We start from the raw sequence: 227,119 nt of genomic DNA on the forward strand, positions 1-227,119 counted from the left end.
CCAGTCGAGCGCCGCTGGCGGCAGCGACGAGCCGAGCCGGCCGGCCGTGGTCTCGCGAACCCAGGCTTCGACGCCCTGCTCGCGGATCTGCTTGCGCCAGGTCGGCGCCCGCTCGTTGAACGAGGTCAGCGACGCCGGCGCGCCGACCGCGGCAACCGCGATCACGCGATCCGGGTGCTTGGCCGTGAGATGCATCGCCAGCGTGCCGCCGATCTTGCCGCCGATCAGGAACACGCGATCGAGCTTCAACGCATCCAGCGTCCGAATGATATCGTCGCCGAGGCCGGCGAAGCGATAGACATAGGCGCCCTGCATCGGCGTCGAATCGCCGTAGCCGCGAAGATCTGGCCTCACCACCAGATGATGCGTGGCAAAATACGGTACCCAGCGCCGGAACGCCTCGCCGCTCTCGGCGAGCCCATGAAGCATCACGACCGGCGACTTGGTGTCCCACGGCAGGAGATAATCGTCGACGCGAACCGCAAGCTCGCAATCGTCGCTGACACCGATCTTCCGCAGTTCGCTAGCCATCAGATACACCTCGTTCCACCGCCATCGACATTGATGCAGGTACCCGTAATGAAGGATGCGCGGTCTGAACAGAGGAATGCAACGATCCCCGACACCTCGTCCGGCTGTCCAACGCGGCCAAGCGGAACCGAGGCGATGGCTGCCGCATTGGTTGCGCCCTGATCCTGTCCGGAGATGGCCGCCCCCTGGGAGATCAGGCTGTCCCAGCGATCGGTCTGCACCGGACCGGGATTGACGCCGGTAACCAGCACATTGTCAGGTGCGCATTCCTCGGCGAGCGCGAGCGTGAAGTTGAGCAGCGCCGCGTTGACCGCGCCGCCCGACATATAGGCCGCGCGGGGCTGATGCCCGCTGCGACCGATGATGTTGATGACGCGTCCCCAGCGGCGGTCGCGCATCTCGGGCAGCACGTTGCGCGCACAGCGCATGTAGCCGAGCAGTTTCAGCTCGATCGACTTGGCCCAGATCGCATCAGGCGTTTCCGCGATCCGGCCCATCGGCGAGGCGCCGGCATTGTTGACGAGGATGTCGACCCGACCGAACACCTCGCGCGCGGTATCCATGGCGCGGGCGATGTCGTCCGGCCTGGTCATGTCGCCAGCACATGCAATCACCCGCCGGCCGGTGTCCCGCGACATGTCTTGCGCGGACGCGGCAAGGCGCTCAGCATCGCGGGCCACGATGACGACATGCGCCTGCTCGCGCGCAAGCTCGGCAGCAATGGCCCGGCCGATACCGATGCTGCCGCCGGTGACGACGGCAACCTTGCCGCCCAGATTCAGATCCATGCTACGCCCTTCAGTCTACCGTGGCGCCGGAGGCTTTGACGAGCTTGCCCCACTTTGCAGTCTCGTCCGTCATGAATTGCCCGAACGCATCGCCGAACACCGTGCCAGGCTCGGCCCCGAGCTCGGCAAGCCGCTTCTTGACGTCAGGCATCTTCAGGATCGTCTCGAACTCGCCGCTCAGCTTGGCGAGCGCCGGCGCAGGCGTCTTGGCCGGCGCCACCAGTCCGAACCAGGAGGAGGCCTCGAAGCCCGGCACGGTCTCACCGACCGTCGGCACATCAGGCAGCGCTTCCGCCCGCTTGGCACCGGCCACCGCGATCGCGTTGATGGCCTTGCCTTGCACCTGCGGCAGCACTGCCGGCATGTTGTCGAACATGAACGGGATCTGGCCCGCAAGCAGATCGTTCATCGCCGGAGCCGCACCACGATACGGCACGTGCACGATATCGATGCCGGCCATGCTCTTCAGCAGCTCGCCGGCGAGATGATTGGTCGACCCGATGCCCGACGAGCCGAAATTCAGCGTGCCCGGCTTGGCCTTGGCCAGCGCAATCAGCTCGCCGACATTCCTTGCCTGCACCGAAGGATTGACGACCAGCACGATCGGCACCGAGGCGATCAGCGCGACCGGCGCAAAGGCCTTTGCCGGATCAAACGGCAGCTTCTTGTAGAGGGAGCCGTTGATCGTCAGCGGCGGCGGCGCGGTCAGCAGCAAGGTATAGCCATCGGCCTCTGCGCTCGCGACCGCCTCGGCGCCGATATTGCCGCCGGCACCACCACGGTTCTCCACGAGGAAATTCTGGCCGTTCCGCTCGGTCAGCTTCTGGGCAACGATGCGGGCGATGATGTCGTTGGACCCGCCGGCCGGGAACGGCACGATGATCTTGACGGGCCGGGAGGGATAATCCTGCGCGAGGGCCGGACCACAAAGCAGGATCGCGCCGCAGGCGGCAAGAACCCAGCGGCGGCAGTATCGGTACATCAGGCGTTTCCTCTCTCTTAGTTTATCGTTGATCGCAGGACGTCAAGCCGTCATCAACGGCCTCAGCTTGCCGATATCGCGGGCGGAGATGTCAATTGCAGCCGCCGCGGCGGCATGTGCTGCCGCAGTACGACGACCCCGCATACGGCGATCCATTGCTTCGGCTTCATGCTTCTTCCCTTGAGTATGCGTGGATGCCCCGCATGACGTCTCACCATGTCGGCGCCACCAGCCCTGAGCTTTCCCAGAAGGCGCATTTGTGGGCATCGGCGAAGTCGCGGCGCATGACAGGCGTGTCCGAAATCGAGAGCACGGCCCGATCATCGCTGGTGAAGCGGCGCCAGCGAAGGCGCTCGGGGCCGCTCCCATTCGTATTCGCATTTGCCTCGCCTCCGTTCGGCTCTCCAGTCGCGGCGAAAGCGCTCCAATAGCCCGCGATCATGCGCGACAACGCTGCGTGCCGACCAGGCAGCGCATGCGCATCGTTGTCGTTGTTGAAGAGGTAGCCGAGATCGGTCGTATGGTAGGACAGGTTCGGCAGGTCGCTGCCTTGCACGAGCGGCTGCTGCTGCATGGGATCGGCGATGTCGAGCTCGTAGCCGTAGACGGGCACGGAAGCCGCGAGCGCGTTACGCGTGAGATTGGCCATGCAAGCGAAGCGCCGGTCCGTCAGCGCGCTGCCGATCAGGGTCGAGGCGGTGGCGTAGGCCTCCGGCACGTACTGCGCCGCCACTACGTCGGCTTTGTCGCCAAAACTGGATTTGAGCATGCCCGGAATGTCGCCTGGCAACATGATCCGCTTGAGGACATCGGATTCGACGCGCGCCGTGAAGAGATAGTTTTCCTTGGCGTTGGTTCCGATCAGCACCGGCACCTTCATGAAACGTCCCTGCCGAAACGCCTCAAATGGATCAAGCGGCAGGACGATCCCATCCTGGATCATGGTCGGTCTAGCCGTCATGCGCAGGAAGGCGTCGGAGCGCGCGGAGCGCAGGCAGGCCAGCGTCTGCACCGTGCCGCAGCCGATCTCATCCAGCGAACTGGCATACCGCTCGCGCTCTGCCTGCTTGAGCGGCAGAGTGTGTGCGCCGTCGGTCGCGCTCTGCACGATCGCGCGGTGAAACAGTCCCTCCGAGCCGGGCGATGCCAACAGTCCGAGCACGGCGTTGGCGCCGGCGGATTCACCCATCACGGTGACGTTGCCTGGATCGCCGCCGAATGCGGCGATATCCTGGGCGATCCAATGCAAGGCCATCTGCAAGTCTTGAAGGCCGTAATTGCCCGAGATATGACGGGCATCCACATCGTCCAGCGCGGGTGCCGCAAGAAAGCCCAGGGCGCCGACCCGGTAATTAACGGTGACGACGACCGCATCGGCAGCTAGCGCGAGATGGGTTGCGTCATACTGCTTCGCAGCACCATAGCCTTCGACGAAGCCGCCGCCGTGGATCCATACCATGACCGGCCTGCCACGCGCGCCGACGCTGTTTGCCGCCGTCGGCCTCCAGATATTCAGATAGAGGCAATCCTCGTTGCTGCTCGCGAGTCCGGCTGGATCGGGCGATGGCAATTGCGGACAGGCCGATGGAGGTACGATCGCGCGCAATGGCGCGCTCCAGGAAGCAGCCGGAACAGGCGGCGCAAGACGACGCTCTCCCGTCGGCGGCAGCGCATAGGGAATGCCTAGAAACACGTCCGTATCGTCGTGGCGCGCTCCTTCCACCCTGCCGAGGCTGGTCTGAACCTTTGGAACGCCCGAAGCGTCGTTCTGGGCGTCGGCCGCCGACAACCGCATCACGAACATCAGCGCGATGAGCGCCACCAGGCGCGAGTGTCTCGTTCGCATGGCCTTCTTCCTCCCTGCGGCTGGTGCCTTGATCTGACACCTCGCCAGTTGTGCGCGACGGCTCAACGCGGCCGGCGATCTTCTCAAGCTACCAGCAATTCGCGGAGCTGGCTTACATCCCCGACCGCCTCCAGATTGTTGATTTGCTCGATGAGCCTGTCGGCCTTACCCGAACCCAGCACAGGTGCCATCAGGTCACGTGCCTTCGCGCCAACCGCCTGCGTGGAGAGCGCATTTTCTTTGGTGCCCGGCGGAAACCTGGTGAAATGGTCAATCTTCCGCCCATCCGTCAACGTGACCTCGACCTTGGCGCCGCGCGGCGCCGCCGGGTCCATCAGCGCCTTGTCACCGGCCAGCGTCACCTTGGCGCGCTGCTCCAGGATCTTTGGATCGTGCATCAGCGCGACGTCATGACTGTCGTTGAACGACACCGCGCCCTTGACCAGCGCGACCGCCACGAGGTGCTGGCAATTGACGTCCGGCATCGCGCTTTCGCCTACAATTCCCATCGCATCGGTCGGCAGCTTGACCAGGATGCTACGGACGTTATCTGGCGTGAGGCTGTGCTGCTTGCGCAGCGTCAGCATCGCATCCAGCGGCGACTGGATCGGATAGCCGACCGAGAAGGTCTTGATCGCGGTTTCCGTGACATAGAACAGCTTGCCGAGATCCTTCACCATCTCCTCGGGCTTCGGATCGGTCGACAGCGCGATGAAGAGATTATGCGTGCCGTCGAGCACGTCGTCGACACCGGTCAGGCCGTTGAGAACCATGTCGACCGCCGTGACGCCATTGCGGGCGCCCATGCCGGCGAAGTCAAACGCCTTCTCGATGTGATCGTGGTCCTTCACCCAGCTCCACAAGCCGGAAACCTGCTGCGACGAATAGGAGATCGCGTAGCGCATCCCCTTCTCGTCGAGCCGTGCGAGCGAGGCCGCCGCGCCGAGCGCACCGAAGGTCGATGATGTTCCCTCGGCGCTGCGGTGCGTGCCGCGCACGAGATCCGGGCCCAGCGCCATCAACAGGCGGCAGGTCAAATCGTAGCCGAGCGCGACGGCACGAATGACGTCCTGTCCGCTGCGATGCTCCCGCTCACCGAACGCGAGCGCGGCCGGTACCACAGAGCATCCCGGATGCGCCTTGGTGACGGGCTCGAAATCGTCGGTCTCGTCCGCATGCGCACACATCGCATTCGCCAGGGCCGCGTTGACTGCCGTGGTGCGAAAGTCCGAGCCGACCACGGAGGCCTGGGCATCGCCGCCGAGCGTGCGCACGTATTTGAGCGCCATCTCGCCCGGCTTCATGCGCGATCCCGAGATCATCGCGCCGAGCGTATCGAGGATGCGGTGCTTGCATTCGCGCAGCACCTGCTCGGGCAGCTCCTGGTCCCGCGCGGCAACCATGTAGCGGGCGAGCCGCTCCGTCACGCCCGGTCCGGCTGCGAAAGCCACGCGGCCGCCGGTGGCAGCCAGAGCGGCGACCGAACCGGAGGATTGCAGGAAATGGCGGCGTGACCGCATTGCTTCTCTCCCTCGCGATCAGACCGCGACCGACATCTTGGCGATCTCTGCCGCGCTCGGCAGATTCTCGACACCCCAGCAGGCATCCATCACGCGCCGGATGGTCGCCGCGGGAATGATGCCGTCGGCAAGGTCGGAGAACTTGGTTTCGAGCTGCTTGTCGGTCATCGGCACCTCGACGCTGCCGATCGCATGCTCGATGTACCGGTTCAGCTTGCGGCCGTCCTTGAGCACGATGGTCATATCGACCTGCTCCGGCTTGATGCCGGGGGTGATGACCGGGAACACCCTCTCGCGCAACGCGACGATTGTGGGGTCGTTCACCGCACGATCGCTGAACTGCTTTTCGCCGCCGGCGCCCTCGACGATGGCGACCGCGACCGAATGATAGATGCTGAACTTGCCTTCGAGTCCGAGTTTCGGCGTCTTCTTGCCGGTCAGCTCGAGCACCAGCGGATGGATCTTGAGATCGACCCGCTCGATCTGGTCGGCAGTCAGCTTATTCTCGTTGCGGAGCTGGATCGCCGCATCGATCGCGGGATGAATGACGATACCGCAGGCGAACGGCTTGTAGGTGTTGAGAGCGGCCTCATAGCGCTTGCCGAGGTCGCCGAGGATCTCGTTGTAATCCTGCTTGGTGCTGATCGCGTTGGCCCAGCCGCGTTTGGCCTCGATCATCGCGTCAGACGACGTGAAATTCTTCGAGGCCAGGATCGCCGCGAAAATGCCGCTGGAGGCAGCACGGCCCGGATTGAAGCTCTTGTTCATCGAGCCGAAGGATTCGCGCAGACCCACGGGCTGGGATGCGGCGAGGCCGAGCGCCCAAGTCATCTGCTGCTCGTTGAGCTTGAGAAGCTTGCCGACGGCCGCGGCCGAGCCGAACACACCGGCCGTGCCGGTGATGTGCCAGCCGACATCGTAGTGGTTCGGGTAGACCGAGTTGCCGATCCGGCACTCGGTCTCGACGCCGAGCACGAGCGCGTTGAGGAAGTCCTTGCCCGAGACCGGCTGCATTTCCGACAGCGCGAGGATCGCCGAGGCCACGGGACCGGCCGGATGGATGATCGTCTTCAGATGCGTATCGTCATAGTCGAAGATGTGGCTCGACACGCCGTTGATGAAGGCGGCGTTCATGATGTCGAACCGCTCACGCCGTCCGAACAGGGAAGCCTGCTGCGGCCCGGAGAACGGGCCGAGCGCGGACACCGCGATATCGACCGTCTCGTGATGCGATCCGCCGATGGCGACGCCGACCCAGTTCAGCAGCGTCCGCACGCCCTCTTTTCGGACATTGGCCGGCAAGTCGTCGTGCTGCGCGTTGACGAGATAATGCGCCAGTGCGCGCGTCACCTCCTTGGGCGGCGCGGCAGCGGGCGCTGCAGCTGGGGCTTGCGCGAAGGCCGCGTTGGCACCGACTGTGGCCAGAGGCAGCGCAGCCGCCGCCTGGAGTAAGGTCCTGCGATCAGTGCGCATAGGCAGCCTCCTTGACCTTGATCGACACCAGCTTGGCCGCCAGACGCACTGCGCTCTCCAGCGCACCGGTGTTGGCGACGCCTTGGCCTACGATATCGAACGCCGTGCCGTGCGACGGCGTGGTGAAGACGGTCTCGAGCCCCGCGGTGACGGTGACGCCGCGGTTGAAGCCGCGCAGCTTGGTCGCGATCTGGCCCTGGTCGTGATACATCGCGACCACGCTGTCGAACTCGCCGGCGAAGGCGCGGATATAGACGGTATCGGCGGGATAAGGCCCGGTGCAGGCGATGCCGGTCTTGGCGGCGGCCTCGACCGTCGGACGGATCATCTCGATCTCGTCGCGGCCGAACAGGCCGTTCTCGCCGGCGTGCGGATTGAGAGCTGCGACCGCGATGCGCGGCTTGGCGACGCCGGCCCGCCGCATCATGCGGTCAACCAGCTCGATCGCATCGGTGATGCTCTCCGGATTGATGCCGTCGAGCGCCTCGCGCAGCGATTGGTGCCCGGTGACGCGCGACATCCATTGGCCGTCGAGCACGTTCATCTCGGAGAAGTAGGTCTTGTGCCCCAGCAGGCTCGCGAACATCTTGTGCTCGTCGGGAAACTTCCAGCCGCCGTCGAACATCGCGCGCTTGTTGAGCGGCGCGAAGGTGATGGCATCGACCTCGCCGGCCTTGGAGAAGTCGATCGCGCGCGAAAGGGTCTCGCCAGTCAACCGGCCGGATTCGGCGCTGGCCTTGCCGAGCGGGATTTTGGCGGGATCGGTGTTGCCCAGGTCAACGAGCTGTACCGTGCCGAGGCCCCATTTTGCGGCCTTCGGCGAGGCAATCCGCTCGACCTTCAGCTTCACGCCGGCATGTTCCATGCCCATGTCGAGCACGCGGGCATCGCCGACCACGACGAGACGTGCGACATCGGCGAGGCGGTCGTCGGAGAGGATGCGCGCGATCTGCTCGGGGCCGATGCCGGTGCAGTCGCCGGGCGTCAGCGCGATGACAGGAAGTTCGTTGGTGCTGATAGCCATATTGAAGCCTTGGATCCTTACTTCGCTTGCTGGATTTGCGCGGCGGACTGAACCCAGTCCTCGCGATTGAATTCGCCGTCCCATTTCGCGACCACGATCGCGGCGACTGCGTTGCCGATGGTGTTGGTGATGGCACGCGCCAGCGACATGAAACGGTCGATGCCGAGCAGCAACGCCAATCCTTCCGCCGGGAGCCCTGCGGCCACGACGGTCGCGGCAAGTGCTGCGAACGCACCGCCGGTGACGCCGGCCGCGCCCTTGCTGGTGAACAGCATCACCACGAACAGGCTCAGCTGCTGCGCGGCCGTGAGCTCGACGCCGTAGACCTGGGCGACGAAGATGGTGGAGAGCGGCAGCGTCAGCGCAACGCCGTCGAGATTGAAGGAATAGCCGGACGGAATAACGAGGCCAGCGACCGCGCGGCCGACACCGGCCTTCGGCAGCTTTTCCATCATGCCGGGAATGGCGGTCTCCGACGACGAGGTGCCGAGCACCACCAGCAGTTCGGTCCGCAGCAGGCGCAGGAGATCCATCAGGCGAACGCCGACCAGGCGGCAGATGGTGCCGAGAATGACGAAGATGAAGAACGCCATCATCGCCCAGGCGGTGCCGACCAGAAGCGCCAGCGCATAGAGCGTCGCGGCGCCGAATTTTGCCACGGTGAACGCCATGGCCCCGAACGCACCGATGGGCGCCAGCGCCACCACGACATGAACCACGCTGAACACGAGCTCGGTCACGCGCTCGAGGCCCGTCCGCAGCGGGCCGGCTTTCTCGCCGAGCAGCAACAGGCCGATACCGCAGAGCAGTGCCAGCACCAGCACCTGAAGCACGTCGCCGGCGGCAAAAGCGCCGACGAAGCTTTCCGGCACCATGTGCTGGATGTAGGCCGACAGCGATCCGACATGGGCCTGCTGATAGCGCGCGACCGTCTCGGCCTGCTGCGCGGTGGCGTGCGCGACGCCCGCGCCGGGCTGCACCCAGCGCACCACGACGAAACTGATCAGGAGACAGATCGTCGTCACCACCTCGAAATAGGCGAAGGCCTTGAGGCCGATGCGCCCGACCGCTTTCATGTCGCCGACCTGCGCGATCCCGGTGACCACGACCAGGAAGATCAGCGGCGCGATGGTCATCTTGATCAGCGAGATGAAGACATCGCCGAGCGGCTTGAGCTCCACCGCAAAGTTCGGAAACAGAGCACCGAGCAGCGCGCCGAGCGCGGCGCCGGCGACCACGAGGACATATTGCTCGCGCCAGAGCGGCTTGCGGCGGCGTTCGGACGTGGAGCTCGCCATGGGTTCAGACAGCGGCGTCGCGGCAATCTGCAATGTACTTTCCTCCAACGGCATCGGCGCCATGCGTTGACGGCGCTTCGTTCTTGTCTTTCGATGGCGTTTACATTGGACCAGCGGCGTGTCAGGCGCTAATGCCGTATCGGTATGATTTGAGGACGAAACGGCATCATGGACCTGGTCTGGCTGGAGGATTTCCTTGCCATCGCCGAGGAGGGCGGCTTCTCCCGCGCCGCCGAGCGGCGGCACGTGACCCAGCCGGCGCTGAGCCGTCGCATCAAGTCGCTCGAGGACTGGCTGGGGACACAGCTGTTCGAACGCTCGACCCACACCATCACGCTCACAGCCGCCGGCGAGAGCTTTCGCCCGGTCGCCGAGGACGTGCTGCGCCGGGTGCTGGTCGGCCGCGAGGAGGCGCTCGAAGTGGCCCGGCTGAAAGCCGAGACCATCACCTTCGTCGCCACGCATTCGCTGTCGCAGACCTTCTTCCCGGAATGGATCCGTAACTCCGATGGCGCGCGCGCGGGCTCAGCCGTGCAGCTCGTCGCCTCGAATTTCGCCGGATGCGAAAAACTGCTGCTGGACGCGCAGGCGCACTTCATGCTGGCGCACTACCATCCGTCGCTGGTGAGCCGGCTCGACATGGACCGCTTCCAGCGCATCGATCTCGCCACCGACGTGCTGATCCCGATCAGCGCGCCGGCGGCAAAGCCGGGCCGCGGTGGCAGCCGTAGCAAGAAGCCACTGCCGCGCTACCCCCTGCCCGGCGCATCCGGCGCGCCGCTGCCCTATCTCGCCTATCACCCGGGCTCGGGCGTGGGGCGGCTTGTCACGTCGTTCCTGGCGGCAAAGGATCCGTCGGCCTGGCTCGTTCCCGGCTTCTCCGCGCCGGTCATGTTGCTGATCGACATGGCGCGCGAGGGGCGCGGCGTGACATGGGCGCCGATGAGCCTGGTCCGCGCCGATCTCGACCATGGCCGCCTGCTGCGGGCCGGCGGCGGAGACTGGGACATTCCGATCAATGTCTCGCTGTTCCGCACCCGCGCCCGCATGACCCGGGCGGCCGAGAATTTCTGGAATTCGGTCCGCAAGGGCCGGCCGGGCGTGAAATCCGCCGCATCTGCGTCTCGGGCCAAGTAAGGCCTAGCATGGAACTTGCATAAATTCTGGGCGACATGGACGCCGCATGAACCTCATCAGTCTCGACATCCGCATGCTCAGGTCGCTGATATCGGTGGTCGAGACCGGCAGCATCACCGAGACCGCGCGCCGGCTGGGCCGCACCCAGCCGGCGATCACGCTGCAGCTGCAACGGCTGGAGGAGCTGACCGGCAAGCAGCTGTTCGAGCATGGTGGCCGCAGGCTGACGCTGACCGACGACGGCACCACCGTCCTCACCTATGCCAAATCCATCCTGAGGTTGCATGACGAGCTGATCTCGCAGCTGGCATCGCAGGAGATCGAGGGCCAGGTCGTGCTCGGCACGCCCGACCTCTACGCGGCATTCATGCTGCCGCAGATCCTCAGCGTGTTCAGGAAATCGTTTCCGCGCGTGCAGGTCGAGCTCAACTGCGCGCTGTCGACGCCGCTGGTCGGCCTCGTCAAGCGCGGCGATGTCGACATCGCGCTCGTCACCCGCATGAACGATTTCACCGGCGGCCAGGTGGTGCGGCGCGAGCAGCTGGTGTGGATGACCGGCGAGCAATCCGCCGCGCATCAGGAGCGCCCGATCCCGCTCGCGCTGCTGCCGCCGGGCAACATCTATCGCGACTACGCCATCGATACGCTGGAGCGCGCCAATTTGCGCTGGCGCATCGCCTGCGTCAGCGAGAGCGTCGGCGGACTGCAGGCCGCGGCCTTCGCCGGCATGGCCGTCACCGTGCTCGGCCGCAGCGCGCTGGTGCCGGCGATGCGCGAGATCGGCCCGAACGAGGGCCTGCCGCCGCTGCCGAAGATCGAGCTGTTGCTCTACAAATCGAGCGGGGCCACCTCGAAGGCGGCGACCGCGCTGCACGACTATCTCGCGCATTACCTGCGCCTCGACGAAGAGCTCAGCGGCCGCGGTGCGCCGATCGAGCTGGGCTAGGCCCACACAACATCGAAAACAACCCCATGCACAGTAGAACGGCCCTTGTTTGCAAAGGGGTTTTCGCGCTCCTCCTCCGGCTAGCGTAACGCTACCTGTGGCCAGAACTTGGCCCAGGGCTGCGCCTGCTCGAACGCGGCTGCGATGCGGAAGATCGTGGGCTCGTCGAGCCAGGGCGCGACGATCTGAAGACCGACCGGCATGCCGTCGCGATCGAAACCGCAAGGCAGCGTCGCCGCCGGAAGCCCGGCGAGATTGATCGGCCAGGTGAAGGGCGACCAGCCGAGATGCGGATCGACCTTCTTGCCATCGATCGTGTCGACGCCGATCCGGCCAGCCTCGAATGCGGTCACCGCGACCGTCGGCGTCACCAGCACATCGACGCGCTCGAACAGTTTGACGAAGGCATTGCGTGCCTGGCCGCGGCGGTAACTGGCTTCGATGTAGTCCGTTCCGGTGTAGCGACGGCCGGCGCTGACGACTTCGCGATAATCAGCTTCGGAGCTGGCGAGATCGGCAGTCGTCTTGGTCGCCACCGCCGCCGCCTGTTCGGTGAACGCGATCGGCTTCAGCGTGTGCTCCAGAATGCCGGGATCGAGACCCGGCCCATCCATGGTGACCTGCGCGCCGCAGGAATCCAGAATGGCGAGCGCCTTGCCAAAGGCAGCACACACATCGGGGCTGACGGCGGCGTAACCGAGATCGGCACTGGCGCCGATGCGAATGCCATCGAGCCGCCCTGCATTCGCGTCGAAGCGGCGCGTGGACACGGGAAGGCTTGCGGCATCACGTAGATCAAACCCCGCAATGATCTCCAGCGTCAGCGCGGCATCCGCGACCGTCCGCGTGATCGGTCCGGTGTGCGCGAGCGAGGCCCAGGACGGCGGCGAGAAGCCGGGCGAGCGCGGCACGAGGCCAAAGGTCGGCTTCAGCCCGAACACACCACAAAACGAAGAGGGCACACGGATCGAGCCAACGCCGTCAGTGCCGATCGCAATCGGGCCGCAACCGGCGGCGACGCCCGCTGCCGCACCGCCGCTCGACCCGCCACTGGTGCGGCCGGGATTCCAGGGATTTCGCGTCGTACCCGTGACGGGGCTGTCCGCCGTGAGCTTGTAGCCGGACTCGCAAGTCGTGGTCTTGCAGGTGATGATCGCGCCCGATGCCTTCAGCGACGACACCACGGCGGCGTCGACATCGGGCACGAACGCCTTGTTCATGGGCGAGCCGGCATAGGCTGGCACGCCCGCAACGAACACGAGATCCTTGATCGTGACGGGCACGCCGGCGAGCGGACCCTTGGCTTCGCCCGACCGCATCTCTTTGGTGATACGGTCGGCCTCCACCCTCGCCTGCTCGTACATCGGTGTCACCACCGCATTGCAGGCTTCATTCGTGGCTTCGAGCGCAGCAATGGTGTCGTCAACGACATCGCGCGGGGTGAACGCCTTGCGGCGGTAGCCGGCCATGATCTCGTTAGCAGAAAGCGCGCCAAGGCCAGTCGGCGCCGGCGGGAAGGCCGCTCGGCCGGAACCATCAGTCATCATCAACCCTAAAGAGCTAGCTGAGCGCCGCGTCGACGGCGCGCTTGGCCATCACCGTGACGAGATGTGCACGGTAATCGGCTTCGGCGTGGATATCGGAGGTAAGGCCGTCGTTGTCGATCTTGATCGCTGCAATCGCGGACGGATCGAAATTCTCCGACAGCGCCGCCTCCATCGGCGGCACGCGGAACACGCCGGGACCCGCGCCGGTTACAGCGACGCGGACACCATCGGCGAATTTCGCGACGAACACGCCGACCAGCGCATAACGCGACGCCGGCGCCTTGAACTTTGAGTAGCCTGCCTTGAGCGGCACGGGAAAACGGATCGCAGTGATGATCTCGCCTGCTTCCAGCGCGGTCTCGAACAGGCCGAGGAAGAACTTGTCGGCAGCGATCTCACGCGTGCTGGTGACGATGGTGGCGCCGAGACCAAGCACGCCGGCCGGATAATCCGCTGCCGGATCGTTGTTCGCGACCGAGCCGCCGATGGTGCCGCGGCTCCGTACGGCGGGATCACCGATCATCGAGGCGAGCGCCGCGAGCCCGGGGATCTTCGTCTGCACAAGCTTCGAGGCCGCCACCACGGCATGCGGCGTCATCGCGCCGATTGTGATGGTGGCGCCGTCGTCGGTGATCCCTTTGAGGTTTGCGAGTTTCGAGAGATCGACAAGAGCAGGCGGATTGGCCAGCCGCTGCTTCAGCGTCGGGATCAGCGTCATGCCGCCGGCGACGAGCTTGCTGTCCTCGATCGAGGTCAAAAGCTTGGCCGCATCGGGAATCTGGTCGGGTTGGTGATAGGCAAATGGTTTCATTGTTGTTGTCCTCCCTATTCCGCAGCGACCGGCAGCGACGCGTTTTGCAGCAGGCGCCAGATCCGGTTCGGCGTCGCCGGCATGTCGACATGGGTGACGCCGAGATGCGACAGCGCATCGACCACGGCGTTGATGACGGCGGCTGGCGAGCCGATGGTGCCGACCTCGCCGCAGCCCTTCACGCCCATCGGCGTGTGCGTGCAGAGCGTGGAATGGGTCGCAACCTTCATCATCGGCATGTGGTCGGCCCGCGGCATGCAGTAGTCCATCAGCGAACCCGACAGGAGCTGACCGGAGCCTTCGTCATAGACCGCATTCTCGAACAGCGCCTGGCCGACGCCCTGCACGATGCCGCCATGCAACTGGCCTTCGACAATCATCGGGTTGATGACAGTGCCGACGTCGTCCACCGCGGTGTAGTTGACCAGCGTCACCGTGCCCGTCTCAGGGTCCACTTCGACCTCGGCGATGTGGCAGCCGCCGGGATAGGTGAAGTTGACGGGATCGTAATAGGCCTGCTCTTCCAGCCCCGGCTCCAGCACCTCGAGCGGATAATTATGCGGCACATAGGCCGCGCCCGCGATCTCCTCGAACGACTTGATGCGGTCCGTGCCCGCGACCGAGAAGTTCCCGGCCTCGAACTGGATATCGACCTCGGCGGCTTCGAGCAGATGCGCCGCGATCTTCTTGCCCTTGGCAATCACCTTGTCGGTCGCCTTCGACAGCGCCGCACCACCCACCACCAGCGAGCGCGAGCCATAGGTGCCCATGCCGAACTGCACGCGGTCGGTATCGCCGAACACGATATCGACATTCTCAAAGGACACGCCGAGCTTCTCCGACACGATCTGCGCAAACGTCGTCTCGTGGCCCTGGCCGTGATTGTGCGTGCCGATCATGACCGTCACCTGGCCGGTCGGATGCACGCGCACCGTGGCGCTCTCATAGAGACCGCCGCGCGCGCCCAGCCGCCCTGCGAAGCGCGACGGCGCAAGACCGCAGGCCTCGACATAGGTGGAATAACCGAGCCCGCGGAATTTGCCTTTGCTGGCGGAGGCCGCCTTGCGGATGCCAAAGCCCTTCACGTCAGCAGCGACCAACGCGCCGTCGAGGCATCCCATGGGATCGCCGGAATCGTACTGCACCAGCACGGGTGTCTGGTAGGGATAGGCTTCCTTCGGGATCATGTTGCGGCGGCGGATCTCGACGCGGTCGATGCCCATCTCGCTGGCGGCGACATCGACGATGCGCTCCAGCACGAAGGTCGCTTCGGGACGGCCAGCGCCGCGATAGGCGTCGACCGGCACGGTGTTGGTGAAGACCACCTTCACATTGCAGTAGATCGCGGGCGTGGTGTAGACGCCGCCGAGCAGCGGACCGTAGAGATTGGTCGGGATGTTCGGCCCGAAGGTCGAGAGGTAGCCGCCCATATTGGCGAGCGTGTTGACGCGAAACGCCAGGAACTTTCCGTGCTCATCGAGCGCAAGCTCGGCCTCGGTGACGTGATCGCGGCCGTGGCGATCGGAAACATAGCCTTCCGAGCGGCTTGCAACCCATTTGATCGGCCGCTTCACCCGCTTGGCGGCCCAGGTGATGACGGCCTCTTCGCCATAGTGGAACTGCTTGACGCCGAAGCCGCCGCCGACGTCGGGCGCGACCACACGCAGCTTGTGCTGCGGAATGTTCAGCACCAGCGCGCCCATCAGGAAGCGCACGACGTGCGGGAACTGGCTGGTGGTCCACAGCGTGAAGCGATCGGTGCCGGGCTCATATTCCGCGATCGCCGCGCGCGGCTCCATCGGGTTGCCAATCAGGCGATTGTTGACGAGGCTGAGCTTGGCGACATGCGCGGCCTTGCGGAACGCGGTCTCGACCGCGGCCTTGTCGCCGAGCTCCCAGTCGCAGCAGATGTTGTTCGGCACGTCGTCGAACAATTGCGGGGCGCCGGGCCTGACCGCTTCGAGCACGCCGACCACGGAGGGCAACACCTCGTAGTCGATGATCAACAGCTCGGCCGCAGCATTGGCCTGCTGCGGCGTCTCGGCGATGACGAAGGCAACCATATCGCCGACGAAGCGCACCTTGCCCTGCGCCAGCATCGGGAACGGCGGCTCCTTCATCGGGACGCCCTTGGCGTCCGAGATGCCCCAGCCGCAAGGCAGCCCGCCAAGGCCGTCGGCCTTGACGTCGTCGCCGGTCAGGACCGCGATCACGCCGGGCGAGGCCAACGCCGCGCTCTTGTCGATGCCGCGCAACACCGCATGCCCATGCGGCGAGCGCACGAACACGCCAGCGGTCATGCCCGGGCGCTTGATGTCGGAGACGTAATTGCCGCGGCCGGTGAGGAAGCGCTGGTCCTCTTTCCGCTTCGGAGCAGCGCCGATGCCGATCACATTGCCCATGATCACTCTCCCTTGGCGGCGTTCATGGCGGCGGCGCCGGCCATCACGGAAACCACGATGTTCTGGTAGCCGGTGCAGCGGCAGATGTTGCCTTCGAGGCCATGACGAACCTCGGCCTCGGTCAGATCCGGTTTCCCGGTGGCAAGTGCGACCGCGGTCATCAGCATGCCCGGCGTACAGAAGCCGCATTGCAGACCGTGATGCTCGCGAAATGCCTCCTGCATGGGATGCATCTGGTTCGAGCCGGGCGCGCCCTGAAGCCCCTCGATGGTGAGCAAGGTCGCGCCGTCAAGCGCGGGTGCAAGCAATGTGCAGCTCTTCACCGGCAGGCCATTGAGATGTACGACGCAGGCGCCGCACTGGCTGGTGTCACAGCCGATATGGGTACCCGTGAGGTTGAGCTGTTCGCGCAAAAACTCGGCGACGAGCGTCGCGGGTTCGACATCCACGGTGGTGGGCCGGCCGTTGAGTGTGAAGGATATCTGCAAGGTCATACTCCTGCGCGACGGGGCTTTAGGCGAGTGGAAGCGCGCTGCCGGTGGCCCATGTGGCCATGACGACATCGCCGACGGTGAAGGGATCTGCGAAGAAGGTCTTTTCCGGCACATAGGCGACGAACTCGTCGTCCGGCACGGTGTCGAGCATGACCTTGACGAAATAGCCCTGGTATTCGATCGCAAGGACGCGGCTCGGCAGCGACGTGGTATAGCCGGGCGGCAAGTCCCTGCCCGGCCTGACCAGCGCGACGTCGTCGCGACGTACGGCGATATCGACCTTGTCGCCGACGCTGACGGTTGGGCGCGCCTGCAGCGGCACCTCGATGCCTGACGGGGCCGCCTGTGCGAGCGTAAAGCTCGCACCGTTGACCTTTTCGACGCGGCCGGACAGCACGTTCTGGCCGCCCATGAACTCGGCGACATAGCGATCGTGCGGATGGGCGTAGACGTCGCGCGCAGCGCCCGCCTGCTTGATCTTGCCCTGCTCCATCACCACCACGAGATCCGCGAGCGCGATCGCCTCGAGCTGGGTGTGGGTGACATGGATGAAGGTGATGCCAAGCTCCTGCTGCATCCGCCGCAGCTCCTGCCGCATCTGGACACGGAGCTGCTCGTCAAGCGCCGACAACGGCTCGTCGAGCAGCAGCACGCGCGGTTCCGTGATCGCGGCCCGCGCCAGCGCCACGCGCTGTTGCTGGCCGCCGGAGAGCTGCGCCGGAAGGCGGTCGGCGAACTGTGTCAACCGCACCTTCTCGATCATGGCGTCGGCTGCCCGGAGGCGATCGGCTTTGGACTGGCCTCGCACGCGCAGCGCAAAGGCGATGTTCTCGCGGACCGTCAGATGAGGAAACAGCGCGTAGGACTGGAACATCATCGCCGTGCGGCGCTGCACGGGCGCAAGCCCCACCACATTCTGGCCGCCGATCACGATCTCGCCCGCGGTCGGGTCTTCATGGCCGGCGATCATGCGCAGGATCGTCGTCTTGCCGCAGCCGGACGGGCCGATGAAGCAGCAATAGGCGCCGTCGTCGATCTTGAGATTGACGCCGTCGACCACATTGGTGACGCCGTCAAAGCTCTTGCAGACGCCTGCCAGTTCGATATCGCCGCGATCGCTCTTCATTCTCAACCCTTGGCCTGGCTGCCGCGCTTCTTCTGGATCAGCACGATGGTGCCGAGGCTTGCGCCGATGACGATGAAGGAGACGATAGTGGTCACGGTGCCGAGCGCATAAAGCGAGGGCGAGGTGACGTTCAGCGTCATGCTCCAGATTTCCAGCGGCAGCGTGTTCAGCGAGCCCGCGGTCTGCAGGCTGCGCGCGAATTCGTCGTAAGAGAGCGTGAACCCGAACAGCGCGACCGCAACGAGGCCGGGCGCGAGCACCGGGATCATCACCAGCCAGATCGACTGCCAGCGGCTGGCGCCGAGATCATAGGCCGCCTCCTCCCAGACGTGGTTGAAGCGCGACATCACCGCGAACATCACGAGCACGCCGAACGGCAGCGTCCAGGACAGCTGCGCGCCGAGTGCGGAGGTATACCAGCTCGCATCCAGCCCCAGCGCCTGGAACAGAAGCCCCGTGCCGAGACCGAGCACGAGGCCGGGCGCGACCAGGCTGCCGATCATCATGTAGAAGACGAACGTGTCGCCGCGGAAGCGCTTGCGGAAGCCGAGTCCGGCGAGGAACGACACCACGACGGTGATGATCGTGACGATCACCGCCAGCTTGATCGAGCGGTCGAACGAGCCCTTGACGTCGCCGGTCCGCGCCTGGGTGAAGAGATCGACGAACCAGTGCAGCGAATGCCCCTTCATCGGGAACACGAGGCCGCCTCTGATATCCTGGAACGACAGGATGTAGATGCAGAACATCGGGCCGTAGAGGGCGATGACGTAAGCGGCGAACAGCGCCGCCAGCACGTAGAAGGTCCAGGGCCGGCCGCCCCTGCTCGGCGCGATCGCCTTGGTCGTCGCCGGCGCGACAGACTTGGAGGTGCCAGGCTTGGACGCGCCTGTTTTGGGCATGTCGGCGAGAACCGCGCTCATCGCGTGATCTCCTGCCTGATATCGACGGTGCGCAGGATCAGCGAGACGATCGCGACCAGCGCCAGCGTCAGCAGCACGGCACTCGCCGCCGCCGTCGGATATTGCAGCACGCCGACGTCTTCATAAAACGCGCTGACCACCGAGGCCGAGCCGCCGCCGGACATCACCTTGACCACGAAGAAGTCGCCCATCACGATCGAAACCACGAAGATGGTGCCGAGCGCGATGCCGCTCTTGGACATCGGCACCACGATCAGGCGCATGATGTCGAAACGGCTGGCGCCGGCGTCGATCGCGGCCTCGATCAGCTTCTTGTCGATCCGCGCCATGGAATTGAAGATCGGCACGATCATGAAGATCGTGAGCTGGTGAACATAGGCGATGACGACGGCGAGGTCGGAGAACAGCAGCACTTCCAGCGGCTGATGGATCACGCCCATCGCGAGCAGCGCCTGATTGATCAGGCCTTCCTTGCCCAGCAGCGGGATCCAGGAAATCATCCGGATGATGTTCGAGGTCCAGAACGGCACGGTGCACAGCAGGAACAGGCCGATCGCCAGCAGCTGGTTGCGGACATGGAACACCAGGAAATAGGCGACGAAAAAGCCGATGATCAGCGTGAAGATCCAGGTCAACACGGTGAACTTGATGGTCGCCAGATACAGCTTCAGCGTCAGCGCCGAGTGCAGCACCTCGACATAGCTTGCCAGCGTGAAACCCGGCGTCAGCCCGCCAAAGCCGTCGGCGGCGAAGAAGCTCGCAGCCAGCACAACCAGGATCGGCGCCACGAAGAACGGCACGAGCACCAGGACCAGCGGCGACACATAAAGCCAGCCGGCGAGATTGGAGCGCGAAGGACTTGAGCTTGGACTGGGCTGCATATCAGCAATTGCCTCGAACTCGGTCTTGTCGCACCGGCGCGTGACGGCGCCGGTGCTTCGCTTGCGTCAGGGAAAGCAGGTTTCAGGCCACCTTGAAGTCGTTCCAGCGCTTGTTCATGTAGGCCGCCTCATCCATCAGCGTGTTCCAGCACGAGATGTTCTTGACGCGGTCGAGGAACGAGCCGCCGTCACGCTTGGTGCCGACCTTCTCCATCGGCACGCCATAGGGATCGTTGATGACTTCAGGCGCCGGCTTGCCGTCGTACCAGAAGTCCCATTCGGCAGCGGTCAGGAATTTCTTGGCCGTCGAAGGCACCGGGCTGTAATAGCCGTAGCGCGCGACGAAGCCGCCCTGCCAGCCGGAGAGGTACCAGTTGAGATATTCGTAGGCGGCATCCAGCTTCTTGCCGGAGAGATGCTTCATCAGGCCCATGCCGTTGCACCAGCCGCGATAGCCTTCCTTGCCGTTCTTGACGTTCACGGGCGCGTAGACGCAGGGGATTTCCTTGACGCGGACGGCGGCCACCGCCGGCGACCACATCGACTGGATCACCACTTCGCCCGCCGCCATCAGCTGCACCGACTGGTCGAAGGTGGTCCAGGTCGCGCGGAACTGGCCCTGCTTCTTCAGCTCGATCAGCTTGTTGCAGGTGAAGTCGATCTCCTCCTTGGTCATGTTGCCTTTGTTGCCGTACTTGATCAGCCCGGCGCTTTCGAAGCAGAGCGCGGCATCCATGATGCCGATCGCGGGCACGTCGAGGATCGCGGCCTTGCCCTTGAACTTCGGATCGATCAGGTCCTTCCATTCGGTCACTTCATGACCGACGAGATCGGGGCGATAGCCGATCGAGTCCGCGTTGTAGACCTGCGGCAGGAAGGTCGCCCATTCGGTGACGCCGTCATGCAGATCGGTCGAGTCCGGCTTGGAGATGTACATGGCCTCGTAGGGCGAAATGCCCTGACGCGGGATCTTGTGGCCGTCGATCTCGCCCTTGGTGAAGATCGGCAGGATGTTGTCGAACTCCTTGATCTTCTTGACCTCGATGCCCTGGATCACGCTGCGCTTGGCGGCGAGCTTGGCCTGCCAGCCCTCGAGGTCGGCGATATCGACCGTATTAGGCTGGCTTATGAAGCGGTTGATAGCGGCGGAGGTGTCGAGGTTCTGCATCGTCACCTTGAAGCCGAGGTCCTTGGCGGCCTGGTCGCCGATCGCCTTCACGACGGAATAGGAGACGCCGACATGGCGCAGCTCGATGTCCTTGATCTCCTGCGCCCAGATGGTCGGGAATCCGCGGATCGCATCCGACCCCGCGGCCGCACCCGCAACAGCGGCCGCACCCTTCAACAGCGTGCGCCGGCTCAGCTTTTTCGTCGATCCCGCTTCCATTCCCGCCGGATTGGAGGTGGACGTTCCCTTCGTCTCATCAGACATGGCAACCCTCGTTGGTTACGATGAACGCTCGCACCGATCGCCATTGATCGGCTGCTTTCCGTGATCAGTTGCGCGTGAGGCTATGGCTGAGGTTTCGCGAAGTAAAATTGGAAGTAAAAATTCGGCGTATAAGAGCGGCTAATGGTTCGGGCCGCTGCATTTGCTTTCGGCAGCGCGCATAAGAAGGCGTCAGGCCGTGCATACAAGCACACGCAGACAACGGCGCACGCCCCTTCGCGCGGCAACAGCGGCGGCGATTGTGCTGCTCATTGCCGCAACCTCGGGCGTCGCACATGCCGACGAAACATCCATTGCGGCGGCGACGTTGAAAGCGATCGGAAAGATCGACCCGCGCTTTCAGTCCTACAATATCGAGATGGTGGAGGTGACGGGCGGACGGTTCTGGAAGCCGTATCCGCGCGCGGGCCGCAGCTTCGATCAGCGCGATCGCTACAGCTTCAGGCCTCCGATCGATCTGTCCAACGCGCGCCTGCGCAAACTCGCAGCCGCTCTGTCGCCGGCCTATATGCGGATCAGCGGAACCTGGGCCAATGCGACGTTCTTTGCCGACACCGAGAGCGCACCGTCGAAACCGCCGGCCGGTTTCAACTCCGTACTCACCCGCGCGCAGTGGGGCGGCGTCGTCGATTTCGCGCGCGCTGTCGATGCGGAGATCGTCACCTCCCTGGCCGTCAGTCCCGGCAGCCGCAACGGCAATGGTACCTGGCGGCCAGATCAGGCTCAACGCCTGCTCGATTTCACGCGCTCGCTCGGCGGCCGCCTCAGTGCCGTCGAGTTCATGAATGAGCCGACGCTCGCGGCCGGCGCTCCGCCCGGGTACGACGCGACCGCCTACGGCCGTGACATCAAGATTTTTCGCGAATGGATTCGGCACAGTGCGCCGGAGACGCTGATCGCAGGGCCCGGCTCGGTCGGCGATACCGCCTCCCCATCTGACTCAGGCATCACCACGCGCGACCTGCTCGCCGCGTCCGGCCCTGGCGTCGACCGCTTCTCTTATCATCACTACAACACGATCTCGCCGCGCTGTGGGGGCCGCGATGACCCGGCGCAGGCGCTTTCGGAACAATGGCTCGGGCGTACCGATTCGACGCTGGCGATCTATCGCGACTTACGCGACACGTTCGAGCCGGGCAGGCAGATCTGGCTGACCGAGACGGCGGATGCGGCTTGTGGCGGCAATCGCTGGGACAAGACATTCCTCGACACGTTTCGCTATCTCGACCAGCTCGGGCGCCTGGCCAAAGCCGGCGTCCAGGTCGTGATGCACAACACGCTGGCCGCGAGCGACTACGGCCTGCTGGATGAGACGACATTCCGTCCCCGCCCGAACTACTGGGCTGCGCTGCTCTGGCATCGGCTGATGGGACCGACGGTGCTCGAGACAGGTCTCGCGATCGTCCCGGGTCTTCACGTCTACGCGCATTGCCATCCGGAGCTGAACGACGCGGTCACGCTGCTCGCAATCAACACCTCGCGCGATGCTTCGCGCTCGCTCGCCCTGCCGCTTCCATCCGAGCGTTACACGCTCAGCTCCGCCCGGCTGCAGAGTGCCGGCGTGCAATTGAACGGCAGCCCGCTCGCGCTTGTGGCGGGCGATCGAATGCCTGACATCGCGAGCCTTCCAACAGCGGCCGGCACGATCCGTCTCGCGCCGGCCACGATCACATTCCTGGTGATCCCCGGCGCGGCCAATCCCGCCTGCCTCTGACTGCCTATGATTTCAGCGTGTCGCGCGCGGTCTCCGGCGCCATCAACGTCGCAACGATCGTGATGATCGACAGCGCGATGATGTAGAGCGATACTGGCCAGTACGTGCCGACCCAGGCGAGCAGCGCCGTTGCGATCAGCGGCGAGAAGCCGCCGCTCAGCGCGGCTGCGACATTTGCGCCGAGCGAGGCGCCGCTGTAGCGCACCTGGGTGCGGAACAGTTCCGGCATGAACGCCGCTTTGGGTCCGAACAGCAGCGCATGCGTCAGCGTCATCGTGACCACGAGCGCGAGCGTGATCAGCACCGGGTCCCTGGTGTCGAGGAACCAGAACAGCGGAAACGCGAGCGCGACGGAGAACACGCCGCCGGCGAGATAGAGCGCCCTGCGGCCGAAGATATCGGACAGCCAGCCGGCGAGCGGCAGCGTCGCGAATTCGACGATCGCGGCATAGACCACCGCATTCAGGATCACCTGGCGCGGCAGGCCGAGCTTCGTCGTGGCATAGACCACGGTGAAGACGGCGAGGAGATAAGCGAGCCCGACTTCGGACACCGTGATGCCAATCGCCAGCAGGAAGCTGCGCCAGTCGCGGCGTATCACCTCCCACACCGGCTGCGCCAGCACCTCCTTGCGCTCGACCACCTCCTTGAAGTGCGGCGTCTCCGCGAGCTTGAGCCGCACGACGAAGCCTACTCCGACCAGCAGGATGCTGATCAGGAACGGCACGCGCCAGCCCCAGCTCAAGAAGTCGGCTTCGGGCAGTTGCGTCATCAGCCCGAAAATGCCGGTGGAGGCGGCAACGCCGACGGGAAAGCCGATCTGCACCAGGCTGCCATAAAAGCCGCGACGATTGCCGGCATGCTCGGCCACCATGACGACCGCGCCGCTCCACTCGCCGCCGAGACCGATGCCCTGGACGAAGCGCAGGATGACGAGCAGGATCGGCGCCCAGACCCCGATCTGGCTGTAGGTCGGCAGGCATCCGATCAGGAAGGTGCCGAGCCCCATCGCGATCATGGTCGCGACCAGCATCCTCTTGCGCCCGAGCCGGTCGCCGTAATGTCCGATGATGGCGCCGCCGATCGGCCGCGCCACGAAGCCGACGGCGTAGGTCGAGAATGCCGCGAGCGTGCCGACGAACGGGTCAAAGCTCGTGAAGAACAGCTTGTTGAGCACGAGGGCGGCGGCCGTGCCGTAGATCAGGAAATCATACCACTCGATCGCAGTGCCGAGCGCACTCGCCCACACCACATGCGCCGTGGTCGACCGCTCCGTGACACCGGAGACCCCCGCTGCTGCCGTCATTGCCATGCGCCCCACGATTCCAGCGGGCATCATGGCTAATCATGATGTCGGTTGCAACTTACGGGGGTGTTCCGGATTGCTTCGCTTTGCTCGCAAGGACGAGGCGCGCGAAAATTCGCCATTGACAAATGAATTCGCTAATATCTAATTTATCGCCAGAACAACCGGCCGCGCCAAGGCGGCCCATAAAAGAGAGGGAACGACGATGAGAGGGCTTTTGGCCTGCACCATGCTCGCGGCCATGACGTCTGCCGCCATGACCACTATTGCGAGCGCGCAAGTCTCCGACGACGTGGTGCGGATCGGCGTGCTGACGGATCTCTCCAGCTGGGGCCGCGACAATTCCGGACCCGGATCGGTCGAGGCCGCCAAGATGGCGGTGGAGGAATTCGGGCCGACCGTGCTCGGCAAGCCGATCGAGATCATCAGCGCCGACCACCAGATGAAGACCGACGTCGGCGTCAATATCGTGCGCGGCTGGTTCGACAACGGCAAGGTCGATGCGGTCGTCGACATTCCCAATTCCGGCATCGCGATCGCCGTGCACAACATGGTGCGCGAGCGCAACAAGATCGCGCTGCTGTCCGGCCCCGGCGCGAGCTCGCTCACCGACGAGCTGTGCAGCCCGAACACCGTGCACTTCACCTACGACACCTATGCGCTGTCGAAGGTGACCGCCTCCGCCGTGATCAAGGAAGGCGGCAAATCCTGGTACTTCATCACCGCGGACTACGCCTTCGGCCAGCAGCTCGAGAAGGACGCCACGCGCTTCATCAACGAGATGGGCGGCAAGGTGCTCGGCGGCGTCAAGCATCCGACCAACACCGCCGACTTCTCCTCCTTCGCGCTGCAGGCGCAGAGCTCCAAGGCCGACGTCGTCGCCTTCGCCAATGCCGGCCAGGACACCGACAACGCCATCAAGCAGTCCGGCGAGTTCGGCCTGGTCCAGGGCGGCCAGAAGCTGGTCGGCCTCCTGATGTTCGACACCGACGTGCACGCGATCGGGCTGAAGTCCGCACAAGGCACCTACATGACGACGGCGTCGTACTGGAACATGGATGAGGCGACGCGGGCCTGGTCGAAAAAGTTCTTCGCCCGCACCAATGTGATGCCGACCATGATCCAGACCGGCGTCTATGGCTCGGTCCTGCACTATCTCAAGGGCATCAAGGCCGCCGGCACCGACGATCCGGCCAAGGTGATGGCCAAGATGCGCGAGCTGCCGATCGAGGACACCTTCGTCCATGGTGGCAAGTTGCGCGAAGACGGCCGCGTCATCCGCGACATGTACCTGGCGAAGGTGAAGTCGCCCGAGCAGTCCAAGGAGCCCTGGGACTATCTGGAGATCATCAAGACCGTGAAGGGCGAGGACGCCTATCGCCCGGTCTCCGAGTCCAAATGTCCGCTGCTGAAGAAGTGAGGCTCACATGACCGGCAACGAGCGCAACGCAAGCGAAACATACGAGTGCGATGTGCTCGTGGCCGGATCGGGTGCGTCCGGCATGTCGGCCGCGATCACCGCACGCTATCGCGGCCTCGACGTGCTGATCGTCGAGAAGGAGCCGCGCTTCGGCGGCACCACCGCCCGCTCCGGCGGCTGGCTGTGGATCCCCGGCACCTCGCTGGCGAAAGTCTACGGCATCGCGGAGACGCCGGAGCAGGCCCGCACATATCTGCGGCACGAGGCCGGCAACAATTTTGACGCCGCGCGCGTCGATGCGTTCTTGAGCGCCGGCCCCGAAGCCGTCGACTTCTTCACCACCAAAACCGCGCTGCGCTTCGACATGCCGCTGGTGTTCCCGGACTACCATGCCGAGGTGCCCGGCGGCACGCAGGGCGGCCGCTCCATGGTGACGCGCCCGTTCGACGGCCGCGAGCTCGGCGATCAAATCAAGACGCTCGGCATGCCGCTGCCCGAGCTCACCGTGTTCGGCATGATGCTGGGCTCCGGCAAGGAGATCATCCATTTCATGCGCGTGACGAAGTCGCTGACCTCGGCGGTCTACGTCGCAAAGCGCCTGTCGCGGCACCTGATGGACGTGCTGCGCTACGGCCGCGGCATGACCTTGACCAATGGCAACGCGCTCGCCGGCCGTCTCGCCAAATCCGCGCAGGATCTGAAGATCCCGATGTGGCTATCCTCGCCGGTGCGTGAGCTGACGGTGGAGAACGGCGCGGTGACGGGCGCGATCGTTTCGCGCGAGGGCCGCGAGGTCCGTGTCCGTGCGCGCGCGGGCGTCGTGCTCGCCTGCGGCGGCTTCCCGCATGATGTCGAGCGGCGCAAGAAGATGTTTCCCCACGCGCCGACCGGCCATGAGCACTTTTCGCCCGGCCCGACCGGCAACACCGGCGACGGCCTGCGCCTGGCCGAAAGCGCGGGCGGGCATGTCGAGGACCGCCTGCCGAATGCGGCGGCCTGGGTGCCGGTGTCGCTGACCACGCGCAAGGATGGCTCGAAGGGCGTGATGCCGCACTTCATCGACCGCGCCAAGCCCGGCGTGATCGCGGTGATGCGCGACGGCAAGCGCTTTGCCAATGAAGGCAATTCCTATCACGACTTCGTCCAGGCCATGATCAAGGCCGCAAAGCCCGGCGAAGAGATCGCGGCCTATCTCGTCTGCGATCATCCGACGCTGCGCAAATACGGCCTCGGTTGCGTGCCGCCGTTCCCGATGCCGCTCGGTCATCACCTCGCGACCGGCTACCTCATGCGCGGCGACACGCTTGAAGCGCTGGCGGCGAAGGCCGGCATCGATGCGAAAGCGTTCGTCGAGACCGTCAAGCAGTTCAATGCGACCGCTCCGCAGGGGCATGACGCCGCATTCGGCAAGGGCTCAAAGGCCTATAACCGCTACCAGGGCGATGCCATGCACGGCCCCAACCCCTGCATCGCGCCGATCGAGAACGGTCCGTACTACGCCATCAAGATGGTGGTCGGCGATCTCGGCACCTATGCCGGCATTGTCACCGACGAGAACGCGCGTGCGCTCGACGCCGAGGGCCGGGTGATTCCCGGGCTCTATGCCGCCGGCAACGACATGGCGAGCATCATGGGCGGCAATTATCCCGGCGCCGGCATCACGCTTGGGCCGGCGCTGACCTTCGGCTACATTGCCGGCCGTCATCTCGCCGACAGCGCCGCCAAGCGCGACGCGGCGTAAACCACACGCCAGGGGGCGCATGAAGAGAGAAAGCCGCGGCATCCAGTCGATCGAGGTCGGCGGAGAATTGCTCCGCGCCCTCGCCAGGAGCGGCGAGCCGATGATGCTGCGCGATCTCGCGCGCGAGGCCGGCATGACGCCGGCCAAGGCGCATCCTTATCTCGCCAGCTTTTCGCGCATCGGCCTGATCGAGCAGGACGAGACCACCGGCCGCTACGAGATCGGCGCGCTCGCGCTCGAGCTCGGCCTGATCAGCCTGCGCCGCCTCTCCGGCGTCCGCATCGCCCAGCCGAAGATCGCCGCACTGGCGAGCCAGATCGGGCACGCCGTCTCGCTCGCGGTCTGGGGCACGCACGGCCCGACTGTGGTCCAGCTCGAAGAGCCCGGCCAGCCCGTCCACATCGTGATGCGCGCCGGATCGGTGATGGCACTGCTGGAAACCGCGACGGGCCGCGCCTTCGCAGCCTTCCTGCCGGAGAAGACCATCAATGCCGCGCTCGAAAGCGGCCTCGATCGTCACGGCGTCGGCTACAATCCCAAGCGCGCCGTGAAAGGCGCCAAGGTCACCGAGATGCTGACCGAGGTCCGCAAGCACGGCCTCGCCCGCGCGCTCGGCGATCCCCTGCCCGGCGTCAATGCGTTCTCGGCGCCGGTGTTCGACCATGCCGGCCATGTCGCGCTGGTCATCACCGCGATGGGGCCGGAAGGCACGTTCGATGCGCGCTGGGACAGCCCGATCGCTCACGCCTTGCGCGATTGCGCGAGCCACATTTCGAAGCGGCTCGGCTACGGCATGACGATCGCGGCGGAGTGAGGTTTCCCAGTCGTCCTGGCGAAAGCCAGGACCCATTACCCCAGGGAGTAGTTGTCGTCCAAGCTCGTGACCACAAATCTTCGTCAAACCACGTCTTGTGGTAATGGGTCCTGGCTTTCGCCAGGACGACACCGAAAGTGTAGCCGCGACTTCCTCTACTTCTCCTTCACCGGCACCGTGTAGTTCAGGATCAGCCGGCCGCCATCGGGATAGATGGTCTGTCCGGTGATATAGGACGCATCGTCGCTGGCGAGGAACGCCACGACGGAGGCGACCTCGCTCGGCTCGCCGCCGCGCCCCGCAGGCGTCCGCGACATCACGGTCTTGCGGGCGTCTTCGGAGGTGTAGATCGAGGACGCCACCATGTCGGTCAGGATCGTGCCGGGGCCGACCGCGACGACGCGGATGTTGTGCGGGGCGAGCGCGACGGCGGCAACCGACGTCAGCTGCTTCATGCCGCCCTTGGACATGGCGTAGGTCGCAAGCGCGGGGATCGCCAGCAGCGCGTTGACCGAGGACATGTTGATGATGACGCCACCGCCGCCTTGCGCGATCATCTGTCTGGCCGCGGCCTGGACGCCGAAGAACGCGCCCTTCAGATTGATGCCGATGATCTCGTCGAATTCGGCTTCGGAAATCTCCAGGATGTCGCGGTTGCGGGCGACACCGGCATTGTTGACCATGATGTCGAGCCGGCCGAACTCTTTCGCGGCGGTGGCGACGAGCTGGTCGACGTCGGCGCGCTTGGCGACATTGCCGACGACGGTGCGCAGAGCATCGGGCCGGCCGAGCTCGGCAGCCGTTGCCGCCAGGCCATCGGCATCGACATCCGAGATGACGACTTTCACGCCGTCATCGAGGAACCGCTTTGCGCAGGCCTTGCCGATGCCACGTGCCGCGCCGGTGATGGCGGCGACCTTGCCGGATAGTTTCATGGGTCTCACTCCAGAATAGCTGCTTGGGCAGCGAGCTATCCCGGAGAGGATTCCGGTTCAAGCTGCCGCGAAGCCGAGATGAGCACGGAACCGGTTCTTGATAAAGACGGCATCGCGCGAAGGCAGCGAACGCGGCGGATTTTCCGCCCTCACCTTGATGACAAAAAGCCGCGGACCATCGGCCGGCTCGGCGATTTGCGCCGCGAGGTCTTGCACCTCCTCGATCGTCCGCACCGTCGCAGTGGCAGCAAAGCCGCAGGCCGCGGCAATCGCGGTGAGATCGACGCCGCGGCCGGTGTGGCTCGCCTGCATGCCGGTCTCGCCGAAATGCTGGTTGTCGATCACGACGATGTCGAGATTGCGCGGACGGGCGACGCCGATGGTGGCGAGACCGCCGATGCCCATCAATTGCTCGCCGTCACCGGTCAACGCGAGGACGCGCTTGCCCGGCTGGGCCTGCGCCAATCCAAGCGCGATCAGCGCAGCGCCGCCCATGGCGCCCCAAAGATAGAAATTGGCGTCGTGGTCTCCGACGGAATGCAAATCGTAGGTGGGAGAGCCAAGGCCGGAGACGACCAGCGTGTCCTTGCGGTTCTTGAGAAGAGCCGCGACGGCGGCGCGGCGATCGAGCTCGGAGGGAACGGTCATCGATATCACCACTTCTTCTTGCCGATCAGGCGCTGCCCGATCAGGACTGCAATCTGCTGGTCGGATTCGTAGGCGAGCGACGCCGCGGATTCGACGGTCTCGACCAGATCCTCCGCCGTCTCAGCCCGCATTACCTTCAGCCCGATGGCCTCCAGCGAGGGCTGCGTCGCCCGGCTCATCGGCACCTGCCAGGGATTGAACTCCGCCCATTCGCCGCGCATCGTCACCAGCATCAAGAGCGGAAAGCGGCCGATCGCCGACAGCGACAGCATGTTGATGCAATTGCCGACCCCGCTCGACTGCATCAGCAGCACGCTGCGCTGGCCACCGAGCCAGGCGCCCGCGGCAATCGCGATGCCTTCCTCTTCCGTGGTCAGCACGTTGGTGGTGACGTCGCGGTCGGCCGAGAACATGCGGATGAGCTGGCTGTGACCGGCGTCCGGCACGTACGACATCTGCTTGACGTCGGCGGCCTTGAGGACCCGATAGAGCTCGCTCGGCCAGTCGGTTTCAGGATTGGGCTTGGGGCTATGCACCGCGTGTCTCCGTGAATTGCGAGCGGCACGCTAGCGATGTTCGGGCGCAAAAGCTCTGACCGTCTGGGACGATCAGATATCGAAGGATTGTATAGCTGGGTTTTCGCGCAGTGCGGATGATTGCGCCCTCTCCCCTTGCGGGACAGGGCATCACCGCAGGTCGACACAAACTCACTTGGGTGAGGGGCACGTCTCCACGCACTCACGCGCAGCTATGTGCGCCGAGAGATACCCCTCATCCGGCGCTTCGCGCCACCTTCTCCCGCATCCGCCTTCGCCAAGGCTTCGGCGGACATGAGGGGAGAAGGGAAGAGGCACCGCCGTTCAGGCTGGTTCAGTTCGCCACCGACCTCGCCGCCGCCGGCATGTAGATCTGCGCGTAGCCTTCCTTGATCGCCGACGTGATGCGATCCAACCGGCGATCGATGTGCTTCTCCAGCACCGAGACGCAGGCGTCTTCGTTGCGCGCCTTCAACCCTTCGACGACCGCGCGGTGCTCGGCCTGGGTGTTGGAGCGGTTGATGCTGTCCATGTCGATCCAACGCACGAAGCGGATGCGGGCGTTGACGTTGCGGAGCACGCGCAGCATTTCGGCGTTGTTCGACATCGCCATCAGCCGCTCGTGAAAAGTTTCGTCGAGCTCGACCAGTTCCACTGACGAGCGCTCGCCGGGATCGGGGCCGGTGGCTTCGAGGAATTTCAGGAGCGCGTCGATGTCCTCGTCCTTGGCACGCTTGATGGCGAGGCGGACCGAGGCGACCTCGATCGACTTGCGCAGCTCGTAGAGATCGAAGATCTCGTGGGCGTCGAGCTCGCGGCAGAAAAAGCCCTTGCCCGGCGTGAAGCGCAGGAAGCCTTCGGTGTTGAGACGGTTGAGCGCTTCGCGCAGCGGCGTGCGGCTGACGCCGAGGCGTTTGGCCAGCTCGCCCTCGTTGAGCCGTTCGCCCGGCTTGAACTCATAGCTCACGGCCATCGCCTTGAGCTGTTCATAGACGCGATCGACGATACTATCGGAAGCCAGTTCCACGTTGCTCATATCAACTGCATTCATGCCCGCACACAGCCCAATATACCGGGGCTGCGGGCGCGATTGCAATGCAAACGAGGGCAGAGGTTGTGAAGAGCTTCGCAACCGCCGGACTTAGCCGAAGGCGCGCGGCCGCAGTCCAGCATGAAACCAGGTGATCATGGAATAGATGTCATAGACCGGCAACCCGACCTCGGCCTGCAACGCGGCCGCGTAGGGCGGCATATTGGTGCATTCGAGCACGATCGCGCCGACATCGGGGTTTTTGGCGACCAGCTGCTTTCCGGCCTCGACCACGTCACGCTCGGCCTGCGCCACGTCCATGTCGTCCTTCTCGGCCTTGATCAGGACGCGGAAAAACTCCTTGCCGTGCTCGGTGCCCACCAGCGGCGTATCGAGCGGCACGCCGGCGCCTTCGAGATGGGCCGGCGTCAGGGTCGAGCCCGACACCGTGACGAGACCGACGCGCTTGCCCGGCGGCAAGGTCGCCTGCACCCACGGCACCTGCATCAGCGACGAGGTCGCGACGGGAACGCCGACGGCCGCCGCGATCTCCTTCTGGAACAGCGAGAGGAAGCCGCAATTGGTGGTGATGGCTTCGGCCCCAAGCCGCACCAGATCCTTGGCCGCATCGATGAAGTCAGGCAGCAGGCCGGCGGCACCCTTCAGCACCACCTTCTCCGGCGAAGCACCGCTCACCACGCGATAGAGCACGGGGAATGGCCAGGTCGTGCCGTTGCCCATGTCGCCGGGAATGCGGGGGAAGCGTGCTTCCAGCATCAGGATGCCGAGCGGCGCGCCATAGATGGCCTTGCCGCCACGGGCGATACGGGAAGACGAGCTGGCTGCGTTGGTCATGGTGCGATCTCAGAGGAAGCGAGTGGGCGAAAATGGCGCGAGCGGGATTTCGGGCTGCTTGCCGCTCAGGAGTTGCGCGACGAGACGGCCGGTGCGGGCCGAGCCGACCAGGCCGATATGGCCGTGGCCGAAGGCATAGACGATGTCGCGCGAGGCGCGCGCGTAACCGATGCAGGGAATGCCGTCGGGCATGCTCGGCCGATGCCCGAACCAGGTTTTTATGCGCGAAGCCGGGATATCTCTCGGCAGCTTGGGGAACATGCCGAGAAGGTTGTTGCGCAGGATCTCGGCGCGCTTCCAGTTTGGCGCGGCCTCGAGGCCGGCGATCTCGACCGTGCCGGCGGCGCGCAGACCCTTGTCGGTCCAGTTCACCACCATTTTTGCGTCGGATGCCATCATCGAGCTGCGCGGACCTGATTCCGGATGCTCGATCATGACGTGATAGCCGCGCTCGGTTTCCAATGGCAGGGGATCGCCAACGGAAGCGGTCAGCCGTTTCGAATGCGCGCCGGCCGCAACCACCGCAGCGTCACAAGCGATCTCGCCCGTCTCGGTGAGGACGGCGACAATCTTGTTGCCGGAAAGCTTGAGGCCCGTCGCCTTGGCGCGCACGAGTTTCGCGCCGTTCGCCAGCGCGTGCTGGGCCAGCGCTGCAACGTAAGCGCCGGGATCGCGGCAGCGGCCGGCCTCCTCCACCACCACGCCAAAAGTGTAGCGCGGATGCAGATCCGGTTCGCGCTGACGCATCTCGTCGGCGTTCAGCTCCATCCATGCGACGCCGACCTTCTTGCGCAGGCGCCAGCCGAGATCGTTGTCGAAATTGCCGCGCGACGGGAACACGTGCATCACGCCGTTGCGCTCGACCAATTCAGGGACGCCGGCCTCTTCCGCGAGCTTCCGGTGCAAGAGCGGCGCGTCCTTCAGGAGATCACGCAGCGCAAAGGCGGTCTTCTCGACGCGCGCCTCGGTCCAGCCCGAGAGCAGATATTTGATCAGCCAGGGCAGCGCCTTCGGCAGATACGACCAGCGGATCGCGAGCGGGCCGAGCGGATCCAGGAGATAGCCCGGCACCTTTTTCCAGATGCCCGGCTCGGCCGGCGGGATCACCGAATGCGAGGAGAGCCAGCCGGCATTGCCGTAGCTCGCCGCCTGCTCGCCACCAGGCTCGCCCGCGTCGATCAGCGTGACGCGATGGCCCTCGCGCAGCGCCTCGATGGCGCTGATCACGCCGACCGCGCCTGCTCCGATGATGGCGACGTGGCGGCCCTGCGACATTGCTTACGCCTTCACTGCCGGCGCAAAATCCTTGCCGACCGAGATCGCGCGCGGATCGATGATGCAGTGGAGGATCGACGGCTTGCCCGAGGCCAGCGCACGCTCGAACGCCGGCGCGAATTCTTCGGTGCGCTCGACGCGCTCACCATGGCCGCCGAACGCCTTGGCGTACATCGCGAAGTCGGGGTTCTTGAGCTGGGTGCCGACGACGCGACCGGGATAGTCGCGCTCCTGGTGCATGCGGATGGTGCCGTATTGCGAATTGTCGACAACGATGACGATCAGCGGCGCGTCATACTGCACGGCGGTCGCGAATTCCTGGCCGTTCATCAGGAAGCAGCCGTCGCCGGCAAAGGCGACGACGACGCGATCCGGATATTGCCGCTTTGCAAGAACCGCCGCCGGCACGCCATAGCCCATCGAGCCCGAGGTCGGTGCGAGCTGCGCGGCGAAGCTGTGAAAGCGGTGATGGCGATGGATCCAGCCGGCATAATTGCCGGCGCCGTTGCAGACGATCGCATCCTTCGGCAGGCGGTCGCGCAACCAGGTCATGACCTGGCCGTACTGGAACGTGCCCGGCAGCTCGCGCGCCTTGTCGGTCCAGGCGAGGTAATCGGCATGCGCCTTGGCGGCTTCGCCCTTCCAGGCCACCGCGCCCGAAGGCTTCAGCGTTTCGACGGCGGCGGCGAACGCGGCTGGTGTCGCCTGGATCGCCAGCGCCGGCTGATAGATGCGGCCGAGCTCTTCCGAGCCCGGATGCACGTGGATCAGCTTCTGCTTCGGCGTCGGGATATCGAGCAGCGTGTAGGACGATGACGGCATCTCCGACATGCGACCGCCGATGAGAAGAATCACATCGGCGTTGTCGATGCGGGCCTTCAGCCCCGGGCTCGGCCCGATGCCGAGGTCGCCGGCATAGTGCGAATGATCGGCGTCGATCAGCGACGCCCGGCGGAACGAGGTCGCGACCGGCAGGTCGAAGCGCTCGGCAAAGCGCGCGATGCTCTTGGTGGCGTCATCGGTCCAGCGCGAGCCGCCGAGGATGACGAGCGGCGCCTTGGCGCTCGCGAGCATCGCACCGACCTGCTCGAGATCTGATGGCGCCGGCCAGCTCACCGCGGGCTCGATGCGCATGGCGTCAGCGACGGCGGCGGTCTCGGTCAGCATGTTCTCCGGCAGCGCGATCACGACCGGACCCGGGCGGCCCTGCATCGCGACGCGGAAGGCGCGCGCGACCAGCTCCGGAATGCGGTCGGGACGATCGATCTCGACCGCCCATTTCGCCATGGTGCCGAACACCGCCTTGTAGTCGAGCTCCTGGAACGCCTCGCGCTCGCGCATGCCGGTGTCGACCTGGCCGACGAACAGGATCATCGGCGTCGAATCCTGCATCGCGATGTGGACGCCGTGGCTGGCATTGGTCGCGCCGGGGCCGCGGGTGACGAAGCAGATTCCGGGACGGCCGGTGAGCTTGCCATAGGCTTCCGCCATCATCGCAGCACCGCCTTCGGCGCGGCAGATCACGACGTCGATCGGACTGTCATGCAGCGCGTCGAGCGCGGCGAGATAGCTCTCGCCCGGCACGCAGGTGACGCGATCGACGCCCTGGGCGACCAGCTGATCAATCAGGATCTGGCCCCCGGTGCGGGTGTTTCTGATGGTCATGACAGCTCCCTGCAGGCTTTGGCGATACGCTCTAGGAGCCCGTCCAGATATCTTTCTGGTTGGCGCATTTTGACACGAATCCCGCTCATGCGGCCCTTGCGAGGTTAGCGAGCTTCACGAGGTTGTGGGCGGTGCAGATCATCGCCCATTCGGCACGCACGTTGGCCAGGCCCCGCAACAGGAACTGGCGGAAGCCGCGTGCCTGCTTGATCTGTCCGAACACCGCCTCCACGATCTGCTTTCTTAGCCGGTAGGGGGTGTCGAAGCCGCCATCGGCAATCTTTTTTCTCATCGCCTGTGTCAGCGGTCCGCCGACCTTGCCGTTGTCGGCGGTGGGGCGCTTGGCGCGTCCGGTGGCGATGTAGCCGTCGATCCCGCGCTGCTCGAGGCTCGCAAGATTGGCCTCGCTCAGATAGCCGCTGTCGGCGGAAGCTTGTTGTGGCTTGTGGCCGAGATTGGCTTCGATGCCATCGACCAGCGGCACCAGTTGGCCATGGTCGCTCGTGCTCGGCGTCAGCCCGTGTGCAACGATGATCTGCGCTTTGCCATCGACGGCCGCCTGCGCGTTATAACCCTGGATGAAGCCGTCCTTGGTTTTGAGAATGCGGCTTTCAGGATCGGTGAAGTTGCGCTGTGCCTTTGCGGCAGGCTCGTCGGATGGCGGCGCGGCGGGCTTGCCGGTCTTCTTGCGACCCTCAGCCTCGCGGCTCTTCTGCTTCTCGGCCTCGATGCGACGCTCCTCGTCGGCCGCGGCCTTGGCCTCCGCCTCCAGCTCAGCCTTGGCCGCAGCGATCCTGGCGATCCGCTTCTGCTTGTCGGCGACCCAGTCGGGCAGTTCGTCGCCACGTTTGGTGCCGTGCAGCTTGTCGTCTTCGGCATCCGCGGCCTCGGCGGCGGCCAGCCAGCGATCGACCTCGGCCTGCAGTTCGGCTTGGCGCTTCTTCATGTGTCCATAGCTCATCGCCTTGTGTTTGGACGCATTCGCCCTGATCTTGGTGCCATCGAGCGCGACATGCCCAAGCCGTACCAGCCCAGCCTTCTCGGCGAGCTTCAACACCTGCACGAATAGCCCGGCCAGCTGGTTGAGGTGCCGCTTGCGGAACTCGGAGATGGTGCGGAAGTCCGGCGCATCGAGGGCTGCGATCATCATGAAGTCAGCGCGCTCGATGCACGCCTTGGCGATGCGCCGGGAGGAGTAGATGCCGCTCGCATAGCCGTTGAGCAGCAGCCCCACCATCAGGCGCGGATCGAACGGCGGCTGGCCGAGCGCACTCGTGTAGCTGCCGCTAATCTCGGTGAGGTCGAGGCTCTCCCGCACCAGTTCCACGATGAACCGTGACAAGTGGTCCCTTGGTACGAAATCCTGCACGCTGGGCGGCAGAAGCTGCGGCTGATCAATCTTCCAGAGGCGAAAATACTTGCTCATCGCCGCCAATAGAATCAGAAACCCACCCAATTGAACAGGGACTACTCGGACAGGCTCCTAGTACTACTGAGTCAGAAAAGTGTCTGATTCAAAAGATCGCGGGCGAGATCCTGTGAGAATCAGTTACCTGTTGAGATTCAGGCATCGGCAACGGGGGCTGATATGGATCTCCGGACATCAGGCGGCAGTGAATCGCGATTTTCGGCTTTTGTCGAGAAACTTGTGAGTGTGATCGGACATGCGGACCGGGCCCAGCCGTTGTTTGATTATTGCATCGGCTTAATCATGCCGGGGGAGCGTAAAAGCGTTGAGCCTATGGCAGCGGTAACGGCACCTGATCGGACGGCGGCGCAGCATCAGTCGCTGCTGCACTTCGTCGGCCAATCGCCTTGGTCTGACGAGGGTGTTTTGGCCAAAGTGGGTGAGATGGTACTGCCGGCGATAGAGCGCCATGGACCGATCGAAGCGTGGATCATCGATGACACCGGTTTTCCCAAGAAGGGAGCGCACTCGGTCGGTGTGGCGCGTCAATATTGCGGGCAGCTCGGCAAGCAGGATAACTGCCAAGTCGCGGTATCCCTGTCGCTTGCCAATCACCACGCCAGTCTGCCGGCGATGTATCGTCTCTATCTGCCGCAGGAATGGGCGGCAGATAAGAAACGTCGGCGCAAAGCGGGCGTGCCCAAGGAGATCAGCTTTAAGACCAAGCCAGAGATCGCGCTTGAACAGATCGAAGCAGCCTGCAGAACCGGGCTTCCTCGCGGCGTGGTGCTGATGGATGCCGGATATGGCTGCAACACGGACCTGCGGACCAGCATCAGCGCGTTGGCGTTGACCTATGTGGCTGGTATCTTGCCAAACACCACGGTGTGGACATCCGACACGGCGCCGCTACCGCCGAAAAAATGGTCGGGCAAAGGGCGACCACCAAAGCTGCTGCGCCGCGACCACAAGCATCAACCGATTTCGGTCAAGGAGCTTGCTCTTTGCCTTCCTAAGCGGGTCTGGCGCACGATCAAGTGGCGAGAGGGCGCGGCCGAGCGGCTATCGTCGCGCTTCGCTCGCGCGCGCGTTTGCGTCGCGCATCGAGATTACCAACTCACCGAAAGCCGACCGGAAGAATGGCTTTTGATCGAATGGCCAGAAGGTGAGGACGAGCCGACCAAATACTGGCTTTCAACGTTGCCGGAAACGATCACTTTTGGAAGGCTAGTCGATCTAACCAAGCTGCGCTGGCGCATCGAGCGCGATTATCAGGATCTCAAACAAGAGGTCGGGCTCGGGCATTTCGAAGGGCGAGGTTGGCGTGGCTTCCACCACCACGCTACGCTGTGCATCGCAGCCTACGGATTCCTGGTCTCCGAGAGGGAGACGATTCCCCCCTCGGGATCTCGTTCCACCAGGCCGTTCAAGAGACTTGCGGTTTCCAACGGTTACCGACCCAGAGGCTCCGCTGCTGCGACCCGAACGTCACATCCCGAACTCGATTGCGACGATGCGGCGAAGACTGATCGTTGCCATCGTCCGCACCCTCTCACGCTGTCCCTGTTGCATTCGCCCGATCAAACAGCGCCTTCTTTTGTGACGCAGTAAGACTAGGGCTTCGCGCAAGTTTTGTTCCGAGGTGGCGTAGGACAGGCGGAAATAAGGTGCAAGGCCGAAACAGCTGCCCGGCACCACGGCCACGTCATGCCTCTCCAGCAGGAAGCGGCAGAACGCCGCGTCGCTGTCGATGATGGTGCCATCAGGCGCGCGGCGGCCGATCAGGCCGGCACAGCTGGCATAGGTGTAGAACGCGCCCTCCGGCCGGCGGCAGGTGACGCCGTCGATGGCGTTGAGCGCATCGACCACGATGTCGCGGCGACGCTGGAACGCAGAACGGCGCTCGATGAGCACGTCCTGCGGCCCGGTCAGGGCGGCGATCGCAGCCGCCTGACTCACCGAGGACGGATTGGTCGTGCTCTGGCTCTGCACCACCGCCATCGCCGCGATCAATTCGCGCGGGCCGCCGCCATAGCCGACGCGCCAGCCGGTCATGGCATAGGCCTTGGAGACACCGTTCACCGTCAGCGTGCGCGATTTCAGGCTCGGCTCGAGCGCGGCGGCCGTGACGAACGGCAAGCCATCGTAAGTGAGATGCTCGTAGATATCGTCGGCCATCAGCCAGACATGCGGATGACGCTTGAGCACATCCAGGATCGGGCGCAGCTGCGCCGCGGAATAGGCCGCACCGGTCGGATTGGCCGGCGAGTTCAGGAGCAGCCAGCGCGTCTGTGGCGTGATCGCGCGCTCGAGATCGGCGGCATCGAGACGAAAGCCGTTGTCTTCGCGGCAGAGCACGTCGACCGGCGTGCCGTCGGCGATGCGCACCATGTCGGCATAGCTGGTCCAATAGGGCGCGACGAGGATCACCTCGTCGCCGGGACTGAGCGTTGCCATGAAGGCGTTGTGGATCACCTGCTTGGCGCCGGCCCCGGCGGTGATCTCGTCCGCGGCATAGACCAGATCGTTCTCGCGGCGGAATTTCTCGGCGATGGCCGCCTTCAATTCGACCGAGCCGTCGAGGATGGTGTACTTCGTCTGGCCGGCGCGGATGGCGCGCTCGGCTGCGTCCTTGGCATGGTCGGGCGTATCGAAATCAGGCTCGCCGGCCCCTAGCACGATCACCGGCCGCCCCTCGCGCTTCAGCCGCTGCGCGACCGCGCCGATCTTGAGGATCTCGGACACGCCGATCGCGCTGATGCGCTGTGCGGGGCGGAAAGTCGATGCGGGAGCCCTGACAGTCACAGCCGTCCTCTACGCGCGCGCGGCGATCGCGATCACTTCGATACGGAAGGCTGGATCGGCGAGCTCGACCTTGCCGCAGGCGCGGGTCGGCGTGTTGCCGGGCACGACCCAGGCGTCATAGACCGCGTTCATGGCATCGAAATCGTCCATGGTCTTCAGCCAGACCTGAACGCTGAGCAGGCGTGACTTGTCGGTGCCGGCGCGCGCCAGCATGTCGTCGACCTTGGCCAGCGCTTCTTTCGTCTGCTGGGTGATGTCGGCGGTCTTGGTGTCCGCCACTTGGCCCGCGAGAAAAACGAGATCGCCGAACACGGAGGCGCGGCTGCGGCGGGCATTCTGGTCGATGCGGGTGATATCCGACATGGGATGTCCTTATTGCTTTACTTGCCGGTGGCGATGATGCGGCGGCAATGATCGAGCGCGGCACCAATGAGGTTGTCGCTCGCCTCCGGCGTGCGGAACGCCGAATGCGCCGACAGCGTCACGTTCGGCAGTTTTGTCAGGGCGTGGCCGGCCGGCAGCGGCTCGACCGTGAAGACGTCGAGGCCGGCATGGGCGATGTGGCCCGAGCGCAGCGCGTCGAGCATCGCGTCCTCGTCAACGACGGCGCCGCGCGCGGTGTTGATCAGGATGCTGCCGGGACGCATCTGCGCGATGCGTTCGCGCGACAGGAAGCCCTTGGTCTCGTCGTTGAGCAGGAGATGCAGCGAGACGACGTGGCTCTCGGCGAGCAGCTTCTCCAGCGAGACGAACGCGACGCCCGGATGCGTCTTCGGCGTCCTGTTCCAGGCGATCACCTTCATGCCGCAACCCGCCGCCATGCGCGCGGCTTCCGCAGCGATGCCGCCGAAGCCGATCAGGCCGAGCGTCTTGCCGGTGAGCTGCACCGCGTCGCGGCGCAGCCAATTGCCCTCGCGCATGCCGCGATCCATCTCGCCGAAGCTCTTGGCAGACGCCCACATCAGCGCGATCGCGCATTCCGCCACGGCGGTGTCGCCATAACCCTTGATCGTGTGCACGGAGATGCCGCGCTGGCTAAGCTCTTCCGGATTCATGTAGCTGCGCGCGCCGGTGCCGAGGAAGACGACATGCTTCAGCGCCTTGCACTTCTCGGCGATCGGGGTCGGCACCGCGGTGTGGTCGACGATCATGATCTCGGCATCGCCGAGCAGGCCGGGCAGATCGTCGGGCTTGATCGAGGGATTGCGGTTGATGCCGACCGGCAGCCTCGAGGCAGCCAGCAGCTTGTCGGTCACCGCCGCCAGGGTCTCGTTCGCATCGACGAATAGGGCGCGCACAGGCCTCTCCTTCAGCACATCTCGATATTGCGTTCAGTCTTGTATTCAGAGTTGAATGCGATTTGCAATCCCTGGCTTTCAGGAATTTTGCGCAATCCTGCCAAGATATTGGGCTCATTTCTGCCTTGCCGCCCAAATGGTCAGCAAATCGAAATACCGTATTGCATTTTATCCTGAATACAGAAATAGTCCAGTGGCCGGAGACGATCCGACCCAAATTCCAGGGAGACAGAGACCATGAATCGCAGGGACGCTCTCACCACTGTCGCGCTCGCGGGCGCCGCGATGGCTGCCGCCAGCGGATCGGCCAAGGCCGACGCACCGACCTCCACGCTCGACCGCATCAAGAAGAATGGCCTGCTGCGGGTCGCCGTCATCGTCGGACAGGAACCCTACTTCCACAAGGATCTCGCCACCAATGAATGGTCAGGCGCCTGCATCGAGATGGCCAGGGACATCGCGAGCAAGCTCGGCGCCAAGCTCGAGACGCTGGAATCGACCTGGGGCAACCAGATCCTCGACCTCCAGGCCGACAAGGTCGACCTCGCCTTCGCCGTGAACCCGACGCCGGAGCGCGCGCTGGTGATCGACTTCTCGACGCCGATCCTGGTGCACTCCTTCACCGTCATCACCAAGAAGGGCTTTGCCAAACCGCAGACCTGGGCCGATCTCAACAAGCCCGAGGTCAAGATCGCCGTCGATATCGGCTCCACGCACGAGACGATCGCGCGCCGCTATTGCCCCAAGGCCAACATCCTCGGCTTCAAGAACCGCGACGAGGCGATCCTTGCGGTTGCGACCGGACGCGCCGACTGCAACGTCTCGCTCGCCGTGCTGTCCGTCTCGACGCTGAAGAAGAACCCGAACCTCGGCGATCTCGCGATTCCGCGCCCGCTCCTGACGCTGCCGACCAACATGGGCATCCGCGCCGAGAGCGACCGCCGCTACAAGGATTTCCTCAGCGCCTGGGCCGACTACAACCGCTCGATGGGCCAGACCCGCGAATGGATGCTCAAGGGCTTCGAGGCTGTCGGCCTCACCGCCGACGATCTCCCGCCCGAAGTTCAGTTCTGATCGATCATGTATGTCTGGGACTTCGCGGCGCTCAAGCCGTATTGGGGCCTGATCTGGCAAGGGCTCCTGGTCACCCTGTTCTACACGGTGACCACGGTGGTCGCGGGTCTCGCCATCGGACTGTTCGTCGGCATTTTGCGCACGACGGCGCCGCGTTGGGTCACGGTGCCGCTGCGTCTCTATATTGAGGTGTTCCGCTGCACGCCGCTGCTGGTGCAGCTGATCTGGGTCTACTACGCCCTGCCCGTCCTGATCGGCGTCGACATGTCGCCGGCCATGGCCTGCTTCATCGCGCTGTCGCTCTATGCCGGCTCGTTCTATGCAGAAATCTTCCGTGGCGGCATCGAAGCCGTTGACACCGGCCAGTGGGAGGCCGGGCGCGCCATCGGCATGCGCCGCGGCAAGATCTTTCGCCGCATCGTGCTGCCGCAGGCAACCCAGGTGATGATCCCCTCCTTCATCAACCAGACCATCATGCAGTTGAAGAACACCTCGCTGGTGTCGGTGGTCGCGGTCGGAGACCTGCTCTACCAGGGCACGGTGATCACCGCGTCGAGCTACAAGCCACTCGAAGTCTACACCACGATCGCCGTGCTGTACTTCGTCGTGCTGTTTCCGCTGACGCTGGTCGCTGACAGGGTCGAGCTCAAGATGGGAGCGCATCGATGAGTGCTCTGATCGCAACCAACATCCACAAGGCGTTCGGCGACCACGAGGTGCTCAAGGGCGTCTCGCTCGCGGTCGAACGCGGCGAGGTCGTCACCCTGATCGGTGCCTCGGGCTCCGGCAAGTCGACCTTCCTGCGCTGCCTGAACCTGCTGGAAATGCCGCAGCAGGGCGAACTGGCGATCGGCACGCACAAGTTCTCCTTCGGCAAGGGCGTGCGTGCCGCGGGTGACGCCCAACTCGCGCTGCTTCGACGCAGCGTCGGCATGGTGTTCCAACACTTCAACCTGTTCCCGCACATGTCGGTGCTGTCGAACGTCACCGAGGGCCCGGTGCAGGTGAAAGGCATGGCGCAGGACGAGGCCGACGCACTCGGCCGCGATCTCCTGGCCAAAGTCGGCCTCGCCGACAAGGCGGACGCCTTCCCGAGCCGGCTGTCCGGCGGCCAGAAGCAGCGCGTCGCCATCGCGCGTGCACTCGCCATGAAGCCCGACGTGATGCTGTTCGACGAGCCGACCTCGGCGCTCGATCCAGAACTCGTCGGCGAAGTGCTCTCCGTGATCCGCGGCCTTGCCGCCGAAGGCATGACCATGGTGCTGGTCACCCACGAGATGGCCTTCGCCGCCGACGTCTCCACCCGCGTCGGCTTCATGAACGACGGCGTCATGGCCGAGATCGGCACGCCGGACGAGACCATCCGCCAGCCGCGCAGCGAACGGCTGAAATCCTTTCTCAGCCGGTTTCACGAGACGCATTAGACTGGCGTCGCGACCATTCCGAATCAGTGGGACGATTGATGAAACTGCGCGGTGGCTTCACGAATTACGGCGAGACGATCGGCATCCTGATGCTCGACACGAAGTTTCCGCGTCCGCGCGGCGACATCGGCAACGCGCTCTCCTATGACTTCCCGGTGCGCTACAAGATCGTCCGCGGCGCTCACGCGACGAGGATCATGGGCGACCAGCCTGATCCGGCCCTGCTCGATCCCTTCATCGCGGCTGCCCGCGAGCTGGAGGCCGACGGCGTCAAGGCGATCACGACGAGCTGCGGCTTTCTCGCGCCGTTTCAGAAACAGCTCGCCGCAGCCGTCAATATCCCGGTCTTCACCTCGAGCCTGATCCAGGCACCGCTGATCCATGCGATGCTGCCGCCGGGCAAGGTCATCGGCATCTTCACCGAACGCGGCCATCACATGAACGAGGGGCACTTCCGCGGCGTCGGCTGGTCGCCCGACGTGATCCCCGTCCAGATCCAGGGCATGAAGCCCGATGCGCAGTTTCCTGCGACCTATATTCTCGGTCGGGAGGAATTGGACACCGACGTGCTGCGTGCCGAGATGATCGAAATGACGGAAGCGTTCATGGCGTCCTGCAAGAACCCGGGCGCGATCCTGTTCGAGTGCACCAACATGTGTCCGTTCTCGCGAGACGTCGCCGAGAGATCGGGCCTGCCGGTGTTCGACATCAACACGTTGATCAATCTGTTCTATCGCGCGGCCAGTCCGGTGCCGTATCTCGGCTGAGCCAGGATGACGCACTGCCGACCAGCCGCGCAGCAAGCGCAGCTGCGGCGTTTTGGGCCGATTTCACCGGACATATTGACGCGGATGCCCTGAGCAAACCGGGACGCTGATATGCGCGCTGCCTTACGTGGCCCTTCCGGTGTTGACGCGAATCCATGCGCGTTTAAGTAGGTGAGACAAAGACTGCAGGGATGGCGACGTTCGCTGGGCTGGTTCCCGTTGCCGTCACCCATGCAGGACACATGACGACCTCGCCTCACGCGGCCTCGCCAAGCGCGACACCGAATTCGGCTTCCGCGCCCCCTCATCTCGCCATCGTCCTGTTCTCGCTCGCGATGGGCGGCTTTGCGATCGGGACCACCGAATTCGCATCGATGAGCCTGCTGCCGTTCTTCGCGGCTGACCTTCATATCGACGAGCCGACCGCCGGACACGCAATCAGCGCTTATGCGCTCGGCGTGGTGCTGGGCGCGCCTCTGATCGCCGTGCTCGGTGCGAAATTCGCCCGGCGCACGCAGCTGCTGGCGCTGATGGCCGTGTTTGCGCTCGGCAACGCCCTCACCGCGCTGGCACCCGGCTTCGGCGCGATGATCGCCGCCCGCTTTCTCTCCGGGCTACCCCATGGCGCCTATTTCGGCATCGCCGCGCTGGTTGCGGCATCGCTCGTTCCGCAAGACCGCCGCTCGCGGGTGGTCGGCCAGGTCATGCTCGGGCTGACCATCGCCACCATCATCGGTGTGCCCCTGGCCAATCTGATCGGCCAGCGGGTCGGCTGGCGTGCCAGCTTTGGCCTCGTGTCGGTTCTGGCCTTGCTCACGATGCTGTTGTGCGCGCTGTTCGCACCGCGCGACCAGGCCGGCCGATCGGATCCGCTGCGCGAGCTCGGCGCGCTCAAAAGCCGCCGCGTCTGGACCACGCTCGCGATCAGCGCCATCGGTTTCGGCGGCATGTTCGCCGTCTACACTTATCTCGCGACGACCTTGATCGAGGTCACCAAGGTCAGCACCGAAGTCATCCCGTTCTTCCTGGCGATCTTCGGCATCGGCGCGACCCTCGGCAATCTGTTCGTGCCGCGCTTCGCCGACCGCGCGCTGATGCCAACGGCGGGCGGCATCCTGGTGTTTGCAGCCGTGGCGCTGCTGGCGTTTCCGCTTGTCGCCGGAAATCCCTGGCTGCTTGCGATCGACATTTTCGCGATCGGCGCGAGCGTCGCGCTCGGTGCCGTGCTGCAGACGCGGCTGATGGATGTCGCGGGAGACGCTCAGGCGCTCGCTGCCGCGCTCAATCATTCGGCGTTCAACACCGCCAATGCGCTCGGCCCGTTCCTCGGTGGCCTCGCCATTCGTCAAGGCTGGGGCTGGACCTCCACCGGTCCCGTCGGTGCTGCCCTGGCGGTCCTGGGCTTTCTGATCTGGATCGTCGCCTACCGCGACACCGGCCCCGCGCCGGTCGAGCAAGCCTCAGGCAGTGACGCCGCGCCACGCGAAGCTGCTCCCCTCAAGCGCGCGCCACCACTGGCACCGATTGAGCGGAGCCGTTCGGAAGATCCGGTGGCCTAACGGATCGCAACGCGCTCAGAACAAAGCGGCGTTGAAGGCCTGTCCGTAGATCATCGCGGCCACGAGCGAGACCAGCAGGCCCGCGCCCGAGAAGATCATGAGGATCTTCAGTGTTTCGACCTCGATATTGGTTCCCGTCGCGCGGGATATTGCTCTTGCCAGTGCAGCAATCATCGCCAGCTCCGAAGCCGGCCGCGCAGACGCGGGGCCTGATGTCATCTAGCGCAGATCGGCGCGACTGGCTGTGAAGCAGATTACAGGTGCGGGTTGGTGATCGGTCTGGCGCCAGGGCGCAATCATAGATCTTCGTCCGTGTTCGGTTAGCCCCGATACCGACGACCTCTGTGCGACTGCGGCAAATGTTGCGATGGGCCAAAAGCGGGCCAAGCTAGACCGTTCAAGGTAACAGTGTTAACCTTGGGTTGAACTCAAGCTGGCCCAGTTCACACGCGGAGTGAAGTTTTTGAGCGCAGAGCCGATCATGAAGGTCGAAGTGGTGACCCCGGAAGACTGCACCGGCGCGGTCGTCGGCGACCTGAATTCGCGGCGCGGCCAGATTCAGGACCAAGGCATGCGCGGCAAGGCCAACGTCATTACCGCGATGGTGCCGCTCACGAACATGTTCGGCTACGCGAACAGCCTGCGCTCTGTGAGCCGAGGGCGTGCGACTTTCACGATGAGTTTCGATCACTATGCTACGACGCCTACGCCATCGAATTCCAACTAACTGATATTGCGTTAGAATAGCCGAAATTGATTGGAAGCGCGGCTTCTGGTTTGGGTCTCATTCCCGGCGGATTCATCAGACGTTGTGAGCAGGTTGATGTCCGCTTCTGCCCGCAAGCGCCGAACCAGACGCGTTGCGTCTGGCCGGGCTCCCGTGAGCCCGCACTAATCGCGCGACACGCGCGGGGTCGAGGGCGTGACGTTGGCTGGCGTGTGGAACTCTAGCCGCGCCCGGTTCTCCTCACGCACGCCAGAGTCGTCGCCGAACTCGACATAGGTCTGCGCGTCCTGCTTCCATTGCGGCCATGGCGTTGCCGGCGTGGCGGGATTGCCTGACCGCGCGAAGGCGACCAGCGTGTCCATCATGCGTTCGGACAGCGCACGGTCGAACTCGGTCCAGTTGCGCGTGGTGCGGAATTTGTTGAAGGCGTCCTGCGTACCGAACCAGTAAGGTACGTCAGAGGTGTGATAGGCCCCGATCTTCTGCGGGCTGTCGAAGAACTCGACACCGGGCGCGAACGGATGCACGCGCGAGAACATGTACATGTAGAACGGCGCCTTGCCGGCCCTCACCTGGGCTTCCGCCCAGTTGCGCGTGCCGATCTCGACCAGTCCCTCGCGCGCGGCGAGCAGGCCCATCGCCTTCGCCTCGCCGTCAGTCTTCGCAGGATAGAGCGCGAGGAAGCGATCGGCCTGGTCGCCGTAGAGCTTTTTCGCGGCGGCGACATAAGCCTCTAACGTGCCCGCGGTACGCAGATCGTTCGAGCTTTCGTCGCTGGTGAAGCCGGCGACGGTCGCGACGTCGTTCTGCTTGCCCGCAGCAAAGATGTTGGGGACCGTGTCAGGCAGCACGTAACCGTCGATATCGGGCGTGACCGAGATCGTGCCGGCGCAGCCGAGCTGGCAATCCTTCTGGATGGCGAGAATCTTGTCGGCCTGGATCTGCCGCATCTCGGCCAATGACGATGCGCCTAGCGCTGACTGCACCTCGAGGCCGATCTTCTCCGCGGCAGGCAGCGCCGGGAATTTGAAGCGGTTGTCGAACATGCTGAGACTCATGGCGAAGCCGCGATTGAACAGGCCCTTGGCCAGCGGGCTCGCTTCCAGCGCCGACACCGACATCGCGCCGGCCGACTGACCGGTGATGGTGACGTTGTCGGGATCGCCGCCGAATTGCGCGATGTTGCGCTTGACCCATTGCAGCGCCGCGACCTGGTCCATCAGGCCGTAATTGCCGGAAGCATGGTTCTGCGATTCCGCGGTCAACTCGGGATGGGCGAGATTGCCCAGAATGCCGACGCGATAGTTGAAGCTGACGAAGATCGTGCCCTTCTTCGCAACGTTCTCGCCGTCATACATCGCCATGCCGCTGGAGCCGAGGGTGAAACCGCCGCCATAGATCCAGACCACGACCGGCAGCTTCGCGCCCGGCTTGGCATCCGCGCTCGCCCAGATGTTCAGATAGAGGCAGTTCTCGCTGGTCGCCTCTTCGCCGAAATAGTGATTGAGATTGTGCCGTCGCAGCACTTGGATGCATTCCGGCCCCAACCGGTCGGCGTGGTAGACCCCCTTCCACGCCTCGACCTTCTGCGGCGCGCGCCAGCGCAGATCGCCGAGCGGCGGCGCGGCAAAGGGAATGCCGAAATAGGCTTTGACGCTCGACGGCAGCACCTTGCCGGAGACGGCGCCGCTGTCGATGCTGACGGGGTCTCCGGGAACAGGCGTCGCGACGATTTGCGCGGCGACGGGTGAAGCCGTCAGCAGCGCGAACGCGCCAAGGAGCGAGACGATCGAACCGCGCGTAGCATTCCTGTTCAAGATGCTCATACGGCCTCCCTGATGGTCTTTTTATTGTTGGTGCCGGTGCTCAGTTCCGCCCAGAGGCGAGAGCGCACGCCTTCGTTGAGAGGCACAATATGAAACGGCTGGCCGAAGATTGCGAGTGGCTCCTTAGGCAGGTCGAACCGCGGCCAGGCTTCCGCGACATCGGGCGCGCCAGATGTCACGAAGCGCAGCAGGCTGGTCTGGAACCGCGCCGCGACGTCGATATCGGCCGGGGTCATCGGACCGCCCTTGCGCTTCAGGATCGGACGATCGATGAAGTCGGGCAGATGCGCCCAGAGGCAGGCATTGTCGGCGCCGTGGGTCGGTCCTTGCGACAGGAACGGCTCCAGCGACGGGCGATGGTCGAACCGGCTCAGCCACACCGCGCCACCCGCGGCTGCGTGGCTTCGCGCGAGATCGGCCATCGGGCGGTGCCAGAACGCATCCGACAGCAGCGCCTCGTATGGATCCTCGTCAGGGCGTGCCGAGCCGCGATAGCAGGCCAGCAGACGCTCCCAGCCGGCATCGCCGAAAGCTGTGCGCACATTGCGCTCGGTGGTGCGGATCATCGCGGCCGGCGGCGTGCTCTTCAAAAACATCACCATCTCGTCGCGGCAGGAACCGAGCCAAAGCGGAATGTCGCGCAAGCTTCCCTCGGCAAAGATGTCGCGCGGCTCGCGTGCGATCACGGTGCCGTCGAGCACCGGGCCAAACACGGTGCCTGAAGCGGTCTCGTCGGCGATCCTGCGGCCGACGCGCTCGACGGCTGCGAAGAGTTTTGGCAGCGGCACGGAGGCAATGGCCGCGGGGTCGCTCGCAAGCTCGAGCTCTTCGATGACGCGGCGCGCGACCTGGTCAGCATGGTCGGCGCTCATGATGTTGCGACCAGGCGCACTCAGCGCCAGTGCGCGGGCGAACTTGCCCTTGGCCTGCGGCAGCGTCGCGAGCGCGATCACCATCGACGCGCCGGCGGACTGGCCCGACAGCGTCAGTTGGTTCGGATCGCCGCCGAAACTGGCGATGTTGGCATGGACCCAGTCGAGCGCGGCTAGCGAATCCGAAATGGCGAGGTTGTTGGCCTCGGCCAATCCGTGACGATGCAGCTGCAGGAAGCCGAGCGGGCCGAGCCGGTAGTTGATGGTGACGATGACGGCCGGGCCGTGTGCGGCAAGGAATGCGCCGTCATAATCGGCGCCGCCGCCGGTGACGAAGGCGCCGCCATGGATGAAGAACAGCACCGGCAGCGGGCGATCAGCGCCCACGGGCGTCCAGATATTCAGGCTGAGACAGGATTGTTCGACCTGATCGAGATGCCCGGGCTGCGGCGCATAAGCGCCGTAGTCCGTGCAACGGCGCGGCTCCGTCCACGCTTGCGGCGGCGTCGCCTTGGCAAATCGCCGCGCGGTCGCGAACGGCACGCCCTTGAAGGCGCGGACGTGCCCCTGCTCGGCCCCGATGATCGGGCCGTGCGTGGTCGGAATAGCGTTGGTCAGCATCGATCCTTGTCCTGTCTTGCGCTCACGCGCGCCGCTTGCCGAGATCGGCGATGTCGACCTTGTGGGTTTCCCGTGCGGTCATCGCGGCCAAGGCGGAGGCGACGCAGCACCCGGCGACGAAGATCGCAACCGGGACCCAGCCATTCGGGCCTTCGCCGACCAGGCTCGCGCTCACCAGCGGCGTGAAGCCGGCGGCGAGGAAGCCGAGCTGGGTGCCGATCGCCGTGCCGGAATAGCGCACGCGCGCCTCGAACATCTCCGCATAGAACGACGGCCAGATCGCGTTCGGCGCGGAGTAGATGATGTAGAGGCCGATCGCGGCGGCGAAGATCGCCGGCGTGCTGCCCGAGGTCACCAGCATGAAATAGGGAAACAACAACACGGCGCAGCCGAGCACGCCGCCGATGAACACCGGCTTGCGGCCGATCTTGTCGGCAAGCAAGGCCCAGAGCGGCTGCGCGAACAGCGCCGTGACATTGCCGAGCACGCCGGCCCACAGCATGGTCGGGCGCGCGACGCCGAACTTGCTGGTGGCGTAGCCGAGCGCGAACACCGCGGTCAGCGTGCTGACGGTCGCGATCAGCGCGCAGACGATGACGCGCAGCACGTCCGGCCAGTAGTCACGCAGCAGCGCGACCACGGGAAAGCGCGCCACTTGCGCCTTGTCCTTGATGTCTTCGAACACGGGCGTTTCCGGCATGGTCCGCCGCACCAGATAGGCGACCAGCAGCACCAGCGCGGAGAGCAGGAACGGAATGCGCCAGCCCCAGCTCAGCAGCTGATCTTCCGGCATGCTGGACACCGGGATGAACACCAGCGTCGCCAGGATCGCGCCGGCCTGGGTGCCGCTCAGGGTCCAGCTCGTGAAGAAGGCGCGGTTGGAATTGGCGGAATGTTCCAGCGTCAACGAGTTTGCTCCGCTCTGCTCGCCGGCCGCCGACAGGCCCTGCAGCAGGCGCAGCAGCGTCAGGATGATGGGCGCGGCATTGCCGATCGTCTTGGCGTCGGGCAGCAGGCCGATCGCGAGCGTCGAAGCGCCCATGATCACCAGCGTGAACAGCAGCACCGTCTTGCGGCCGATGCGGTCGCCGAAATGGCCGAGGATGACGGCGCCGACGGGACGCGCGATATAGCCGATGCCGAACGACAACAGCGCGAGCAGCGTCCCGGTCGCGGGATCGACATTGGCGAAGAACACTTTTGGAAAGATCAGCGCCGCCGCGGTGCCGTAGATGAAGAAGTCGTAGTATTCGAGCATGCTGCCGACGAAGCTGACGAGCGCAGCGCGCTTCGGCAGCTTGTTTGGCGTGGTTTCCGCGCCGGCCGGCGCGTGCAGCGATGCAGTTGAGATCGAGCTCATCGAAAATTCCTCCCCGTGTGCGATGGCGGTCGCAGCTCGCTTTGGCCCGTCCGGCCGTGCGCGCCTTTTTTGCTTTTGGTTGCCGCAACCTTGGTTTCAATCCATAATGTACGAACTAGTACGTTTATGCAAGTCCACCTCAAAAGACGTCGGATTGGGCGAAATTTGCCTTCACCTTCAAGGTGATCCATAGAAACGGGCGGGAGAAACAGTGATGCTCGAGCGCATGCCACCCCCATTGAAGCGCACCAACGACCCCGAGCGCACCAAGCGCGACATCCTCGAAGTGGCGATGGCCGAATTCGCCTCGGAGGGCTATTCCGGCGCCCGCGTCGATGCGATCGCGGCGCGGACGCGCACCTCGAAGCGGATGATCTATTACTATTTCGGTGGCAAGGAGCAGCTCTACCTCGCGGTGCTGGAGGAAGCCTATCGCAGCATCCGCGCATTGGAAGACCAGCTCGATATCGCAAGCTGCGACGCGCGCGAGGGCCTGCGCCGGCTGATCGAGGCGACCTTCGACCACGACGAGCGCAACCCGAACTTCATCCGCCTCGTCTCGATCGAGAACATCCACCACGGCAAGCACCTGAAGCAGAATCTGCAGCTGCGCCAGCTCAACGCCAGCGTGATCGCGACGCTCGACGGCATCTTGAAGCGCGGCCGCAGCGAGGGCGTCTTCCGCGACGACGTCGACGCCATCGATCTGCATCTGGCGATCTCTTCCTACTGCTTCTTCCGCGTCGCCAACCGGCATACGTTTGGGGCGCTGTTTGATCGGGACCTCAGCGAGCCGAAGGTGCTGGCGAAGAGCAGGAGCCAGATCGTGGAGATGATCTTGGCGTGGTTGGGGGCGAAGGGTTGAGGCGAAAGCGCTGCCACGCATTCGCTGTCGTCCCGGCCTAGTGCGCAATTGCGCACTAGGCCGGGACGACATTAACCCCTACCCCGTCTTCTTCTGCCGCGCACTCGCAAGCAACACCAGCATGAAGGACGCCGCGGTCATCAGCGTCGAGATCGCGGCGATGGTCGGATCGATCTCGTCGCGGAGCGCGGTGAACATGCGCTTGGTCAGCGGCTGATACTGGCCGCCCGAGATGAACAGCGCGACGATGGTCTCGTCCATCGCCGAGATGAAGGCGAAGATGCCGCCCGCGACCACGCTCGATTTGATCTGCGGCAGCGTCACCGCAAAGAAGCTGCGCAGGCGGTTCATGCCGAGGCTGCGGGCGACCATCTCCTGCGCGGGATCGAAGCTCTGCAGGCCCGCGAGCACCGAGATGACGACGTAAGGCAAGCCCAGCATCACGTTCGCGAGCACGAGGCCCGGCAGGGTAGCGACCAGGCCGATCTTGGCGTAGACGAAGAAGATGCCGACCGCGGTGATGATGATCGGCACCACCAGCGGCAACAGCAGCGCCATGTGGATGACGCGCATGATCCGCAGCTTCGACTGGCTGATGGCGTAGGCGGCGGCGACGCCACACGGCGTTGCGATCGCCACCGTGAACAGCGCGACCGTCAGCGTCACCTGCGTCGCCTGCATCCAGGCCGGATTGGCGAAATATTGCTGGTACCAGCGCAGCGAGAACGACGGCGGCGGGAACGTCAGGAATCGCGCGCTGGAAAACGAGATCGGCGCGATGATCAGCACCGGCAGGATCAGATAGATCAGCACCAGCGAGCTGATCACGTAGAGGGCGATGCGGGCGGGCGAGATGCGCGTCATTTCTGCCCCAACACGCGATCGAGCGAAATGAAGCGGCTGACGACGAAAAAGATCAGGAGCACGCTCACGAGCAGCACCACGGCGACCGCGCTCGCGGCGCCGAACTGGTTGTAGAGCTCGACATTGCGGCTGACCAGCATCGACACCATCACGGTGCGGCCACCGCCGAGCAGCTCCGGCGTGATGTAGAAGCCGAGGCAGAGCACGAACACCATGGTGCAGCCCGCCAGCACGCCGGGGAGCGACAGCGGCAGGAACACGCGGAAGAATGTCAGCGACGGGCTTGCGCCCAGGCTGGCACCGGCCTGCATGAGATCGCCGGGGATTTTTTGCATGGTGGCGTAGAGCGGCAGCACCATGAACGGCAGCAGGATGTGCACGGTCGCGACCACCGTGCCGAAGGTGTTGTGCACCAGCGCGAGCGGCTCGGAGATGACATCGAGATAACGCAGGAATTGATTGATCACGCCAGTGCGCTGGAGCAGCGCCAGCCAGGCATAGGCGCGCACCAGCACCGATGTCCAGAACGGCAGCACGACCAGCGACAGGATGAGGATGCTCCAGCCCTTCGGCACAGAGTTGGCGAGATAGGCCACGGGATAGCCGAGCAGCAACGCGATCACGGTGACCGCGAGGCTGATCTCGAAGGTCAGCGCAAAGCTCCGCCAGTAGATGTCTTCGGTGAAGACGCGGCGATAGTTCTCCAGCGTGAAGCCGTCATGGTAGATCGACTGCCAGGCCAGCCAGCCGACCGGCAGCACGATCAGAGCCAAAATCACCAGCAACGCCGGCGACACCAGTGCCAGCATCAGGCCGTTCTCGCGGCGCTGATGCTTCTCGGAGGGATCTGGCACGGATGTCGTCAACGCTGCCTCGCTCTCTTACTTCTGCATGAACGATGCCCAGCGCTTCTCGGCGGCTTCTCCGGCCGGCGAGGACCACCAGGCGTAGGACATCAGTGCTTGCTTCGAGGCATTCGCCGGCTCGCTCGGCAATTGCGCGGCACGCTCCGGCTTGATCACGCTGGTCTCGAATGCCTTGGGATTGCCCGGGCCGTAGTCGATGTTGAGCGGCAAATTGGCCTGGTGCACGGGATCGACGGCCTCGTTGAGGAACTTCACGGCCGTGTCGAGATTCGGCGCACCCTTGAGGATGCAGAGCGACGTACTCTGCAGGATACCCTGGTTGTAGGTGAAGGTGACCTTGGCGCCCTCCTTCGCGACCGCGCTGACGCGGCCGTTCCAGGCCATTTCCATGTCGACCTCGCCGTCATTGAGCAACTGCGCCGACTGCGCGCCCGAGGTCCACCACACCGTGATGTGCGGCTTGATCTCCTCCAGCTTCTTGAAGGCGCGATCGACGTCGAGCGGATAGAGCTTGTCCGGCGCGACGCCGTCGGCCATCAGCGCCGCCTCGAGCGTGGCGAACGGATGGTTGCGCAACGCGCGGCGGCCCGGGAATTTCTTCACGTCCCAGAAATCGGCCCAGCTGTTGGGCGCGTCCTTCGGGAAGGTCTTCTGGCTGTAGGACAGCACGCTGGAATAGAACTCGTAGGACACCGAATAGGGACTGCGATAGGACTCCGGCATCGCGGCGCCGTTTGGAATCTTCGAGAAGTCGAGCTTCTCGATCAGCCCCTGCTCGCCGCCACGCAGGCAATTGCCGGTAGGGGTGTCGACGACGTCCCAGATCGGCTTGCCGCTGCCGACCTGGGTCTTGATCGCAGGCCAGGCGTCGGGGATGGAGTCCTGGTTGATTGTGATGCCGAGCTTCTTGGCGGAGGGATCGAGGATCGCCACCGTCTGTGCCTGCTGATAGGCGCCGCCTTGCGAGACGAAGGTGATCTGCTCGGCGGCGTGCGCCGCGGTGAAACCACATGCGCCCAGCAATGCGCAGCCCAATCCCAAATTCAGCTTCGTATTCATCCTCGCCTCCTCCAAGTGAACATCACTGACCGATCGCATCGAGAAACTGGTACCAGCCGGCGACCATGCGCACGGCGGGCTCGCGCAGCGGGTAGAAAGGAATGGCCTTCATGCGGCTGACATCGAGCAGCCCGACCTCGGGCGTCTCGCCGCGCACGAAGGCGGCGAGATAGCGGCCCATCAGGCTCGACATCGCGACGCCCGCGCCGTTGTAGCCCATCGAGACCAGCGTGCGGTCGTCGATCCGGCCGATATGCGGCACCGAGTCCAGGGTCATGCCGACGAGGCCCGACCATTTGTATTCGAGCGGGACGTCGGCGAGATCAGGGAAGATACCGACCATCGCCTTGCGCAGCGCGTCGAACGCGGCTTGCGAATCCTGCTTGCCGAAGGCGCCGCGGCCGCCAAAGATCACGCGGTTATCGACCATGCGGAACCAGCGCATCATGCGCTTGGTCTCGGTGTAGGTGCGTCCCGTCGGCATCAGCTTGCCGGCGAGATTGCGCGGCAACTGCTCGGTGGCAATGAGGGCGCTGCGGAACGGGATCAGCGTGCGCTGCAGATGCGCAGTCGCGCCGGTGAGATCCGAATAGCTGTTGGTGGCGATGATCGCCTGCTTCGCGCGCACCGCGCCTTGCGGCGTCTCGGCGACGATGCCATCGCCCTCCCGACGGAGTTTGATCACCGGCGATTCCTGGAAAATGGGAACGCCGCGGCGCGCCACGCCATCGGCAAGGCCGCGCAGATAATTCAGCGGATGGATGCCGCCCGAGCCGGGATTGAGCACGCCGCCGACAAAGATGTCCGAGCCGGTCTCCTCGCGCACGCCGCTCTTGTCGAGGATACGGACCTCGGCCGAGCCCATCTCGCGCGTCATCCAATTGGCTTCGTCGATCGCGGCCTTCAGCGTCGTCTCATTATGCGCGGCCTTGACCTGGCCCGTGCGGGCCAGGTTGGCGCTGGTGATACCGAACTCGGAGACCAGCTCCTCGACCATGTCGGTCGATTCATGCGCGATCTCGTACATCCGCTTGGCCATGGCACGGCCATGGGTGGCGTCGATCTCGCGGAACGAGAGCCGGAATTTCGCGGTGATCACGCCGCCATTGCGCCCGCTCGCGCCCCAGCCGGGACGATTGGCTTCCAGCACGATTGGCGCGAGACCACTCTTGGCGATGTGGTGCGCGGCGGAGAGACCCGTGTAGCCCGCGCCGATGATCACCACGTCGGCCTGTTGCTCGCCGGACAGCACGGGAAACGCGCGCGCCGGCTCCGCCGTGGCTTCCCACAGCGAATTGGCCGACGGCAGCGCGTTCCAGTCCCGTGTCATACCGGCGCTCACGGATTACGCCGCAGGCCCGATGGCCGCGTCGGCCAGCGCCTTCAGCGTCGGAAAATGGAAGTCCGGTTTCGTCAGCGTCTCCACCGCCGGCGTGCCGCCAAAACCGGCGACGCCCTGGCGACGCTCGATCCAGCACACCTTGTAGCCGAGCTTCCGCGCGATCCCGATGTCGTGATACTGGCTCTGCGCAACATGCAGGATATCGGACTGCTTGTAGCCGAACGCCGACTGACGCCCCTTGTTAAAGGCGAAGAACTCCGGGTTCGGCTTCGCCACGCCGGTGTCGTCGGCGCAGACGGTGTCGTCGAAGGGATTGCCGAGCGCGTGGGCGTAGCAGGACAGCGCCACACGATCGGCATTGGTCATCGCCACCAGGCGAAACTTCGTGCGCAGCCGCTTCAGTGCCTCCACGGAGTCCGAGAACGGTCCCCAGCGCAGCACCGAGAGCTGGAACACGTCGCAGGACGCGTCGTCCGCCGGCAGCCCAAGCTCTTTGGCGAGATGACGATAGACGTGGAACATCGCCTCGCTGGAGCGATCGTAATGCTTGTCGCGGCCGCGCTTGTAGGGCTCGAAGATCTGCTCGTCGCTGAGCTCGGCCGGCGTCTTGCCGGAGATCCTGCGCACCGCGGAGAGCACGCCGGTTTCGAAATCGATCAAGGTGCCGACGACGTCGAAGGTGAGAACCTTGAAATTGCTGAACGCGGCTTGGGTCGACATATCAGTTTCTTCTCTCGGTTGGACAAGGTTTGGTCAGTCCACCCTGGGCACCACGATGGTGTCCTCGGGATGAAGGGTGACGGTGAGGCTGCCGCCGAGCGGCGGGATGCGACTGTAGGCCTGGTGGTAGCTCGGCTGGCGCAGGCTGAGCGCGATGCCGTCCGTCAGCGCCAGGAAGATGCGCAGGCTCTCGCCCTGGTAGACGATGTCGGTGACCGTCCCGGTCAGGCGGTTGCAGGCGGCATCCTGCGCGCCGTCGTCGATCAGGAGCTTTTCGCTGTGCACGGCGAGCATCAGCGCATCGCCGTCGGGAATGGCGCGGGCGCTGCGCAAAAGCGCATTGCCGAGCGCGACACTGGAGGCATCGACGCGGCGTACCGGCAGCATCGTCGCCTCGCCGATGAAGCTAGCGACAAAGGAATCGGCGGGATGATCGTGCAGCCGCTCGGGCTGGTCGATCTGGATCAGCTTGCCGTCCTTCATCACGGCGACGCGGTCGCTCATGGTCAGCGCCTCGCGCTGGTCGTGGGTGACATAGATGATGGTGGCGCCGATCCGCTTGTGCAGCGCACGCAGCTCGATCTGCATGGATTCGCGGAGCTGCTTGTCGAGCGCGGAGAGCGGCTCGTCCATCAGGATCAGCTGCGGCTCGAAGATCATGGCGCGTGCGAGCGCGACGCGCTGGCGCTGGCCGCCGGAGAGCTGCGCGATGCCGCGCTCTTCGTAGCCGGAGAGGCCGACCATCGCGAGCGCCGCGCGCACCTTGTCGGGCCAGCTTGCTTTCGGCAGGCGCCGCGCCCGCAAGGGAAAGGCGACGTTCTCGCCGACGCTCATATGCGGGAACAGCGCGTAGTTCTGGAACACCACGCCGATGTCGCGCTTGTGCGGCGGCATATAGGTGACGTCGCGGCCGCCGAAGAGAATCGTGCCCGATGTCGGCAGGATGAAGCCGCCGAGAATGCCGAGCAGCGTGGTCTTGCCGGAACCGGAGGGGCCGAGCAACGAGACGAATTCGCCGGCGCCGACATTGAGGGAAACGTCGTCGAGAGCGCGAACGGCGCCATACGCCTTGCTCGCGGACCTGATCTCGACGCTTTCCGCTCGTTTGTCCAACGATCGACCTCGTCTCGTTCCCTGCAATGGCGTGCCTCACTGCGCGCCATAAGCCTGCATTATAGACAGCGTTTTGGAGCACTTGCCGGCGCTGCGTGCGCCGCACCAAATTCTTCTTCAAAACACCCTGTCGTTAGGCTGTGATGCCAATGACACCAGACTTGGCAAAACTCGGCAATTGCCAAATTCTCACCGCGCTCATAACATGACGTTATGCCCGAGCTGCGCCGGATGCTGCCCTCAAGTAACGCCCTGTTCGTCTTCGACGCAGCGGCGCGCAATGGCAGCTTCACGGCAGCGGCCGCCGAATTGAACGTCACGCAGCCCGCGGTGAGCCGCATGCTCGGCCAGTTCGAGGACCATCTCGGTGTCCGTCTGTTCGACCGCAAGGCCGGCCGCGCGGTGCTCACCGAGGAAGGCGAGCTGCTCTATCGCCGCGTGCTCGAAGGCTTTCGCAGCATCGAGACCGGTCTCACCGAGATCGAGCGGCGCCGCAAAGGCACCGAGACGGTGACGCTGTCCGTCTCCTCCGCCTTCACCACGCATTGGCTGATGCCGCGCATCGACAAGCTGCAGCGACAGTTTCCGCAGGTCGACCTGCGCTTCCAGCTGATCTCCGGCGCGCTGCGCGGGGCGGTCGAGAATGTCGACCTCGGCATGCGTTTTCGCGATCGCGACGAACCGTCGTCCGGCGGGACGCTGGTGATGAAGGAAGTGATGTTGCCGATGTGCAGCCCCGGCTATCTCGGCGAGACCGATGCCGCCGAGGGCAACACCATCATCCGCCTGGCCGAGACGCCGGGCGACTGGGCCGCGGATTATGCGTCGCTGCTCACCGGACGGCGCGGCGCCGCCAAGGCGCTGAGCTTCACCGATTATGCGGTCGTGGTGCAGGCGGCGCTGCTCGGCCAGGGCATCGCGCTCGGCTGGCTCACGGTGGCCTCGCACTGGCTGTTGACCGGCGCGCTGGTGCCGGCCTCCGACAGGCTCACCACCACGCGCCGCATCTGCGAATTCCTGCCGCCGCGCAACCGGCCGATGCGCCCGATCGCAGCCGAGATCCGCGACTGGATCATCGCCCAGATGCAAAGCGAGATCGCCGCGATCGACAAGCTCTATCCGAAGCTCGGCGCGATGGCCGCCTGCTATTGAGTGCGCGCCAGGGCCTTTCCCGTTCCGATGGAATCGGAACGGGAAAGGCTCTGGATTCTTGTTCTGACGCGTTTTCTTGACGCGAACCGGTATCCACTTCGCTCGAAAACGCTCTACCCGGGCCGGAAGCGCAGATTGGCGCGCGACAGCTGGCTGATCGACGTACATCCCATCAGCTTCATGCCGCGCTCGAGCTCCGTGCGCAGCAGCCCGAGGGCACGCTCGACACCGGGCTGGCCCGCGGCGGCGAGCGGATAGAGATAATATCGTCCGAGCCCGACCGCCTTGGCACCGAGCGACAGCGCTTTCAGGACATGGGTTCCGCGCTGGATGCCGCCATCCATCATCACGTCGATGCGGTCACCCACGGCGTCGACGATTTCGGCGAGCTGGTCGAAAGCCGAGCGGGAGCCGTCGAGCTGGCGGCCGCCATGGTTGGACAGCACGATCCCGGCACAGCCGATGTCGACCGCGCGACGCGCGTCTTCCACCGACATGATCCCTTTCAGGCAGAACGGCCCGTTCCAGTTCTTCACCATCTCCGCGACATCGTCCCAGTTCATCGCGGGATCCAGCATCTCGGTGAAATAGCGACCGATCGACATGGTGCCGCGGCCCATGTCGACATGCTCGTCCAGTTGCGGCAGCCGGAATTTCTCGTGGGTGACGTAATCAATGCCCCATCGCGGCTTGATCGCGAATTGCAGCATGCCGGCCAGCGTCAGGCGGAAGGGAATGCTGAAGCCGGTGCGCAGATCGCGCTCGCGATTTCCACCGGTGATGCTGTCGACCGTCAGCATCATCACCTCGACGCCGGCCTCCTTGGCCCGCTGCATCATCGCGCGGTTGAGACCGCGATCTCGGTGGAAATAGAACTGATAGACCTGCGGCGTGTCATAGGCCTTGCGCAATTCCTCCAGGCTCACCGTGCCGAGCGAGGAGACGCCGAACATGGTGCCGTATTTCGCGGCCGCCGCGCCGACCGCACGCTCGCCGTCATAATGAAACAGCCGCTGCAAGGCGGTCGGCGAGCAGTAGAACGGCTGCGCGAGCTTCTGGCCCATGACGGTGACCGAGAGGTCGACCTGCTGCACGCCGCGCAGCACATTGGGTAACAGGTCGCAATGCTCGAAGCTGGCACTGTTGCGGCGAAGGGTCGTCTCATCGTCGGCCCCGCCGTCGATATAGTCGAAGATCGGGCCGGGCAGCCGGCTGCGTGCCAGCCGCCGGAAGTCGTGGAAGTTATGACACTGTGCCAGCCGCATCGCTTACCTTAGATCTCCTAGTGATGCTCGATCGCACGAATCGCGCCGCGGAGCTCGGCGAGGCCACGGAGGCGGCCGATTGCAGTATAGCCGGGATTGGTACGCTTGGTAGCGGCGAGATCGTCCAGCATGCGATGGCCGTGGTCGGGACGGAAGACGATCCTCTGGTCCGGTGAGCGCCGCGCATTCTCCTTCAACAGCGCCTTGAGCACCGCGATCATATCGACGTCGCCGTCGAGATGATCGGACTCGTGGAACGATACCCCGTCCGCCTCGCGCTTGGTCGCGCGCAGATGGGCAAAGGCAATGCGCGGACCGAAGCGTTCGGCCATGGCGGGCAGATCGTTCTCGGCGCGCACGCCGAGCGAGCCCGTGCAAAGGCAGATGCCGTTGGCCTTCGACGGCACCGCGTCAAACAGCGCCTGGTAGTCCTCTGCCGTGGAAGCAATGCGCGGCAGGCCGAACAGCGGCCGCGGCGGATCGTCAGGGTGCAGCGTCAGCGACACGCCGAGCTGCTCGGCGACCGGCGCGACGCGGCTCAGGAATTCGGCGAGATGCTGCCGCAGGATCTTTGGCGTGATATCGCGATAAGCGTCCAGCTTGTCGCGGAATTGCGGGATGGTCATCGGCTCGGTGGTCGAGCCGGGCAACGCGCTGGCGATGACCATGATGAGATAGTCGATATCGGCCTGGCTCATCTGATCGAACAGCTTCTTGGCGCGCGCCTGCTGCTCGGGGGAGTATTCCTGTCGCGCAGCCGGACGTTCCAGGATGTGCAGCTCGAACGCCGCAAAGCGATCCTGATCGAAGCGCAGGGCACGGGCGCCGTTTGGCAGCTCCCATTCGAGATCAGTCCGACACCAGTCGACGACGGGCATGAAGTTGTAACAGATGACCTTGATGCCGGCTGCGGCCACTGCTTCAAGACTTGCAATCCACGCCTCGATCGATTTCGTCGCCTTTCCGCCGAGCCGCTTGACGTCGTCGGGGATCGGAATCGATTCCACCACCGACCAGGTCAGCTGCGAGCGGCCGGGCTGGCCGTTCTCGATGAAATTCTTGCGCTCCTCGACCGCCTTGCGTGTCCAGGCTTCCCCGATCGGCACTTGATGCAGCGCCGAGACGATATCGCTTGCGCCAGCCTGCCTGACGTCGTCGAGCGACACGGGATCATTGGGCCCGTACCAGCGCCATCCCTCGAGCATCATGGGTATTCTCCAATCAATTGGCGGTCAGCACGACCTTGACACTCTGCGAGCGATCGAGCGCTAGCCGCAGCGCATCAGGCGCGGTCGACAACGGCCGCTCGGCGGTGACGAGTGACAGCACGTCGACGCTGCCGGCTCCAATCAATTCTACCGCCGTCATGAATTCAAGCCCGAAGCGGAACGAGCCGCGCAGGTCGATCTCCTTCGCCATCACCGCATTCGACGGCGTCGGAATTTGCCCGCCCGGCAGATTGCCGATCTGCACCACCACGCCGCCTCGCCGGACGATGCCGATCGCGCTGGCAAGACCAGCGGCCGTGCCCGAGACCTCGAATGCGACGTCGTAGGGACGCGACGCCGCCTGCGCCTTCAGGCCCTCTTCTCCGCCCGAAACGTTCTCGACATGGGACGCACCGAGCTTGGTCGCGAAGGCCAGCGGCGCCGGCGCGATGTCGGCCACCGTGACGTCAGCCATGCCGGCGCGGTGCGCGGCGAGCATGGTCAACAGCCCGATTGGGCCCGCACCAAAAATGATGCCGCGCTTGCCCTGGATGTTGCCGGCACGCGCGACCGCGTGCAGGCAGACGGCGAGCGGCTCGGCAAGCGCCGCGGCCTGATAGGACACGTGGTCCGGGATCTTCACGCACTGCGCCGGGATCGCGTCGAAATAGTTGGCGAAACCACCCTGCATGTGCGGCGTCTTCGACGCCGAGCCCATAAAGTAGATATTCTCGCAGAGGTTCTGCCGGCCCTCGCGGCAGGCGCCGCAATGGCCGCACCAGCGCGACGGGTTGACGGCGACGCGGTCACCGACCTTCAGATTGGCCGCGGAACCCGCGATCTCCACAACCTGGCCCGAGATCTCGTGACCGAGCACCAGCGGCGACTTCACCACGAAATCGCCGGTCCGGGCGTGGCGGAAGTAATGCATGTCCGAGCCGCAGATGCCGCCGGCTCCGAAACGGATGCGCACCATGCCGGAAGCCAACTTGTCGAGCGGATGCTCGATCATGCGCAGATCTTCGGGGCCGAACAGGGTTGCGGCGAGAGAGGTCGAGGTCATTTGGAGAGTCCCATATATTTCGGCAGCCAGAGGGTGAGTTCGGGAATGTAGGTGATCGCGATCAGCGCGATCAGCAGCGGCACCAGCCAGGGCAGGATCGCGACCGTCGTGCGCTCGACCGAGAGCTTTGCCACGCGGGCGAGCACGAACAGCACCATGCCGAGCGGCGGATGCAACAGGCCGATCATCAGGTTCAGCGTCATGATCAGACCGAAATGGATCGGATCGATGCCGAGCTTGAGCACGATCGGCAGCAGGATCGGCACCAGAATGGTGATCGCCGCCGTGGTGTCGATGAAGCAGCCGACGAACAGGATCAGCACGTTGGCGAGCGCCAGGAACACCCATTTGTTGTGGGTGATGCTGAGCATCCAGTCCGACAGCAATTGGGCCGCCTGCGACACCGTCAGCAGCCAGGCGAAGATCGAGGCTGCGGTGACGATGAACAGCACGGAAGCCGTGGTCTCGATGGTGTCGAAGGTCGCCTTCGCCACCGTCTTGAGGGTCATGGTGCGGTAACGCACGAGGCCGAGGAACAGCGACCAGATCACCGCCGCCACGGCCGCTTCGGTCGGCGTGAACCAGCCGAGCGTCATGCCGCCGATCAGGATGACAGGCGCCATCAGCGCCATCACCGCCGAGAAATCGAAGTACCAGTCGATCGCCAGCAGCGCACCGAGGCCGATCACGACGGCCATGTTGGTCGACATGCCGGCCATCACCATCAGCCAGATCGCCAGCGGGAATGCGAGCACGATGGCGATCTCGAGGCCGGCCGAGCCGAGCTGCGGCCAGGAGAACGGCGTGTCGCTGCCCCATTTGTTCTTGTGCGCAAAGTAGGTGACGGTGGCCATCATCAGCAGCGTCATGACGATGCCGGGAATGACGCCTCCCAGAAACAGCGCGCCGATCGAGACGTTCGCCATCATGCCGTAGATCACGAAGGGCAGCGACGGCGGGATGATCGGGCCGAGCGTGGCCGAGGCCGCGGTGACGCCGACCGAGAACTCGGTGGTGTAGCCGTGGTCCTTCATCGCCTTGATCTCGATGGTGCCGAGACCGGCGGCATCCGCGATCGCGGTGCCGGACATGCCGGAGAAGATCACCGAACCGATGATGTTGACGTGACCGAGGCCGCCGCGCATCCAGCCGACCAGCGCGACGGCGAACTTGTAGATGCGGCCGGTGACGCCGGCGATGTTCATGAGATTGCCGGCCAGGATGAAGAAAGGCACGGCGAGCAGCGGAAAGCTCTCGACGCCCGCGATCATGCGTTGTGCCAGCGTGACATCTGGCGTCACGCCGCTGACCAGGATGTAGAGCAGCGACGACGCGGCCATGGCAATCGCCACGGGAACGCCGAGCAGCATCAGGACGAGAAAACCGCCAAGCAACAGCAGCATGAGATTATCCTTCAAAACCGTCGTAGGCGCCGGGACGTTCGAGGATCGAATAGCCCTGTCGCAGATGTTGCAGCGCGACCTGCACCGAGCGAACGAACATCAGCACGAAGCCGAGGAGGACGGCGTAATAGACGTAGTCCTTGGGCAGATTGATCGTGGTCATGGATTCGTCGCCGATGATCTGGATGTAGACCCAGACCAGCTTGATGGCGTAACCGAAGAAGGCGATCCGGATCAGGTCGATCGCCGTCGACAGCGCGCGCGCGACGACGTGCGGCAGATAGCGGTAGATCAGGTCGACCTGGATGTGCCGCGACAGCCGCACGCACATCGAGGCACCGATGAAGACGACGCCGATCAGGCAGTAGGTCGCGATCTCCTCGGTCCAGGCGTAGCTGTCGTTGAGGACATAGCGGGTGAAGAACTGCAGGAAGACGGCGAGCGCCATCACCCAGAAGATCACCAGCGCCACCCAATCCTCGAAAGCGTAGACGCCGAGATCGACCTTCGGCGTCGCCTCCTCCTCGAAGGTATGGGCGATCTCGTCCCCGGTGATCTGCCGGTGCACTTCGGCGGTCGACATGTGGTTACTCCCCAAAACTAATTCACGTCGTTCCGGGATGGTGCGCAAGCACCAGACCCGGAACCTCGAGATCCCGGGTTCGGTCCTGCGGACCGCCCCGGGATGACGACTACGTCGTCACTTGACCGCCTGGATCCGTTCCCAATCGGCCTTGCGATAACCGAAGGTCTCGAACGGAACGTTCTTCAGCACGATGTCGCGGAACTCGTTCTTGTCGACTTCGGTCACGGTCAGGCCCTTTTCCTTGAAGAAGGCGACGAGCTTGGCCTCGTTCTGCTTGATCTCCTCGGTCGCTTTCGCGGCCGCTTCCTGCGCCACGTCGGTGAAGATCTTCTTGTCCTCGTCCGAGAGCTTCTTCCAGAGCGCGCCCGCCACCACCGTGTTGAGGTGGTCGACGATGTGGCCGGTGAGCACGATGTGCTTCTGCACCTCGTAGAACTTCTTGGCTTCGATCGTGGTCAGCGGGTTTTCCTGCGCCTCGACGGTGCCGTTCTGGAGCGCGAGATAGACCTCGGCGAAAGCGATCGGCGCGGTGTTGGCGCCGCAGGCGCGCGGCATGGCGAGATAGGCCGGCACGTCGGGCACGCGCATCTTCAGACCTTTCAGGTCCGCGCAGGTCTTGATCGGCTTGTTCGACGAAGTCTGGCGCACGCCGTAATAGGTCACCGCGATGATGTGGTGACCGCTCTTGTCCTCGTACCCCTTGGCGAGCTCCTTGAAGATGTCGCTCTTGGTATAGGCGAGCAGATGATCGGCATCGCGGAAGGTGTAGGGATAATAGGTCACGCCGATCGGCGGGAAGCTCTTGGCCGCGAAGCTCGAGCCGGAGATGATGATATCGACCGAGCCGAGCGAGAGGCCCTGGTTGATGTCGGCTTCCTTGCCAAGCTGGGACGCCGGATAGACGTCGATCTGGTAGCGCCCGTTGGTGCGCTTGCCGATCTCCTGCGCGGCCCAGACCGAAGCCGTGTGGAACGGCTCCGAGGTCTCGTAGACATGGGCCCATTTCAGCTTGGTCTGCGCCAGGCTGACCTGGGTCGTCGCAAACATTGCCGCGGCCGAGACCGCCAGCACCATCGTGATTTTCTTCAACACTGATTTTCCTCCACTCACTCAAGTCTGCTTCTTGTTCACTCACCTCGAAACCGATGCGAGCCGCCCAATCTCATCGCCGCCGCGCGCTGCCGCTTTTGACCTGCTTCTTCGACGGTCGTGTTGGCTTCGCCGGCTGAGCGTCGGATCGCGCGGTCCGCTTCCGCATCGTCGGCGCTGCCGCGGCGGTTTCGGCGCCGAAATTCTGCGCAAAGCGCTCCTGCGAATGCGCGAGGTGATCGCGCATGGCGTCGCGGGCCGCCTTTGGCTGGCGCGCCGCGATGGCATCGCGCACGGCCCGGTGCTCGCTAAGCGCCGTGCGCCAGGTGCCGGGGTTCTCGAAATAATGCGCAAGCTGCGCGAAATAGGGGTTGAGGCGCTGGTCGAACAGCTCGCCGACCACGCGCACCAGAACGGCATTGCCGAGGCATCCGGCGATCGCGATATGGAAAGCGCGGTCATGGACCATCGAGGCTTCGCCGGGATGCGCGACGTTCTCCATCGCCACCAGGGCGGCATCGATGCGCCCGAGATCGTCCTTGGTCGCGACGCGCGCGGCCTGCTCGGCGATGGCGCTTTCGAGGAATTCGCGGGCGCGCAACAGCTCGAACGGACCTTCAATGACGGCGGCCGCCAACGCCGGCGCCGCGTCCGCGGGCTCGCTCACATAAATGCCTGAACCGACACGGATGCGGACGCGACCCTCGACTTCGAGCGCGATCAGGGCTTCGCGCACCGTCGGGCGCGAGATCCTGAGCTGCTCCGCGAGCTCGCGCTCGGTCGGCAAGCGGCTGCCGACCGCGTACTCGCCGCTGTCGATCAGGCTTCGCAATTGATCGGCGACCTGGCGGTAAAGCCGTCTCGCCTCCACAGCTTCCAGCGGCACGCTGGCCTCCCCGAAAGGGTCGCGCCGGTGGATCCGGCGACCCGCCAATTTTGGAGAATTGGCCTTACCAATTGACCGGAGCATTGACCCAGGACGGCCGCCATGTCAAGCAGCGGCCAAATACAGGGAGAGACGACCATGCGGCTTGGCAGCTCCAATCTCGATCGGCTGGCACCTCGCATCCGCCGCCCGGCCTATGATCGCGCGCGTGTTACGCCCGGTATCGTGCATCTTGGTTTGGGCGCGTTTCATCGCGCCCATCAGGCCGTCGTCATCGACGATTGCCTTGCTACCGGCGCCACCTCGTGGGGCATTGTCGGCGCGAGCCTGCGCAGCCCTGAAACCCGCGACGCGCTCGCCCCGCAGGATCATCTCTACACAGTTGCCGTGCGCGCCACTGAGGGCACCGAGCATCGCGTCATCGGCGCGCTGCTGGACAGCGTCGTCGCGCGCGAGAAACCGGCTGCGCTGGTCGCGCGGATGGCCGATCCCGCCATCCGCATCGTCTCGCTCACGGTCACCGAGAAGGGCTATTGCCACACGCCGCAGACCGGCGATCTCGATGAGCGGCATCCCGACGTCGTGCACGATCTCAACAATTTCGACGCGCCGCGCTCGGCGCCCGGCTTCATCGTGGCTGCACTGGCGCGCCGGCGGGCGCAGGGACTTTCGCCCTTCACGGTGCTGTGCTGCGACAACCTCGCCGCCAACGGCCACACCGTGCAGCGGATCGTGACGCAATTCGCGGCACTTCGGTCGAAAGACCTCGGCAAATGGATCGCGGATAACGCCACATTCCCCTGCACCATGGTCGATCGGATCGTGCCGGAAACGACCGATGCCGACCGTGATGCCGTCGCAGCCGCACTCGGGATGCGTGATGCCTGGCCAGTGATGACCGAGCCGTTCACGCAATGGGTGGTCGAGGATCGCTTTTCCGCCGGCAGGCCCGATCTGGCTGCCGCCGGCGTCGAGCTCGTCGCCGACGTCAAGCCGTTCGAGCTGATGAAGCTGCGGCTGCTCAACGCCAGCCATTCGGCGCTCGCCTATCTCGGCTATCTCGCCGGTTACGAGACCATCGCCGAGACCATGCAGGATCCGCATTTCGCGCGCCTCGCCGCGCAGGTGATGGAAGAGGCGGCGCTGACGCTGACGATGCCTGCGGGCACCGATCTCGCCGCCTATCGTGCGTCCCTGCTCAAGCGCTTCGCCAATCCGGCGCTGCATCACCGCACCTGGCAGATCGCAATGGACGGCTCGCAGAAGCTGCCGCAGCGCCTGCTCGGCGCGATGCAGGATCGCCTGGCCAAAAACCTGCCGATCGCGACGCACGCGCTCGCGGTCGCCGGCTGGATGCGCTACGTCACCGCACGCGACGAGCAGGGCCGCGCCATCGACGTGCGCGATCCCCTCGCCGCCGAGCTCGCGGGCCTGGCGCGCGAGGCCGGTCCCGTCGCGGAGCGGCTGGCGCCGGCATTGCTCGGCGTCACAAAGGTGTTCGGGCCGCTCAGCGCCGAGCCGCGCCTGCGCGAGGCCGTGACCGCGGCACTCGGCCGCCTCTACAAGGACGGTGCGCGACGCACGGTGGAGACGCTCATTTCGGCGTGACCATAAAGTGGGCAATCATGCTGCACTGCGTTCAAAGTCGGACTCAAGTCGCGCTTGATTTTTGCCTGCCATTGGCTCACCCGAGAGGCATGGCAAAGGACAGCAAGGTCATCGCCGCGAACGCGGCTTTCTACGCCGCCTTTTCGACGGGCGATTTTGACGAAATGAAGCGGATGTGGGCGGATGACGACGCCATTTCCTGCATTCATCCCGGCTGGCCCGCAATCGTCGGCCACGCCACCGTGATCGGAAGCTGGCGCGACATCCTGCAAAATCCGGAACGGCCGCAGATCGTCTGCGCCGAGCCGCAGGCGATCGTCGACGGCGACAGTGCGCGCGTGCTCTGCATCGAGATCGTCGACGGCACCGCGCTCGCCGCCGCCAACCATTTTCGGCGCGTCGGCGACGGCTGGCGCCTGGTGCATCACCAGTCGAGCCCGATCGCGCAGATTGTCGAGCAGGCTGAGGACGATAGAGCAAGTCACCGGGTGCACTGACCGCGACAGCGTCCTACTGTGCATGGGGTTGTTTTGCGGTTTTTGGTTCGACGGCGAGTTCCGACAGATCGTCCAGCACCACCTGCGCCGCGCTGAAATCATCATCCCGGAAAAACAGGCTGCGGGTGATGAGCACGGGAATGTCGGCCCGCGAGGCCGCGATCAGCCCGTTACTGGAATCCTCGATCGCGACGCAGTCGGATGGCGCCAGCTTCAATCGCACCAGCACGTCGAGATAGACGTCCGGCGCAGGCTTCTTGTGCCTGACATCATCACCGGCAACGATCGCATCGAAATCCGCGGCCCAGCGCGGCCCCAGCGCGCGCGACAGCAGCGCATCGATGTTGCCGTGCGAGGTCGTGGTCGCGATCGCGAGCCGCTGGCCGCGCGCCTTGGCCGCTGTGAGCAGCTCCGTCACACCGGGCCGCAGGGGGCAGCAGCCGGTCTCGACCAGCTCGGCATAATGAGCGGTCTTGATACGGTGAAGTTCGGCGATATCCGCATCCGACAAGGGCGGCGCGATCCACTGCCGGGCATGGAAGGCGCGGATGCGCTCCTTGCCGCCGGTCACCCGCAACAGATCCTTGTAGGCGGCCCGGTCCCAATGCCAGTCGAGCCCGTGACGGGCAAAGGCGTGGTTGAAGGCCCGCCGGTGCAGCTCCTCCGTCTCGGCCAGGGTCCCGTCGACGTCGAAGATCAGAGCGGCCGCGTTCCGGATCAGCTCCGCCGCGCCGGATGGCACTATGGTGGCCGCTTCCGCCTGCATGGTCGACGCCTCCTGTGACGGGCGACCATCGCCCGAGGCGGCGGGCGAGTAAAATCGCAATATCTTTTGCCGGACCCAAAAATCTCTTATGAGCGGAGCTGCGCGCCTCGCGCAAACGGGAACTCACGGGAGACGCATGCGGCTCTTCATCCTCGGCCTCGGCTACAGCGCCCGGCATTTCGTCCGCACATTCGGCGGCAGCTTCTCGCATGTCGCAGGCACGGTCCGCGACCCCGCCGCGCGGGTCGACCTTGCGGGGATCGAGGTGCATGGCTTTTCCGGCAGCCGCCCGGCCGACGCGACGGTCGACCGTATCAGCGATGCCGATGTCCTCCTGATCTCGATCCCGCCGGGCAGCACCGGCGATCCCGCGCTGGCGGCGCTCGGTGACGTGCTCGCAGCGCGCCGCCGCAAGGTGGTCTATCTCTCCACCGTCGGCGTCTATGGCGATCACGCCGGCGGATGGGTGGACGAGAGCACACCGCCTCAGTCGAGCCTCGACCGCGCGCGGATGCGGGTCGCGGCGGAGCAGGCCTGGACCGACACGGCACACGGCGACGTCGCGATCCTGCGGCTCGCCGGCATCTACGGTCCCGGCCGCAACGCGCTGGTGACGCTGCGCAACGGCACGGCGCGCCGTATCATCAAGCCCGGCCAGGTCTTCAACCGCATTCATGTCGACGATATCGCCAGCGCCATCATGGCTGCGATCGACCACAACGGCAGCGGCACCTGGAACGTCTGCGACGACGAGCCCGCACCGCCCCAGGACGTGATCGCCTACGCCGCGCAACTGATGGGCGTTGCGCCGCCCGCGGAAGAGGCGTTCGCGACCGCCGAGATGTCGGCAATGGCGCGCAGCTTCTATGCCAGCAGCGCCCGCGTCTCCAACACGCGGCTGAAGCACGAGCTCGGCGTCCGGCTTGCCTATCCGACCTATCGGCACGGCCTCGATGCGCTGTGGCGAACGGGCGACGGACGATAAGGTTTTGGCGCGTCCCAGACATGCCCTACCCGCGCTTGACTTCGCGTCTGCGCGGTCATGATCTAGGCGTGGAGCGAGCCACCGCATAACGAGCTCGCCGCCTGGGAGGATTTCATGAACAAGACGATCGCCATGATCGCGGCGGCTGCCGTCATCACGTTCGGAGCAGCGCGCGCCGCGCCGCTGCCCGAGGCCAATCCCGACGATGTCGGCTTCTCGAAGCAGGGCCTCGCACGGCTCGACGATTTCTTCGCCCGCGAGATCGCCGCCAAGCGTGTGCCCGGCGCCGTCGTCGCCATCGCGCGGGACGGCAAGCTCGTGCACTACAAGGCCTATGGCATGCTCGATCCGGACAAGGGCACGCCGATGCCGATCGATGCGATGTTCGCGCTGGCCTCGATGACCAAGCCGATGGCCGCGGTCGCCGGCCTGACGCTGCTGGAGCAAGGCAAGCTGCCGCTCCAGGCAAAACTGTCCGATTACTATCCCGCCTTTGCCGACATGAAGGTCGGCGTTCAGCAAGCCGACGGCTCGGTGAAGCTCGAACCGCAGGCATCGCCGATCTACATTCACGACCTGTACCGCCACACGTCCGGCCTGATGTATGGCGGCCGTCCGGACTCCTCCAGCGCGCTCGCGCGGCAATACCCTGAAGGCACTGCACCGGCGATCGAAGGCGACACGCAGGCCTTCATCGATCGCATCACGAAACTGCCGCTGGTGCATCAGCCCTCGACCGAGTTCGAATACGGCTTCTCGATCGACGTGCTTGGCGCCGTTGTCGAGAAGGTGAGCGAGCAGCACCTTGGTGATTATCTCGCCGCCAATGTCTGGCAGCCGCTCGGCATGAAGGACGCGACCTTCCATCCGACCGACGCACAGCGCCCCCGTCTCGCGCGCCCCTTTGCCAACGATCCGATCACGGGGAAGCCGCAGGCCATCAAGCTTCTGGATACCCCGACCAAATTCGATTGCGGCGGCGCCTGCTCGTTCGCGACGGTCGGCGACTACATCCGCTTCGGTCAGATGCTTCTCAATGGCGGCGAGCTCGACGGACAGCGCATCCTCTCGCCCAAGACCGTACATCACATGACGAGCAACCATCTCGGCCCCGAGATCAAGAACAACGTGGCTAATGTCGAGCCGCATCGTGCCGGTTTCGGCTTTGGCCTCGCGGTCGCGGTTCGGACCAGCGAAGGACTGTCTTCAGTCCCCGGCAATCCCGGCGAGTTCACCTGGAACGGCGCCTACGGAACGCAGTTCTTCTGCGATCCCAAGGAACGGCTTGTCGTGGTGGTGGGGACGGCGGCACCCGGTGAGCTGCGCAAGTATTATCGGGAGCAGGTGCAGGACATCGTCTATGGCGCGATGACGAAGTGAGGCCGGTCCGCGCGCAAGTAAAAAAGGGCGGTCGCTCGGACCGCCCTTTTGGATTCTGGCGTCAGCTCAGGACGCCATACTTCTTGAACCAGGCCTGCGCCTGCTTCCAGGCATCCTCCGCCGCGTCCTTGCGGTAGCTGCCGCGATAGTCGGCATGGAAGCCGTGTGGCGCTTCCGGATAGATCTTGAAGTCGTCCGTCTTCTTGTTCTCCGCGAGCGCCGCCTTGAGCTGCTCGACCTGCGCCACGGGGATGCCGGTGTCGGCGCCGCCATAGAGGCCAAGCACCGGCGCCTTCATCTCGGGCGCGAGCTGCAGCGGGCTCTTCGGCCACAGCGGATTGGGCGCATCGACCGGCGGACCGTAGAAGGCAACGCCGGCCTTGAGCGTGCCGCTATGGGCGGCATATTCCCAGACCGTACGACCACCGCGGCAGAAGCCGATGATGCCGAGCTTCGCGGTGTCGCCGCCCTGCGATCCCGCCCATGCCACCGTCGCGTCGAGATCGGACAGCAGCTCGGCGTCCGGCTTGGCGTTGACGACCGGCAGCAAGTCCTTGATGTCGGTGATCTTGGTGAGATCGGTGCCCTTGCGGAAATAATAGTCGGGCGCGACCGCGAATGCGCCGAGCTTGGCGAGGCGCCGCGTCACGTCCTTGATGTATTCGTGCAGGCCAAAAATCTCCATCGCGACGATGATCACCGGCGCCTTGGTGTTGCCGGCGGGACGGGCGAAGTAAGCAGGCATCTCCTCGGAACCGACCTTGATCTTGGCATCGCCAGCCTGGAGGCCGGTGGTGTCGGTCGTGATCACCTCGGCGCGGACGGGACCGGCCGCAAGCGTGTAGCCGGCAGCAACGGCCGCGGTGGCGCTCATGAAGCCGCGGCGCGACACCGGGGCGACTTTCGTCAGCCCCACGACGTCGGCTGTCATGGTGGTTTCTATGCTCATCGGTCTTTCCTTCCTGATGCCTAGCCCTGATCTTCAGGCGACGCATTCGCCAATAAATGCCTGCGAAACGCAAATCACCAGCCTGAGAGCGCCGGGCCTTCAGATCCGGCGATCGCGCTGCTTCACCGGTGCGGTCTCCGGCATCAGGCTCATCGCGACAAGTCCGACGATCGCCGCAAGCAGCAGATACCAGGCCGGCGCCAGCGGATCGCCGGTGACATGGAGCAGCCAGGTCACCACGAGCTGCGCCGTGCCGCCAAAGCTTGCGATCGCGACTGCGTAGACGGTGGCGAACACGCCGCCGCGGATGTTCTGGGGCAGCGCCTCGGTAAAGGTCGCATAGAACGCAGTGAAGGGCAGCGAGCCGATGACGGAGAGCAGACCGAAGCCGACCAGCAGCGACAGCGTGCCGGGCGCATGGACGATCCACAGGAAGACCGGATAGGTCAGCAGCAGCGTTGCGAGCTGCGGCCAGATCATGACGGGCTTGCGGCCGAGGCGGTCGGCGAGCCAGCCGCCGACCAGCGCGCCGGCAAACTGAATGGCGTTGCTGACCAGCGACACGCCAAACGCCAAGGTCGACGAAACATGCAGCGTGTTCTGCGCATAGGTCGTCATGTATTGCGTGACATAGGTCGAGATCGTGCCGCTGGCCAGAACCATCAGCGCCAGCGCGATCAGGCCGGTGTGGCGGCGGGCCTGCGAGAAATGGCCCGCGCTCTCCTTCGCGACGGCTCCGGCTTCCGCCTGCGGAATCGTTTCCGGCAAGGTTCGGCGCATCCAGACGCCGAACGGCAGGCAGATTGCGCCGATCAGGAACGCGACCCGCCAGCCATACGCGTCCAGCATCTCCGGCGCCATCGTCTTGCTGAGAATGACGCCGACAAGCGCGCCGGCGGTCGCGGCGATCTCCTGGCTCGCCGGCTGCCACGCCACCACCAGCGCCCGATGCTCGGGCGGCGCGATCTCGATGAGATAGGCGGTGGTGGGCCCGACCTCGCCGCCGAGCGCAAAGCCCTGCGCCATGCGGGCCGCGATCACGATGATCGGCGCTGCAATGCCGATCGTATTGTAGGACGGCGTGAACGTGATGGTGAGGATCGCCGCCCCCATCAGTGCGAAACTCAGCAGCATGGCCGGCCGCCGGCCGATCCGGTCGGAATAAGTACCGAGCACGATGCCGCCGATCGGCCGCGTCACGAAGCCGGCGCCGAAGGTCGCAAGCGACAACATCAGACTGCCGTATTCGCTTCCGGTCGGGAAGAAGGTGTGGCCGATCTGGATCGCGAAGAAGCTGTAGGTGATGAAGTCGTAGAACTCGAGCATGTTGCCGACGGTGGCGGCGAGTGCTGCGCGTTTGACGTTGAACGGCTTGTTTCCTGACGGCACTCTCGAATTCCCGGTGATTGTGTGCCCGATTTAACCGCGTGACCGCATTGCGTCGCAACATCCATTAACCGAAAAAGGGGGTTCTCCCCCAGGCCGCGGCGCCATCACGCGTTGCAGGCTGTGTGCGGCTTCGCGCAATTCGAAACGTTTCGCCGCAACATTCGGCTCGATCGTGGCCGCAACGACACATCATGTTGCCCGGGCACAGCACACGGTCCGATATTTGAACGCAAGCACGCGTCATTTGACTGAAATTTTCAGATCAGTTGAGCCGTCATATTTACTCGAACTTTCTTCGTGACGCTCTAGTTCCACTCCCGAATGTTCCATCTCCAGAACGGAGAAGCGTCTTCCAAGCGCGGCAATTGTTTCCGCTTCGAGCGACGCTCGACAGCTTCATTCCGACCCGCAGCGATTGCGCACCCAACTGCTCAATTGAATAAAGCTTTATCCGATCTGGCATCGATATGAATTTGGCTCGTGAAGCGATTGAATTACTTGGACAGGTCGCGCGAATCCTGTGGTTCGAAGGCACCAAGCACGGCATGCGCGATCGCGAGTGGATGGCGCTGCGCTTTCTCTCCCGTGCCAACCGGTTCTCGAGGACGCCTTCGGCACTGGCAAGCTATGTCGGCACCACGCGCGGCACCGCCTCCTTCATCATCGGCGAGCTCGAACGGCTCGGCTATGTGGAGCGGAAGCGCTCCACCAAGGACAAGCGCTCGGTGACGCTGAGCGTGACGCAGCAGGGCAAGAAGTTTCTGGCGCGCGATCCCGTCAATGGCCTCGTCGAGGCGATCGCGATCCTCGATGACGACGGCAAGCTCCGCTTTCGCGACACCTTGCGACACGTGCTCGATCAGGCGGATGCCGCCGAACAGCGGCACCACACCGACGTCTGCAAGCGATGCATCTTCCTCCGGGAGGATCGCACAGCTTCCGAGAACAAGACGACGGTCGAATTCACCTGCCGGCTGTTTCGCGCGCCGATCGCCGAAGCCGAGATCGACCTGCTATGCACCAGCTTCGAGCATCATCGCCAATAGAGCTGTCCGCAGCTCATTTGCGCGCCGAATAGACGACGCCGCCGCTGGTTTCCACCACTAGACGGCCGCTCTCGTTCCTGATCTCCTCGATGCGACCGAGATTCGGGACCTGCTGGCCGAGCACGGCCTCTATGACACCGCTCGGCCCCTGCAGGATCGCAATGCCTTCATAAGCCTGGCGAACCGACCAGCCCTTGACCACCTTTCGCGGCGCCGAGCTGCGTTCGGCCGGAGACACCGAGCCCGTGGTCTCGGGTGCTGCAAGCGAGGCCATCATCGGCGCCGCCGGCGACGGCTGCGCGGCAACGGGAGTCGGCGGCTGGACCTGGGCCTGCGCAAGCCTGTCGAGCTTGGCGGTCGAGGACGAGCTCACGCGCTCGATGCGATCCAGATTCTCGGCGAACCGGCCGAAACGATCGCTGGTCGACTTGCTTGACTGATCGACCGCGGTCCGCAGGCCGTCCAGATTCTCGGACACGCCGGCCAATTGCTTGCGCAGCTGCGTGACCGTATCGCGCAGATTCCTGATCTCCGCACTGGCCGCGGCACTGGTCTGGCTCGGCTGCGTGGTGAGATAGGCAATGACGCCGGTGCAGGCGCAGACCACCAGGATCGCGGCAACCGCCAATGTCGCAAGCGGCGCGACCCATGTTGGACGTGGCGGCGGCGGTTTGGCCACGATCACCGCTGGCTTGATCGCCACAGGCGCAGGCTTTGGTATCGCCATCTTATCAAGGCGCGCCTTGGCGCGAATGCGCTTCAATCCCTCGAGCGCGGCCTTGGCGGCAACTTCGTCGCTCGCTGCCGATACAGGCTTCACGCTTGGTGCGGGCTTGGCCGCACGCGGCGCATTATTGGTCTTCGTGTCGCGCGCTTCCGGAGCCGGCCTCGCCGCTGCGGTCAAATCCGCAGTTTCGGCGGGACGCGTTTTTCCATCGGACAACATTTGAAAATGCTCCGTTCGTTTTCGATCTGTTGAACGAAGCTAGTTGGCGAAGCTTGCCTGAAACGTGCGCGTCAAAAAATCTATTCGTCACAAACAATGCGACATCGAATGAGTCCAACGCGTCATGCACGAGGCGAAAGTGCGACTCGAAAGACACACACTCGCCAAGATTTCGCCAAGCTGGAGTCTCGCCGCCATACATGAGTCGAATTGTCGCAGCCGGGTGCGCGGCCAGGAGAGTCAATCCGGGGTTGAAAACCCTTCCCTGCGATAGCCCGACAGCACTACCCAAAATAGCTGTATTTGTACGGGCATATGGAACTTTATAACCGTCACGGTGCAAAAGTAGTTTGGATTTCAAATCAACTGATGATCTTTGACATACAAAGAAACAACCAGAAACAAACCAACAGCATCAAGCACACGTAGCAAACGCTTTGTTCCGCACGCTTGATCGGAAATCGGCAATTGTTACGGTCCTACTCAAGTGATTCTCGCCAGTTGGCGAGGAGATCGACCAAGTTCAGTAGCGTTCGGACGTAATCAGCAACGTAGCGCAACTATTCTAGGTCGCTGTCTCACCGCTCCGCGGGGTGATCCGTAAGACACCCGCCGAGCCTCACGCAGTAAGCGTTCAGTATTGAGTCGAAGTAGCAGGCCTGCTCACGCAGGCACTGAATGCGTAGGGCTGCCCGCGAACATCGAAACATAACAACGGTTCGCGGGAGGGAATATCGTCAAACAGCATGGCGTCGAGCCGGGGCATCACAACAACTCCCGGCCGCTGCAAGTGCGAAACAGGGGCGACTGACTAATGTATATAATCGTTGATGATCGCGAGAGCGTCACGAACAGCTACGTAGGAGGGCTCGTTCGCGAGGGCGTATCGTCGATCGGGTTCTCCTCCGGAGAATTCTGGGACTGGCTGCAATCCGCGAACGAATCGGACCTGGCAGCGGTCGATGCCTTCCTTCTGGGGGACTGCGATGCCCGCGGAAGTCTGCCACGGGCGATGCGCAAGCGGTCCACGGCTCCGATCATCGCCATGAGTGGCCAGAAGATGCTCAAGAACACGCTGGAGCTGTTTGAATCCGGCGTGGACGACGTGGTTCATGTGCCGATTCACCTGCGTGAGATCCTCGCCCGAACGGCCGCGATCGCCCGCCGCCGGGTGGGCGAGCTGCCAAGGCCCTGCGAGACCCGGATCCAGGTCTTCTTCAACGGACGTGACCCCGAAATCGCGGGCCATGCCCTCACACTGCCCCGCCGCGAGCTGCGCATTCTCGAGTATATGGTCAGCAATCACGGCAAGTGGATCACCAAGACGCAGATCTTCAACGCAGTCTACGGCATCTTCGAATCCACGTTCGACGAGAGCGTGATCGAAAGCCACGTCAGCAAGCTGCGCAAGAAGCTGCGTGATCGGCTCGGTTTCGACGCAATCGTGGCACGGCGCTACGTCGGATACCGGCTCAACATCCCCGCCAACGAGGCCATCGACGAGCCGATGCAGGAGCTCGACGAGGTCGGTATCCTCCTGAACCGGGCACATGCCGCCCCGGCGGCGTACCCGGCCGGCAACTGACGCGCCAAAGCGCGATGAGATCGGGTGAGATCCTCATCGCGCTTTGGATTTGAACATGCCCCGGAAAGCCGCCGCACACCTTTCCGGGTCATGTACTTTCAAGCCACGGCTCGCAAACAACAACCGGCCTCTGCGGGGACATCCGCAGAGGCCGGCTTGCTTCAGCAGCAGAAACGTCGTTGCACCCGTGCGGCCTCGCGGCCCGGCGCGTTACGGCTTCTGCTGGAATTCTTCCTTGGAGACGTAGTTGAAGTCCTCGACCAGCACGTCCTGGACGATGTCGGCCTGCATCCGCTCGTTGACGCGCTGCTTGATCCCAGCGGTCAGGACGGAGAGGTCATAGCGGGCGAGCTTCCTGAAATCGAGCTTGTCGTCAGCGTAGATCCTGCGGAAGGCCTCGTCCACGACGAACGGCTCGGGCGGAACGGTGAGCTGGTGCATGGTTCGCGCCTCCACCGTGTAGACAAAGTGCGCGACGATGTAGCCCTGCACGGCGCCGCTCTCGACCATGGGGATGCTCAGCGCGCGGGTCTTCTGGTATTGCAGCCCGTCCAGATATTCGTCCTTCGCGGGCAGCAGGGTGCCGTTTTCCTTCCAATAGGCCACGCCGTAGCTCGTGCCCGCGGTGAGGATGCATACCCAGAGCCCGGCCAGCACCAGCTTGATCATTTTCCGTCCCGCGCTGCGCGACCGGTGTAGGTGCCGTCAGACTCGGCATCCTTGATCGCCCTGACGATGATGGTCGCAACCTCACGCACGGCGTCGTAATGCATTTCGAGGAGCGAACGGTTGCGCTCGAGCTTCTCGCGCAGCCGCCGGATCTCCTCGGTGATCTCGCTTTCGCCGCCGAGATGCATCCGCGCCCGCATCAGGCGGACGAATTCCAGCATGCTCCGGCTCTTGCGCATGCTGAAATCGTCGAAATCGACCTTCTGTCCGGTCGCGAGCGCGACGGTTTCTTCCTCGACGATGGTCTCGAGCCGGCGGATCGCTGACAGCAGGCCGCTGACCTCCTCGGCCCGCGTCGCCTCCAATCTTGCCGCCTCGGCTTCGTCGAACGGCATCTCGCCGCCGACATTCGGCAGCAGCACGGGCAACAGAGCATCGCCCGGCGCGGCCCCGGTCATCATCTCGGAGTCCAAGACCTGCTGTTCGACGACCGGCTGCTCTATCACCGGAAGTGTCGCGCCCTGTTCCACCTGCATAGCAAATTCACCCTTCAACTTTGGTCACCCGTGTCCCAGATCCATCAGCCCGACTTGCCCGTCACATCCGGACCAGGCGGGTGTGCGGACGCGAGCTGCTTGGCAATTCCGATTCCCTTGCCCTTCGCGAGCTGGGCGCCCAGCTGCTCGGCCAGCATCGATTTCCAGACGCCGCCGGCGGTGCCCTTGCCGAACACTTCCTCCGACTCCTTCGGCAGCATCGTCTCGACAAAGGTCTGGAGGATGAACGCCTCGAACTTGCGATAGACCTCATCCGGGCCGGGCTTCTTGATCACCTGCACCGGCGGCCCGTTCACCACTCCGGACTGCGCCTCCGCCACATTCGCGGCGGATTGATCGGCCGCTGCCGCGGCGACCTTGGTGGCCTCGGACTCCATCGTCGCGGCAAAATCGGCGCCCGACGATTTCAGCGCGTCGAGCTTCGCGGTCGCCGCGCGCTGCGTCACCGGATCGGCGGCGTCGAGGACGTCGAGAACGAGGTCGGATGTCGGCGTCACGATCATGTCTTGTTCCGGCTGGCTGGCCGTGGCGCCAAATCGCGCACGGCGGCATGTGTCTCGGTCATGTCCTCGAGCGAGCGCTTCTCGGCGTCGCGCAGCTTTTCGGCCAGCGCCACCTTGGCGACCTCCTCGAGCTGTTTGACGCGCCGGTTTTCCGAGCGGACCTTGGCGAGCTGCATCGCGGCCCGCTCTTGCACGGCGCGCGCGCCGACGGTCGTCCTGTTGAGGCGCCTCGCGAGCGACTCGCTCGACGATCCGGCCGGCGGTTTTCCCCCGTTCAGGGTCCCGACCAGCCAAACCTGCTCATCCTGCATGGTCTGCTCCTGCTGCCGCAGTTGCGCGAGCTGCCATTCGGACAGACGGAGCTGAAGCTTCACCAGCGAGACGATCCGACCGAGCTTGTCCGCGCGCGAATTCATGGCCCGTCATCCCGCCAGCCACGATGACATGCCGAGCATGAATTGCGTCAATAACTCGTCACTGGTGAGATAGAGCAGCAGTAGACCGCCGACCAGGACGAACGGCACCGAGACGAAATAGACCGCAATCGACGGCGTCAGCTTGTTGATGAGGCCGATCGAAAAATTGACGATGACGGAATAGACGATGAAGGGGCTGGTGATCCGCAGCGTCAGCACGAACGCGTCCGTGAGGCGGCTCGTGAGCTGATTCAGCGCCATCTCGCCGCTCAGTCTCTCACCGGGATGCCAGACGTCGTAGGAGTTCATCAACCCACGCACGACTTGCCAATGCTGGTCGGTGAGGAAGAACAGCGTGGTGACCGCGGCCATGATCAGCGGCACCGAGGCCGGCGTCGGATCGTTGTCGCCGAGCGGCACGCCCGGGATGTTGCTGAGCCCGATCGAGCTCGCCATAACGGTGGACATGGTCTGGAGCGCGAGGAAGAACACGCGCCCGCCGAGGCCGATGACGCTGCCGACCAATATTTCGGTGCCGATCAGCAGCGCGAGCGTCAGCGGCGACGCATCGTCCACCAGCGGCTTCAGCATCGAGACCAGGATCGGTGACAGCGCAAACGTCGTGACGAGCGCGACGAACAGGCGGATCTGCGGCGGCACGTTCGTGCTGGAATAACCGGGCACCAGCATCAGGCAGGAGCCGATACGGCAGAATACGATAAACGTCGCGAGCACGTTGTCGGCGAGGCCGCTGATCACGAGATGGCTCCGAGCGCCCGGATCTCGGCGCTGCGAGCGACCTCGACATGCGACAGGATCGGCAATGTCGGGAACACCCGTTCCAGGATCATGCGGACATAGGGGCGGGCTTCCGGCGTCACCGCCAGCACCACGCTGGTGCCGTCCTCGGTGAATTTCCGGATCGCGGCACTGGCTTCGGTCGCGAACTGTTCGATCAGGCGCGGGTCGGCGTCGAACTCGACGACGTCGCCCTTGCCGTCGCGCTTCAGGCTCTGGTGGAAGGCGAGATCCCAGCGGTTGCCGAGGCGAAGGACGTTGAGCACGCCATTGTCGGAGAGATCACCGCAGATCTGCTGAGCCAGGCGCATGCGCACGTGCTCGGCCACCTGCTCGGAACGCCGCACATGCGGCGCGATCTCGGCGACCGCCTCGAGGATCAGGTGAAGATTCCGGATCGACACTCGCTCGCCCAGCAGGATCTTCAGGATCGCCAGCAGGCCCGAATAGGAGATCTGCGACGGACAGAGATCGTCGACCAGGCGCTTGTACTCGGGCTCGAGCCGGTCAAGCAGCCCGCGCATGTCCTTGTAGGACAGCAGCTGGGAGAGGTTCGCCCTGAGCACCTCGCTCAGATGCGTGAGCAGCACCGACAGATTGTCGACCGGCTTGCAGCCCTGCCGCCTGACTTCATCGGTGAAGGCTTCGGTCACCCACAGCGCCTTCATGCCGAACGCGGGCTCGATTACCTCGTCGCCGGGCACGTCGGGCTTGCCGTCCTTGTCCACCAGCACCATCACCTCGCCGATCCTGAGCTCGCCATGGGCGACGCGGGTATCGTGGATCCGGATCTGGTAACCCTTGGGATCGATCGACAGATTGTCCGACAGCTTGATCTCGGGAATGACGAAGCCGTACTGCTTGGCGAACTTCTTGCGGATCTTGCTGACGCGGTGCGCGAGCTCGTTGCGCGAGCCGAGCAAATGGACCGACAGATGGCTGCCGAGCGACAGCTCGATTTCGGCGGTCTTGAGCGATTCCTTGACGGATTCCTTGGCATCGTTCTGCGCGCGCTCTTCCGCCTTGCGCGCCGCCTCCTTCTGCTGCGCAGCCGCCTGCCGCTTCGGCAGCGAGTAGCCGACGAAGGCCATGACGCCGCCCAGGAGCACGAACGGCGCCATCGGCAGGCCGGGCATCAAGGCGAGCACGAACATCATCAACGACGCCGCCGACACCGCGCGCGGGTAGCCGCCGAGCTGCCGCAGCACGGCCTGCTCCGCCGAACCCCTGGTGCCGCCCTTGGAGACCAGCAGGCCCGCCGAAAGCGATACGATCAGTGCCGGCATCTGCGTGACCAGACCGTCGCCGACGGAGAGTTTTGTGTAGACGTCGGCAGCACGCGACAGCGTCAGGCCGTGATGGGTGACGCCGATGATGATGCCGCCGAAGATGTTGATCGCGGTGATGATCAGGCCGGCGATAGCATCGCCGCGGACGAATTTCGAAGCACCGTCCATCGCGCCGAAGAAGGAGCTTTCCTCTTCGAGCTCGCGGCGCCGGCGCTGCGCTTCCTTGTCGTCGATCAGACCCGCCGACAGGTCCGCGTCGATCGCCATCTGCTTGCCCGGGATGGCGTCCAGGGTAAAGCGGGCGCCGACTTCGGCGATACGCGTCGCGCCCTTGGTGATCACGACGAAGTTCACCGTGACCAGGATCGCGAAGATGATCAGGCCGATGACGAAGTCGCCGCCCATGACGAATTTCGAGAAGCCGGCGACGACATGGCCGGCAGCCTGTTCGCCCTCCCCGCCGCGGGACAGGATCAGGCGGGTCGTCGCCACGTTGAGCGCCAGCCGCAGGATCGTCGCGATCAGCAGGACCGTCGGGAAGGCGGAGAAGTCGAGCGGCCGCTGGATCCACAATGCGACCATCAGGATCAGCGCCGCGAGCGCGATCGAGAACGCCAGGCCGAGGTCGATCAGAAGCGGAGGGATCGGCAGGAACAGGATCGTGAGCATGGCCACGATACCGCCCGCGAAGAAGGCATCCGCGCCGACGCGTCGCGGGTTGGGCAGGCTAGCAGCTAAAGTATCGGCCATGGGTCACCGGCAGCAGGGTCCGCCTGCATTTTGCCCCGCAAAGCTTACGCGAGGGTGGTGGCCGGAGCTCTTCGCGGATCAGAAGCCGTGCTCGATCCGCGAATAGACCATCTCGGTGAAGGTGGAGATATGGGCGCCGATGAAGGAGCCGGAGACCGCCACGACCACGAGGATGACGACGATCTTCGGAACGAAGGTCAGCGTCGCCTCCTGGACCTGGGTCAGGGCCTGGATCAGCGCGATAACGATTCCGACCAGCATCCCGGCGCCGACCGCGGGTCCGCAGGCAACGAGGATGGTCCAGATCGCCGCCTGGACGATGTCGAGGGCGTCCCGCTCGTTCATGGCTAGCTGATCGTCAGGCCGGGGCCGACCGCGACCTTGGTGCCGTCCTCGAGGGTCGCGACCGAGCCGTTGCTGTTGATCGAGATCGACGCAACCTTGCCGGTGAAGGTCGCCCCGGTCGAGTCGGTGAAGCTGACGTTCTTCCCGATCAGTCCGTCCGCCTGCGACAGCGCCTGCGAGGACAGCAGCGAATCCAGCTTCGTATTGGTCTGCATCGCCTGCTCGACCGACGACAGCTGAGCGAACTGGCTCATATATTGCGACGTATCCATCGGATTGGTCGGATCCTGGTTCTTCATCTCGGCGATGAGGAGCTGCAGGAAGGTGTTATAGTCGACGGTGTTGTTCGACGTGGACGTGGTGGACGACGTCGAGCTCGTCGAATTGGTGCTGGTGGTATCGGTTGCGCTGGAAACGTTCATTTGCCTCTCCGCTGTTGTCAGGCAGCCTCGAATGGGGCTTCAGTGTTGGCGCCGGCCAGGATCGCCTGCTCCAGGGGAAACAGCGCCCGGATCCGCTTGAGCGCTTCGAAGTAGCGGGTTCCGCCGACCATCTCGTCGATCGCGGCGAGCCCGTCCAGCATCTCGCGGTTCTCGCACACGGCGAGCAGGGCGGCGTGGTGCTGCGCGTAGAGCGAGGCGGCTGCAGCGATATCCGTCGGATTCATCAGCATGAGCTGGACGATGAAATAGAGCTGGCGCATCGCCGTGGTGGCGTCGGAGGCCTGCATGACCTGCCCTTCCAGCAGGAACATCACGTCGTTGACGAGCTCGAGCGAGACCTTGCGGTCCACGCGCAGCACCGCGCCGTTGATGTAGACCCGTTCGCCCGCCCGCAAGGAAATCTTCATTAAAGCGCGTCTCGGATCATGCGGTTGATTTCGACGAGCTGCATCACGTCGCTCGAACGTTCTTCGCGAAGGCGATCGGCCTCCTTGACGACCCACAGGCCGATCGAGATGATGTCCGCGCGCAGCTGCTCGGGCAGTCCGTTCTCCGGATGCGCGAGATCCTCGATGAAGATGGTCCACAGCCGCCGGACGTAGAGCAGGCTCTGGACCTGATCCTCCCTGCTGTGATGCTCCCTCTGGAGCCGCTCCAGCCGGTCGATGCCGAGGCTGAGCGCCTGTCGCTCGCGCCCCCGCGCCTCGTAGCCGCTGTCTTCAACGACCGTTTCGTAGGCTTCAAAAGTCATCCGGACAACTCTGCGCAGAAAATTGCAAGAAACTAAAAGCGAACGCGACGACGCGCGGCTCAGAGATAGTTGATGAGGCTGATCTTCTGGAGCTGCGAGGTCAGCGCGAGCGCCGTCTGGATCTGGGTCTGCAGCGCATTGACGCGCACCGATGCCTCCGTCGGATCGACCTGCTCCATGCCGACGATCTGATTGTTCAGAATGTCCTTCTGGGTCTTGAGCTTGTCGGTCGCGGTGGTGAGCCGCTGCTGCACCGTGCCGACGCTGCCGCCGAGCGCAGCGAGGTCGGTGATGGCGCTGCCGACGAGGCCGATGGCCTTGTCAACCACGACCTGGAACGTCGACTGGTCGAGGTTTGCATTTCCGAGATCGGCCATCATCGTGTAGGCCTCGGCGAGCTTGCGGAAACCGGTCTGGTTGGCGCTGACCGACGTATCGGCAATCTCGGTGGTGGAGATGCGGCTCTGCATGACCTGGTCGGTGGCCGACGACCAGTTGGTGTTCCAGGCCGGGCTCGCGAACTCGGCGTCGAAGGGACCGTTGAGGAAGCTCTGCATTTGAGCCGGGGTAATCGTGCTCACGCTGGCCGAGGATTGCGGGAAACCGAAGGCCGCAAGGAAATCGCTATCGACCTGGTTCTTGCTGGCCGAGCCGGCGGCATAAGCCGTGACCGGCTGATTCTGCGTGTTGATGCCGGAGAACAGATACGAGCCGTTATAGGAGATGTTCAGCGCGCCGATCAGATCCTGGAGGTTGGAGGACGCAGGCGGCAGGATGATCCGCCCGCCGCCGTCGGTGCTGCGGGCCGCGATCAGGTCCTTGAGGAAGTCCGTTGCGGTCGTGCTGAGCTGGGTGATGCGGTCCTGTGTCACGTCCAGGCGTCCCGCGACCAGCCCGTTGGTATCGACGAGCTGGTCGGCGAAGCTCATGTCCGCACGCAAGGTGACGTCGCCTCCCGTCGTGGCACCGAGTTCCAGGCCGACATCGGCGAAGCGGCCGGTGGTCGCCTCCGTCGACGCCTTGCTCAGCGCGGCCTGGTTGCTCGTGATCGAATACCTCAACGACGAGGACAACATCAGGGTCGAAATGTAGTTGGCGCTCATCATGACTAATTCCCCACGGCGGCTAGCAAGGCTTGCAACATTTGGTCGACGGTCGAGATGATCTTCGACGACGCCGAATAGGTGCGTTCGACCTGGAGCATCAACGACATCTCGTCGTCCATGTTGACGCCATTGACGTTCGACAGCGCCGTCGTGCTGCGGTCGAGCAGCGTGCTCTGGTACTGGGAGTTGTCATTGGCGGTCTTGCGCTGATTTTCGATCCAGCTCGTCGACGACGCCGCATAGTCGATCAGGCTGCCGTTCGGCTTGCCCTGCGTGGTCGCATCGAACGGCTGCGACGCATCCATGTTGGTGATGAGCTGCTGAAGCCGGGTCGAATAGCCGCCGCTGCCGGCGGTGTTGTATTGATAGGCGACGTTGCCGCTGATCGCACCGTCGCGCAGCAGATTCGGGTTGCCGCCCTGGGCCGGATCGACCGATGCGGCAACCGAGATCGTACCGGCAAGGCCCACCGAGACGGTGGCGCTTGCAGGCATCGCCGGCGAGCCAGGATAGGTGAAGAGGCCGGGAACGTCGGGCAGCGACGCGCCCGACTGGTCGCTTTCCTTGAAAGTATTGATCAGGCCACGGGCGACTTCGTCGAGCTGGCTCTGATAGGTGACCGTGTCGGTGTCGCGCAATTGGGCGAGACCGGCGAGCTTGCCGGACTTGATCGGCATCACCGAATTGGGACCGGTCACGGGCACGCCATCGATAAAGACCGCATTTCCGCTGATGTTCGCCGAATAGGACGTGGTCGGGGCGAAGCTCACCGCCCGCGCCGTCTTGTCGAACAGCACCACGCCGCTGTCGGTGTAGAGCGCGGCATCGCCGTTGGTGCGGATCGACATCGTGACGCCGACCTCCTGGGACAGCTTCGAGACGATGCTGTCGCGCTGGTCGAGATAATCGGTCACGTCGTCGCCGGCGATCGTCCCCTTGACGATTGCCGTATTGACGGTCTGGAACTGGGAGAGCAGCTGGTTGATGTTCTGGACCGAAATGTTCATGTCGGCATCCGCGCCCTCGCGGACCGACTGCACGGTCTGGGTTGCCTGGTTGAGCGCGGTCGCCATGTCCTTCGCGGACGTCACGGCGGCCTGGGCCAGCGTGGTGTTGTCCGGAGCGTTGGCATATTGCTGAAGCGCCTGCTTCAGCGCATTGAGCTGCGCCGTCGGCGACTGGTCGAGCTGCGGATCGTCCACCGTGGCAGACGCGATCTTCTGGAGACCGTCATAGATCGCGCTCTGCGTGGCCGCCGCGGAGGTCGCGGTCAGCACGTTGCTGTACAGACCCGAACTGGCGGCGCGCTGGATCGCCGCCACGTAGACGCCGGCGCCGGGAAGATTGTCCAGCACCGTGATCTTGCGCGAATAGCCGGTCGAACTGGCGCCGGCGATGTTGCGCGAGACGGTCGACGACTGGATGCCCGACGCCATGAGCGAATTGCGGGCGGAGTCGAGGGCTGACGTAAGGGACATGGCGTGCTCTTGAACGTTCTCTTGCCCGGGAAGGGCGCTGAAGAATTCAGCGCTTCAGGTTGACGACGACGTCGAGCAGATCAGCGCCGGTCTGGAACGACTTCGAGTTGGCGGTGAAGCCGCGCTGCGCCTCGATCATCGAGGTCAGTTCGTCCGCGAGATCGACGTTGGAATCTTCCAGCGCACCGGACTGGATGGTTCCGAGACCGCCCTGGCCGGCGAGGCCGACCTGCACGTTTCCGGAGTCCAGGTTCGGCGAATAGACGTTGCCGACCTCGGGCGTCAGATGGTCGGGGCTCGGCACGGTGGCGAGCGCGATCTGAAAGCTCGGCAGCTCGGTGCCGTTCTTGAGCACTGCGGTGACCACGCCCTTGCTGTCGATATTGACTTTGTCGACGGCGGACGGCGCGTTGCCGTCGACGGTCGCCTTGAAGTCGAAGCTCGACGCGACCTGGGTCATGGCCGAGAGGTCCATCGTGAAGGGATAAGTCGAGGCGCCGCTGGTAACGGTATATGAAAGCGTCTTCGGGCTCGCTGCAGCCAGAGCTCCCTTGCCGGTCGCCGTCGTGTCAAAGGTGAACGTGGTGGACCCCGTCGGAGCAAGCAGCGTCGATCCATTATAGGTCTGGATATCCCATGTGTTCGCGCCGGTATTCTTCATGTAGACGTCGAGCGTCACGGGATTGCCGATATTGTCATAGGTCACCATCGACGTCTTCGAGGTGTAGTTGGTGGGGCTCGCCGGTCCTGCACCGCTCGTCGCACTCGGATCCAGATTGGCCGCGACGGTTGCCTTGGTCGAAGCCGAAGCCTGCAGCGCCATCTGGTTGACGTTGACGACCTGCAGGCCACCGAAGCCGTTGGCGGCGACGTTGGGCGCAGCACCATTCTGGATGTTGTAGCCCATCAGCTGGAAGCCGGCCGTGTTGACCAGGTTGCCCGAGCTGTCGGGCACGAACGAGCCGGCGCGCGTCAGGAAGTTGTTGCCGTTGGTGTCCTGCACGACGAAGAAGCCGTTGCCCTGGACCGCGAGGTCCGTCGTCGAGGTCGTGAACTGGAGGTTGCCGGGATCGGTGATGGCGTAGCGAACCGTGGTCTCGACTGCGCCGGAGTCGTAGTTGCCGGAGCCGCTCTTCAGGATCAGCGAGGAGAATTCCGTCGATGCCCGCTTGTAGCCGACCGTGTTGACGTTCGCGATGTTGTCCGAGACCGTCGACAGCTTGTTGGACTGCGCGTTCATACCGGAAACGCCGGTGCGCATAACACCATACAGGCTCATGTAGTGGGCTCCTTTGACAGATTGTCGTTACAATGGGTGATCTTGCTTGCGCGGGGCTGATGATTGGCGGCGATGCACAACTTCATGCGATGCATCGTCGTTTTACTTCGTTGGCTTACGTTGTCTTGGGTTGGCAGAACGAGCGCGCCTTGTCGGTCCACGCGCCGAAGCCGCTGGAGACGAGATGCGCGACGATGTGGCAGACGTAACGCTTCTGCGCCGGTTGATTGTTGGGGCCGGCGTTGTAGCGGGCGACCGCCATGGTCCAGCTTCCCTCGCGTTGCTTCAGCTCCTTGAGGAAGCGCGCGGCGTAGTCGACGTTCCTGGCCGGATCGAACATCGCGCGCACCGAGGTGAACTTGTCGCCGTGAAAATAGTGGTTGATCTGCATGCAGCCGAGATCGATCAGCTTGATGCCCCTGGCTCGCATCGCTTCGAAATTCGCCATTGCATCATCCATGTCCTTGGCGAACACGGTCTGCCCTTCAGCACCGAGCGCGTAGGGATAGAGCGCGCCGCGCCGGCCGGTCTCGGTGAGACCGACGGCATAAAGAATGCCGAGCGGAATTCCATGCTGCTGCGAGGCGCGCGCCATCTCGCGCTCGCAGGGGCGCGCAGTGTCGGTCGCCGCCGCCTCGGCAGCGCCGGTGCTACAGATAAACAGGGCCGCGGCGAGTCTGCGGCGCCACGTCCTGGTCATGGCGTGCCTCCTGGTTGGGCTGCTGATCCTGCCGGGCTTGCCTGGCTCCGCCGTCCGACTGACCGGACGAGGTGCCCGCGCCGCTGAACGCGCCTTGCGACTGGGATGATTGCTGTTGCTGGCTCGCGAGCTGCGGCTGCGACTGCGGCTGGCCGGATCCGGCCTGGAATCCATCGAGCGAGCCGTGCTGTACGGGTGCGACGTCAGCCACGTAGCCCGCCGACTGCATCAGGTCGCGAATCTGGTCGCGCTGCTGATCCAGCATCGTGCTGGTGTCCTTGCGTTGGGCGGCGAGCTGAACCGACACCTCGGTGCCGACGAGGCGAAGGCGCACGGTGACGTTGCCGAGATCCGGCGGCTCGAGATTGACGGTGAGGATCTTGACCGGCTGATCCGGCGCATTGCTCTGCGCGCCGACAAGATCGGCCGCGGCGGACGCAGTCGGCGCGGGCGAGCTCTTCAGGTCCGACACCACGGCGTTCGCGACCTGCTGGCTCGCGCTGAACTGCTGCACGGGAGGCAGATGCGTCTCCTGCTGGACCACCGTGACCTTGGTCGTTTCGGGCAACGCGTCGCGGCCCGCGGACTTTGCAGCGCGCTCGACATTCGCTGTGACCGCTTCGAACCCGGATGTGGCGGCGGGCATGGCTTTCGGTTGAACGTCGCTGTCATCCGGCATCGCCTGAAGGGGCGCCGCGGCCGGCTGTGGGCGCGGCCCGGAGACATCGGCCGTGGAGCGCGGCGCAACGGTCGACGGCGCGGCGGCGGATCGCGCGACATCTGCCGTCACAGCCTTTGCGTCGGTGATGCCCTGAACGTCGCGTTTCGCTGTGGCGGGGCGTTCGTCGCGGGCCGAGGTGTCCTTCTTGTCGTTCGACGGTTGCGGCGTCTGCATCGTCACGGCCTGCGCGGCGGCGAGCTCCTGCCCCACGATGGTCGGAACGCTCAATCTGCTCGGCACGTCCGCCTCTGCCGTTTGATCGACCGGGTCTTTCTTGGTCGACGATTTGGGCTCTTCGGTGCGCTCGTGCACCGGCTCGTCCTTCGGTGTGTCGGGCTCGGTCAGTTGAACCAGGCGTGGGCGTACCGGAGCGGCCTTTGCGCTGGCGTCGCTCCCCTGATCGTCCAACGCCCGCTTGGCCATGTTCGAGACGGTGTGAAGCAGATCGTGAAACGATGAATCGTCCGCCGTTTTCGCCCCCGTCGTCGCAGTACCCTTCGCCGAGCGCGACACCCCTCGCGTAAGACTTTCGGCGAGGCCTGCGAACAACTGTCCGGACGTTCCGCTAAGCTTGGTCATGGACGGCGATCCTTGGTGAGAAGCTCCAGTTCGCCGAGCTGCGTCTGTGCGCGCGCGAGCATTGCGTTCGACGACGCCAGATCGATCCGGGCCGGCGTGGGCGGCGGCTTGTCGGCCGACATGACGGCAGTCGGACCCGCAATCGGCTTGCGGACGTCGAGCGCGAGCTGGAGGGTTGCATTGAGAAGAAGGACGTCGCGCTCCGCCAACTTCGCCCGGTCGAGCGCCTTCAGCTCGGCAAGGCCGCCATCATATTCGTCAGTGAGCGCGCGGGAAGCGCCGCGGTAGAAATGCGCACGCTCACGATCGGACGTGGCATCGGCGCTGAGCGTCAGCGCCCGTTCGCCTGCGAGCCGGGTCACGACGAGCTTGCCGCGAACCAACGCGCCGCGCGCGATCACCAGATAGAGCTTGAGGCGGCTGGCGCGGTCGATCTGTTCCAGCAGCGCCGCGACCCGCGCAAAGCGGCGATCATCCAGCGCAAGACTCGATTGCGTCAGCCCGGTGGAGAAGCGTTGCCAGAAATCGCCAGCATAGACCGAGTTGCGGTAGTGGCGGATATAGGCCAGCGTCAGGAACTCGAACTTGTCGAAATCCTCCGCCTGCCCGACCAGCAGGATCTCGCGTCGCAGCGCCGCTTCTTCGACCAGCGTGCCCGGCAGCAGCAGGCGCGCGTCGTCGAGACGCTCGATCGCAAGCGATGCCTCGGAACGCGCGAACAGCGCCCCCTGGACCAGTGCGACCTGCCCACCCATGCCGGACGAGAGCGTGCGCGGCTTGACGTCCTTGAGCAGGTCCTTCGCCTCGTCCTGCCGACCTTCGACATAAGCAAGCGCGCCGTCGAACAACCGCGAATCCACGTTGATCTTGTCGCGCGGTAGCTTGCGGACGATCTGTGGGGCGCCGCCGCTGAGCAGATAGATCACGACCGCCTGGCCGTTCTGCGGATTGCTCCACACGCTCGCGTCGGCGGCGAGAAATTTTTCGCCGATCTGCCGGATCAACGCGATGTGGCTGGCATGCGCCGCGGTGTCGCCATTGGCGATGCCGTCCTGCACCGCCTGCAGCGTGCGGACGAGCTCGAACGGCTCCCCGGACGGAGCCGTCGGTTCGGCAGATGCGCGTGTCGCCGCGAGCGACAGCACGATCAGCAGCCCGGCGCGGAGCAGCGGCCTGATCAAGGGCGCTTCTCCCGGATCAGGATCTCGATACGCCGGTTTTGCGCGGCGGCCGGATCGTTCGGAAGCTTTGGCCGGCGGTCGGCATAGCCTTCGACATGCTCGATCCGCTGCGCATCGATGCCGGAGCGAACCAGCATGTAGTAAGCCATCTGCGCGCGCGCGGTGGACAGCCGCCAATTGTCGTAGTTGTCCGACTTGTAGGGCCGGTTATCGGTATGACCGCGGACGATGATCATGCCGCGGCGCTTCGCGATCAGAGGTCCGATCTTGTCGATGACGCGAACGAGCTCGGGCCGCGGCTCGGCCGACCCGACCGCGAACATGCCGAAGCTCGCATCGTCGGTCAGGCTGACCAGCAGCCCCTCCTCGACCTGGCGGACCTCGGCCACCGGCCCGGCGCCGGCCTTGATATCCGACAGGGCATCGGCGATCGCAGATTGAAGCTGCTTGACGGTCGGCTGCTGGGTCTGGGCCGCGTCACGCGGCTCGGATTCCTTCGGAGCGTCGGTGAGACGTGCCTGCGGCGCGGCGTTGGCCTGAAGGTTGGCCTGCGTGTTCGGCTGAACGTTAGCGTCACGCACAGACGATGATGGCGCCGGTCCCGGCGGCAACAACGGCGACTGGCTCGCGGTCGACGCCTGCGCATCGGGGGCCACGCTGCCACCGGCGTCATCGGTTTTGCCACGGCGCGGCTCGCCCTGATTTGTGCCGGCCGAATTGTCGCGCGCGGACGCATTCGGCTTCGGCTCGCCCTCCATGATCCGATCCGCTTCCTTCGCGGCCTCGGGCGCAAGCTTCCAATAGCCGGGATCGAACGGATCGCGATAGGCGTCGCCGCCCTTGAGGCCATCTTCTTCCGCGGAAGTCGTCGCACCGGCGCGTCGCTGGCCCGAGGCCTGGTTCGAGCTGGCCGCGATTTCGGCGAGCGTTGCATAGGGATCGCGGAACAGAACCTTCTCTTCGTAGAACGGCGGCTTTTCGGCCGTCGGCGAGTCGCCGCGGCGCTCCTCGTTCGGCCCGGACGGCTGGCGCTTGCCATCCTGTCCCTCGAACGTCGTCGGCTCCTTCTTGGTGAGGTCCTTCAGTCCCTTCGGCGCGGGTGCGTTTTCCGCGAGCTTGATCGGGTTGAAGTAGCTCGCAACGACCTGCTTCTGGTCCTGGTTGAGCGCATTGAGCAGCCACATCACCAGGAAGAACGCCATCATCGCGGTCATGAAGTCCGCATAGGCGATCTTCCAAACGCCGCCGTGCGCCTTCTCGTCCTCGAAAGCGCTCCGCCGGCGGATAATGACGAGCTCGTGCTTGACCTCTTCCATGGTGAAACTACCGGCGTGCCTCTTTCAGCCGATCCATCCACGTCGAGATCTGCGTCTCGATCGTGGTCTGATCGGCGAGGACGCGAACCTCGACGGTGTCGGCGGACTGGTATTCGACGCCGGAGCGGCCGGCCAGATTGAGCTGCGTCCTGACGAGATCGATGAGCTCGCTCGGTCCAGTGACGCGGAATGCCGGCACCGGGGAATTCGAGGTCAGCGCCGAGATCTGCTCGACCAGGGATCCGATCGCCTTGTCGCGGACCGCATCGGCGAGGAACGGCAGCAATATCCGCGCGACCGAGCTCGCAATGTTGCTTTCGATCTCGCGGCAGGCGGCGTCAAAACCGTTGACGATCGCGACCGCCTGCTGGTCGGACCATTTGGCCCGCTCCTCGCCGAGCCGGATCGCGCTGCGAACGCGCTCTTCGGCGAGCTTGGCTTCGCCTTCCGCAAGACCCGCAGTATGGCCGCGTCGATAGGCGTCTTCGAGCAGATTGACCGGCGCGGCTTCCGGTGCGGGCGCCGGAGGCGGCTGAAGTTGAGGCTGCGCCTGCGGCTGACGCTGCGCTTGAGGCTGCGGCTGCGCTTGCGGCTCGCGCCGAAGCTCCTTTCTCGTCAGGACATCCTGGATCTTCGGCGGCGGCGGTGGCGGTGGCGACTTGGCCCGGCCATTCGCATCGAATTGCGTCAGGAGTTTTCCGATTGCCGCGTTCATGCCGCCTCCTCGCGTCGCATCCAGTCTTTAAGGATTGCTGCCGCCTGCATCTGATCGAGGCGAACGATCTGCTCCAGCCGCTTCTGCGGCGTTCGCTGCATCTTGCCTTCGAGGTCCTCGACGAGGTTGAGCTCGGGATCCTGGCTGTCGGCCAATGCGAGGGCCGTGGCGGCCTCGAGCTCGGCGGCCTCGGCCGCCTCGGTCTGTTCCTGCGCGGCGCGATGGGTCAGGATGCCGTTGACCGCGGGCCGTAGCCCGAACCAGACCAGCATCGAGGCGACGGCCAGGATCGTCACCGCATTGATGACGCTGCCGAGCTGCTTGTTCATCATCTCGACGAAGCTGATCGGCGGCACCGGCGCGAGCTCGCGCGAGCCTTCCACGAAGTCGACCGCAGTCACCTGGATCTGGTCGCCGCGCGCCTTGTCCAGTCCGCCTGCGGTCGCTGCGAGCTGGCTGATCTCGGCGAGCTTGCTGTCGACGATGGCCTGGTTGGTCTTGTCGCCGAGATCGGCGACGAGCCGCGCGCGATTGACCAGGACGGCGATGAAGAGTTTCTTGACCGAGTAACCGTCGCTGACCGTCGTCGTGGTCTTGGACGAGACCTCGAAATTGGTGACGTCCTCGCGCCGCGTCTTGTCCTCGCTGGAGTTCTTGGTGCCGCCGGCGTTGACCTGCTGGTCCGGAAGGTTCTGCTGGACGGTCGTCGGCGTCGAGCGATCCGCGTTCGACGACTTTTCATTTTCGCGGACATTGCGGACCGAACGCTCGGCCCGGGTCTCGGGATCGTAGACCGTCTCGTTGATCTGGCGCTTGTCGGTGGAGAGCTGGGGCGCGACGCTGACCTCGAAATTGTCCAGGCCGAGATAGGGCGTCAGCGCCTTGCGGATGTTTTCCTGCACCATTCCGCCGACCGTCTTCTGCAGGCTCGCCATCTTGGTCGGCGCGGCGCTGGCCTCATCCTCTTCGGCCAGCAGCATCGAGCCGTCGGCGTCGAGCACGGTGACCTTATCGCGCGTCATGCCGGGAATGGCAGCCGCGACGAGGTGGCGGATCGACTGCGCCGTGCGCGCCTCGATCGCACCGTCGGTGCGCAGCACAACCGATGCGGAGGGCGGCTGCTGCGTCGCGCGGAACGAGCCGCGCACCGGCATCACGATGTGCACCCGCGCCGCCTTGACGCCCTTCATCAGCTGAACGGTGCGCGCGATCTCACCCTCGAGCGCGCGGAGCTTCGTGACCTCCTGCATGAAGGAGGTCAGCCCAAGCGACCCGATCTTGTCGAACAGCTCGTAGCCGGCATTGGCGCTGGTCGGCAGCCCCTTCTCCGCCAGCAGCATTCGCGCTTGTGCGGTCTGACTCGGCCGCACCGAGACGGTATCGCCGGCGGCGTTGATATCGAAGGCAATGTTCTGCTCGCGCAGCGCGGCGCCGATACGCGTCACGTCTTCACGGGTCAGGCCGGTGTAGAGGGATTCGAATTCCGGCCGGCTCAGATAATAAGCACCCCCGACCACGGTGACGAGGACGGCGAAGCCGATCAGTCCCAAGGCCATCAGACGTCGCGGCCCAAGTTCCAGCAGATTGTTGAGCAGCTGCTGTAGCTGCGCGCGACTGAGCATATGACCTCGTACCAATGCGAACGGTGAGGACACTCCGCTGTCAACCTTGTCTGAAGGTTGCGCGCAAACGCGAATGTGTCGCTTCGCAGGCGAGGCGTTGCAATTTTACAAGAACTTTGGGCGACGCAGGCAGGTCAATGGCACGGACGGACGATCGAACGCGTGACCGCGTGATCGGCTGCAGCCTATGGCATCAGGTCTGGGCGTCGGGGGCGACTACGGGCACATCATGTGCCGTCACTTCCGCCACTCACGGCGGGGACCGTGCTCCCGTGGGAGCACGGTCGTGTTCGAAGCGCGAGCTTACTTGAACAGCGAGAGGATGCTCTGGCTGTTCTGGTTGGCGATCGAGAGCGCCTGAACGCCGAGCTGTTGCTGGGTCTGGAGCGCCTGGAGGCGGGTGGATTCCGCGTTCATGTCGGCGTCGACGAGCTGACCGACACCGCGCGTCACCGAGTCCATCAGGGTCTTGACGAAGTCGGTGTTGGTGGCGATGCGGTTCTTGACGGCACCGAGGTCGGCGGCAGCTGAAGCCACGGAATTGAGCGCAGTGGTGACCGCAGTGATGTAGCTGCTGAGTGTGGCCTGGTCGGTCGCCGCGTCGGTCAGCGAGGTGATATCGATCGTGTCGATCGACGCGCCGCCGCTCACCGTGTCCAGGATGCCGGTGGTGGACGTGCTGTAGAGCGAGTATTTGGAGATCGTCAGGGTGATGGAGCCGATCGTCGGCGTACCACTGACGCGGGAGAACGACGACACCAGGTCGAAGGTCGCCGGCGTTGCCGTCGTCACGCTCAGCCAGTTCACGCCGTTGAAGGTTGCCGCATCGGCGGTGCCCTTCATCTGTTGCTGGATCTGGGTGATGTCGGCCTGGATCTTGGTGCGGTCGATACCGGCCGTCTTGGCTTCGACCAGCAGCGCCTGCAGCTTGGTCAGGCCGCCAGTGCTGTCGCCGACGACCGCGGTCAGAGCGGTATATTCGGTATCGACAGTCGCGGCCGACAGACCGAGCGAATCGGAGACGGCGGAGAGCGCGGCATTGTCGGCGCGCATCGAGGTCGCGATCGACCAGTAGGCGGCGTTGTCCGAAGCCGTGGCCACGCGCTGGCCGGTCGAGATGCGGTTTTCGGTGGTCTGGAGGCTGGAGCTGACGTTGCGCAGCGTCTGCAGCGCGGTCATTGCCGCGGAGTTGGTGAGCAGGCTAGAACTCATGTTCGACGTCCCCTTGAAAACGATTTGAAATTTTTGGGACATACCGGGCTTGCACCGGTACGGCAGAACGGCATCATGCCTTTGAGCTGCGAAAAAGCACGCTCAACCTGTCGTAACGGCGGCGATAGCACGCGAAGTTTGCGCGAGGCTTGTGGCTCTGTGACCGGACCGCAATCCGAGGCGCGAAATCGCACCTTTGACGCGCGAACGACGCACGCCAAAATGAAAGGGGCCGCGCTTCTCGCGAAGCGCGGCCCCCTCAGATGGTTTTCAGGCTTAACGGAACAGCGAGAGGATGCTCTGGCTGTTCTGGTTGGCGATCGAGAGCGCCTGAACGCCGAGCTGCTGCTGGGTCTGCAGCGCCTGGAGGCGGGTGGATTCCGCATTCATGTCGGCATCGACGAGCTGGCCGACACCGCGATTCACCGAGTCCATCAAGGTCTTGACGAAGTCAGTGTTGGTCGAGATGCGGTTCTTGACGGCGCCGAGGTCCGCGGCGGCCGAAGCCACCGAGTTGATCGCAGCAGTCACCTGCGTGATGTAGGCGCTGAGCGTGGCCTGGTCGGTCGCCGCGTCGGTCAGCGAGGTGATGTCGATCGTGTTGACCGACGCACCGCCGCTCACCGTATCCAGGATGCCGGTGGTGGACGTGCTGTAGAGCGAGTACTTGTTGATCGTCAGGGTGATGGAGCCGATGGTCGGCGTGCCACCAACGCGGGAGAACGACGACACGAGGTCGAAGGTCGCCGGCGTTGCCGTCGTCACGCTGAGCCAGTTCACACCGTTGAAGGTTGCCGCATCGGCGGTGCCCTTCATCTGCTGCTGGATCTGGGTGATGTCGGCCTGGATCTTTGTGCGGTCGATACCGGCGGTCTTGGCTTCGACCAGCAGCGCCTGCAGCTTGGTCAGGCCGCCGGTGCTGTCGCCGACAACCGCGGTCAGAGCGGTATATTCGGTGTCGACGGTCGCGGCCGACAGACCGAGCGAGTCGGAGACGGCGGAGAGTGCGGCGTTGTCGGCGCGCATCGAGGTCGCGATCGACCAGTAGGCGGCGTTGTCCGAAGCCGTGGCCACGCGCTGACCGGTGGAGATGCGGTTTTCGGTGGTCTGGAGGTTGGAGCTGACGTTGCGGAGGGTCTGCAGCGCCGTCATTGCTGCGGAGTTGGTAAGAAGGCTTGAACCCATTTTGATGTCCCTTTGAAGATTGAGTTGTTTGGGGACATACCGGACTTGCACCGGTACGACAGGGCGGCGTCATGCCTTTGGGCTGCGGAAAAGCGGTTAGGCCCAACCTGTCGTAGCGGCGACCGTAACGCTCGAAGCTTGTGTGGGGCTTGTGGCTCTGTGTCGTAGCTGCAACAGGGCAGCCGAAATTTCAGCGCGCACGGAAGGTCACGCCAAACGAAAAGGCCGCGCTTCGCGAGAAGCGCGGCCCTCTCCCAGATGGTTTCAGGCTTAGCGGAACAGCGAGAGGATGCTCTGGCTGCTGCCGTTGGCGATCGAGAGCGCCTGAACGCCGAGCTGCTGCTGGACCTGCAGAGCCGACAAACGGGTGGACTCCTGGTTCATGTCAGCGTCGACGAGCTGGCCGATACCGCGATCAACCGAGTCCATCAGCGACTTCACGAAGTCCGTGTTGGTCGAGATACGGTTCTTGACGGCACCGAGGTTGGCGGCGGCGGAGGCCACCGAGTTGATCGCAGCGGTGACCTTCGCGATGTAGGTATCGAGCGTGGCCTGGTCAGTTGCCGCGTCGGTCAGCGTGGAGATGTCGATCGTGTTGACCGACGCACCGCCGCTCACCGTGTCCAGGATGCCGGTGGTGGACGTGCTATAGAGCGCATAGGTGGCAGTCGTCAGCGCGATGGAGCCCGTGGTCGGCGTGCCGCCGACGCGGGAGTACGACGACACCAGGTCAACCGTTGCCGGCGTGGAGGAGGTCGCGCTCAGCCAGTTCACGCCGTTGAAGGTCGCCGCATCGGCGGTACCCTTCATCTGCTGCTGAATCTGGGTGACGTCCGCCTGGATCTTCGTGCGATCGATACCGGCCGTCTTGGCTTCGACCAGCAGCGACTGCAGCTTGGTCAGGCCGCCGGTGCTGTCGCCGACAACCGAGGTCAGAGCGGTATATTCGGTGTCGACGGTCGCGGCCGACAGACCGAGCGAGTCGGAGACCGCGGAGAGCGCGGCGTTATCGGCGCGCATCGAGGTGGCGATCGACCAGTAGGCAGCGTTGTCCGAAGCGGTCGAGACGCGCTGACCGGTGGAGATGCGGGTCTGCGTGGTGGCGAGTTGGGAGCTCACAGACCGCAGGGTCTGGAGGGCGGTCATAGCGGTCGAGTTCGTAAGCAGGCTTGACATTGCGAATGTCCCTTTGATGTACGCGTTACATTTTCACGAGGGGACATACCGGGCTTTCACCGGTACGGAGGGGCGGCATCATGCCTTTGGACTGATGTGGGTGGGGTCCAACCCGCCGTGCCGCATTGCTAGCACGTCGAATCTTGCTTCCGAATTAAGACGGACTTGAATTCTGTAGCAAAATCATATGGTTAACATTACGCTTTGCTAACCTTAACCAATCGTTGGGGCGATGATCGCTCTTACGAGAACGATCGCACCAGTCCGGAGGCGAGCAAGTTCCAGCCGTCGATCAGCACGAAGAACAGCACCTTGAACGGCAGCGCGAGGATCGACGGCGGCATCATCATCATGCCCATCGACATGGTCAGCGTCGCCACGATCATGTCGATGACCAGGAATGGCAGGATGATGAGGAAGCCGATTTCGAACGAACGCCGGAGCTCGGAGATCATGAACGCTGGAATGATGACGCGCATGTCGATGCGTTTGTCGTCGAACTTCTTGCGGAAGCTTTCCGCGGCGAGCGATTCGAACGTCTGCAGGTCCTTGTCGCGGACGTGGGCCAGCATGAATTCGCGGAAGGGATCGCTGATCTTCAGATAAGCCTCCTCCTCCGAGATCTCGTTCTTCATCAGCGGCTGCACGCCGGTTTCCCAGGCGCGATCGAAGGTCGGCGCCATGACGTAGAAGGTCATGAACATGGCAAGGCTGATCAGCACGAGATTCGGCGGCGTCGTCTGAAGGCCGAGGCCGGCGCGCAGGAACGAGAGCGCGACGGCGAAGCGCGTGAAGCTCGTCACCATGATGAGCAGCCCCGGTGCGACGGACAGCACCGTCAGCAGCGCCATGAGCTGGATGATGCGGCCGCTGGTCGAGCCGTTGCCCGGCGGCAGCAGCGAATTGAGGTCCGGGATCTGGGCGAACGCTACCTCGGGCAGCACGACCAGGAGCAACGCAAGCAGCAGGACTCTCAGTTTCACTGGATCACCAACGTCTCAATGATCAATTCACGGACTTTGCCGGACGAGCGGATGCTGGCGCGTTCCGACAGGTCGTCGCGCAGATGCTGGAGTCCGCGCGTGCCTTCGAACTGCGTGACCGAGGCGGACCGCAAGTAAGTGACGATGTCTTCGCTGATATGAGCGGCCAGAATGCCGGCATCCTCGTCGCTCATGCTGTCGGTCACCATGGAGGCTTCGACCCGGGCCCAATTGTTGGCCGGCGCCGCGAGATTGGTCACGATCGGAGACAGCTTCCTGAGCCGCGCGCTGCCGGCGTAGCTCGAGGCGATCGGCGGCGGCGTGGCGCCCTTCTTTGCGTCCGCGACGCGTTCGGCCGCCGCGAACAGGTGCAAGCCCGCGAGCGCGCCCGCGCCGATCGCGACCAGGGTCAGCACGAGGATGGCGGCAATCAGGCGCATGACGCCCCCTGCTCCCACGACGCGCGAGCCTCAGAACGGTGCCACGGCATCATAGATCCGGTGACCCCATCCAGGTTGCTGCACGTCAGACAGATTTCCGCGACCACCATAGGACACGCGCGCCTCGGCGATCTTCTCGTAGGAGATGGTGTTGGTTCGCGAAATATCGCGTGGGCGCACGATACCGCCGACGTTGAGCACGCGCATCTCCGTGTTGATACCGAACTCCTGCGACCCGCTGATCATCATATTTCCGTTCGGCAACACGTCGGTGACGACGGCGGCGATGGAAAGCTTGATGTCCTCGGAGCGGTCGATCTGGCCGTTGCCCTTGATCTGGGTATTGGTGTTGAGGTTGGCGTTGGTCTGGCCCTTATCCTGCCATCCTGCGACGTCCATCAGCCAGTTCAGCCCGAACTGGATCTGCGAGTCGCGCGAACGGTCGGTCTTGTTGTCGAGCTTGGCCTTGTCCTGCATCGAGATGATCACCGTCACGACGTCGCCGACGCGCCGGGCGCGGGGATCGCGGTAGAGGTCGGTGCCGTCATCCCAGGTCGAGCGATAGCTGACCGGCGTGCGCATGCGGGGCGTCACCGGGATCGGTTCGGCCGGCGTCCTCAGCCCGCTGCCCACGGGCGACAGTTTCGGCCCGGTCAGGATTTCTGCCGGATCATGGGAGCATCCGCCGAGAAGCACGAGCGACAGGAGGAGGATCGGCTTCTTCATTACTTGGTCTTCCCGTCATCCACGCGACGCATTCCACCGAGCAGGTCGGCGAGATGCGCTGCGCGCCCGGTCTCCATCTCGTTGAAAATCGCGCTCGAGCTCCTCGGGCTGAGCTTTGCGAGCACCGCCGCAGCCGTCTCGTCGGCCATGCCGGCGATCTGGGTCGCGGCAGCGTCCGGTTTCATGCGCGAATAGATCTCGACGACGCTCGCTTCCGCTTTCTTCAGGAAGTCGTCGCGCAGGGCCATCCACTTTTCGTATTCGGCGCGCTTGGCCTCGACTTCGGCGATCCGCTCCCGCAGCAGGCTCTCGGCCTTCTCCAGCTCTTTCAGCTGCCAGGCGAGCCTGGCGTCGACGGCGGGGTCGGCCACGTTGCTGCAGAACAGCGCAACTTCGTTGTCACCGGGCGCAGCAGCTTGAGCCGGCGCCGGCTTCGGCGGGGCCGTGATGCTGCCGGACTTCGCCGGGCGCGTCGGCACGGGTGCTGGTGCAGGCGCCGGCGGAGCAGCCGCCGCCGGAACCGCTCCCGTGATTGCAGGACCCGAATCCTCGGCCGCCCAGGCGGTTGCCTGTGAATTATCGCCCGGGACCGGCGTCGCCGCCACGTGCGGCCTCTGCGGACCGGGCGCGCGAGCGCGTGCGAAGGAAAGCAGATTGAGCGGCTTCGACGGCTTCGGCTCATCCAGCGCCAGCGCGGGCGACGTGCCTGCGAGCGCGAACATCGCGGCCAGGAGAAGAAGTTGCGCTATGTGATCCAGCTTCAGCATCGGCTCGCGTGCGATTCTCGGTCGAGACCTGAGCATTGAGCGACCAAGCTTGCACGACGCTTATGCATCATTGCACGATGACTTCAGCCTGCAGCGCGCCGGCCGTCTTGATCGCCTGGAGGATCGCGATGATGCCGGACGGCTTCAGTCCGATCTGGTTCAGCCCGCGCACGAGGCGCTGCAGGTCGACACCGCTCAGGATCGCCACCTGCGATCCGGCCTCGTTGGCCTCGACCACGGTCTGCGGCACCACGACCGTCTGGCCTTGCGAGAACGGCGCCGGCTGCGACACCACGGGCAGCTCGGTGACACGGACCGTCAAATTGCCGTGGGTGACGGCGACGGTGGAGATCCGCACGTCGCGTCCGATCACCACCGTGCCGGTGCGTTCGTTGATCACGACCCGCGCCGGCGTGTCCGGTTCGACAGTGAGCTCCCCGATCTCGGCGAGGAAGCGCACCGGGCCGACATAGCGCGGCTTGGACAGCACGATCGTCCGGTAGTCGCGCTCGAAGGCGATCTGGGCGCGATAGCGGCCGCCGGCATAGCGATTGACGGCGTCCAGGATCCGCGTCGCGGTGACGAAGTCGGGGTTCTTCAGCTCCAGCACCAGGTACTCCATCTCGTGGAGGCTTCCCTGGACCTCGCGCTCGACCAGCGCGCCGTTCGGAATGCGGCCCGCCGTCGGCGTGCCCTGGCTGACATTCTGGGCCTGGCCCCCGACGCTGTAGCCGGCGACCGTGACCGCGCCTTGCGCCACTGCGTAGACCGCTCCGTCGGCCGCGCGCAGCGACGTCATCACCAGCGTGCCGCCGAGCAGCGACGTCGCATCGCCGAGCGAGGACACCGTCACGTCCATCCGTTCGCCGGCGCCGATCGACGGCAGCAGGTCGGCGGTCACCATCACGGCGGCAACGTTGCGCGTGCGCAGCGTCGTCGGCCGCGACGAGTTGTTCGTGCTGGTGGTCTCGTTCCGGACATTGATGCCCATATTTTCGAGCATCGACTGCAGCGATTGTTCCGTAAACGGCGCGTTGCGCAGGGTGTCGCCGGTGCCGTTGAGGCCGATAACGAGGCCATAGCCCACGATCTGGTTTTCGCGCAGACCCTTGATGTCCGCGATGTCCTTGATGCGGACGGCGGCCTGGGCGCTGGCGGCGGAAACGATGAGGAGAAGCGCGATCAGGAATCTGGTCATGACCCGTCCGCGACCTTGACGGTGCCGTCCGGCTGGACGATGGCCCGGATCATCACGCCCGTGTCGGTGTTCCGCACGGTGATCAGAGATCCCGGCGCACCTGATTGCATCGCCGCGCCGTAGGTCACGATCGACAGACCGGAGTCTTCGACCACGACCTTGACCATGGCGCCACGGGCGATGGTCCAGGGATCCTCCACCGAATTGGTGGGGATCGGTTGGCCCGGCAGCAGCGCCCGCCGCGCCATGCGGCCGACGAGCACCTGACGCCCTTCGATGAACATGGCGACGCCGAGCACGTTCGGCGCAAAGCTACGGTCGGTGATCATGTCTTCCCTGATCAGCTCGCCGGCGCGGATCGCTACGGCCGGCACCGGAAGCCGCTTCTCGTCTGCGGCGGCGAGCCGCGCGGAGACGAGAACCAGCAGCGCGGCGGCCAACCCGCGCGCGATCAGGCCCACCCTGTTCAACATGGACACACCGGAACTAGCGACTGAGATTCTTCGATACCGTCTGCGCCATCTCATCCGACGCCTGGATGACCTTGGCGTTCATCTCATAGGCGCGCTGCGCCGAGATCAACTCGGTGATTTCCTTGACCGGATCGACGTTCGAGGCCTCGAGATATTGCTGGTTGATCTTGCCGTAGCCGGCATCGCCGGGGAGACCAACGACCGGCGCTCCCGATGCGGTGGTCTCGCGATAGAGATTGCTGCCCAGCGGCTCGAGGCCTGCCTCGTTGGCAAAGTTTGCGAGGTTGAGCTGGCCGATCTGCCGCGGATTGACTTCCGTATCGAGCTTGGCGAACACTTGGCCGGTCTGGTTGACGGTGACCTGCACCGTTCCCTGCGGCACCGTGATGTTGGGATCCAGCAGGTAGCCGTCCATCGTCACCAACTGGCCGGTGGCGTTGGTGTTGAACGAACCCGCGCGGGTGTACTGCACCTCGTTGTTCGGGCCGAGCACCTGAAACCAGCCGCGTCCGTTGATCGCGAGGTCATAAGGGTTGCCGGTCTGCGTCAGCGCGCCCTGGATGTGCAGCTTGCGGATTGCGGCCGACTTGACGCCGAGGCCGAGATTGGCACCTTCCGGGATCGGCGAAGCGCCGTTGACGTTCGCGACACCCTGCATGCGATCCATCTGGTAGAACAGATCGGTGAACTCCGCACGTGCGCGCTTGAACGACGTGGTGTTGATGTTGGCGATGTTGTTCGCGATGACTTCGATATTGGTCTGCTGGGCATTCATGCCCGTAGCCGCGATGGCGAGCGATTTCACAGCGTCATTCCTTCAGATCAAATCGACATACGAACGACTTCTTGGTAGGCCTGCACGACCTTGTCGCGGACCGCGACCGCGGTCTGCAGAGCCTGTTCGGCCGACATCAGCGCCTCGACGACTTTCCGCGTCGATTCCTTGCCCTGCATCGCCGAGATCGACGCACTCTCGCCGGCCTTCAGCGTGCCGATCGCGTCCGTCGTCACCTGCTTCATGACGGAATCGAACCCGACGTCGTCGCCCGCCTGAACCGGTGACGTCGCACCGGGCGCAATGGTCTGCGTTTCGGTGATCCGGGATGCAACCGCCTGCCCTGCGCCGATCGCAGTGGATGAAATCGCTTCTAGCATTGTCAGCTCCTCAGAAGGTCGATGCTCATGCCGAGCATCGATCTCACCTGCTTCACGACCTGGAGATTGGCTTCGTAGGACCGGTTGACTTCCCGCATATCCGCCATCTCGATCATCATGTTGACGTTGGGCATCTTGACGTAACCGGCCTTGTCGGCCGCGGGATGTCCCGGATCGTACTCGACGCGATAGGGCGTGGTGTCGACCCCGATCTCCTTGACCTTCGCCAGCTGCGTGCCCGAAGCACGATCCATCGCGGCGTCGAATGTAATCGTCTTGCGCTGATACGGGTCGGCACCGGCGGTGCGCCCCGTCGAGCTGGCATTCGCGAGATTTTCCGAGACAACCCGCATGCGCGTCGACTGCGCTTCGAGCCCGGAGCTTGCGACCGTCAATGAAGCCGATAGGGCGTCCAGCATATCAATTCACCTCAGGTCTTCGCGCTGGCCAGAACCATGCGGTTGAAGGACCGCACGATCGCCGAGTTCATCGAATAGTCGCGATTGACGTCGTTGCCCTTGATCATCTCCTGCTCGAGGCTGACCGAGTTGCCGGAGTGGACGACGTCCCAGCTATCTTTCTTCGCGGTTGCCCGCGTATCGGTTTCGGCCGGGGAAAGCTGCATATGTGAGGGCGACGTCGTCGCAAGCCTGACCGGCATCGCGTCGAGCACCTTGTTGAATGGCTCGACGTCGCGCGCCTTGAAGCCCGGCGTATTGGCGTTGGCGACGTTGGTGGCGATGGTCGACTGGCGGAGTTCGAGGTAACGCGCCTGCGACGATGCGAGTTCGAAAAGATAAAGTGGTCCCACGACGGCCCCATTATGATTCATTGGAAAGAACCCTAGGGCGTTAAGCTTTCGTCAAGCTGTTGGGCGAAGCACCATCCTCGTAAATCTACTGAACCTTCTCGGGTCGCGGCGTCTGCTTCGACTGCAGGAAGTAGATGATCTCGGCAACCGGGCGGAAGAATTCCGCAGGGATGACCTGGTCGACCTGCACCGCCTCGTAGAGCGCGCGCGCGAGAGCCTTGTTCTCGATCACCGGGATCCTGTTCTGCTCGGCGGTCTCGCGGATCTTCAGCGCAATCACGTCCATGCCCTTGGCCACGACCAGCGGCGCCGGGTTCTCGTCGCGATTGTAGCGCAATGCGATCGCAAAGTGTGTCGGGTTCGCAATCACCAGCGTCGCACGCGGCACGGCGGCGATCATACGCTGGCGCGAGCGGTCGCGCGCGAGCGAGCGCAGGCGCGCCTTGATCAGCGGATCTCCCTCGGACTGCTTGTGCTCGTCCTTGATTTCCTGCTTGGTCATGCGCAGCTCGCGCCGCCAGCGAAAGCGCGCCCAGGCGAGATCGATCGCAACCAGAACGATCGTCGCGATGCAGATCGCCGACACGATCCGCATCGCGATGGTGAGGATCATCTCCGGCAACGCGACGGGATCGGTGTACATCGCCTCGAACGCCCTCGCCTCCGACGATCGCAGCACGAAGCAGACGACCGCGGTCACCGAGGCGAGCTTGAACATCGACTTGGCGAACTCGACGAGACCCTGTGTTCCGAAAATGCGGCTCCAGCCGGTGGCCGGGGAGATCCGGGAGACGTCGGGCAGGATGCGCTGCAGCACCAGCCGCGGCGCATTCTGCAGCAGCGAGGCGGCGAGCCCGAACACCGCGATGATCACGACCAGCGGCACCAGGAATCGCAGCGCCTCGAGGCCCACCACCGTCAGAAGATTCAATGCGTCGGCCGCAGTGCTGAGCGGGAAGCCGTCGGGTTCGTCGATGAAGCTCTTCAAGGTCGGCGTCAGCCGCTGCACGCCCTGGCCGATCAGGAACGCCTGAATCACCATCAGCGCGGCCATGGTCGCAAACATGGATGCCTCCCGAGAGACCGGAATATTGCCCTGTTCGAGCGCATCGCGGACTTTCTTCTCGGTCGGCTCTTCTGTTTTGCTCTCCTGATCGGATGACTCTGCCATGCCTGCTCAGCGGTCAGCGGAAGACCAGCTCATCCTCCTGGTCGGGATTGAGCTCGATCTCACCCTTCTCGGCGAGGTCGAGGGCGAGGTCGGTGATGACGCGGCGCGCCTCCAGCACATCGCGCTGGTTCGACGGCTCGCCGATGGCCAGCTCGTGCTCGACGACGCGGCGGACACGCGAGGCGACAGCAGACAGGATCAACTCGCGGAAGTGTTTGTCGGTGCCCTTCAGCGCGACGACGATACGGTCGGTCGGCACCTGGTCGAAGATCATGGTGCGCGCCTTCGGCGCCAGGTTGATGACGTCGTCGAAGGTGAACAGAAGCTCCTTCAGCACTTCGGCCGACTTCGGCCGCTTCTCCGACAGGCTCTTCAGCATGTCCTCGATGTGGCCGCGCTCCATCTTGTTGATGATGTCGGCGACGCGGGCGTAGGTGTCGGCACCGAGATTGCGGGCGAAATTGAGCGTCAGATCTTCGTGCAGCGTCTTCTCGAGGACCTTCAGCGCGTCGTCGACGATCGGCTTGAGGCTGAGCACGCGCCGCATCAGTTCGTTGCGCAGGCTCGACGGCAACTGGCTCATCACCTTGGCGGCGCAGGACGGCTTGACCTTGGACAGGATCAGCGCCGCGGTCTGCGGATGTTCCTTGGAGAGGTAGGTCGCCAGCGAGTTTTCCGACACCGACGAGACGCGGTCCCATACCGACCGGCTCGAATTGCCGAGCAGGTCCGACATGATCGCCGTGACCTGGTCGGCGGGAAGCACGTCGCCGAGCACGGCCTCGAGGCCGCCGAGGGTGCCGAGAATGTTCGCGCCCATCGAGAATTGCTGGGCGAACTCCTCGACGATCGACTCGAGTTCCTGCGCCGTGATCGGCCGCAGCTCAGCCGCGGCCTTGGTGACGATGCGGATGTCCTGCGGCTCGAACTGCGCGAGCACGCTCGCAGCCGCCTGCCGGCCCATGGCCAGCAGGAGCGCCGCGACCTTTTCCGTTCCGCCCAGCGTGGCAACGCCTCGCTGCTTGATGGGAGCGATGCCGACCTGTGCCGCCATGTTCAGGAATCACTCTGCCCCAGCGGGCCGACGATCTCGGTCAGCGACACACCGAAGCGTGAATTGTCCTCTTCGACGACGACCACCTCGCCGCGGGCGACGACGCGGCCGTTGACCACGACGTCGACGGGCTCGCCAACGCGGTGATCCAGCGGCACGACGGCGCCGCGGCCGAGCTTCATCAGGTTCGCCACCGGGATGGTCGCCGATCCCAGCACCACCTGCATGGTGACGGGAATGCGCAGGATGGCATCGACATTGGCGAACTTGCCGGTCTCCTCCGCGGTGCGCGCGGCGATCTCCGCCAGCCGCTCCAGCGGGGTCGTCTCGGCATCATCGGATGCGGTTGCTGACTCGTAGTCGAAGGATTGCGCCATTTGGTATCGCCTCTTGGTATTTCCGCTCCCGGAGCGCCGCGACGTTCCGATCTATCCGTTCAGCCGGTCCCGGCCCTAATGCTTGTTGACCTCGGTGCCGCCTGCGGTCGCAGCGGGCTGGAGCCCGGTCCGCGCATCGAGCGCCGCAATCGCCTCGTGAGCCTGGTCGATCTTCGTGCTCAGCACGTTGGCGAGCCGGCCGAGATTTGCCGTGGAATCATGCGCCGCGGTGATCACCGTATCGAAGGCGCCTGCGGTCTCGTGCACGATGGTCGAGAACTCGCCCTGGTAGTTGCGCAGCCGCGCCAGCTCGCGGTGCATCCGGGTCACCCGCATGCTGGTGAAGGCGAGCGCAATCAGCAGAACGGCATCAACGAGATAGGATATCATCGACGAACTCCCGCTTCTGATCGACGGGATCTGCCACCTGCATGGCGTAGTAGCCATCAAGCTGGCCGATCTGGCACCAGAACAGCACCTGGTTGTTGCTCTCGAGCCGCGCCAGCGTGCGCGGCGTGGCCTCGAGCTCGAGCACCTGTCCGACCTTGAATTTCACGACGTCCTCGAGAGATATCATCTTCTCGTCGAGCACTGCGCTCAGCGTCACCTCGGTGCGATGAACCTCGCTCTCCATCTGCTCGCGCCAGCGTGGATCGGCCGCGCCGCCTTCGCTTACGACGACGTGAGCGAGCTTCTGCCTGAGCGGGTTGAGCGCCGAGTGTGGAATGATCAGGAACATCTGACCGCCGCGATAGAGCGCCTGCAGCATGATGTTCGCGCAGATCGACATGTTGCCGCCACGCCCGATCGCCAGCGAGGCCATCGCGGTCTCGACCCGCTCGACGCGGAAGGTGACGTTGGAGGTGCCGGCGAAGGCGGTTTGCAGCGCCTTGGCGAACCGCTCGAACAGCGCCTGGACCAGGCGGATCTCGATGTTCGAGAAGGTGCGTTCGACGTCCAGCGGCGGCTCGGCGCCGTCGGAACCGAACATCGCCTCGACCATGGTGAAGACGAAATCGCGGTCCAGCACGATGATGACGCGGGAGTCCCACTGCTCGGCATAGAGCACGGCGGCTACCGCGTTGCCCTCATAGTCCTTGATGATATCGCCGACGCGATCGTTGGTGATGCCGTTGACCGAGAAGTAGCAGGGCGTTCCTGCCATCGGCTGCAGGCTGTCCGTGCACGATGCTGCCATGCGATCGAAGATCACATTGAGCATCGGCATGCGCTCGATCGAGATGCCGGCCGCGTCCAGCAAATAGTTCGGCAGCTGCTTCCGCTGATCGATCTCGACGTCTTCCATCGTCATGCGCGCGCCGCCTTGGGTTCAGCCTCGGTCACGACGGCCTTGGGACCTGCGATCGTCTCGTTCTCGACGACATCGATCGACGGCCGCTCACCGCTCGCAATCATCTTGCGGCCGTGCTCGACGGCGATCTGCGGCATGGCGCCGTTCATGAACGCCAGCAGCGTCTGCTTGACGATGATGTAGGGCCGGCACTTCTTTTCGCGCGTCATTTTGATCTTCAGCGCGAACGGCGAAATGATGCCGTAGGACAGGAAGATGCCGGCGAATGTGCCGACCAGCGCCGCGCCGATGAAGCCGCCGAGCAGCTTCGGCGACTGATCGAGCGCGCCCATTGCCTTGATGACGCCGAGCACGGCGGCGACGATACCGAGTGCGGGCAGCGCCTCCGACACCGTCACCAGCGCGTGGTAGGGCGTCAGCTTGCTCTTTACGATGGTGTGGATTTCCTCATCCATCAGCGCTTCGATCTCGTGCGTGCGCGCGTTGCCCATGATGATGAGGCGGACATAGTCGCAGATGAACTGGAGCAGCGCCGGATCCCCGAGCACGCTCGGAAACGCCTTGAAGATCTCCGAGGACGAGGGATCGTCGATATGCGCCTCGACCTCGTTGCGGCCCTTGCCGCGCAGCTCGCGCATCAGCGCATGAAGCGCCCCGAGCAGATCGAGATAATAGCGCTCACCCGGCACGGCGCCGGTGATGGCCTGCATGCAGGCAACCCCGGTGTCCGTGACCGTCTTCCACGGATTGGCCACGATGAAGGTGCCGACCGCGGTCCCCATGATGATCACGAATTCCCACGGCTGCATGAGCACGGCCAGATGCCCGCCCATAGCGGCAAATCCGCCGAGCAGTGCCGCCACCGTGATGAAAATCCCCACGAAACTGAGCAACCCGCCACTCCATCGCCGATCCCATCGGGAATATCTAGTCGGCCACGCTTGCGCGAAGCTGGTTTCGGCATGGCCAGCCCCGCGCAAGCAATGCACGGCAGCTTGAGACGATGTCGCAATAGCGGCCAAAGGGGCGCGTGCCATGCTATCCACGATCGCGGACTACACCAGGCTGACCACGGACATGAGCAAGTCGCTGACTCAGGTCGAGCAGCAACCCGACGTCAGCCGCGATACCGCCTACTACCTGGCCAATATCGGCAACGTGAAGAGCATCGACGATTTCCTCAATAACTATAAGCTCTACTCGTACGCGATGAAGGCCTTTGGCCTCGACGACATGATCTACGCCAAGGCCTTCATGCGGAAAGTGCTGACCGAGGGCGTCGCGACCTCGGACACCTTCGCCAACAAGCTGAGCGACAGCCGCTACCGGGACTTCGCCACCGCCTTCAATTTCGCGGCGCTCGGCGCCAATGCGACCCAGGCTACCGCGGCCACGACCAACGTGACCAGCCAGTACGCGACCCAGACGTTGGAGGAAGACGCCGGCGACCAGAATGAGGGTCTGCGGCTCGCGCTCTATTTCACGCGCAAGGCCTCCTCGATCACCAGCCCCTACCAGATCCTCGCCGACAAGGCCCTGACCCAGGTGGTGCAGACCGCAGAGGGCTGGTCGTCGACAATTTCTTCGTCCGACATCGACATGCAGGCCAAGATGATCACGGACAAGATCGATCTGACCGATTTCCAGGACCCGACCAAGGTCACGAAATTCGTGCAGCGCTTCGCCGCAATGTGGGACGCGACCCAGGCCCAGAGCGACACCTCGACCAACCCCGCGCTGGTCCTGATCACCGGCGCGTCGACGACGTCGGCCGGCCTGGATACCGACATGCTCACGACGCTTCAGAACATCAGGTTCAACAGGTAAGCCATGCAATCGGCTCTTTATGTGGGATTGTCGGCGCAGGTCGCGCTCGAAAAGCGCCTCCAGACGATCGCCAACAACGTCGCCAACGTCAACACGTCCGGCTTTCGCACCGATGTGGTGAAATTCGAGACCGTGCTGTCCAAGGCCGCCGCGAACCCGGTCGCGTTCTCCTCGCCCGGCGAGAACATCATCTCGCGCGAGGCCGGCAACATCACCGAGACCGGCAACCCGCTCGACGTCGCGGTGGTCGGACAGGGCTGGATCGCTTTCGCCGGCCCCAACGGCACGGTCTATACCCGCGACGGCCGGCTCCAGATCGCCGCCAACGGCGACCTTCAGACGGTGTCGGGCTTCCCCGTCATCGATTCCGGCGGTGCGCAGATCTCGCTCGACCCGAACGGCGGACCGGTCTCGATCTCGCGCAGCGGCGCGGTCACCCAGGATAACAACGAGATCGGTACCATCGGCCTGTTCAGCATTCCGGCCGATGCCGATCTCGACCGCTACGGCAATTCCGGCGTCACGCCTGACCGTCCTGCGACCGCCATCGCCGATTTCAGCCGGGACGGCTTCAAGCAGGGCTATGTCGAGGGCTCCAGCGCTAACCCGATGATGGAATTGACAAAGCTGATGTCGGCTTCGCGCGCTTTCGACAGCACCAATTCGCTGATCGAGGGCACCGAGAGCACGCTCAGCAACGCAATCCGGACGCTGGGCGATACGAGTAAGTAGGCTGCGCGTCGCGCGTAATTTGGGTGGACGGTTTCCTTGAACGCTCTTCGTCAACTTGAGTGGGCGCTGCTCGAACTCCAGCAGAGTACGCCGCTGGCAAGCATCAGCGGCGCGATCTCCGAGATCGCGCCGACGCATTTCCGCGTCTCCGGCCTGTCGCGCGCCGTCAAGCTCGGCGAACTGATCGGCGTCAATTCCGGCGGCAAGCCCCAGATCGGCGAGGTGGTGCGGATCGACAGCGAAGGCATCATCGCAAAACCGTTCGACCGGCAATTCGCCGGCGGGCTCGGCTCAGTCGCCTATCGCATGCCGGCATTGTCGTTCGCGCCGGATCCGAGCTGGAAAGGCCGCGTCATCAACGCACTCGGCGCCCCGCTGGACGGAATGGGCCCGCTCACCCCGGGATCGCGCGCGGTCTCGGCGGAGACGGAAGCGCCGCCGGCGATGAAGCGAGCGCGCGTACACAAGCCGCTGCGCACCGGCGTCCGCGTCATCGATCTATTTGCGCCGATCTGCGCCGGCCAGCGCGTCGGCATCTTTGCCGGCTCCGGCGTCGGCAAATCGACGTTGCTCGCAATGCTCGCCCGCAGCCAGGGCTTTGACACCGTCGTGCTGGCGCTGGTCGGCGAGCGCGGCCGCGAAGTGCGCGAATTCATCGAGGACGTGCTCGGGACCGACCGGCACCGCTCCATCACCATCGTATCAACGGGTGATGAAAGCCCGATGATGCGGCGACTGGCGCCGAAAACGGCAATGGCGGTCGCCGAATATTTCCGCGACCGCGGCGAATCGGTGCTGCTCGTGGTCGATTCGATCACCCGCTTCGCCCACGCCGCCCGCGAGGTCGCGCTTGCAGCCGGCGAGCCCGCGGTGGCACGCGGCTATGCCCCGACGGTGTTCACCGATCTGCCGCGCCTGCTGGAGCGCGCCGGGCCCGGCGAGGAGGGCTCCGGGACCATCACCGGCATCTTCTCCGTGCTGGTCGACGGCGACGACCACAACGAGCCGATCGCCGACACCATCCGCAGCACACTGGACGGGCACATCGTGCTCTCCAGGCACATTGCCGACCAAGCGCGCTATCCCGCCGTGGACGTGCTGGCCTCGGTCTCCCGCCTCGCCCACAACGTCTGGGACCCGGAGGAGCGCGAATTGGTGAGCAAATTGCGCACCCTGATCGCCAAATACGAGGATACCCGCGACCTTCGCCTGATGGGCGGATACCAGTCGGGACGCGATTCGGGGCTCGACCAGGCCGTCGACATGGTCCCGCGAATCTACAACGCCATGCGACAAGACGCCTCTGCTCCGCCGAGCGCCGATCCGTTCCGCGAGCTCAGGGACATGCTCAAGGGCGACTAGCGGCGCAAGCTGCCGGCCCGCCGCGCCACCCGCGACCGCGTACCCTGCCCTCGGTGCGCGCATGTCGTGGCACAAACTGCATAGGCGTTTGTTCGCCAGCAATATTCGCCGCGCGAATCTCAACCATTTGGATGAGACGGTCAGCATGGTCGTGGAAAACGACACGCGGATGATGCTTAGGGTGTAACATCACAACAACCGCCACGTGCAATCCCCGCAAGTTCCCCTGATGCCGTCCTGGCTAGACCAGAAGCAGATCGCGGAAGTTGTGGATGATTTTCATGTTGCGCGGCGCCTACGGTGCACAAGCTTCGATCATCTTGCTTCAACGACGGACAGCAATATCCGTGCAATCAAACGCGCGTAGAACTACGTGCATCTAGCCGGCTAGACTGCACATGCGTTCACCATCATGTGTTCTGAAGAGCGAGATTGTCTTGAACGTTACATTCGTCTGCAACGACATCCGCTCTCCACGAGTGTCTCTACTTGATTTTGTTGAGAAGCTCATTCATCGTTTCGGTGGGCCATAAGAAACGTCTGCGTGTGACTTGAACTCAGGGGCTTCGGTTGTACAACTCCGATCCATCGTCCAGCGGTGACGGCAGCTCGGGCTTGCGTTCGACGACTCTGCGGTTGGCATGCCATCGGCAGCAGCGTTTCTCGCGCGGTGTCCTGCGACGCTCATCAGTCCAAGTCATGTGCCGTGCAGTCCAGGGCTTCGCGCTGAAGCCGGCTACGACGCACGTATCGGACATTGATGGGCATCATGACTCTCGCGAGACATTTGTGCGCCATGGTGGAAAGCGGCTTCGGGGCGCCGCACACGCGATTCCCGGGGCGAGGTAGGAATTTATGCCGTTGGCACGCGAAGCCGTCGAGCTGCTGGTTCAGGCGGCCAGGGCCTGGTATTTCGAAGGCAATCAACACGGGTTGCGCGATCGGGAATGGATGGCGCTGCGCTTTCTCGGCCGCGCCAACCGCTTCTCGCGCACACCGTCCGCGCTCGCCGGCTTCATCGGCGCGACCCGGGCGACCGCATCGCAGATCGTCAAGACGCTGGAGAGCAAATCCTTCCTGGTGCGAAAGCCGTCGCAGGAAGACAAGCGTTCTGTCGTGCTACACGTCACCGCGCAGGGTGAGAAGTGCCTGAGCCAGCACGACCCGATCAATCACGTCGTCAATGCCGTCAGGGCCCTCGAGACCGACGATCGTGTCCATCTGCGCGACTCGCTCCGCGAGGTTCTCAATCATCTCGACGCAGCCCATCAGCGGCTCGATGCCAGCGTCTGCCGCGATTGCATGTTCCTGGCCGAGCGTAGCCCCAGCACGGGCAAGGGACGCGCCACCGCCGAATTCATGTGCCGGCTGTATCGCGCGCCCGTCTCGCTCGAGGAGACGGAGCTGCTCTGCACCAGCTTCGAGCGCACCCGTGATCGCCCCAAGATCGAGGAGCATCTCGATCGCGCGCGCGTGGCAAGCCAGAGTTGACGCAGCCGCGCGCGGCGTTTGTCCAACACACGGTTCAGTTCGTAGGATGGGTAGAGCGAAGCGAAACCCATCGCTGTTCGTCCTCGCGGAGCCATGATGGGTTTCGCAAGTGCTCTACCCATCCTACTGCCCCTTCAACTGCAGACACACCTTCGCACCCTCGCGGCTTAATTCGCCCGAGCTTTGCCTGGTCTCGCCACCCTCTTGTCCAAGAGGGCGCAGGGAAGGCCGGGTGCTGACCTCGCACCCGCGGTCCGCTGCGCGAAAATGTAGCGCAGAGAAAACCGCACAGCAGCATACAGGTGGTGCCAATCACTCGGCCTTCCCTGCGCGATGGGTTGACGGCTTATGCCGTGCTCTCCCGGGAGCCGAATTCCTTCTGGCCTCCCTCGCCCCGCGAATTGGCGATGTGGTTGATCCGGTTGGACGCTCCACACCTCCGCGACAGGCTTGACCGTAGCGACGACGGCCAGGACCACACGGTTTTGCCGTACGCGCGTTCGCCTGTCGCCACAGGGTTTTCCTGCGCTGTCGACGTTGCAGGAAAAATGTTGGCGAGACGAACCTGACAGCGCCGCTCATCCACGCGCGGTTTCGGGCTCACAGGGACTACCCGCGCTGCCCGCACCTCTCGCGCCGACGCTGCCGCGTCCACCGCAAGCCCGGCTCGCAATCAGTGACGACGTACGATCGCCCCTCCAGGATGAGCCGGGATGGGCGACACATACGCCATTTCCGAATTTCGGTAAAGTGGAATATTTTCGCCGGCGCCGATTGACAGCCCTCGCAGGTGTTTTGCCCGTCGGGCGCCGGTGACCTAAGCGCGCCGTTACTGCGCGCCCGATCCGCCCTGCACGATCTTCTCGTTCAGCTTCTGGTCGACGGTGTCGACCGTACGGTCGATCTCGGCATTGGGCGCGCCGATCTGATGCGAGATCAGCTTCACCAGAAGATCGACGCGCTCGATGAAGGGCGCGCCGCCGGCCACCGCCCGCGCCGCCGACGACGGCTTGAGCAGGCTTTCGGCCGCCTTGGCGTATTTCGCAAACGGCACCTGGTCCTGCGGATCGGCACCGAGGCGGCGGGCGATGGCGTCGACATGGTCGTAGATCGTCTGCGAGCGCGCGAGGTCGCCATGCACGGCGTCGCGGATCGACTGCGGCTCGTTTGGCGTGATGCAGCGGTAGTTGCCGGTGAGCAGCATCGACCACTTGGCCAGCGGCACGAACAGCGACTCGAACACTTTCAGCTTCACCGGCACGTCATGGCCGTCGAGCGTCACTGCATCGATGTCGGCCTCGAGTTCGCGCAGCACCTTGTTGTGCTTGTCGTCGGCAAAGGCCGAGGCCTTGAAGTTCGTGGGCAGGCCGACATGCAGCACGTTGGCCGCTTCCTCCGGCGGACGGAAGGCCTGCGGATCGGGCGAACACAGCGTCACCAACCCCGGCTCGAAGCGTTCCCATACCTGCGCATTGGTGTAGGCCTCCTCGAGATCCATGTCGGCGAGCGCCGGAATGCGCTTGAGATAAGGCAGCGGCGGCATGTTCATGATCGACAGGCACGGAAGCTTCGCCGCGGCGATCTTGACCATCAGCATGCGGACCGTGTGGTTGGTGTATTGCGGCTCCTGCATCGCCAGGCCGACAAGGTCGTAGCGGGAGACGTCGACATTCTGCGGCGTCACCGCGTCGAGCTTGCCGGGCAGGTCGCGCGAGAAGATCGCGCGGTGCACCGCCTCGTCGCGCAGCTTGATGCGCACCTCGGTACCGTCGCGGTTGATCAGTTCCGCAGTCTTGGCACGGCAGACCAGGGTCACGTTGTGCCCGGCCATCAAGAGCTTGGTACCCAGCAGGGAGCCGTAGGAAGCACCCAGAATCAGAACGTTACGCGCCATGTTCGTCCCCTCGATATCTTGTGTGATTTTTTGAGCCCCGGCCGTTGCCCGCGGGTGCGTTGCAGCATCTAAGGCAAACTGGCCGGGAATGGCAACTGGGATAATGCATACAAGGATGCGCCGGATATTCCGCCTCGTGGACGGAACCACCAACTTGGTTGTCGACGCGATTGCGATTTTACCGAATTCCGGCGTCATCGCGGACCTCGCCCGCGGAACGGCCCGCAGTTCTACGGCTTTCGAATCCCAGTTGAAAATCCACCGTGGGCAACACGGCGCGATTCGCCGTGTTTCGCTCGACGCATCCCGATCCGATTGATAAGCCCCTGTCCGCGAATGGAAGGGCCTGAGTCGGGATGACGGTTGCGATCGAGATGGGGTTGACCACGGCGGGCGCCGCGGCGGCCATGGACCTCGAGGAACTCTTGGCGACCCGCCTCCTGGTGCAGGGCAATTCCGGCTCCGGCAAGTCGCATCTGTTGCGGCGCCTGCTCGAGCAGAGCGCGCCATGGGTGCAGCAGACGATCATCGATCCCGAAGGCGATTTCGTCACGTTGGCCGAGCGCTTCGGCCACCTGGTGATCGAGGCCGAGGATCACACCGAGCGCGGCCTTCAGGTTGCCGGTGAACGCGCCCGGCTGCATCGGGTCTCGACCGTGCTCAATCTCGAAGGGCTGGACGCCGAGAACCAGATGCGGCGCGCGGCCGCGTTCCTCGGCGGCTTGTTCGACGTGGAGCGCGACCATTGGTACCCGATGCTGGTGGTGGTCGACGAGGCGCAGCTGTTTGCACCGGCGGTCGCCGGCGAGGTGTCGGACGAGGCGCGAAAACTCTCGCTCAGCGCCATGACCAATCTGATGTGCCGCGGCCGCAAGCGCGGGCTCGCCGGCATCATCGCGACGCAACGTTTGGCAAAGCTCGCCAAGAACGTCGCGGCCGAAGCCTCGAACTTCCTGATGGGCCGCACCTTCCTCGACATCGACATGGCGCGCGCGGCCGATCTGCTCGGCATGGAGCGGCGGCAGGCGGAAGCCTTTCGCGATCTCGAGCGCGGGCAGTTCATGGCGCTCGGACCTGCGCTGTCGCGGCGTCCGTTGCGGCTGAACATCGGCCCGACCGACACCTCCCCACGCAATTCGACGCCGCGGCTGATGCCGCTGCCCGAAGCGACGCTGGAGGATGCCCGCGCCGTGATCCTGGCCGCACCGCCGCCGGATGCCAGCCGGCCGCAGCGCCGGCCTGCACCTGACCTGCTCGAGCAGCTCCGTGCCGCCAAGGCCGCGGCGCCCGAGGTCAGCCCCGACGTGGTCGAGGAACCGGTCAGCGCCGAAGAGCTCGCGGAACGGCGCGAGCGCGTGGATCGGACGCTGCGCGCCGTGCTGGCCGCGCCCGATGCCGGCTTCCGCGCCATCGGCGTGCTCTATCAGGAATTCGTGGTCCGCTGCCGCATCGAAGGCCTCGGCGCGTCGGTGCCTGACCTGACCGAATTCCGCCGCATGCTGACGCATGCACGCGCAGGCCTGGGCACTGAGATCGCCGATGACGACGCCTGGCAGGAGGTGACGTTGCGCGCCTCGATCCTGCCTGACGACATGCAGGGCGTGTTCATGATGATCGCGCGCGCCGCCAAGGAAGGCTGGCCCTGCCCCGGCGACGCCGCGATCGCACGCGCTTACGGCTCACATTCGCTGCGCCGGGCCCAGCGCCTGCTCGGCTATATGGAGGAGCAGGGCCTGATCGTCGTCCAACTCGACGGCGGCGGACGCAGGTTCGTGACGCTGGTCGAGCTCGCGTGGGCGACGGCGCCGGGTGATCCGAATGGCGACGATCAGCCGGCCGAGCAGATGCCGAGCGCTGCGTCGGCTTGATTGCTACCGCGAAGAAGGTGCGCTCCCTCTCCCGCTTGCGGGAGGGAGCGGAGAGGGTGTCTCCGCAACGGGACAATCCCCAGGGGAGAGAACCCTCACCCGCAAGCGGGAGAGGTTTTCGGACCCGCTGCGCTAGAACGCCCCGGCCACCGTCACGCGAAATGTCAGCGGCTCGACCGGGTGCAGCACGTAGTCCATCACGCCGTTCTGGCAGACCGCGGCCGGCGCGACGCCGCCGGTACAGAGATTATAGAGCGTGTCGGTCTTGAGCAGCGAACCATAGGCGTAGGTGATCTGGTTTGCCTGCGTGTTGAAGAGATTGAGCACGTCGAGCTGGATGCGCCAGCCGTTGTCGGCGCGATAACCCACGCGACCGTTGAAGATGCCGGTCGCTGACGAGCGGAAAGCATTGTCCTCCGTCAATGGACTCGCCGCCAGATAGCGCCAGCGCACACCCCCGAACCAGCCGGTCTTCTCGCCGAGCGTGATGCCGGCGGAGGCCACCATCGGCGGCGCATTCGGAATGTAATTTCCGGGCGCGTTGCCAATCTGCGCCTCGGGATCGCCGGCGAGCGAGGCGTAGACGTCCGCCTGATCGAAATCATAGCCGCGGAAGCGCGCATGCGTCATGGCGAGATCGGCATCGATGTCGATCCAGGAGCGCGGGCGATAGTGGTTGGTCCACTCAAAACCGTAGCGGCGGCTGGCGCGGGTCGCCTCGGTGTCGCCGGCGTCGCCCGAGAACAGGATCTCGGAATCCTGGTCGAGGATGAAGACGCTGAACGAGGAATCGAGGCCGGGAATGATCCTGGTGCGGACGCCAACCTCGGCGCCGCGGGTGCGCACCAAAAGCGGCGATGGCGAGAGTCTTGTGGTGGGATCGCTCGGATCTTCCGTCGTGGTCGCGCCGCGCGCGTCGTTGGAGTGCATGCCGTAGCCGGCGCCGAGGAAGAATTCGGTCTGATTGAAAGGACCCAACACCATCCTGAATTTCGGGCTGCCGAGCGAGGCATCGACATGACCGGAATTGCTGGAGTTGAACAGCGAGGTGACGTCAGCGCTGTAGTAATCGCCGCGCCAGCCGACCGTCGTCCGGAGCCAGTCGGTCCAGCGCACGGTGTTCTCGGCGTAGATGCCGACGCTGCCCTCGCCGACCTTGTCGCTGCGCACGCTCGACAGGAAGCTTCGCTGGAACGTGTTGGAGAGCGCGAGATCGATCGAATCGTAGCGCGATTGCAAGCCGAAGGTGGTTTGCATCGGCAGCCCAGCGAACGAGCCGTTCAGCGTGCGCGAAATATTCGCGCCGGCCATCAGGCGGTCGTCGTGCTGGTGAAACTGGTCACCGAACACGGGATCGGTCAGGAAGTAGGTGAAATTGTTGAAGAGGTCGAGCTGGCTCTTCACGACATAGGCATTGGCCTTCCAGGAGCCTGTATCGTCGCTCTGCGCGACGCGGCCTGACAGCGCAAAGCGGTTGGTGTTGCCGCCGTCGCTTGGGTCCTCCGCGCCGAAGCGGTCGAGGAAACCGCTGGTGATCGCGCGCTGCGGCACCTGGTCTGTGGAATTCCATTTGTTGGCATAGGCCATGCCGGTGACGGAGACGCCGTCGGTCGACGTGCCCTGGCTGTAGCGGACGAGGCCGTTGAGCTTCTTCACATCGTCCGGATTCATCCACGGGCCGTTATAGGTGCCAAGCTCGCCGGCCACGAGCAGCGAGCCGTCGCCGACCTTCGCCGAGTCCATGCCGAGCAGGCGGCGATAGCCAAAGCTGCCGACGGTCACCTGCGCAAGGCCCTGTTCGGTGCGGTCGATCAGGCCGATATGGATGCTGCCGACGGAGGCGAAATCGCCCTCGTCGGCGAAATATGGCCCTTTGCGCACGTCCATCGCGCCGATGGTCTCGGGGATCAGCCAATTCAGATCGGCATAACCCTGGCCATGCGCGTGGGTGCGCATGTTGACGGGGACGTCGTCGACATAAATCGCAAGATCGGTGCCATGATCGAGATTATAGCCGCGCAGAAAATACTGGTTGGCTTTGCCCTCGCCGGAATGCTGCGTGACGATCAGCCCCGGCACGGCCTCGAGGGCTTCGCCCGGCCGTGTGAAGATGCGTGCGTTGATCGCCTCTCCCGAGAAGGTCATCTCGCTCGCCATGCTCGGCGCACTTTTGGCGCCGGAGGCGACGCCAGCGTTCCCTCCTGCCGGAGCCGGCGCCGGCTGGGCGACCACAGAGCGCGTCGTTGCCACGGGCCTGACGGCGCGCCGCGCTGCGGACGGCTTCTTGTGATGCTGCGCCGCGCCGCCGCTGACCTCAACGGGCGGCAGCTCACGCGGAGTGGTGCTGCTCTGCGCGAAGGCCTTGCCGGGATCAGCGATCAGAACGAAAGCCGGAAGCGCAGCGAGAGCGACGCAGCGGCAGCCTGGCTCAGGCCGCCTCGGTCGCATCGGCCCCTCGGAGCACTTGCGTGCGCGGGCCATCCGCAAACATGCGGCGGTAGAGCACGACCGAGACAAGCCATGCGATCGCAAACAATGCGATCACTGCGAAGCCAACATTGGCGAGCGACTCGTTCAGAGTATCGACAAGCGCCCATACGCCACCGGACAGGCCAAGCCGGTCACTGATCAGGCCAAGCGCCTCGATGCCGCCGATGAACAGCGCGACCGCGACAGAGGCGCCGGTGATCGTGAGATTGTACCAGAGCTTGCGCATGGGATCGACGAAGGCCCAGCGATAGGCGCTCACCATCAGCGCGGAATCCGCGGTATCGACCAGCGCCATGCCTGACGCGAACAGCGCGGGGAAGACCAGGATATCGGCGAGCGAGGCACCGCGCGCGGCCTCGGTGGCGGAGATGCTGAGCAGCCCGATCTCGGTCGCGGTGTCGAAGCCGAGACCGAACAGGAGGCCGAGCGGAAACATGTGCCACGGTTTCGTCACCAGGCGAAACATCGGGCCGAGCAGCCGCGCGAGAAATCCGCGGTTGGCGAGCAGCGCCTCCAAGCCGGCGGCGTCGTGAACGCCCTGCTCGCGCGCGGCGCGGAACGTCCGCCAGAGGCCGGCGAAGATGACGAGATTGATGGCGGCGATCAGCAGCAGGAACAACGCCGACACGGAGGTGCCGATGAAGCCGCCGATCTCCCGGAGCAGGCTGTCGCCGCCGAGGCTGACCACGCCGAGCGCGAGCAGCATAGTCGCAACCACGACCACGGTAGAGTGGCCGAGCGCGAAATAGAGGCCGACGCTGCGCGGCGTATCACCCGCCTGCATCAGCTTGCGCACGACATTGTCGATGGCGGCGATGTGGTCGGCGTCGACGGCGTGGCGCAAGCCGAACACCCAGGCGAGCAACGCTGTCGCCATCACCGCCGGCCGGTCGCCGAACGCCGCGAAGGCCCAGGCCCATGCAGCGATGTTGGCGGCGATCAGCCCGCCGAACAGCAGCACCATTCCGGGCTCGACCGCCCGCACAGACCTCGTCACGAAACTCATTCTGCCGCGCGCCTCGTTGCGTCAACGATATGATGATTCCATAGAATGATCATACTGACCAGTGCAATCCCGGAAGGGAGGCACAGTTTTGCGGCAGTGCTCGCGGCCATCCTTCGAGACGCCCGCTGCGCGGGCTCCTCAGGATGAGGCCCTGGCCCGCGGCGAAATGTCAGCCCCTCATGGTGAGGAGCCCGCGCAAGCGGGCGTCTCGAACCATAAGGCCGAGATCCCGCTACGCCGCCTCGGACCCACCGAGATAGGCATCCCGCACGCGGGGATCGTCTTTCAGCGTGCGCGCAGAGCCTGACAGCACGATCTTGCCGGTCTGCAGCACATAGGCCTCGTGCGCGATCTCGAGCGCGAGGCTGGCGTTCTGCTCGACCATGAAGACCGAGACGCCCTCCTGGTTGATGGTGCGGATCAGCTCCAGCACGCGGTCGACATAGAGCGGAGACAGACCCATGGTCGGCTCGTCCATCACGATCATCCTGGGGCGGCTCATCAGCGCGCGCGCCATCGCGACCATCTGCTGCTCGCCGCCTGACAAGGAGCCTGCCCGCTGCGACAGCCGCTGGCCAAGCTTTGGAAACAGCGTCAGCACCTTGTCGAGATCCTGCGCCACCGCATCGCGATCGTTGCGCACGAAGGCGCCCATCAGGATGTTTTCGCGGACGCTCATGTCAGCGAACAGCCGCCGCGCCTCCGGCACCGAGGCGATGCCGCGGCGGACGATCTGCGGCGTGGTGAGCCCGATCAGCGAAGCGCCGTCGAACGTGACCTCGCCCGAGCGCGGCTTTACCAGGCCGAGGATGATCTTCATCGTCGTCGATTTGCCGCTGGCATTGCCGCCGAGCAGGCAGACGATATGACCTCGGCCGACCGTGATGGACAGGTCGAAATGCACCTGCGCCTGGCCGTAGAACGTGTTGACGTTGGTCAGCGCCAGCAGCGGTTCGGGTGCGCCCGTGGTCATGCCGCGCTCTCCTGCTCCGCCGCCCCGGACAGGCCGTGGCCGAGATAGGCCTCGATCACCTTGGGATCGTTGCGCACCTCTTCGCCCGGCCCTTCCGCGATCTTTTGGCCCTCGTCCATGACGATGACGCGATCCGAGAGCCGCATCACCATCTCCAGCTTGTGCTCGATCAGGAGGATGGTCAGCCCCTCCGCCTTCAGTTCGGCGACGAGCGCCTGCATCTCCGCGGTCTCGCTCGGATTCATGCCGGCGGTCGGCTCGTCGAGCAGCAGCAGGCGCGGCTTCAACGCGAGCGCGCGGGCGATCTCGACGCGGCGGCGGTTGGCGTAGGAGAGGCTGTAGGCGGGCTGATCGATCCGCGGCAGCAGCCGCTCGCCGAAGCGGGCGAGAATGGCCTTCACCTCCTCGCGCAGCTTCTCTTCCTCGGCCTTGACGCTTGAGGGGCGCAACAGCGCGAGCCCCAATTCAAGCAGCGGACCGATCACGGGCACTGCCGGCTTCACCGCGCGAAGCCGCGTGTGCGCGCCGATCAGCACGTTGTCCATGACGCTGAGATTGCCGAAGACGCGGCCGAGCTGGAACGTCCGCGCGATGCCGCGGCCAGCCAGCCGTTCCGGCGAAAGGCCCGTGATGTCCTGTCCCTCGAAACGAACCTCGCCCGCATCCGGCCGGTCGAGCCCGGTGACGAGATTGAACAGCGTGGTCTTGCCGGCACCGTTCGGGCCGATGATGCTGACCAGCCCACCCTTGGCGAGATCGAGATCCATACCGTCGACGGCCGTCAGGCCGCCGAAGCGGCGGGTCAGCCCGCGCAGGGACAACAGCGGTGCATTTGCCTCCGCCATCAGATCGTCCCCAGCAGGCCCTGCGGCCTGAATCGCACGAGCAACAGGAGAACGATACCGTAGATTAGGATGCGGTACTCCGCCGCGATCCGGAACACTTCCGGCAGGCCGACCAGCGCGACCGCACCAACGATGGCGCCGACGACATTGCCGAGGCCGCCGAGGATCACGACGGTCAGCGCGAGAATGGATTGCTGCGTGTTGAAGGTCTCGTGGTTGATATAGGAGTAGAGATGCGCGGCAATGCCGCCGCTGACGCCGGCTGCGAACCCGCCGAAGATGAAGGCGAGCGACTTGTAGCGGTTCAGGCTGAGGCCATAGGCACGCGCGGCGATGTCGTCGTCGCGGATGGCGCGGAAGCTGCGGCCGAGATGCGACGAGAGCAGGCGCGCCTGGAGCAGCGCCAGCACGACCATCACGGCAAAGCTGAACCAGTAGATCGACGTGGGGCTGATCAGGTCGTAGCCGAACAGCGACAGCGGCGGGATGCCGGCGATGCCGATCGGACCGCGGGTGACGCTTTCCCAGTTCAGGATCACCAGCGACACGATCTCGCCGATGGCCAGTGTCGCGATCGAGACGTAGTGGCCGCGCAGCCGGAACGACGGCGAGATCAGGATCGTGCCGAGCGCGGCGCTCATCAGGCCGCCGGCGATGATGGCGAGAGCGACAGGCACGTTCAAAGCCAGCGACAGCAGCGCGGACGTGTAGGCGCCGATCGCGAGCAGCGCGGCGTGCCCGAGCGAGACCTGGCCGATCGTGCCCGCGACGAGCGTCAGGCTGAGCGCGAGCATGCCGAGCAGCCAGGCATTGATCAGGGTCTGGAGCACGTAGAAGGACACCGGAAGCAGCGGCAGGATCGCGCACGCAGCGACCGCGAGAGCCAAGGCCCAGCGCGGAATGCGCACCGGCCGGCTCGGCGCGATGAAGGTGCCGGTGAGCGGCTCCGGCGGCGCCTGCCGGGCGCTGGCGAACAGGCCGTTCGGTCGCAGCACCAGCACCACGACCAGCAGCAGGAAGGCGAACAGGTTGCGATAGCTGGTGCCGAACACGGCGACGCCGTAGCTCTCGACGAGGCCCAGCAACAGGCTGCCGACCACGGCGCCGGGCACGTTGCCGGCACCGCCGACCACTTCGGCGACAACGCCCTTGAGCGTCGCCTGCAGGCTCATCGCGGTGTCGATCTGGTTGTAGTACATGCCGACCAGCAGGCCGGAGACGCCGCCAAGCGCAGCCGCAATGCCGAACACCGCCTGATTGACGCGGTTGACGTCGACGCCCATCTGCATCGCGGCGTCGCGGTCCTGCGAGGCCGCGCGCACCGCCCAGCCGAGCTTGCTGTAGCGCAGGAACACGAACAGCAAGAGCGCGCTGGAAATGCCGACACCGGCGATGAGCAGATCCAGCGGCCCGATCGTGCCGCCGCCGACCTGGAAACGCACGTCCGGCAACTGGCTCGGCAGCGCGCGCGGATTGGGCGAGAAGGTCAGCATCACCAGCTGGTCGAGCACGAAGCTGATGCCGATGGTCGCGAGCAGCGGTGCAATGCGCACCGAGTTCTGCAGCGGCCGCAGGCCGAACCGCTCGATGATTAGCCCGACCAGCGCCGCCACCACCGCAACGAAGATGATGGTGAGCGGCAACGGCGTGTGCAGCTGCACCACCGCGACCCAGCCGATATAGGCGCCGACGAGGTAGATCGACCCCTGTGCGAAGTTGATCAGCCGGCTGACGCCGAAGATCAGCGCGAGCCCGACCGCAACGAGGGCGTAGACATTGCCGACGATCAGCCCGTTGATGGTGTAGTCGAGCCAGGAAGACACGCGATAGTCCCAATCAGAGAAAAGCGGCCGGAGCCCCCGCTCCGGCCATCATGTCAGGTCGGCTTGCCGTCCCAAAGCGAGAACTGGCCCTTGCGCACGACGAGCTCGGCATTCATCGCGCCCTTGACCCGGCGGGTCGCGACGTCGAACGTCGCCGTGCCGAAGATGACGCTCGGGACGTCCTTGACCTTGGCGAAGGCATCGCGGATCGCCTTGCGATCGGGGCCACCGATCTTCACCACGGCGGCCGCCATGTTCATCGCGTCATAGGCGTAGGCGTTGAAGGCGTCGGGCTCGAGCCCGTTGTACTTCTTCTTGAAGCCGGCGATGAATTTCTGCACCTCGGGACGCGGATCCTCCGGGAAGTAGCGCGTGCCGACGTGAACGTCCTCGACGGCGTCGCCGCCGAGCTCGAGGAATTTCGGCGAGTAGACCGAGCTCGCGGCGCAGATCACCTGCTTCAGTCCGACCTGCCGCGCCTGGCGCGCGATCAGCGCGCCGTCGGAATAGTAGGAGATCAGGACCAGCCCGTCCGGATTGGCGTCGCGCACACGGACCAGCGTGGATCGGAAGTCGCGCTCCTCGGCGATATAGCCTTCGGTGATGGCGATCTCCGCTCCGTATTCCTTGGCGGCGTTGTTGAAGTAGTCGCGGCTGGTGCGTCCCCAATCGGTGTTGAGGTGCAGCACGGCAAGCTTCTTCAAGCCGAGCTTCTTCACGGCATAAGCTGCCAGCAGCGGCTGTTCGTCGGCCTGGCTCACCGAGGTGCTCCACATGAAGTCGCCGCCCTTGGTGAAGTCGGGGTGCGAATTGGTGAAGCCGAACTGCACGAGGCCGCCGCGCTGGTAGATCGGCGAGGCCGCCATCGAGGCGGGGCTGGAGAAATCGCCGAGCTCCAGCACGATCTTGGGATCGGAGACGAACTTCTGGGCGATCGCCACCGACTGGCGCGGATCGCTCTGGCTGTCCTCGAATTGATAGGCGAGCTTGCGACCATTGATGCCACCGCCGGCCAGGATCTCATCGAGCGCGAGGTCAAAACCCTGCTTCCATTGCGTGCCATATTGCGCGTTCGGCCCCGTGAGCGGACCGCTGACGCCGAGCAGGATCGGCTCGGCGCCGTCGGCAAAGGCTGCCCGCGAGAGTGACGTTCCCGCAATTGCGGCGGCGAGCGAGCCCTTCACCAGGGTTCGGCGATTGATGTTGCTCATGCACGGCTCCATCCAGTCAGGTGTTACAAACAAAGTAGCAATTCTTGTGCCGGTGAGATTGGCTATTTCGAGGGTTCACCGAGCGACAGCATCAGCCGGTTTGCCCAGTTGAAGAACGAGGCGCCGTTGATGACGTCGACGATCTCGGCATCGTCGAGGCCCGCACTGCGCAGCTCCTTGATATTGTCGGGGCCGAACGCGATCGGCGTCGCAGCCAGCGCCACCGAGGCCTTGACCACGGCGTTCCAGCGTTCGCCGAGATCGGCGTTGACGCCTTCGTCGAGCAGCTTCTGCACGTCCTCGCGGCGCTTGGAATAGGTGCTGGCGAAGCGCGCATGCACCGAGGCGCAATAGATGCAGCCGTTGTAGCGCGAGGTCGCCGCCGCCGCGAGCTCGCGCTCGGCGCGCGGCAGGCCGTCGGCGACGTTGTAGAAGATGTCCTTGTCGGTCTTGGTGCGGGCTTCCAGCACCTCGGGATCGCGCACCAGCAGACGGAAATATTCCGACTTGGCGCGGGCGCGATCGACGAGGCCATTGAAATGCCGCTCGGTCAGCTCGGCCTCGGGCAGCGGCTCGATCCAGGAGACCCAGCCGAGCTCATCCTGGGTGAAGACGACGGGCGGATTGACGGTGGCGCTCATGATGCGGCCTCCTCTTATGCGTTCGCTGCGGCGAGCGTGCGCAAGCCGCTGACGACCCGCACCTGGAACGACAGGAATGCGACAAGTTGAGAGAACGTGACGATGCCGGTGTTCGACCAGCCGGCGGCCAACAGCGCCTTCATGTCGGCGGATGCCGCATCGCGCGGCCGGAACACCAGCAAATGTGCATGCTCGAGGGCCGCGACGAGCCGGGCGCCGAGAACGGACTTGCTCGCCGTGCTGACGCGATAAATCAGGCCGGCCGTGTTCTCGACCGACAGCGGACCGGCAGGAAACGAGCCATACGGCCCCGAGGTCCTGCCGCGCGCAATCTCGGCGTCGATCGCTTCAAGCAGCGCCGCGCCACCCGCACTCGCCGCGAGCTTGTCGCGATAGAAGGTCGCGACGGGGGATTCGCCGTCGAGCCCGGTCACGAAGGCCGCGACCGCGGCGCGCTCGACAAGCGAGAAATCGCTCGCATCGATCGGCTCGAACAAGGAGAGATAGCTCTTTTGCGCGTTGTCACGCGCCTGCAGGCGTCGTGCGCGGATGGCATCCAGCGCCGATCCCGGCTTGATCCCGGCGAGCGTGTCGATGACGTCAGGCGTACTCATCATAAGGCCTCGTACAATCCAAAAAATCCCGGCTAGCCTGCCAGGGCGACTTCGGGCGCCGTCCGGATCCAGCCCAGCGCCGGCGCGACCTTGTCGGCCACGAGTTCGATCGAGCGCAGGACGTAGGGATGCGGCGCATCGACCGAGTGAACCTGGAACACCAGATCGGTCACCCGCTCCAGCGTCGCGTCCGTGCGCAGCGAGGCAATGACCTCGTCGGCGCCGCCGACATGGGTATCAAACGCCGTGATCATCTCCTCCAGCGTCTCGCCCGGAGGAAGGTGACCGCCTTTCATGAACTGCGGAAGCGCGCGGCGCAGGCCGATATCGGCGAGCCTCAAAGCCTCGCGATGATCGTCGGCAACGAACACGCTGCGCGACGCCATGATGCGCGGCTCGGCACCCGGCGGCAGCGCCGCAAGATAGGCATCGATGATCGGGTTCTGGATCTCGGCAAGCGTCGCCTTCGGTGCGTCCTTGGCCCGCGGCTGGGTGCGCGAGAGCAGCAGGCCGTCGCCGGCCTTGCCGGCGCGCGCGCCGCCCGCCACCGAGAATGTCGCCTGCCAGATGCGCTTGTCCAATTGCGGCCGCTGCGGATAGAGCGTATCGCCGCCGTCGAGCTGCTTGCCGGTCAGCGCCTTGCGGACCACCTCGAGATTGCGCGCGAAAATCTCGTTGCGCTGGGTGCCGTCGAGGCCAAAGGCGGCAAACGCGGACGGGTTGCCACCGGTGCCGACACCGAGCTCGAACCGGCCGTTGCAGAGCAGATCGAGCACCGCGGCGTCCTCCGCCACCCGCACCGCGCTCTCCAGCGGCAAGGTGACGATGCCGGTACCAAGGCGAATGCGCGAGGTCTGGGCCGCGACATAGCCGAGGAAGGTGAAGGGCGACGGCAGCCCGCCCTCGCGCTCGTGAAAATGGTGCTGCGCGATCCACGCGGAATCGAGACCGGCCTTCTCGGCCCGGACGATCTGCTCGGCGGCGAAGCGATATCGCTCCGCCGGCGGCGCCTCGTCGAGCAGCCGCGTGAAGAAGCCCAGGCGTTTCAGGTTTGCAAAGCGTTTCATACGACCCCTGTCGGGCGAGGATGGCCACGACCCCGATGATGTCGGTTGCCGCGGCCCGAGACAAGCGGGCAATGCGCAAGGCTGCCCGCCGGGATCGGCCCCCTAAGCTGGAGCCCGGCCAGGCAGATTGCCTACCAGCTCGGCAACACCGCGCCCTTAAACTTGGTGAGGATGAACTCCTTCACCTCCGCCGTGTGGTAGCTGTCGACCAGGATCTTGACCCAGGGCTTGTCCTTGTCGGCGGTGCGCACCGCGATCAGGTTGACATAGGGGCCCTTCGGGTCCTCGCGCAGGATCGGATCCTTGACCGGATCGAGGCCCGCCTGGGTTGCATAATTGGTATTGATCGCGGCTGCATCGACGTCGTCGAGCGCGCGCGGCGCCTGCGCCGCATCAACCTCGATGAATTTCAGCTTCTTGGGATTCTCGGTGACATCAAGCACGGTCGGCTTGAAACCTGTACCGTCCTTCAGCTTGATCACGCCCTTGTCGCGCAAGAGCAGCAGCACGCGGCCGCCATTGGTCGGATCGTTCGGAATCGAGATCTTGCCGCCGTCGGGGATGTCTGCCCAGCTCTTGTGCTTCTTTGAATAGACACCGATCGGGAAATTCACGGTGAGCGCAACCGACTCGATCTTGTAGCCGCGGTCGGCCTTCTGGTTGTCCAGATAAGGCTGGTTCTGGAACGAATTGGCCTGGATATCGCCGGCATCGAGCGCCGCGTTCGGCACCACATAGTCGGAGAACTCGATGAGCTGGATGTCGAGCCCCTGCTTGGCGGCAACCGGCTTCACCGCCTCGAAGATCTGCGCGTGCGGGCCCGGCGTCACGCCGATCTTGATGGTCTCGGCGCCGGCTGCAGCCGACCATACGGCGAGCACGGTTGCGAGGATCAGGGCGGGACGAAACGACATCTTGGTCTCCATGACTCGGCGGCAATGATTGGAACCGTATTCGCTTCTCCGCCAGGCGAAATCAATGAAATGGAAATCCATATTTGCCGCCTGCGGCGGGCAACGCTTCTCCATTTCGGCGGCAAAGGAGAAACGAACGGCCGCGTCGACAAGCGTGAGGTGTATCACGGCAAGCCCGCGCCGAGAACGCGAGAATGGCGGTCCGATAGCCAAGGAGATCCGCCATGAGCGCCCTCGCCGTCCCGAAATTCGCCGCGCTGAATCGGTTCGAAGGTTTTTGGCTCTACGCAGTCTGCCAGGGACTTCCGACCTATGCCGGCGTGGCGCTGACGGTGAAGCTGATGGGCGTTTCGGAGATCGTCGGCGAGCGCTATGGCGCGGCGATCTTCGTCGTGATCGCCTCCACCATCCACGGCTTCGTGACGCCCTGGCTCGGGCCGAAGTTCCCGCGCTTCTTCAAGCACACCAGTGAGCCGGTGTTCCTCAACGCCCATCTGAGCTTCGCCGAGAAGGTATCGAGCTGGCTGGGGCAACCGAAAACCGCGGTGCAGCTCCTCACCAACGTGCTGCTGCTGTCGGTGATGGCGGTCGGCGTGACCAGCATTCGGTAATCAGTGTGGCGCGGCGCGCCAGGTCGATGGCGACAGCATGATCAGAACGCAGATGACGGCATAGGCAGCGAGCGATACCGTCACCATGGCGGCAAGCCCGGTCATTCCCGCGCCGAAATACGCCACCGCGGTCCAGCCGCCGCCGGCCGCGATCAGGATGCGCGCGACCGCGGACAGCAGAGGACCCATCGCCCGGCCCGTGCCTTGCGCGGCGAACGACGTGACGAAGCCGAAGCCCAGCGCGGCATAGGCCGGCGCCACGATGCGCAAATAGGTCATGCCCTCGCTCACCACGTCCGCGTCGTGGCTGAAAAGATGCAGCCAGGCCGTCGGAAAGATCGCGACCAGCAGGCCGATCGAGCCGGTCATGATCAGGCCCGCGGCGCCACTGACCCAGCCGATCCTTTGCGCCCGCGCGGTCTGGCCCGCGCCCATGTTGACGCCGACCATGGTCAGCGTCGCCGTGCTGATGCCGAACAGCAGCGGGATCATGATGTAGTCGAGCCGCGAGGCGATACCGTATCCGGCGAGCGCGGACGTGCCGAACAGGCCGACCGCACCGGTGACGAGGATGACGGTGAGGTTGGTCAGCACGGCGTTGAACGCGGTGGGGATGCCGACCTTCAGCATGTCGCCGAAGATCCTTGCGCGCAGCGGCGTGATGTGCAGCCGTAGGCCTGATGCGCCCGAGGACATGTAGCGCAGCAGGAACAGCATGGCCGCGCCGTAATAGAGGCCGAAGGCAATGCCGGCGCCGCCAATGCCGAGACTTGGGACGGGTCCGAAGCCGAAGATCAGCAGCGGCGACACCGGGATCGTCACGATCGCGCCAATCAGCGTCACCAGCGCCGGTACCTTGACGTTACCCGAGCCGCGCAGCGCGGCCGCCTGAAGGTTGACGATCCAGACCGGAATTGCGCCTGCAAACAGATAGCTCGAATAGGTGATGGCGGCGTCGAGTGCGCTGTCGCGGCCGCCGAGCGCGCGGAACAGCGCCGGACCACCGAGGCGCACCCCCAACGTGAACAGCGCGCCCGCGATGATCGCCAGCACGATGGCGTGGAACAGCGCCGCATCCGCATCGTCGCGGCGGCCGGCGCCGACGGCACGCGCCACCGACGACGCGACGCCGGATCCGAACCCGCCATTCGACATCATGGTCATCAGCATGAAGATCGGAAACACTAGCGCAGCACCGGCCAGTGCATCGGTGCCGAGATAGCCGACATAATAGGCCTCCGCGATGTTGACCGCGGTTTGCGCCACCAGCACGGTCACGGTCGGCAACGCGAGCTTGAGCAGGGTCGGCAGGATCGGTGCCGTCAGAAGCGCGGCGCGCCGCTGATCGGCCGGGGTCGGCACGCTGCGAGGCGCGGCCGCGCTGCGCGCCGGGGGCTCGATCGCGGACAAGGGCGGTGCGGCGACGTCCTCGACTGACATTCCTGAAGTCCTGTTATTTTTCGCGGCTGCAGCCGGTGCGCGAGCCATTGCATTACGATCATAATGCTTTATTATGACCGTAATGCAATAGCAAATCGCTCACGATCCTGTGGCCGGTACCTCCCGGTCGGCTGGCAGGAGGGAGTTAGGCCCCATGCGCTACGACAAGGGACGCAAGGACGAAACCCGCAGGCACATCCTCGATGTGGCCTCCGCGCAGTTCCGCGAGAGCGGAATAGCCGCTGTCGGCCTCGCCGGCATCATGTCGGAGGCAGGCCTCACCAACGGCGCCTTCTACTCTCACTTTGCCTCCAAGGAGGAGCTGGTGCGGGAGGTGCTGACCGATGCACTCACCCGGCGCGAAGAGCGGCACAAGGCCAATCTGGAAAACGGCGTCGCGCTCGAAACCACGATCCGCAACTATCTCTCGACGCGGCATCGCGACCGCGCCGGCAGCGGCTGCCCGACCGCGGCGCTGGTCGCCGAAATCGCACGGCATCCAAAGGCGACGCGCGATGCCTTCACCGGCAAGGTCGCCGATATCATCGTGCTGATGGCGGAGCAGATCAGGCCAGGCTCCGCGAAGGAGCGCCGGCGCAAGGCGATCACGATCTATTCGACCATGGTCGGCGCACTTCAGTTGGCGCGCGCGGTCAACGACAAGGCTTTGTCTGACGAGATCCTGGAGAATGCGGTGGAAGCGGCGATTGCGATTGCCAACGACCGCTAAGGCGTTCGAATCCCCGATCGCCATCTGTGGCGGTTTGGCGGCGGCTGAAATGATTCTCTGGCCGCTGCAACACAGCGAAACTTGATGTGCCCTCGGCGGCCGGGTTAGCGTCTCCGCGCGGCCTTACAACTTCCCCAAGTTCGCTGAGTTCGCACTGGACCGTCGCCTGAACCTGCTGTCGGGCGACGGTCCGGATCTCTCACCGCCTAGTCGAGTCCCTCGACCGCCACCATATGGCGCTCGGACGTGCCGATGGTGTATTTGAGCGCCTCCGAATATTCGGGCGAATTGTAGCAATTCACCGCGGCGTCGAGGCTCGGGAAGCGCGCAACGATGCTGCGTTCGTAGTTGCCGCCCTCGAGGATCACCTGCTTGCCGCCGCGCGCGAGAAACACGCCGCCATGCTTCTCGATCGCCGGTCCGGCGAGAGCGGCGTACTTTCCGTAAGTTTCGGGATCGGTCACGTGAACGCGCGCGCACCAATAGGCAGACATGGCTCTTCCTTTTACGATTGGGAGGACGAAAGTGTGGGCGCACCGGCGCCGCTGTGACGGTCGAAACCGTTGATATGCTCTAGCACGGCGCAGACCGACGCGGTATCGCGCGCAGCAAAGCCGAGCGCCTCGCCGGCATGATAGAGCTGCTCGGCCGCCGCGTAGACCGGCAGTGTGCATCCGAGCTCGGCGGCAAAGCCCGAGATGATGGAGAGATCCTTCAGGTGGGTTCGAATGGTCGCGGTCGGATTGTCGTAATTCTCGTCCCGCATCAGCGGCCCGCGCATCTGGAACATGCGTGAGGTCCCTGCGCTGTCGGCGAGCGTATCGTAGACCAGGCCTGGGTCGATCCCGGCCTTCATGCCGAGCAGCATCGCCTCCGCCGCGGCAGCATTGTGGATCGTGACGAGGTGATTGGCGATGTACTTCATGATGCTGCCGGTGCCGAACCGGCCGAGATAGACCTGACGCCGCGACATCCCGGCGAAGGCCGGCCCGCAACGTTTGAACGCCTGCTCATCACCGCTGCCGAGGATCACGAGATCACCGGTTGCGGCCTGCGCACCGGTGCCGCTGACGGGGCAATCGAGCAGGATCTTGCCAGCGCGCTCCATCACGGCAAACGCCTCACGCTTGGCGGAGAGCGGCAGGGTCGAGCACTCGATCAGAATCTGTCCGGAGCCACGCGCACCCGCGACGCTCGCCGCGGCCTCCGCAAGCGCGGTGCTGCCAGGCAACGAGGCAAAGCTGATCGCGGCGGCCTCCGCCACGTCCTTCGGCGACGACAGCGCCTTGCCGCCCATATCGGAAAGGCGATCCCGTGCCGCCGGCACGGGATCGTAGCCAACCACGGCAAAGCCGGCCTTGATCAAGTTCCCCGCCATGGCGGAGCCCATGATTCCGATACCGAGCATGCCGATCGTTTCAGTCATGACGTCTCGTTTCTTCTTTTTAAATGATCTGGTCAGTTCTGCGCGGCCTTCTGGGCGTTGGCGAAGGGATAGACCAGGTCGCCGGACTTGTACTTCGGCGGGAAGATGATCACTTCCTTGCCGGCCTGGGTGAACTGCTGGATGTCATTGCCCTTGATGTTGCGGAACTGCACCGCGAACATCCGCGGCTCGACCCATTCGCCATCAGGACCGAAGGCGATGTCGCCGACCACGGTCTGGAAGGTGTTGCCATGGATGTAGCTGATCAGCTTCTGCTGATCGACGCCGCCGGTCTTGGTCACGGCTTCACCCAGAACCTGAAGCGCCGAGTAGACGAACGCCGGCACGTAGTAGCCGAGCGCGTCGACGCCGACCTCCGCCGCCTTGGCCTGGTACTTCTTCAGCATGTCCTCGATGCCGGGAAATTTGACGGTCGGCTCGGGGATGTACTGCTCGAAGGAGACGACGCCATTGAGGGCCTCGCCGAGCTGCTGCTTGATCGCAGCATACTGGGTGCCGACCATGGCGCCGCCGAACACCTTTGGCTCGAGATTGATCTCGTGCGCGGTGCGGATGATGCCGACCGTATCGGACGGATAGGATGCGACGAACACCAGGTCCGGCGACGTCGCCTGCAGCGCCTTCAGCACCGGTGTGAAATTCACCGTCGTTGGCGGATAGACCTTGTCGTAGACGACGGTCAAGCCCAGCCGCTTGGCTTGCATGCGGGCACCTTCCAGCGCGTTCTTGGAGAACTCCGCATCCGCGCCGACCAGCGCCACCGTGGTCGGCTTCGGGTTCATCGCGATCGCATTCTCGAAGAAGCCGCGGGTCAGCGAGTCCTTGCCGTTCGGCCCATAGGGCTGGATCTGGAAATAGCCGGGATATTTGAACTGCTCGTTGATGGCGAGCGCGAACATTCCCATGATCAGTCGCTTGTGCTGGATGATCGTCGGCATCGCCGGCGCGGTCTGGTTGGTGTTGTTCGACAGCAAGAGGTCGACCTTGTCGACGTCGAGCAGCTTGGAATAGATGCCGGGCACGAGACCGGGATTGCTCTGGTCATCATAGGGCACGAGCTCGACCTGGCGGCCGATCAGGCCGCCGGCCTTGTTGACCTCGTCGGCCCAGATCTGCGCGCCGAGCAGCGCTGCCTTGCCGTTGCCGGCGAGCGGCCCGGTCAACTGTATGCCGAAGCCGATCTTGATCGGATCCGCCGCACGCGCCGCATCGGTCGGCGCATAGAGCGCGGCAATCATTGTCGAGAGCGCCAGTGCGACGCCCCTCAAGCCAGTCAGCGGAAACATCCTCACGTCTTCCTCCCTGCTTTTGTTTTGAGTTCTACATGCCGAGGTAATGCTGTCGTATCAGATCGCTCTGCCGCATCTCTTCCGGGCTTTCGCCCCGGAAGGCGATCTCGCCGTGGACGATCACATAGCCCTTGTCCGCGATCCGCATCGCTTGCGTGAAGTTCTGCTCTGCCATCAGCACGGTCAGATGATAGCGCTCCTTGAGCTGCGCGATCATGTCGATGGTGCGGCTGACGAACAGCGGGGCCAAGCCCACCGACGGCTCGTCGACGATCAAAATGCTCGGCGCCGACATCAGCGCGCGCCCCAGCGCCAGCATCTGCTGCTCGCCGCCGCTCATCGTGCCGGCGAGCTGGGTGCGGCGCTCGGCCAGCCGCGGGAACGCCTCGTAGCAATAGGCCATGTTGTCCTTGAGCCGCGCCCGCGCCGTCGGACGATAGGCACCCAGCAGAAGATTCTCCTCGACCGTGAGGCGCGGAAACAGCCGACGGCCCTCCGGCACCAGCGCCACGCCGAGGTCGATGATCTCCTCGGTCTCCTTGCCGATGAGATCGTGGTCCTTGCCGTCGATGGTCGCGACGATACGTCCCGAGCTCGGCCGCACCACGCCCATGATGGTCTTGATCAGCGTGCTCTTGCCATTGCCGTTGGTGCCGAGCAGGGTCACCGTCTCACGCGGCGCGACGTTCATGGACACGTTGTGGAGGACGCGCACCGATCCGTAGCCGGCATTGATGCTGTCGATGCGAAGGCTACTGGCCAAGGTACGCCCCTATCACCCGCTCGTCGGCGATGACGTCCTTCGGCGCGCCGTCCGCGATCTTCTCACCGGCCACCAGCACCACCAAACGCTCCGAGAACGCCATCACCGCACGCATGATGTGCTCGATGAAGATCACGGCGACGCCGCGCTTGTTGAGCGCAAGCAGCAGCGCCAGGATCTCGTCGACCTCCGAATGCGACAGGCCCGCCAGGGCCTCGTCCGACACCAGCAGTGTCGGGTCCGTGGCCATGGCACGCGCGAGCTCGAGCTTGCGCATCTCGACCTGGGTCAGATCGCCCGGCAACCGATGCAGCTTGCCGCCGAGGCCGAATTCGCCGAGCAGTTCGGTGCTGCGCGCGCGGATCTGCTGTTCGGTCAGATGCGTGCCGCCTCGCGCATTCACCGCATAGACCAGCGGGATGCGGAGATTGTCGAGCAGCGACAGGCTGTGAAACGGCCGCGGCAGCTGGAAGCTGCGGCCGAGCCCGAGGCGTGCGCGCTGATAGGACGAGAGATTGTCGATCGCCTTGCCCGCGAACGATATCGAGCCGCCATCGGTTTTCAGGGCGCCGCACAGGCAGTTGGTCAGCGTGCTCTTGCCGGAGCCGTTGGGGCCGATCAGGCCGAGCCGCTCGCCGGGCCGGACCGCAAGGTCGACATTGTTCAGCGCGACGAAGCCGCCGAACCGCTTGGTGACGCCGCGGGCGTCGAGGATCGGTTCGTTGGTTGTCGCAGCGCTCGCCTCGATCGTCATTGGCTGCTCCGCTTCTCTGTCATGAGCATCGCGGCGAGCGGATTGGTCTCGGGATCGACCTTCTTGCCGCCGAGCGATCGGATCAGTCCCAGGATCCCGTTCGGCGCGGCGATCACGAAGATCACCAGCAGCACGCCGACGACGAGCAAATTGACCGACGACGAAATCAAGACCGTCATGGCCTGTTGCATGGTGCCGAGCAGCACCGCGCCGATCACCGGCCCGAGCCAACTCGTGGTGCCTCCGACCAGCGGCATCGCGACGCTGTTGACGGTATAGGCGAGGCTGAACGACGAGGTCGGCTCGACATAGGTCAGATAGAACGGCAGCGGCGCGCCGGCCATGCCCATCAAGGCGCCGCTGATGGCGGCGGCGACCAGCTTGAGCCGCAGCACCGGAACGCCGGAGGCAGCGGCCGCGGTCTCGTCGTCGCGAATGGCGGCGAGGCCGAAGCCGAAGGTCGAGCGTTCAATGACCCGCGCGATGACGACGGCAGCGACGGCCAGCACCGTCATCAGGAAGAAGAGATAGGCAACATAGCTGCCGAACACCGGAACATCGGTCGGCCGCATGATGTAGATGCCGCGCGAGCCGCCGACATAGTCCCAGTTGGTGATGAAGGTCTGGACGACGACGGAGAGCGCGAGCGTTGCGATGGTGAAATAGACGCCGCGCAGGCGGATCGTCAGATACCCCATGGCAAGGCCGACGGCGCCGCAGAGCACGCCGGCAATGGGGATGAGCACCGGGATCGGCAGATCGAGCCATTTGTTCAGGGCGGCCGCGCTGTAGAGCCCGATGGCGAGAAACGCCGTCGTGCCGAAATTGACGTAGCCGACATAGCCGCCCAGGATATTCCAGGCCGTCGCCAACACGACGTATTGAAGAACGAAGTACGCCGCGAACACATAGTACTCGTTGGTCACGAACAGGCTGGTCACGACCAGCGCGACGCCGACCAGGCAGGCGAGCAGGATGAAGCGCCCGTTTGACATCAGGCTCTCCCGAACAGGCCGGCGGGCCTGACCACCAGCGCAATCAGCAGGAAGCCGAAGGCGATCGCGGGCGACCATGACGGACCATAGAAGGTCGCGGTGATGCTCTCCGCGACGCCGACGATCACCGCCGCGATGAACGTGCCCGGCAGCGAGCCGATGCCCCCGAGAACGCAGATCGCAAAAATCCGGCCGATATAGTCGCGCCCCATCGACGGCTCGACCGGCTGAAGAATGATGAGGAAGGCGCCGGCCATCGCGGCGGTTGCCGTGGAGAGACCAAACGCGATGCGCTTGATGCGAACAGGCGCGGCGCCCATCAGCTGCAGCGCAAACTTGTCCTGCGCGACTGCCATGATGGCCCGCCCGGTGAAGGTGCGCCCGAAGAAGATCTGCAGACCGATCAGCAGCAATACGGAGGCCAGGAACGGAATCAGCATCCGGACCGGCAGCGAGACCGGCCCGATATTGTAGGACGGCCCGATATAGGCCGCTTCGACCAGGCGATAATCGACACCGAAGATCAGCTGAAGGCCGACCTCGGTGATGAAGAGCAGGCCGAAGAAGAATGCAAGGCCACGGATCAGCTGCGTGCCGCGCCGTTCGAAGGCGAATTCGTAAGCCGTGTAGAGCAGCGTCCCGAGAAAGTAGAACGGAACGGTCGCGAGCACGCCAACCAGGATCGGATCCCAGCCGAACTGGGAGTTCAAGACATAGGCGATGAACGAGCCGAGCAGAATGAGCGCCGGATGAGCGATATTGCTGATGCCGAGCATGCCGAACGCGATCGAGATGCCGACCGCCATGGCGGCGTAGAAGCCGCCGACGAGAACGCCGGACACGATGGAATCGAGCAACAACCCTGCGTATTGTCCCATCCGCTGCCGGCCTCCTCCTGTTGACGTACCCAACCGAAATTATTGTTCTGGTTGTTCTGCGGGGTCTCTCGGAGGCGGGAGCTGGCCGCCTCCGTCGATAAAGTCAGGGCATCAGCAGCGACGACCCCTGGGTCGATCCAGCCTCGAGATCACGATGGGCCGCGGCCGCCTCCTCCAGCGCATAGCGATGCCCGATCATCGGCTTGATGACGCCCTTGCCGACCAGGTCGAACACGGCCGCCGCCGACGCGACGAGATCCTCGCGCGCGGCGATGTAAGTCGCAAGCGTCGGCCGCGTATAATAGAGAGATCCGTTCTTCTGGAGCAATGCCGCCTCGAGCGGCGGCGGTGCGCCGGTGGTCGCCCCGAAGGTGACGAAGAAGCCGCGCGGGGCGAGCGAGGCGAGCGTCGCCTCAAAACTGTCCTTGCCGACGGAATCATAGGCAATCGCAACACCCTTGCCGCCGGTCAGCGCCTTTACCCGCTCGGGGATGCCCTCGCTCTTGCGGTCGATCACGGCATCATAGCCATGCGCCAGCGCGAGCTCCGCCTTCTTCCCGCCGCTGGTGACGCCGATCATGCGGGCGCCGAGATGCTTGCCCCATTGGCCCGCGATCAGGCCGACGCCGCCGGACGCTGCGTAGAACAGCACCTGCTGCCCCGGCTTGACCGCAACGCAGCGGTTCAAAAGGTACTCCGCCGTCATGCCCTTCATCAGCACGGCCGCCGCGGCCTCGTCGCTCACGGCTTGCGGAATGGGAACGAGGCGTGCGGCCGGCATCAGCCGGTGGCTCGCATAAGCGCCCGGCGCCGAGCCGCCATAGGCAACCCGGTCGCCGACCTTGAACTCGGTCACGCCCTCGCCGACATCCTCGACCACGCCCGCGGCTTCGGCGCCGAGACCGGCGGGCAGATCCAGCGCGTAGGAGCCGTCGCGGAAATAGACGTCGATGAAATTGAGGCCGATCGCGGTCTGCCGCATCAGCACCTCACCCTTGCCGGGTGCGGCCAGCTCGACCGTCTCCAGCTTCAGGACATCGGGGCCGCCTTGCGCGGCCATGCGGATTGCCTTGGCTTTCGTACCCATACCCAAATTCCCGCGTGCCGATCCTGCCCGCTTATGATGCCATCTTGATGTCAGCGCCCTTCGGGACCGCGAGCCGCACACTGTCCGGCACCGTCAACGGCTTGTTGGCGCTGTCGAGGAATTCCACCGTTGTGAACAGCAGGTCCGTGGTGCCGATGTTCTCGACGGCATGCACCATGTATTCGCCGGCGCCGAAGCCGAGATGTTTCGTTTCGCCCTTGTAGTGCTCGACATCGACGATGCGGCCATCCTCGAAATAGCCGCGCGCCTTGCCCGGATTGTGTGCCGTCCAGAAATAGGTCAGCACGTGGCGATGGAAGCCGCAGCGCTTGCCCGGCGCGATCGACAGGTGCCAGACGCGCACGCGATCGGTCTCCGACACCAGCACGCTGCCGACGCAGCCGCTGTTGCGCCCTTCCTCATATTCACGCTGCACCTCGAGTGGCCAATGAGCGCGGGGATTTGAGTCCGACATGAGCCGTTTCCTTCCAGATGCTAGCGATTGTCGCGGGGCGGCGTCACGCCACCTCTTTCCTGGTCTGGCTGACCGCGCCGCGGGTCTTGACCACGACCTTGATGGCGTCCTCGATACGATTGCGCGCGTAATGCAGCGCCATCGGCAGGTCCGCGAGCGGGAATGTATGGGTGTGGATCAGCGTGGCATCAAAACGCTTGGCCGCCATCAGCGCCATGGCGCGATGGGTCGCGCTCTTGCCCTCGCCGCGGATGCCGTAGATGTAGATGTTGTTCTTCACGAGCGCACCGATGTCGGCCAGCACCGGCTCATGCGGAAATGCGGCGAGGCAGATCTTGCCGCCGCGATTGACCATTTTGGCAGCCTCGTTGATCGCCGTGTCGGTGCCGGCGCATTCGACGACATAATCGGCGCCGCGGCCAGTCATCTCCTTGACGACGGTGACGAGATCCTCATTGCGGACATTGACGACGCGATCGGCGCCGAGCTTGGTGCCGATGGCAAGCCGTGCATCGCGGGTGCCCGACAGGATCACCGGATCGGCGCCGAGCGCCTTCGCAACCGCCACCGCGAGAAGACCGATCGGCCCCGGCCCGGTGACGACCACGCTCTCGCCGGCAACGAGGCCACCGAGCTCGGTGAGACCGTACATCGAGGTGCCGGCGGTGACCACCAGCGTCGCCTCCTCGTCGCTCATGTCGTCGGGCACGCGCGACAGCGTGTTGATGTGGTTGACGGCATATTCGGCGAAGCCACCGTCGGTGGTGAAGCCGTTGGCCCGATGGCCCTTGTCGACGTCGCCATAGTTCAGGCCGTAGTTGTGGCAGGAGGTGTACATGCCCTGCCGGCAGCGCTTGCACTGGCCGCAGCCGGCATGGATCTCGACCGTGACGCGCTCGCCGATCTTGTACTCGTCGACGCCGGGGCCGAGCGCCGCGACTGTCCCCATGTACTCATGGCCGGGCGTAAAATTCTTGTTGAAGGGCGGACCGCCCTCGATCAGCGCCGGCGTGCCATGCTCGATGATCTCCAGATCCGTTGCGCAGATCGCAACCGCATCGATGCGCACGAGCACCTCCGCGCGCTTCGGCATCGGCACCGGCTTTTCGGTGATGCGCAGCTGGCCGGGGTCGCCCAGCACCCAAGCCTTCATCATGTCGGGAATCGGCATGTCGGTTGACGTGCGAACGCTGGCAGACTCGACCATCGCAACGATCCTCGCCTATTGGTCAACCAATTTTACAATTGGCTTTTTGATTGGTTGAAGCCTCGCTTTCAAATCTGCGGCTGTCAACGCCTAACTTTCATCACCGTCGTTTTGGTCTTGCATTTGTGAACACAATGCGCGTGAAATAGAGATTGGTTGATATTGGTTGCGATAGAGGATTGGACCGGTGTTCGATTTGTTGGCTCGATTGACTGAGGGCGGTCCCGGCACACGCCTTCCTCCGGAGCGACAACTCGCGGCGCAGTTCGGGGTTTCGCGCAACGAGATCCGCAAGGCGCTCGCGCGCCTTGAGCTGGACGGCCGCCTCTCGCGCGAAGTCGGCCGCGGCACATTCATCCGCGCGCCTGCGGACAACGGCAGCGCCAATCTCGCCGCGCTGCGCGACAGCACCAGTCCGCGCAACGCGATGGAGGCAAGGCTCGTGCTGGAGCCGGAGATCGCCAGCCTCGCCGCGGTCAACGCCACCTTCAAGCAGATCGAAGGCATGCGCGTGCTGGCGCAGCAGATGCGCGAGGCCAAAACCTGGAAGGACTACGAGACGCTGGATGGGCGCCTGCACCGCCTGATCGCGGAAGCCACCGGAAATCCGCTGCTGTCGGCGATCCACCGAACCGTCGACGACGTCCGGCGCGCGGTGGTGTGGCGATGGCTCGATACCAGGCCGGAGCGACCGCCGGAAGACTACTCCTCCTTTGCCGAGCACGACGCGCTGATCGATGCGATCGAGCAACGCGATCGCATGCGTGCGATGGAGGCGATGCGCCGGCATCTGCGAACCACCGTCGACAAGCTGATGGGAACGCAGGCCTGAGTTCCACACAAGAACAATAAAGGTGCCGGCCATGAAACTGGGCTTCTTCACGATGCCGATCCATCCACTGGAGAAGGACTGGCGACAGTCCTTGGCCGAGGATCGCGAGGCGTTTCTGCTGGCCGACGAGCTCGGCTTCAGCGAGGCCTATGTCGGCGAGCACGTCACCGACCAGGCCGAGAATATCACCTCATGCATCGCCTTCCTGGCCTGGATTGCGGCTGCGACGAAGCAGATCAAGCTCGGCACCGGCACCGTCAACATGCCGAACGTCCATCCGGCCACCGTCGCCGCCACCATCGCGATGCTGGACCACATGCTCGACGGGCGACTGATCTTCGGCATCAGTCCGGGCGGCCTGCTCTCGGATGCCGAACTGTTCGGCACGCTCGAACGCGATCGCAACGCCATGTTCCTCGAGGCGATCAATCAGGTGCTGCAAATCTGGGCGAGCGAGCCGCCCTACAACATCAAGGGACAGTTCTGGAACATCACGACCGAGAAGACGCTGATGGCCGACATCGGCCAGGGCTTTATCGCGAAGCCCTTGCAGCGGCCGCATCCGCCGATCGTCGTCACCGCCGTCGCGCCGTTCTCCAAAGGCGTCACCGAGGCCGCCGCACGCGGCTGGGATCCGATCTCGGCCAACTTCCTGATGCCGATTTGGGTGAAGAGCCATTGGCCGAAATATATCGAAGGCTGCGAGCGCGTCGGCCGCCCGGTCGATTCCGGCAATTGGCGCGTGGCCAAGAGCGTGTTCGTCGCGAACGACATGGCGACCGCCAAGGCCTATGCCACCGATCCCGACAGCCCGTACGTCTATTACTACCGCTCGCTCTTCACCAAGCTGAAGCGCAACGGGCGCATCGATCTGTTCAAGACGCGGCGCGACCAGCCGGATGACGAGGTCACGCTCGAATCCGTCTGCGACAAGCTGATCATCTACGGCACACCCGACAGCGTCGCCGACCAGATCCTGGCGCTTCAGGAAGAGGTCGGCGAGTTCGGCACCCTGCTCTATGCCGGCAAGGATTGGCGCGACCGCGAGCTCGGACGCCGCTCGATGATCCTGATGGCCGAGCAGGTGATGCCGCGCATCACCGCCGGCACGAAGTAGTTTAACCTCTCGGCACGACAGGAGGCTCGCCATGGCCCTCAGTGATCGCATTCCGTATCAAGCCCTGATCGACCGACCGAAGCTGAAGCTGCCGAACGGCAAGCGCCTCGCGGTGTGGGTGATCCTCAATGTCGAGGAATGGCGGATTGAGAACGCGATGCCGCGCGTCGTGCTGAGCCCACCGATGGGCCAGCCGCTGTTGCCCGACGTGCCGAACTGGTCGTGGCACGAATACGGCATGCGCGCCGGCTTTTGGCGCCAGTTCAAGGCGCTGACGGATCGCGACATGAAGGTGACGCTGGCCGCGAACGCCGATGTCTGCAACGCCTATCCGCGCGTCGCCTCCGCCGCGCGCGAGGCCGGCTTCGAGTTCATGGGTCACGGCTTCATGCAGGGCCCGATGCACCGCCTTCCCGACCAGGCAGACGCGATCAAGCGCTCGGTCGAGACCATCGCAAACTTCACCGGGCGCGCGCCGCGCTCATGGGAGAGCCCGGGCCTGACCGAGACCGAGGAAACGCTCGACCTCTTACGCCTCAACGGCATCGAATATGTCGCCGACTGGGTGATCGACGACCTGCCGCAGGACGTCGCGACGCCGCATGGCACCATCACGACGATCCCCTACACGGTCGAGACCAACGACATCGTCGTCCACGCGCTCCAGCACCTGCCATCCGACCAGTTCTTGAAGCGCGGCATGGATCAGTTCGACCGGCTGTATCTCGAGGGCGCCGACAATGCGCGGGTGATGGCGATCTCGATCCATCCCTACATCACCGGCGTGCCGCACCGGATCAAATATCTCGAACAGCTGCTCGACTACGTCATCGGCCACGACGGCGTCGCATCGATGACGGCAAGCGAGATCGGCGACTGGTATCGGGCAGAGATGGCGCGGCTCGCGCGGGGGTAGACGACTCCGCGGCATCGTAGGATGGGTAGAGCGCTTGCGAAACCCATCCTGTCTCGTCTTGGTCAGAAATTGATGGGTTTCGCTTCGCTCTACCCATCCTACGCACTTTGCTAGCTACACCGGATCGAACGCCCGGATCGGCGGCAGATTGCCGGTGAACTTCTCGACCTCCACGGTCGTGAGCTGGCCGGTGCAGCCTTGTGCGAAGGACGAGGTGCCGATGTCGCGGGTCAGCACGTTGGGATTGCCGTGGACGCAGAGCGGCGCCGCGTCTTCCGGATCCATCGGGTCGTACCAGGCGCCGGTCGGGAGCTGCACGACACCGGGCGCGATGCCGTCGGTGACGTTCACCGCGGCCAGGCAGGCGCCGCGTTCGTTGAAGAGGCGAATGATGTCGCCATCCTTGATGCCCCGCGCGTCAGCGTCGCGCGGATTCATGCGCGCGACCTCGCGGCCGCGATGCTTTGCGGCCAGCGAATGCCCGCCGAAATCGAGCTGGCTGTGCAGCCGTGTCACCGGCTGGTTGGCGACGAGGAAGCAAGGCGCACCCGGCTTCGGCATGTCGCTCTTCTCAAGCCAGACCGGATGTCCCGGACAATCCGCATCGCCATGGCCGGCGATCTTCGCGGAGTAGACCTCGATGCGTCCGCTCGGCGTCGGCAGGGGATGCGCGACGGGGTCATCGCGGAAGGAACGCAGCCGGCCGCCATCGTCCGGCTGCTGCGGCACGACCAGGCTGCCGCGCTGCCAGAATTCCTCGAAGCTTGGGGCCTCTAACCCGCGCTTGGCGAGCGAGGCGCGGGTCGGCTCGTAGAGATGCTCCAGCCACTCTCGCGACGTGCGCCCCTCGGTGAAAGGCTCGCGGGCCCCGAGGCGATCGGCGATGTCGGCAAAGATATCGTAGTCGTCGCGCGCGAGGCCAAACGGCTCGGCGATCCGATGCATCGCGACCATCAGGGGATCGTTGCTGGAATAGCCTATATCCTCGCGCTCGAGCGTCATGGTCGACGGCAGCACGATGTCGGCGTGGCGGGCCGTCGCGGTCCAGGCGAGCTCGTGCACGACGAGCGTGTCGACTTTCGCAAACGCCTTGCGCAGGCGGTTGATGTCCTGGTGATGATGGAACGGATTGCCGCCGGCCCAATAGACCAGGCGGATATCCGGATAGGTACGCGTCTCGCCATTGTAGCGATAGGTGCTGCCGGGATTGAGCAGCATATCGGCGATGCGCGCCACCGGAATGAAATCACGGACGCCGTTGCGGCCCTGCCCCAGCGTCGGCCCCGGCACATCGTTGACGCGGCGGCCGTAGTATCCGATCGCGCCGAGCGAATAGGCGTAGCCGCCGCCGGGAAGACCGATCTGGCCGAGAGCGGCCGCCAGCACCATGCCCATCCACACCGGCTGCTCGCCATGCTCGGCGCGCTGCAGCGAATGCGAGACGGTGATGAGCGCGCGCTTGCCGGCAAGCCGTCGCGCCAGCGTGCGGATGGTGTTCGCGTCGACGCCGCAGATCGCGGCGGCCCATGCCGCGTCCTTGGCCTGCCCATCGCTCTCACCCGTGAGATAGCGCAAGAACACCGGCCATCCCTCGGTGTAGCGATCGAGGAAGGCCTGGTCGTGCAGACCTTCGCTGACCAGCGTGTGGACCACGCCGAGCATCAGCGCGGTGTCGGTGCCCGGGATGCAGGTCATCCATTCCGCGCCGGCCTCGACGGGCAGATCCTCACGCAGCGGACTCATCAGGATGAACTCGCAGCCGCGCTTGCGTGCCGCTTCCATCGCACCGCGCTCGACATGCTTGCTGATCGAGCCGCCGGCCACCATCGAGTTCTTCAGCGCCATGCCCCCGAACGCGAGCACGATCTCGGTTTCGGTCGCGATCTGCTCCCAGGTGACGTTGCGCTTGGTGATGTCCTCGTAGCCCGCCATGATCTGCGGCAGCAGCACCGAGGACGCGCCCGAGGAATAGGAATTCACCGAGCGGACGTAGCCGCCCATCGCGATGTTGAGGAAGCGGTGCACCTGGCTCTGCGCGTGATGCAGGCGGCCTGCGCTCGACCAGCCGTAAGAACCGCCGAACACGGCGCCTGGGCCGCGCGTGTCGCGGATGCGCATCAGCTCGTCGCCGAGCAGGTCCAGCGCCTTCTCCCAGCTGACGGAGACGAATTCGTCGCGGCCGCGCCGGTCATCCGGCCCGGGCCCGCGCTCGAGCCAGCCGCGGCGAATCGCGGGCTGGGCGATACGCGCCTGGTGACGCAAGGCGCCGGGGAAATTGTCGATGATGCCGTTCGGATCGGGATCGCCCGCATAGGCCCTCACCTCCAGCCCGGCTGCGCCGTTGCGTGCGGAAAACACGCCCCAATGCGAGGTGTGCGGCTTGAAGCCGTCGGACAGGTCGAGACCGGGGTCGGGGAAACCAATCGTATCGTCCATCGCGTGGCCCTCATCGCGGGACACGCCGTGCAGGCGGCCCCGGTCGCAATCATCGCAACCAATATAATGAGGCCAGCGCGCGGGGGGCAACGGATTACCGATGCCTGGAACCGCGCGCATGGCCGCATCCCGCGGATCGCACGGCGGCCTGCGGCGCGTTTCCCCTTCAAGCGGTCATCCCAGGCCGCGCCTTGCTCAGCCCTGGGCGTCGACCTGGCTCGTCCGATCGGATGACGCTGCCTGCTGCGCGGCATAGGCGGACGTGGCCTGTGATGCCGGCGAATATTGCGCGAAGGACTCGGTGAGCTCTTCGGCCGCCTCGGTGAGCTCCTTCATCACGGCGGCACTGTCCGATGCCTGATTGCCGGAAGAATGAATGACCTCGAACGAGAACCCGTTCGGGAGATCGACATGAATCTTGTCGATTCCGACGGTGTCGGGAGTGTCGTTGTTCTGTGTCTGGCCGGTCGCGGAGGACGAACTTCCCGGTACCTGCTGGCTTGCGAAATGCTGGACGAAATCCTCGATGGATTTGAGCGCACTGCTGTCGAAGCCGCCGCCGCCGAAATGGACGATACCGACCGACATTCCGTTCGGCAGGTTCACCTTGACCTCGTCGTAAGGCGTGCCGTCGTGCATCAGCGAGGCGAAGGTCGAGCCGTCTCCCTGCGAACCGTCGGTCGATTTCGAAGGGCGGGTGGACGACGACGAACTCGTCGCGCTTCCACCACTGATGCTGCTCATGCTGCCGACGCTCATACGCGAACTCCACTGTCATTGCGAACGCACGTTCCGCGTGCAATGGGCGTGCCAGACAAGAGCATCTTTGCCATCAAGCACTTATCGCGAGTTCATGCCGGCAGCTTCGTCACGCCGGCAAAACCGTCCCGGCAGAAGCTGCCCACTCACGCCATTCTCGCGAGCGCGTCGAAGAGCGCAAGGTTGAGCCGTTTGGTGTCGTTGCAAACGGCGACCGGCTGCGACGAGAATTTTGCGACGACCATCTCGGCGCCTGGATCGACGTAGAGCCATTGGCCGTGAATGCCGAGAGCAAAGAACGCGTCGCCATCGGTGCGCCTCTGGTACCATTTGTTTCGATAGCATCCGCCCGGCAGCCATTCGGCGAGCTTGCCTGCGCTCCACGTCCCGGCAGGGGTGCCAGTCGCCGTGTCGCGCACCCATTCCGGCGAGACGATGTTTCGCCCATTGGCGACGCCGCCCAGTCGCATCATCTCGCCGACACGCGCAAGATCGCGCGGACTCATGCAGATGCCGCCACCGGACCGCGCCGAGCCGGCCGCATCGACCGTGACATAGGCATCCTGCCTTGCTCCGAGCGGCTGCCAAAGACGCCTCGTGACGAGATCCGCAAAACGCTCGCCGGATGCGCGTTCGACGACCAGGCCCAGAACGTCGGAATTCGGGGATGCGTAGTGGAAGGAGCCATTGTGACCCCCCGGACCCTTCTTCAACGAGGACAGGAATTCAATGAGCGTTTCCGCAGCTTGTCCGGGCGCGACGGGCTCCAGCAAGCCGGCGCGGCGATAGCGCGCGAAATCGCCGCGCGGGTCCTGATATATCTCTTCGAAATCGAGGCTAACCCGCATGTCGAGAACGTCGCGGATGCGCGCATCCGCATAGGCGGATGATTTCAGCTCCGGCACATAGTGCGGCACCTGCTGGTCAAGATCGAGCAGCCCGTCGCCGTGCAGGACGCCTGCGACGATCGAAGTCACCGACTTGCTTGCGGAGAAGAGAATGTGACGCGATTGCAGCGTGAAGTTCGGCGCGTGGATATCAGCAACGATGCGACCGGACTTCATCACGACGAGCGCGTCGGTCGACGTTCTCCGGAGAATATCTGCAACAGTCGTTCTTTCGCCTCGGACCGAGAGCTCCTCGCCGAGCAGGCCCTCGGCATCAACGGGCGGCCCCTCGACGAGACCCGGCGTCGCCGAGATGCGCGCGGTCGGAATCAGCTCGCAGACATGGCGGAACGACCAGACGTTCCAGGGCGCCTGACGCCAGTTGGACAGTCGGACATCGCTACGGGGGAAACCATAGCTGGTCTCGAAGGCAGATGACGACATGATCCGTGGAAGCTCCGTCGAGGGTCAGTCAATATGCTGAAGGAAGTCGCGAAATCGCTCGCTCGGGGGCGCCGACAGCAACGCAGTGGGATTGCCGTCGTGAACGAGGTGCCCTCCATCCAGAAACAACAACCGCGAGCCGACCCTCTTGGCGAAACTCATCTCGTGGGTCACGACCACCATGGTCATGCCCTCGGTCGCCAGGGTCTGCATGACCTTGAGCACCTCCTGCCGCAATTCCGGATCGAGCGCCGACGTCGGCTCGTCGAACAGCATCACCTTCGGCCCGACAGCGAGCGCACGCGCGATCGCGACGCGCTGCTGCTGACCGCCGGAAAGCTGCGAGGGATAATGGTTCATGCGCTCGGCAAGCCCGACCTTCTGTAGCAGGGCCGCAGCGATCTCGCGCGCCTCGACCTTGGTGCGGCCGCGTGCCCGGATCGGCCCGAACATGACGTTCTGGATCGCGGTCAGATTTGGAAACAGGTTGAACTGCTGGAACACCATGCCGGCCTCGAGCCGGATGCGCCTGATGTCGCGCGACGCGCCGAGCACGCTGATATCATCGACGCGGAGATCACCGCCGCTGATCGTCTCCAGAACGTTGATGCAACGGAGCATGGTCGATTTCCCGGAGCCCGACGGTCCAATGATCACGGCGACCTCGCCGCTCTCGATATCGAGATTGAGCGGGTGCAGAACGGTGTGCGCTCCAAATCGCTTGGTCGCCTGCCTGAATTCGATCATGCTCATGGCAGGCGCGATCTCCGTTCGATGAAGCGAAGGCTGTAGGCGAGCAGACTGATCACGACGAGATAGATCAGCGCCACTGCGGTCCAGATCTCCACCGCTCGAAAATTCTCCGACATGATCTCCTGACCTCGCCGGGTCAGCTCGCCGACGCCGATGACGAGGAAGATCGAGGTGTCCTTGACCACGGCCACGACCTGATTGCCCATCGCGGGCAGTGCACGGCGAAACGCGATCGGCGCGATCACGTAAGCCAGGACCTTGCGGAAGCTCAGGCCCATGGCAAGGCCAGCCTCGCGAAGCCCGGCAGGGACGCTGTCCAGCGCGCCCCGCACGATCTCGGCAGTGTAGGCCCCCGAATTCACGATCAGCGTGATGATCGCCGCGCTGGTCGAGCTCAAGCGGATGCCCAGCATGATCGGCAGGGCAAAATAGACGAACATCACCTGGACGACGATGGGCGTGCCGCGAATGAAGGCGACGTAGGCCTGTGCCGGCGCGGTGACCAGCCAGTTCCCATAATTGAGACCAACCGCAGTCACGACGCCGACGATCGTGCCGCCGATCAGACCTGCGATCGCGATCAGGATGGTGAGCTCGAGGCCCTCCAGCAATTCGGGCAAGGCGGCCGTGATCGCGGTCCAATCGAACGACATGGCAAGGGATCCGGCGCCTTAGGTCGATTCCGGCCCGAACCATTTTTCGCGCAGCGCCTTCAGCCGTCCGTCGGCCTTCATGGCAGCGAGCGACGCATTCGCCGTCGCAACCAGAGGACTGCCCTTCTGGAAGCCAATGCCGACGTCGCGACCTTCCAGCTTCGGCTGGAGCACCCTGACTTTGCCCTTGCCGGCGTTGTTGGCGTAGTACATCAGCGCCGGCGCGTCATAGACGACAGCATCCGTCCGCCCCGCCTCGAGCGCCAGCAATGCATTGTTGATGGTCGGCATCTGCTCGATGCTCGCGCCCTTGATGTGCTCGCGGATGAAGTCGACGGCGACCGTTCCCGTTTCGGTGCCGATCGCCTTGCCCGTGAGATCGTCGGGCGTCTTGATCGCGTTATTGCCGGCTCCGGTGATGGCAATCAAGCCGCTCTGATAGTAGGGCTCCGAGAAGTCGATCACCTTCTGACGCTCCGGCTTGATGAACAGCTGGGAGACGATCGCGTCGATGTTCTTCGTCTGCAACGCGGGGATCAACGCGCCGAACTGCATCGGCTGCACATGCCATTTGCGGTTCAGCCCCTTCGCTACCTCGGCCCAGACTTCGATGTCGAAGCCCGAATAGCCGTCGCCATCCTTGAAGGCAAAGGGCGGGCTGCCGACATTGGAGCCGACGATAAGCTCGGCATCTTCGGCTCTGGCCGGCCAGGACATCGAGATTGCGGGGGCGGCAATCAAACCAAGCTTGATAAAATCGCGACGTTTCACCTTCATCTCCATGGCACGGGTGGGTTCTGGGTTCGGCTCGTCAGGTCGAAATTTTCTCGCATTCGGTCGGCTGTACGACGCCGGAGAGCCAGCAGCCGTCGATGCGCCCATCATCGAGATTGAAGCGGACCTGGATTTCAGACGGACGCTTCATCGCGCGCCCCTGGCGGACCGTGATCGCGCGATCGGAGGCTTCGACCAAACCGTTGGACAGCAGGCCGAACGACAAGGCGGATGCCGCGATGCCGGTCGCTGCATCTTCCGGATACCCCGACGAGCGCGGAAACTGACGCGCGTCGACGACCTGCCGCTCCCGGTCGGAGATCGCGTAGGGATAGAGTCCGGTGGAGGCGATGCGGGAACACAGCCGCTCGATCCTGTCGAAGTTCGGGTTCAAACCGTCGAGCACCGATACCGATCGCAGCGGAATGAGAGTCTTCACGCGGCTGGTCCGCGCATTCTGGATCGGCAGCGGCGCGATGTCGTCGGAACGGATGCCAAGCACCTCGACAATGTCGGCTCTCACCTGATCGGTATCGGAAAGCGGCTCGACATGGCCTGCGGGCTGCGAGACCTCCACGCAGACGTCCTGTCCTGCCGCCCGCCGGATCCGCGCTTCGACGCGGCCGCTCTTGGTCGAGATCTTCAAGTGATCGCCCGACACTCGGCCGAGCTGCGCGAGCAGCCAGACGGCGCCCACCGTCGCATGTCCGCACATCGACATTTCGTGGTTGGGGACCCAGAAGCGAAATTCGAAATCGCAATCCGACGCCAAAGGCGCCGGCAGGACGAATCCGCTTTCATGGCCGTAGGAGCTCGCCACCTCCTGCATCTGCGCATCCGACATTCCGGCCGCGTCGACGACGATCGGCGCCGGATTGCCGCCGTCGGGCCCCGCGGCGAACACGCGGACGAATCGAACCTGATGTCTTGACCTGTTCATCACCCATCCCGGAGCGCGAGGCTCTGACGAGCCGTCACGCAGAATTCACGCCGGTCAAATTATGACCGCCGCCGGCGGGATGCGTGTCCGAACGGGACCTAAGGTTTGATTGATCGGGCCATGCGCTTGCGGACCTCGCTGGGCGAGCGGCCGTCGGCCCGACGCATCGCATGAGCGAGAGCGGCACCGCTGTCGAATCCGACCCGGAACGCGATCTCCCCGATGGGAAGATCAGTTCCCGCGAGCAGCTCACAGGCCCTGTCGAGACGCGCCCGCTGCTGGAATTCCCCGATCGACAGACCGGTGAATTCCCGGAACAAGCGGCTCATATGACGCCGCGACACGCCAAAACGTGCTTCGAGCGTGTCGAGCGGAATGGTCCGGTCGACATGCCGGGTCAGGTATTGCTTCACGTCCTCGATCAACATCATGCCGTGCTCGCGATGCGAGGTGCCGGACACGACCTCGCCCGCCATGACTTCGGCGATGCATTGAACCAGCAGCGCCGAGGACAGGCCATGGCGAATGCGCGATTGGCCGTAAGCCTCTCCTTCGCCCCGAGCCGATAGTTCGTGCAAGGCGCGCAGCCTTGAGGTGCAGCGGAAGAAGCTGGTCGTACGGGTTCGCCTCCGGAATTCGCTCAGCGAGCCGATCTCTCTCTCAAACCTCTCGAGGATCGGTCCGGTGACATAGAGGGCGATGTGGCTGTGCGCTCCGATGCCGGCCCTGGTTTCGTGGGCGCGGTCGGGCGGCACGACCGCGAAGCGATCCTGAGACAGCCACGTCCCCGCGCGCTGGCCTTCGTGCTTGAGCTCGATCGTTCCGCGGTTCGGCAGGATGAACATCAGGCAATCATGCCAGTGCCACGGCATGGCGTATTCGCCGCTGCCGACCAGGGCCGCGTACTCATTGTCAGCAGCAACCAGGCGACCTGGATCTGCCGTTCCGCGGAGCTGATCAAATGATCTCAGCATGTCGATGCCCAAATTTGACGGCCGGAGCCTAGCAGTCTTTGACCTGCATGCCCACCGCCTGCGTCATCTTTGACGCCACGGGGCCCTAAATCCTGGGCTACAGTGCATGTAAATTGCATGGCCGGCGGCGACTTTTCTTCTGAGAGGTGGAGGTCATCTGATGGACGACAAGGACATCCGCGGCCTGGTGGCCGAGGTGCAGCAGGGCACGCTCTCGCGACGCGCGTTCATCCGGACCATGGCTGCGGTCGGGATCGCAGCTCCGCTCGCGAGCCAGATCCTGCTCTGGAACGACGTGGCGATGGCGGATGCCACGCTGGCCTACAAGCCGACCAAGGCCGGCGGCGGCGGTCCGCTCAAGCTCCTGCTCTGGCAGGCTCCAACGCTGCTCAATCCGCATTTCGCGCTCGGCACCAAGGACCAGGTCGCCTCGCGCGTCTTCTTCGAGCCGCTGGCCGGCTGGGACAAGGAAGGCAACCTGATCCCCTGCCTCGCCGCCGAGGTGCCGACCAAGGCGAATGGCGGTCTCTCCACCGACGGCACCACCGTGATCTGGAAACTGAAGCAGGGCGTGCGATGGCATGACGGCAAGCCCTTCACCGCCGACGATGTTGTCTTCACCTGGCAATACGCCGCGGATCTCGCCACTGCCGCCTACACCACGGGCTCCTATCAGAACATCACGGTCGAGAAGATCGACGATCACACCGTCAAGGTCACCTTCAAGGCTCCGACCCCGTTCTGGGCCGACCCCTTCGTCGGCTCGGTCGGCCAGATCCTGCCGAAGCATCATTTCGGCGAATATATCGGCGCGAAATCCCGCGATGCACCGGGTAATCTGAAGCCGGTCGGCACCGGTCCGTACAAATTCGTCGAGTTCAAGCCGGGCGATCTGGTCCGGGCCGAACGCAATCCCGACTATCACGTGAAGAACCAGCCGTATTTCGATACGTTCGAGATCAAGGGTGGCGGCGATGCGGTCTCCGCGGCGCGCGCCGTGCTGCAGACCGGAGAATACGACTACGCCTGGAACCTGCTGGTGGAGGACGAGATCCTCAAGCGCATGGAGACCGGCGGCAAAGGCAAGGTGGAGTTCACAATATCCGGCGGCGTCGAGTTCATCATCCTCAACACGACCGACCCGTGGACCGAGGTCGACAGCGAACGCTCCAGCGCCAAGACCAAGCATCCGACGCTGTCCGATCCGGCGGTGCGCCGGGCGCTCAATCTGCTGATCGACCGCGACGGGATCCAGAAATTCATCTACGGTCGCGGTGCCGTCGCAACCGCAAGCTTCGTCAACCAGCCGGGTCGGTTCAAGTCGAGCAAGCTGAACTTCGAGTTCAATATCGACAAGGCGAACAAGATCCTCGACGAGGCCGGCTGGAAGATGGGCGCGGACGGCATCCGCGAGAAGGACGGCAAGAAGCTCAAATACGTATTCCAGACCTCGATCAACGCGCCACGGCAAAAGACCCAGGCCATCATCAAGCAGGCTTGCCAGAAGGCCGGCATCGAGATCGAGCTCAAATCGGTCACCGCGTCGGTGTTCTTCTCCTCCGACGTCGGCAACCCCGACACCTATTCGAAATTCTATTGCGACATCGAGATGTACAACACGACGATGCCGCAGCCCGATCCGGAGCGGTTCCTGAACCAGTGCGTCTCCTGGGAGATCGCCAACAAGGACAACAAATGGCTCGGTCGCAACGTCTCGCGCTGGTCCGATCCCGAGGCCGACAAGGCTTACAAGGCCGCGCAACAGGAGCTCGACCCGGTCAAGCGCGCCGCGCTGCTGATCAAGGTCAATGAGATCTTCTGCGAGGCCAACGTGTTCCTGCCGCTGCTCTCGCGCTACATCGTCGGTGGCGCCGTCAACAACCTCATGACCGACATCTCGGGGTGGGACGTCACGACGTGGAATGTGGCGAGCTGGTATCGGAGCTGACCGCGACCGGCTGGGCACCCGGCTCCATTCTCAGCGCGCCGGGTCGCATGCCGTATTTGCGCATGATGGCTTTGCTGAGGGCGCTCTCGGACGCGTACCCGATTTCATCCGCGATCTTCGCGATCGGATCGGACGTGCCGGCCAGCCGTTTGCGCGCGATCGCCAGTCGCAGATCGGACAGGAACGTCATCGGCGCGACGCCCGCGCGCTTCTGAAAGGCCCGCACCAGCGTTGCGCGCGAGGCGATGGCCACCGCCGCCATCTCGTCGAGCGTCCAGTCGCGGGCGAGATCACCGAGGATCGCCAGCACGACGCGGGCCGTCGTACGGTCCTGCAGAAGCGAAAGCGTCCCATGGCTGGAAGCCTGCTCCGTCAGATGGTCGCGGAGCATCATGACGAACAGGGCTCTGGCGAGATCAGCCGCGACCATCTCCGATCCGGCCTTTGCTGCGTCGAGCTCTTCGCGGATGTCGAGCAACAGGCGCCGAAACCTTTCCAGCAACGGCTCTCCTGCGGTGCGCAGGATGATCTCGTCGGGAAGAGCCGCGATCAGCGGATTCTCGAGCGAGGTTTCGAACAGGAAGCGGCCGCAGAGCAGCTCGGTATCGACCGCAGCGTCCACCATCGTGCGCTGGCGGATACCGTTTCGAGTCTCGGTCGAAACCCGCCCTGCAGCGCCCCTCACTTCGCTTCGCATCAGATGACTATCACCGTGCGGCAGCAGGAGAATATCGCCGGCCTCCAGCCTCTGCGGACCCAGCCCTGGCCTCTCAACCACGCAGGCGCCGCGCGTCACCATATGGAATTGCGCCCATCCCCGGCCGTTCGGCGCGTGCAGTGACTCCCAGCTGCCACCGAACCTGCAGGAATCGTCGATCACGGGGCGGATCCTGAACAGCGGCACCATCGCATTCAACAATTCGGCTGCTCCAGCCTCCGACATTCGCACTCCTTGATCCGCCCGGACATATGTTCGAGCCGCCCGGCCATGTCCCGGCGCGGCAAGCGCGGGCACTCTAGCGGACAGAACACCGATGGAGGTTAACATGGCCATGCTCGACTGGAACACCTACCGCCGCCAGGTCGTCGCCGGCGTCGGCGAGATTGGAAAGCTGTCCCCGGAGACGGTCAAGGGCTACGCGACGCTGAGCGGCGCGGGCGCCAAGACCGCTCACCTCGACGCAAAGACGCGCGAGCTGATCGCGCTCGCCGTCGCCATCAGCCTGCGCTGCGACGGCTGTATCACCGTCCATGCCGCCGAAGCGAAGAAGCACGGCGCGACCGAAGGCGAGCTGGCCGAAGCGCTCGGCACCGCGATCTCGGTCAATGCCGGCGCAGCACTCGTCTATTCGACCCGTGCGCACGAGGCCTTCAAGGAAGCTTGAACAGCCGACAGGAGTGAGCGCGCCAACGCTCACTCCTTCTAACACAACCTAACATGCAATCGTCGCGGCCTGCGGTAAATCTCGCCGCGTGATCGCGATCGGGATTTCCAAAAAACACGATTATCGATGGGAGATCATATGACGTCCAAGACGCCAATCGAGTTGTTGTCCCGGCCTGCGAACATGTCGCGCCGTGGCTTCGTCGGAGGTTTGTCGGCGGGCATTTTGAGCGTGGCGGCGACCGAAGCGGCCAATGCGGAAACGCTGGCCGACGTTCCCGATCGCGGCCCAGGCGCTGATCTCAGCGCACACAGCGAGCGCTCCCGCTTCGCCAAGATCGACCGTATCCCGGAGGCGACGCCGGGCAAGCGTAACATCGATCCCAGCGATGCCATCAATTCCAAGACGCCGCATCAAAAGCTGGTCGGCAACATCACACCGACCGATCTGCATTACGAGCGCAGCCATTCCGGCGTACCCGACATCGATCCAGTGCAACACCGGCTACTGATCCACGGCATGGTCGGCAAGCCGCTGGTTTTCAGCGTCGACGATCTCAAGCGGATGCCGTCGATCTCGCGCGTGGTCTTCATCGAATGCACCGGCAATGGCTGGGAGAACTGGAAGAAGGCCGATCCGGACTTGACGGTGCAGAACACGCACGGCCTGGTCAGCACCAACGAATGGACCGGCGTACCGCTCAAATTCCTGATCGACCTTGTCGCCAAGGACAAGGGCTCGACCTGGATGCTGGCCGAAGGCGGCGACGGCGCCGGCGTCGACCGCAGCATTCCCCTCACCGACGAGATCGTGAACGAGGCCTTCGTCGCCTACGGCCAGAACGGCGAGCCGCTCAGGCCCGCGCATGGCTTTCCGATGCGGCTGGTGATGCCGGGTTTCGAAGGCAACCTCAACATCAAATGGCTGCGCCGCCTCAAGTTCGGCAGCGCGCCCTGGATGACGCGCTGGGAGACTGCGCGCTATACGCAGCTGCTCGCCGACGGCAAGGCGCGGCAATTCCAGCTGCGGATGGACACCAACTCCGTCATCACCCAGCCCTCGGGCATGATGCAGATCCAGCCGGGCTACAATCGCATCTCGGGCTTGGCCTGGAGCGGCCATGGCAAGATCGCTGAGGTCGAGATCTCGACCGACGGCGGCAAGACCTGGACCCAGGCGCAATTGAGCCAGCCGGTATTGTCCAAGGCCCAGGTCCGTTTCCAGATGGATTGGGTCTGGGACGGCAAGCCGACCACGATCGTGAGCCGTTCGACCGACGAGCAGGGCAACGTTCAGCCGGACCGAAACTCCTTCATCGCGGCGATGGGGACCAACGCACTGTTTCACTACAACGCCCAGCAGACCTGGAGCATCGACGAGGCCGGGAGGGTTCGCAATGTCCTCGCATAAGCGACTTATCACCGGCGTGCTCGCGATCGGCCTGCTCGCGTCCCCCGTCTTTGCTTTCGACTTCGGTCGTCCGGCAACGCCGGATGAAATCAAGCTGTGGGACATCGATGTCGGGCCTGACGGCAAGGGCCTGCCTGACGGCAGCGGCACAGTCGTGCAAGGCAAGCAGGTGTTTTCGGATTATTGCTCGGCTTGTCACGGCGAGAACGGCCAGGGCGGCATTAAGGATCGTTTGGCCGGCGGACAGGGCACGCTCGCCTCCAATATGCCGGTCAAGACTGTCGGCAGCTTCTGGCCCTACGCAACGACGCTGTTCGATTACATCCATCGCGCGATGCCATATCCGACGCCGGGATCGCTTGGCACCGACGAGACCTATGCCGTTACCGCCTACATCCTGAGCCTGAACGGCATCATTCCCGCCGACGGCAAGGTCGACAAGGACAGTCTGCCGAAGATCAGGATGCCCAATCGCGACGGCTTCGTTCCGGAACCGGAATTCGACCCGGCCCGATTGTTCCACAAGAAGTGAGCGCGCGATCATGAGGCTTTCCGCGCTGGTCAAAATCATCGCGCTGGTTGCAGCGATATGTTCATGGGAGACACAGGCCATGGCTACGGACGGACTCATCACCATCAAGAGCAATTTTGGCCCCGCGGACACGATGAAGCGGCTCGAGGCCGAGGTGAAGGCCAAGGGCCTCACCGTGTTTGCCCATGTCGATCACGCCGCCGGTGCGGCCGCCGTCGACCTGAAGCTACGGCCGACTGATCTTCTCATCTTCGGCAACGCCAAGGGTGGGACGCCGTTGATGCAACAGGCGCAGACCGTCGGCATCGACCTGCCGCTGAAGGCGCTGGTTTGGCAGGACGAGCAAGGCGCGACCTGGCTGTCCTACAACGATCCGGCCTATCTCGCCGGCCGTCATGGCGTTGGCGAAGCGGCCAAGGCGGCCGTCACCGCGATGACGGGAGCGCTGCATGCCATCGCGACCAAGGCCACCACGCCATAGCGCGGCCGCCGCCGCTGCCCTCGCGCTCCAGGAGAGGCCCATGACCGGCACAGACAATCAGCCGACCGCACCATCCAGCCCCGGAGGCGGCAAGCTCGCCAGATGGGTCGTCATCGCGGTGCTGTCCGCACTGCTCATCGCCGCTTGCATTCTCGGTTATCTCGGCTGGACCAGCACGGACACCAAGGTGCCGGAGGCCGGTTACGTCGCGCTGGTGTTCGGCGTCGTGTTCTCGCTGGTCGTCGGCGCCGGCCTGATGGCACTGGTGTTCTACAGCAGCCGCAAGGGCTACGACGAACCGGTGGTGCTGATCCAGGAATCGGAAGGTGAATCGGAGGGCGAACCGGAGAGCGATCCGGACGATGAACGCGGCCCGCGCTAACGACACATGATCGCCGCGCGGAACTGGGCTGCGCTGCCGTCTCTTGGACTCCAGCCGTTTGACAGGCTAGTTCTGGCTTGATCCGGAATGCTGAGAAGGCCTCGGTGTCAATCGAGGCCTTTTTTCGTGCCCGGGGGTGTCCCGCTGCAATTGTCTGAAATGAAGCCATACGACAACAGAGCCTGGTTCCTGGTGCTTCCTGCCCTGGTCATCGTGACCTTCGTCGGAATCCTCCCTTTGATCGCCGTCACCAATTACTCTTTCCAGGACCTGTTCAGCCTGAGCAATCCCTATTGGATCGGCGTCGACTGGTACCGGAACATCGTCACCTCCGAGCGCTTCTATGCCAGCCTCGGGCGCAGCTTCCTGTTCTCGGCCATCGTGCTGTCGATCCAGCTGCCGCTCGGCATCTGGATTGCGCTCTTGCTGCAGCGATCGCATCGCTTCGTCGTCAGCACCGTCCTCGTTCTGATCACCGTGCCACTGGTGGTGCCCTGGAACATGATCCCGGTGATCTGGCTCAACTTCATCAATCCCAATATCGGTCTCGCCGGCCGGACGCTGGCCTGGCTGGGCGTCGGCTTCGACTACAAGTTCAACGCCCTGCACACCTGGATCGTACTGGTGGTGATGGACACCTGGCACTGGCTGGGGCTCGTCGTCGTGCTGGCCTATGCAGGCATCTCCAGCATTCCGCCCGCCTACTATCAGGCCGCGGCGATCGACGCCGCGTCGCTATGGCAGGTGTTTCGCTTCATTCAGCTTCCGAAGATGAAGACCGTGCTGTCGATGGCCGTTCTGCTCCGCTTCATGGACAGCTTCATGATCTATATCGAGGCGTTCCGCATCAATGCCGGCGGCCCCGATAGCGCGACCGCATTCCTCAGCCTCGACCTCGGCGAGGAGATCCAGTCCTTCAACTATGGACCGTCCGCCGCCCGCTCGATCGTCTACTTCCTGATCGTCCTGACGGTCGCCTGGGCCTTCAAGGCGGCAACGAGCACGCGAGCGCAGGTCGCCATGGAGCGTGCCAAGTGAAGTCGCTGTCATCCTTGGGGCGGATCGCGCTGTTCGCAACGGTCGGTGCCTTCGTTCTGGTGCCGCTGGCGCAGACGATCGTCACGAGCTTCGTGTCGACGCTGCCCAGAGCCGGGATCTCGGAAGGGCATTTCAGCCTCGTCAACTACCTGAACATCCTTCACTCACCGGTTCTGAAGGAAGCGATCCTCAACTCCATCATCTACGTCGTGCTCAACGTCGCGCTCTGCCTTGGCGTCGGACTGCCGGCCGCCTATGCGTTCGCCCGCTACAGCTTCGTCGGCGACCGGCAGCTGTTCTTCCTGCTGCTGGTGTTCCGCATCACCCCGACCGTCGTGCTGTCGCTGCCTATCTTCGTCCTGTTCGCGCAAATCGGCCTGGAGAACACCCCGGTCGGCATCGCGCTGGTTCACTGCGTCTTCAACATCCCGATCTCGATCTGGATATTGGAGGGATTTATCGGGACAGTGCCGCGTGAGTTCGACGAGACGGCCTTTCTGGACGGCCATTCGCTTCCCAGCTTCTTCTTCCGCCATCTGGTTCCTGCGATCGCGCCGGGCATCGGCGTGACCGCGTTCTTCTGCTTCATCTTCTCCTGGGTCGAGGTGGTGCTGGCGCGCATCCTGACGACGACCGGCGGCAAGCCGATCACCATGGCCATCAACGCGCTGTTCGGCTTTCGAACCGATTTCGGCCTCGTCATGGCGATGACCGTGCTCGCGCTCGTGCCGGGGGTAGCGATGATCTATTTCGTGCGGAATCATCTCGCGAAGGGGTTTGTGATCCGGACGTAAGCACACTCGCCCCCCTCGTTATTGCGAGCGCAGCGACTTGTCCGCCGAAGCCTTGGCGAAGGCGGAAGCAATCCAGTCTGCCGCCGCGGAGGTCTCTGACTGGCTTCGCTACGCTCGCAACAACCGCGTATGAGGCAGCACTGGCGTAGAATGCGTAGAGCGAAGCGAAATCCATCGCGCGCTGTCAACTCGGCGATGATGGATTTCGCAAGTGCTCATCCTGCGCACTCAAGCCCCCCTCACCCCAACTCAAACGCTCCCCGCGCCGCCTTCACCGATGATGCGATGAAGCGGTGCACCTCCTGGACGCGGCGCGTTCCGTGGGTGTCGGGGTGTGACGTCAGCCAGTAGTTTCGCACGAAGCGGATGTCGGGCAGCAGCCGGCGCAGTTCGGGATAGCGGCTTGCCGCGTAGTCATGCAGGATGCCGATGCCGTGTCCGGCACGCACCGCCTCGATCTGGGCGACGATGCTGCCGCATTCGTAGCGGCGGGACATCAGGCGGCCGAGGGCTGCGGCGTAGTCGAGGGCGCGGCTGTAGGCGAAATCCTCGATGTGGGTGACGAAGAGGCGGCCGGCGAGGTCGGCTTGCGCGTCGATCGGCCCCTCGCGATCGAGATAACTTTCCGAACCGTAGACGCTCAACGTGTAGTCGGTCAGCTTTGAGAGGATGAGCCGGCCCTGCTTCGGCCGGTCCAGCGTGATTGCGATGTCCGCTTCCCGGCGCGACAGCGAGAACGTGCGGGGCAGCGGCACGAGCTGGATGATCAGTCCCGGGTGGCGCGCGGCCAAGGCGCCGAGATGCTCCGCGAGGAAGAAGTTGCCAAGCCCGTCGGGTGCGCCGACGCGCACCGTGCCGCTGATGGTGTCCGCGCTGCCGCCGATGCTGGCGCCCACTTTCAGAAACTCGCTTTCGGCGCGCTCGGCCGCCTGGACCAGGGCCTCGCCCGCGGCCGTCAGCGTGCAGCCGGACGTATGCCGCTCGAGCAGCTTCGCCTTCAGGCTCCTTTCCAAGGCGGTGAGCTGACGCGCGACCGTCGTATGGTTCAGCCGCAGGTTCTTCGACGCCTTGAGGATCTGCCCCGCGCGCGCGACCTCCAGAAATATCCTCACCCGCTCCCAATCCATCGAAGACTTCCTTCTGGAGTTGACTATATTTTTTGCACAATGGATACGAAATATCTTTCATTGATGTGCAATTTTATGCGCCGTAAATCATCCGGGATCAAGCATCCAGTGCGGGTCGATACGACCTGCCGAACGATCGAGGTGATCCATGCGCCGGTCCCGTCATCTAGCCCTGTTTCTGATCTCCAGTTTCGCCGCGGCGACGCCAGCCGTCTCGGCGGAGCAACTGACGCCCGACCAGATGGTCGACGCCCTCAACGGTGTCTTCGGCCAGCATCATGCGCGCGCCGTTCACGCCAAGGGCGTCATCCTCGAAGGCAGCTTTACGCCATCGGCGACGGCGTCGCGCATCAGCAAGGCGCCGCATCTGCAACAGACATCCGTGCCCATGGTCGTTCGCTTCTCGAACTTCGCCGGTGTCCCCTCAATTCCGGACAACGATCCGCTCGCCAGCCCGCACGGCATGGCCATCAAGTTCAAGCTGCCCGACGGGAGCGAAACCGATCTCGTCACGCACTCGTTCAACGGCTTTCCGTCGGCAACCGTCGCCGACTTCCGCGATCTCCTGATTGCATTGGGACGTTCCGGGCCGAAAGCTGCAAAGCCGACGCCGCTCGACACCTACCTGGCCGGGCATCCGCGGGCCAAGGCATTTCTGACCGCACCCAAGCCCGCGCCTGAGAGTTTTGCGACGCTTCCCTATTTCGGCGTCAATGCATTCAAATTCACCAGTGCGGCAGGTCAGACGACTTTCGGACGCTACCAGCTGCAGCCGGTCGCCGGTTCGAAGTATCTCGCGGACGACGCCGTGGCCAAGGCGCAACCGGATTATCTGATCGCAGAAATCAGGCAGCGCATGGCGAAGGAGCCCGTGAAGTTTCGCCTTGTGCTGCAACTCGCAGGGACCGGCGACAAGGTGAATGATCCCTCGATCGCCTGGCCCGACAGCCGCGAGACCACGGAACTCGGCACGATCACGCTGACGCGCCTCGTTGCGGACGAGGCCGCCGACAAGTCGCTGCTGTTCCTCCCGAACGCCTTGGCGTCCGGAATCGAAGCTGCCGATCCAATGATCGACGCGCGCGGAGCGGCCTACCCGGTGTCGTTCGGCCGCCGTCAGTAACGCGATCTCTCAAAACCAGAAAGGAACCAGGCAATGCCCCTGCTTCGCTTCAACATGTTCGAAGGCCGAACCGACGCCGAGATCGCGACGCTGCTCGATACGGCTCATGCCGCAGTGGTTGCCGCGTTTCACGTGCCCGATGGCGACCGCTATCAGCTCGTCTCGGAATATCGTCAGGGACGTATGATCGCGCTCGATACCGGTCTTGGCATTGTGCGAACCAACAAGGTCGTCCTGATCGAGGTCAGATCCCGAAACAGGCCGCAGGAGCAGAAGCTGCGCTTCTACGAGTTGCTGTGCCAGATGCTGAAGGACGCCTGCAATCTCGACAGCTCGGACGTCATCGTGTCCTTTGTCGAGAATGGCGATGCCGACTGGTCATTCGGATTGGGCCGTGCCCAGTTCGTGACAGGCGAGCTTGCGTGACGGGAGGCTTGGTAGCGGGCGGCGCTACCACCTTTCCCCACACCAGCAAAATTTGCGATATTTCTCCAGTGGTCCCGTCCGGTTCGTAGCCGCTTCAAAATCATCCGCCGACTCGACATCGGCAGCGTCAGGGGCGTATGAGCGAACCTACGTGGCTTTCGCGTCAATAATGGCATTCGGAGTATTTCCGGTCGTGGACACCAGCGGTTTGATGTCGGTCGATCTGGGGTTACGGGGCGCCGTCGTCGCACTGTGCCTGCTGATCGCAGCCATGGCGCTGCGCGATCGCCGCGACAGCACGGCCGCGCTGCTGGGCGCCGCGCTCGCGATCGGCGCCGCGGCTTCGATGATCTGCACGGCGCCGACGTTCCCGCGGCCATTTGCGTGGTGGGGCCTGTTGCTGCTGGCGTTGTCCGGCGCGAACAGTGTCGTGTTCTGGCTATGGGCACGTGCCGCCTTCGATGACGATTTCGTGCCGCGGCTCTGGCATGGCGTCTTGTGGGCGGCCGTCGCCGTCGCGCAATGGCTGGACGCCAGCGGCATGACACGATCGGCCGCGCTCGAGCTTGCGATCGAACGCACGCTGTCGTTCGCCTCTCTCGGCCTGGCACTGTTGGCAGTGGCGCAAACGCTTCTCACCTGGCGGGCGGACATGGTGCAGGGCCGGCGTCGGCTCCGGCTGGTTGTCTTGATCGGGGCATCGGCCCAAATCGTTCTCAGCTCTTACGTGAGCTTCTTGCAGCAGCCCCCGACTCCCACTTTTTCCGTGGCTAGCGTCGCCAACGCCTTTGCTCTGTTCACGTTGGTCGGTTTGAGCGCATGGAATCTGCTGGAAGCGGGTACGCGGAAAGGTTCGATCCTTCTGCCTGCGACAAACGTCCCCTTAGGCAAGCCAGCCAAGGCGTCTGACGATCAGGGCAAGCCTGCCGCGATTGAATCGGCTCTCTTGCGCCGGTTGGAACAGCTGATGACCGTCGAGCGCATCTACCGGCGTGAGAGGTTGACCATTGGATTGCTATCCGCCGAACTTGGCGCGCCGGAATACCGGCTGCGGCAGCTCATCAATGAGGGCCTCGGTTACCGCAATTTCAATGCGTTCATCAATCATTACCGGATCGGGGAAGCCAAGGCAGCGCTGGTCGACCCCGAACAAGTGGAAGTCCCGGTGCTGACAATTGCGATGGACACAGGTTTCCAGTCGATCGGGCCGTTCAACCGCGCCTTCAAGGCCGCGACAGATCTGACCCCAACCGAATTCCGCCGTCTTGCAATGGCGGGAAATGCAGCCCCCGGGAACGGCCGACCAAAAGTCGGCCAGTCGAGTTGAGGAATCGGCCAGCCGGATTGCGGGAATCGGCGAGAACGGCATCGAAAAAATTTGACAGACTGTTGGCGATCCTTCCTCGCAATAGCTGCGACAACGGGGCTGCCCATGCGATATCAGCGATTTGCCGTTTCATTGACCGCGCTGGCGGCACTTACGCTCTGTCTGGCCGGTGTGGCGCTTGCCGACGATTTGCAGGCCGTCGGCGATCCGGACAGTCTCGGCTTTTCGGCGAAACGGCTGGCGCGCATCACCTCCTGGTTTGAGGCGCAGTCCAAAAGGGGCGATCCCTCCGGTTTTGTCGTTGGGATCGCCCGAGGCGGAAAGCTCGCCTATTTGCAGCCCACCGGCTTTGAGGACCGCGACAAGAAAATTCCGATGCGACCGGATTCGATCTTTCGCATTGGATCGATGTCCAAGCAGATCACCAGCGTCGCCACCATGATGCTGGTCGATGAAGGCAAGCTCGAGCTTGACGCTCCCGTGGCGCAGTATTTGCCGGAGCTCAAGGACATGCAGGTCGTCAAGACCGATCCGGCCACAGGAGACGCGATCCTCCTGGAGCTTGAACCGGCCAAGCGGGCGATGACGATCCGGGACCTTCTGCGCAATACCTCCGGTCTGGTCTATGCGTCCCCCGACTATACCGATCCAGGATTCGGCAATGCCGCGATTCACGCGCTCTACGGCGTCAAGGCGCCGTTCCGCCGCGACAAGCCTATCGCCTCCTTCGTCGCGAGCCTCGGCACCCTCCCACTTCTGCACCAGCCGGGCGAAGTCTGGGAATATTCCATAGGCTACGACGTTCTCGGACGGGTCATCGAAGTCGTGTCGGGCCAGACTTTCGATCATTTTCTGCAAAGCCGCCTGTTCGCGCCGCTCCATATGGTCGACAGCGGCTTCTCGGTGCCGGAGGATAAACTCGCCCGTCTCGTCGCTGTGCCGGGCGCGCAGCCCAAACCTCTTTCGGATGGGGACGTCGGGAAGCCGCAGACGTTCTTTTCGGGGGGAGGCGGGATCGTTTCGACGGCTCCCGACGTTCTGCGCTTCTGCCAGATGCTGCTCAACGACGGCGAGCTTGACGGAGCGCGGATCTTGAAGCCGGAAACGGTCCGGCTGATGACGACAAATTCGATGCCGCCCGGCATCCACTTCGCGGGGCACGAAGCCGGTCCGGCTTTTGGAACGGGCTGGGGACTCGGCTTCGCCGTCCGCACCGATCCGGATTTCAGTCTGATCCCAGGCGCCGTCGGAAGCTTCAACTGGCAGGGAAGCTGGGGCACATTTTTCTCGGTCGACCCAGTTCAGAAGCTGATCCTTGTCATGATGATGCAGAGGACGCAGTACAGTGAGAACGGTTTCTATTTCAATGCCATCCGTCGTCTGCCGTATGCGGCGTTGAAGGTTCCTGAAGTGCCTGCGCCCGTCGCCTCGGGGCAGTTGAATGCAGGCGCTCTCACCGACTACGTCGGGCGTTACGATTTCGGTGGGTCCGCAAGTTCGCTGGACAGACAGATGTTGGTTGCCGACGGCAACGGCTGGACCGGCCTTGAGTCCGTTGTCGCTGGCACGGATGGCCTCAGGGTGATCAAACCGGCCGAGGGAGGCCCCGCCGCGCGGGCGGGCGTTTTGGCGGGAGACCTCATCACGGCGATCGGCGACCAGTCGACGAAGGGCCTGACCCTGGAAGCGGCATTTCGCCGGATTTCAGGTCCGGTCAACGCCGCGATCAAGCTCAAAATCACCCGGCAGGGACAGACCGATCCGCTCGTTGTTGCCTTTGCCCGGGAGGCGGTCCCCTCGCACAGCGTCGCGCTTCAAGTCCGTGTCGCGGACGGCAAGCTCGTCGTTGAAGCAACAGGCAGCTGGTCGATCCTTGATTTTGACAAGGGGCAGCCGACGCCCGTGGCGGTTCTTTCGAAGGATGAATTCTACGTCGACAGTGGCGATCATACGCGGATCGCTTTCACGCGCGACGCCGCCGGCAAAGTCAACCGCGCGGTTCTCAATCCGGGACCCTGGGAGCAACGCGGCGCACGCGCCCAATAGGGCACACTGACAGCTGATGAAATGGAGGAAGCTTGCGCGGCCCGAACATTAAAGTGTCCTACGGTCGCCCAATGTGGGGCGGTCTCGACTTGGCGCGCCATTCAGAATTAAGCCACGAACTCATACATATCTGAAATTGCTTGTGATTTTCCTCGCCTCAATGATTCGGCCGTCGGCACCGACTGGGCCCGCCCGCTGCCGTAGAGAATTTCGGCACGCCTCACGACAGCGTGCGCCTTTCACTCCGGGATCGTAGTATGGTCGTCGGAAGCCGCCGACGCACGAGACCGAGGATTTTGCGTATCCACTCGATCGCGGCGCTCGACGGGATGCACTCCAGAACTAGGCTGAGGATCGCGACTGCGGTCGGACGGCGCGGCAAATGGAGGACATTATGGCGTGGCGTGACGACAAGGCCCGGGCAACCCTGATCCGCGATGCAGCGGGCAGCGTACCGCCGGGCAAGAGCCCCCGGGCCTTTGCCGAGCCGTTATTCGGCTACAGCAATATCGAGGATCTCGCCAACTACGACGCCGCTTCGCTTGCCCTCCTGGCGGAGCAAGCCTGGGAGCACGTGCAGCGGCGCACGGCCGGCAGCGCTGATATCCGCGTCGTCAATCCGACGTTGCCGAACGGGCGCGAGATTTCCGTGCTCGAGATTCTCAACGAAAACATGCCCTTCCTGTTCGATTCCACCATGGCGGAGCTCGCCGAGCAGGGCATCGAAGTCACCCTCGTCGCTCACCCGATCATCGCCGTGGAGCGCGATGATCAAGGTAACCTGCTGCGGTTCTACGGCGAAGCGCTACCGGAGGGAGCCACGGGCGCGCGCGAAAGCCTGATTCATCTCCACATCACCCGCCTGGACGTCGATGCCGACCGCCAGAAGCTGGTCGCCGGTCTGACCAGGACGTTGAACAATGTCCGCGCCTGCGTCACCGATTGGCGCGCCATGCGTGACCGCGTCGAGGAAGCGATCAAGACGTTCGCGGCCAATCCGCCGCCGCTGCCGATCGAGGAGGTCGCCGAAGCCAATCAGTTCCTGCAATGGCTCTGCGCGGACAATTTCACCTTCCTCGGCGTGCGCGAATATCGCTTCTCGCCCGACAGCGATGCGTCCGACGACATCACGACCGGCAAAGGCCTCGGCATCCTGCGCGATCCCGACGTGAAGGTGCTGCGCCGCGGCAGCGAAATGGTGGTGATGACATCGGAAATCCGCGAGTTCATGCACGAGCCGACGCTGCTGATCGTCATCAAGGCCAATGTCAGCAGCCTCGTCCATCGCCGCATCCGGATGGATTATGTGGGCATCAAGCTCTATGCGCCCGACGGCCGGCTCGAGGGCGAGTTGCGCGTCGTCGGCCTGTTCACCTCGGGCGCCTACACCCGCTCGGTACGGCAGATCCCCTATGTCCGCCATAAGGTTTCGCGGGTGCTTCAGCGCGCCGGCTTCGATCCGAACGGCCATTCCGGCAAGGCGCTGATGCATATTCTCGAAGATTATCCGCGCGACGAGCTGTTCCAGATCGATGTCGACACGCTCTACAATTTCGTCATCGAGGTCCTGATCCTCTACGAGCGCCCGCGCGTTCGCGCGCTGGCGCGGGTCGACAAGTTCGATCGCTTCGTCTCCATCCTTACCTTCATTCCACGCGACAAATACGACACCGACGTCCGCACGCGTGTCGGAGCCTTCCTTGCGCAGGCCTACAAGGGGACCCTGTCCGCCTCGTACGTATCATTCCCTGAAGGCGCGCTTGCACGCGTCCATTTCATCATCGGGCGCTATGAAGGAAAAACGCCCGTCGTCGAGCACTCCGTGCTCGAAGCCGGGATCAGCGCCATTGCCGCGACCTGGGCCGACAAGCTGAAAGCCGCGCTTAACGCGTCGACCGATGGCATGCGGGCGCGCATGCTCGCCAACCGATATGCCCGTGCCTTTAGCGGCGGCTATACTGAGGTATTCGGCGCGCAACAGGCGATTGCCGATATCGCGACCGTCGAAAAGCTCACGCCGGCCCGTCCGGTGACGATTTCGGTTTACCGCATCGAAGGCGACGATCCGAAGCGCTTCGGCCTGAAGGTGTTTTCGGACGCCGCACCGCTGTCGCTGTCTTACCGCGTGCCGGTGATCGAAAATCATGGTCTGCGCGTGGTCAACGAACGCACCTACCAGATCGTGCCCGGTAACAGGCCTGAGCCGGTCTGGCTGCACGACATGACGATCGAGACCAGCGACGGCAAGCCGATCGAGATCAGCCCGGAATTGAGCCATCGCCTGGAAGCCTCGATCATGGCGGTGGTCACCGATCGCGCTGAATCCGACGGATATAATGCCTTGATCCTGCGCACAGCCCTGGGCTGGCGGGAAGTCTCGAGCCTCCGGGCGCTGTCCCGCTATTTGCACCAGATCCGCGCGCCGTTCACCCAGGACTATATGTGGGAGACCTTGCGCAGGAATGGCACGATCACCGCCAACCTCGTCGCGCTGTTCCAGGCCCGCCTCGATCCGCGCCTCACCCTGACCGACGCCGAGCGTTCGGCGCGCCAGACGGACCTCCTTGCCGAGATCGAGGAGCAGCTCAAATCCGTCGCCTCGCTCGACGAAGACCGCATCCTGCGCCGCTTCATCAATCTGGTGCAGGCAACCATCCGCACCAATTTGTGGCAGGTCGGCCAGGATGGACATCCGCGTCCGGTGATCTCCTTCAAATTCGACGCGCGCCGGGTCGACGACCTTCCCGCTCCACGACCTCTCTACGAGATCTTCGTCTATTCACCTCGTGTCGAAGGTATTCACCTGCGCTTCGGCAAGGTTGCGCGCGGGGGCCTACGCTGGTCCGATCGGCCGCAGGATTTCCGCACCGAGATCCTGGGCCTCGTCAAGGCGCAGCAGGTCAAGAACGCCGTGATCGTGCCCGTCGGAGCCAAAGGCGGCTTCGTGCCCAAGCGCCTGCCCCCGCCTTCCAATCGCGACGCCTGGCTCGCGGAAGGCACCGAAGCCTATCGCATCTTCGTTCGCTCGCTGCTCGAACTCACGGACAACCTCGACGGCGACGACGTCGTGCCGCCCGACGCCACCGTGCGGCATGACGGCGACGATCCGTACCTCGTCGTCGCTGCCGACAAGGGCACCGCCACCTTCTCCGACGTCGCCAACGCGATCTCGGCCGAGAAGAACCATTGGCTCGGCGATGCCTTCGCCTCAGGCGGCAGCCAGGGCTACGACCACAAGAAGATGGGGATCACCGCGCGCGGCGCCTGGGAGGCGGTCAAGCGCCACTTCCGCGAGCTCGGCACCGACATTCAGACCATGCCGTTCACCGTGACCGGCGTCGGCGACATGTCTGGCGACGTCTTCGGCAATGGCATGCTGCTCTCGCCGACGACAAGGCTTGTGGCGGCTTTCGATCACCGCGACATCTTCATCGATCCCTCGCCCGATCCGGCGACCAGCTTCGCCGAGCGCAAGCGTCTGTTCGACCTGCCGCGATCGAGCTGGCAGGACTACGCCAAATCGCTGATCTCCCAAGGCGGCGGTGTGTTCTCGCGGCAGCTCAAGGCGATCCCGCTCGGACCGGAAGTGCGTGCCCTGCTCGATCTCGACAAGCCGCAAGCCACGCCGTTCGAGGTGATGACGGCGATCCTGAAAGCGCGCACGGACTTGCTGTGGTTCGGCGGCATCGGCACCTATATCCGCGCATCGGCAGAGAGCGACGATCAGGCCGGCGACCGCGCAAACGATCCGATCCGCATCACCGGCACCGATGTCCGCGCCCGGGTGATCGGCGAAGGCGCCAATCTCGGCGTCACCCAGCGCGGCCGCATCGAAGCGGCGCAGAAGGGTGTCAAGCTCAACACCGACGCCATCGACAATTCGGCCGGCGTCAACACCTCCGACGTCGAGGTCAATATCAAGGTCGCGCTGGCGCGCCCCGAACGCGAGGGACGCCTCAGCTTCGCCGACCGCAACAGCCTGCTTGCCGCGATGACTGATGAGGTCGGCACGCTGGTGCTGCGCAACAACTATCTGCAAACGCTGGCGCTCTCGCTCGCCGAGCGCAAGGGCGTGGCCGAGACCGGCTTCCTCACCCGCCTGATGCAGTCGCTCGAGCAGCGCGCCCTGCTCAGCCGCGCCGTGGAGTTCCTGCCCGACGACGCAGCGCTCACCGAGCTGACACGGCGCGGCCAGGCCCTGACACGGCCCGAGCTTGCCGTGCTGCTCGCGTACGCCAAACTGACGCTCTACGAGGACCTGCTCGCCACCAGCGTGCCGGACGATCCTTATCTCGCCCGCAGACTGTCCCTGTATTTTCCGCGCGAAGTTCTCGATAAATTCCCGACCGCGGTCGAGCTCCATCGCCTCCGGCGCGAGATCATCGCAACCAGTCTCGTCAATGCCGTGATCAACCGCGGCGGCCCGGCGTGTGTCGTGCGCCTGACCGACGAGACCGACGCCGATATCCCGACCATCGTCATGGCGCAGGTGGCGGTGGACGCGATCTACGAGCTCAGACGGCTCAATGACGCGATCGACGCGCTCGACACCCGCATCGACGGCCAGGTGCAGCTCGGCCTCTACGCGACGGTCCAGGACCTCCTGATTTCCCGCATGGTCTGGTACGTGCGCAATGTCGATTTCAAGGACGGCCTCGAGGCGGTGATCGGACGTTTTGGCCCGGGTATCCGCGAGATCGCGGCCTCCCTCGACACCACCCTGCCGCCGGACCTACAGACCGCGCGCGGCAAGCGGCGCCAGGAACTCGCCGATGCCGGCGTCCCGGCCGGCCTCGCCGGCGAGCTCGCCGATCTCGACGCGCTGATTGCGGCTCCCGATATCGTGACGATCGCCGAGCGCACCACGCGCCCGATCGGCGATGCCGCCGCGACCTTCTACGCCGCCGAGGCGAATTTCCGTCTCGACCGTATCATCGCCGCCGCGCGCGGCGTGCCGGCCAATGATTATTTTGAACGCATTGCCGTCGATCGCGCCGTTGAACAGATCGCCGGCGCCGAACGCAGACTGGCCGCGGATATGCTGGCAACTGGCCAATGCGGCCAGCAGGCGGTCGAGACCTGGCTCGCGGCTCACCCCGAAGCGACGCGCACCCGCCGCTCGGTCGAGCAGATTGCGGCCAGCGGCCTGACTCTTGCCAAGCTGACGGTGGCGGCAAACCTGCTGGGGGACCTGGTCAAAGCCTGAGGGCGTGCGAGGCCGCGATGTGAATCTTAGCCGGCGAACGGAGGACTCCCATGATCCACGCCACTTGCCACACCGCCGACAATGTCCGCTGCATCGAGTTCGATGCCACACCGTGGTTCAGCGAGGCCGACGCGCCGAGCATTGTCGGTCTGGCCCAACGAGGATGGACCAGCACGGCGATTGCAGAGTCCCTCGAGCACCGACGAGGATACGAAGGCCTACACGACCTCGTCGAGTATGCGGCGAAGCGATTGCAATCGGAATCCCTGGAGGACCCAACCTGGGAAACCTTCGCGTGCGTCGTCGATGGCCCCGAGGCCGTTGCCTGGCTCAAGAAGAACCGGCCCAACGTTATGGCAGGGATTTCGTAAGCCACGGGAAAATCGGCGGCATCGCAAACGAAGCCAGAATGGCGCGCCGCGGACGGATTTGCCCACCGACCCGATTGCGGCATTCAACGGCGACGCCTATGCTGACGTCCGGCAATCACGCGGCCGCCCATCGTGCGGCGGAGGCAGCCTCACGGTGGATGGTTCACATATCCATCCGAAAGGCCATGCCATGACCATAGCCCCCACGCTCCACCGATACCTGGCTGCCGAGAACATCCAGTATGCCGAGATCCCGCACGTTTTCACCATGTCATCGGCGCGCACGGCGCAGGCCTGCCACGTCTCGGGCGATCATTTCGCCAAGGCCGTCGTGCTGCGGCATGACGGCGGCTTTATGCTCGCGATCGTACCGGCATCGCACCATCTCAACCTGCCGGAGTTGAAGGAGAGGCTCGGCGCGGATCTCGCGATGGCGAACGAAACCGAGATCAACCGGCTGTTCGCGGACTGCGCGCATGGCGCCGTTCCGGCGATAGGCCGGTGCTACGGGCTCGATCTCATCGTCGATGACAGCATCCGGGCGCAGCCCAAGATCTATGTCGAAGCCGGCGACCACGAGACGCTGCTCCAGCTGACGCAAGCGCAGTTCGAACGGCTGACGGCCAATGCGCCGCATGGACGCTTCAGCATGCGCGATTGACCAGCATGGCGTCGGGATAATCTCCGGACGCCTTGTCGCGGCGCGCGTGCGGTCGCGCCCGGATCGTAGTATAGTCGCGTCACGGGGGCTGCGTTCGCAACGGAGGTCCTCCATGAAGGTCAAGGACGTGATGCACAAGGGCGTCGATTGGGTCAGCCCCGACACCCCGATCACCGAGATCGCGAAGTTGATGCAAGGGCACGACATCGGCTGTATTCCGATCGGCGATGACGACCACCTGATCGGGATGGTGACCGATCGCGACATCGTCTGCAAAGGCCTCGCGAGCAAGAGCTTCAACGCCGCGCGCATGACGGCGCGGGACGTGATGACCGAAGGAATCCATTGCTGCCGCGAAGACGACGATCTGGCGAAAGCCGTGCATCACATGGAGACGCTGAAAATCCGCAGGCTACCCGTGATCAACAAGAGCAAGCGGATGGTCGGCATGATCAGCCTGGGTGACGTCGGCCAATTCGCCTCCGTTGATTTGTTGACCCAATGCGTCAAGGGCGTGTCGGCCCATCATTGATGGCAACCGCCACCCCGGCGTTGGAACTTCGTCGCATGGCTCGCGGGCCCCGCTGCCGGCGAACGCGGACGCCTTGCCCCCGACCTGCGACGAGGCTGCTTCGCCGTCTTCTCGCCCCCATTGTCATTCAGGGAGCTAGCCGGGGCGGCGGTATGGTGGGCAAAGTTCCCAAAGGTTCCGTGTGATCGTCCGACATCCTCTGCAACGCAATTCTCATCATTCTCTTTCGCGCCGCGCGCTCCTGGGCGGGCTCGTGTCGGCAGGCAGCGCTCTCGCGCTCGGCGGATGCGCAGGCCTGGGCGCGACCGGCGCGCGCTACGACGCGTCGTCACTCTCCGCTGACCCCACATTGCTCATCACCACCACGCGCAAGCCCGTGAAGGGTGGTCGCACCAAACCCTGGTTCGGGCCGGAGCGCGCCACCACAATGACGGTCGCGCGGGCAATGCTGGTGGCGCCGGACGAGAGCCGACTTTCTCTCGCCTCGGTCGGGCTGGCCGATTGGCGCCTCGATCAGGTCGAACCGGTGCAGACCGACATCGGCGATCTCCTTGCGCAGGGCGGCGGGGGAGGAGACGTGCTGATCTATGTGCACGGCTTCAAGCAGACATTCGAGACGGCCGTGCTCGATGCCGCCCATCTCTCCGATGGGATCAAGTTCCGCGGCCGGACCATGGTGTTCTCCTGGCCCTCCAAGGCGGGGCTGTTCGACTATGCCTACGACCGCGACAGCGCGATGTGGTCTCGCGACGATTTCGAACGCGTGCTCTCTTCCCTCGTGACGGCTTCAGGCGGCGGCCGCGTGCACATCGTTGCGCACAGCATGGGAACCATGCTGACGCTCGAGAGCCTGCGTCAGCTCTATGCGAGATATGGCGACACTGTCACGAGCAAGATCGGCACGGTCGTGTTTGCCGCGCCCGACATCGACATGGACGTGTTCACGTCGGCGATCCACCGCCTCGGTCCGCTTGCCGGCAAGATCACCGTGATCGCCGCGACGAACGATCGAGCTCTCGCTCTATCGGGACAGCTCGCAGGCGGGATGACCAGGGTCGGCGCCGCCGAGAAGGCTGTCATCCAGCAACTCGGCGTGCGCGTGGTCGATGCTTCCCAGGAAGGCTGGAGCATCATCAATCACGATCTGTTTCTATCGAGCGCGGAAGTGCAGCGGGAGATCCGCCGCTCGATCAACGGTACGACCGCGTAAGAGCGAGAGCGCGCAACTAATTCCTGAACTGGTTCTTGAACTAGTTCTTGGCGTTCCGCATCTTGCTCGCACCCCTGAGCGGGGTCGCCGGTGGGCGATCCGAATTCGCCCAGCCGGCCATCTGCAGACAGGTGAGCAGGTCGACATAGCTTTGTATTCCCGCTGCCGCAGCCTCGCCTTCACAACTTTCGCGCGCGGGACCCGGAACAGTCAGCCAGGCCGAACTCAGCTGTTGCTGGGCAAGCGTCTCGTCACGCGTGCACTCACCGGCGTCCTGCGCCAGGGCGAGCCCTGACGCCTTGTCGTCGGCGGAAACGTCCCTGCACATGGCTTCCACGTTGAAGACGGGCACGCGATCTGAAACCGGCATCGCGGGCAGGCCAAGAAGCGACAGTGCCAAAAGCGCTGCTTTCATGGGATCCCTCCCTCAAATCGGGTTAGCAACCCGGGGGGAGGCTAAGTCTGGTTTGTTTCCGGCTGGCTTCATCCGGCCACCAAAAGGTTTCGTCCTTGCCACGGCGCGCAGCGGGCACGGTCGACGACAGGCCGCGCCCACGGTCGGCACCTTGTCGGCACAATCGAGCAGGATCGACTTCGCCATATCGATCGCCTCCGGTCCGATAGGTGAAGGTTGCTGCCCACTCGCCTTCCGCAACCGCGCGGATGCCGCCAGCTGGCCCGGGCAAGCCGTCAGTCCCGAGGATCTTCACCTGATCGAGCTTGCCGGCGCCCTTGGCCGCGAGGCGCGCACCGGTGGCGCAATGGTCCTTTTTCGTCATCCCTTCAAGGTCGCACCTCCAGCATCGGCCCGCAAAGGATGTAACCGCATCCGAACGGATGTAGCCGATGTTACGTCTGCCAGACGAAGCGCCATATCCGAACTGACGACTGGGCATTCGACCTTTCCAGGATGACATTCTGTCCGGAGTGCAGAACCCGTCCGATCACGCGGAGCGATCGCGATGAGGGAGGCTACGATGGATCTTTCGCGGATGTCGGATGGAATCCGGCTGCATCACGCCTCTCATCACAACGATGGGTATGATGGCGAGGACGAACCGGGCCCTGCGCCGAGTGCCCCGTTCGTGGCTGACGCGCTGATCCGCGGTCCCGGCCCGTTTACAGATCCTGGAGCGCGCCCCGCGAGCGCGAATAGCCAGCATCATGACTCCGACCCGGTTCAATCCGAACATCTCGCATCGGCGATCGGCACGATCGGCCACCCCGGCAACCACGCTGCGGCGGGCCCGGATGTTTCCTCCACGAAGCCTGCTGCCGGCGCATCCGATCCCGGGATGGCCATTGCTTCGGTCGAGAGTGGGGCAAACTTGGCCGGGAACGGCGGGGATGGCCACTTCTACGGAGGTATCATTCACGCGTCCCTGTTGATCTATGAACCGGTCAACATCTCGGTGAGCCTGGGATACGGCTCGGTCGCCCTGGCCAGCCAGTCCAACAATTTGAATGTCGATCAATCCGCTTTTCAGATGGCCGGCGTCGGCGGCCATGGCGGCAATGACAACATCGCTTCGGGAGCGAGCGTCAGCACGTCCTTGGACGCCGGCATGATCGCGAGTGGTGACAACAGCGCCGGAAACGGCGGCAGCGGCTATTTCTCGGGCGCGATCGTGGACGCTCCCGTGGTGATCTATCATCCGATCAATATTGCGGTGGCGGGCTCGGGCGGCACTGCGCAGGCAAGTCAATCGAACACGGTCGAGATCGATCAATCGGCCACCCAGATCGCGGGCGTCGGCGGAAACGGCGGAAATGACAATGTCAGCGCCGGCGGCAGTGTCGTCACGCTCGACCCAAGTTGGGGATCAAGCAACGCAGGCGGCGTCTCGGACGTTCAAACGGGCGGGAGCCAGGTCGGCAATGGCGGCGACGGCGCCTTCTACGGCGGCCTCGTCCATACGTCCTTCGTACTGTACGACCCGATCAACATCGCAGTCGCGGGCTACGGCTCGAACGCTCATTCGGTCCAGACAAATGACGCCTACGTGGATCAATCCACGGTTCAGATCGCCGGCATCGGCGGGTACGGCGGCAACGGCAATGCCGCCGCGGGCGGCCATGCAAGCCTTCTCTCCCACGGCCTGTGGGGCGGCTCCGACGCGATCGCGACCGGTTCGAATGGCGCAGGCAATGGCGGCAACGGCTATTTTGCCGGCAGCCTGATCGACGTCAGCGTCGCGATCTATGCACCCATCAATATCGCAATCGCGGGTTCGCATTCGACGGCCGTAGCCGATCAGGTCAACAACGTGCACATTGACCAGAGTGCGGTGCAGATCGCCGGACTTGGCGGGGACGGCGGCCACGGCAATCTCGCACTGGGTGGCGATCTTTCCGCCCATCTTCTGTCAGATCTTCACCTGCTGGGATAGCGACACGTTGCGCCGCTCGCACAAGCTCGATCGCGGACCGCGTCGACGCTCCGCGCATGCAAGCTCGCCGTGCGGCCCCCTCGGACGTATCGAGCTCCGGTGTTGCGCGACGAATGTCATACTTTTGTACGTAGGTCGACCAAGCCGGATGGTGTCCGATTTGACATCTATCGCCGTCGCGCGTGGGCGGATCAGACTTGCCGCGCGCGTCCGCCTGATCGGGACGGATGATGCGCGAAAGCCAACAGAGCGAGGGAGGCACACATGATGCCCAAAGCGATCCACATCTCGGACTCGATCGAATTCAAATCGATCAGCACCGGCGGTCAAAGTGTCGGAAATGGCGGCGACGGCACCTTCAAGGGAGCTATCATCAGCAAGCCGACCCTCAACTTTGATCCGACCAACAAGGCGGTCGGTGCCGACGTGCATGTGAACACCGGCGACAACGTCAAGCAGACGGCAGATTGGGATGCCGGCGGTGCCAACGCGAAGGCCTCGGTGTTTTCGAAGGCCCATGGCGGCGACGCCGAGTCGAACGGAAGCCAGAAATCCTACAGCGGTTACGACACCTCCAAGGTCTACGCCAATACGGACGCGAGCCAGATCAACAAGGTCTCGGTGGACCAGCACCAGGACGTCGTGGCCGGCATCGGCGGCAATGGCGGGGACGGCAACGCCGCGTTGGGCGGAGAGGTGGACTTCCATCTCGATACGTTCTGATCACCGGCTCGTCCGACTGGCAGGACCGGTGGCCGCCGTCACCGGTCCTGACGTTCAAGCCAATACCCTGCCGATATCGCCGGCAGATGACGTTAGCCATCGGTCAAGTGCGTCAGACCTCGATTTCAGGCGGTGACGATCATGCTGATGCCGCCCATTCGGTTGCCTATCCTGCCGCAGATCCGGACGCCACTGCACGCAGCCCTCCGGTCCTGCGTGGGACCGCTCGGTCTCGTATTCGCGTATAGCTGCAGCTACAACCTGCTTCTGTTCGCGCCCTCCATCTATCTTCTCCAGATCTATGACCGGGTGTTGTCGAGTCGCAGCGGCGACACGTTGCTCCTGCTCACGCTCATCGTCGCGACCACGGTGGTCGTCGGCGGCGTGTTCGATGCATTGCGGCGCGCCATGCTTGGACGCCTTGGCGCATGGCTCGACGATCGCCTCCGTCCTTGCGTGCTTTCGGCCGGCCTCGAATCGGCGTTTCGCAGCGATTGGACGCAAGCGTCCGGCGCATATCGTGATCTCACCGTGCTGCGCCAGTTCGTCGAGTCCGGCGCATGTACGTTGCTGTTCGACGCGCTCTGGGCGCCCTTGTTCCTCCTCGTCCTCTTTCTGATCCATCCCCTGCTTGGCCTGGCGGGCGCCTGCTGCGTCGCCCTCCTGTTCGCGCTCACGATCACCGGAGAGCTGGTCACGGAAGATGTTCTGCTCAGATCCGGCGCCGCGCTGTCCCGAAGCTGCGGCCGCCTCCAGACTGCCGCGGGCAACATCCACATGATCCGCGCCATGGGAATGTTCGATAGCGCCGCACGCATGATCCACCGTGACGCGCAGCACGCGCGCAGAGAGCACGATGTGGCACTCCGGCTCGGCGAGATGGTCATGCTGGCCACCAAGCCGGTCCGCGCGCTGTCGCAGGTTTTGATCATGGGGGCTGCCGCGTGGCTCGTCCTCGATCACGGAAAGAGTCCGGCAATCATCTTTGCTTCGACGCTGATGTTCAGCCGGGCGCTCGCCCCGGTCGAAAGTGCCGTCGCAGGCTGGAAATCACTCGTGGCGGCCATGAGCGCCTGTCAGCGACTCGGCGCACTTCTCGCCGCATTCCCCGCCGCCAGGCAGCAGAGCGCGGAGGTTTCTCCGCCGCAGGCGCAAAGCGGCCTCGTCGTCGACAATGTCAGCGTGAGGCTGGCGGGCACGGACCATCTTCTGCTGAACGGCGTCTCGTTCAGCCTCATGCCCGGAGAATGCCTCGGCATTATCGGTCCGTCCGGGTCAGGCAAATCCTTGCTCGGCCAGGTGATCGCCGGGCTGTCGATGCCAACATATGGCCGTGTCCTCCTCGACGATACCGTCGTCTCGCTGCTTCGCGAGGGCCAAAGCGGCGACCGCCTCGGATATCTCCCTCAGGACATCAACCTGCTCGGCGACACCATCAACGACATCATCGCACGCCTTGAAGATGCCGACCGGCGGAAGGTCGTCGAAGCGGCCAAGCTCGTCGGAATCCATGGCGCAATCATGCGCCTGCCGCTGGGCTACGACACGGTGATTCACAGTGAAACAGCCTTCTCACGCGGGTATCGGCAGCGCCTTGGTCTTGCCCGCGCTTTCTTCGGCAGTCCACGCCTCGTCGTTCTCGACGAACCTAACGCCAGCCTCGACTACGGGGGCGAGCGAATGCTCCTGGATGCCATCGAGCGCATGAAGCTCGCAGGCGTCATCCTCGTCGTCGTCACGCACAGGATGGGTCTCCTCGCCGCCACGGACAAGATTGCCATCATGGAAGACGGGGCGGTCGCCGCGTTCGGCGACAGCGAGGAGATCTTTGAACGGCACCTGAGCCGCCCCCAGGTTACCTCGCAGATTGCGCCATGATCCGGAACGCTCTCACCATCCGGTTGCTTCCCGTCGTCTCGAGACTTCCCATGATTTGGGACCAGCTCGTGCGAGCGCCGGCGAGCCCCCCGCCCGCCCGACGATCTGGCGTCGTGGTGACCGCGATCGACGATTTCGAGCCTCTGGAGTTTCCATGGTGCTCGACGCCGACGCCGACCTCTCCACGTGGAAGGCTTCGCGGTATCACCCTCGCGGGCAATCTGCTGGTACTCTGCTTCATGCTGGGGCTCGGTACATGGGCGAGCCTCGCGCCCCTCGAGAGCGCCGCGATCGCGTCCGGCGTCGTGGAATCGGAATCGAGCCGCAAGACGATTCAGCATCTGGAGGGCGGTATCGTCAGGAAGATCCTGGTTTCGGATGGCGATATCGTGCGAAGCGGACAAACGCTGATCGCGCTGGACGACACCCGGGCCGCCTCGGAGGCGCAAAGCCTTCAAGGCCAGTTGTGGGATGCAGCTGCACGTGCCGCACGGCTTCAGGCCGAGCAGCAGAGATTTGAGCGGATCGCAATTCCGGACGCGCTGGAACAGGACAGCAAGCAGAACGGAATGGCCGCCGCTGCGGTGTCGGCGCAGCAATTCATCTTTCAGACACGCCTGCAGGTTCACGAGTCGCAGCTTGCGGTCGTTCGCGAACGAAGGCGTCAGGTCGAGAAGGAGATCGAAGGCCTCAAGGCTCAGGAGAGCGCCACCGGGCAGCGGGTCGACATCGTCCGGGAGGAACTGGATATGGTCGCGACCCTCGTCAACAAGGGGCTCGAACGGCGGCCGCGGCTTCTGAACCTGCAGCGGGAGCTGGCCGACGTTGAGGGCCGCCGCGGCGAGATCGCCGCGCAGATTTCCCGCGCCGGCCAGGTCATCAGCGAACAGCAGGCCACATTGTTCAAGCTCGAGAGCGAGAGGCAAAACGAGATCGCACAGTCGCTTCGTGAAGCACAGAACCAGATATTCCAGCTCCGCGAGCGGTTGCTTGCGGCCAGGGATCAGCTATCGCGAACAGAGGTCAAGGCGCCCGAGGACGGCGTGATTACCGATCTGCGGATTCATACGGCCGGCGGCGTCATCGGAGCGGGTGCTCCGCTCATGGACCTGGTGCCGCGGCAAGACCGCCTCATCGTAACTGCGCGCCTAAGGCCCGAGGACATCGATGTGGTCCATCCCGGCCTCAATGCCGAGGTTCACCTCGTCCCGTACAATCAGCGTCGCGTACCTCGCCTGAAGGGAAACGTCGTGCAGGTATCCGCAGATCGGCTCCTCGACAAGCGTACCGACCAGCCATACTACGCGACCAGGATCCGGATCGACGACGCGCAGATCGCCGCAAACGACATCCAGATCGTTCCCGGCATGCCGGTTCAAGTGTACATCACGACAGGGCGCGGTACCGTGGCCCTCTACGCGCTCAGGCCCCTGCTCGACAGCTTCCGTGGTGCATTCAGAGAGGACTAAAGCGCGATGCGCGTGGGATGAATCGTCATCGCGTTCCGGGGCAGGCCCCAGGTCTCCTCGCTAGGTCTCCTCTCTAGGTCTCCTGCATTGGAGCTGCGCCGGGGTCGTGATCGCGCCCCCGCGCGGGCAACCGGCCGCGCCAGCGGAGGACGGCTTCCGTGCGATTGTGCGCATCACATTTCCTCATGATATGCTGGATGTGCATTTTGACTGTGCTTTCCGAGAGGTTCAGTTTGGCGGCGATCAGCTTGTTGGGCAGGCCGAGCTCCATTTCCGCCAGAACCTGTTGCTCACGAGGCGTGAGACCGATCAGGCTTCTGTCAATGGCCACTCCGGTTCCCTCGTTCATCAGATATGCGGGCGCAAGCCCGCGCGCATCCGAGGTCTCGAAAGCCGATATCCTGTTCATCCCGGCCATGGGCAACGGCCTGTAGACGCCGCCGACGAGAACAAGGCGCAGTCCAGCTATGACGATCTCGATCGGCAGCGAGGTGGAAAGAAAGCCGCGCACGCCCCGCTGCATCGCAGCCTGCACTGTCGGCTCGTCATCATGGTTCGACAGGACTGCAATTGCTGCGCCGGGACACCACTCCACGACGACGGCGAGATCGTCCTCAACCGAGGGATCATCGATGGGCTTGTCCGCAATACTCAGCACCACCAGACGAACATCGCGGGCCGACGTGCAATCAAGGCCCTGGACCGAAGCCATGTCGAGGATATCGAGTTCGTCCAGTTCCCGCCTGAGGACGTTCAGAATGCATGTGCGAGGCAACAGGAGCGGCTCGATGATGACCAGAACAGGCAAGTGGAGCGAGTCATTCAGCCGCTTCGCGGTATTGGTTATGTCGTGCATGATTTCCTCGAGATGAAAAGAATTTCCGCGATATTCCCATTCCGTATTGCGTCCCTTGCCGCTGCATTCGTCCTGAATGCATCATCACGGGAGCGGCACAGTGCCGCCGTTGGTGCCGCATCCACTGTGGGATCACCTGGCGCCTGGGTGGAAATTCTTTCCGCTCAAATTACTTGGGTGCGTACTGCGCGATGACGCAGTCGACGCGTCCTCTAATTGCAGATATTTCGATACGCCGTTGACGCCGCCGACCCCGACTTGCCGTCGACGACATATGCTTCGTCCTCCTTCACGAGATAAAGAAACGGTCTCTCTCCGGTCTCACCGCCTGACGCGGTTCTTCCTTTCACGCGCCCGCAAATCGTATCCACGGGGCGTCCAAGCGTGTTCTTTCGCATGGTGTGCTTCATATCGGTGAATTCGGCCGATCCTGGATCCTCCATCTTCGTCGCAATGGCGACCTTCGCCTTGTCCAGGACGGGATCTGATGCTTCCGCAGGCCGTTTGGATGCCGTGACGCTGATCCTCGTCCGCGGGGACGCCGCTTTGGCCAGATCGGCCGATCCGCGTTTCTTCAGAGATGATGTCTTGCCGGACCTTCCCGGAGCTTCGGGATTCGGTTTGACGATTGCAGGATTCGACACCAATGCCGGCGGCATTGGCTGCGCAGGTTGGGCGACTGCAACCCTGTCGAAACAGGGGCGTGACGCGCAGCCGAGGAAATACCCTCGGGAGGGCGCAAACCAGCCAAAGCCGATCAGGACTCCTGCCAGCACTCCGACAAAAAGCAGTCCCATCCGATTCCCCTCCTCGGGAGCTCGGCTCGCACTTGTAACTAGGACTAATTCCGCGCTGGTGATCTATCTGTTGCGCAAAAGCGTTAAACGCCCATTAAGCGCGCGCGGTCGGGATCGGCGGATTCGGGCTCCAGACCCATGGCGAGATGACGCAGAGGGCCAACCGTGAAAGCAATCACGGCCGATCGGCCAATTTGGGAGCGCCGCACCGGCTTCGCACCAGAAACGGCCTGCCGCAACGCGCTTACAGTCTCACCGGCCGCTCCGCTGAATCAGCGGCGCACGGTCGACGCCGGGCAATCAAGATCGCCGACTGAGCGGTGACAGCATCGGCGCCCTCTGGACGGGGTTCGCGCCGCTCGATACGCGACCCTAAGACACGAATGAGATGCCCGCGCGGTCGTCCTGTCGCCACACCAAGCGACAATCGAACGATGTTCGAAAGCCGTCAAATGACAATCGGAAGTCGGTCGATAGGATCGGGGTATTTTTCGTCCTCACACAGGCGCCGAGGACGGAGAGGTTCAACATCTCGCAGGGCATGATCGTCACTTCGTCTGGAAAAGAAAGCATAACAATCTGTTCGAGACTCTTGCGTGCGACGCGTCGCCGTTCAATACCCGTCCATTCGAGAGACACTTTCGGTCACCTCAAGGTTCGTAGCAAGGCGGGGTCGCCGCCCGAGAAAACGGCCGCCCCTCGCCGCGAAGCGTCGTTACGCGAAACAAAGACGACTTCGCGACTGCATCGAGCATCGGCTTCACGTTCAGGGAGCGCAATGAGATATGGTCGTTACGGTTACTTCACCGGCTTCGTGACCGCTGAACCCTGCGCCGTTGCCTTATGCGAGGTGATCGCCTGCACCTTCTCCAACGTTTCCAAAAATTCGGACCGGAGAAGCTGTTCATGCTTCGCGTCTGTCGGCTCCGAGAGGAATGCGACCTTCACGATGAAGCGGTTCAATATCGATGCGACGAGAAGATCGTCCGAGTGTTGCGAGCGTAGGGCCGTGAGCTGCCGACGCATCTCAATGAGATCGATGTTCTCGCGGTCTGACTGCTTGATCAAATAAAGCTCGCGCCACTGTTCTACAGCCAAACGAAGCCGACGCGCCGAGTATATTGGCGCGACGGCTTCGCCACTGGGGACCCGGACCAAAGGGCAATGTCCGGTGCAGAGACGCTATCGCACTGTCGCCCCGGTGCAATCGAAGTCGCGGATTAAGCTTGATGTCCCCGCGGCGCGTTAATTCCGGAACTGCCTGCCACGCGTTAGCATCCCGCTTGCTGCGGGACGTCGCCGCATTTCCAACCGCAACGGAAGTCGCGCCGCATCCGGCCATCCTCAAGCGATATGAGGCACAACTCGGCCGGCTTGAAGAGACCTCGCAAAGGGTGTCAGTGCCGCGACGGCGAAGCCGCCGAAGCCATGAGAGATCTGGTCGAGACGGTCACCGTCTTCCGGGCGCTTGGGTGGTGTGACCGTGGAGATAGCAGGCCGGTTAAACGCTCTGCTGGGGAAGAGCTTTTCCCAACCGCGTCAAAGGCGTGCGGGGAAGCGTTTGGTAGCGGGAGAGGGACTCGAACCCCCGACCCCAGGATTATGATTCCCGTGCTCTAACCAGCTGAGCTACCCCGCCACAGGGTCGCGAACGGCTGATACCGCCGATCTCGCGAACGCGCGGCATATAAGGAAGGGGGCGGCGGGAAGTCAAGCTAAGTGCGCCTGATTTTGGCGCCGGAATCGACCGCTTCCGGCGTGGACTCGCGGAGAGTCCCCTCACCCGGAATCCGCGCTTGGGCGCGGATTCCGGCCTCTCCCCGACGGGGGAGAGGCGAAGGAAGGGTGCAGCGAGATTCGCTATTTCGGCCGGACCGTTGGGTCCCCGCCAGGGCTGCCGGGAGGCGGGATCACGGGCATGGCCCCATCCGTGCTCGGTGCGGGGGCGTGCATGTCGGGGTCGACGCCGGAGGGCGGGCAGAGCACGCCGTCGGATTTCGCCAGCTTGTCGCCGAGCGGTTCCCGGGCCTGGCCGGTGGTGGTGCCGTCGGGCGCGGCGGCGCGATTCGGGCGGTCCTGCGGCACGCAGTTCGCCGTGTGCGTCGGGGATGGCGGCGCGGTCGCTTGCGGCGGCGTCGCCGGGGCGGGCGGGGCCTGCGCGATCGCGGCGCCAGAGGCTGCGATCACGAGGCCCGCAAGGATGATGTTTGATGTCGTGCGCATGAGGAGGAAACGCCCGGGTCGGCCCCGATGTTCCAGCCTCTGAACATTACGATTTGTGGTAGCGGATCAGCGAAAAGTGGCCCATCGGCGGCATCGGGCGGCGCTCGGCCAGCGTGACGCCGCCGTGCTTCGAGGCCCAGTTCACCAGGCGCTGCCACGGGAATTCCGGGCGCCAGCCGAGGCGGCGGGCGAGCGGCGCAAACGCGAGCTCGGAGAGTTTGCGAAAACCTTTTTCGGCGCCGATGTGGTTGACCAGGATCAGCTCGCCGCCGGGCTTGAGCACGCGCACGAATTCGTCGAGCGTGCCTTCGGGATCGGGCACGGCGGTGATGACATATTGCGCGACCACCGCATCGAAGGCGGCGTCGGGGAACGCCAGGTTCTTCGCATCCATCACCGAGAGCACTTCGACGTTGCTCAAGCGGAGCGCGCGCACGCGTTGTTGCGCCTTGCGCAGCATCGGCTCGGAAATATCGACGCCGCAGATTTTTGTGGTGCGCGAATAATCGGAGAGCGAAAGCCCGGTGCCGACACCGACGTCGAGGATGTGGCCGCCAATGCGATCGGCCTCGGCGATGGTCGACTGCCGGCCGGCATCGAACACCTTGCCGAACACGAGATCGTAGACCGGCGCCCAGCGGCCATAGGCCTTCTCGACCCCGGCCCGCGAGATATCTGCTGCCATGCCCCCTGCCCCGGTATTAGCTTTTTGTCTTGCGCATGATCTGGTCGGAAAACCGCTTCACACTTTTCCGGATCATGCGCTTAGCCGCGAACCGCCTCAGCGAGCGGCCTCGCCGTGCTGCTCGTCGCTGCCTTCGCCGCGGCGCTCTGGATGAAGCCGCCGCCGAGCACGCGTGCCTGCCCACCGGGCGCGTCGTAGAACACGCAGGCTTGTCCCGGCGAGACGCCCTCTTCGCCGGCGACGAGCTCGACCTCGTAATGGCCGTTCGCGCCGCGCAGCCAAGCCGGCTGCGGCGCGCGGGTCGAGCGCACGCGGACGAACAGCTCGAGGCCAGAACCGATCGCGCGGTCGATGTCGCCGCCGCCGATCCAGTTGACGTCGCGCAAGGTGATGCGGTGCATCTTCAGCGCATCGCGCGGGCCGACGACGACGCGGCGGTTGGCGGCCTCGAGCCGCACCACATACAGTGGCGCGGCGGCCGCGATGCCAAGGCCGCGGCGCTGGCCGATGGTGAAATTGGCGATGCCGTGATGCTGGCCGAGCACGCGGCCATCGAGATCGACGATGTCGCCGGGGTCCATCGCATTCGGACGCAGCCGGGTGATGATGTCGGTGTAGCGGCCCGTCGGCACGAAGCAGATGTCCTGGCTGTCGTGCTTGTCGGCGACGGAGAGACCAAAGCGGCGCGCAAGCTCGCGCGTCTCGGGCTTGGTCATGTCGCCGAGCGGGAAGCGCAGGAAGTCGAGCTGTGACTGCGTGGTCGCGAACAGGAAATAGCTCTGATCGCGGTCGCTGTCGGCCGCGCAGACCAGCGCACGCGAACCGTCGTCGCGACGGCGCGAGGCGACGTAGTGGCCGGTGGCGAGCGCCTGCGCGCCGAGCTCGCGCGCGGTCTTCAGCAGGTCGCGGAATTTGACGGAGCGGTTGCACTCGATGCACGGCACCGGCGTCTCGCCGAGCGCGTAGCTGTCGGCGAAATTGTCGATGACGGACTCGCGGAAGCGGTCCTCGTAGTCGAGCACGTAATGGGGAATGCCAAGCTTGGCCGCGACGTCACGGGCGTCGTGGATGTCCTGGCCGGCGCAGCAGGCGCCCTTGCGGTGGGTCGCCGCGCCATGATCGTAGAGCTGCAGCGTGATGCCGACGACGTCGTAGCCCTCGGCCTTCAACAGCGCAGCCGTCGTCGAGGAATCGACGCCGCCCGACATGGCAACGACGACCCTGGTGTCCTCAGGACGGCCTTCGAGATCCAGACTGTTGAGCATGGGCCTTAAGCGATTGTAACGGCGGCGATCCGCGATTGCTGATGCGGTGTCCCGGTCTCTTGGACCGGGACACCGGCGGTCCCCGGGAACCTGGGTTCCCGAAGGGCACTGGCTGGCCCGGTCGAAAGCGGCTGAGAGCACCCTTTAATATAGGCGGCATTCCGGTGAAGCAATCGCGGCCGCCGCAAGCTTAGGGCAATTCTTGCCGGGGCGGCAGAAATGACGGGGTTTTCGGGGAGCCGGCTGCGGCCACCCCGATTCGACAAGATATTGATATCAATAGATAAAACGGCAATTCAAGGGATTGGCCCGCTCCTTGCTGACCTCCTGGTCCGAAGATGTTTTCAAGGGGTCGCCTGTGGTTGGTGTCACGTCAGACGTAGCGGCAAGCGCGCAGGTCTCCAGCGCGCAACAAAAGCCTGCCCGGTCGCAGAGCACCAAGGACACCACGCCGAGCGACTCCTTCGGGTCGCTGGTCGACAGCAACACCCAGGCCATCAGCAACAGCGCCTCGTCCTCGAGCCAGGACACCGGGCCGCGGCGGACCGACTCGTCGTCGTCGTCCTCCTCGTCCGACCGCAGCACGCGCGACTCGTCCTCGACCGATCAGTCCTCGCAGAGCAAGGCGAGCGACAGCACGGATTCCTCGACGCAGGCGGCGAGCGACACGACGACCGATCCGACCAAGGCTCCCGACAAGACCAAGGACAAGAGCGACACCTCTTCCACCAAGGCGAGCGACAAGTCGCAGGACTCCAAGGACGGCAAAAGCGACAAGACCGACGCCACCACCGACGGCCTCGCCGCCGCAGTCGACGCCTCTGCCGCGGCACAAGCCGCCGCAGCGCCGGTAGCGACGCCCGATCCGACCGCCGTCCCCGTCGCCGCGCCCGTGGTGCCGGTCGATCCGAACGCGGCGGCCAACCAGGCCGCCAACACCGCCTCCTCGCCGCTGACGATCGCAGCCGCCGGCATCGCCGCCAGCGCCTCGACCGCAGCGCAGATCGCCGGCGCCAAGACCGACGCGACCGGCAAGACCGCGAAGACCGGCGATGCCAAGACCACCGACGCGAAGGTCGCGGTGGCCGACGCGGCGACCACGGATGCGACCGCAACCGATGTCACCGCGAACGCCGCGCAGGTGATCGCCGTCGATCCGGGCACGCCAAAGACCTCGTTCAAGGCCGCCGCGACCGCGCAGGGCCAGACCGACGTCTCCAACATCGGCCAGGACGCGGGCAAGACCGCGCAGACCGCGGCCACCGCACAAAATCCCGCGACCGCGACGACGGCCAACGCCGCCGCGCATCCGCAGGCCGCCAAGCCGCAAGCTGACGCGGCTGCCGCCGATGCGAAGGCTGACGCTGCCAATCGCACCGCCGATGCGACGCCAGCCGCGCCGACCACGCACGCGCATGCCGACACGCAAGCCGCAGCTAGCGCGACAACCGACGCCAGCACGCAAGCGGCCAACGCCGTGCAGGTGCCGCTGACCAATACGACGTCCGCGGCCACCGCCTCCACCGCAACGCTGACCGCGACCGCAGCTAATCCGACCGCGGTGCCGATCAGCGGCATTCCGGTCGAGATCGCGGCCGCCGCGCGCGCCGGCAAGACGCGCTTCGACATCAGCCTCGATCCGGGCGATCTCGGCCGCATCGACGTCCGAATCAATGTCGACCGCAACGGCCAGGTCACCTCGCATCTCACCGTCGAAAAGCCGGAGACGCTGCAGATGCTGCGTCAGGACGCACCGCAATTGCAGCGCGCGCTCGACGATGCCGGCCTCAAGACCGGCGGCAACGGACTCTCCTTCAGCCTGCGCGACCAGAATTCATCGGGACAGAACTCCGGCCAGAACAACGACAATGGCAGCAATTCCCGCCGCCTGATCATCAGCGAGGATGACCAGGCCGCGAGCGCCCCCGTCAGCCGCAGCTATGGCCGCATGCTCGGATCGAGCAGCGGCGTCGATATCAGAGTGTGAGGAGTATTCGCCAATGACCACCACGAATGCCGCCACCGCGCCGTCAGTCGTCTCCGGCACCACGCAGACGTCGTCATCGTCCTCGTCGAGCTCGAGCCTGGGCTCGTCCACGGGCGCGACGCTCGCCGGCAACTTCCAGACCTTTTTGACGCTGCTGACCACGCAGCTGCAGAACCAGAACCCGCTCGATCCGCTCGACACCAACCAGTTCACCCAGCAGCTGGTGCAGTTCGCCGGCGTCGAGCAACAGCTCAAGACCAACGACTCGCTGTCGCAGCTCGTCACCCTGCAGCAGACCACGCAGGCGACCCAGGCGCTGGATTACGTCGGCAAGACCGCCGTGGTCGACGGCACCACCGCGACCATGTCGCAGTCGTCGGCGACCTGGCACCTCAACGTGCCCTCCAGCGCGACGGTCAATATCTCTATCGCCAATTCCACCGGACAGACCGTGTTCAGCGGCCAATACACCGCCGGCGCCGGCAGCGACATTCCCTTCACCTGGAACGGCCAGGGCAATGACGGCACGCAATGGCCCGACGGCAAATACACGATCACGGCGACCGGCAAGGACGCCGCGGGCAACAATGTCGGCGTCGCCGCGCAGGTGCAGGGCACGGTGAGCTCCGTCGACCTGACCCAGTCGCCGCCGCTGCTCACCATCGACGGCAACAGCTACACGCTGAGCCAGGTGAAGAGCGTGGTGGCGAGCAGCAGCAGCTCCGGCAGCTAAGGCGGCGCGCTGACGCTACGCATACGGTGTCATCCCGGCGAAAGCCGGGATCCATAGCCACAGGGAGCAGTTTGGCGAAGACCGGTGGTTAGGAATTCTGTCTTGGTACTGCCACCTGCGTGTCATCGATAGATCACGCGATATGGGTCCCGGCGTTCGCCGGGACGACATTCAAAGGCCCCGGCAAGCATCACTGCGGGCCTCGTTCGTTAGTAAAGTATTTACGAAGACCCCCGCTCCGCCCGCTGAAATCGCGCTTTCAGCCCGCCGGGCCGGTCGTGTTCCCGCAAGTTTCAAGGAGAATTGTATTGAAGCCTTAGGCTTAGCGGATTTTTAAGCCCGCGTGCGTAGGGTTGTGAAGTGAGTTCAGTGGTTGAGAGTTTGTGAGTACGCCATGACAGAACCCCATCGCCCGAGGGTAAAATACGTCATCGGGCCGGACGGCAGTCCGCTGACGATCGCAGATCTGCCCGCACCCGGCACCAAACGCTGGGTCATCCGCCGCAAGGCCGAAGTCGTCGCTGCTGTGCGCGGCGGACTTCTCTCGCTCGAGGAAGCCTGCAGCCGGTACACCCTGACGGTCGACGAATTCCTCTCCTGGCAGTTTTCCATCGACCAGCATGGTCTGGCGGGTCTTCGCACCACCCGCATTCAGCAATATCGCCAGTAAGCGATCCGGAAATCTGCTGCTTTTGATGAAAATCGGCCCCGCTCTGCGAGGCCGATTTTTTTAATGTTTCGTTTTGGCGCTACTTTTGTCCGAGCTCTTAACCTTCGTTAACCATATCGAAACCATCACCTAGGCAATAATTGCCCACTCGACCGCTCAGTTGCGGGTCGAAGCTTCGGGGCGGTTGCTTGCAAGGTCTTGCGGACTTCTTAAAAGGTATCGGCGCCGCCCGCTTCGGGGCGATGATCGCGGTCACCGCCGCGCTCATCGGCTTCTTTGCCTTCGTCATCATGCGCGTCACCACGCCCCAGATGACGACCCTGTTCACCGACCTCTCGGTTGAAGATTCTTCCAGCATTATCAAGGACCTGGAACGCCAGGGCATCCAGTTCGAGCTGCGCAATGAAGGCACCATCATCATGGTGCCCAAGGACAAGGTCACCCGGCTCCGCATGAAGCTCGCCGAGGGCGGCCTGCCCAAGGGCGGCGGCATCGGCTACGAAGTGTTCGACAAATCGGACGCACTCGGCACCACCTCTTTCGTCCAGAATATCAATCACTTGCGCGCGCTGGAGGGCGAGCTCGCCCGTACCATCCGCGCCATCGACCGGATTCAGGCCGCCCGCGTCCACCTCGTGCTGCCCGAGCGTCCGCTGTTCGCGCGCGAGGCGCCGGAGCCGTCGGCCTCGATCGTGGTCCGGGTCCGCGGCTCGCTCGAAGCCCAGCAGATCCGCGCGATCCGCCACCTCGTCGCGTCCGCCGTCAACGGATTGAAGCCGCAACGGGTCTCGATCGTCGACGAAGCCGGCCAGCTGCTCGCCGACGGTGCCGCCACCGATCCGGAGCAGGCGCTCGGCGACGAGCGCCGCACCGCCTTCGAGAAGCGGATGCGCAAGCAGGTCGAGGACATCGTCTCCTCGGTGGTCGGTTCGGGCCGCGCCCGCGTCCAGCTCTCAGCCGATTTCGACTTCAACAAGATCACCCAGACCTCGGACAAGTTCGATCCCGAAGGCCGCGTGCTGCGCTCGAGCCAGACCCGCGAAGAGCAGAGCATGACCGCCGACAATAACGGCCAGGTCACGGTCAACAACGAGCTCCCCGGCCAGCAGCAGAACAGCGGCCCGGCGGCGAAGGATCAAAGCAAGAAGACCGAAGAGACCAACAATTACGAGATCTCCCGCACCACCAAGACCGAAGTGACCGAGGCCGGCCGGGTCAACCGCATCTCGGTCGCGGTGCTGGTCGACGGCATCTACGCCAAGAACGACAAGGGCGAGCTCGCCTACACCGACCGCAGCAAGGAGCAGCTCGACCGCATCGCCACCCTGGTGCGCTCGGCGATCGGCTTCGACCAGAAGCGCGGCGACCAGGTCGAGGTCGTCAATCTGCGCTTTGCCGACGCGCCCTCCACCGCCCCGATCACCGAGCCCTCCGGCTTCCTCGGCATGCTGCAGTTCACCAAGGACGACGTCATGTACTTCGTCGAGCTCGGCGTGATGATGCTGCTCGGCCTGGTCGTGATGTTCATGGTGATCCGTCCGCTGGTGAAGCGCATCCTCGCCTCCGACGAAGTCGCCGCCGCCATCTCCGGCGTCCTCACCGGCCCCGCAGCGTCCGAAGAGGGCGCGACCGCGGCGGCAGGCTCCGGCGGCCAGGCCCTGATCCCGGGCGGCGCCGCCAGCGCCATCGACGTCGCCACCATCCAGGGCCAGGTCCACGCCCAGTCCGTTCATCGCGTCGGCGAGCTCGCCGAGCGCAATCCCAACGAAACCGTCGCCATCATCCGTCAATGGCTGACCGAACCCACGAAATGATCGAGTGAACTGACATGGCCGGCACTCTGCAGAACGCCAACTCGAACGACATCACCAGTGTGATCTCCACGCTCGGCCAGCGCGCCGGCAGCCGCACGGGCGCCAAGGTCGAAGCGGTGGCCGGACCGAAGCGCGCCGCGATCCTGATGCTGGCGCTCGGCGAGCAATATGGTGGCAAGATCTGGTCGCTGCTCGACGACGACGAGGTGCGCCAGCTCTCGCTGGAAATGTCGACGCTCGGCACCGTCGAGGTCGACACGGTCGAGGACATGCTGCTCGAATTCGTCTCGCGCATGTCGGCCTCCGGCGCGCTGATGGGCAATTTCGACGCCACCGAGCGTCTGCTGCAGCAATATCTGGCGCCGGAGCGCGTCAACGGCATCATGGACGAGATCCGCGGCCCCGCGGGCCGCAACATGTGGGAGAAGCTGTCCAACGTGCAGGAAGAGGTTCTCGCCAACTACCTCAAGAACGAATATCCGCAGACCATCGCGGTGGTGTTGTCGAAGCTGAAGCCTGAGCACGCCGCGCGCGTGCTCGGCATCTTCCCCGAGGACCTCGCGCTCGACGTCGTCAACCGCATGCTGAAGATGGAAGCGGTGCAGAAGGAGGTGATCGAGAGCGTGGAGAAGACGCTGCGCACCGAATTCATGTCCAACCTGTCGCAGACCCGCCGCCGCGATGCCCACGAGGTGATGGCGGAGATCTTCAACAATTTCGACCGCCAGACCGAAACCCGCTTCATCACCTCGCTCGAAGAAGAGAACCGCGAATCCGCCGAGCGCATCAAGGCGCTGATGTTCACCTTCGACGACCTCGTGAAGCTCGATTCCGGCTCGGCCCAGACCCTGATGCGCAACGTCGACAAGGACAAGCTCGGCGTAGCGCTGAAGAGCGCCAACGAGGATGTCCGCAACTTCTTCTTCGGCAACATGTCCTCGCGCGCGGCCAAGATGTTGCAGGACGACATGGCGGCGATGGGTCCGGTGCGCCTGCGCGACGTCGACGAGGCCCAGGCGCTGCTGGTCAACCTCGCAAAAGACCTCGCCGCCAAGGGCGAGATCATGCTGACCAAGAACCGCGCTGACGACGAGCTGGTGTATTGATGGGCGCTCCGGCCAAATTCCTGTTCGACACCGACTTCGCCGCGCCCGACCGGACGCGCGAGAAGGCGGCGACCGCGGCCGAGATCGCGCAGAAGGTCGCGGAAGCCGAAGCGCGCGCTTATCAGGACGGCTTTGCCGCGGGCCAGCGCGAGGCCAAGGCCGAGAGCGACCGCCGCGTCGCGCTCGCCATGGAAGAGATCAACATCGCGATCCGGGGCATCGCCGCAGGGATCGGCAACATCGAGAGCAAGATGGAGACCGAGGCGGTCGACGTCGCGGTCGCGGTCGCACGAAAGCTGTGTGCCGACCTGGTCGCCGCCGAGCCGCTCGGCGAGATCATGGGTCTGGTCAAGGACTGCTTCTCGCATCTGGTCGCGACGCCGCATCTCGTCGTTCGCATCAACGACGCGCTCTACGACAGCGCGCGCGAGAAGATCGAACGGCTGGCCAAGCAGAGCGGCTTCGAAGGACGGCTGGTGATCCTGGCCGAACCCGAAATTGCCACCGGCGACTGCCGGATCGAATGGGCCGATGGCGGCGTCGTACTGGAGCGCCACGCCATCGCGGCCAAGATCGACGACATGGTCGGACGCTATATCGCGTCCCGCAGGGGGAATTAAGCCATGAGCGACAACGACGGACAGGTCCCGCTGCCCGACCTCAACGGCCCATTGCCGCCGACCGGCGCCGATGTGAGCTACAATGAGGACGAATATGCCTCGCGCGTCGCCGCCGACCTCGAGGCCGTCTTCGACGTGCCGGTACAGGTCTCGGCCGTGCTCGGCCGCTCCAAGATGGACGTCGGCGAGCTGTTGAAGCTCGGGCCCGGCACCGTGTTGGAGCTCGACCGGCGCGTCGGCGAGGCCATCGATATCTATGTCAACAACAAGCTCGTCGCCCGCGGCGAGGTGGTGCTGGTCGAGGACAAGCTCGGCGTGACCATGACGGAAATCATCAGGACTGAACGCGGCTAGCGCCAAACAGGGAATGACGCGCGGCAGCGCGAACAGACGGACAGGAGACTGACATGCGGCTTCTCATCGTTGGCACATTGAAGGGCCAGCTCACCACCGCCACCAAGATCGCGATGGAGAACGGCGCCACCGTGACCCACGCCGAGGATCACGAGCAGGCGATGCGCGTGCTGCGCGGCGGCAAGGGCGCCGACCTCTTGCTGGTCGACGTCGCCCTCGATATCCGCGACCTCGTGATGCGGCTCGAGGCCGAGCACATCCACGCCCCGATCGTCGCCTGCGGCATCACCAACGACGCCCGCGCCGCGGTGGCCGCGATCCACGCCGGGGCCAAGGAATACATCCCGCTGCCGCCGGATCCGGAACTGATCGCAGCGGTGCTGGCCGCGGTGGCCAACGATTCCCGCGAGCTGGTCTATCGCGACGAAGCCATGGCGCGCGTCATCAAGCTCGCTCAGCAGATCGCCGGCTCCGACGCCTCGGTGATGATCACCGGCGAATCCGGCACGGGCAAGGAAGTTCTGGCGCGCTACGTCCACACCCGCTCGGCCCGCGCCAAGCGCCCGTTCATCTCGATCAACTGCGCCGCGATCCCCGAGCATCTCCTGGAATCCGAGCTGTTCGGCCATGAGAAGGGTGCCTTCACCGGCGCGATCGCCCGCCGCATCGGCAAGTTCGAGGAAGCGACCGGCGGCACGCTGCTGCTGGACGAAATCTCCGAGATGGACGTCCGCCTGCAATCAAAGCTGCTCCGCGCCATCCAGGAGCGCGTGATCGATCGCGTCGGCGGCACCAAGCCGGTGCCGGTCGATATCCGCATCATCGCGACCTCGAACCGTAACCTGGCGGAAGCCGTGCGCGAAGGCACGTTCCGCGAGGACCTGCTGTTCCGCCTCAACGTCGTGAATCTGAAGATCCCGCCGCTGCGCGAGCGTCCCGCCGACATCATGGAGCTCGCCCAGCACTTCGTGAAGAAATATGCCGAGGCCAATGGCGTGCCGATGCGCCCCATCTCGGCCGAAGCCAAGCGCGTGCTCTCCACCAATCGTTGGCAGGGTAACGTCCGCGAGCTCGAGAACACCATGCACCGCGCGGTGCTGATGGCGCAGGGCGACGAGATCGGGCCCGACGCGATCCTGACCCCGGACGGCGACCGCCTCGACCTCGCCAAGACGGCACCGGCCGTGGCGCACGCCACCATGGCTGCCGAGCAAGTCACGCGCGCCCTCGTCGGCCGCACCGTCGCCGACGTCGAACGCGATTTGATCCTGGAGACGCTCAAGCACTGCCTCGGCAACCGGACCCATGCCGCGAACATCCTCGGCATCTCGATCCGCACGCTGCGCAACAAGCTCAACGAATACGCCGACGGCGGCATCCCGATCACGCCGGCCGGCACGCCGGGTGAGTATCCGCGGATGCCGATGATGGGAGCGTAGGCAACCAGCTTGCCGGTCTCGTGACGCCCGACCCCGGGCCTCACGGCCGGGACGACCCGACCGTGAGTGTTTGGCCAAGCGGCCACTACGCTCGTGTCAGATTACTTGCCTGGCGGTACGTACACACTTGCAAGCTTCGCGGCCTTTTCCGCGACAGCTTTAAATTCACTCATCTTCCAGGCGCGCACCGTCTCGATCTTGGCAATGGCGCCGCTTGCAGCGGCGGCCATTGCAATGGCGACGGCATCCGCTCCATCGGGAAATTCCGTGACGAGCAGCGCGTCATGTGGACCGGTGGTCATGAAGGCTCCCTGGAGCCTTCCGCCGGCCTTTTCCACCATCGCGCCGATGACCGCCGTGCGATCGATCGGCTTGTCTATCATTCCCTTGATCCCGGTATTTGAGTACGAGACGTACGAGATGAACAACGGCATGTTTCTCTCCGTTGAGGTTACAGCAACGAAAATGCAGTCTCGGAAAAGAAGCTCTGAAACGAGAGCGAGGCATTGCCTGCCGACGGCATGCGAGCTGCCTTGAAAAAAATCCAGCTTCGGACTTCGGCACGTCCAACTGGCAGCTTGAGCCGACTATAGCCGACTCCACAATGCAGCGCGAACGGTAAGCCAAGCCTACCCATTCGAGCCTCGACTATTCCGCCGGCCGCGACAACTTGCGCGATGCACGCGCCGCCGCTGAGTGAGGCATTTCACAAGCAGAACAGATCAAGACAGCTAGAGTCCTCGCGCAGCGCGATGTGAAGTCCGCCAGCGCCGCATCGGCCTCGCGAAACGTCCTTCAATCGAAAGGGCATGCCATGAAATACGCGTCGTGGACCATCTCCCGCTTATCGCTGATTGTAACACTGATCGCAGCTTCGACACCGCTTGCGCGCGCCGACGTGATCATGGATTGGAATGCAAAGGCCGACGCAATCGCTGCCGAGAAGCAAATTCCTCCAGCGCCGCACAGCCGCGCCTTGTCCATGATGCACGTCGCGATGTTCGAGGCGGTCAACGCGATTGATCGCCGGTACGCGCCCTACAAAGTCTCCCTGCCCGCAGACCGTTCGACGTCGCGGGAAGCTGCGGCGGCAGTTGCGGCTCACGACGTGCTGCTGTCGATCTATCCAGACCTCAAGCCGGACCTTGACGCGACGTTGACAAACTCGCTGGCGCCCATTGCCGACAGCGATTCCAAGATCGCCGGCATTGAGCTCGGAAGAGAGGCCGCAGTGAAGATCGTCGAGCTTCGCGCGAATGACGGCAGCGCCGCTCCGGAAACCTACCGCCCGCTGACGACACCGGGTGCTTACGTCCCTACCACCATCCCGAGTTTCACAACCACGGGTGCGACGACGCCCTGGGTCATGGCCTCCGGATCGCAGTTTCGCCCCGGGCCCCCGCCGGCTCTTGATTCAGAGGTTTGGACCCGGGACGTCAATGAGATCCGCGAGATCGGTAGCCGAAGCAGCCCGACCCGGACCCCCGAGCAAACGACGATCGGTCGCTTCTGGTTCTTTGTCGGCGCGCGCACCTACAATCCGATTGTGAGGCAGGCGGCGATGGCCAAGGGCATGGATCTCGTCGACTGCGCCCGGCTGTACGCGCTGACGTCGATTGCGGGCAACGATGCCATCGTCGCCGTATTTGACGCGAAGTACCATTACAATTTCTGGCGACCGATCACGGCCATCCGCAACGCCGATCTGACGTCGAATGCGGCGACGCCTCGCGATCCGTCCTGGCTACCGCTGGGGGAAACGCCGATGCACCCGGAATACCCCTGTGCTCACTGCATCGTGTCGGCGGCGATCTCGACCGTGCTCCAGACCGTCGTTGGGGATTTCGGCGAATTCTCGCTGACCAGCCCCACCGCATCGGGCGTCACACGCAAATGGTCCCGGCTCCAGGACTATAGCGACGAAGTCTCCAACGCCCGTATCTGGGCCGGCTTCCACTACCGGTTCTCGACCGAGGTCGGCAAGGACATGGGCCGGAAGATCGGTGCGTTGACCGTCGCGACGCAGTTTCGCGGTGTAGAAGCGATGGCGGAACCGAACCGTTAGGCTATTGCCGTTTGGGACCGGCCAGGCGGAATCCGCCCTGTCGCGCGTCCGAATTGGCTGGACAACTCCGCCCCTGCGCTACCCGACGTGCGATTCTGCGCAGAGTGCCCGCGTTCGGCGCCTACCTCATCGTCGACAAGGGCTCTATAAGCGCAGCATCGCATCAGTTGGGGAACAGTGACGATGTCGGAGACTCAAATCACGGATTGGCTGGCATCGCAGCGGCAGGCGATGATCGATCTGCTGCGCGACGTCGTGGACATCGATTCCGGATCCTATGACAAGGCAGGCGTCGATGCGGTCGGTGCGCGGTTCGAGCGGCACTTTGCCGAACACGGCATTCCCTCGCGCCGGGAGAGCCACGGCACGTTTGGCGATGCGATCCACGCGGACGTGGCAAAGCCCGGCAGCAACGAGAAGCCGGTGCTGTTGATGGGGCATCGCGACACCGTATTCGGCAAGGGCGAAGCGGGGAAGCGCCCGTTCACGATCAAGGACAAGCGCGCCTACGGGCCCGGTGTCGCCGACATGAAGGCCGGCGTCGTGATGAACATCTTCGTCGCGACCGCCTTCCACAAATTCGGCGGCAACCCGCATCCGATCAAGCTGCTGATCACCTCGGACGAGGAGATCGGCTCGCCGTCGTCGCGGCCGGTGATCGAACGTGAGGGACGCTCTGCGCGCGCCGTGTTCAATTCCGAGCCGGGCCGCCCCACCGGCAATGTCGTCACCAGCCGCAAGGGCGGCATCTTCATGCACATGGCCGTCACCGGGAAGGCGGCGCATTCCGGCGCCAATTTCGCCGCCGGCATCAGCGCGATCGGCGAGCTCGCGCACAAGATCATCCAGATCCACGCGCTGACCGACCTCACCAAGGGCATCACGCTCAATGTCGGGCTCATCTCGGGCGGCCAGTCGGTCAACACGACCGCGCCTTACGCCGAGGGCCAGATCGACATGCGCTATGTCGATCCGAAGGATCGTGCCACTGTCATGGCCGAGATCGAACGCATCATCGCGACGCCTTATGTACCCGGCACCAGCGCGACGCTGACGATCAAAGGCGAGTTCGTGCCGGTGGTGCAGAGCGAGAGCTCGAAGGCGCTGTTCGAAAATTATCAGGCCGCCGCAAAGCAGGCCGGCCTCACCACGCTGCAGGGCGAGTTCTCCGGCGGCTGCGCCGATTCCGGATTCACCGCCGCGGTGGGGACGCCGACTATCTGCGGCGTCGGCCCCGTGGGCGGGCTTGCCCATTCGCCGGAGGAATATCTCGAGCTCGACAGTATCGTGCCGCGTGCACAGGCGCTGGCGCTGGCGATCTTGCGGGGGTAAGCGCAGGTCCCGTAGGGTGGGCAAAGGCGCACTTGCGCCGTGCCCACCATCTGTTTCAGTTGGATGAAGGTGGTGGGCACGCTTCGCTTAGCCCACCCTACGAGACCGCCCGAGTCCTACGAATAGCTCGGCGCATCCGGCTTGCGGAAAATGTGGATGGGATCGCCCGGCACGAACGGCTGGCCGCGGAAGGTCGCATAGGCGTAGAGCGCGAGATAGACGATCGCCAGCGCACCGACGGCATAGAAGGCCCAGATCCCGACGCGCTTCATCGTTCCGCTCCGTTGCCGTCCCGGCGGGAGGGCTCAGGGCGCTTCTAGAGCGATGGGCGAGAAAAGGCCAGCCTGAGCGCGGCGATCAAACGCCGCGGCTGCTGCGCGCGGGAACGCTGACCTCGGCGAGCCTTGCGGCGTCCTCGTCCTGATCCACCGCCACATACTGACCGTGCCAATAGGCGAGCGCTGCGGTCCGCACTGAATTCTTGATGTCCCTGACACGGCCGATGACGATGCCGTGCGAGTGACGCTCGACGATCTCCTCGACCTCGCAATCGACGGCAGACAGGGCGCCGACCAGCAGCGGAACGCCGGAGACCGCCGTGACCCACGTGCTGCCTGCGAAACGCGCGGCCCCCTTCAGGCCACCCTTGCCGGCAAAGCGTTCGGCCACATCGAGCTGATCGCCTGCGAGGATGTTCACGCCGAAGGCGCCGTGGCGGCGGATCAGCGGAAATGACGAGGCATCGCGATTGATGCTGACGATCAGCGTCGGCGGGTCGACCGATAGCGAGGTTACGGATGTAACCGTCATGCCGGTGATGTCCTTGCCCCGCCCTGCGGTGATGACACTGACGCCGCCGGTGAGATGGCGCATGGCGCCGCGGAAATCGGCAGACGAGACGGCAGTTTCGGTCATGAGATCGCGGGGCACTACATTCATGGCATGGTCCCCGAAACGGGGTTCCTCTTTATCTAGGTACGATCGTCCGCTGACAACAGGTGGCTCAGGATCGAGCCCTCGAGCGCAGCAAGCTCGGCAGAGCCGCGCTCACGCGGCCGGGCGGTATTAACCATGACATCGTGGGCGATGCGGCCCTCGTCGATCACCAGCACCCGGTCCGCCAGCGCGACGGCCTCGGAGACGTCGTGGGTCACCAGGATCGCCGTAAAGCCCTGGTCGCGCCAGACCCGCTCCAGCAGCCGCTGCATCGAGATGCGGGTCAGCGCATCGAGCGCGCCGAGCGGCTCGTCGAAGGCCAGCACGCGCGGACGGGAGACCAGCGCGCGGGCGAGCGCGACGCGCTGCTTCTGGCCACCCGACAGCACCGACGGCCATTGATCGCGCTTGTCGACGAGCCCGACCTCGGTGAGCGCCTTCTCCGCACGCGACTGCGCATCATCGGATGCACGATCGCGGCCGAGCCCGACCTCGACATTGGACAGTACCCGCGCCCAGGGCAGCAGCCGCGGCTCCTGGAACATCACGCGGATATCCTCCGGCTGGATCGCCGCATCGCCGAAGCTGATGCTGCCGGCGTCGATCTTTTCCAGGCCGGCGATCAGGCGCAGCAACGTGCTCTTGCCGCATCCGCTCTTGCCGACGATGGCAACGAACTGGCCGGCCGGTATGTGCAGATCGATGCCGCGCAGCACCTCGTTGTCGCCGAAGGATTTCCGCAGGCCGCGGATGCTGAGCGGCAGACCACTCACATGCAGCGGCCGCTCCTCGCGCGTCACGCGGGCCGCGGGCGCGAAATTGGCGCGGCTGGCGAGCTCGGTTTCCGGAAGGGAGGTCCGAAGGGCTGTTTGCATGTGATTCTCAGCGTTTCTGGAAAGCGGGGTGCCAGGAGAGCGTCAGGCGCTCCAGCACGCGGGAGGCGCTGTCGGCGAGCTTGCCGAGCAGGGCATAGATCAGGATCGAGAGCACGACGACGTCGATCAGCATGAACTCGCGCGCCTGCATCGCCATGTAGCCGAGGCCGGAGGACGCCGCGATGGTCTCCGCGACGATCAACGTCAGCCACATGATGCCGAGCGCGAAACGGATGCCGACGAAGATTGAGGGCAGCGCGCCCGGGAAAATGACGCGGCGGAACAGCTCGCCGTCGCTCATGCCGTAGATGCGGCCCATCTCGATCAGCTGCGGGTCGACGGTGCGGATGCCGTGCAGCGTGTTGAGGTAAATCGGGAAGAACACGCCGAGCGCCACGAGAAACAGCTTGGCACTTTCATCGATACCGAACCACAGGATGACCAGCGGGATCAGCGCCAGATGCGGCACGTTGCGTACCATCTGCAGCGTCGTGTCCGTGAGTTTTGCGGACAGCTGCGACAGGCCGTTGGCGAGCCCGAAGGCGAAGCCGATGCTGCCGCCGATCAGGAAGCCGATCGAGGCACGCCAGAACGAGACCCAGATGTTGCGGATCAGCTCGCCGGACAGCAGCAGCTTCCAGCCGGCGAGCGCGACGTCACTCGGCGCCGGCAGCACGCGTACCGGCACGAAGCCGGTGACGCTCGCCACCTGCCATATCGCAATAATGGCAAGCGGCACGATCCAATGGACCAGGCCGTCAACGCGCGGCAGACGGAAGTTGCGTGGCAGTGAGACGCTGTCGATGAGGCTCATGATTGCGACACCCGATGCTGCGGACGGTAATCGCTGCCGACCGTCTCGCCGAACGGACCGCCGTTGAAGTGCAGCTTGGTCACGTTGCTCGGCAGATCGAGCGAGAGCAGCGGGAACACCAGCTCGGCAAAGCGATAGGCTTCTTCCAGATGCGGATAGCCCGACATGATGAAAGTATCGATGCCGATGTCCTGATACTCCTTGATGCGCGCGGCGACCGTCTGGGCGTCGCCGACCAGCGCCGTGCCGGCACCGCCACGCACCAGGCCGACACCGGCCCAGAGATTCGGTGCGATCTCGAGCTTGTCGCGCTTGCCGCCGTGGAGCTGCGCCATGCGCTGCTGGCCGACCGAGTCCATGCGCGCAAAGTTCTTCTGCGCAGTGGCGATGGTGTCGTCGCTGACATGCTTGATCAACTCGTTGGCGGCCGACCAGGCCTCTTCATTGGTCTCGCGGACGATCACGTGAAGACGGATACCGAAGGAGAGCTTTCGACCGCGCGCTTCTGCAGCCGCTTTTACCCTTGCGACCTTCTCGGCAACCAGCGCCGGCGGCTCGCCCCAGGTGAGATATTTGTCGACGGCGTCGACAGCGACGTCGATGCCGGCATCCGACGAGCCGCCGAAATAAAGCGGCGGCCGCGGCGACTGCACGGGATGGAACAGCAGCTTGCCGTCCTCGACATGGATGTGCTTGCCCTCGACATTGACGGTCTTGCCGGCCAGCAGATCACTATAGACGTTGAGGAACTCGCGGGTGACCTCGTAGCGCTCGTCATGGCTGAGGAAGATGCCGTCGCCCTTGTTCTCGACGGGATCGCCGCCGGTGACGACGTTGATCAGAAGCCGGCCATTGGTGATGCGGTCGAGCGTCGCGGTCATGCGCGCCGCCACGGTCGGCGATTGCAGGCCGGGTCGGACAGCGACGAGATAGCGCAGCCGCTCCGTGAACGGCGCCACCGAGGAGGCGACGACCCAGGAATCCTCGCAGCTCCGTCCCGTCGGCAACAGCACGCCGAAATAGCCGAGCTGGTCCGCCGCCTGCGCGACCTGGCGCAAATAGTTGAAATTGACCTCGCGGCCGCCGATGCCGGTGCCGAGATAGCGGCCATCACCGTGCGTCGGCAGGAACCATAGGATGTTGGCGTTGGATTGCGTGCTTGCGGTCTTACTCATGAACCTGGCCTCCGCGCCACGTCGGAAATCTTGATTGCCTTGGGGATCAGGTTGAGCGCGAAGAACGCATCCGCAACCTGCTGCTGGTCGGCGATGACGGCATCGGTCAGCGGCTTGATGCCGTAGGCCTGCCGCTTCAGCGCGACCTCGACCACCGGGACGGACAGGCCGATCGCCGGAGCGAGCTGCTCGGCCACCGCGTGGATGTCGCCCTTGGCCCAATCGTCGACCGAACTCAGCTCGGCGAGCACGACGTCGACGACCTTCGGGTTGGCATCGAGGAATTTCTTCGAGGAGAAATAGAACTGATAGTTGGCGACAATGTCGGTGCCGTCAGCCAGCGTGCGTGCCCCGGTCGCGGCTTCCGCGGCGGCCTGGAACGGATCCCAGATCACCCAGGCATCGACCGCGCCGCGCTCGAAGGCGGCGCGCGCATCGGCCGGTGCAAGGAACACCGGCTCGATCTCGGAGTATTTGACGCCCGCCTTCTCCAGCGCCTTGACCAGGAGGTAGTGAACGTTGGAGCCCTTGTTGAGCGCGACCTTCTTGCCCCTGAGATCGGCCACCGATTTGAGCGGGCTGTCCTTCGGCACCAGGATGGCCTCGCCCTTCGGCGCCGGCGGCTCATAGGCGACATACTGGATCGGCGCGCCGGCGGCCTGCGCGAAGATCGGCGGGGCCTCGCCGGTGTTGCCGAAATCGATCGCGCCGACATTGAGCGCTTCGAGCAGCGGCGGGCCGGACGGGAATTCGGTCCACACCACCTTGTAGCCGGAGGCAGCCAGCTTCGGCTCCAGCGTGCCCTTGCTCTTGAGCAGCACCAGCTTGCCGTATTTCTGGTAGCCGATGCGCACCACCTTGTCCTGGCCGTAGGAGGTGCCGACCGCAGCCGCGACGATGCCGATCGACAGGACGATCGCCGCAATCAGTCGCTGAATGATACGCCTCATGTTCAGACCTTTTGAAATGGGGAGATTGGTTGGCACGATCAGGTCGCCGTGCTGCGCCAGACGATGTCGCGGATGACGATCGGCTTCGGGATCAGGCCGAGCTTGTAGAACCGGTCGGCGACGCCCTGCTGGGTCGCGACGATGTCGTCCGTAACGGGGCCGATCACGAAATTCGCGCGAGCGGCCGCGACGGCCTGGATATCCAGCGGAACGCCGGTGATCGCAGCCAAGGACTTGGCAACTTCGTCGCGGTGCTGTTCGGCCCATTGACCGGTCGCGGTGGTGACGTCGACGATCTGCTGCAGGATCGCGCCGTGGGTCTTCGCGAACTCGCGGTTGGCGATGTAGAAGGAGTTGGTCTTGGTGACCTCGCGCGCATTGATCAGGATGCGCCCGTTCTGCTTGGTCTCGCCGATCGCGAAATAGGGATCCCAGATCGCCCAGGCCTCGATGCTGCCATTGGCAAAGGCGGGGCCGGCGTCCGGCGGCGTCAGATAGACCGGGGTGATATCGGCGTAGGTCAGCCCCGCCTTCTCCAGCGTCTGCACCACGACGTTGTGGGCGCTGGAGCCCTTGGTGAAGCCGACGCGCTTGCCCTTCAGGTCTGCGATCGAACGGATTGATGAATCCTTGGGCACCAGCATGCCCTGTCCGTTGGTGATGGGCTGGCCGGCGGCATAGACGATCGCCGCGCCCGCGGCCTGGGCGAACACCGGCGGGGAATCGCCGACCGCACCGTAATCGACGCTGCCGACATTCATCGCCTCCATCATCGGCGGGCCGGAGGAGAACTCGACCCATTTCACGTCGATGCCCACGGCAGCGAAATGTTTTTCCAAAGTCGCCCGCTGGCGCGTGATGACCAGCACGCCGGTCTTCTGGTAGCCGATACGAATTTCCTTCAGCGCGCCTTGCGCGCCGGCACGCGAAGCGAACGCAGCTGCGGCGGCGGTTCCGGCGGACAGTTTCAGAAAATCTCGACGCAGCATTCCAAACTCCCGGCCGCGTACGGCCGTCATCATTCATGTCCGTGGAATGATGGTGCGGAGCGGGAAAGCTGTCGAGACGTGCGGGAAAATAGCGATGCACACACTGCCCCTATGGCAGCGCGCATGATTAATCTTTCAAACGGCGGAGCGAATGAAGATGGAATTTTTCTGCACGCGGATGTGAACGGCCTCGCGCGTTCGACCTCTGACTCGGAGCCGGAACAAAAAGGCGAAAACAACCCCATGCACAGTAGCCGGGCGCGCAAAAGCACCCGACTACGAATTATCCGAACTTAACTTGACGCGTCGGGCAAAACAGGCGCAGGATGGCATGATGGCGGCGCTCGGGATGGACGGCCTTGCCGGGCTATTGCAGCCATCGCACCGGCAAATTCTGCAAGCCCCGGAACGCCCAGCCGCCGATCCGCACCTCTTCGTCATCGGCAAGCTCGATATGCCCGGCACGCGCAAACACCGTCGGCAGCGCGACGTCGGCGATCATGGCGCGCGAGGCCCAGGCGCCGGCGCAGAAATGCGGACCGGCACCGAAGGCCACGCTCTTGGAGGTATCACGCCGCACGTCGAACTGGTCGGCACGCTCGAAATGCTTCTCGTCGCGATTGGCGGAACCGAACATCAGGAACACACGCTCGTCCGTCTCGAACGCGACGTCGCGGATCGACCACGGTTTTGCAATCCGCCGCGGCGACATGCCGATCGGCGAGATCCAGCGCGCATATTCCTCGAACGCCTCGAGCCAGGTCACCTCGCCCTTGCGCACCAGCGCGAGCTGCTCGGGATGGGTCAGCAGCGCCCACACCGTGCCGGCGATCGCCTTGCGCGGTTCGTTCTGGCCGCCGGAGATCGCGAGTTTGACATTCGCGCGCACGCTCGCCATCGGCATGCCGGAGGCGAGCAGCACGCCGAGAATGCTCTGATCGGGATGCTTACGCATCACCGGCAGGATGTCGTCGATCGCGGCATCAATGCCTGACGTCGCGGCGTGGCAGCGCGCCTCGACGCCCGTGTCGCCGCCATAATTGGCGATGCCCTCGATCATGCCTTGCGACCAGGCATCCATGTCGGCGAAGCCGATATTGGTGAGGCCGGTGATCGATTTCAGGCATTCGCCGGAGAACGGCAGCGCGAAGTCACGCATGAAATCGATCCGGCCGGGCTCGATGGCGTCAATGATGCGGTCGGCATGGGCCTGGAACAGCGCGGTCCAGTGCGCCTTCACCGTCTTCGGCGACACCGTCGGAAACATCGCGCGCCGCTCGACCTGATGCGCCTCGCCGTCCTTGCGCATCATGTTGTGGCCCATCAGCCGGTTCATCAGGCCGGCAGGCTGGTGCGAGGAGAACACGTCGATCTGCTTCTCGGAGATCGAGATGTCGTCGCGGCTCGCCAAAAGCGTCGAGCCGAGCTGCGGCACGTAGGCGATCGGCGCCTCCTTGCGCAGTTTTGCAAGCGTTGGATACGGGTCGGCCCAGAATGCGGCCGGGTCGATGTCGATGCGCGGCGCGGTGCTCAATGCGGCTTCCTCGGAATTCTCGTGTGCTTCGGGCCAGACTAGCGAACTCGGACGCTGGCGTCTGTCCCTAGAAATGGGGACGGCATTGGCGGGCGTCCTCATCCGTCGGATGGTCGTCGGAGCGACAGCAAGATCGGCCTTAGACTTCGGTCATATTGGTGCAGGCTGGGTTTGCTTTAAGCTGGCCCCATGCGGGGGATGATCATCATCACGATCGGCTTTTTGATAGTGGTGCTTGCGCTCTCACGAACGCATGAATTTGCAATCCAACCGACGAAGCCGCTTCCTCCTGTGAACGCACCAGCGAACTGAACCGTCCCCATCGGGCCAGCACCTGAACCACCAGAAGATGACTCCGCTCGATTTGCAGATGGTTCCTGCCAGGAACCCGGAATAGCGTTCGCTATCGGGCGGACAAAGGCGCAGTGTCGCACTGCCACCGTCCGGCCCTCAGCATCTACCGGTGGTGTGAACGCGAGTTGCGCTCCCGCTCAACCGATAGTGGAGCATTGAAGTGCCGGCGCTGGGATCCCCCTAACAGTCAATGACATTCGAATATCGCCTGATGCAAGAGGCGATCAATTTGCGCCAACAAGCGGAAGGAATGCCTGTTGGCGTCCGCCGCGCGGAGCTCTTGCAGAAAGCGCGGCAGATCGACGTTGCCTGTGAGGTCAACAAATGGCTGACGTCACCCGGGCTACCGACGCCATCCTAGCTTGAGCGTTTCTCTTCTGCGTGGCAGCAAGCGCCTCATTGACGCGAAATCGCCTGGACGACCGTGAACCAGAGCACCGCCGCCATCGTGCGAGAGGAACAGGCCTCGTGCGCGAGAGTTGATGACCATGGTGCTCATCAGCGCGCTCGAAGAATCGTTCGACATCGCCTGGAACTTTCTCGAGAAGTCCGGCGAGCTGAGAGGCGCTGCGGAGTCCGCAACTATCATCCTGGATTCAATCGAGCGGCAGCTGCGCGCCGGCGAGCGCCGAAGGCTCATGCTGGCAAACGTGGCGATCTCGTCCTACCGGGAGCAAGTTGCGAAGATTTCTACCGTCGTCCCGGATCGGGATATCATATGGCTGTGCTGACCAAGCGAACGCAACCGGACCGCAGCAAGATCAACATGAACCGCGGTCATGAGATCAAGTATTGGGTCCACGAACTCGGCATCACGCGCGCGCAGCTGCAACAGGTCGTCAACAAGGTCGGCAATTCTGCCGCTGCGGTCCGCAAGGAATTGACAAGGTGAAGCCGAACCGGGGCATGCCTGTCGGGCTCCTCCTTGTCGACGTTGCGCTCGCGATTTGCCTGTCGGGGCTTCTTGTCAGCGTTCTCAAGCTGGCCTGGTGACGCAATCTCGACCTTCCCGCGTCCGGCATGGCGGAAACACAACCCCACTCAGGAGGTCAGAAATGACCAGAAACGAAGTGAATGCCCGCTATCGACGGGAAGCCGACAACGCTTTCAAGACCATCAGCAACGCCAAGCCGATCGCCGACTACGCTAAGGCGGAGCAAACCTTTCACGAGAATCGCGAGCGCTTGAAAGCCGAGCGTCTGGCCCGGGAAGCTGCAGCGAAAGCCTCCACGAAATAGCTCGGCCTTGTCGCAAGCCTTGACCTAGAGCATCGTGAGCACGACAATTCCGTCTTCGAGCTCCCCTGAAGCAAGACGCGCTCGCGCGATACGCTCGAACTCCGTCCGATATTTGTGCAGATAGCTGAGGGCCTGCTTGTCGGTCTGAAACGTCGTCGTAAGTCGGCAAATTTGTCGCGCTGCGCCCAGCGCAAGGGTGAATGTAATCGTTCCACCGCCGTCCGATTTTGCTCTGGGCACGGTCAGCACTCCCGGCTTGTAACTCGGTCCTCGGCAAATTCGTCGACAAGTGTCGAGGGTGTTTATCCCAGCAATCGTCTCGTGCGCTTTTTGGGAATTGGCGCCGCCAGGGTTACTGCCACTGCCGCGTCCGCGGCTTCCTTGGCCTCGCGTAACTCGCGGAGCCGCGCCATGTTCTTGCGCACCTTGATCGCCTGCCGTTCGGCATCCGCGATGGCCCGCACCCCCTCTTCGACGGCGAGGCGCTGACGATCGGCGCGCGCGATCGCTTCAGGTGACGGTACTGCCGATTTTCTGGCGCTCATCCTTCACCCGTTCAAAATAGGCAAAACCCGCTCAATCCAGGGATCGAGCGGGCAGCATAGCCGCTTCAGTACATCCGTGAAACGGCGCGACGAGATCAAGCCAGCGAGAGATTTTCGGCGCTGACCTTGCCCCGCATCTTGTCAGTTTTGAGCTCGAAATTGACCTTCTGGCCCTCGGCGAGACCCGACAGACCGGCGCGCTCGACCGCACTGATGTGAACGAACACATCGTTGCTGCCGTCGTCCGGCTGGATGAAACCGAAGCCCTTTTGGCCGTTGAACCACTTAACCGTACCTGTCGTCATATTCTTCTCCAAAGCGCACAAGCGCGTTCCGCGACAATCACGCGGCGACTTCAACTTCGTCGATGTCTTTGGAAAAGGAGCCCGCGGGCGCGATCAACAAGGCACAGCGGCTAATCGAATAGAGTGAATATACATCACAATCGTCATATTACAAGGAAGCCGGACAATTTGTTTCAGCTCACCAATTGCAGCGCCCTTCGAGGGCAGTTCCAAACTGCTACGTCGGGACGCGCGAAGGCCTTTATCGTTTGACTTGTTCACGCGGGAGTGGTCACGTCGGTCCTAGTGAACCGCATCGCCATGACGAGCAAAACTGCTCGTTCGAGGTCGGCGAGGACATGTGCGGTCGCCCTCATTCTTTCATTCGCAACGAACTCCTGCGCAATTGGCTGCGCGCAGGATCGCTCCATTTTGCAGCCAGCAAGGGAGTTCTAATGCAGGTCGTGGTCCGCGATAACAATGTCGACCAGGCGCTTCGTGTTCTGAAGAAGAAGATGCAGCGCGAAGGCGTTTTCCGCGAAATGAAGCAGCGTCGTGCCTACGAGAAGCCTTCGGAGAGAAAGGCACGCGAAAGGTCCGAAGCCATTCGCCGGGCTCGCAAGCTCGCCCGCAAGCAAGCGATCAGGGAAGGTTTGCTGCCGGCCCCCCCGAAGAAGAAGCTTCCCGAACGCAGGCCGCCGCTCCCGCAGACGGGGTCCGCTGGCTAAGGGAAGGAAGCGACGGTCACTCTGTCCCTATCAGCTGGCGGCGCTCCGCGTCATAAGGAACAGCCGGTTGCCGCTGATGTTGAAGCAGTGCGAGATGCAGTGAGGCACCGAGGTGACGCGCTATTATTTCGATATCCGCGACGACACCGGGCTTTATCCCGATGAGGAGGGCCTGGAGTGCGAAACTCAGCGCGAAGCTGAGGTCGAAGCGGCTCGGACACTAGCTGATCTGGCCCGAGACCTCGCGCCCATGGACGAACGGCGAGACGTTGCCGTCGAAGTACGAACCAATCTTGAGCGTGTGTTTCAAGCAGCGCTCATTTTCAACCGCAGCAGAGTAACACAGTAATCCACTGAGCCCTTTCCCGTCGTAGCCGGTCGCGGCCTGCTGGAAATAGCGCGCGACGCTAGCATCGGTCCCTCGCGCGATGGTCCCTAGCGATTGGGACAGACGCCACGGACGCCCGCGTGACGCGCGTCAGGGGATAGCGCGATCCATCCGATCGGACTACCTCTCCTGCAAGGCTATGCGAACGCCGAGACCGACGTAGATCGCCCCGACGACGCGGCCTTGCCAGCGACCGATGCTGCGATGACGGGCGAGCAGGCCGGCGACCTGCCCGGCGGCGAGAGCGATCAACGCCGTGTAGATGGCGCTCATGATCACGAAGACCAGACCGAGAGCCGCGAGCTGCGCGACGACCGAGCCTTGCTCGGGATGAACGAACTGCGGAAGGAAAGCCAGGAAGAAGAGCGCCGTCTTCGGGTTGAGCACTTCGGCTAGAACCGCCTGCCGGAAGGCGAGCGGCGCGTCGACCAGACGCGACTGCGTCAATTTGAGATCTTCGCCTCGTTCCATCAATGCGCGGATGCCGAGATAGATGAGGTAGCCGGCACCGGCATACTTCACCAGGCTGAAGGCGAGAGCCGACGTCATCAGCACCGCCGACAATCCGAGCGTGGCCATCGCCGTGTGAAGCATGTCACCGGTGGCAATGCCGAGACCGGTGGCAATTCCGACGCGATGCCCGCCCACGGACGAGCGCGCGAGCACCAGGAGGACGGCGGGACCCGGAATGAGGAAGAGACCGAGAACCACCGCCATGTAGGTCAGCAAGGTATCGTAATGGATCATCGTGAGTTCCGATTTGGCTGTTGATGAGCAAGAGCCAGCCAGACACGGTCTCCCAATGCAAGTGCTGAATGGATTGGAGATGCACCGCCGCAAGGATGCGGATTATTCAATCACCTCATCGGCGATGGCGAGCATCTTGTCCGCAATGGTGAGCCGGAGCGCCTTCGCAGTCGCGAGATTGATGACAAATTCGAACTTGGTCGGTTGCTGCACCGGCATTTCGGCCGGCTTTTCGCCGTTGAGGATGCGACCGACGTATGTTGCCGCCAGGCGATACCCCTCGGCGACGCTGCTCCCGTAGCTCATCAAGCCCCCCGCGGCTGGATACTCGCGCCATTGAGCGACCGTTGGAACAGCGTACCGCGCGGCCGATGCGGCAATCTGGCGGGAGAGACCCAAATAGATTGCGTCCGTTCCAATCATGATCCCACGGACGCCTCGGGCAATCAGATCCGGAAATTGAGCATCGATTTCGTCCTGACGTTTCGGATTGGCAACATGCAGCTCCAGTCCCAGGGTCCGCGCCGCGGCTTCTGCTTCAGACCGCTCCGTCTCGCTGAATGCATTATCCGGCTCGATCAGGACCGCGAAGGTCCTCGCCGTGGGTATCAGCTGATGCAGAAGATCGAGCCTCTTTGTAACAACCGGACCTTGAAGGATGGAAACTCCCGTGATGTTTCCGCCTGGATGACCGAAACTTGCAACGAGCCCGAACTTGATGGGGTCGCTGCCGAGCATGAACACGATGGGTATCGTCTGCGTGGCAGCCTTTGCAGCGAGCGCCGTTGTTGTTGCGCCAAGCGCCACGATGACGTCAACGCGACGATCGACCAGCTCGGTCACGATGCCCGTCAACCGCTGGTAATCACCCTCTGCATATCGCCATTCTATGACGACGTTCTGATTCTCAACGTAGCCGGTTTGGGCCAGGCCTTTGCGAAATGCCTCCTCAAGATGAGCGCTTTCGCCGCGTCTCGGGACACGAACAGCACCAATGATGTGCTTCGACCGCGGCTGCGCACGCGCTGCAAGCGGCCAGGCCGTTGCAGCCCCAACAAGGCGGATGAAATCGCGCCGTTGCATGCGTCCCTCCCAGCAAGGAACACGCCTATGGGAGGAGAAGCCTAGCACCTTGTCGCCGCACGGTGGGGAACTTTGAAGGACGGCTTTGGGTCAAATAAGAACTCAACCCCAGCAAATCTGGTCCGCCCTGCCGCGCTATTTCCCCAGTGCCGCGGCGACTTCGCCAACCAGCTCCTGTGCCAGCGAGTGATAGCCCTCCGGCGTGAGATGCTGTCCATCAGGCTGATGGGGAAGTCCGTGCAGCATCCCGTTCGGAAGCATGACAACCTTGATTCCCATCGCGCTCAGGCGACTTTGGATGGCAGGCGTGTTGTCGGCGGCCAATTTTCTCCGGTCATTTCCGCCGGGTTGAAGGATCACAACACTCGTTCCTTTCGGGACCACGCGATCCAATCGGGCCAGCATGCCTCCCGTGGTGTCACCATTGACGCCGGCATTGATGACACGGACGTTGAACCCCCTCGCACGGAGAAGCGTTTCAAGCTGCGCAGGATAGGATTGACTGCGCGAGACACCCTTGCCGAAGGTGTTGCTGGCTCCGAGGGCCACGACGGTTGCAGCGTGAGCGGTGCCAAGTGCGGTGAGCACCCCGAAGGCACCTAGAACAATGATCCGGCCAAGCCTTGCAGCCACTTTTGTGTCCTCGATCGGGATGAACTTCCGCTGCATGCTTATCATCAATCGCTCATCGTGCGAATGCGGAGGTCGGCTCGGGGACAAGCGTGTCGGCTTGGCTCCCAACGACGGCATGTCCGCTGTGCTGGGGTACGCGGATGTCGCCGAATTGAGCCTCAGTTCAGGCCACGGGCCCCCGCGAGCAGCCGCAGCACGATTCCGAACAACTCGTTCTGCGCGGAAATGCCGAGCCGCTCATAGGCGCGCTTGCGGTAGGTCAGGGTCGAATGCAGGCTGATGCCGAGCTCTTGCGAGATCGCCTCGGAGCTGAGGCCGAGCAGGATGCGGCGGCAGACGTCCTGCTCGCGCGCCGTCAGCAGCGAGAGTGGCGCGCGGGTCGCGAACAGCGCGGCGAGATCCTGGTCGGGCGTCGCAGTCGCGGCCTGCTGGAAATGCCGCGCGACGCTGGCGCCGATCGCCGGCGCGATCGCCTGCAGCCGCGCACGCTGGGCATCGGTGAAACGGCCCTGGGTCGTGATGCGGTAGAAATTGACATAGAAGCAGGTGTCATCGACCCAGATCGCGGTGGCGCATTTGTCGACAATGTTGGAGTCGTTGAAGAAGATCTTGCGGTAGCGCGCGCCATACATGCGCGGCGCGAAAGACGGCAGCACGATCGGCGCACTGCCCTCGCCTTCGAACAACGCATCGCGATTGGGATCGGATTCGTGGAACTGCCCGGCATAGGCCGCGCCGAGATCGCCGCCGGTCGGGATGTTGCCGACATCGAGCAGACAGCTCGCGGCGCCTGCGCGTGTCAGTGCAAACACCATGCAATGGCCGACCCCGGCCTGTCGGCGCAGCGTGTCGATGAGGATGTTCGGGAAGTCAGCGCGGCCGATGGCGAGCACCGCCGGCGTGACGTCGCCGGCCGCTGAAGTTGGGGGCGTCACGTGGATGCGCATCGTCTTCTCCCTGATCACTTTGTTCGCAGGATCTGGTCCATTTTCTTGCCCCGGGCCAGTTCGTCGATCAACTTGTCCAGATAGCGGATCTCCCGCATCGTTGGTTCTTCGATCTCCTCCACCCGAACCCCACACACCACGCCTTTGATCAGGGCGCGCGAGGGATTGATCTCGGGGGCCTCTGCGAAGAAGGTTTCAAAGTCCGTCTTTCTTTCAAGTTGGACTTGCAGCTCCTTCTGACCATAGCCGGTCAACCAAGAGATGATCTGATCGACCTCGGCCTTCGAACGCCCCTTCTTCTCCGCCTTCGCGACGTAAAGCGGATACACGCTTGCGAAGCTCGTCGTGTAGATCCGGTGTTTTGCCACAAGCGCCCCCCTACCCCGCCGCCGCCTTCGCCGGCGCCACGTTGATGGCGAGCTTGCCGTAGCGATCCGTGAAGGCCTCGGTGTCGATCTCTTCCAGCTTGATCTCGCCGCTCATCACGCTCCTCTTCCAGGCGGCCTGCGCCGGGTCGTTCTGAAATTCGGGCATCACCTCGCGGCCGAACAGTTCGAGGGATTCGCAGATGTGCTCGTGGCTGTTCTTGCCCGCTTGATTGAGCAGGATGACCTGGTCGATATGCGACGACTGAAAGCGCTTGAGCTTCTTGCGGATCGTCTCGGGCGAGCCGATCAGGCCGCCGCGCAGGGCCGCCTCCTGTGCTTCCGGATTGTCGCGCTTCCACTTGTTGTACTCGTCCCACATGTTGATGGTGTAGGGCGCGGGACGCTGGCGGTTCTGCGAGGCGCCGTAGAAGCGCAGCGCGAACTGGAAGAAGGTGGCGCCGTCGGCGCGCGCACGGGCCTCTTCATCGGTCTTGGCGCACATGAAGAACGACACCAGCGCCATGTTCGGATTGATCTCGTAGTCGGCGAGCTTGGAGAGCCGCTTGGTCATGGCGTTGTAGTACGCGTGCACCCAGGCATGCGCGGCGTCGGCACTGACGAACTGGAAGCCGAGCGCGCCAAAGCCGTGGCGGCCGGCACGCTCGATGGTCGGCAGCTGCGAGCAGGCCATCCACAGCGGCGGATGCGGCTTCTGCACCGGCTTCGGCACGACATTGCGCAAGGGGATGTCGAAATACTTGCCGTGATGCTCGCTGCCCGCGTCCTTGAACATCGGGAAGATCGCAGCGACTGCCTCCTCGAAGACTTCCTTCTTGGTCTCCATGTCGCGGCCGAACGGCGTCAGCTCGGTGATCGAGGCGCTCTCGCCCATGCCGAATTCGCAGCGGCCGTTGGACAAGAGGTCGAGCACCGCAACGCGCTCGGCGACGCGCGCCGGATGATTGGTGGTGAGCTGGAGGATGCCGTGGCCGAGCCGGATGTTCTTGGTGCGCTGGCTCGCGGCGGCGAGGAACGATTCGGGCGACGGCGAGTGCGAATATTCTTCAAGGAAGTGGTGCTCGACGACCCAGGCGTGGTCGTAGCCGAGACGGTCGGCGAGTTCCATCTGCGAGAGCGCGTTCTGGTAAAGGGCGAGCTCGTCGCCGGCCACCCAGGGCCGCGGCAGTTGCAGCTCGTAGAAGATGCCGAACTTCATGACGCCGTCTCTCCCAAGTTTTCTTGCCCGCTTATTTTTTTGTTGCGGGCATCTTAATGCGTGAGGCGGCGCTGTCTACGCAGTCGCAATTCCGCCGCGCGGGACACAGTCGGTGTCCAGCCGGTTCAGCGCCTCGCGGCGGAATTCGGTCGGGGTGACGCCGGTCTCGGCCTTGAAGGCGCGATTGAAAGGTCCGATCGACTGGAAACCCGAATCCATCGCGATGGTCAGCACAGGCACCTCTCGTTGCGTCGCGTCCGATAACGCCAGCCTGGCATCCTCGATGCGGTAGCGATTGAGGAACGCATTGAAGTTGCGATAGCCCAGCCCTTCGTTGATGGCCCGGCGCAGCCGATGCTCGGGGACATCGAGCCGCGCCGCCAGCGCGCCGATCGCAAGACCTTCCTGCCGGTAGGCTCGTTCCACGGTCATCAGATGATCGAGACGCCGCAGCAGGATCGGGTCGACAGCCACCCCGGGATCGATCACGACCCGGGGATCGATGACGACCCTGGGATCGACGACGACCTGGGGATCGACGGCGACCCGCTCCGCGGCGGCGCGGTCGGCGACCCGGGCCGGCCTTCCCGCCTCGCCGGATGCGATCGCGGCCGTGGCGTCGCTGACCGCCGCCACCGGCGGACTGAGCACGCCCAGGGCCGCGAGCGTTGCCATCACGAACATGCTGAGCGCGGTCGGCAGACTGCCGGACGCGCCAGGGACTCCCACGGGAATATCGGACAAGGCCGCGACGGCGACGAGTCCGATGGTCACGACATTGATGGCGAGCACCGCCAGCCGCAGCCGGCGCCTGCGCATCACCAGATCCACGCGCCATGTCTTGACCGTCTGGATCGCGGCGGCCAGCGCGAGCCCGAGGACGACCAACGACAGGACCTTGCCGCCGCCCCTGGCCAAAGCGGGCCATTGCGGCAAACTGAGCGACACTGCAAATCCGAGGGCCACGACGGCCAGCCACAGGCCGCCATGCCATCGCCTCAGAATGAAATCGTCATCGAACGCCGCACGCGCCCATAACCAGAAAAGGGCGGGGAGCGAGGACACGATCGGCATCGTCCACCACCAGGATGCCTTGGGAAAGGACGGCGCGGTCACGATCGCATAGAACATGCCTCCCGCGCACATGGCGATGCCAAGGAAGCTGTTCTGATTGGCGGCACGGCGCTGCAGCGCCACCAGGACGATCAACAGGAATACGCCGCTGGCCGCGCCGCGAAACCCGAGGTCGATGGCCGTCAGCCCGCTCACACTGATCGTTCTCCGCTCACGGGCCCAACTCTCGCATCGCCTTCGCGCTTGCACAATCCAAACTTGCGCTTGCGGCCTTGGCGTTTTCCGGTTTGGCGGCTGCGACGATCGCAACTTGATCGGTTGATCCAGATCAACGCGTCAGCCGCCCTGTTGCATCTAAAGTGCACCAAGGCAACGGCCCGGATGCCGTCCCGATTCCCCAGACCATTTCAGAGAGACCGAATATGTCGGCCCCTGACGACAAGATGTCGCGCGTGCGCCGTAAGCGCATGGAGATCTTTGCGTTCCTGTTCCTGACCGCGGTCGTGATGCCCGTCCTCGCGGTCGGAACGGTCGGCTCTTACGGGCTTGGCGTCTGGATCTACCAGATGTTCGCCGGCCCTCCGGGCCCACCCTCCTCCCCGCATTGATCCCGACAAGCGAAAGACAGGCATCATGGCCCACACCACACTCAACCGCCGTGCATTGATCACCGGCCGGGTGCTCAGCTCCGACCGCATCGTCGCGCCGCCCGGCTGCGAGATCGCCAGCATCATCGTGCAGGCGCGCCCCGAGCGCCTCGCCGCGCTGGAGGCCGAGATCGCCGCGATTCCGGGCTGCGAAATCCATGGCCGCGACGCGCGCGGAAAACTCGTCGTCGTGACCGAAGCGCCGGACGCCGGCAGCCTCGGCACCATCCTCAACACCATCCAGTCGCTGGGAGACGTCTATTCCGCAGCGCTGGTCTTTCACGCCATCGAAACGACCTGACGGCAGGGAGAGCCATCATGACATCGCCAAAGCTCGACCGCCGCCAGATGCTGAAGCTCGAGGCCGCCGCCATCGCGGCCGCCGCAGCCGGCATGCCGGCACCTGCGCTTGCCGCCAATCTCGTCGCCGAGCGCGACGCATCCGAACTGAAATGGGACAAGGCCGCCTGCCGCTTCTGCGGCACCGGCTGCTCGGTGATGGTCGCGACCAAGGACAACCGGGTCGTCGCCACCCATGGCGACATCAAGGCCGAGGTCAATCGCGGCCTGAACTGCGTCAAGGGCTACTTCCTCTCCAAGATCATGTACGGGCATGACCGCCTCACTCAGCCGATGTTGCGCAAGACGGGCGGCAAATACGACAAGAACGGCGACTTCACGCCGGTGTCGTGGACCGAAGCCTTCGACATCATGGAATTGAAGTGGAAGGAGGCCTTCAAGAAGCGCGGCCCGAACGGCGTCGCCATGTTCGGCTCCGGCCAGTGGACGATCTGGGAAGGCTATGCGGCGTCAAAGCTGTTCAAGGCCGGCTTCCGCACCAACAATATCGATCCAAATGCACGCCACTGCATGGCCTCGGCCGTTGCCGGCATGATGCGCACCTTCGGCATCGACGAGCCGGCCGGCTGCTATGACGACATCGAGGCCACCGATGCCTTCGTGCTGTGGGGCTCCAACATGGCGGAGATGCACCCCATCCTGTGGACGCGCCTGGCCGACCGCCGGCTCTCCGCGCCGCATGTCCGCGTCGCCGTGCTCTCGACCTTCGAGCACCGCTCGTTCGACCTCGCCGACATCGGCATGGTGTTCAAGCCGCAGACCGATCTCTACATCCTCAACGCCATCGCCAACCACATCATCACAACCGGACGCGTCAACAAGGATTTTGTTGCCGCGCATACCATCTTCCGGCGCGGCCAGACCGATATCGGTTATGGATTACGACCCGAGCATCCGCTGCAGAAGAAGGCGACGGGCGCGGCCAAGGCGAACGACTCCACCGACATGAGCTATGACGAATACGTCAAGTTCGTCTCGGACTACACGCTGGAGAAGGCGGCGCAGATGTCCGGCGTGCCGCTCAATCGGCTGGAGGCACTGGCAGAGCTCTATGCCGATCCGAAGACGAAAGTGGTGTCGTTCTGGACCATGGGCTTCAACCAGCACACCCGCGGCGTCTGGTGCAACAATCTCGTCTACAACATCCATCTCCTGACCGGAAAGATCTCCGCGCCCGGCAACAGCCCGTTCTCGCTGACCGGCCAGCCCTCGGCGTGCGGCACCGCGCGCGAGGTCGGCACCTTCTCGCACCGCCTGCCCGCCGACATGGTCGTGACCAACAAGGAGCATCGCGACAAGGCGGAGCATCTCTGGCTGCTGCCCGAGGGCACCATTTCCGACAAGAACGGCGCCCACGCCGTGCTGCAAAGCCGGATGCTGAAGGACGGCCTGATCAACGCCTATTGGGTGCAGGTCAACAACAATTTGCAGGCCGGCCCGAACGCCAACGAGGAAACCTATCCGGGCTTCCGCAATCCCGACAATTTCATCGTGGTCTCGGACGCCTATCCGTCTGTGACGGCGCTGGCCGCCGACCTGATCCTGCCGACCGCGATGTGGGTGGAGAAGGAAGGCGCCTACGGCAATGCCGAGCGGCGCACGCAGTTCTGGCACCAGCTCGTGCAGGCGCCGGGCGAAGCCAAGTCCGATCTGTGGCAGCTCATGGAATTTTCAAAACGATTCAAGATCGAGGACGTCTGGCCGGAGGAGCTGATCGCAAAGAAACCGGAGGTTCGCGGCAAGACGCTGTTCGACGTGCTCTACAAGAACGGCCAGGTCGACAAGTTTCCTGTTACGGAGATCGAGGAAGGCTACGCCAACGAGGAATCCAAGGCGTTCGGCTTCTACGTGCAGAAGGGGCTCTTTGAAGAGTACGCCTCGTTCGGCCGCGGCCATGGCCACGACCTCGCGCCGTTCGAAAGCTATCACAAGGAGCGCGGCCTGCGCTGGCCGGTGGTGAACGGCCAGGAAACGCGCTGGCGTTTCCGCGAAGGCAGCGATCCCTACGTCAAGCAGGGCACCGACGTGCAGTTCTACGGCTACCCCGACGGCAGGGCCCGCATCTTCGCGCTGCCCTATGAGCCGCCGGCGGAATCGCCCGACAATGAATACCCGTTCTGGCTCTCGACCGGCCGCGTGCTGGAGCACTGGCATTCCGGCACCATGACGCGCCGCGTGCCCGAGCTCTACAAGGCATTCCCCGAAGCCGTCTGCTTCATGCATCCGGACGACGCCGCGGAGGCAAAGCTTCGCCGCGGCGACGAGGTGAAGGTGGTCTCGCGGCGCGGCTTCATCCGCGCCCGCGTCGAGACGCGCGGCCGTGACCGGCCACCGAAGGGCCTCGTGTTCGTGCCGTGGTTCGACGAGTCCAAGCTGATCAACAAGGTGACGCTCGACGCCACCGATCCGATCTCGTTGCAGACCGACTACAAGAAATGCGCCGTGCGCATCGAGCGGGTGAACGTGTCATGATGAAACGCTTCGGCATAGCCCTGCTCGCCTGCGCGATCGCCGCCGGCGCAAGCTCGCTGACCGCGCAGACGGTGAATTCGGGCCTGCGCGGCCCGACGCCCCTCAACGACGAAGGCCCGGCGCCGCCGATGCTGCCGAACCGCAATACGTCGGAGCGGGAGTCGCGCAACTATCCGGAGCAACCGCCGGTGATCCCGCACACGATCGACGGCTACCAGATCGACCTCAACGGCAACAAATGCCTGTCCTGCCACGCGCGGGCGCGCACCGCGGAATCGCAGGCGCCGATGGTCTCGATCACCCATTTCATGGACCGCGACGGCCAGTTCCTGGCCTCGATCTCGCCGCGGCGGTTCTTCTGCACCGAATGCCACGTGCCGCAGAACACCGCGGTGCCGCCGGTGAGCAACGATTTCACGGATATCGATACCTTGCTGTCACGCGCAAGTCCGGGTGGCCGGCGATGACGACGACTGCTGACGAGCCAAAAGCCAAGCGCGGCTTCATCCTGCGTTGCTGGGATTTCGCGCTCGAGCTGTGGGGCGTGCTGTCGCGGCCGAGCACCGTGTTCGCGCTCGGCACGCTGGTGCTCGCAGGCTTCGCCGCCGGCGTGATCTTCTGGGGCGGCTTCAACACCGCGCTGGAACTGACCAACACCGAGAAGTTCTGCACCGGCTGTCACGAGATGAAGGACAACGTGTTCGCCGAACTGAAGTCGACCATCCACTTCACCAACCGCTCCGGCGTGCGCGCGACCTGCCCGGATTGCCACGTGCCGCACAACTGGACCGACAAGATCGCGCGCAAGATGCAGGCCTCCAAGGAAGTCTGGGGCAAGATTTTTGGCACGATCGACACAAGGGAGAAATTCCTGGATCACCGGCTCGAGCTCGCCGCGCATGAATGGGCGCGGTTCAAGGCCAATGATTCCCTGGAATGCCGCAACTGCCACAGCGCCGATTCCATGGACATCACAAAGCAGTCGCCGCGGGCCTCGGTGGCGCATCAGCGCTTCCTGTTCACCGGCGAAAAGACCTGCATCGACTGCCACAAGGGCATCGCCCACCATCTGCCCGACATGCGTGGCGTGCCGGGCTGGCAATAGGGCCGCGGGCGACCGGATTCACCCTGCTTGAACCCTTGGGGCGAATGGTTAGTTTTGGGGGGTGGCGAATCGCCTCGTTTCGCCCCTCCTCAAGACAGATATGACCAATTTCTCTCCGCATCAGGATGCCGCCCTCAAGGCCGTCGGCGATTGGCTGAAGGCCAAACCCGGCCGCAACGGCACGCCGCCGATTTTCCGCCTGTTCGGCTTCGCCGGCACCGGCAAGACCACGCTGGCGCGGCACATCGCCGAGGGCGTCGACGGCGAGGTGAAGTTCGCCGCCTTCACCGGCAAGGCCGCGCTGGTGATGCGCAACAAGGGTTGCGACGAGGCCTCCACCATCCACTCGCTGATCTACCGCGCCCGCGAATCCGGCGAGGAGCAGCCGAGTTTCGAGCTGTGGGACGATGCGCCGGCCTCCAAGGCCAAGCTGATCGTGATCGACGAATGCTCGATGGTCGACGCCGAACTGGGTCGCGACCTGATGTCGTTCGACTGCCCGCTGCTGGTGCTCGGCGATCCCGCGCAGCTGCCGCCGATCCAGGGCGGCGGCTTCTTCACCAACACCGAGCCGGACGCGATGCTCACCGAGGTGCACCGCCAGGCCCAGGACGATCCGATCGTGCGGATGTCGATGGACGTCCGCGAGGGCCGCGAGCTCGACATCGGCCGCTACGGCGAGAGCGAGGTGGTGTCGCGCAAGGAGCTCGATCCCGATCGCGTCATGGGTGCCGACCAGGTGCTGGTCGGCCGCAACAACACGCGCCGCGCCTACAACATGCGGGTGCGTCAGCGCCAGAACATCGAGGACACCTTCCCGGTCGCCGGCGACAAGCTGGTCTGCCTGCGCAACAACCGCAAGAAGGGCCTGTTCAACGGCGGCCTGTGGCGCGTGAAATCACGCAACACCTCGCGCTCGAAATCGCGCATCCTCAGCATGCGGCTCTCGCCCGACGAGGACTTTGGGCACAAGGTCACGAAAGTCTCCGTGCGCGCCGACTGCTTCGAGGGCGGCATCGAGCAGATCGCCTGGGAGCAGCGTAAGCCCTATGACGAGTTCGACTACGGCTACGTGCTGACCGTGCACAAGTCGCAGGGCTCGCAATGGGACGACGTCGTGCTGTTCGACGAGAGCTTTGCGTTTCAGGACAGCCGGGCAAGATGGCTGTACACGGGCATCACGCGCGCGGCGAAGCGGCTGAGCATCGTGGTTTGACGTCAAACCCCGCTCGTCGCCCCCGACCAAGCATCAAGGTTGCGGACCCGATAGACCCGGCTCGCGCTCGGCCCGGAAAACATTGCTGTAGAGATTTGCGATCCATTGCCGGCCGCTCGAGGTGATGTTGAGATAACGTATCGCGGCCTGGATCTGTGGAGCAACGTTGTTCCAGTAAAACTGCGGATATTTGTAGACGACGTCGGCAGGCGTTTCATAGCCGAGCTTCTTGTTCAGGCCGATTTCCTCGAACTCGTGGAACAGAGCGTTCGACTTCCTTAAATAGTTGGGATCGCCAAGCTGGCCGATCAGGTCGGCGGCGCGAAGCAACATACCCTCCTCTTCCATCAGACTGTCGTTTGAGGATTCCGAATAGGGAAAGCGCGTGAATTCTATGGCTCGGGCAATTCGGCCTGCCTCGATCTCTTCGACGTCGTCGAAGCGTTCCAGGACGAACAATTTCGAGCGGTCCACATGATAGGGAGCGAGCGCGGCGTCGGAGGCGCCCCGTGGAAGACTGATCATGCGGCCTTCCAGATCCGCGACATAGGAATCGTCGCTGTCGCCTTGAACGACTCCGCGCACATACCCGATGTCATGGGTGAGACACGCCAGGGTGAAATTCGCATAGTCGGCGACTGTCGTTGGCCGCAACAGCATTCGCCCCATCAGGATGTCGTGCCCGGCAAGGGTGACGAGCATCGAGTGCTCGATGTTGTGATACAGGGCGTCGCTGTTACCGATGCACTCCAATGTGAGCCTGGCCGCAAACGGAAGAACCTCGGCCAGACGGGCATGCGAAGAGCCAAACCGATCTCGTGTGTCCGAAGTCAAGAACGACGCGAGAGTCTGCGCGACCAGTTCTGGAATTGTGATCATCTGAACACCCATCTCAATGTGCGCTGTGGGTTCTGACGAGCTCCTTCGTGACCCCAAAATAGCACATCGCCGCTCGCTGAGTGGGGCGAATGTTCACATCCGTGCGGAAACTGACCTCAACGGTCGGCGAATCTGATCCATTTGAGGACGGGAGGTTGCGGTCTTCCGTCGCACCTTACACGCAGCCGTCACTTCCCCGCCACAAAATAGAAATCTTCACGCCCCGGCGGCGAGCCGTACGAAAACGGCTGCTGCTCGTGCTTGGTGGCGGACCAGACGTCGTCGCGGACGATGTCGAACAATTTCCGGATCTCGACCTTCGGCACCTTGATCTCGCGGGCGAGCGCGGTGGAGAACGGGCTGTCGGCGCCATTGTCGCCGTCGATCGCGGTCTCGCCGTGCTTGGCGGCGTAGACCACCATGAACCCGGCGCCGGGCTCGATGTTGGAAAAGCCCTTGTCGACCAGTTTCAGCGACAGCGTGTGCTGCATGGTCGGCGCGAACGGATTGTCGCGGCAGGCATCCAAAATCACCAGACGCACTTTTCGCGCGGCGCCGACGGCGGCGATCACCTGCTCCAGGGCGACGGCCTGGGTCTCGGCATCGCGGTCGACGGCGAGCTTGGCGTCGACCGGAACGAGGTAGTTCACCCCGCCGATCTCGAACCCGTGGCCGGCGTAGTAGACCACCGCCCAATCGGCCTTCTCGGCTTCCTCGGCGAAAGTCTTGAGCGCGTCGAAGAACTTGTCGCGGGTGAGGTCGCTGACGGAGATCACGGTTTGGAAGCCGACATCCTTCAGCACGCTCGCGATCATCTTCGAATCGCGCGGCGGATTGGGCAGGGCATGGACGTTCTTGTAGGCGCCGTTGCCGATCACCAGCGCAACGCGGCGCCCGCTGGGCGCGGCGCCCGGCGTTTGCGGCGTCAGTGCGGCGAGACGCTCCTGCGCGATGGTGCGGGCGCGCGCGACGTCGAGCTCATCGAACTTCGTCAGCGAATACGCAGCCGAGCGATAGTCGGCGCGGGCCTGGCCGAGATCCTTTTTGCGCTCGTAGACCTGGCCGCGGCCGGAATGCGCGCGGATGTTGTTCGGGTTGATCTGGAGCGCCGCATTGTAGTCCTTCAGCGCGGCGTCGAGATCGCCCTTCATCATGCTGACATCAGCACGATTGTTGATCGCGCCCGTGTTCTTCGGTTGCTTTTCGATGATGCCGTTGCAATCGGCAAAGGCCTGGTCGAACTTGCCCATCAGGCCATAGGTGATGCAGCGGTTGCTGGCGATCTGCGGCGCGGTCGGATCGATCTTCTCGGCCTCCGCGAAATCGGCGAGCGCACCGTCATAATCCTTCATCAACGTGCGCACGCGCGCACGATTGGTCCAGCCAAGGATGAACTTCGGCGTGTATTTGATCGACAGGCTGAAATCATCGAGCGCGCTTTGCAGCGCGTTCCGGCGCAGCTGGATGACGCCGCGATTGTTGTAGGGAACGCCGTAGGTCGGACGCTTCTGGAGCGCAAGATTGAAGTCCGCCATCGCAAGGTCGTCCTGGCCCGTGCGCTCGTAGGCGATGCCGCGCAAATTGAGGATGATGGCATTGTCGGGATCGAGATCGACGCCCATGGACAGGGTCTCGATCGCATGCAAATTGTCGCGCTTGTTGATCAAATTATTGCCGCGCACGGACAGCGCGACCGCCTTGTCCTTGCCGGTGACGCGATCGGCGTTGAGCAGGTTCTCGCAGGCCGTGGTCCGCGCCTGGGCGTCGGCCTGGCGGTCACGACAAATGGCGAGGTCGTCGCCGGCTTGCGGCTCGGCGGCGGCGATCGCGACGCCGGAGACGAGGATGACTGATATCAGGGGGACGACGCGCAGCATGTTGTCAGATCAGCTCCAGCCACCACATTTCTAAGTCGATCAGCGATCGCGCCGGTTCATCTAGCCGGAGTTCCCCAGCCCGCCAAGCCGGCCCGGGGGCTACGGCTTTTTTTCACGGACTCGTGTCTCTCTCCCCGTAACAATCGCCCGGTCCGTCCGTATCTCCGGTGTCTGAAAACGCCGGGCAGGCTGTTCGCCCGCCCTCAACCGCCCTAAACTGTCAGGCCTTCCGAAAGAGGATCCGCCATGCGCCGCTCCGTCCTGTCCCTGCTCGCCGCCACCACCGCCTTGACGCTGGCCTTTGCCGCACCGACCCGGGCCGCCGAAGACGCCGTTGTGATCCCCGCCCCCGCAATGGACGCGGCCCCCGCGAGCGGCATCCAGACCGCGGTGATCGCCGGCGGTTGCTTCTGGGGCGTGCAGGGCGTGTTCCAGCACACGGCCGGCGTCGTCAACGCCGTCTCCGGCTATGCCGGCGGCACCAAGGCGACCGCCGACTACCAGACCGTCTCGAGCGGCCGGACCGGCCACGCCGAGTCGGTTGAGATCAAGTTCGACCCGAAGAAGATCTCCTACGGCAAGATCCTCCAGATCTACTTCTCGGTGGCGCACGATCCGACCCAGCTCAACCGCCAGGGACCGGACAGCGGCACGCAATATCGCTCGGCGATCTTCACCACCTCCGACGAGCAGAAGAAGGTCGCGGAGGCCTATATCGCCCAGCTCGACAGCGCCAAGGTATTCAGCAAGCCGATCGTGACCAAGGTCGGCGCGCTGGAGGCGTTCTATCCGGCCGAGGGCTATCACCAGGACTATCTGACGCTGCACCCGAACCAGCCCTACATCGCCTATAACGACATCCCGAAGGTCGAGAACCTGAAAAAACTGTTCGCGGATAACTACATTGAGAAGCCGACGCTGGTGAGCGCCAGCAAGGCCACCAACTGATCGCGAGATCATCGACAACAAGATCATCAGACAAACGGGAGACCCATGCCCGACACCAAGACGAAATCCACCGACGACAAGGTCATCAAGAGCGAAGAGCAGTGGCGAAACGAATTGTCGCCGATGCAGTACGCGGTGCTGCGCGAGAAGGCGACCGAGCGTCCCTTCTCCGGCGAATATGAGCACGACCACCGTGCCGGCACCTATGTCTGCGCCGGCTGCGGCAATGTGCTGTTCGAGTCCGACGCCAAGTTCGACTCCGGCTGCGGCTGGCCGAGCTTCACCGCGCCCGCGGTCGAGAGCCATATCGACGAAGAGCGCGATACGACGCACGGCATGATCCGCACCGAGGTGCTCTGCTCCAAATGCAGCGGCCATCTCGGCCATGTCTTCCCGGACGGACCGGGGCCGACCGGCCTGCGCTATTGCATCAATTCGGCAGCGCTGAAGCTCGAGCCGAAATAAGATAGCGCGCCGCCGGGTTCCCTGATGGAACCCGGCGGCGCGTTGTGCTTTTCTTGTCTGGCGGTGCAGCCGTTGAGCGTCATCCGGCGGCCGCCAGGGAGGACGCCATGTCACTCGGGACCATCCTGATCATCCTGGTGATCATCTATCTCTTGGGCGGCTGGTCCGGCCGGATCGGCGGTTACGGCTACGGCATGGGCCATTCCGGCATGGGGATCGGCGGTGTCGTTCTGGTGGTGCTGCTCGTCCTGCTGCTTCTTGGCAAATTGTAAACCATACAAGCCACTGAAATTATTTAACTTTCTGCGGCTGCGGACCTGCCATGCATGGATTCATCATCTCCCATCGCAGGGGTCGCATTTCTGTCAAAACGGCCTATATTAGTGGACGAAAATGATGTGCGGCGGGCCCGCTTGATTGCGGCCTCCGCCCTCCCAAACCCCACGCGCTTAAAGCCCCAGACAAGATCACGAGGTCTTTGACCATGCGTCCACTGCGTCCGTTCAACTTCAACACCTCCGCCGAGCTCTTCCCCGCCGCCATCCGCAAGAAGAAGCGCGCGGGCTTTACCTATCGCCGGTTCGGCACCGCGGCCGAAGCCGTGCAGTTCGCGATGGAGCAGTTGCCGACGGATTCGCTGAATGGCGCGTATCTCCAGGTCGAGGAAGCCCGTTTCGACCAGAACGGCATCCGCTCGCTCTATGAGAGCGAGGCCTTCCCGCTGCCGCGCCACCGCAAGCCGGAACCGGTCGCCGAGACCGACGCCGACGCGGCGTAAATTTTCTGAAAACCTCCGATGTGCGCGGAAAGCGCGATGGCCGAAAGGCTGTCGCGCTTTCGGCGTTTGGAGCGCGCTCCGTCTTCTCCCTCGCCCCGTTCTTACGGGGAGAGGGTTGGGGTGAGGGGCTCTTTCCGCATAGGCAGTGAGAATTGGACTCGCGGAGAGTCCCCCTCACCCGCCGCGCGCGGGACGATGCTCCGCATCGCCCGGAGCGCGTCGGCCTCTCCCCGCAAGCGGGGCGAGGCGAAGAAGCACCGCACTCGCTGCTAAATCCGCGGCTGCTTGTCGAGCCAGCGGCGCAACAGGCGCACGTTGCGCATGTTGGCGCGGAACATGACGTCGAAGGCGTCGCCCACGAACGGCACGATGCCGACCACGCCGTCGACCGCGACATTGCCGAGCATCCGCGCGGTGATGT

At 64.2% G+C, this 227,119-nt stretch carries 225 protein-coding genes, 1 tRNA gene and 2 pseudogenes (2 of these 228 running past the window's edge); 77 read left to right on the forward strand and 151 right to left on the reverse strand.

The window, feature by feature from the left end:
• The 8 genes from NLM31_RS33810 to NLM31_RS33845 all read right to left on the reverse strand — a co-directional run.
• A protein-coding gene (locus NLM31_RS33810; RefSeq protein ID WP_254195073.1) for an alpha/beta fold hydrolase crosses the window boundary here: on the reverse strand, positions 1-531 show its 5' portion. It extends 288 nt beyond the left edge of the window; only the first 531 of its 819 coding nucleotides appear in the window; the start codon lies at positions 529-531; its stop codon lies off the left edge, out of view.
• Positions 531-1,319: an SDR family oxidoreductase gene (locus NLM31_RS33815; RefSeq protein WP_254195074.1), complete on the reverse strand. Its 789-nt coding sequence runs from the start codon at positions 1,317-1,319 to the stop codon at positions 531-533. Before NLM31_RS33815 ends, NLM31_RS33810 begins: the two co-directional genes overlap by 1 nt.
• 10 nt (positions 1,320-1,329) lie before the next feature.
• Positions 1,330-2,301 carry a tripartite tricarboxylate transporter substrate binding protein gene (locus NLM31_RS33820; RefSeq protein ID WP_254195075.1) on the reverse strand — a complete coding sequence of 324 codons (972 nt, stop codon included), beginning with the start codon at positions 2,299-2,301 and terminating at the stop codon, positions 1,330-1,332.
• Between the two features lie 211 nt (positions 2,302-2,512).
• On the reverse strand, positions 2,513-4,147 hold the full coding sequence (locus NLM31_RS33825) for a carboxylesterase/lipase family protein (protein ID WP_254133603.1): 1,635 nt from the start codon (positions 4,145-4,147) through the stop codon (positions 2,513-2,515).
• Positions 4,148-4,230: 83 nt separating this feature from the next.
• A complete protein-coding gene (locus tag NLM31_RS33830; RefSeq protein ID WP_254195076.1) occupies positions 4,231-5,667 on the reverse strand; it encodes an MmgE/PrpD family protein in 1,437 nt (478 codons plus the stop codon).
• A gap of 18 nt (positions 5,668-5,685) precedes the next feature.
• Positions 5,686-7,140 carry an MmgE/PrpD family protein gene (locus tag NLM31_RS33835; protein ID WP_254133605.1) on the reverse strand — a complete coding sequence of 485 codons (1,455 nt, stop codon included), beginning with the start codon at positions 7,138-7,140 and terminating at the stop codon, positions 5,686-5,688.
• The gene (locus NLM31_RS33840; RefSeq protein WP_254195077.1) at positions 7,130-8,164 is read right to left on the reverse strand and encodes a PdxA family protein; all 1,035 of its coding nucleotides are present in this window, start codon (positions 8,162-8,164) and stop codon (positions 7,130-7,132) included. Before NLM31_RS33840 ends, NLM31_RS33835 begins: the two co-directional genes overlap by 11 nt.
• Positions 8,165-8,181: 17 nt before the next feature.
• Positions 8,182-9,495, reverse strand: a complete 1,314-nt coding sequence (locus NLM31_RS33845; protein ID WP_254195078.1) for a cation:dicarboxylate symporter family transporter — start codon at positions 9,493-9,495, stop codon at positions 8,182-8,184.
• Between the two features lie 135 nt (positions 9,496-9,630).
• On the opposite strand from NLM31_RS33845, the gene NLM31_RS33850 reads away from it, so the two are divergent.
• Together NLM31_RS33850 and NLM31_RS33855 are read left to right on the forward strand one after the other, a co-directional pair.
• Positions 9,631-10,599, forward strand: coding sequence for a LysR family transcriptional regulator (locus NLM31_RS33850; RefSeq protein WP_254133608.1), 969 nt, complete (start codon positions 9,631-9,633; stop codon positions 10,597-10,599).
• Between the two features lie 46 nt (positions 10,600-10,645).
• Entirely contained in the window at positions 10,646-11,545 is a 900-nt protein-coding gene (locus NLM31_RS33855) for a LysR substrate-binding domain-containing protein (protein ID WP_254133609.1), read from the forward strand.
• A gap of 80 nt (positions 11,546-11,625) precedes the next feature.
• Here NLM31_RS33855 and NLM31_RS33860 read toward each other — a convergent pair whose 3' ends face one another.
• The 8 genes from NLM31_RS33860 to NLM31_RS33895 all read right to left on the reverse strand — a co-directional run bounded on the left by NLM31_RS33860 (position 11,626) and on the right by NLM31_RS33895 (position 21,161).
• Entirely contained in the window at positions 11,626-13,089 is a 1,464-nt protein-coding gene (locus NLM31_RS33860) for an amidase (protein ID WP_254195079.1), read from the reverse strand.
• A 16-nt stretch (positions 13,090-13,105) separates the two neighbouring features.
• Positions 13,106-13,903 (reverse strand): xanthine dehydrogenase family protein subunit M, encoded by a 798-nt coding sequence (locus NLM31_RS33865; protein WP_254195080.1) that lies wholly within the window; start codon positions 13,901-13,903, stop codon positions 13,106-13,108.
• A 14-nt stretch (positions 13,904-13,917) separates the two neighbouring features.
• Positions 13,918-16,305, reverse strand: coding sequence for a xanthine dehydrogenase family protein molybdopterin-binding subunit (locus NLM31_RS33870; RefSeq protein ID WP_254195081.1), 2,388 nt, complete (start codon positions 16,303-16,305; stop codon positions 13,918-13,920).
• Positions 16,306-16,307: 2 nt separating this feature from the next.
• Positions 16,308-16,799, reverse strand: coding sequence for a (2Fe-2S)-binding protein (locus NLM31_RS33875; RefSeq protein WP_254195082.1), 492 nt, complete (start codon positions 16,797-16,799; stop codon positions 16,308-16,310).
• A 19-nt stretch (positions 16,800-16,818) separates the two neighbouring features.
• Positions 16,819-17,925, reverse strand: a complete 1,107-nt coding sequence (locus NLM31_RS33880) for an ABC transporter ATP-binding protein (protein ID WP_254133614.1) — start codon at positions 17,923-17,925, stop codon at positions 16,819-16,821.
• A gap of 2 nt (positions 17,926-17,927) precedes the next feature.
• Positions 17,928-18,848 (reverse strand): ABC transporter permease, encoded by a 921-nt coding sequence (locus NLM31_RS33885; RefSeq protein WP_254195083.1) that lies wholly within the window; start codon positions 18,846-18,848, stop codon positions 17,928-17,930.
• Complete coding sequence (locus NLM31_RS33890; RefSeq protein ID WP_254133616.1) at positions 18,845-19,729, reverse strand: ABC transporter permease; 885 nt, start codon at positions 19,727-19,729, stop codon at positions 18,845-18,847. Before NLM31_RS33890 ends, NLM31_RS33885 begins: the two co-directional genes overlap by 4 nt.
• A gap of 82 nt (positions 19,730-19,811) precedes the next feature.
• Positions 19,812-21,161 (reverse strand): PotD/PotF family extracellular solute-binding protein, encoded by a 1,350-nt coding sequence (locus NLM31_RS33895; protein WP_254195084.1) that lies wholly within the window; start codon positions 21,159-21,161, stop codon positions 19,812-19,814.
• 259 nt (positions 21,162-21,420) lie between these two features.
• Here NLM31_RS33895 and NLM31_RS33900 point away from each other — a divergent pair, with 259 nt between their 5' ends.
• Positions 21,421-22,893: a hypothetical protein gene (locus NLM31_RS33900; RefSeq protein ID WP_254195085.1), complete on the forward strand. Its 1,473-nt coding sequence runs from the start codon at positions 21,421-21,423 to the stop codon at positions 22,891-22,893.
• A gap of 4 nt (positions 22,894-22,897) precedes the next feature.
• On the opposite strand, the gene NLM31_RS33905 is transcribed toward NLM31_RS33900, so the two are convergent.
• Positions 22,898-24,199 carry an MFS transporter gene (locus tag NLM31_RS33905; RefSeq protein WP_254195086.1) on the reverse strand — a complete coding sequence of 434 codons (1,302 nt, stop codon included), beginning with the start codon at positions 24,197-24,199 and terminating at the stop codon, positions 22,898-22,900.
• Between the two features lie 205 nt (positions 24,200-24,404).
• On the opposite strand from NLM31_RS33905, the gene NLM31_RS33910 reads away from it, so the two are divergent.
• From NLM31_RS33910 to NLM31_RS33920, 3 genes are read left to right on the forward strand one after another with little or no spacing between them, the layout of a single operon-like run.
• Positions 24,405-25,619, forward strand: coding sequence for an ABC transporter substrate-binding protein (locus NLM31_RS33910; RefSeq protein ID WP_254195087.1), 1,215 nt, complete (start codon positions 24,405-24,407; stop codon positions 25,617-25,619).
• A gap of 7 nt (positions 25,620-25,626) precedes the next feature.
• Positions 25,627-27,360: an FAD-dependent oxidoreductase gene (locus tag NLM31_RS33915; protein ID WP_254195088.1), complete on the forward strand. Its 1,734-nt coding sequence runs from the start codon at positions 25,627-25,629 to the stop codon at positions 27,358-27,360.
• 19 nt (positions 27,361-27,379) lie between these two features.
• Positions 27,380-28,174 carry an IclR family transcriptional regulator gene (locus NLM31_RS33920; protein WP_254195089.1) on the forward strand — a complete coding sequence of 265 codons (795 nt, stop codon included), beginning with the start codon at positions 27,380-27,382 and terminating at the stop codon, positions 28,172-28,174.
• Between the two features lie 155 nt (positions 28,175-28,329).
• Here the strand turns inward: NLM31_RS33920 and NLM31_RS33925 are convergent, their stop codons facing one another.
• The 8 genes from NLM31_RS33925 to NLM31_RS33960 all read right to left on the reverse strand — a co-directional run bounded on the left by NLM31_RS33925 (position 28,330) and on the right by NLM31_RS33960 (position 36,544).
• Entirely contained in the window at positions 28,330-29,109 is a 780-nt protein-coding gene (locus tag NLM31_RS33925; protein WP_254195090.1) for an SDR family NAD(P)-dependent oxidoreductase, read from the reverse strand.
• Between the two features lie 57 nt (positions 29,110-29,166).
• Positions 29,167-29,757 carry a thiamine pyrophosphate-dependent enzyme gene (locus NLM31_RS33930; RefSeq protein ID WP_254133624.1) on the reverse strand — a complete coding sequence of 197 codons (591 nt, stop codon included), beginning with the start codon at positions 29,755-29,757 and terminating at the stop codon, positions 29,167-29,169.
• Positions 29,758-29,762: 5 nt separating this feature from the next.
• Entirely contained in the window at positions 29,763-30,293 is a 531-nt protein-coding gene (locus NLM31_RS33935; RefSeq protein ID WP_254133625.1) for a thiamine pyrophosphate-binding protein, read from the reverse strand.
• A gap of 334 nt (positions 30,294-30,627) precedes the next feature.
• Positions 30,628-31,329 (reverse strand): GntR family transcriptional regulator, encoded by a 702-nt coding sequence (locus NLM31_RS33940; RefSeq protein WP_254133626.1) that lies wholly within the window; start codon positions 31,327-31,329, stop codon positions 30,628-30,630.
• A 105-nt stretch (positions 31,330-31,434) separates the two neighbouring features.
• Complete coding sequence (locus NLM31_RS33945; RefSeq protein WP_254195091.1) at positions 31,435-32,178, reverse strand: aspartate/glutamate racemase family protein; 744 nt, start codon at positions 32,176-32,178, stop codon at positions 31,435-31,437.
• A 9-nt stretch (positions 32,179-32,187) separates the two neighbouring features.
• Positions 32,188-33,453, reverse strand: coding sequence for an FAD-binding oxidoreductase (locus NLM31_RS33950; RefSeq protein ID WP_254195092.1), 1,266 nt, complete (start codon positions 33,451-33,453; stop codon positions 32,188-32,190).
• Between the two features lie 3 nt (positions 33,454-33,456).
• Positions 33,457-35,118 carry a thiamine pyrophosphate-binding protein gene (locus NLM31_RS33955; protein WP_254195093.1) on the reverse strand — a complete coding sequence of 554 codons (1,662 nt, stop codon included), beginning with the start codon at positions 35,116-35,118 and terminating at the stop codon, positions 33,457-33,459.
• An 85-nt stretch (positions 35,119-35,203) separates the two neighbouring features.
• Positions 35,204-36,544 (reverse strand): IS1182 family transposase, encoded by a 1,341-nt coding sequence (locus tag NLM31_RS33960; RefSeq protein ID WP_254191428.1) that lies wholly within the window; start codon positions 36,542-36,544, stop codon positions 35,204-35,206.
• 162 nt (positions 36,545-36,706) lie between these two features.
• Here NLM31_RS33960 and NLM31_RS33965 point away from each other — a divergent pair, with 162 nt between their 5' ends.
• Positions 36,707-38,137, forward strand: coding sequence for an IS701 family transposase (locus NLM31_RS33965; RefSeq protein ID WP_254128465.1), 1,431 nt, complete (start codon positions 36,707-36,709; stop codon positions 38,135-38,137).
• A 3-nt stretch (positions 38,138-38,140) separates the two neighbouring features.
• Here the strand turns inward: NLM31_RS33965 and NLM31_RS33970 are convergent.
• The 3 genes and pseudogenes from NLM31_RS33970 to NLM31_RS33980 all read right to left on the reverse strand — a co-directional run.
• Positions 38,141-39,331 (reverse strand): annotated as a pseudogene (locus tag NLM31_RS33970) (pyridoxal phosphate-dependent aminotransferase); the annotation flags it as partial.
• A gap of 9 nt (positions 39,332-39,340) precedes the next feature.
• The gene (locus tag NLM31_RS33975; protein ID WP_254133631.1) at positions 39,341-39,694 is read right to left on the reverse strand and encodes a RidA family protein; all 354 of its coding nucleotides are present in this window, start codon (positions 39,692-39,694) and stop codon (positions 39,341-39,343) included.
• 17 nt (positions 39,695-39,711) lie between these two features.
• On the reverse strand, positions 39,712-40,629 hold the full coding sequence (locus tag NLM31_RS33980) for an NAD(P)-dependent oxidoreductase (RefSeq protein ID WP_254195094.1): 918 nt from the start codon (positions 40,627-40,629) through the stop codon (positions 39,712-39,714).
• 237 nt (positions 40,630-40,866) lie between these two features.
• On the opposite strand from NLM31_RS33980, the gene NLM31_RS33985 reads away from it, so the two are divergent.
• The 5 genes from NLM31_RS33985 to NLM31_RS34005 all read left to right on the forward strand — a co-directional run bounded on the left by NLM31_RS33985 (position 40,867) and on the right by NLM31_RS34005 (position 45,453).
• On the forward strand, positions 40,867-41,703 hold the full coding sequence (locus tag NLM31_RS33985) for a transporter substrate-binding domain-containing protein (RefSeq protein WP_254195095.1): 837 nt from the start codon (positions 40,867-40,869) through the stop codon (positions 41,701-41,703).
• A gap of 6 nt (positions 41,704-41,709) precedes the next feature.
• Entirely contained in the window at positions 41,710-42,372 is a 663-nt protein-coding gene (locus NLM31_RS33990) for an amino acid ABC transporter permease (protein WP_254133633.1), read from the forward strand.
• On the forward strand, positions 42,369-43,127 hold the full coding sequence (locus NLM31_RS33995; RefSeq protein WP_254195096.1) for an amino acid ABC transporter ATP-binding protein: 759 nt from the start codon (positions 42,369-42,371) through the stop codon (positions 43,125-43,127). The genes NLM31_RS33990 and NLM31_RS33995 overlap by 4 nt, the downstream gene beginning before the upstream one ends.
• Before the next feature lie 38 nt (positions 43,128-43,165).
• A complete protein-coding gene (locus tag NLM31_RS34000; RefSeq protein WP_254195097.1) occupies positions 43,166-43,894 on the forward strand; it encodes an aspartate/glutamate racemase family protein in 729 nt (242 codons plus the stop codon).
• 242 nt (positions 43,895-44,136) lie between these two features.
• A complete protein-coding gene (locus NLM31_RS34005) occupies positions 44,137-45,453 on the forward strand; it encodes an MFS transporter (protein ID WP_375167561.1) in 1,317 nt (438 codons plus the stop codon).
• Between the two features lie 15 nt (positions 45,454-45,468).
• Here NLM31_RS34005 and NLM31_RS34010 read toward each other — a convergent pair whose 3' ends face one another.
• A complete protein-coding gene (locus NLM31_RS34010; RefSeq protein ID WP_254133637.1) occupies positions 45,469-45,627 on the reverse strand; it encodes a hypothetical protein in 159 nt (52 codons plus the stop codon).
• 298 nt (positions 45,628-45,925) lie between these two features.
• On the opposite strand from NLM31_RS34010, the pseudogene fusA reads away from it, so the two are divergent.
• Positions 45,926-46,180 (forward strand): annotated as a pseudogene (gene fusA, locus NLM31_RS34015) (elongation factor G); the annotation flags it as partial.
• Positions 46,181-46,344: 164 nt separating this feature from the next.
• Here the strand turns inward: fusA and NLM31_RS34020 are convergent.
• Genes NLM31_RS34020 through NLM31_RS34030 form a run of 3 tightly spaced genes read right to left on the reverse strand, consistent with a single transcriptional unit; the run spans position 46,345 to position 50,859 of the window.
• A complete protein-coding gene (locus NLM31_RS34020; protein WP_254133638.1) occupies positions 46,345-48,006 on the reverse strand; it encodes a carboxylesterase/lipase family protein in 1,662 nt (553 codons plus the stop codon).
• Positions 48,003-49,499 (reverse strand): carboxylesterase/lipase family protein, encoded by a 1,497-nt coding sequence (locus NLM31_RS34025; protein WP_254195099.1) that lies wholly within the window; start codon positions 49,497-49,499, stop codon positions 48,003-48,005. The genes NLM31_RS34020 and NLM31_RS34025 overlap by 4 nt, the downstream gene beginning before the upstream one ends.
• Positions 49,500-49,521: 22 nt before the next feature.
• Complete coding sequence (locus NLM31_RS34030) at positions 49,522-50,859, reverse strand: MFS transporter (RefSeq protein WP_254195100.1); 1,338 nt, start codon at positions 50,857-50,859, stop codon at positions 49,522-49,524.
• Between the two features lie 214 nt (positions 50,860-51,073).
• On the opposite strand from NLM31_RS34030, the gene NLM31_RS34035 reads away from it, so the two are divergent.
• On the forward strand, positions 51,074-51,724 hold the full coding sequence (locus NLM31_RS34035) for a TetR/AcrR family transcriptional regulator (protein WP_254133641.1): 651 nt from the start codon (positions 51,074-51,076) through the stop codon (positions 51,722-51,724).
• A gap of 78 nt (positions 51,725-51,802) precedes the next feature.
• Here NLM31_RS34035 and NLM31_RS34040 read toward each other — a convergent pair whose 3' ends face one another.
• The 6 genes from NLM31_RS34040 to NLM31_RS34065 all read right to left on the reverse strand — a co-directional run bounded on the left by NLM31_RS34040 (position 51,803) and on the right by NLM31_RS34065 (position 57,688).
• On the reverse strand, positions 51,803-52,588 hold the full coding sequence (locus NLM31_RS34040; protein ID WP_254195101.1) for an ABC transporter permease: 786 nt from the start codon (positions 52,586-52,588) through the stop codon (positions 51,803-51,805).
• A complete protein-coding gene (locus NLM31_RS34045; protein ID WP_254135511.1) occupies positions 52,585-53,397 on the reverse strand; it encodes an ABC transporter permease in 813 nt (270 codons plus the stop codon). Before NLM31_RS34045 ends, NLM31_RS34040 begins: the two co-directional genes overlap by 4 nt.
• A gap of 72 nt (positions 53,398-53,469) precedes the next feature.
• Positions 53,470-54,513, reverse strand: a complete 1,044-nt coding sequence (locus tag NLM31_RS34050) for an ABC transporter substrate-binding protein (protein ID WP_254195102.1) — start codon at positions 54,511-54,513, stop codon at positions 53,470-53,472.
• A 22-nt stretch (positions 54,514-54,535) separates the two neighbouring features.
• On the reverse strand, positions 54,536-55,843 hold the full coding sequence (locus NLM31_RS34055; protein ID WP_254195103.1) for an FAD-binding oxidoreductase: 1,308 nt from the start codon (positions 55,841-55,843) through the stop codon (positions 54,536-54,538).
• Between the two features lie 15 nt (positions 55,844-55,858).
• Positions 55,859-56,575 carry an HAD family hydrolase gene (locus NLM31_RS34060; protein ID WP_254195104.1) on the reverse strand — a complete coding sequence of 239 codons (717 nt, stop codon included), beginning with the start codon at positions 56,573-56,575 and terminating at the stop codon, positions 55,859-55,861.
• Positions 56,576-56,608: 33 nt separating this feature from the next.
• Positions 56,609-57,688, reverse strand: a complete 1,080-nt coding sequence (locus NLM31_RS34065) for an ABC transporter ATP-binding protein (protein ID WP_254195105.1) — start codon at positions 57,686-57,688, stop codon at positions 56,609-56,611.
• Positions 57,689-57,901: 213 nt separating this feature from the next.
• Between NLM31_RS34065 and NLM31_RS34070 the strand changes: the two genes are divergently transcribed.
• Positions 57,902-58,840, forward strand: coding sequence for a LysR family transcriptional regulator (locus tag NLM31_RS34070; protein WP_254195106.1), 939 nt, complete (start codon positions 57,902-57,904; stop codon positions 58,838-58,840).
• 113 nt (positions 58,841-58,953) lie between these two features.
• On the opposite strand, the gene NLM31_RS34075 is transcribed toward NLM31_RS34070, so the two are convergent.
• From NLM31_RS34075 to NLM31_RS34105, 7 genes are all read right to left on the reverse strand, one after another.
• Positions 58,954-60,105 carry an alpha-hydroxy acid oxidase gene (locus NLM31_RS34075; RefSeq protein WP_254195107.1) on the reverse strand — a complete coding sequence of 384 codons (1,152 nt, stop codon included), beginning with the start codon at positions 60,103-60,105 and terminating at the stop codon, positions 58,954-58,956.
• Positions 60,106-60,122: 17 nt separating this feature from the next.
• Complete coding sequence (gene uxuA / locus NLM31_RS34080) at positions 60,123-61,313, reverse strand: mannonate dehydratase (RefSeq protein ID WP_254195108.1); 1,191 nt, start codon at positions 61,311-61,313, stop codon at positions 60,123-60,125.
• A gap of 13 nt (positions 61,314-61,326) precedes the next feature.
• On the reverse strand, positions 61,327-62,376 hold the full coding sequence (locus tag NLM31_RS34085; protein WP_254195109.1) for an L-idonate 5-dehydrogenase: 1,050 nt from the start codon (positions 62,374-62,376) through the stop codon (positions 61,327-61,329).
• The gene (locus NLM31_RS34090; RefSeq protein WP_254133651.1) at positions 62,373-63,779 is read right to left on the reverse strand and encodes a TRAP transporter large permease; all 1,407 of its coding nucleotides are present in this window, start codon (positions 63,777-63,779) and stop codon (positions 62,373-62,375) included. The genes NLM31_RS34085 and NLM31_RS34090 overlap by 4 nt, the downstream gene beginning before the upstream one ends.
• 4 nt (positions 63,780-63,783) lie before the next feature.
• Complete coding sequence (locus NLM31_RS34095) at positions 63,784-64,362, reverse strand: TRAP transporter small permease (RefSeq protein WP_254133652.1); 579 nt, start codon at positions 64,360-64,362, stop codon at positions 63,784-63,786.
• 117 nt (positions 64,363-64,479) lie between these two features.
• Positions 64,480-65,439, reverse strand: coding sequence for a sialic acid TRAP transporter substrate-binding protein SiaP (locus NLM31_RS34100; protein ID WP_254196317.1), 960 nt, complete (start codon positions 65,437-65,439; stop codon positions 64,480-64,482).
• A gap of 88 nt (positions 65,440-65,527) precedes the next feature.
• Positions 65,528-66,340, reverse strand: a complete 813-nt coding sequence (locus tag NLM31_RS34105) for a FadR/GntR family transcriptional regulator (protein ID WP_254195110.1) — start codon at positions 66,338-66,340, stop codon at positions 65,528-65,530.
• A gap of 138 nt (positions 66,341-66,478) precedes the next feature.
• On the opposite strand from NLM31_RS34105, the gene NLM31_RS34110 reads away from it, so the two are divergent.
• Positions 66,479-67,948, forward strand: a complete 1,470-nt coding sequence (locus tag NLM31_RS34110; protein WP_254195111.1) for a mannitol dehydrogenase family protein — start codon at positions 66,479-66,481, stop codon at positions 67,946-67,948.
• A gap of 89 nt (positions 67,949-68,037) precedes the next feature.
• Positions 68,038-68,445, forward strand: coding sequence for a nuclear transport factor 2 family protein (locus tag NLM31_RS34115; protein ID WP_148772927.1), 408 nt, complete (start codon positions 68,038-68,040; stop codon positions 68,443-68,445).
• A gap of 13 nt (positions 68,446-68,458) precedes the next feature.
• Here NLM31_RS34115 and NLM31_RS34120 read toward each other — a convergent pair whose 3' ends face one another.
• Complete coding sequence (locus tag NLM31_RS34120) at positions 68,459-69,211, reverse strand: HAD family hydrolase (protein WP_254195112.1); 753 nt, start codon at positions 69,209-69,211, stop codon at positions 68,459-68,461.
• Between the two features lie 136 nt (positions 69,212-69,347).
• Here NLM31_RS34120 and NLM31_RS34125 point away from each other — a divergent pair, with 136 nt between their 5' ends.
• A complete protein-coding gene (locus NLM31_RS34125; protein WP_254133656.1) occupies positions 69,348-70,196 on the forward strand; it encodes an SDR family oxidoreductase in 849 nt (282 codons plus the stop codon).
• 114 nt (positions 70,197-70,310) lie between these two features.
• Positions 70,311-71,576 carry a serine hydrolase gene (locus NLM31_RS34130; protein ID WP_254195113.1) on the forward strand — a complete coding sequence of 422 codons (1,266 nt, stop codon included), beginning with the start codon at positions 70,311-70,313 and terminating at the stop codon, positions 71,574-71,576.
• A gap of 61 nt (positions 71,577-71,637) precedes the next feature.
• Here NLM31_RS34130 and NLM31_RS34135 read toward each other — a convergent pair whose 3' ends face one another.
• Together NLM31_RS34135 and NLM31_RS34140 are read right to left on the reverse strand one after the other, a co-directional pair.
• Positions 71,638-72,525, reverse strand: coding sequence for a dienelactone hydrolase family protein (locus NLM31_RS34135; RefSeq protein ID WP_254133658.1), 888 nt, complete (start codon positions 72,523-72,525; stop codon positions 71,638-71,640).
• A gap of 99 nt (positions 72,526-72,624) precedes the next feature.
• A complete protein-coding gene (locus NLM31_RS34140; protein WP_254196318.1) occupies positions 72,625-73,851 on the reverse strand; it encodes an MFS transporter in 1,227 nt (408 codons plus the stop codon).
• Positions 73,852-74,381: 530 nt separating this feature from the next.
• Between NLM31_RS34140 and NLM31_RS34145 the strand changes: the two genes are divergently transcribed.
• Positions 74,382-74,960, forward strand: coding sequence for a MarR family winged helix-turn-helix transcriptional regulator (locus tag NLM31_RS34145; RefSeq protein ID WP_254195114.1), 579 nt, complete (start codon positions 74,382-74,384; stop codon positions 74,958-74,960).
• A 13-nt stretch (positions 74,961-74,973) separates the two neighbouring features.
• Here NLM31_RS34145 and NLM31_RS34150 read toward each other — a convergent pair whose 3' ends face one another.
• Positions 74,974-75,906, reverse strand: a complete 933-nt coding sequence (locus NLM31_RS34150) for a hypothetical protein (RefSeq protein WP_254195115.1) — start codon at positions 75,904-75,906, stop codon at positions 74,974-74,976.
• A gap of 814 nt (positions 75,907-76,720) precedes the next feature.
• Between NLM31_RS34150 and NLM31_RS34155 the strand changes: the two genes are divergently transcribed.
• Positions 76,721-77,491: a response regulator transcription factor gene (locus NLM31_RS34155; protein WP_187434668.1), complete on the forward strand. Its 771-nt coding sequence runs from the start codon at positions 76,721-76,723 to the stop codon at positions 77,489-77,491.
• Between the two features lie 210 nt (positions 77,492-77,701).
• Here NLM31_RS34155 and NLM31_RS34160 read toward each other — a convergent pair whose 3' ends face one another.
• From NLM31_RS34160 to motA, 38 genes are all read right to left on the reverse strand, one after another.
• Positions 77,702-78,160 (reverse strand): hypothetical protein, encoded by a 459-nt coding sequence (locus NLM31_RS34160; RefSeq protein WP_254195116.1) that lies wholly within the window; start codon positions 78,158-78,160, stop codon positions 77,702-77,704.
• Positions 78,157-78,696, reverse strand: a complete 540-nt coding sequence (locus NLM31_RS34165; RefSeq protein WP_254195117.1) for a flagellar biosynthesis protein FlgN — start codon at positions 78,694-78,696, stop codon at positions 78,157-78,159. Before NLM31_RS34165 ends, NLM31_RS34160 begins: the two co-directional genes overlap by 4 nt.
• Before the next feature lie 44 nt (positions 78,697-78,740).
• Complete coding sequence (locus tag NLM31_RS34170; protein ID WP_254195118.1) at positions 78,741-79,220, reverse strand: rod-binding protein; 480 nt, start codon at positions 79,218-79,220, stop codon at positions 78,741-78,743.
• Positions 79,217-79,636 (reverse strand): hypothetical protein, encoded by a 420-nt coding sequence (locus tag NLM31_RS34175; protein ID WP_254195119.1) that lies wholly within the window; start codon positions 79,634-79,636, stop codon positions 79,217-79,219. The genes NLM31_RS34170 and NLM31_RS34175 overlap by 4 nt, the downstream gene beginning before the upstream one ends.
• Before the next feature lie 6 nt (positions 79,637-79,642).
• The gene (fliR, locus tag NLM31_RS34180) at positions 79,643-80,395 is read right to left on the reverse strand and encodes a flagellar biosynthesis protein FliR (protein ID WP_254133665.1); all 753 of its coding nucleotides are present in this window, start codon (positions 80,393-80,395) and stop codon (positions 79,643-79,645) included.
• Positions 80,392-82,473 (reverse strand): flagellar biosynthesis protein FlhA, encoded by a 2,082-nt coding sequence (flhA, locus tag NLM31_RS34185; RefSeq protein ID WP_254195120.1) that lies wholly within the window; start codon positions 82,471-82,473, stop codon positions 80,392-80,394. The genes fliR and flhA overlap by 4 nt, the downstream gene beginning before the upstream one ends.
• Positions 82,474-82,551: 78 nt before the next feature.
• Positions 82,552-82,818: a flagellar biosynthesis protein FliQ gene (gene fliQ, locus NLM31_RS34190; protein ID WP_254133667.1), complete on the reverse strand. Its 267-nt coding sequence runs from the start codon at positions 82,816-82,818 to the stop codon at positions 82,552-82,554.
• Between the two features lie 2 nt (positions 82,819-82,820).
• A complete protein-coding gene (gene flgD, locus NLM31_RS34195) occupies positions 82,821-83,240 on the reverse strand; it encodes a flagellar hook assembly protein FlgD (protein ID WP_254195121.1) in 420 nt (139 codons plus the stop codon).
• A 17-nt stretch (positions 83,241-83,257) separates the two neighbouring features.
• Positions 83,258-83,668 carry a flagellar biosynthesis repressor FlbT gene (gene flbT / locus NLM31_RS34200; protein ID WP_254195122.1) on the reverse strand — a complete coding sequence of 137 codons (411 nt, stop codon included), beginning with the start codon at positions 83,666-83,668 and terminating at the stop codon, positions 83,258-83,260.
• Complete coding sequence (gene flaF, locus NLM31_RS34205) at positions 83,668-84,012, reverse strand: flagellar biosynthesis regulator FlaF (protein WP_254133670.1); 345 nt, start codon at positions 84,010-84,012, stop codon at positions 83,668-83,670. Before flaF ends, flbT begins: the two co-directional genes overlap by 1 nt.
• A 59-nt stretch (positions 84,013-84,071) precedes the next feature.
• Entirely contained in the window at positions 84,072-85,118 is a 1,047-nt protein-coding gene (locus NLM31_RS34210; RefSeq protein ID WP_254195123.1) for a flagellar hook-associated family protein, read from the reverse strand.
• A gap of 2 nt (positions 85,119-85,120) precedes the next feature.
• Positions 85,121-86,596, reverse strand: a complete 1,476-nt coding sequence (gene flgK, locus NLM31_RS34215) for a flagellar hook-associated protein FlgK (RefSeq protein ID WP_254133672.1) — start codon at positions 86,594-86,596, stop codon at positions 85,121-85,123.
• A 46-nt stretch (positions 86,597-86,642) separates the two neighbouring features.
• Entirely contained in the window at positions 86,643-87,875 is a 1,233-nt protein-coding gene (locus NLM31_RS34220) for a flagellar hook protein FlgE (RefSeq protein ID WP_254195124.1), read from the reverse strand.
• Positions 87,876-87,990: 115 nt separating this feature from the next.
• Complete coding sequence (locus tag NLM31_RS34225; protein WP_254195125.1) at positions 87,991-88,575, reverse strand: transglycosylase SLT domain-containing protein; 585 nt, start codon at positions 88,573-88,575, stop codon at positions 87,991-87,993.
• A complete protein-coding gene (locus tag NLM31_RS34230; protein WP_254195126.1) occupies positions 88,526-89,875 on the reverse strand; it encodes a flagellar hook-length control protein FliK in 1,350 nt (449 codons plus the stop codon). The genes NLM31_RS34225 and NLM31_RS34230 overlap by 50 nt, the downstream gene beginning before the upstream one ends.
• On the reverse strand, positions 89,872-91,056 hold the full coding sequence (locus tag NLM31_RS34235) for a chemotaxis protein (protein ID WP_254195127.1): 1,185 nt from the start codon (positions 91,054-91,056) through the stop codon (positions 89,872-89,874). Before NLM31_RS34235 ends, NLM31_RS34230 begins: the two co-directional genes overlap by 4 nt.
• Complete coding sequence (locus tag NLM31_RS34240; RefSeq protein ID WP_254195128.1) at positions 91,053-92,372, reverse strand: MotB family protein; 1,320 nt, start codon at positions 92,370-92,372, stop codon at positions 91,053-91,055. Before NLM31_RS34240 ends, NLM31_RS34235 begins: the two co-directional genes overlap by 4 nt.
• Positions 92,373-92,379: 7 nt before the next feature.
• Positions 92,380-93,087 carry a hypothetical protein gene (locus tag NLM31_RS34245; protein WP_254195129.1) on the reverse strand — a complete coding sequence of 236 codons (708 nt, stop codon included), beginning with the start codon at positions 93,085-93,087 and terminating at the stop codon, positions 92,380-92,382.
• Positions 93,084-94,709: a flagellar basal-body MS-ring/collar protein FliF gene (gene fliF, locus NLM31_RS34250; protein WP_254195130.1), complete on the reverse strand. Its 1,626-nt coding sequence runs from the start codon at positions 94,707-94,709 to the stop codon at positions 93,084-93,086. The genes NLM31_RS34245 and fliF (NLM31_RS34250) overlap by 4 nt, the downstream gene beginning before the upstream one ends.
• Before the next feature lie 303 nt (positions 94,710-95,012).
• The gene (locus NLM31_RS34255; RefSeq protein WP_254133680.1) at positions 95,013-95,921 is read right to left on the reverse strand and encodes a flagellin; all 909 of its coding nucleotides are present in this window, start codon (positions 95,919-95,921) and stop codon (positions 95,013-95,015) included.
• 276 nt (positions 95,922-96,197) lie between these two features.
• Complete coding sequence (locus NLM31_RS34260) at positions 96,198-97,106, reverse strand: flagellin (protein ID WP_254133681.1); 909 nt, start codon at positions 97,104-97,106, stop codon at positions 96,198-96,200.
• A gap of 270 nt (positions 97,107-97,376) precedes the next feature.
• Positions 97,377-98,282 carry a flagellin gene (locus NLM31_RS34265; protein WP_254133682.1) on the reverse strand — a complete coding sequence of 302 codons (906 nt, stop codon included), beginning with the start codon at positions 98,280-98,282 and terminating at the stop codon, positions 97,377-97,379.
• A 242-nt stretch (positions 98,283-98,524) separates the two neighbouring features.
• Positions 98,525-99,265 (reverse strand): flagellar type III secretion system pore protein FliP, encoded by a 741-nt coding sequence (fliP, locus tag NLM31_RS34270; protein WP_254133683.1) that lies wholly within the window; start codon positions 99,263-99,265, stop codon positions 98,525-98,527.
• Complete coding sequence (locus NLM31_RS34275) at positions 99,262-99,705, reverse strand: flagellar basal body-associated FliL family protein (protein ID WP_148772957.1); 444 nt, start codon at positions 99,703-99,705, stop codon at positions 99,262-99,264. The genes fliP and NLM31_RS34275 overlap by 4 nt, the downstream gene beginning before the upstream one ends.
• Before the next feature lie 30 nt (positions 99,706-99,735).
• Positions 99,736-100,431 carry a flagellar basal body L-ring protein FlgH gene (gene flgH / locus NLM31_RS34280; protein WP_254133684.1) on the reverse strand — a complete coding sequence of 232 codons (696 nt, stop codon included), beginning with the start codon at positions 100,429-100,431 and terminating at the stop codon, positions 99,736-99,738.
• On the reverse strand, positions 100,431-101,198 hold the full coding sequence (locus NLM31_RS34285; protein ID WP_254133685.1) for a MotE family protein: 768 nt from the start codon (positions 101,196-101,198) through the stop codon (positions 100,431-100,433). The genes flgH and NLM31_RS34285 overlap by 1 nt, the downstream gene beginning before the upstream one ends.
• A 67-nt stretch (positions 101,199-101,265) precedes the next feature.
• The gene (gene flgI, locus NLM31_RS34290) at positions 101,266-102,396 is read right to left on the reverse strand and encodes a flagellar basal body P-ring protein FlgI (RefSeq protein WP_254133686.1); all 1,131 of its coding nucleotides are present in this window, start codon (positions 102,394-102,396) and stop codon (positions 101,266-101,268) included.
• Complete coding sequence (flgA, locus tag NLM31_RS34295) at positions 102,393-102,869, reverse strand: flagellar basal body P-ring formation chaperone FlgA (protein WP_254195131.1); 477 nt, start codon at positions 102,867-102,869, stop codon at positions 102,393-102,395. The genes flgI and flgA overlap by 4 nt, the downstream gene beginning before the upstream one ends.
• Positions 102,870-102,882: 13 nt before the next feature.
• Positions 102,883-103,674: a flagellar basal-body rod protein FlgG gene (flgG, locus tag NLM31_RS34300; RefSeq protein WP_254133688.1), complete on the reverse strand. Its 792-nt coding sequence runs from the start codon at positions 103,672-103,674 to the stop codon at positions 102,883-102,885.
• A gap of 17 nt (positions 103,675-103,691) precedes the next feature.
• Entirely contained in the window at positions 103,692-104,024 is a 333-nt protein-coding gene (locus tag NLM31_RS34305; protein WP_254133689.1) for a flagellar hook-basal body complex protein FliE, read from the reverse strand.
• A gap of 2 nt (positions 104,025-104,026) precedes the next feature.
• Complete coding sequence (gene flgC / locus NLM31_RS34310; protein ID WP_254133690.1) at positions 104,027-104,443, reverse strand: flagellar basal body rod protein FlgC; 417 nt, start codon at positions 104,441-104,443, stop codon at positions 104,027-104,029.
• Positions 104,444-104,454: 11 nt separating this feature from the next.
• The gene (gene flgB, locus NLM31_RS34315; protein WP_254195132.1) at positions 104,455-104,856 is read right to left on the reverse strand and encodes a flagellar basal body rod protein FlgB; all 402 of its coding nucleotides are present in this window, start codon (positions 104,854-104,856) and stop codon (positions 104,455-104,457) included.
• 64 nt (positions 104,857-104,920) lie between these two features.
• The gene (gene flhB, locus NLM31_RS34320; RefSeq protein WP_254195133.1) at positions 104,921-106,006 is read right to left on the reverse strand and encodes a flagellar biosynthesis protein FlhB; all 1,086 of its coding nucleotides are present in this window, start codon (positions 106,004-106,006) and stop codon (positions 104,921-104,923) included.
• A gap of 13 nt (positions 106,007-106,019) precedes the next feature.
• Positions 106,020-107,060, reverse strand: a complete 1,041-nt coding sequence (locus NLM31_RS34325; protein WP_254133693.1) for a flagellar motor switch protein FliG — start codon at positions 107,058-107,060, stop codon at positions 106,020-106,022.
• Positions 107,061-107,062: 2 nt separating this feature from the next.
• A complete protein-coding gene (gene fliN / locus NLM31_RS34330) occupies positions 107,063-107,437 on the reverse strand; it encodes a flagellar motor switch protein FliN (protein ID WP_254133694.1) in 375 nt (124 codons plus the stop codon).
• A 75-nt stretch (positions 107,438-107,512) separates the two neighbouring features.
• Entirely contained in the window at positions 107,513-107,827 is a 315-nt protein-coding gene (locus tag NLM31_RS34335; protein ID WP_254195134.1) for a hypothetical protein, read from the reverse strand.
• Positions 107,808-108,749, reverse strand: coding sequence for a flagellar motor switch protein FliM (locus NLM31_RS34340; RefSeq protein WP_254133696.1), 942 nt, complete (start codon positions 108,747-108,749; stop codon positions 107,808-107,810). The genes NLM31_RS34335 and NLM31_RS34340 overlap by 20 nt, the downstream gene beginning before the upstream one ends.
• Positions 108,746-109,642 (reverse strand): flagellar motor stator protein MotA, encoded by an 897-nt coding sequence (gene motA, locus NLM31_RS34345; RefSeq protein ID WP_254133697.1) that lies wholly within the window; start codon positions 109,640-109,642, stop codon positions 108,746-108,748. The genes NLM31_RS34340 and motA overlap by 4 nt, the downstream gene beginning before the upstream one ends.
• A 142-nt stretch (positions 109,643-109,784) precedes the next feature.
• Here motA and NLM31_RS34350 point away from each other — a divergent pair, with 142 nt between their 5' ends.
• The 4 genes from NLM31_RS34350 (at position 109,785) to NLM31_RS34365 (ending at position 114,161) form a co-directional block, all read left to right on the forward strand.
• The gene (locus tag NLM31_RS34350; RefSeq protein ID WP_254133698.1) at positions 109,785-110,576 is read left to right on the forward strand and encodes a DUF1217 domain-containing protein; all 792 of its coding nucleotides are present in this window, start codon (positions 109,785-109,787) and stop codon (positions 110,574-110,576) included.
• Positions 110,577-110,579: 3 nt separating this feature from the next.
• On the forward strand, positions 110,580-111,308 hold the full coding sequence (gene flgF, locus NLM31_RS34355) for a flagellar basal-body rod protein FlgF (protein WP_254195135.1): 729 nt from the start codon (positions 110,580-110,582) through the stop codon (positions 111,306-111,308).
• Between the two features lie 36 nt (positions 111,309-111,344).
• A complete protein-coding gene (gene fliI, locus NLM31_RS34360; protein ID WP_254195136.1) occupies positions 111,345-112,670 on the forward strand; it encodes a flagellar protein export ATPase FliI in 1,326 nt (441 codons plus the stop codon).
• Between the two features lie 855 nt (positions 112,671-113,525).
• Positions 113,526-114,161 carry a MarR family winged helix-turn-helix transcriptional regulator gene (locus NLM31_RS34365; RefSeq protein WP_254133701.1) on the forward strand — a complete coding sequence of 212 codons (636 nt, stop codon included), beginning with the start codon at positions 113,526-113,528 and terminating at the stop codon, positions 114,159-114,161.
• An 829-nt stretch (positions 114,162-114,990) separates the two neighbouring features.
• Here NLM31_RS34365 and NLM31_RS34370 read toward each other — a convergent pair.
• Positions 114,991-116,055 carry a ketopantoate reductase family protein gene (locus tag NLM31_RS34370; protein ID WP_254133702.1) on the reverse strand — a complete coding sequence of 355 codons (1,065 nt, stop codon included), beginning with the start codon at positions 116,053-116,055 and terminating at the stop codon, positions 114,991-114,993.
• Between the two features lie 356 nt (positions 116,056-116,411).
• Between NLM31_RS34370 and NLM31_RS34375 the strand changes: the two genes are divergently transcribed.
• Entirely contained in the window at positions 116,412-117,923 is a 1,512-nt protein-coding gene (locus tag NLM31_RS34375; protein ID WP_254195137.1) for an ATP-binding protein, read from the forward strand.
• A gap of 132 nt (positions 117,924-118,055) precedes the next feature.
• Here the strand turns inward: NLM31_RS34375 and NLM31_RS34380 are convergent, their stop codons facing one another.
• From NLM31_RS34380 to NLM31_RS34425, 10 genes are all read right to left on the reverse strand, one after another.
• A complete protein-coding gene (locus tag NLM31_RS34380; RefSeq protein ID WP_254195138.1) occupies positions 118,056-120,371 on the reverse strand; it encodes a TonB-dependent receptor in 2,316 nt (771 codons plus the stop codon).
• Entirely contained in the window at positions 120,352-121,419 is a 1,068-nt protein-coding gene (locus tag NLM31_RS34385) for a HoxN/HupN/NixA family nickel/cobalt transporter (RefSeq protein WP_254195139.1), read from the reverse strand. The genes NLM31_RS34380 and NLM31_RS34385 overlap by 20 nt, the downstream gene beginning before the upstream one ends.
• Before the next feature lie 232 nt (positions 121,420-121,651).
• A complete protein-coding gene (locus tag NLM31_RS34390) occupies positions 121,652-122,392 on the reverse strand; it encodes an ABC transporter ATP-binding protein (RefSeq protein WP_254195140.1) in 741 nt (246 codons plus the stop codon).
• Positions 122,389-123,237 carry an ABC transporter ATP-binding protein gene (locus NLM31_RS34395; RefSeq protein WP_254195141.1) on the reverse strand — a complete coding sequence of 283 codons (849 nt, stop codon included), beginning with the start codon at positions 123,235-123,237 and terminating at the stop codon, positions 122,389-122,391. Before NLM31_RS34395 ends, NLM31_RS34390 begins: the two co-directional genes overlap by 4 nt.
• Positions 123,237-125,060: an ABC transporter permease gene (locus NLM31_RS34400; protein ID WP_254195142.1), complete on the reverse strand. Its 1,824-nt coding sequence runs from the start codon at positions 125,058-125,060 to the stop codon at positions 123,237-123,239. The genes NLM31_RS34395 and NLM31_RS34400 overlap by 1 nt, the downstream gene beginning before the upstream one ends.
• A gap of 53 nt (positions 125,061-125,113) precedes the next feature.
• Entirely contained in the window at positions 125,114-126,271 is a 1,158-nt protein-coding gene (locus NLM31_RS34405) for an ABC transporter substrate-binding protein (protein WP_254195143.1), read from the reverse strand.
• 62 nt (positions 126,272-126,333) lie between these two features.
• Positions 126,334-126,912 carry an alkylhydroperoxidase domain protein gene (locus NLM31_RS34410; RefSeq protein WP_254133711.1) on the reverse strand — a complete coding sequence of 193 codons (579 nt, stop codon included), beginning with the start codon at positions 126,910-126,912 and terminating at the stop codon, positions 126,334-126,336.
• Between the two features lie 14 nt (positions 126,913-126,926).
• Positions 126,927-127,526 (reverse strand): CMD domain protein, encoded by a 600-nt coding sequence (locus tag NLM31_RS34415; RefSeq protein ID WP_254195144.1) that lies wholly within the window; start codon positions 127,524-127,526, stop codon positions 126,927-126,929.
• A gap of 32 nt (positions 127,527-127,558) precedes the next feature.
• Positions 127,559-128,593: a putative FMN-dependent luciferase-like monooxygenase gene (locus tag NLM31_RS34420; protein WP_254133712.1), complete on the reverse strand. Its 1,035-nt coding sequence runs from the start codon at positions 128,591-128,593 to the stop codon at positions 127,559-127,561.
• Positions 128,594-128,724: 131 nt separating this feature from the next.
• Positions 128,725-129,519, reverse strand: a complete 795-nt coding sequence (locus NLM31_RS34425; RefSeq protein WP_254196319.1) for a MetQ/NlpA family ABC transporter substrate-binding protein — start codon at positions 129,517-129,519, stop codon at positions 128,725-128,727.
• Positions 129,520-129,731: 212 nt separating this feature from the next.
• On the opposite strand from NLM31_RS34425, the gene NLM31_RS34430 reads away from it, so the two are divergent.
• Positions 129,732-130,118 carry a hypothetical protein gene (locus NLM31_RS34430; protein WP_254195145.1) on the forward strand — a complete coding sequence of 129 codons (387 nt, stop codon included), beginning with the start codon at positions 129,732-129,734 and terminating at the stop codon, positions 130,116-130,118.
• On the opposite strand, the gene NLM31_RS34435 is transcribed toward NLM31_RS34430, so the two are convergent.
• Positions 130,119-131,558 (reverse strand): MATE family efflux transporter, encoded by a 1,440-nt coding sequence (locus NLM31_RS34435; protein WP_254195146.1) that lies wholly within the window; start codon positions 131,556-131,558, stop codon positions 130,119-130,121.
• A 154-nt stretch (positions 131,559-131,712) separates the two neighbouring features.
• On the opposite strand from NLM31_RS34435, the gene NLM31_RS34440 reads away from it, so the two are divergent.
• A complete protein-coding gene (locus NLM31_RS34440; RefSeq protein WP_254195147.1) occupies positions 131,713-132,288 on the forward strand; it encodes a TetR family transcriptional regulator in 576 nt (191 codons plus the stop codon).
• A gap of 206 nt (positions 132,289-132,494) precedes the next feature.
• Here the strand turns inward: NLM31_RS34440 and NLM31_RS34445 are convergent, their stop codons facing one another.
• The 10 genes from NLM31_RS34445 to NLM31_RS34490 form a co-directional block, all read right to left on the reverse strand.
• On the reverse strand, positions 132,495-132,782 hold the full coding sequence (locus NLM31_RS34445) for a DUF1330 domain-containing protein (RefSeq protein WP_254133716.1): 288 nt from the start codon (positions 132,780-132,782) through the stop codon (positions 132,495-132,497).
• An 11-nt stretch (positions 132,783-132,793) separates the two neighbouring features.
• The gene (locus tag NLM31_RS34450; RefSeq protein WP_254195148.1) at positions 132,794-133,714 is read right to left on the reverse strand and encodes an NAD(P)-dependent oxidoreductase; all 921 of its coding nucleotides are present in this window, start codon (positions 133,712-133,714) and stop codon (positions 132,794-132,796) included.
• Between the two features lie 32 nt (positions 133,715-133,746).
• The gene (locus tag NLM31_RS34455) at positions 133,747-135,021 is read right to left on the reverse strand and encodes an amino acid ABC transporter substrate-binding protein (protein ID WP_254195149.1); all 1,275 of its coding nucleotides are present in this window, start codon (positions 135,019-135,021) and stop codon (positions 133,747-133,749) included.
• 34 nt (positions 135,022-135,055) lie between these two features.
• Positions 135,056-135,787 carry an ABC transporter ATP-binding protein gene (locus NLM31_RS34460; RefSeq protein ID WP_254133719.1) on the reverse strand — a complete coding sequence of 244 codons (732 nt, stop codon included), beginning with the start codon at positions 135,785-135,787 and terminating at the stop codon, positions 135,056-135,058.
• Positions 135,777-136,541, reverse strand: coding sequence for an ABC transporter ATP-binding protein (locus tag NLM31_RS34465; RefSeq protein ID WP_254195150.1), 765 nt, complete (start codon positions 136,539-136,541; stop codon positions 135,777-135,779). The genes NLM31_RS34460 and NLM31_RS34465 overlap by 11 nt, the downstream gene beginning before the upstream one ends.
• Positions 136,538-137,536 carry a branched-chain amino acid ABC transporter permease gene (locus NLM31_RS34470; protein WP_254195151.1) on the reverse strand — a complete coding sequence of 333 codons (999 nt, stop codon included), beginning with the start codon at positions 137,534-137,536 and terminating at the stop codon, positions 136,538-136,540. Before NLM31_RS34470 ends, NLM31_RS34465 begins: the two co-directional genes overlap by 4 nt.
• Entirely contained in the window at positions 137,536-138,414 is an 879-nt protein-coding gene (locus tag NLM31_RS34475) for a branched-chain amino acid ABC transporter permease (protein WP_254195152.1), read from the reverse strand. Before NLM31_RS34475 ends, NLM31_RS34470 begins: the two co-directional genes overlap by 1 nt.
• A gap of 103 nt (positions 138,415-138,517) precedes the next feature.
• On the reverse strand, positions 138,518-139,501 hold the full coding sequence (locus tag NLM31_RS34480; RefSeq protein WP_254195153.1) for a quinone oxidoreductase: 984 nt from the start codon (positions 139,499-139,501) through the stop codon (positions 138,518-138,520).
• Positions 139,502-139,532: 31 nt separating this feature from the next.
• Entirely contained in the window at positions 139,533-139,976 is a 444-nt protein-coding gene (locus NLM31_RS34485; RefSeq protein ID WP_254195154.1) for a hypothetical protein, read from the reverse strand.
• A gap of 43 nt (positions 139,977-140,019) precedes the next feature.
• Positions 140,020-141,183, reverse strand: coding sequence for a zinc-binding dehydrogenase (locus NLM31_RS34490; RefSeq protein WP_254195155.1), 1,164 nt, complete (start codon positions 141,181-141,183; stop codon positions 140,020-140,022).
• A gap of 187 nt (positions 141,184-141,370) precedes the next feature.
• Here NLM31_RS34490 and NLM31_RS34495 point away from each other — a divergent pair, with 187 nt between their 5' ends.
• From NLM31_RS34495 to NLM31_RS34505, 3 genes are read left to right on the forward strand one after another with little or no spacing between them, the layout of a single operon-like run.
• On the forward strand, positions 141,371-142,015 hold the full coding sequence (locus tag NLM31_RS34495) for a FadR/GntR family transcriptional regulator (protein WP_254133726.1): 645 nt from the start codon (positions 141,371-141,373) through the stop codon (positions 142,013-142,015).
• Between the two features lie 31 nt (positions 142,016-142,046).
• Positions 142,047-143,132, forward strand: coding sequence for an LLM class flavin-dependent oxidoreductase (locus tag NLM31_RS34500; RefSeq protein ID WP_254195156.1), 1,086 nt, complete (start codon positions 142,047-142,049; stop codon positions 143,130-143,132).
• Positions 143,133-143,163: 31 nt separating this feature from the next.
• A complete protein-coding gene (locus tag NLM31_RS34505; protein ID WP_254195157.1) occupies positions 143,164-144,048 on the forward strand; it encodes a polysaccharide deacetylase family protein in 885 nt (294 codons plus the stop codon).
• 114 nt (positions 144,049-144,162) lie between these two features.
• Here the strand turns inward: NLM31_RS34505 and NLM31_RS34510 are convergent, their stop codons facing one another.
• The 8 genes from NLM31_RS34510 to NLM31_RS34545 form a co-directional block, all read right to left on the reverse strand.
• Positions 144,163-146,484 carry a molybdopterin guanine dinucleotide-containing S/N-oxide reductase gene (locus NLM31_RS34510; RefSeq protein WP_254195158.1) on the reverse strand — a complete coding sequence of 774 codons (2,322 nt, stop codon included), beginning with the start codon at positions 146,482-146,484 and terminating at the stop codon, positions 144,163-144,165.
• Between the two features lie 195 nt (positions 146,485-146,679).
• A complete protein-coding gene (locus NLM31_RS34515; RefSeq protein ID WP_254195159.1) occupies positions 146,680-147,243 on the reverse strand; it encodes a hypothetical protein in 564 nt (187 codons plus the stop codon).
• Between the two features lie 146 nt (positions 147,244-147,389).
• A complete protein-coding gene (locus NLM31_RS34520; protein ID WP_256561947.1) occupies positions 147,390-148,574 on the reverse strand; it encodes a serine hydrolase in 1,185 nt (394 codons plus the stop codon).
• A gap of 24 nt (positions 148,575-148,598) precedes the next feature.
• The gene (glnQ, locus tag NLM31_RS34525) at positions 148,599-149,327 is read right to left on the reverse strand and encodes a glutamine ABC transporter ATP-binding protein GlnQ (RefSeq protein WP_305884458.1); all 729 of its coding nucleotides are present in this window, start codon (positions 149,325-149,327) and stop codon (positions 148,599-148,601) included.
• A complete protein-coding gene (gene glnP, locus NLM31_RS34530; RefSeq protein ID WP_254133731.1) occupies positions 149,324-149,980 on the reverse strand; it encodes a glutamine ABC transporter permease GlnP in 657 nt (218 codons plus the stop codon). Before glnP ends, glnQ begins: the two co-directional genes overlap by 4 nt.
• 18 nt (positions 149,981-149,998) lie before the next feature.
• On the reverse strand, positions 149,999-150,751 hold the full coding sequence (locus NLM31_RS34535) for a transporter substrate-binding domain-containing protein (RefSeq protein ID WP_254195160.1): 753 nt from the start codon (positions 150,749-150,751) through the stop codon (positions 149,999-150,001).
• Positions 150,752-150,791: 40 nt separating this feature from the next.
• On the reverse strand, positions 150,792-151,694 hold the full coding sequence (locus NLM31_RS34540) for a PhzF family phenazine biosynthesis protein (RefSeq protein ID WP_254133733.1): 903 nt from the start codon (positions 151,692-151,694) through the stop codon (positions 150,792-150,794).
• A 98-nt stretch (positions 151,695-151,792) separates the two neighbouring features.
• The gene (locus NLM31_RS34545; protein ID WP_254133734.1) at positions 151,793-152,680 is read right to left on the reverse strand and encodes an AraC family transcriptional regulator; all 888 of its coding nucleotides are present in this window, start codon (positions 152,678-152,680) and stop codon (positions 151,793-151,795) included.
• Positions 152,681-152,828: 148 nt separating this feature from the next.
• Between NLM31_RS34545 and NLM31_RS34550 the strand changes: the two genes are divergently transcribed.
• The gene (locus NLM31_RS34550) at positions 152,829-154,616 is read left to right on the forward strand and encodes a peptide ABC transporter substrate-binding protein (RefSeq protein ID WP_254133735.1); all 1,788 of its coding nucleotides are present in this window, start codon (positions 152,829-152,831) and stop codon (positions 154,614-154,616) included.
• Here the strand turns inward: NLM31_RS34550 and NLM31_RS34555 are convergent.
• On the reverse strand, positions 154,579-155,559 hold the full coding sequence (locus tag NLM31_RS34555) for an AraC family transcriptional regulator (protein WP_254133736.1): 981 nt from the start codon (positions 155,557-155,559) through the stop codon (positions 154,579-154,581). The genes NLM31_RS34550 and NLM31_RS34555 overlap by 38 nt on opposite strands.
• Before the next feature lie 103 nt (positions 155,560-155,662).
• Between NLM31_RS34555 and NLM31_RS34560 the strand changes: the two genes are divergently transcribed.
• The 7 genes from NLM31_RS34560 to NLM31_RS34590 all read left to right on the forward strand — a co-directional run bounded on the left by NLM31_RS34560 (position 155,663) and on the right by NLM31_RS34590 (position 160,638).
• Positions 155,663-156,001, forward strand: coding sequence for a carboxymuconolactone decarboxylase family protein (locus tag NLM31_RS34560; protein ID WP_212329942.1), 339 nt, complete (start codon positions 155,663-155,665; stop codon positions 155,999-156,001).
• 138 nt (positions 156,002-156,139) lie between these two features.
• On the forward strand, positions 156,140-157,411 hold the full coding sequence (soxC, locus tag NLM31_RS34565) for a sulfite dehydrogenase (protein WP_254195161.1): 1,272 nt from the start codon (positions 156,140-156,142) through the stop codon (positions 157,409-157,411).
• Entirely contained in the window at positions 157,398-157,943 is a 546-nt protein-coding gene (locus NLM31_RS34570) for a c-type cytochrome (RefSeq protein ID WP_254195162.1), read from the forward strand. Before soxC ends, NLM31_RS34570 begins: the two co-directional genes overlap by 14 nt.
• A gap of 10 nt (positions 157,944-157,953) precedes the next feature.
• Positions 157,954-158,424 carry a DUF302 domain-containing protein gene (locus NLM31_RS34575; protein ID WP_254133739.1) on the forward strand — a complete coding sequence of 157 codons (471 nt, stop codon included), beginning with the start codon at positions 157,954-157,956 and terminating at the stop codon, positions 158,422-158,424.
• 40 nt (positions 158,425-158,464) lie between these two features.
• On the forward strand, positions 158,465-158,806 hold the full coding sequence (locus NLM31_RS34580; RefSeq protein WP_254195163.1) for a hypothetical protein: 342 nt from the start codon (positions 158,465-158,467) through the stop codon (positions 158,804-158,806).
• 159 nt (positions 158,807-158,965) lie between these two features.
• Complete coding sequence (locus NLM31_RS34585; RefSeq protein ID WP_254195164.1) at positions 158,966-159,844, forward strand: carbohydrate ABC transporter permease; 879 nt, start codon at positions 158,966-158,968, stop codon at positions 159,842-159,844.
• The gene (locus tag NLM31_RS34590) at positions 159,841-160,638 is read left to right on the forward strand and encodes a carbohydrate ABC transporter permease (protein ID WP_254195165.1); all 798 of its coding nucleotides are present in this window, start codon (positions 159,841-159,843) and stop codon (positions 160,636-160,638) included. Before NLM31_RS34585 ends, NLM31_RS34590 begins: the two co-directional genes overlap by 4 nt.
• 239 nt (positions 160,639-160,877) lie before the next feature.
• Here NLM31_RS34590 and NLM31_RS34595 read toward each other — a convergent pair whose 3' ends face one another.
• Positions 160,878-161,765, reverse strand: coding sequence for a LysR family transcriptional regulator (locus NLM31_RS34595; protein ID WP_254195166.1), 888 nt, complete (start codon positions 161,763-161,765; stop codon positions 160,878-160,880).
• Positions 161,766-161,913: 148 nt separating this feature from the next.
• Here NLM31_RS34595 and NLM31_RS34600 point away from each other — a divergent pair, with 148 nt between their 5' ends.
• The 9 genes from NLM31_RS34600 to NLM31_RS34640 all read left to right on the forward strand — a co-directional run bounded on the left by NLM31_RS34600 (position 161,914) and on the right by NLM31_RS34640 (position 174,667).
• On the forward strand, positions 161,914-162,888 hold the full coding sequence (locus NLM31_RS34600) for a catalase family peroxidase (RefSeq protein WP_254195167.1): 975 nt from the start codon (positions 161,914-161,916) through the stop codon (positions 162,886-162,888).
• Between the two features lie 33 nt (positions 162,889-162,921).
• Positions 162,922-163,314 (forward strand): tautomerase family protein, encoded by a 393-nt coding sequence (locus tag NLM31_RS34605; RefSeq protein WP_254195168.1) that lies wholly within the window; start codon positions 162,922-162,924, stop codon positions 163,312-163,314.
• Positions 163,315-163,507: 193 nt separating this feature from the next.
• On the forward strand, positions 163,508-164,641 hold the full coding sequence (locus NLM31_RS34610; RefSeq protein WP_254133746.1) for an AraC family transcriptional regulator: 1,134 nt from the start codon (positions 163,508-163,510) through the stop codon (positions 164,639-164,641).
• Between the two features lie 105 nt (positions 164,642-164,746).
• Positions 164,747-166,687: a serine hydrolase gene (locus NLM31_RS34615; protein WP_254195169.1), complete on the forward strand. Its 1,941-nt coding sequence runs from the start codon at positions 164,747-164,749 to the stop codon at positions 166,685-166,687.
• A 382-nt stretch (positions 166,688-167,069) separates the two neighbouring features.
• On the forward strand, positions 167,070-171,893 hold the full coding sequence (locus tag NLM31_RS34620) for an NAD-glutamate dehydrogenase (protein WP_254195170.1): 4,824 nt from the start codon (positions 167,070-167,072) through the stop codon (positions 171,891-171,893).
• A 50-nt stretch (positions 171,894-171,943) separates the two neighbouring features.
• Entirely contained in the window at positions 171,944-172,264 is a 321-nt protein-coding gene (locus NLM31_RS34625) for a hypothetical protein (protein WP_254195171.1), read from the forward strand.
• A 190-nt stretch (positions 172,265-172,454) separates the two neighbouring features.
• Positions 172,455-172,925 carry an aminoacyl-tRNA deacylase gene (locus NLM31_RS34630; RefSeq protein WP_254133750.1) on the forward strand — a complete coding sequence of 157 codons (471 nt, stop codon included), beginning with the start codon at positions 172,455-172,457 and terminating at the stop codon, positions 172,923-172,925.
• A gap of 112 nt (positions 172,926-173,037) precedes the next feature.
• Positions 173,038-173,457 carry a CBS domain-containing protein gene (locus NLM31_RS34635; protein ID WP_254133751.1) on the forward strand — a complete coding sequence of 140 codons (420 nt, stop codon included), beginning with the start codon at positions 173,038-173,040 and terminating at the stop codon, positions 173,455-173,457.
• A 253-nt stretch (positions 173,458-173,710) separates the two neighbouring features.
• A complete protein-coding gene (locus NLM31_RS34640; protein ID WP_254195172.1) occupies positions 173,711-174,667 on the forward strand; it encodes an alpha/beta fold hydrolase in 957 nt (318 codons plus the stop codon).
• A gap of 40 nt (positions 174,668-174,707) precedes the next feature.
• Here NLM31_RS34640 and NLM31_RS34645 read toward each other — a convergent pair whose 3' ends face one another.
• Both NLM31_RS34645 and NLM31_RS34650 read right to left on the reverse strand, forming a co-directional pair.
• Positions 174,708-175,082: a hypothetical protein gene (locus NLM31_RS34645; protein ID WP_254133753.1), complete on the reverse strand. Its 375-nt coding sequence runs from the start codon at positions 175,080-175,082 to the stop codon at positions 174,708-174,710.
• Positions 175,083-175,104: 22 nt separating this feature from the next.
• On the reverse strand, positions 175,105-175,446 hold the full coding sequence (locus tag NLM31_RS34650) for a hypothetical protein (protein ID WP_254195173.1): 342 nt from the start codon (positions 175,444-175,446) through the stop codon (positions 175,105-175,107).
• A 198-nt stretch (positions 175,447-175,644) separates the two neighbouring features.
• On the opposite strand from NLM31_RS34650, the gene NLM31_RS34655 reads away from it, so the two are divergent.
• The 4 genes from NLM31_RS34655 (at position 175,645) to NLM31_RS34670 (ending at position 181,127) form a co-directional block, all read left to right on the forward strand.
• Positions 175,645-177,057 carry a hypothetical protein gene (locus NLM31_RS34655; RefSeq protein WP_254195174.1) on the forward strand — a complete coding sequence of 471 codons (1,413 nt, stop codon included), beginning with the start codon at positions 175,645-175,647 and terminating at the stop codon, positions 177,055-177,057.
• Positions 177,058-177,321: 264 nt separating this feature from the next.
• Positions 177,322-177,780 carry a hypothetical protein gene (locus NLM31_RS34660; RefSeq protein WP_254133756.1) on the forward strand — a complete coding sequence of 153 codons (459 nt, stop codon included), beginning with the start codon at positions 177,322-177,324 and terminating at the stop codon, positions 177,778-177,780.
• A gap of 141 nt (positions 177,781-177,921) precedes the next feature.
• Positions 177,922-179,658, forward strand: a complete 1,737-nt coding sequence (locus NLM31_RS34665) for a type I secretion system permease/ATPase (protein WP_254195175.1) — start codon at positions 177,922-177,924, stop codon at positions 179,656-179,658.
• Positions 179,659-179,774: 116 nt separating this feature from the next.
• Positions 179,775-181,127, forward strand: coding sequence for an HlyD family type I secretion periplasmic adaptor subunit (locus NLM31_RS34670; RefSeq protein WP_254195176.1), 1,353 nt, complete (start codon positions 179,775-179,777; stop codon positions 181,125-181,127).
• Between the two features lie 73 nt (positions 181,128-181,200).
• On the opposite strand, the gene NLM31_RS34675 is transcribed toward NLM31_RS34670, so the two are convergent.
• From NLM31_RS34675 to mnmA, 8 genes are all read right to left on the reverse strand, one after another.
• The gene (locus tag NLM31_RS34675) at positions 181,201-181,983 is read right to left on the reverse strand and encodes a response regulator transcription factor (protein WP_254195177.1); all 783 of its coding nucleotides are present in this window, start codon (positions 181,981-181,983) and stop codon (positions 181,201-181,203) included.
• Positions 181,984-182,195: 212 nt separating this feature from the next.
• The gene (locus tag NLM31_RS34680) at positions 182,196-182,780 is read right to left on the reverse strand and encodes a hypothetical protein (protein WP_254195178.1); all 585 of its coding nucleotides are present in this window, start codon (positions 182,778-182,780) and stop codon (positions 182,196-182,198) included.
• A gap of 372 nt (positions 182,781-183,152) precedes the next feature.
• Entirely contained in the window at positions 183,153-183,419 is a 267-nt protein-coding gene (locus tag NLM31_RS43485) for a PilZ domain-containing protein (RefSeq protein ID WP_375167516.1), read from the reverse strand.
• Positions 183,420-183,578: 159 nt separating this feature from the next.
• Positions 183,579-183,848: a hypothetical protein gene (locus NLM31_RS34685; protein ID WP_254195179.1), complete on the reverse strand. Its 270-nt coding sequence runs from the start codon at positions 183,846-183,848 to the stop codon at positions 183,579-183,581.
• Positions 183,849-184,342: 494 nt separating this feature from the next.
• Positions 184,343-184,419, reverse strand: a tRNA-Met gene (locus NLM31_RS34690).
• Between the two features lie 221 nt (positions 184,420-184,640).
• A complete protein-coding gene (locus NLM31_RS34695; RefSeq protein ID WP_254133762.1) occupies positions 184,641-185,003 on the reverse strand; it encodes a hypothetical protein in 363 nt (120 codons plus the stop codon).
• Positions 185,004-185,049: 46 nt separating this feature from the next.
• Positions 185,050-185,688 (reverse strand): class I SAM-dependent methyltransferase, encoded by a 639-nt coding sequence (locus tag NLM31_RS34700; protein ID WP_254195180.1) that lies wholly within the window; start codon positions 185,686-185,688, stop codon positions 185,050-185,052.
• Positions 185,689-185,768: 80 nt separating this feature from the next.
• The gene (mnmA, locus tag NLM31_RS34705) at positions 185,769-186,953 is read right to left on the reverse strand and encodes a tRNA 2-thiouridine(34) synthase MnmA (RefSeq protein ID WP_254133764.1); all 1,185 of its coding nucleotides are present in this window, start codon (positions 186,951-186,953) and stop codon (positions 185,769-185,771) included.
• Between the two features lie 358 nt (positions 186,954-187,311).
• Between mnmA and NLM31_RS34710 the strand changes: the two genes are divergently transcribed.
• The 8 genes from NLM31_RS34710 to NLM31_RS34745 all read left to right on the forward strand — a co-directional run bounded on the left by NLM31_RS34710 (position 187,312) and on the right by NLM31_RS34745 (position 195,676).
• On the forward strand, positions 187,312-188,940 hold the full coding sequence (locus tag NLM31_RS34710; RefSeq protein WP_254195181.1) for a flagellar hook-length control protein FliK: 1,629 nt from the start codon (positions 187,312-187,314) through the stop codon (positions 188,938-188,940).
• A 13-nt stretch (positions 188,941-188,953) separates the two neighbouring features.
• The gene (locus tag NLM31_RS34715) at positions 188,954-189,673 is read left to right on the forward strand and encodes a flagellar hook assembly protein FlgD (protein ID WP_254133766.1); all 720 of its coding nucleotides are present in this window, start codon (positions 188,954-188,956) and stop codon (positions 189,671-189,673) included.
• A 394-nt stretch (positions 189,674-190,067) separates the two neighbouring features.
• Entirely contained in the window at positions 190,068-190,343 is a 276-nt protein-coding gene (locus NLM31_RS34720; protein WP_002714638.1) for a DUF1153 domain-containing protein, read from the forward strand.
• Between the two features lie 188 nt (positions 190,344-190,531).
• Positions 190,532-192,157, forward strand: a complete 1,626-nt coding sequence (gene fliF, locus NLM31_RS34725; RefSeq protein ID WP_254133767.1) for a flagellar basal-body MS-ring/collar protein FliF — start codon at positions 190,532-190,534, stop codon at positions 192,155-192,157.
• A 14-nt stretch (positions 192,158-192,171) separates the two neighbouring features.
• Positions 192,172-193,263, forward strand: a complete 1,092-nt coding sequence (gene fliG, locus NLM31_RS34730; protein WP_254133768.1) for a flagellar motor switch protein FliG — start codon at positions 192,172-192,174, stop codon at positions 193,261-193,263.
• A complete protein-coding gene (locus NLM31_RS34735; RefSeq protein WP_254133769.1) occupies positions 193,263-193,883 on the forward strand; it encodes a FliH/SctL family protein in 621 nt (206 codons plus the stop codon). Before fliG ends, NLM31_RS34735 begins: the two co-directional genes overlap by 1 nt.
• 3 nt (positions 193,884-193,886) lie before the next feature.
• Entirely contained in the window at positions 193,887-194,237 is a 351-nt protein-coding gene (fliN, locus tag NLM31_RS34740) for a flagellar motor switch protein FliN (protein WP_254133770.1), read from the forward strand.
• A gap of 53 nt (positions 194,238-194,290) precedes the next feature.
• Entirely contained in the window at positions 194,291-195,676 is a 1,386-nt protein-coding gene (locus NLM31_RS34745; protein ID WP_254133771.1) for a sigma-54-dependent Fis family transcriptional regulator, read from the forward strand.
• 101 nt (positions 195,677-195,777) lie between these two features.
• Here NLM31_RS34745 and NLM31_RS34750 read toward each other — a convergent pair whose 3' ends face one another.
• Positions 195,778-196,110, reverse strand: a complete 333-nt coding sequence (locus NLM31_RS34750) for a GYD domain-containing protein (protein WP_254133772.1) — start codon at positions 196,108-196,110, stop codon at positions 195,778-195,780.
• 380 nt (positions 196,111-196,490) lie between these two features.
• On the opposite strand from NLM31_RS34750, the gene NLM31_RS34755 reads away from it, so the two are divergent.
• Together NLM31_RS34755 and NLM31_RS34760 are read left to right on the forward strand one after the other, a co-directional pair.
• On the forward strand, positions 196,491-197,741 hold the full coding sequence (locus NLM31_RS34755; protein WP_254195182.1) for a vanadium-dependent haloperoxidase: 1,251 nt from the start codon (positions 196,491-196,493) through the stop codon (positions 197,739-197,741).
• 183 nt (positions 197,742-197,924) lie between these two features.
• Positions 197,925-199,073 carry a M20 family metallopeptidase gene (locus tag NLM31_RS34760; RefSeq protein ID WP_254133774.1) on the forward strand — a complete coding sequence of 383 codons (1,149 nt, stop codon included), beginning with the start codon at positions 197,925-197,927 and terminating at the stop codon, positions 199,071-199,073.
• 116 nt (positions 199,074-199,189) lie between these two features.
• Here the strand turns inward: NLM31_RS34760 and NLM31_RS34765 are convergent, their stop codons facing one another.
• From NLM31_RS34765 to NLM31_RS34800, 8 genes are all read right to left on the reverse strand, one after another.
• On the reverse strand, positions 199,190-199,345 hold the full coding sequence (locus tag NLM31_RS34765) for a hypothetical protein (protein ID WP_254195183.1): 156 nt from the start codon (positions 199,343-199,345) through the stop codon (positions 199,190-199,192).
• 85 nt (positions 199,346-199,430) lie between these two features.
• A complete protein-coding gene (locus tag NLM31_RS34770) occupies positions 199,431-200,012 on the reverse strand; it encodes a flavin reductase family protein (RefSeq protein ID WP_254195184.1) in 582 nt (193 codons plus the stop codon).
• 32 nt (positions 200,013-200,044) lie between these two features.
• On the reverse strand, positions 200,045-200,884 hold the full coding sequence (locus NLM31_RS34775) for an ATP-binding cassette domain-containing protein (RefSeq protein WP_254133777.1): 840 nt from the start codon (positions 200,882-200,884) through the stop codon (positions 200,045-200,047).
• A gap of 7 nt (positions 200,885-200,891) precedes the next feature.
• Positions 200,892-201,698, reverse strand: a complete 807-nt coding sequence (ssuC, locus tag NLM31_RS34780; RefSeq protein ID WP_254133778.1) for an aliphatic sulfonate ABC transporter permease SsuC — start codon at positions 201,696-201,698, stop codon at positions 200,892-200,894.
• Positions 201,695-202,873: an FMNH2-dependent alkanesulfonate monooxygenase gene (gene ssuD / locus NLM31_RS34785; RefSeq protein ID WP_254133779.1), complete on the reverse strand. Its 1,179-nt coding sequence runs from the start codon at positions 202,871-202,873 to the stop codon at positions 201,695-201,697. The genes ssuC and ssuD overlap by 4 nt, the downstream gene beginning before the upstream one ends.
• Entirely contained in the window at positions 202,870-203,823 is a 954-nt protein-coding gene (locus NLM31_RS34790; RefSeq protein ID WP_254133780.1) for a sulfonate ABC transporter substrate-binding protein, read from the reverse strand. The genes ssuD and NLM31_RS34790 overlap by 4 nt, the downstream gene beginning before the upstream one ends.
• Positions 203,824-203,861: 38 nt before the next feature.
• The gene (locus tag NLM31_RS34795; protein WP_254195185.1) at positions 203,862-204,812 is read right to left on the reverse strand and encodes a sulfonate ABC transporter substrate-binding protein; all 951 of its coding nucleotides are present in this window, start codon (positions 204,810-204,812) and stop codon (positions 203,862-203,864) included.
• Between the two features lie 367 nt (positions 204,813-205,179).
• On the reverse strand, positions 205,180-206,346 hold the full coding sequence (locus tag NLM31_RS34800; protein ID WP_254133782.1) for a cytochrome P450: 1,167 nt from the start codon (positions 206,344-206,346) through the stop codon (positions 205,180-205,182).
• Positions 206,347-207,182: 836 nt separating this feature from the next.
• Between NLM31_RS34800 and NLM31_RS34805 the strand changes: the two genes are divergently transcribed.
• From NLM31_RS34805 to NLM31_RS34815, 3 genes are all read left to right on the forward strand, one after another.
• Positions 207,183-207,431, forward strand: a complete 249-nt coding sequence (locus NLM31_RS34805) for a hypothetical protein (protein WP_254133783.1) — start codon at positions 207,183-207,185, stop codon at positions 207,429-207,431.
• Positions 207,419-207,592, forward strand: coding sequence for a DUF3606 domain-containing protein (locus NLM31_RS34810; RefSeq protein ID WP_254195186.1), 174 nt, complete (start codon positions 207,419-207,421; stop codon positions 207,590-207,592). The genes NLM31_RS34805 and NLM31_RS34810 overlap by 13 nt, the downstream gene beginning before the upstream one ends.
• A gap of 163 nt (positions 207,593-207,755) precedes the next feature.
• On the forward strand, positions 207,756-207,938 hold the full coding sequence (locus NLM31_RS34815) for a hypothetical protein (RefSeq protein ID WP_254195187.1): 183 nt from the start codon (positions 207,756-207,758) through the stop codon (positions 207,936-207,938).
• A gap of 24 nt (positions 207,939-207,962) precedes the next feature.
• On the opposite strand, the gene NLM31_RS34820 is transcribed toward NLM31_RS34815, so the two are convergent.
• From NLM31_RS34820 to NLM31_RS34830, 3 genes are all read right to left on the reverse strand, one after another.
• Positions 207,963-208,187 (reverse strand): hypothetical protein, encoded by a 225-nt coding sequence (locus NLM31_RS34820; RefSeq protein WP_254133785.1) that lies wholly within the window; start codon positions 208,185-208,187, stop codon positions 207,963-207,965.
• A 53-nt stretch (positions 208,188-208,240) separates the two neighbouring features.
• Positions 208,241-208,483, reverse strand: coding sequence for a transcriptional regulator (locus NLM31_RS34825; protein ID WP_254133786.1), 243 nt, complete (start codon positions 208,481-208,483; stop codon positions 208,241-208,243).
• A gap of 95 nt (positions 208,484-208,578) precedes the next feature.
• Positions 208,579-208,788, reverse strand: a complete 210-nt coding sequence (locus NLM31_RS34830) for a cold-shock protein (RefSeq protein ID WP_254133787.1) — start codon at positions 208,786-208,788, stop codon at positions 208,579-208,581.
• Positions 208,789-209,222: 434 nt separating this feature from the next.
• Between NLM31_RS34830 and rpsU the strand changes: the two genes are divergently transcribed.
• Positions 209,223-209,495, forward strand: coding sequence for a 30S ribosomal protein S21 (gene rpsU / locus NLM31_RS34835; RefSeq protein ID WP_254133788.1), 273 nt, complete (start codon positions 209,223-209,225; stop codon positions 209,493-209,495).
• Between the two features lie 112 nt (positions 209,496-209,607).
• Complete coding sequence (locus tag NLM31_RS34840) at positions 209,608-209,844, forward strand: DUF6894 family protein (RefSeq protein ID WP_254195188.1); 237 nt, start codon at positions 209,608-209,610, stop codon at positions 209,842-209,844.
• 159 nt (positions 209,845-210,003) lie between these two features.
• Here the strand turns inward: NLM31_RS34840 and NLM31_RS34845 are convergent, their stop codons facing one another.
• From NLM31_RS34845 to NLM31_RS34875, 7 genes are all read right to left on the reverse strand, one after another.
• Entirely contained in the window at positions 210,004-210,630 is a 627-nt protein-coding gene (locus NLM31_RS34845) for a LysE family translocator (RefSeq protein WP_254195189.1), read from the reverse strand.
• 102 nt (positions 210,631-210,732) lie between these two features.
• Positions 210,733-211,713: an ABC transporter substrate-binding protein gene (locus tag NLM31_RS34850; protein WP_254195190.1), complete on the reverse strand. Its 981-nt coding sequence runs from the start codon at positions 211,711-211,713 to the stop codon at positions 210,733-210,735.
• 135 nt (positions 211,714-211,848) lie between these two features.
• The gene (locus NLM31_RS34855; protein WP_254195191.1) at positions 211,849-212,382 is read right to left on the reverse strand and encodes a GDSL-type esterase/lipase family protein; all 534 of its coding nucleotides are present in this window, start codon (positions 212,380-212,382) and stop codon (positions 211,849-211,851) included.
• A gap of 122 nt (positions 212,383-212,504) precedes the next feature.
• Positions 212,505-213,293: a helix-turn-helix transcriptional regulator gene (locus NLM31_RS34860; protein WP_254195192.1), complete on the reverse strand. Its 789-nt coding sequence runs from the start codon at positions 213,291-213,293 to the stop codon at positions 212,505-212,507.
• 14 nt (positions 213,294-213,307) lie between these two features.
• Positions 213,308-213,661: a DUF2200 domain-containing protein gene (locus NLM31_RS34865; RefSeq protein ID WP_254133794.1), complete on the reverse strand. Its 354-nt coding sequence runs from the start codon at positions 213,659-213,661 to the stop codon at positions 213,308-213,310.
• Positions 213,662-213,671: 10 nt separating this feature from the next.
• Positions 213,672-214,877: an LLM class flavin-dependent oxidoreductase gene (locus NLM31_RS34870; RefSeq protein ID WP_254195193.1), complete on the reverse strand. Its 1,206-nt coding sequence runs from the start codon at positions 214,875-214,877 to the stop codon at positions 213,672-213,674.
• A 75-nt stretch (positions 214,878-214,952) separates the two neighbouring features.
• Positions 214,953-216,152 (reverse strand): helix-turn-helix domain-containing protein, encoded by a 1,200-nt coding sequence (locus NLM31_RS34875; protein ID WP_254196322.1) that lies wholly within the window; start codon positions 216,150-216,152, stop codon positions 214,953-214,955.
• Positions 216,153-216,373: 221 nt separating this feature from the next.
• On the opposite strand from NLM31_RS34875, the gene napE reads away from it, so the two are divergent.
• The 6 genes from napE (at position 216,374) to NLM31_RS34905 (ending at position 221,751) form a co-directional block, all read left to right on the forward strand.
• On the forward strand, positions 216,374-216,559 hold the full coding sequence (gene napE / locus NLM31_RS34880) for a periplasmic nitrate reductase, NapE protein (RefSeq protein ID WP_254195194.1): 186 nt from the start codon (positions 216,374-216,376) through the stop codon (positions 216,557-216,559).
• 25 nt (positions 216,560-216,584) lie between these two features.
• The gene (locus NLM31_RS34885; protein WP_254195195.1) at positions 216,585-216,899 is read left to right on the forward strand and encodes a chaperone NapD; all 315 of its coding nucleotides are present in this window, start codon (positions 216,585-216,587) and stop codon (positions 216,897-216,899) included.
• 17 nt (positions 216,900-216,916) lie between these two features.
• The gene (napA, locus tag NLM31_RS34890; protein ID WP_254195196.1) at positions 216,917-219,430 is read left to right on the forward strand and encodes a nitrate reductase catalytic subunit NapA; all 2,514 of its coding nucleotides are present in this window, start codon (positions 216,917-216,919) and stop codon (positions 219,428-219,430) included.
• Complete coding sequence (locus NLM31_RS34895; RefSeq protein ID WP_254195197.1) at positions 219,427-219,897, forward strand: nitrate reductase cytochrome c-type subunit; 471 nt, start codon at positions 219,427-219,429, stop codon at positions 219,895-219,897. The genes napA and NLM31_RS34895 overlap by 4 nt, the downstream gene beginning before the upstream one ends.
• A complete protein-coding gene (locus tag NLM31_RS34900) occupies positions 219,894-220,535 on the forward strand; it encodes a NapC/NirT family cytochrome c (protein WP_254133800.1) in 642 nt (213 codons plus the stop codon). The genes NLM31_RS34895 and NLM31_RS34900 overlap by 4 nt, the downstream gene beginning before the upstream one ends.
• A gap of 100 nt (positions 220,536-220,635) precedes the next feature.
• Entirely contained in the window at positions 220,636-221,751 is a 1,116-nt protein-coding gene (locus NLM31_RS34905; RefSeq protein WP_254133801.1) for an ATP-dependent RecD-like DNA helicase, read from the forward strand.
• Between the two features lie 33 nt (positions 221,752-221,784).
• On the opposite strand, the gene NLM31_RS34910 is transcribed toward NLM31_RS34905, so the two are convergent.
• Positions 221,785-222,630, reverse strand: a complete 846-nt coding sequence (locus NLM31_RS34910; protein WP_254133802.1) for a metal-dependent phosphohydrolase — start codon at positions 222,628-222,630, stop codon at positions 221,785-221,787.
• A gap of 188 nt (positions 222,631-222,818) precedes the next feature.
• Positions 222,819-224,507 carry a caspase family protein gene (locus tag NLM31_RS34915; protein WP_254133803.1) on the reverse strand — a complete coding sequence of 563 codons (1,689 nt, stop codon included), beginning with the start codon at positions 224,505-224,507 and terminating at the stop codon, positions 222,819-222,821.
• Between the two features lie 246 nt (positions 224,508-224,753).
• On the opposite strand from NLM31_RS34915, the gene msrA reads away from it, so the two are divergent.
• From msrA to NLM31_RS34935, 4 genes are all read left to right on the forward strand, one after another.
• Entirely contained in the window at positions 224,754-225,455 is a 702-nt protein-coding gene (msrA, locus tag NLM31_RS34920; protein ID WP_254195198.1) for a peptide-methionine (S)-S-oxide reductase MsrA, read from the forward strand.
• 45 nt (positions 225,456-225,500) lie between these two features.
• Entirely contained in the window at positions 225,501-225,920 is a 420-nt protein-coding gene (msrB, locus tag NLM31_RS34925) for a peptide-methionine (R)-S-oxide reductase MsrB (protein ID WP_254133805.1), read from the forward strand.
• 107 nt (positions 225,921-226,027) lie between these two features.
• Positions 226,028-226,192: a DUF3309 family protein gene (locus tag NLM31_RS34930; RefSeq protein WP_187436663.1), complete on the forward strand. Its 165-nt coding sequence runs from the start codon at positions 226,028-226,030 to the stop codon at positions 226,190-226,192.
• Positions 226,193-226,404: 212 nt separating this feature from the next.
• Positions 226,405-226,698, forward strand: a complete 294-nt coding sequence (locus NLM31_RS34935; protein WP_027532521.1) for a hypothetical protein — start codon at positions 226,405-226,407, stop codon at positions 226,696-226,698.
• Between the two features lie 269 nt (positions 226,699-226,967).
• Here NLM31_RS34935 and NLM31_RS34940 read toward each other — a convergent pair whose 3' ends face one another.
• Positions 226,968-227,119: the end of a DUF4112 domain-containing protein gene (locus tag NLM31_RS34940; protein ID WP_254135519.1), read on the reverse strand. Its footprint extends 406 nt past the window's final position; the window shows 152 of its 558 coding nt (coding positions 407-558); its start codon lies beyond the right edge, outside the window — the gene reads right to left on this strand; the stop codon is at positions 226,968-226,970.

Origin of the sequence: Bradyrhizobium sp. CCGUVB4N (assembly GCF_024199945.1) — a bacterium.
Classification (GTDB): domain Bacteria; phylum Pseudomonadota; class Alphaproteobacteria; order Rhizobiales; family Xanthobacteraceae; genus Bradyrhizobium.

Bases quoted from the DNA above. Each gene is read 5' to 3' on its own strand.
- NLM31_RS33815 (WP_254195074.1), bottom strand. From the start codon at position 1,319: ATGGATCTGAATCTGGGCGGCAAGGTTGCCGTCGTCACCGGCGGCAGC.
- NLM31_RS33820 (WP_254195075.1), bottom strand. From the start codon at position 2,301: ATGTACCGATACTGCCGCCGCTGGGTTCTTGCCGCCTGCGGCGCGATC.
- NLM31_RS33825 (WP_254133603.1), bottom strand. From the start codon at position 4,147: ATGCGAACGAGACACTCGCGCCTGGTGGCGCTCATCGCGCTGATGTTC.
- NLM31_RS33830 (WP_254195076.1), bottom strand. From the start codon at position 5,667: ATGCGGTCACGCCGCCATTTCCTGCAATCCTCCGGTTCGGTCGCCGCT.
- NLM31_RS33835 (WP_254133605.1), bottom strand. From the start codon at position 7,140: ATGCGCACTGATCGCAGGACCTTACTCCAGGCGGCGGCTGCGCTGCCT.
- NLM31_RS33840 (WP_254195077.1), bottom strand. From the start codon at position 8,164: ATGGCTATCAGCACCAACGAACTTCCTGTCATCGCGCTGACGCCCGGC.
- NLM31_RS33850 (WP_254133608.1), top strand. From the start codon at position 9,631: ATGGACCTGGTCTGGCTGGAGGATTTCCTTGCCATCGCCGAGGAGGGC.
- NLM31_RS33855 (WP_254133609.1), top strand. From the start codon at position 10,646: ATGAACCTCATCAGTCTCGACATCCGCATGCTCAGGTCGCTGATATCG.
- NLM31_RS33860 (WP_254195079.1), bottom strand. From the start codon at position 13,089: ATGACTGATGGTTCCGGCCGAGCGGCCTTCCCGCCGGCGCCGACTGGC.
- NLM31_RS33865 (WP_254195080.1), bottom strand. From the start codon at position 13,903: ATGAAACCATTTGCCTATCACCAACCCGACCAGATTCCCGATGCGGCC.
- NLM31_RS33870 (WP_254195081.1), bottom strand. From the start codon at position 16,305: ATGGGCAATGTGATCGGCATCGGCGCTGCTCCGAAGCGGAAAGAGGAC.
- NLM31_RS33875 (WP_254195082.1), bottom strand. From the start codon at position 16,799: ATGACCTTGCAGATATCCTTCACACTCAACGGCCGGCCCACCACCGTG.
- NLM31_RS33880 (WP_254133614.1), bottom strand. From the start codon at position 17,925: ATGAAGAGCGATCGCGGCGATATCGAACTGGCAGGCGTCTGCAAGAGC.
- NLM31_RS33885 (WP_254195083.1), bottom strand. From the start codon at position 18,848: ATGAGCGCGGTTCTCGCCGACATGCCCAAAACAGGCGCGTCCAAGCCT.
- NLM31_RS33890 (WP_254133616.1), bottom strand. From the start codon at position 19,729: ATGCAGCCCAGTCCAAGCTCAAGTCCTTCGCGCTCCAATCTCGCCGGC.
- NLM31_RS33895 (WP_254195084.1), bottom strand. From the start codon at position 21,161: ATGTCTGATGAGACGAAGGGAACGTCCACCTCCAATCCGGCGGGAATG.
- NLM31_RS33905 (WP_254195086.1), bottom strand. From the start codon at position 24,199: ATGACGGCAGCAGCGGGGGTCTCCGGTGTCACGGAGCGGTCGACCACG.
- NLM31_RS33910 (WP_254195087.1), top strand. From the start codon at position 24,405: ATGAGAGGGCTTTTGGCCTGCACCATGCTCGCGGCCATGACGTCTGCC.
- NLM31_RS33915 (WP_254195088.1), top strand. From the start codon at position 25,627: ATGACCGGCAACGAGCGCAACGCAAGCGAAACATACGAGTGCGATGTG.
- NLM31_RS33920 (WP_254195089.1), top strand. From the start codon at position 27,380: ATGAAGAGAGAAAGCCGCGGCATCCAGTCGATCGAGGTCGGCGGAGAA.
- NLM31_RS33925 (WP_254195090.1), bottom strand. From the start codon at position 29,109: ATGAAACTATCCGGCAAGGTCGCCGCCATCACCGGCGCGGCACGTGGC.
- NLM31_RS33930 (WP_254133624.1), bottom strand. From the start codon at position 29,757: ATGACCGTTCCCTCCGAGCTCGATCGCCGCGCCGCCGTCGCGGCTCTT.
- NLM31_RS33940 (WP_254133626.1), bottom strand. From the start codon at position 31,329: ATGAGCAACGTGGAACTGGCTTCCGATAGTATCGTCGATCGCGTCTAT.
- NLM31_RS33945 (WP_254195091.1), bottom strand. From the start codon at position 32,178: ATGACCAACGCAGCCAGCTCGTCTTCCCGTATCGCCCGTGGCGGCAAG.
- NLM31_RS33950 (WP_254195092.1), bottom strand. From the start codon at position 33,453: ATGTCGCAGGGCCGCCACGTCGCCATCATCGGAGCAGGCGCGGTCGGC.
- NLM31_RS33955 (WP_254195093.1), bottom strand. From the start codon at position 35,118: ATGACCATCAGAAACACCCGCACCGGGGGCCAGATCCTGATTGATCAG.
- NLM31_RS33960 (WP_254191428.1), bottom strand. From the start codon at position 36,544: ATGAGCAAGTATTTTCGCCTCTGGAAGATTGATCAGCCGCAGCTTCTG.
- NLM31_RS33965 (WP_254128465.1), top strand. From the start codon at position 36,707: ATGGATCTCCGGACATCAGGCGGCAGTGAATCGCGATTTTCGGCTTTT.
- NLM31_RS33975 (WP_254133631.1), bottom strand. From the start codon at position 39,694: ATGTCGGATATCACCCGCATCGACCAGAATGCCCGCCGCAGCCGCGCC.
- NLM31_RS33985 (WP_254195095.1), top strand. From the start codon at position 40,867: ATGAATCGCAGGGACGCTCTCACCACTGTCGCGCTCGCGGGCGCCGCG.
- NLM31_RS33990 (WP_254133633.1), top strand. From the start codon at position 41,710: ATGTATGTCTGGGACTTCGCGGCGCTCAAGCCGTATTGGGGCCTGATC.
- NLM31_RS33995 (WP_254195096.1), top strand. From the start codon at position 42,369: ATGAGTGCTCTGATCGCAACCAACATCCACAAGGCGTTCGGCGACCAC.
- NLM31_RS34000 (WP_254195097.1), top strand. From the start codon at position 43,166: ATGAAACTGCGCGGTGGCTTCACGAATTACGGCGAGACGATCGGCATC.
- NLM31_RS34005 (WP_375167561.1), top strand. From the start codon at position 44,137: ATGACGACCTCGCCTCACGCGGCCTCGCCAAGCGCGACACCGAATTCG.
- NLM31_RS34010 (WP_254133637.1), bottom strand. From the start codon at position 45,627: ATGATTGCTGCACTGGCAAGAGCAATATCCCGCGCGACGGGAACCAAT.
- NLM31_RS34020 (WP_254133638.1), bottom strand. From the start codon at position 48,006: ATGAGCATCTTGAACAGGAATGCTACGCGCGGTTCGATCGTCTCGCTC.
- NLM31_RS34025 (WP_254195099.1), bottom strand. From the start codon at position 49,499: ATGCTGACCAACGCTATTCCGACCACGCACGGCCCGATCATCGGGGCC.
- NLM31_RS34030 (WP_254195100.1), bottom strand. From the start codon at position 50,859: ATGAGCTCGATCTCAACTGCATCGCTGCACGCGCCGGCCGGCGCGGAA.
- NLM31_RS34035 (WP_254133641.1), top strand. From the start codon at position 51,074: ATGCTCGAGCGCATGCCACCCCCATTGAAGCGCACCAACGACCCCGAG.
- NLM31_RS34040 (WP_254195101.1), bottom strand. From the start codon at position 52,588: ATGACGCGCATCTCGCCCGCCCGCATCGCCCTCTACGTGATCAGCTCG.
- NLM31_RS34045 (WP_254135511.1), bottom strand. From the start codon at position 53,397: ATGCTGGCACTGGTGTCGCCGGCGTTGCTGGTGATTTTGGCTCTGATC.
- NLM31_RS34050 (WP_254195102.1), bottom strand. From the start codon at position 54,513: ATGAATACGAAGCTGAATTTGGGATTGGGCTGCGCATTGCTGGGCGCA.
- NLM31_RS34055 (WP_254195103.1), bottom strand. From the start codon at position 55,843: ATGACACGGGACTGGAACGCGCTGCCGTCGGCCAATTCGCTGTGGGAA.
- NLM31_RS34060 (WP_254195104.1), bottom strand. From the start codon at position 56,575: ATGTCGACCCAAGCCGCGTTCAGCAATTTCAAGGTTCTCACCTTCGAC.
- NLM31_RS34070 (WP_254195106.1), top strand. From the start codon at position 57,902: ATGCCCGAGCTGCGCCGGATGCTGCCCTCAAGTAACGCCCTGTTCGTC.
- NLM31_RS34075 (WP_254195107.1), bottom strand. From the start codon at position 60,105: ATGCGGCTGGCACAGTGTCATAACTTCCACGACTTCCGGCGGCTGGCA.
- uxuA (WP_254195108.1), bottom strand. From the start codon at position 61,313: ATGATGCTCGAGGGATGGCGCTGGTACGGGCCCAATGATCCCGTGTCG.
- NLM31_RS34085 (WP_254195109.1), bottom strand. From the start codon at position 62,376: ATGACCTCGACCTCTCTCGCCGCAACCCTGTTCGGCCCCGAAGATCTG.
- NLM31_RS34090 (WP_254133651.1), bottom strand. From the start codon at position 63,779: ATGCTGCTGTTGCTTGGCGGTTTTCTCGTCCTGATGCTGCTCGGCGTT.
- NLM31_RS34095 (WP_254133652.1), bottom strand. From the start codon at position 64,362: ATGTCGACCGCCGAAGTGCACCGGCAGATCACCGGGGACGAGATCGCC.
- NLM31_RS34100 (WP_254196317.1), bottom strand. From the start codon at position 65,439: ATGGTGCTGGCGGTCTCGGCCGCGGCAATGTTTGCGACGACCCAGGTC.
- NLM31_RS34110 (WP_254195111.1), top strand. From the start codon at position 66,479: ATGCGGCTTGGCAGCTCCAATCTCGATCGGCTGGCACCTCGCATCCGC.
- NLM31_RS34115 (WP_148772927.1), top strand. From the start codon at position 68,038: ATGGCAAAGGACAGCAAGGTCATCGCCGCGAACGCGGCTTTCTACGCC.
- NLM31_RS34120 (WP_254195112.1), bottom strand. From the start codon at position 69,211: ATGCAGGCGGAAGCGGCCACCATAGTGCCATCCGGCGCGGCGGAGCTG.
- NLM31_RS34125 (WP_254133656.1), top strand. From the start codon at position 69,348: ATGCGGCTCTTCATCCTCGGCCTCGGCTACAGCGCCCGGCATTTCGTC.
- NLM31_RS34130 (WP_254195113.1), top strand. From the start codon at position 70,311: ATGAACAAGACGATCGCCATGATCGCGGCGGCTGCCGTCATCACGTTC.
- NLM31_RS34135 (WP_254133658.1), bottom strand. From the start codon at position 72,525: ATGAGCATAGAAACCACCATGACAGCCGACGTCGTGGGGCTGACGAAA.
- NLM31_RS34140 (WP_254196318.1), bottom strand. From the start codon at position 73,851: ATGCTCGAGTTCTACGACTTCATCACCTACAGCTTCTTCGCGATCCAG.
- NLM31_RS34145 (WP_254195114.1), top strand. From the start codon at position 74,382: ATGAATTTGGCTCGTGAAGCGATTGAATTACTTGGACAGGTCGCGCGA.
- NLM31_RS34150 (WP_254195115.1), bottom strand. From the start codon at position 75,906: ATGTTGTCCGATGGAAAAACGCGTCCCGCCGAAACTGCGGATTTGACC.
- NLM31_RS34155 (WP_187434668.1), top strand. From the start codon at position 76,721: ATGTATATAATCGTTGATGATCGCGAGAGCGTCACGAACAGCTACGTA.
- NLM31_RS34160 (WP_254195116.1), bottom strand. From the start codon at position 78,160: ATGATCAAGCTGGTGCTGGCCGGGCTCTGGGTATGCATCCTCACCGCG.
- NLM31_RS34165 (WP_254195117.1), bottom strand. From the start codon at position 78,696: ATGCAGGTGGAACAGGGCGCGACACTTCCGGTGATAGAGCAGCCGGTC.
- NLM31_RS34170 (WP_254195118.1), bottom strand. From the start codon at position 79,220: ATGATCGTGACGCCGACATCCGACCTCGTTCTCGACGTCCTCGACGCC.
- NLM31_RS34175 (WP_254195119.1), bottom strand. From the start codon at position 79,636: ATGAATTCGCGCGCGGACAAGCTCGGTCGGATCGTCTCGCTGGTGAAG.
- flhA (WP_254195120.1), bottom strand. From the start codon at position 82,473: ATGGCCGATACTTTAGCTGCTAGCCTGCCCAACCCGCGACGCGTCGGC.
- fliQ (WP_254133667.1), bottom strand. From the start codon at position 82,818: ATGAACGAGCGGGACGCCCTCGACATCGTCCAGGCGGCGATCTGGACC.
- flgD (WP_254195121.1), bottom strand. From the start codon at position 83,240: ATGAACGTTTCCAGCGCAACCGATACCACCAGCACCAATTCGACGAGC.
- flbT (WP_254195122.1), bottom strand. From the start codon at position 83,668: ATGAAGATTTCCTTGCGGGCGGGCGAACGGGTCTACATCAACGGCGCG.
- flaF (WP_254133670.1), bottom strand. From the start codon at position 84,012: ATGACTTTTGAAGCCTACGAAACGGTCGTTGAAGACAGCGGCTACGAG.
- NLM31_RS34210 (WP_254195123.1), bottom strand. From the start codon at position 85,118: ATGATGAGCGCCAACTACATTTCGACCCTGATGTTGTCCTCGTCGTTG.
- flgK (WP_254133672.1), bottom strand. From the start codon at position 86,596: ATGTCCCTTACGTCAGCCCTCGACTCCGCCCGCAATTCGCTCATGGCG.
- NLM31_RS34220 (WP_254195124.1), bottom strand. From the start codon at position 87,875: ATGAGCCTGTATGGTGTTATGCGCACCGGCGTTTCCGGTATGAACGCG.
- NLM31_RS34225 (WP_254195125.1), bottom strand. From the start codon at position 88,575: ATGACCAGGACGTGGCGCCGCAGACTCGCCGCGGCCCTGTTTATCTGT.
- NLM31_RS34230 (WP_254195126.1), bottom strand. From the start codon at position 89,875: ATGACCAAGCTTAGCGGAACGTCCGGACAGTTGTTCGCAGGCCTCGCC.
- NLM31_RS34240 (WP_254195128.1), bottom strand. From the start codon at position 92,372: ATGGAAGAGGTCAAGCACGAGCTCGTCATTATCCGCCGGCGGAGCGCT.
- NLM31_RS34245 (WP_254195129.1), bottom strand. From the start codon at position 93,087: ATGAACGCGGCAATCGGAAAACTCCTGACGCAATTCGATGCGAATGGC.
- fliF (WP_254195130.1), bottom strand. From the start codon at position 94,709: ATGCTCAGTCGCGCGCAGCTACAGCAGCTGCTCAACAATCTGCTGGAA.
- NLM31_RS34255 (WP_254133680.1), bottom strand. From the start codon at position 95,921: ATGAGTTCTAGCCTGCTCACCAACTCCGCGGCAATGACCGCGCTGCAG.
- NLM31_RS34260 (WP_254133681.1), bottom strand. From the start codon at position 97,106: ATGGGTTCAAGCCTTCTTACCAACTCCGCAGCAATGACGGCGCTGCAG.
- NLM31_RS34265 (WP_254133682.1), bottom strand. From the start codon at position 98,282: ATGTCAAGCCTGCTTACGAACTCGACCGCTATGACCGCCCTCCAGACC.
- NLM31_RS34275 (WP_148772957.1), bottom strand. From the start codon at position 99,705: ATGCGCCTGATTGCCGCCATCCTCGTGCTGACCCTGGTCGCGATCGGC.
- flgH (WP_254133684.1), bottom strand. From the start codon at position 100,431: ATGAAGAAGCCGATCCTCCTCCTGTCGCTCGTGCTTCTCGGCGGATGC.
- NLM31_RS34285 (WP_254133685.1), bottom strand. From the start codon at position 101,198: ATGCTGAAGCTGGATCACATAGCGCAACTTCTTCTCCTGGCCGCGATG.
- flgI (WP_254133686.1), bottom strand. From the start codon at position 102,396: ATGACCAGATTCCTGATCGCGCTTCTCCTCATCGTTTCCGCCGCCAGC.
- flgA (WP_254195131.1), bottom strand. From the start codon at position 102,869: ATGTTGAACAGGGTGGGCCTGATCGCGCGCGGGTTGGCCGCCGCGCTG.
- NLM31_RS34305 (WP_254133689.1), bottom strand. From the start codon at position 104,024: ATGCTAGAAGCGATTTCATCCACTGCGATCGGCGCAGGGCAGGCGGTT.
- flgC (WP_254133690.1), bottom strand. From the start codon at position 104,443: ATGCTGGACGCCCTATCGGCTTCATTGACGGTCGCAAGCTCCGGGCTC.
- flgB (WP_254195132.1), bottom strand. From the start codon at position 104,856: ATGAATCATAATGGGGCCGTCGTGGGACCACTTTATCTTTTCGAACTC.
- flhB (WP_254195133.1), bottom strand. From the start codon at position 106,006: ATGGCAGAGTCATCCGATCAGGAGAGCAAAACAGAAGAGCCGACCGAG.
- NLM31_RS34325 (WP_254133693.1), bottom strand. From the start codon at position 107,060: ATGGCGGCACAGGTCGGCATCGCTCCCATCAAGCAGCGAGGCGTTGCC.
- fliN (WP_254133694.1), bottom strand. From the start codon at position 107,437: ATGGCGCAATCCTTCGACTACGAGTCAGCAACCGCATCCGATGATGCC.
- NLM31_RS34335 (WP_254195134.1), bottom strand. From the start codon at position 107,827: ATGATATCCTATCTCGTTGATGCCGTTCTGCTGATTGCGCTCGCCTTC.
- NLM31_RS34340 (WP_254133696.1), bottom strand. From the start codon at position 108,749: ATGACGATGGAAGACGTCGAGATCGATCAGCGGAAGCAGCTGCCGAAC.
- NLM31_RS34350 (WP_254133698.1), top strand. From the start codon at position 109,785: ATGCTATCCACGATCGCGGACTACACCAGGCTGACCACGGACATGAGC.
- flgF (WP_254195135.1), top strand. From the start codon at position 110,580: ATGCAATCGGCTCTTTATGTGGGATTGTCGGCGCAGGTCGCGCTCGAA.
- NLM31_RS34365 (WP_254133701.1), top strand. From the start codon at position 113,526: ATGCCGTTGGCACGCGAAGCCGTCGAGCTGCTGGTTCAGGCGGCCAGG.
- NLM31_RS34370 (WP_254133702.1), bottom strand. From the start codon at position 116,055: ATGGCGCGTAACGTTCTGATTCTGGGTGCTTCCTACGGCTCCCTGCTG.
- NLM31_RS34375 (WP_254195137.1), top strand. From the start codon at position 116,412: ATGACGGTTGCGATCGAGATGGGGTTGACCACGGCGGGCGCCGCGGCG.
- NLM31_RS34380 (WP_254195138.1), bottom strand. From the start codon at position 120,371: ATGCGACCGAGGCGGCCTGAGCCAGGCTGCCGCTGCGTCGCTCTCGCT.
- NLM31_RS34385 (WP_254195139.1), bottom strand. From the start codon at position 121,419: ATGAGTTTCGTGACGAGGTCTGTGCGGGCGGTCGAGCCCGGAATGGTG.
- NLM31_RS34390 (WP_254195140.1), bottom strand. From the start codon at position 122,392: ATGACCACGGGCGCACCCGAACCGCTGCTGGCGCTGACCAACGTCAAC.
- NLM31_RS34395 (WP_254195141.1), bottom strand. From the start codon at position 123,237: ATGGCGGAGGCAAATGCACCGCTGTTGTCCCTGCGCGGGCTGACCCGC.
- NLM31_RS34405 (WP_254195143.1), bottom strand. From the start codon at position 126,271: ATGAGCAACATCAATCGCCGAACCCTGGTGAAGGGCTCGCTCGCCGCC.
- NLM31_RS34410 (WP_254133711.1), bottom strand. From the start codon at position 126,912: ATGAGCGCCACCGTCAATCCGCCCGTCGTCTTCACCCAGGATGAGCTC.
- NLM31_RS34415 (WP_254195144.1), bottom strand. From the start codon at position 127,526: ATGAGTACGCCTGACGTCATCGACACGCTCGCCGGGATCAAGCCGGGA.
- NLM31_RS34420 (WP_254133712.1), bottom strand. From the start codon at position 128,593: ATGAAACGCTTTGCAAACCTGAAACGCCTGGGCTTCTTCACGCGGCTG.
- NLM31_RS34425 (WP_254196319.1), bottom strand. From the start codon at position 129,519: ATGGAGACCAAGATGTCGTTTCGTCCCGCCCTGATCCTCGCAACCGTG.
- NLM31_RS34430 (WP_254195145.1), top strand. From the start codon at position 129,732: ATGAGCGCCCTCGCCGTCCCGAAATTCGCCGCGCTGAATCGGTTCGAA.
- NLM31_RS34435 (WP_254195146.1), bottom strand. From the start codon at position 131,558: ATGTCAGTCGAGGACGTCGCCGCACCGCCCTTGTCCGCGATCGAGCCC.
- NLM31_RS34440 (WP_254195147.1), top strand. From the start codon at position 131,713: ATGCGCTACGACAAGGGACGCAAGGACGAAACCCGCAGGCACATCCTC.
- NLM31_RS34445 (WP_254133716.1), bottom strand. From the start codon at position 132,782: ATGTCTGCCTATTGGTGCGCGCGCGTTCACGTGACCGATCCCGAAACT.
- NLM31_RS34450 (WP_254195148.1), bottom strand. From the start codon at position 133,714: ATGACTGAAACGATCGGCATGCTCGGTATCGGAATCATGGGCTCCGCC.
- NLM31_RS34455 (WP_254195149.1), bottom strand. From the start codon at position 135,021: ATGTTTCCGCTGACTGGCTTGAGGGGCGTCGCACTGGCGCTCTCGACA.
- NLM31_RS34465 (WP_254195150.1), bottom strand. From the start codon at position 136,541: ATGACGATCGAGGCGAGCGCTGCGACAACCAACGAACCGATCCTCGAC.
- NLM31_RS34470 (WP_254195151.1), bottom strand. From the start codon at position 137,536: ATGTCAAACGGGCGCTTCATCCTGCTCGCCTGCCTGGTCGGCGTCGCG.
- NLM31_RS34475 (WP_254195152.1), bottom strand. From the start codon at position 138,414: ATGGGACAATACGCAGGGTTGTTGCTCGATTCCATCGTGTCCGGCGTT.
- NLM31_RS34480 (WP_254195153.1), bottom strand. From the start codon at position 139,501: ATGGGTACGAAAGCCAAGGCAATCCGCATGGCCGCGCAAGGCGGCCCC.
- NLM31_RS34485 (WP_254195154.1), bottom strand. From the start codon at position 139,976: ATGTCGGACTCAAATCCCCGCGCTCATTGGCCACTCGAGGTGCAGCGT.
- NLM31_RS34490 (WP_254195155.1), bottom strand. From the start codon at position 141,183: ATGGTCGAGTCTGCCAGCGTTCGCACGTCAACCGACATGCCGATTCCC.
- NLM31_RS34500 (WP_254195156.1), top strand. From the start codon at position 142,047: ATGAAACTGGGCTTCTTCACGATGCCGATCCATCCACTGGAGAAGGAC.
- NLM31_RS34505 (WP_254195157.1), top strand. From the start codon at position 143,164: ATGGCCCTCAGTGATCGCATTCCGTATCAAGCCCTGATCGACCGACCG.
- NLM31_RS34510 (WP_254195158.1), bottom strand. From the start codon at position 146,484: ATGGACGATACGATTGGTTTCCCCGACCCCGGTCTCGACCTGTCCGAC.
- NLM31_RS34515 (WP_254195159.1), bottom strand. From the start codon at position 147,243: ATGAGCGTCGGCAGCATGAGCAGCATCAGTGGTGGAAGCGCGACGAGT.
- NLM31_RS34520 (WP_256561947.1), bottom strand. From the start codon at position 148,574: ATGTCGTCATCTGCCTTCGAGACCAGCTATGGTTTCCCCCGTAGCGAT.
- glnQ (WP_305884458.1), bottom strand. From the start codon at position 149,327: ATGAGCATGATCGAATTCAGGCAGGCGACCAAGCGATTTGGAGCGCAC.
- glnP (WP_254133731.1), bottom strand. From the start codon at position 149,980: ATGTCGTTCGATTGGACCGCGATCACGGCCGCCTTGCCCGAATTGCTG.
- NLM31_RS34540 (WP_254133733.1), bottom strand. From the start codon at position 151,694: ATGAACAGGTCAAGACATCAGGTTCGATTCGTCCGCGTGTTCGCCGCG.
- NLM31_RS34550 (WP_254133735.1), top strand. From the start codon at position 152,829: ATGGACGACAAGGACATCCGCGGCCTGGTGGCCGAGGTGCAGCAGGGC.
- NLM31_RS34555 (WP_254133736.1), bottom strand. From the start codon at position 155,559: ATGTCGGAGGCTGGAGCAGCCGAATTGTTGAATGCGATGGTGCCGCTG.
- NLM31_RS34560 (WP_212329942.1), top strand. From the start codon at position 155,663: ATGGCCATGCTCGACTGGAACACCTACCGCCGCCAGGTCGTCGCCGGC.
- soxC (WP_254195161.1), top strand. From the start codon at position 156,140: ATGACGTCCAAGACGCCAATCGAGTTGTTGTCCCGGCCTGCGAACATG.
- NLM31_RS34570 (WP_254195162.1), top strand. From the start codon at position 157,398: ATGTCCTCGCATAAGCGACTTATCACCGGCGTGCTCGCGATCGGCCTG.
- NLM31_RS34575 (WP_254133739.1), top strand. From the start codon at position 157,954: ATGAGGCTTTCCGCGCTGGTCAAAATCATCGCGCTGGTTGCAGCGATA.
- NLM31_RS34580 (WP_254195163.1), top strand. From the start codon at position 158,465: ATGACCGGCACAGACAATCAGCCGACCGCACCATCCAGCCCCGGAGGC.
- NLM31_RS34585 (WP_254195164.1), top strand. From the start codon at position 158,966: ATGAAGCCATACGACAACAGAGCCTGGTTCCTGGTGCTTCCTGCCCTG.
- NLM31_RS34595 (WP_254195166.1), bottom strand. From the start codon at position 161,765: ATGGATTGGGAGCGGGTGAGGATATTTCTGGAGGTCGCGCGCGCGGGG.
- NLM31_RS34600 (WP_254195167.1), top strand. From the start codon at position 161,914: ATGCGCCGGTCCCGTCATCTAGCCCTGTTTCTGATCTCCAGTTTCGCC.
- NLM31_RS34605 (WP_254195168.1), top strand. From the start codon at position 162,922: ATGCCCCTGCTTCGCTTCAACATGTTCGAAGGCCGAACCGACGCCGAG.
- NLM31_RS34615 (WP_254195169.1), top strand. From the start codon at position 164,747: ATGCGATATCAGCGATTTGCCGTTTCATTGACCGCGCTGGCGGCACTT.
- NLM31_RS34620 (WP_254195170.1), top strand. From the start codon at position 167,070: ATGGAGGACATTATGGCGTGGCGTGACGACAAGGCCCGGGCAACCCTG.
- NLM31_RS34625 (WP_254195171.1), top strand. From the start codon at position 171,944: ATGATCCACGCCACTTGCCACACCGCCGACAATGTCCGCTGCATCGAG.
- NLM31_RS34630 (WP_254133750.1), top strand. From the start codon at position 172,455: ATGACCATAGCCCCCACGCTCCACCGATACCTGGCTGCCGAGAACATC.
- NLM31_RS34635 (WP_254133751.1), top strand. From the start codon at position 173,038: ATGAAGGTCAAGGACGTGATGCACAAGGGCGTCGATTGGGTCAGCCCC.
- NLM31_RS34645 (WP_254133753.1), bottom strand. From the start codon at position 175,082: ATGAAAGCAGCGCTTTTGGCACTGTCGCTTCTTGGCCTGCCCGCGATG.
- NLM31_RS34650 (WP_254195173.1), bottom strand. From the start codon at position 175,446: ATGACGAAAAAGGACCATTGCGCCACCGGTGCGCGCCTCGCGGCCAAG.
- NLM31_RS34655 (WP_254195174.1), top strand. From the start codon at position 175,645: ATGGATCTTTCGCGGATGTCGGATGGAATCCGGCTGCATCACGCCTCT.
- NLM31_RS34660 (WP_254133756.1), top strand. From the start codon at position 177,322: ATGATGCCCAAAGCGATCCACATCTCGGACTCGATCGAATTCAAATCG.
- NLM31_RS34665 (WP_254195175.1), top strand. From the start codon at position 177,922: ATGCTGATGCCGCCCATTCGGTTGCCTATCCTGCCGCAGATCCGGACG.
- NLM31_RS34675 (WP_254195177.1), bottom strand. From the start codon at position 181,983: ATGCACGACATAACCAATACCGCGAAGCGGCTGAATGACTCGCTCCAC.
- NLM31_RS34680 (WP_254195178.1), bottom strand. From the start codon at position 182,780: ATGGGACTGCTTTTTGTCGGAGTGCTGGCAGGAGTCCTGATCGGCTTT.
- NLM31_RS34695 (WP_254133762.1), bottom strand. From the start codon at position 185,003: ATGCGCACGACATCAAACATCATCCTTGCGGGCCTCGTGATCGCAGCC.
- NLM31_RS34700 (WP_254195180.1), bottom strand. From the start codon at position 185,688: ATGGCAGCAGATATCTCGCGGGCCGGGGTCGAGAAGGCCTATGGCCGC.
- mnmA (WP_254133764.1), bottom strand. From the start codon at position 186,953: ATGCTCAACAGTCTGGATCTCGAAGGCCGTCCTGAGGACACCAGGGTC.
- NLM31_RS34715 (WP_254133766.1), top strand. From the start codon at position 188,954: ATGACCACCACGAATGCCGCCACCGCGCCGTCAGTCGTCTCCGGCACC.
- NLM31_RS34720 (WP_002714638.1), top strand. From the start codon at position 190,068: ATGACAGAACCCCATCGCCCGAGGGTAAAATACGTCATCGGGCCGGAC.
- fliG (WP_254133768.1), top strand. From the start codon at position 192,172: ATGGCCGGCACTCTGCAGAACGCCAACTCGAACGACATCACCAGTGTG.
- NLM31_RS34735 (WP_254133769.1), top strand. From the start codon at position 193,263: ATGGGCGCTCCGGCCAAATTCCTGTTCGACACCGACTTCGCCGCGCCC.
- fliN (WP_254133770.1), top strand. From the start codon at position 193,887: ATGAGCGACAACGACGGACAGGTCCCGCTGCCCGACCTCAACGGCCCA.
- NLM31_RS34745 (WP_254133771.1), top strand. From the start codon at position 194,291: ATGCGGCTTCTCATCGTTGGCACATTGAAGGGCCAGCTCACCACCGCC.
- NLM31_RS34750 (WP_254133772.1), bottom strand. From the start codon at position 196,110: ATGCCGTTGTTCATCTCGTACGTCTCGTACTCAAATACCGGGATCAAG.
- NLM31_RS34755 (WP_254195182.1), top strand. From the start codon at position 196,491: ATGAAATACGCGTCGTGGACCATCTCCCGCTTATCGCTGATTGTAACA.
- NLM31_RS34760 (WP_254133774.1), top strand. From the start codon at position 197,925: ATGTCGGAGACTCAAATCACGGATTGGCTGGCATCGCAGCGGCAGGCG.
- NLM31_RS34765 (WP_254195183.1), bottom strand. From the start codon at position 199,345: ATGAAGCGCGTCGGGATCTGGGCCTTCTATGCCGTCGGTGCGCTGGCG.
- NLM31_RS34770 (WP_254195184.1), bottom strand. From the start codon at position 200,012: ATGAATGTAGTGCCCCGCGATCTCATGACCGAAACTGCCGTCTCGTCT.
- NLM31_RS34775 (WP_254133777.1), bottom strand. From the start codon at position 200,884: ATGCAAACAGCCCTTCGGACCTCCCTTCCGGAAACCGAGCTCGCCAGC.
- ssuC (WP_254133778.1), bottom strand. From the start codon at position 201,698: ATGAGCCTCATCGACAGCGTCTCACTGCCACGCAACTTCCGTCTGCCG.
- ssuD (WP_254133779.1), bottom strand. From the start codon at position 202,873: ATGAGTAAGACCGCAAGCACGCAATCCAACGCCAACATCCTATGGTTC.
- NLM31_RS34790 (WP_254133780.1), bottom strand. From the start codon at position 203,823: ATGAGGCGTATCATTCAGCGACTGATTGCGGCGATCGTCCTGTCGATC.
- NLM31_RS34795 (WP_254195185.1), bottom strand. From the start codon at position 204,812: ATGCTGCGTCGAGATTTTCTGAAACTGTCCGCCGGAACCGCCGCCGCA.
- NLM31_RS34805 (WP_254133783.1), top strand. From the start codon at position 207,183: ATGACCATGGTGCTCATCAGCGCGCTCGAAGAATCGTTCGACATCGCC.
- NLM31_RS34810 (WP_254195186.1), top strand. From the start codon at position 207,419: ATGGCTGTGCTGACCAAGCGAACGCAACCGGACCGCAGCAAGATCAAC.
- NLM31_RS34815 (WP_254195187.1), top strand. From the start codon at position 207,756: ATGACCAGAAACGAAGTGAATGCCCGCTATCGACGGGAAGCCGACAAC.
- NLM31_RS34825 (WP_254133786.1), bottom strand. From the start codon at position 208,483: ATGAGCGCCAGAAAATCGGCAGTACCGTCACCTGAAGCGATCGCGCGC.
- NLM31_RS34830 (WP_254133787.1), bottom strand. From the start codon at position 208,788: ATGACGACAGGTACGGTTAAGTGGTTCAACGGCCAAAAGGGCTTCGGT.
- rpsU (WP_254133788.1), top strand. From the start codon at position 209,223: ATGCAGGTCGTGGTCCGCGATAACAATGTCGACCAGGCGCTTCGTGTT.
- NLM31_RS34845 (WP_254195189.1), bottom strand. From the start codon at position 210,630: ATGATCCATTACGATACCTTGCTGACCTACATGGCGGTGGTTCTCGGT.
- NLM31_RS34850 (WP_254195190.1), bottom strand. From the start codon at position 211,713: ATGCAACGGCGCGATTTCATCCGCCTTGTTGGGGCTGCAACGGCCTGG.
- NLM31_RS34855 (WP_254195191.1), bottom strand. From the start codon at position 212,382: ATGCAGCGGAAGTTCATCCCGATCGAGGACACAAAAGTGGCTGCAAGG.
- NLM31_RS34860 (WP_254195192.1), bottom strand. From the start codon at position 213,293: ATGCGCATCCACGTGACGCCCCCAACTTCAGCGGCCGGCGACGTCACG.
- NLM31_RS34870 (WP_254195193.1), bottom strand. From the start codon at position 214,877: ATGAAGTTCGGCATCTTCTACGAGCTGCAACTGCCGCGGCCCTGGGTG.
- napE (WP_254195194.1), top strand. From the start codon at position 216,374: ATGTCGGCCCCTGACGACAAGATGTCGCGCGTGCGCCGTAAGCGCATG.
- NLM31_RS34885 (WP_254195195.1), top strand. From the start codon at position 216,585: ATGGCCCACACCACACTCAACCGCCGTGCATTGATCACCGGCCGGGTG.
- napA (WP_254195196.1), top strand. From the start codon at position 216,917: ATGACATCGCCAAAGCTCGACCGCCGCCAGATGCTGAAGCTCGAGGCC.
- NLM31_RS34895 (WP_254195197.1), top strand. From the start codon at position 219,427: ATGATGAAACGCTTCGGCATAGCCCTGCTCGCCTGCGCGATCGCCGCC.
- NLM31_RS34900 (WP_254133800.1), top strand. From the start codon at position 219,894: ATGACGACGACTGCTGACGAGCCAAAAGCCAAGCGCGGCTTCATCCTG.
- NLM31_RS34905 (WP_254133801.1), top strand. From the start codon at position 220,636: ATGACCAATTTCTCTCCGCATCAGGATGCCGCCCTCAAGGCCGTCGGC.
- NLM31_RS34910 (WP_254133802.1), bottom strand. From the start codon at position 222,630: ATGATCACAATTCCAGAACTGGTCGCGCAGACTCTCGCGTCGTTCTTG.
- NLM31_RS34915 (WP_254133803.1), bottom strand. From the start codon at position 224,507: ATGCTGCGCGTCGTCCCCCTGATATCAGTCATCCTCGTCTCCGGCGTC.
- msrA (WP_254195198.1), top strand. From the start codon at position 224,754: ATGCGCCGCTCCGTCCTGTCCCTGCTCGCCGCCACCACCGCCTTGACG.
- msrB (WP_254133805.1), top strand. From the start codon at position 225,501: ATGCCCGACACCAAGACGAAATCCACCGACGACAAGGTCATCAAGAGC.
- NLM31_RS34930 (WP_187436663.1), top strand. From the start codon at position 226,028: ATGTCACTCGGGACCATCCTGATCATCCTGGTGATCATCTATCTCTTG.
- NLM31_RS34935 (WP_027532521.1), top strand. From the start codon at position 226,405: ATGCGTCCACTGCGTCCGTTCAACTTCAACACCTCCGCCGAGCTCTTC.